Origin of the sequence: Nocardioides sp. 1609 (genome assembly GCF_004522105.1) — a bacterium.
GTDB lineage: Bacteria > Actinomycetota > Actinomycetes > Propionibacteriales > Nocardioidaceae > Nocardioides.
In genome coordinates this window covers 1-225,381 of the sequence record NZ_SPUJ01000006.1, presented here as the reverse complement: position 1 = coordinate 225,381, position 225,381 = coordinate 1, and the positions used below count along the sequence as shown (strand labels likewise).

215 protein-coding genes, 4 tRNA genes and 1 other RNA gene (1 of these 220 only partly in view) are annotated in these 225,381 nt (G+C 73.6%); 121 read left to right on the top strand and 99 right to left on the bottom strand.

From position 1 onward, the window contains the following. Nucleotides 1–559, top strand: partial view of a TIGR03086 family metal-binding protein gene (locus E4623_RS17985; RefSeq protein ID WP_134767937.1) — the 3' portion only. It extends 38 nt beyond the left edge of the window; 559 of the gene's 597 nt are visible here — the last part of the coding sequence; its start codon lies off the left edge, out of view; its stop codon occupies nt 557–559. Between the two features lie 5 nt (nt 560–564). Here E4623_RS17985 and E4623_RS17980 read toward each other — a convergent pair whose 3' ends face one another. Then, nucleotides 565–927: a VOC family protein gene (locus E4623_RS17980; protein WP_134767936.1), complete on the bottom strand. Its 363-nt coding sequence runs from the start codon at nt 925–927 to the stop codon at nt 565–567. Nucleotides 928–1,108: 181 nt separating this feature from the next. Here E4623_RS17980 and E4623_RS17975 point away from each other — a divergent pair. Next, nucleotides 1,109–1,196, top strand: a tRNA-Ser gene (locus tag E4623_RS17975). Nucleotides 1,197–1,248: 52 nt separating this feature from the next. Here the strand turns inward: E4623_RS17975 and E4623_RS17970 are convergent. The 3 genes from E4623_RS17970 to E4623_RS17960 all read right to left on the bottom strand — a co-directional run bounded on the left by E4623_RS17970 (nt 1,249) and on the right by E4623_RS17960 (nt 3,583). Further along, nucleotides 1,249–2,385, bottom strand: a complete 1,137-nt coding sequence (locus E4623_RS17970) for a YihY/virulence factor BrkB family protein (protein WP_134767935.1) — start codon at nt 2,383–2,385, stop codon at nt 1,249–1,251. Nucleotides 2,386–2,555: 170 nt separating this feature from the next. Beyond that, on the bottom strand, nt 2,556–3,029 hold the full coding sequence (locus E4623_RS17965; RefSeq protein ID WP_134767934.1) for a hypothetical protein: 474 nt from the start codon (nt 3,027–3,029) through the stop codon (nt 2,556–2,558). Then, nucleotides 3,020–3,583, bottom strand: coding sequence for a sigma-70 family RNA polymerase sigma factor (locus E4623_RS17960; protein ID WP_245155159.1), 564 nt, complete (start codon nt 3,581–3,583; stop codon nt 3,020–3,022). The genes E4623_RS17965 and E4623_RS17960 overlap by 10 nt, the downstream gene beginning before the upstream one ends. A 187-nt stretch (nt 3,584–3,770) precedes the next feature. Between E4623_RS17960 and E4623_RS17955 the strand changes: the two genes are divergently transcribed. The 8 genes from E4623_RS17955 to E4623_RS17920 are packed head-to-tail and all read left to right on the top strand — an operon-like array spanning nt 3,771 to nt 6,781. After that, on the top strand, nt 3,771–4,232 hold the full coding sequence (locus E4623_RS17955) for an Asp23/Gls24 family envelope stress response protein (RefSeq protein ID WP_134767932.1): 462 nt from the start codon (nt 3,771–3,773) through the stop codon (nt 4,230–4,232). A 4-nt stretch (nt 4,233–4,236) separates the two neighbouring features. Continuing rightward, nucleotides 4,237–4,566, top strand: coding sequence for a hypothetical protein (locus E4623_RS17950; RefSeq protein ID WP_134767931.1), 330 nt, complete (start codon nt 4,237–4,239; stop codon nt 4,564–4,566). Further along, nucleotides 4,563–4,853 carry a hypothetical protein gene (locus E4623_RS17945; protein WP_134767930.1) on the top strand — a complete coding sequence of 97 codons (291 nt, stop codon included), beginning with the start codon at nt 4,563–4,565 and terminating at the stop codon, nt 4,851–4,853. Before E4623_RS17950 ends, E4623_RS17945 begins: the two co-directional genes overlap by 4 nt. Before the next feature lie 13 nt (nt 4,854–4,866). Continuing rightward, a complete protein-coding gene (locus E4623_RS17940) occupies nt 4,867–5,043 on the top strand; it encodes a DUF2273 domain-containing protein (RefSeq protein WP_134767929.1) in 177 nt (58 codons plus the stop codon). Further along, nucleotides 5,036–5,440: an Asp23/Gls24 family envelope stress response protein gene (locus E4623_RS17935; RefSeq protein ID WP_167736735.1), complete on the top strand. Its 405-nt coding sequence runs from the start codon at nt 5,036–5,038 to the stop codon at nt 5,438–5,440. Before E4623_RS17940 ends, E4623_RS17935 begins: the two co-directional genes overlap by 8 nt. After that, the gene (locus E4623_RS17930) at nt 5,437–5,973 is read left to right on the top strand and encodes a DUF6286 domain-containing protein (RefSeq protein ID WP_134767927.1); all 537 of its coding nucleotides are present in this window, start codon (nt 5,437–5,439) and stop codon (nt 5,971–5,973) included. The genes E4623_RS17935 and E4623_RS17930 overlap by 4 nt, the downstream gene beginning before the upstream one ends. After that, complete coding sequence (locus E4623_RS17925; protein ID WP_134767926.1) at nt 5,970–6,551, top strand: hypothetical protein; 582 nt, start codon at nt 5,970–5,972, stop codon at nt 6,549–6,551. Before E4623_RS17930 ends, E4623_RS17925 begins: the two co-directional genes overlap by 4 nt. 56 nt (nt 6,552–6,607) lie before the next feature. Next, complete coding sequence (locus E4623_RS17920) at nt 6,608–6,781, top strand: CsbD family protein (RefSeq protein ID WP_134767925.1); 174 nt, start codon at nt 6,608–6,610, stop codon at nt 6,779–6,781. A gap of 75 nt (nt 6,782–6,856) precedes the next feature. Here the strand turns inward: E4623_RS17920 and E4623_RS17915 are convergent, their stop codons facing one another. Continuing rightward, on the bottom strand, nt 6,857–8,230 hold the full coding sequence (locus E4623_RS17915) for an FAD-linked oxidase C-terminal domain-containing protein (RefSeq protein WP_134767924.1): 1,374 nt from the start codon (nt 8,228–8,230) through the stop codon (nt 6,857–6,859). 134 nt (nt 8,231–8,364) lie between these two features. Here E4623_RS17915 and E4623_RS17910 point away from each other — a divergent pair, with 134 nt between their 5' ends. Continuing rightward, a complete protein-coding gene (locus tag E4623_RS17910) occupies nt 8,365–9,225 on the top strand; it encodes a MoxR family ATPase (RefSeq protein ID WP_134767923.1) in 861 nt (286 codons plus the stop codon). Beyond that, nucleotides 9,222–10,622 (top strand): VWA domain-containing protein, encoded by a 1,401-nt coding sequence (locus E4623_RS17905; protein WP_134767922.1) that lies wholly within the window; start codon nt 9,222–9,224, stop codon nt 10,620–10,622. Before E4623_RS17910 ends, E4623_RS17905 begins: the two co-directional genes overlap by 4 nt. Nucleotides 10,623–10,741: 119 nt before the next feature. Here the strand turns inward: E4623_RS17905 and E4623_RS22780 are convergent, their stop codons facing one another. The 4 genes from E4623_RS22780 to E4623_RS17885 all read right to left on the bottom strand — a co-directional run bounded on the left by E4623_RS22780 (nt 10,742) and on the right by E4623_RS17885 (nt 14,835). Next, nucleotides 10,742–12,109, bottom strand: a complete 1,368-nt coding sequence (locus E4623_RS22780) for a hypothetical protein (protein WP_167736733.1) — start codon at nt 12,107–12,109, stop codon at nt 10,742–10,744. Beyond that, nucleotides 12,106–13,041, bottom strand: a complete 936-nt coding sequence (locus E4623_RS17895; RefSeq protein WP_134767921.1) for a hypothetical protein — start codon at nt 13,039–13,041, stop codon at nt 12,106–12,108. Before E4623_RS17895 ends, E4623_RS22780 begins: the two co-directional genes overlap by 4 nt. A 32-nt stretch (nt 13,042–13,073) precedes the next feature. Then, nucleotides 13,074–13,532 (bottom strand): hypothetical protein, encoded by a 459-nt coding sequence (locus tag E4623_RS17890; RefSeq protein ID WP_134767920.1) that lies wholly within the window; start codon nt 13,530–13,532, stop codon nt 13,074–13,076. 106 nt (nt 13,533–13,638) lie between these two features. Further along, nucleotides 13,639–14,835: a pyridoxal phosphate-dependent aminotransferase gene (locus E4623_RS17885; RefSeq protein ID WP_245155158.1), complete on the bottom strand. Its 1,197-nt coding sequence runs from the start codon at nt 14,833–14,835 to the stop codon at nt 13,639–13,641. 129 nt (nt 14,836–14,964) lie between these two features. On the opposite strand from E4623_RS17885, the gene E4623_RS22775 reads away from it, so the two are divergent. The 3 genes from E4623_RS22775 (at nt 14,965) to E4623_RS17875 (ending at nt 17,291) form a co-directional block, all read left to right on the top strand. Next, nucleotides 14,965–15,126 (top strand): hypothetical protein, encoded by a 162-nt coding sequence (locus tag E4623_RS22775; protein WP_167736732.1) that lies wholly within the window; start codon nt 14,965–14,967, stop codon nt 15,124–15,126. A 118-nt stretch (nt 15,127–15,244) separates the two neighbouring features. Next, entirely contained in the window at nt 15,245–15,700 is a 456-nt protein-coding gene (locus E4623_RS17880) for an NUDIX domain-containing protein (RefSeq protein ID WP_134767919.1), read from the top strand. A gap of 97 nt (nt 15,701–15,797) precedes the next feature. Further along, entirely contained in the window at nt 15,798–17,291 is a 1,494-nt protein-coding gene (locus E4623_RS17875) for a potassium/proton antiporter (RefSeq protein WP_134767918.1), read from the top strand. Between the two features lie 15 nt (nt 17,292–17,306). On the opposite strand, the gene E4623_RS17870 is transcribed toward E4623_RS17875, so the two are convergent. Together E4623_RS17870 and E4623_RS17865 are read right to left on the bottom strand one after the other, a co-directional pair. Next, nucleotides 17,307–17,843 (bottom strand): LytR C-terminal domain-containing protein, encoded by a 537-nt coding sequence (locus E4623_RS17870; RefSeq protein WP_167736730.1) that lies wholly within the window; start codon nt 17,841–17,843, stop codon nt 17,307–17,309. Beyond that, complete coding sequence (locus E4623_RS17865; RefSeq protein WP_134767917.1) at nt 17,840–18,142, bottom strand: type II toxin-antitoxin system VapB family antitoxin; 303 nt, start codon at nt 18,140–18,142, stop codon at nt 17,840–17,842. The genes E4623_RS17870 and E4623_RS17865 overlap by 4 nt, the downstream gene beginning before the upstream one ends. Nucleotides 18,143–18,187: 45 nt before the next feature. Between E4623_RS17865 and E4623_RS17860 the strand changes: the two genes are divergently transcribed. Then, nucleotides 18,188–19,885, top strand: coding sequence for a helicase HerA-like domain-containing protein (locus E4623_RS17860; RefSeq protein ID WP_134767916.1), 1,698 nt, complete (start codon nt 18,188–18,190; stop codon nt 19,883–19,885). Nucleotides 19,886–19,999: 114 nt separating this feature from the next. Here E4623_RS17860 and E4623_RS22770 read toward each other — a convergent pair whose 3' ends face one another. Then, the gene (locus E4623_RS22770) at nt 20,000–20,176 is read right to left on the bottom strand and encodes a hypothetical protein (protein ID WP_167736728.1); all 177 of its coding nucleotides are present in this window, start codon (nt 20,174–20,176) and stop codon (nt 20,000–20,002) included. Nucleotides 20,177–20,524: 348 nt separating this feature from the next. Further along, nucleotides 20,525–24,505 carry a type VII secretion protein EccCa gene (gene eccCa / locus E4623_RS17855; protein WP_134767915.1) on the bottom strand — a complete coding sequence of 1,327 codons (3,981 nt, stop codon included), beginning with the start codon at nt 24,503–24,505 and terminating at the stop codon, nt 20,525–20,527. Nucleotides 24,506–24,908: 403 nt separating this feature from the next. Between eccCa and E4623_RS22765 the strand changes: the two genes are divergently transcribed. The 7 genes from E4623_RS22765 (at nt 24,909) to E4623_RS17825 (ending at nt 35,685) form a co-directional block, all read left to right on the top strand. Then, a complete protein-coding gene (locus E4623_RS22765; RefSeq protein ID WP_167736709.1) occupies nt 24,909–26,276 on the top strand; it encodes a hypothetical protein in 1,368 nt (455 codons plus the stop codon). 128 nt (nt 26,277–26,404) lie between these two features. Next, complete coding sequence (locus E4623_RS17850) at nt 26,405–26,728, top strand: WXG100 family type VII secretion target (RefSeq protein WP_134767914.1); 324 nt, start codon at nt 26,405–26,407, stop codon at nt 26,726–26,728. Between the two features lie 38 nt (nt 26,729–26,766). Beyond that, nucleotides 26,767–27,060: a WXG100 family type VII secretion target gene (locus E4623_RS17845; protein WP_134767913.1), complete on the top strand. Its 294-nt coding sequence runs from the start codon at nt 26,767–26,769 to the stop codon at nt 27,058–27,060. Between the two features lie 152 nt (nt 27,061–27,212). Next, nucleotides 27,213–28,604 (top strand): type VII secretion integral membrane protein EccD, encoded by a 1,392-nt coding sequence (eccD, locus tag E4623_RS17840; RefSeq protein WP_134767912.1) that lies wholly within the window; start codon nt 27,213–27,215, stop codon nt 28,602–28,604. Nucleotides 28,605–28,607: 3 nt separating this feature from the next. Next, nucleotides 28,608–30,062, top strand: coding sequence for a type VII secretion protein EccB (locus E4623_RS17835; protein WP_134767911.1), 1,455 nt, complete (start codon nt 28,608–28,610; stop codon nt 30,060–30,062). Further along, entirely contained in the window at nt 30,053–31,396 is a 1,344-nt protein-coding gene (locus E4623_RS17830; RefSeq protein ID WP_134767910.1) for a S8/S53 family peptidase, read from the top strand. Before E4623_RS17835 ends, E4623_RS17830 begins: the two co-directional genes overlap by 10 nt. Nucleotides 31,397–31,554: 158 nt before the next feature. Then, complete coding sequence (locus tag E4623_RS17825) at nt 31,555–35,685, top strand: Ig-like domain-containing protein (protein ID WP_209020744.1); 4,131 nt, start codon at nt 31,555–31,557, stop codon at nt 35,683–35,685. A gap of 94 nt (nt 35,686–35,779) precedes the next feature. Here E4623_RS17825 and E4623_RS17820 read toward each other — a convergent pair whose 3' ends face one another. From E4623_RS17820 to E4623_RS17810, 3 genes are read right to left on the bottom strand one after another with little or no spacing between them, the layout of a single operon-like run. Next, on the bottom strand, nt 35,780–35,971 hold the full coding sequence (locus E4623_RS17820) for a hypothetical protein (protein WP_134767909.1): 192 nt from the start codon (nt 35,969–35,971) through the stop codon (nt 35,780–35,782). Between the two features lie 35 nt (nt 35,972–36,006). Then, the gene (locus E4623_RS17815) at nt 36,007–37,347 is read right to left on the bottom strand and encodes a bifunctional PIG-L family deacetylase/class I SAM-dependent methyltransferase (protein ID WP_134767908.1); all 1,341 of its coding nucleotides are present in this window, start codon (nt 37,345–37,347) and stop codon (nt 36,007–36,009) included. Continuing rightward, nucleotides 37,341–38,201: an acyl-CoA dehydrogenase gene (locus E4623_RS17810; protein WP_245155157.1), complete on the bottom strand. Its 861-nt coding sequence runs from the start codon at nt 38,199–38,201 to the stop codon at nt 37,341–37,343. Before E4623_RS17810 ends, E4623_RS17815 begins: the two co-directional genes overlap by 7 nt. A gap of 331 nt (nt 38,202–38,532) precedes the next feature. Between E4623_RS17810 and E4623_RS22760 the strand changes: the two genes are divergently transcribed. From E4623_RS22760 to E4623_RS17800, 3 genes are all read left to right on the top strand, one after another. Next, a complete protein-coding gene (locus tag E4623_RS22760; RefSeq protein WP_167736726.1) occupies nt 38,533–38,700 on the top strand; it encodes a hypothetical protein in 168 nt (55 codons plus the stop codon). Between the two features lie 130 nt (nt 38,701–38,830). Further along, nucleotides 38,831–39,535, top strand: coding sequence for an SDR family oxidoreductase (locus tag E4623_RS17805; RefSeq protein ID WP_134767906.1), 705 nt, complete (start codon nt 38,831–38,833; stop codon nt 39,533–39,535). Between the two features lie 144 nt (nt 39,536–39,679). Then, entirely contained in the window at nt 39,680–40,279 is a 600-nt protein-coding gene (locus tag E4623_RS17800; protein WP_134767905.1) for a TetR/AcrR family transcriptional regulator, read from the top strand. Nucleotides 40,280–40,349: 70 nt separating this feature from the next. Here the strand turns inward: E4623_RS17800 and E4623_RS17795 are convergent. Beyond that, a tRNA-Ser gene (locus E4623_RS17795) sits at nt 40,350–40,437 on the bottom strand. A 55-nt stretch (nt 40,438–40,492) separates the two neighbouring features. On the opposite strand from E4623_RS17795, the gene ffs reads away from it, so the two are divergent. The 7 genes from ffs to E4623_RS17760 all read left to right on the top strand — a co-directional run bounded on the left by ffs (nt 40,493) and on the right by E4623_RS17760 (nt 47,023). Then, nucleotides 40,493–40,583: signal recognition particle sRNA small type (gene ffs / locus E4623_RS17790), an RNA gene on the top strand. A 97-nt stretch (nt 40,584–40,680) separates the two neighbouring features. Then, complete coding sequence (locus E4623_RS17785) at nt 40,681–42,909, top strand: DNA polymerase III subunit gamma and tau (RefSeq protein WP_134767904.1); 2,229 nt, start codon at nt 40,681–40,683, stop codon at nt 42,907–42,909. Next, nucleotides 42,906–43,346: a YbaB/EbfC family nucleoid-associated protein gene (locus E4623_RS17780; protein ID WP_348537299.1), complete on the top strand. Its 441-nt coding sequence runs from the start codon at nt 42,906–42,908 to the stop codon at nt 43,344–43,346. The genes E4623_RS17785 and E4623_RS17780 overlap by 4 nt, the downstream gene beginning before the upstream one ends. Before the next feature lie 52 nt (nt 43,347–43,398). Further along, entirely contained in the window at nt 43,399–43,995 is a 597-nt protein-coding gene (recR, locus tag E4623_RS17775; RefSeq protein WP_134767903.1) for a recombination mediator RecR, read from the top strand. After that, nucleotides 43,992–44,579 (top strand): DUF5063 domain-containing protein, encoded by a 588-nt coding sequence (locus E4623_RS17770; RefSeq protein WP_134767902.1) that lies wholly within the window; start codon nt 43,992–43,994, stop codon nt 44,577–44,579. The genes recR and E4623_RS17770 overlap by 4 nt, the downstream gene beginning before the upstream one ends. 115 nt (nt 44,580–44,694) lie before the next feature. Continuing rightward, the gene (locus tag E4623_RS17765) at nt 44,695–45,978 is read left to right on the top strand and encodes an aspartate kinase (RefSeq protein ID WP_134767901.1); all 1,284 of its coding nucleotides are present in this window, start codon (nt 44,695–44,697) and stop codon (nt 45,976–45,978) included. 1 nt (nt 45,979) lies between these two features. After that, complete coding sequence (locus E4623_RS17760; RefSeq protein ID WP_134767900.1) at nt 45,980–47,023, top strand: aspartate-semialdehyde dehydrogenase; 1,044 nt, start codon at nt 45,980–45,982, stop codon at nt 47,021–47,023. A 62-nt stretch (nt 47,024–47,085) separates the two neighbouring features. Here E4623_RS17760 and E4623_RS17755 read toward each other — a convergent pair whose 3' ends face one another. From E4623_RS17755 to E4623_RS17745, 3 genes are all read right to left on the bottom strand, one after another. Further along, on the bottom strand, nt 47,086–48,063 hold the full coding sequence (locus tag E4623_RS17755; RefSeq protein WP_134767899.1) for a hypothetical protein: 978 nt from the start codon (nt 48,061–48,063) through the stop codon (nt 47,086–47,088). 94 nt (nt 48,064–48,157) lie between these two features. Further along, a tRNA-Pro gene (locus E4623_RS17750) sits at nt 48,158–48,231 on the bottom strand. 119 nt (nt 48,232–48,350) lie between these two features. After that, nucleotides 48,351–49,286: a metallophosphoesterase gene (locus E4623_RS17745; RefSeq protein ID WP_134767898.1), complete on the bottom strand. Its 936-nt coding sequence runs from the start codon at nt 49,284–49,286 to the stop codon at nt 48,351–48,353. Nucleotides 49,287–49,312: 26 nt separating this feature from the next. Between E4623_RS17745 and E4623_RS17740 the strand changes: the two genes are divergently transcribed. After that, nucleotides 49,313–49,771 (top strand): GatB/YqeY domain-containing protein, encoded by a 459-nt coding sequence (locus E4623_RS17740; protein WP_134767897.1) that lies wholly within the window; start codon nt 49,313–49,315, stop codon nt 49,769–49,771. Nucleotides 49,772–49,852: 81 nt separating this feature from the next. Here the strand turns inward: E4623_RS17740 and E4623_RS17735 are convergent, their stop codons facing one another. Continuing rightward, nucleotides 49,853–52,063 carry a transglycosylase domain-containing protein gene (locus E4623_RS17735; RefSeq protein ID WP_134767896.1) on the bottom strand — a complete coding sequence of 737 codons (2,211 nt, stop codon included), beginning with the start codon at nt 52,061–52,063 and terminating at the stop codon, nt 49,853–49,855. Nucleotides 52,064–52,331: 268 nt separating this feature from the next. Between E4623_RS17735 and E4623_RS17730 the strand changes: the two genes are divergently transcribed. Next, complete coding sequence (locus tag E4623_RS17730; RefSeq protein WP_348537300.1) at nt 52,332–52,619, top strand: WhiB family transcriptional regulator; 288 nt, start codon at nt 52,332–52,334, stop codon at nt 52,617–52,619. Nucleotides 52,620–52,679: 60 nt separating this feature from the next. Here E4623_RS17730 and E4623_RS17725 read toward each other — a convergent pair whose 3' ends face one another. From E4623_RS17725 to E4623_RS17715, 3 genes are read right to left on the bottom strand one after another with little or no spacing between them, the layout of a single operon-like run. Next, nucleotides 52,680–53,876 (bottom strand): ArsA family ATPase, encoded by a 1,197-nt coding sequence (locus E4623_RS17725; RefSeq protein WP_134767894.1) that lies wholly within the window; start codon nt 53,874–53,876, stop codon nt 52,680–52,682. After that, the gene (locus E4623_RS17720; RefSeq protein WP_134767893.1) at nt 53,876–54,865 is read right to left on the bottom strand and encodes an ArsA-related P-loop ATPase; all 990 of its coding nucleotides are present in this window, start codon (nt 54,863–54,865) and stop codon (nt 53,876–53,878) included. Before E4623_RS17720 ends, E4623_RS17725 begins: the two co-directional genes overlap by 1 nt. An 11-nt stretch (nt 54,866–54,876) precedes the next feature. After that, the gene (locus E4623_RS17715; protein ID WP_134767892.1) at nt 54,877–55,206 is read right to left on the bottom strand and encodes a TfoX/Sxy family protein; all 330 of its coding nucleotides are present in this window, start codon (nt 55,204–55,206) and stop codon (nt 54,877–54,879) included. Nucleotides 55,207–55,347: 141 nt separating this feature from the next. Here E4623_RS17715 and E4623_RS17710 point away from each other — a divergent pair, with 141 nt between their 5' ends. Beyond that, nucleotides 55,348–56,877 carry an amino acid permease gene (locus tag E4623_RS17710; protein ID WP_134767891.1) on the top strand — a complete coding sequence of 510 codons (1,530 nt, stop codon included), beginning with the start codon at nt 55,348–55,350 and terminating at the stop codon, nt 56,875–56,877. A gap of 21 nt (nt 56,878–56,898) precedes the next feature. Here E4623_RS17710 and E4623_RS17705 read toward each other — a convergent pair whose 3' ends face one another. From E4623_RS17705 to E4623_RS17690, 4 genes are all read right to left on the bottom strand, one after another. After that, nucleotides 56,899–59,322 carry an FtsX-like permease family protein gene (locus E4623_RS17705; RefSeq protein WP_134767890.1) on the bottom strand — a complete coding sequence of 808 codons (2,424 nt, stop codon included), beginning with the start codon at nt 59,320–59,322 and terminating at the stop codon, nt 56,899–56,901. Further along, nucleotides 59,319–60,089: an ABC transporter ATP-binding protein gene (locus tag E4623_RS17700; protein WP_134767889.1), complete on the bottom strand. Its 771-nt coding sequence runs from the start codon at nt 60,087–60,089 to the stop codon at nt 59,319–59,321. The genes E4623_RS17705 and E4623_RS17700 overlap by 4 nt, the downstream gene beginning before the upstream one ends. An 81-nt stretch (nt 60,090–60,170) precedes the next feature. Then, complete coding sequence (locus E4623_RS17695; protein ID WP_209020763.1) at nt 60,171–60,824, bottom strand: response regulator transcription factor; 654 nt, start codon at nt 60,822–60,824, stop codon at nt 60,171–60,173. Between the two features lie 8 nt (nt 60,825–60,832). Then, a complete protein-coding gene (locus E4623_RS17690) occupies nt 60,833–62,029 on the bottom strand; it encodes a histidine kinase (protein ID WP_134767887.1) in 1,197 nt (398 codons plus the stop codon). A gap of 92 nt (nt 62,030–62,121) precedes the next feature. Between E4623_RS17690 and E4623_RS22755 the strand changes: the two genes are divergently transcribed. From E4623_RS22755 to E4623_RS17675, 4 genes are read left to right on the top strand one after another with little or no spacing between them, the layout of a single operon-like run. Continuing rightward, nucleotides 62,122–62,277 (top strand): hypothetical protein, encoded by a 156-nt coding sequence (locus E4623_RS22755; protein ID WP_167736724.1) that lies wholly within the window; start codon nt 62,122–62,124, stop codon nt 62,275–62,277. Beyond that, entirely contained in the window at nt 62,277–62,735 is a 459-nt protein-coding gene (locus E4623_RS17685) for a RidA family protein (protein WP_134767886.1), read from the top strand. Before E4623_RS22755 ends, E4623_RS17685 begins: the two co-directional genes overlap by 1 nt. A 4-nt stretch (nt 62,736–62,739) precedes the next feature. Further along, nucleotides 62,740–63,609: an NUDIX hydrolase gene (locus tag E4623_RS17680; RefSeq protein WP_134767885.1), complete on the top strand. Its 870-nt coding sequence runs from the start codon at nt 62,740–62,742 to the stop codon at nt 63,607–63,609. Then, entirely contained in the window at nt 63,606–64,406 is an 801-nt protein-coding gene (locus E4623_RS17675) for an MBL fold metallo-hydrolase (RefSeq protein ID WP_245155156.1), read from the top strand. The genes E4623_RS17680 and E4623_RS17675 overlap by 4 nt, the downstream gene beginning before the upstream one ends. Nucleotides 64,407–64,445: 39 nt before the next feature. Here E4623_RS17675 and E4623_RS17670 read toward each other — a convergent pair whose 3' ends face one another. Next, nucleotides 64,446–65,123: a Crp/Fnr family transcriptional regulator gene (locus E4623_RS17670; RefSeq protein WP_134767884.1), complete on the bottom strand. Its 678-nt coding sequence runs from the start codon at nt 65,121–65,123 to the stop codon at nt 64,446–64,448. A 141-nt stretch (nt 65,124–65,264) separates the two neighbouring features. On the opposite strand from E4623_RS17670, the gene nth reads away from it, so the two are divergent. Genes nth through E4623_RS17650 form a run of 4 tightly spaced genes read left to right on the top strand, consistent with a single transcriptional unit; the run spans nt 65,265 to nt 68,525 of the window. Beyond that, a complete protein-coding gene (gene nth / locus E4623_RS17665; RefSeq protein ID WP_209020743.1) occupies nt 65,265–65,981 on the top strand; it encodes an endonuclease III in 717 nt (238 codons plus the stop codon). Beyond that, entirely contained in the window at nt 65,978–66,586 is a 609-nt protein-coding gene (locus E4623_RS17660) for a TlpA disulfide reductase family protein (RefSeq protein ID WP_134767882.1), read from the top strand. The genes nth and E4623_RS17660 overlap by 4 nt, the downstream gene beginning before the upstream one ends. Further along, a complete protein-coding gene (locus E4623_RS17655; RefSeq protein WP_245155155.1) occupies nt 66,583–67,332 on the top strand; it encodes a CoA pyrophosphatase in 750 nt (249 codons plus the stop codon). The genes E4623_RS17660 and E4623_RS17655 overlap by 4 nt, the downstream gene beginning before the upstream one ends. Next, nucleotides 67,329–68,525 (top strand): MarP family serine protease, encoded by a 1,197-nt coding sequence (locus E4623_RS17650; RefSeq protein WP_134767881.1) that lies wholly within the window; start codon nt 67,329–67,331, stop codon nt 68,523–68,525. The genes E4623_RS17655 and E4623_RS17650 overlap by 4 nt, the downstream gene beginning before the upstream one ends. A gap of 142 nt (nt 68,526–68,667) precedes the next feature. On the opposite strand, the gene E4623_RS17645 is transcribed toward E4623_RS17650, so the two are convergent. The 4 genes from E4623_RS17645 to E4623_RS17630 all read right to left on the bottom strand — a co-directional run bounded on the left by E4623_RS17645 (nt 68,668) and on the right by E4623_RS17630 (nt 73,277). After that, nucleotides 68,668–69,120: a phage holin family protein gene (locus tag E4623_RS17645; protein ID WP_134767880.1), complete on the bottom strand. Its 453-nt coding sequence runs from the start codon at nt 69,118–69,120 to the stop codon at nt 68,668–68,670. A 65-nt stretch (nt 69,121–69,185) separates the two neighbouring features. Continuing rightward, a complete protein-coding gene (acs, locus tag E4623_RS17640; RefSeq protein ID WP_134767879.1) occupies nt 69,186–71,249 on the bottom strand; it encodes an acetate--CoA ligase in 2,064 nt (687 codons plus the stop codon). A gap of 88 nt (nt 71,250–71,337) precedes the next feature. Continuing rightward, entirely contained in the window at nt 71,338–72,954 is a 1,617-nt protein-coding gene (locus E4623_RS17635) for a cation acetate symporter (RefSeq protein WP_134767878.1), read from the bottom strand. Further along, nucleotides 72,954–73,277 carry a DUF485 domain-containing protein gene (locus tag E4623_RS17630; protein ID WP_245155154.1) on the bottom strand — a complete coding sequence of 108 codons (324 nt, stop codon included), beginning with the start codon at nt 73,275–73,277 and terminating at the stop codon, nt 72,954–72,956. The genes E4623_RS17635 and E4623_RS17630 overlap by 1 nt, the downstream gene beginning before the upstream one ends. A gap of 301 nt (nt 73,278–73,578) precedes the next feature. Between E4623_RS17630 and E4623_RS17625 the strand changes: the two genes are divergently transcribed. The 9 genes from E4623_RS17625 to E4623_RS17580 all read left to right on the top strand — a co-directional run bounded on the left by E4623_RS17625 (nt 73,579) and on the right by E4623_RS17580 (nt 85,464). Further along, nucleotides 73,579–75,081, top strand: a complete 1,503-nt coding sequence (locus E4623_RS17625; protein ID WP_134767876.1) for an MFS transporter — start codon at nt 73,579–73,581, stop codon at nt 75,079–75,081. Then, on the top strand, nt 75,082–77,124 hold the full coding sequence (locus E4623_RS17620; protein ID WP_134767875.1) for a molybdopterin oxidoreductase family protein: 2,043 nt from the start codon (nt 75,082–75,084) through the stop codon (nt 77,122–77,124). Next, a complete protein-coding gene (locus E4623_RS17615) occupies nt 77,121–78,512 on the top strand; it encodes an FAD-dependent oxidoreductase (RefSeq protein WP_245155153.1) in 1,392 nt (463 codons plus the stop codon). The genes E4623_RS17620 and E4623_RS17615 overlap by 4 nt, the downstream gene beginning before the upstream one ends. Further along, complete coding sequence (nirB, locus tag E4623_RS17610) at nt 78,512–81,061, top strand: nitrite reductase large subunit NirB (protein WP_134767874.1); 2,550 nt, start codon at nt 78,512–78,514, stop codon at nt 81,059–81,061. The genes E4623_RS17615 and nirB overlap by 1 nt, the downstream gene beginning before the upstream one ends. Nucleotides 81,062–81,095: 34 nt before the next feature. Then, the gene (nirD, locus tag E4623_RS17605) at nt 81,096–81,452 is read left to right on the top strand and encodes a nitrite reductase small subunit NirD (RefSeq protein ID WP_134767873.1); all 357 of its coding nucleotides are present in this window, start codon (nt 81,096–81,098) and stop codon (nt 81,450–81,452) included. Then, nucleotides 81,445–82,584 (top strand): uroporphyrinogen-III synthase, encoded by a 1,140-nt coding sequence (locus E4623_RS17600; RefSeq protein ID WP_134767872.1) that lies wholly within the window; start codon nt 81,445–81,447, stop codon nt 82,582–82,584. Before nirD ends, E4623_RS17600 begins: the two co-directional genes overlap by 8 nt. Next, nucleotides 82,581–83,267, top strand: coding sequence for a CbiX/SirB N-terminal domain-containing protein (locus E4623_RS22750; RefSeq protein ID WP_167736722.1), 687 nt, complete (start codon nt 82,581–82,583; stop codon nt 83,265–83,267). The genes E4623_RS17600 and E4623_RS22750 overlap by 4 nt, the downstream gene beginning before the upstream one ends. A gap of 316 nt (nt 83,268–83,583) precedes the next feature. Then, a complete protein-coding gene (gene fdhA / locus E4623_RS17585; RefSeq protein ID WP_134767870.1) occupies nt 83,584–84,798 on the top strand; it encodes a formaldehyde dehydrogenase, glutathione-independent in 1,215 nt (404 codons plus the stop codon). A 111-nt stretch (nt 84,799–84,909) separates the two neighbouring features. Next, nucleotides 84,910–85,464 (top strand): HAD family acid phosphatase, encoded by a 555-nt coding sequence (locus E4623_RS17580; protein ID WP_134767869.1) that lies wholly within the window; start codon nt 84,910–84,912, stop codon nt 85,462–85,464. 12 nt (nt 85,465–85,476) lie between these two features. Here E4623_RS17580 and E4623_RS17575 read toward each other — a convergent pair whose 3' ends face one another. The 5 genes from E4623_RS17575 to E4623_RS17555 are packed head-to-tail and all read right to left on the bottom strand — an operon-like array spanning nt 85,477 to nt 90,185. After that, nucleotides 85,477–86,970 carry a cation acetate symporter gene (locus tag E4623_RS17575; RefSeq protein ID WP_209020742.1) on the bottom strand — a complete coding sequence of 498 codons (1,494 nt, stop codon included), beginning with the start codon at nt 86,968–86,970 and terminating at the stop codon, nt 85,477–85,479. Between the two features lie 7 nt (nt 86,971–86,977). After that, nucleotides 86,978–87,352, bottom strand: a complete 375-nt coding sequence (locus E4623_RS17570; RefSeq protein ID WP_134767868.1) for a hypothetical protein — start codon at nt 87,350–87,352, stop codon at nt 86,978–86,980. Nucleotides 87,353–87,383: 31 nt separating this feature from the next. Then, the gene (locus E4623_RS17565; protein ID WP_134767867.1) at nt 87,384–88,160 is read right to left on the bottom strand and encodes a LytTR family DNA-binding domain-containing protein; all 777 of its coding nucleotides are present in this window, start codon (nt 88,158–88,160) and stop codon (nt 87,384–87,386) included. After that, complete coding sequence (locus tag E4623_RS17560; protein ID WP_134767866.1) at nt 88,157–89,272, bottom strand: histidine kinase; 1,116 nt, start codon at nt 89,270–89,272, stop codon at nt 88,157–88,159. The genes E4623_RS17565 and E4623_RS17560 overlap by 4 nt, the downstream gene beginning before the upstream one ends. 7 nt (nt 89,273–89,279) lie before the next feature. Further along, nucleotides 89,280–90,185 carry a class I SAM-dependent methyltransferase gene (locus E4623_RS17555; RefSeq protein WP_134767865.1) on the bottom strand — a complete coding sequence of 302 codons (906 nt, stop codon included), beginning with the start codon at nt 90,183–90,185 and terminating at the stop codon, nt 89,280–89,282. A gap of 35 nt (nt 90,186–90,220) precedes the next feature. Between E4623_RS17555 and E4623_RS17550 the strand changes: the two genes are divergently transcribed. Then, nucleotides 90,221–90,952: an oxidoreductase gene (locus tag E4623_RS17550; protein ID WP_134767864.1), complete on the top strand. Its 732-nt coding sequence runs from the start codon at nt 90,221–90,223 to the stop codon at nt 90,950–90,952. Nucleotides 90,953–91,229: 277 nt separating this feature from the next. On the opposite strand, the gene E4623_RS17545 is transcribed toward E4623_RS17550, so the two are convergent. From E4623_RS17545 to E4623_RS17530, 4 genes are read right to left on the bottom strand one after another with little or no spacing between them, the layout of a single operon-like run. Beyond that, nucleotides 91,230–91,586, bottom strand: a complete 357-nt coding sequence (locus E4623_RS17545; protein ID WP_134767863.1) for a hypothetical protein — start codon at nt 91,584–91,586, stop codon at nt 91,230–91,232. A 15-nt stretch (nt 91,587–91,601) separates the two neighbouring features. Beyond that, a complete protein-coding gene (locus tag E4623_RS17540; protein WP_134767862.1) occupies nt 91,602–92,960 on the bottom strand; it encodes a hypothetical protein in 1,359 nt (452 codons plus the stop codon). Nucleotides 92,961–92,962: 2 nt separating this feature from the next. After that, on the bottom strand, nt 92,963–93,547 hold the full coding sequence (locus tag E4623_RS17535; RefSeq protein ID WP_134767861.1) for a hypothetical protein: 585 nt from the start codon (nt 93,545–93,547) through the stop codon (nt 92,963–92,965). A 54-nt stretch (nt 93,548–93,601) separates the two neighbouring features. Then, nucleotides 93,602–94,393, bottom strand: coding sequence for an HAD family hydrolase (locus E4623_RS17530; protein WP_134767860.1), 792 nt, complete (start codon nt 94,391–94,393; stop codon nt 93,602–93,604). A gap of 129 nt (nt 94,394–94,522) precedes the next feature. On the opposite strand from E4623_RS17530, the gene ssd reads away from it, so the two are divergent. The 7 genes from ssd (at nt 94,523) to E4623_RS17495 (ending at nt 99,440) form a co-directional block, all read left to right on the top strand. Continuing rightward, nucleotides 94,523–95,608 carry a septum site-determining protein Ssd gene (gene ssd, locus E4623_RS17525; RefSeq protein WP_134767859.1) on the top strand — a complete coding sequence of 362 codons (1,086 nt, stop codon included), beginning with the start codon at nt 94,523–94,525 and terminating at the stop codon, nt 95,606–95,608. Nucleotides 95,609–95,645: 37 nt separating this feature from the next. Further along, nucleotides 95,646–96,818, top strand: a complete 1,173-nt coding sequence (locus tag E4623_RS17520) for a TadA family conjugal transfer-associated ATPase (protein WP_134767858.1) — start codon at nt 95,646–95,648, stop codon at nt 96,816–96,818. Beyond that, nucleotides 96,815–97,597, top strand: coding sequence for a type II secretion system F family protein (locus E4623_RS17515; protein ID WP_134767857.1), 783 nt, complete (start codon nt 96,815–96,817; stop codon nt 97,595–97,597). Before E4623_RS17520 ends, E4623_RS17515 begins: the two co-directional genes overlap by 4 nt. Then, nucleotides 97,594–98,340, top strand: a complete 747-nt coding sequence (locus E4623_RS17510; protein WP_245155152.1) for a type II secretion system F family protein — start codon at nt 97,594–97,596, stop codon at nt 98,338–98,340. The genes E4623_RS17515 and E4623_RS17510 overlap by 4 nt, the downstream gene beginning before the upstream one ends. 136 nt (nt 98,341–98,476) lie before the next feature. Further along, nucleotides 98,477–98,668 carry a DUF4244 domain-containing protein gene (locus E4623_RS17505; protein ID WP_134767856.1) on the top strand — a complete coding sequence of 64 codons (192 nt, stop codon included), beginning with the start codon at nt 98,477–98,479 and terminating at the stop codon, nt 98,666–98,668. Further along, nucleotides 98,665–99,084 (top strand): TadE family type IV pilus minor pilin, encoded by a 420-nt coding sequence (locus tag E4623_RS17500; protein WP_134767855.1) that lies wholly within the window; start codon nt 98,665–98,667, stop codon nt 99,082–99,084. The genes E4623_RS17505 and E4623_RS17500 overlap by 4 nt, the downstream gene beginning before the upstream one ends. Beyond that, entirely contained in the window at nt 99,081–99,440 is a 360-nt protein-coding gene (locus E4623_RS17495) for an Rv3654c family TadE-like protein (protein WP_134767854.1), read from the top strand. Before E4623_RS17500 ends, E4623_RS17495 begins: the two co-directional genes overlap by 4 nt. Here the strand turns inward: E4623_RS17495 and E4623_RS17490 are convergent. Then, nucleotides 99,428–99,739 carry a hypothetical protein gene (locus tag E4623_RS17490; RefSeq protein ID WP_134767853.1) on the bottom strand — a complete coding sequence of 104 codons (312 nt, stop codon included), beginning with the start codon at nt 99,737–99,739 and terminating at the stop codon, nt 99,428–99,430. The two genes, E4623_RS17495 and E4623_RS17490, sit on opposite strands and share 13 nt — an antisense overlap. 9 nt (nt 99,740–99,748) lie before the next feature. Beyond that, the gene (locus tag E4623_RS17485; RefSeq protein ID WP_134768069.1) at nt 99,749–102,088 is read right to left on the bottom strand and encodes a DEAD/DEAH box helicase; all 2,340 of its coding nucleotides are present in this window, start codon (nt 102,086–102,088) and stop codon (nt 99,749–99,751) included. Nucleotides 102,089–102,337: 249 nt separating this feature from the next. On the opposite strand from E4623_RS17485, the gene E4623_RS17480 reads away from it, so the two are divergent. From E4623_RS17480 to E4623_RS17470, 3 genes are all read left to right on the top strand, one after another. After that, nucleotides 102,338–102,676, top strand: a complete 339-nt coding sequence (locus E4623_RS17480) for an anti-sigma factor antagonist (protein WP_134767852.1) — start codon at nt 102,338–102,340, stop codon at nt 102,674–102,676. A gap of 216 nt (nt 102,677–102,892) precedes the next feature. Then, entirely contained in the window at nt 102,893–105,184 is a 2,292-nt protein-coding gene (locus E4623_RS17475; RefSeq protein WP_134767851.1) for a sodium-translocating pyrophosphatase, read from the top strand. Between the two features lie 120 nt (nt 105,185–105,304). Then, on the top strand, nt 105,305–106,765 hold the full coding sequence (locus E4623_RS17470) for a class I SAM-dependent methyltransferase (protein WP_134767850.1): 1,461 nt from the start codon (nt 105,305–105,307) through the stop codon (nt 106,763–106,765). 11 nt (nt 106,766–106,776) lie between these two features. On the opposite strand, the gene E4623_RS17465 is transcribed toward E4623_RS17470, so the two are convergent. After that, the gene (locus tag E4623_RS17465) at nt 106,777–107,151 is read right to left on the bottom strand and encodes a DUF1330 domain-containing protein (protein ID WP_134767849.1); all 375 of its coding nucleotides are present in this window, start codon (nt 107,149–107,151) and stop codon (nt 106,777–106,779) included. 112 nt (nt 107,152–107,263) lie between these two features. Between E4623_RS17465 and E4623_RS17460 the strand changes: the two genes are divergently transcribed. The 7 genes from E4623_RS17460 (at nt 107,264) to E4623_RS17430 (ending at nt 116,404) form a co-directional block, all read left to right on the top strand. Continuing rightward, a complete protein-coding gene (locus E4623_RS17460; protein ID WP_134767848.1) occupies nt 107,264–108,019 on the top strand; it encodes a helix-turn-helix transcriptional regulator in 756 nt (251 codons plus the stop codon). A 9-nt stretch (nt 108,020–108,028) separates the two neighbouring features. Further along, nucleotides 108,029–109,348 carry a DUF2510 domain-containing protein gene (locus E4623_RS17455; RefSeq protein ID WP_134767847.1) on the top strand — a complete coding sequence of 440 codons (1,320 nt, stop codon included), beginning with the start codon at nt 108,029–108,031 and terminating at the stop codon, nt 109,346–109,348. A 105-nt stretch (nt 109,349–109,453) separates the two neighbouring features. Beyond that, nucleotides 109,454–112,201, top strand: a complete 2,748-nt coding sequence (topA, locus tag E4623_RS17450) for a type I DNA topoisomerase (RefSeq protein ID WP_134767846.1) — start codon at nt 109,454–109,456, stop codon at nt 112,199–112,201. Nucleotides 112,202–112,206: 5 nt separating this feature from the next. Next, nucleotides 112,207–112,878 carry a dTMP kinase gene (tmk, locus tag E4623_RS17445; RefSeq protein ID WP_134767845.1) on the top strand — a complete coding sequence of 224 codons (672 nt, stop codon included), beginning with the start codon at nt 112,207–112,209 and terminating at the stop codon, nt 112,876–112,878. 89 nt (nt 112,879–112,967) lie between these two features. Beyond that, nucleotides 112,968–114,140 (top strand): DNA polymerase III subunit delta', encoded by a 1,173-nt coding sequence (locus E4623_RS17440; RefSeq protein ID WP_245155151.1) that lies wholly within the window; start codon nt 112,968–112,970, stop codon nt 114,138–114,140. Between the two features lie 13 nt (nt 114,141–114,153). After that, entirely contained in the window at nt 114,154–115,725 is a 1,572-nt protein-coding gene (locus E4623_RS17435) for an alpha/beta hydrolase (protein ID WP_134767844.1), read from the top strand. A 52-nt stretch (nt 115,726–115,777) separates the two neighbouring features. Beyond that, a complete protein-coding gene (locus E4623_RS17430; protein ID WP_134767843.1) occupies nt 115,778–116,404 on the top strand; it encodes a hypothetical protein in 627 nt (208 codons plus the stop codon). 6 nt (nt 116,405–116,410) lie between these two features. Here the strand turns inward: E4623_RS17430 and E4623_RS17425 are convergent, their stop codons facing one another. From E4623_RS17425 to E4623_RS17410, 4 genes are all read right to left on the bottom strand, one after another. Further along, nucleotides 116,411–117,409 carry a VWA domain-containing protein gene (locus tag E4623_RS17425; RefSeq protein WP_245155150.1) on the bottom strand — a complete coding sequence of 333 codons (999 nt, stop codon included), beginning with the start codon at nt 117,407–117,409 and terminating at the stop codon, nt 116,411–116,413. Continuing rightward, complete coding sequence (locus E4623_RS17420) at nt 117,406–118,353, bottom strand: DUF58 domain-containing protein (RefSeq protein WP_209020740.1); 948 nt, start codon at nt 118,351–118,353, stop codon at nt 117,406–117,408. The genes E4623_RS17425 and E4623_RS17420 overlap by 4 nt, the downstream gene beginning before the upstream one ends. Continuing rightward, the gene (locus E4623_RS17415; RefSeq protein ID WP_134767842.1) at nt 118,350–119,432 is read right to left on the bottom strand and encodes an AAA family ATPase; all 1,083 of its coding nucleotides are present in this window, start codon (nt 119,430–119,432) and stop codon (nt 118,350–118,352) included. Before E4623_RS17415 ends, E4623_RS17420 begins: the two co-directional genes overlap by 4 nt. 64 nt (nt 119,433–119,496) lie before the next feature. Next, nucleotides 119,497–120,420, bottom strand: coding sequence for a LysR family transcriptional regulator (locus E4623_RS17410; RefSeq protein ID WP_134767841.1), 924 nt, complete (start codon nt 120,418–120,420; stop codon nt 119,497–119,499). 86 nt (nt 120,421–120,506) lie between these two features. Here E4623_RS17410 and E4623_RS17405 point away from each other — a divergent pair, with 86 nt between their 5' ends. Continuing rightward, nucleotides 120,507–120,689 carry a hypothetical protein gene (locus tag E4623_RS17405; RefSeq protein ID WP_134767840.1) on the top strand — a complete coding sequence of 61 codons (183 nt, stop codon included), beginning with the start codon at nt 120,507–120,509 and terminating at the stop codon, nt 120,687–120,689. Between the two features lie 229 nt (nt 120,690–120,918). Here E4623_RS17405 and E4623_RS17400 read toward each other — a convergent pair whose 3' ends face one another. Continuing rightward, complete coding sequence (locus E4623_RS17400) at nt 120,919–122,181, bottom strand: DUF1501 domain-containing protein (RefSeq protein WP_134767839.1); 1,263 nt, start codon at nt 122,179–122,181, stop codon at nt 120,919–120,921. A 13-nt stretch (nt 122,182–122,194) separates the two neighbouring features. Then, nucleotides 122,195–123,982, bottom strand: coding sequence for a DUF1800 domain-containing protein (locus E4623_RS17395; RefSeq protein WP_134767838.1), 1,788 nt, complete (start codon nt 123,980–123,982; stop codon nt 122,195–122,197). Nucleotides 123,983–124,134: 152 nt separating this feature from the next. Between E4623_RS17395 and E4623_RS17390 the strand changes: the two genes are divergently transcribed. Continuing rightward, nucleotides 124,135–124,207 (top strand) — tRNA-Thr (locus E4623_RS17390). A gap of 118 nt (nt 124,208–124,325) precedes the next feature. Here the strand turns inward: E4623_RS17390 and E4623_RS17385 are convergent. From E4623_RS17385 to E4623_RS17375, 3 genes are all read right to left on the bottom strand, one after another. Further along, entirely contained in the window at nt 124,326–125,645 is a 1,320-nt protein-coding gene (locus E4623_RS17385; RefSeq protein ID WP_134767837.1) for an MFS transporter, read from the bottom strand. Beyond that, complete coding sequence (locus tag E4623_RS17380; RefSeq protein ID WP_209020739.1) at nt 125,642–126,811, bottom strand: type III PLP-dependent enzyme; 1,170 nt, start codon at nt 126,809–126,811, stop codon at nt 125,642–125,644. Before E4623_RS17380 ends, E4623_RS17385 begins: the two co-directional genes overlap by 4 nt. 181 nt (nt 126,812–126,992) lie before the next feature. Beyond that, complete coding sequence (locus E4623_RS17375; protein ID WP_134767836.1) at nt 126,993–127,709, bottom strand: SDR family oxidoreductase; 717 nt, start codon at nt 127,707–127,709, stop codon at nt 126,993–126,995. Nucleotides 127,710–127,794: 85 nt separating this feature from the next. On the opposite strand from E4623_RS17375, the gene E4623_RS17370 reads away from it, so the two are divergent. Further along, nucleotides 127,795–128,373, top strand: coding sequence for a TetR/AcrR family transcriptional regulator (locus E4623_RS17370; protein ID WP_134767835.1), 579 nt, complete (start codon nt 127,795–127,797; stop codon nt 128,371–128,373). 24 nt (nt 128,374–128,397) lie between these two features. Here the strand turns inward: E4623_RS17370 and E4623_RS17365 are convergent, their stop codons facing one another. Beyond that, nucleotides 128,398–129,435, bottom strand: a complete 1,038-nt coding sequence (locus E4623_RS17365) for an alcohol dehydrogenase catalytic domain-containing protein (protein ID WP_134767834.1) — start codon at nt 129,433–129,435, stop codon at nt 128,398–128,400. Between the two features lie 205 nt (nt 129,436–129,640). Between E4623_RS17365 and E4623_RS17360 the strand changes: the two genes are divergently transcribed. Continuing rightward, nucleotides 129,641–130,900: an MFS transporter gene (locus E4623_RS17360; RefSeq protein ID WP_134767833.1), complete on the top strand. Its 1,260-nt coding sequence runs from the start codon at nt 129,641–129,643 to the stop codon at nt 130,898–130,900. An 87-nt stretch (nt 130,901–130,987) separates the two neighbouring features. On the opposite strand, the gene E4623_RS17355 is transcribed toward E4623_RS17360, so the two are convergent. Continuing rightward, entirely contained in the window at nt 130,988–131,893 is a 906-nt protein-coding gene (locus E4623_RS17355) for a helix-turn-helix transcriptional regulator (RefSeq protein WP_134767832.1), read from the bottom strand. A 140-nt stretch (nt 131,894–132,033) separates the two neighbouring features. Between E4623_RS17355 and E4623_RS17350 the strand changes: the two genes are divergently transcribed. Then, entirely contained in the window at nt 132,034–132,594 is a 561-nt protein-coding gene (locus E4623_RS17350) for a cyclophilin-like fold protein (RefSeq protein ID WP_134767831.1), read from the top strand. A gap of 119 nt (nt 132,595–132,713) precedes the next feature. Beyond that, entirely contained in the window at nt 132,714–133,067 is a 354-nt protein-coding gene (locus E4623_RS17345; RefSeq protein ID WP_245155149.1) for a cupin domain-containing protein, read from the top strand. Between the two features lie 58 nt (nt 133,068–133,125). On the opposite strand, the gene E4623_RS17340 is transcribed toward E4623_RS17345, so the two are convergent. After that, on the bottom strand, nt 133,126–135,696 hold the full coding sequence (locus tag E4623_RS17340) for an AAA family ATPase (protein ID WP_134767829.1): 2,571 nt from the start codon (nt 135,694–135,696) through the stop codon (nt 133,126–133,128). A 291-nt stretch (nt 135,697–135,987) separates the two neighbouring features. On the opposite strand from E4623_RS17340, the gene E4623_RS17335 reads away from it, so the two are divergent. From E4623_RS17335 to E4623_RS17325, 4 genes are all read left to right on the top strand, one after another. Further along, entirely contained in the window at nt 135,988–136,821 is an 834-nt protein-coding gene (locus tag E4623_RS17335; protein WP_134767828.1) for a class I SAM-dependent methyltransferase, read from the top strand. 1 nt (nt 136,822) lies between these two features. Next, entirely contained in the window at nt 136,823–136,990 is a 168-nt protein-coding gene (locus tag E4623_RS22745; RefSeq protein ID WP_167736718.1) for a hypothetical protein, read from the top strand. Next, nucleotides 136,987–137,505, top strand: a complete 519-nt coding sequence (locus E4623_RS23035) for a hypothetical protein (protein ID WP_209020738.1) — start codon at nt 136,987–136,989, stop codon at nt 137,503–137,505. Before E4623_RS22745 ends, E4623_RS23035 begins: the two co-directional genes overlap by 4 nt. Nucleotides 137,506–137,720: 215 nt before the next feature. Then, nucleotides 137,721–138,104, top strand: a complete 384-nt coding sequence (locus E4623_RS17325; protein ID WP_134767827.1) for a hypothetical protein — start codon at nt 137,721–137,723, stop codon at nt 138,102–138,104. Nucleotides 138,105–138,195: 91 nt separating this feature from the next. Here the strand turns inward: E4623_RS17325 and E4623_RS23375 are convergent, their stop codons facing one another. Together E4623_RS23375 and E4623_RS17315 are read right to left on the bottom strand one after the other, a co-directional pair. Then, entirely contained in the window at nt 138,196–142,503 is a 4,308-nt protein-coding gene (locus E4623_RS23375; protein WP_134767826.1) for a phosphodiester glycosidase family protein, read from the bottom strand. Nucleotides 142,504–142,697: 194 nt separating this feature from the next. Continuing rightward, nucleotides 142,698–143,507 carry a DUF3592 domain-containing protein gene (locus E4623_RS17315; protein ID WP_134767825.1) on the bottom strand — a complete coding sequence of 270 codons (810 nt, stop codon included), beginning with the start codon at nt 143,505–143,507 and terminating at the stop codon, nt 142,698–142,700. A gap of 205 nt (nt 143,508–143,712) precedes the next feature. Here E4623_RS17315 and E4623_RS17310 point away from each other — a divergent pair, with 205 nt between their 5' ends. The 3 genes from E4623_RS17310 (at nt 143,713) to E4623_RS17300 (ending at nt 145,546) form a co-directional block, all read left to right on the top strand. Continuing rightward, the gene (locus E4623_RS17310) at nt 143,713–144,009 is read left to right on the top strand and encodes a hypothetical protein (RefSeq protein WP_134767824.1); all 297 of its coding nucleotides are present in this window, start codon (nt 143,713–143,715) and stop codon (nt 144,007–144,009) included. 171 nt (nt 144,010–144,180) lie between these two features. Continuing rightward, nucleotides 144,181–144,681, top strand: coding sequence for a sigma-70 family RNA polymerase sigma factor (locus tag E4623_RS17305; protein WP_134767823.1), 501 nt, complete (start codon nt 144,181–144,183; stop codon nt 144,679–144,681). After that, nucleotides 144,674–145,546 carry a hypothetical protein gene (locus E4623_RS17300; protein ID WP_134767822.1) on the top strand — a complete coding sequence of 291 codons (873 nt, stop codon included), beginning with the start codon at nt 144,674–144,676 and terminating at the stop codon, nt 145,544–145,546. The genes E4623_RS17305 and E4623_RS17300 overlap by 8 nt, the downstream gene beginning before the upstream one ends. Before the next feature lie 91 nt (nt 145,547–145,637). Here the strand turns inward: E4623_RS17300 and E4623_RS17295 are convergent, their stop codons facing one another. Next, nucleotides 145,638–146,666 (bottom strand): Atu2307/SP_0267 family LLM class monooxygenase, encoded by a 1,029-nt coding sequence (locus E4623_RS17295; RefSeq protein WP_134767821.1) that lies wholly within the window; start codon nt 146,664–146,666, stop codon nt 145,638–145,640. A 184-nt stretch (nt 146,667–146,850) separates the two neighbouring features. Here E4623_RS17295 and E4623_RS17290 point away from each other — a divergent pair, with 184 nt between their 5' ends. Together E4623_RS17290 and E4623_RS17285 are read left to right on the top strand one after the other, a co-directional pair. Then, on the top strand, nt 146,851–147,840 hold the full coding sequence (locus E4623_RS17290) for an LLM class flavin-dependent oxidoreductase (protein WP_134767820.1): 990 nt from the start codon (nt 146,851–146,853) through the stop codon (nt 147,838–147,840). Nucleotides 147,841–148,098: 258 nt separating this feature from the next. After that, nucleotides 148,099–149,268, top strand: a complete 1,170-nt coding sequence (locus tag E4623_RS17285) for a PAS domain-containing protein (RefSeq protein ID WP_134767819.1) — start codon at nt 148,099–148,101, stop codon at nt 149,266–149,268. 71 nt (nt 149,269–149,339) lie between these two features. Here E4623_RS17285 and E4623_RS17280 read toward each other — a convergent pair whose 3' ends face one another. Further along, nucleotides 149,340–149,933 carry a GNAT family N-acetyltransferase gene (locus E4623_RS17280; RefSeq protein ID WP_134767818.1) on the bottom strand — a complete coding sequence of 198 codons (594 nt, stop codon included), beginning with the start codon at nt 149,931–149,933 and terminating at the stop codon, nt 149,340–149,342. A 241-nt stretch (nt 149,934–150,174) separates the two neighbouring features. Here E4623_RS17280 and E4623_RS22740 point away from each other — a divergent pair, with 241 nt between their 5' ends. After that, nucleotides 150,175–150,825, top strand: a complete 651-nt coding sequence (locus E4623_RS22740; RefSeq protein ID WP_167736716.1) for a hypothetical protein — start codon at nt 150,175–150,177, stop codon at nt 150,823–150,825. Between the two features lie 165 nt (nt 150,826–150,990). Here E4623_RS22740 and E4623_RS17270 read toward each other — a convergent pair whose 3' ends face one another. The 5 genes from E4623_RS17270 to E4623_RS17250 all read right to left on the bottom strand — a co-directional run bounded on the left by E4623_RS17270 (nt 150,991) and on the right by E4623_RS17250 (nt 153,996). Continuing rightward, on the bottom strand, nt 150,991–151,233 hold the full coding sequence (locus tag E4623_RS17270) for a helix-turn-helix transcriptional regulator (protein ID WP_134767816.1): 243 nt from the start codon (nt 151,231–151,233) through the stop codon (nt 150,991–150,993). Then, nucleotides 151,233–152,111, bottom strand: a complete 879-nt coding sequence (locus E4623_RS17265; protein WP_134767815.1) for an ABC transporter permease — start codon at nt 152,109–152,111, stop codon at nt 151,233–151,235. Before E4623_RS17265 ends, E4623_RS17270 begins: the two co-directional genes overlap by 1 nt. Then, nucleotides 152,108–153,037 carry an ABC transporter ATP-binding protein gene (locus E4623_RS17260; protein WP_134767814.1) on the bottom strand — a complete coding sequence of 310 codons (930 nt, stop codon included), beginning with the start codon at nt 153,035–153,037 and terminating at the stop codon, nt 152,108–152,110. The genes E4623_RS17265 and E4623_RS17260 overlap by 4 nt, the downstream gene beginning before the upstream one ends. An 81-nt stretch (nt 153,038–153,118) precedes the next feature. Further along, nucleotides 153,119–153,523 (bottom strand): hypothetical protein, encoded by a 405-nt coding sequence (locus E4623_RS17255; protein ID WP_134767813.1) that lies wholly within the window; start codon nt 153,521–153,523, stop codon nt 153,119–153,121. 98 nt (nt 153,524–153,621) lie between these two features. Next, on the bottom strand, nt 153,622–153,996 hold the full coding sequence (locus E4623_RS17250; protein ID WP_134767812.1) for a hypothetical protein: 375 nt from the start codon (nt 153,994–153,996) through the stop codon (nt 153,622–153,624). Nucleotides 153,997–154,287: 291 nt separating this feature from the next. Here E4623_RS17250 and E4623_RS17245 point away from each other — a divergent pair, with 291 nt between their 5' ends. Continuing rightward, nucleotides 154,288–155,325, top strand: a complete 1,038-nt coding sequence (locus E4623_RS17245; protein ID WP_134767811.1) for a zinc-binding dehydrogenase — start codon at nt 154,288–154,290, stop codon at nt 155,323–155,325. Between the two features lie 155 nt (nt 155,326–155,480). Here E4623_RS17245 and E4623_RS17240 read toward each other — a convergent pair whose 3' ends face one another. Together E4623_RS17240 and E4623_RS17235 are read right to left on the bottom strand one after the other, a co-directional pair. Beyond that, the gene (locus tag E4623_RS17240) at nt 155,481–156,425 is read right to left on the bottom strand and encodes an aminoglycoside phosphotransferase family protein (protein WP_245155148.1); all 945 of its coding nucleotides are present in this window, start codon (nt 156,423–156,425) and stop codon (nt 155,481–155,483) included. Between the two features lie 180 nt (nt 156,426–156,605). Next, nucleotides 156,606–157,517, bottom strand: coding sequence for a GNAT family N-acetyltransferase (locus E4623_RS17235; protein ID WP_245155147.1), 912 nt, complete (start codon nt 157,515–157,517; stop codon nt 156,606–156,608). Between the two features lie 89 nt (nt 157,518–157,606). On the opposite strand from E4623_RS17235, the gene E4623_RS17230 reads away from it, so the two are divergent. Next, on the top strand, nt 157,607–158,977 hold the full coding sequence (locus tag E4623_RS17230; protein WP_134767810.1) for an NAD(P)-binding protein: 1,371 nt from the start codon (nt 157,607–157,609) through the stop codon (nt 158,975–158,977). On the opposite strand, the gene E4623_RS17225 is transcribed toward E4623_RS17230, so the two are convergent. Together E4623_RS17225 and E4623_RS17220 are read right to left on the bottom strand one after the other, a co-directional pair. After that, nucleotides 158,974–159,714: an arsenate reductase ArsC gene (locus tag E4623_RS17225; protein ID WP_245155146.1), complete on the bottom strand. Its 741-nt coding sequence runs from the start codon at nt 159,712–159,714 to the stop codon at nt 158,974–158,976. The two genes, E4623_RS17230 and E4623_RS17225, sit on opposite strands and share 4 nt — an antisense overlap. A 107-nt stretch (nt 159,715–159,821) precedes the next feature. Continuing rightward, complete coding sequence (locus tag E4623_RS17220; RefSeq protein ID WP_134767809.1) at nt 159,822–160,511, bottom strand: helix-turn-helix domain-containing protein; 690 nt, start codon at nt 160,509–160,511, stop codon at nt 159,822–159,824. Between the two features lie 46 nt (nt 160,512–160,557). Between E4623_RS17220 and E4623_RS17215 the strand changes: the two genes are divergently transcribed. The 4 genes from E4623_RS17215 to E4623_RS17205 are packed head-to-tail and all read left to right on the top strand — an operon-like array spanning nt 160,558 to nt 162,338. Continuing rightward, nucleotides 160,558–161,304 (top strand): MIP/aquaporin family protein, encoded by a 747-nt coding sequence (locus E4623_RS17215; protein ID WP_245155145.1) that lies wholly within the window; start codon nt 160,558–160,560, stop codon nt 161,302–161,304. A 28-nt stretch (nt 161,305–161,332) separates the two neighbouring features. Then, the gene (locus E4623_RS17210; RefSeq protein ID WP_134767807.1) at nt 161,333–161,773 is read left to right on the top strand and encodes a heat-shock protein HtpX; all 441 of its coding nucleotides are present in this window, start codon (nt 161,333–161,335) and stop codon (nt 161,771–161,773) included. Next, a complete protein-coding gene (locus E4623_RS22735; RefSeq protein WP_167736714.1) occupies nt 161,770–161,913 on the top strand; it encodes a hypothetical protein in 144 nt (47 codons plus the stop codon). The genes E4623_RS17210 and E4623_RS22735 overlap by 4 nt, the downstream gene beginning before the upstream one ends. Beyond that, nucleotides 161,910–162,338 (top strand): low molecular weight phosphatase family protein, encoded by a 429-nt coding sequence (locus tag E4623_RS17205; RefSeq protein ID WP_134767806.1) that lies wholly within the window; start codon nt 161,910–161,912, stop codon nt 162,336–162,338. The genes E4623_RS22735 and E4623_RS17205 overlap by 4 nt, the downstream gene beginning before the upstream one ends. A 217-nt stretch (nt 162,339–162,555) precedes the next feature. Here the strand turns inward: E4623_RS17205 and E4623_RS17200 are convergent, their stop codons facing one another. After that, nucleotides 162,556–162,999 (bottom strand): hypothetical protein, encoded by a 444-nt coding sequence (locus tag E4623_RS17200; protein ID WP_134767805.1) that lies wholly within the window; start codon nt 162,997–162,999, stop codon nt 162,556–162,558. Nucleotides 163,000–163,184: 185 nt separating this feature from the next. Between E4623_RS17200 and E4623_RS17195 the strand changes: the two genes are divergently transcribed. Together E4623_RS17195 and E4623_RS17190 are read left to right on the top strand one after the other, a co-directional pair. Beyond that, nucleotides 163,185–163,538, top strand: a complete 354-nt coding sequence (locus E4623_RS17195) for a hypothetical protein (RefSeq protein ID WP_134767804.1) — start codon at nt 163,185–163,187, stop codon at nt 163,536–163,538. 104 nt (nt 163,539–163,642) lie between these two features. After that, nucleotides 163,643–164,782 carry a glycosyltransferase gene (locus E4623_RS17190; protein WP_134767803.1) on the top strand — a complete coding sequence of 380 codons (1,140 nt, stop codon included), beginning with the start codon at nt 163,643–163,645 and terminating at the stop codon, nt 164,780–164,782. Between the two features lie 541 nt (nt 164,783–165,323). Here the strand turns inward: E4623_RS17190 and E4623_RS17185 are convergent. Beyond that, complete coding sequence (locus E4623_RS17185; RefSeq protein WP_134767802.1) at nt 165,324–166,256, bottom strand: GNAT family N-acetyltransferase; 933 nt, start codon at nt 166,254–166,256, stop codon at nt 165,324–165,326. Between the two features lie 294 nt (nt 166,257–166,550). Here E4623_RS17185 and E4623_RS17180 point away from each other — a divergent pair, with 294 nt between their 5' ends. Continuing rightward, nucleotides 166,551–167,087, top strand: coding sequence for a hypothetical protein (locus E4623_RS17180; RefSeq protein WP_134767801.1), 537 nt, complete (start codon nt 166,551–166,553; stop codon nt 167,085–167,087). 447 nt (nt 167,088–167,534) lie between these two features. Here E4623_RS17180 and E4623_RS17175 read toward each other — a convergent pair whose 3' ends face one another. Continuing rightward, a complete protein-coding gene (locus E4623_RS17175) occupies nt 167,535–168,068 on the bottom strand; it encodes an HNH endonuclease signature motif containing protein (protein ID WP_209020737.1) in 534 nt (177 codons plus the stop codon). 304 nt (nt 168,069–168,372) lie between these two features. Here E4623_RS17175 and E4623_RS17170 point away from each other — a divergent pair, with 304 nt between their 5' ends. After that, complete coding sequence (locus E4623_RS17170; protein WP_209020736.1) at nt 168,373–169,314, top strand: class II glutamine amidotransferase; 942 nt, start codon at nt 168,373–168,375, stop codon at nt 169,312–169,314. A gap of 149 nt (nt 169,315–169,463) precedes the next feature. Further along, nucleotides 169,464–170,375 (top strand): hypothetical protein, encoded by a 912-nt coding sequence (locus E4623_RS17165; RefSeq protein ID WP_134767799.1) that lies wholly within the window; start codon nt 169,464–169,466, stop codon nt 170,373–170,375. A 705-nt stretch (nt 170,376–171,080) separates the two neighbouring features. Here the strand turns inward: E4623_RS17165 and E4623_RS17160 are convergent. The 5 genes from E4623_RS17160 to E4623_RS17140 form a co-directional block, all read right to left on the bottom strand. Continuing rightward, the gene (locus E4623_RS17160) at nt 171,081–171,533 is read right to left on the bottom strand and encodes a hypothetical protein (RefSeq protein WP_134767798.1); all 453 of its coding nucleotides are present in this window, start codon (nt 171,531–171,533) and stop codon (nt 171,081–171,083) included. A gap of 74 nt (nt 171,534–171,607) precedes the next feature. Further along, entirely contained in the window at nt 171,608–172,084 is a 477-nt protein-coding gene (locus E4623_RS17155) for a hypothetical protein (RefSeq protein ID WP_134767797.1), read from the bottom strand. A gap of 52 nt (nt 172,085–172,136) precedes the next feature. Beyond that, complete coding sequence (locus tag E4623_RS17150) at nt 172,137–172,895, bottom strand: SDR family NAD(P)-dependent oxidoreductase (protein WP_209020735.1); 759 nt, start codon at nt 172,893–172,895, stop codon at nt 172,137–172,139. Next, nucleotides 172,892–174,109 carry an FAD-dependent monooxygenase gene (locus E4623_RS17145; protein ID WP_134767796.1) on the bottom strand — a complete coding sequence of 406 codons (1,218 nt, stop codon included), beginning with the start codon at nt 174,107–174,109 and terminating at the stop codon, nt 172,892–172,894. The genes E4623_RS17150 and E4623_RS17145 overlap by 4 nt, the downstream gene beginning before the upstream one ends. Then, nucleotides 174,106–175,026: an NAD(P)-dependent oxidoreductase gene (locus tag E4623_RS17140; protein ID WP_134767795.1), complete on the bottom strand. Its 921-nt coding sequence runs from the start codon at nt 175,024–175,026 to the stop codon at nt 174,106–174,108. The genes E4623_RS17145 and E4623_RS17140 overlap by 4 nt, the downstream gene beginning before the upstream one ends. A gap of 118 nt (nt 175,027–175,144) precedes the next feature. Here E4623_RS17140 and E4623_RS17135 point away from each other — a divergent pair, with 118 nt between their 5' ends. Together E4623_RS17135 and E4623_RS17130 are read left to right on the top strand one after the other, a co-directional pair. Beyond that, the gene (locus tag E4623_RS17135; protein WP_167736712.1) at nt 175,145–176,194 is read left to right on the top strand and encodes an aldose epimerase family protein; all 1,050 of its coding nucleotides are present in this window, start codon (nt 175,145–175,147) and stop codon (nt 176,192–176,194) included. Nucleotide 176,195: 1 nt separating this feature from the next. Further along, complete coding sequence (locus tag E4623_RS17130; protein ID WP_245155144.1) at nt 176,196–177,218, top strand: bile acid:sodium symporter; 1,023 nt, start codon at nt 176,196–176,198, stop codon at nt 177,216–177,218. A 160-nt stretch (nt 177,219–177,378) separates the two neighbouring features. Here the strand turns inward: E4623_RS17130 and E4623_RS17125 are convergent, their stop codons facing one another. The 4 genes from E4623_RS17125 to E4623_RS17110 all read right to left on the bottom strand — a co-directional run bounded on the left by E4623_RS17125 (nt 177,379) and on the right by E4623_RS17110 (nt 180,161). Further along, complete coding sequence (locus E4623_RS17125; RefSeq protein WP_134767793.1) at nt 177,379–178,017, bottom strand: fasciclin domain-containing protein; 639 nt, start codon at nt 178,015–178,017, stop codon at nt 177,379–177,381. 40 nt (nt 178,018–178,057) lie between these two features. Then, entirely contained in the window at nt 178,058–178,762 is a 705-nt protein-coding gene (locus E4623_RS17120; RefSeq protein ID WP_134767792.1) for an anti-sigma factor, read from the bottom strand. Then, nucleotides 178,746–179,303: a sigma-70 family RNA polymerase sigma factor gene (locus E4623_RS17115; protein ID WP_134767791.1), complete on the bottom strand. Its 558-nt coding sequence runs from the start codon at nt 179,301–179,303 to the stop codon at nt 178,746–178,748. Before E4623_RS17115 ends, E4623_RS17120 begins: the two co-directional genes overlap by 17 nt. Before the next feature lie 135 nt (nt 179,304–179,438). Then, a complete protein-coding gene (locus tag E4623_RS17110; protein ID WP_134767790.1) occupies nt 179,439–180,161 on the bottom strand; it encodes a hypothetical protein in 723 nt (240 codons plus the stop codon). A gap of 153 nt (nt 180,162–180,314) precedes the next feature. On the opposite strand from E4623_RS17110, the gene E4623_RS17105 reads away from it, so the two are divergent. The 3 genes from E4623_RS17105 to E4623_RS17095 all read left to right on the top strand — a co-directional run bounded on the left by E4623_RS17105 (nt 180,315) and on the right by E4623_RS17095 (nt 182,342). Beyond that, on the top strand, nt 180,315–181,031 hold the full coding sequence (locus E4623_RS17105; protein WP_134767789.1) for a copper resistance protein CopC: 717 nt from the start codon (nt 180,315–180,317) through the stop codon (nt 181,029–181,031). A 167-nt stretch (nt 181,032–181,198) separates the two neighbouring features. Continuing rightward, nucleotides 181,199–181,453, top strand: coding sequence for a hypothetical protein (locus E4623_RS17100; protein ID WP_134767788.1), 255 nt, complete (start codon nt 181,199–181,201; stop codon nt 181,451–181,453). A gap of 10 nt (nt 181,454–181,463) precedes the next feature. Beyond that, nucleotides 181,464–182,342, top strand: a complete 879-nt coding sequence (locus E4623_RS17095; RefSeq protein ID WP_134767787.1) for an FHA domain-containing protein — start codon at nt 181,464–181,466, stop codon at nt 182,340–182,342. Nucleotides 182,343–182,358: 16 nt separating this feature from the next. On the opposite strand, the gene E4623_RS17090 is transcribed toward E4623_RS17095, so the two are convergent. The 7 genes from E4623_RS17090 to E4623_RS17060 all read right to left on the bottom strand — a co-directional run bounded on the left by E4623_RS17090 (nt 182,359) and on the right by E4623_RS17060 (nt 190,234). Then, nucleotides 182,359–183,426 (bottom strand): Gfo/Idh/MocA family oxidoreductase, encoded by a 1,068-nt coding sequence (locus tag E4623_RS17090; protein WP_134767786.1) that lies wholly within the window; start codon nt 183,424–183,426, stop codon nt 182,359–182,361. Then, nucleotides 183,423–184,505, bottom strand: a complete 1,083-nt coding sequence (gene ugpC, locus E4623_RS17085) for a sn-glycerol-3-phosphate ABC transporter ATP-binding protein UgpC (RefSeq protein ID WP_134767785.1) — start codon at nt 184,503–184,505, stop codon at nt 183,423–183,425. Before ugpC ends, E4623_RS17090 begins: the two co-directional genes overlap by 4 nt. A gap of 67 nt (nt 184,506–184,572) precedes the next feature. After that, entirely contained in the window at nt 184,573–185,616 is a 1,044-nt protein-coding gene (locus E4623_RS17080; protein WP_245155143.1) for a LacI family DNA-binding transcriptional regulator, read from the bottom strand. Nucleotide 185,617: 1 nt separating this feature from the next. After that, nucleotides 185,618–187,066, bottom strand: a complete 1,449-nt coding sequence (locus E4623_RS17075) for a beta-glucosidase (RefSeq protein WP_134767784.1) — start codon at nt 187,064–187,066, stop codon at nt 185,618–185,620. Next, the gene (locus E4623_RS17070) at nt 187,063–187,887 is read right to left on the bottom strand and encodes a carbohydrate ABC transporter permease (RefSeq protein ID WP_245155142.1); all 825 of its coding nucleotides are present in this window, start codon (nt 187,885–187,887) and stop codon (nt 187,063–187,065) included. The genes E4623_RS17075 and E4623_RS17070 overlap by 4 nt, the downstream gene beginning before the upstream one ends. Then, nucleotides 187,884–188,933, bottom strand: a complete 1,050-nt coding sequence (locus E4623_RS17065; protein ID WP_209020734.1) for a sugar ABC transporter permease — start codon at nt 188,931–188,933, stop codon at nt 187,884–187,886. The genes E4623_RS17070 and E4623_RS17065 overlap by 4 nt, the downstream gene beginning before the upstream one ends. After that, nucleotides 188,930–190,234, bottom strand: a complete 1,305-nt coding sequence (locus E4623_RS17060; RefSeq protein WP_134767783.1) for an ABC transporter substrate-binding protein — start codon at nt 190,232–190,234, stop codon at nt 188,930–188,932. Before E4623_RS17060 ends, E4623_RS17065 begins: the two co-directional genes overlap by 4 nt. Nucleotides 190,235–190,534: 300 nt before the next feature. Between E4623_RS17060 and E4623_RS17055 the strand changes: the two genes are divergently transcribed. Then, nucleotides 190,535–191,989 (top strand): MFS transporter, encoded by a 1,455-nt coding sequence (locus E4623_RS17055; RefSeq protein WP_134767782.1) that lies wholly within the window; start codon nt 190,535–190,537, stop codon nt 191,987–191,989. 16 nt (nt 191,990–192,005) lie between these two features. Here the strand turns inward: E4623_RS17055 and E4623_RS17050 are convergent, their stop codons facing one another. Continuing rightward, nucleotides 192,006–192,371 (bottom strand): hypothetical protein, encoded by a 366-nt coding sequence (locus E4623_RS17050; RefSeq protein WP_134767781.1) that lies wholly within the window; start codon nt 192,369–192,371, stop codon nt 192,006–192,008. 174 nt (nt 192,372–192,545) lie between these two features. Here E4623_RS17050 and E4623_RS17045 point away from each other — a divergent pair, with 174 nt between their 5' ends. After that, complete coding sequence (locus E4623_RS17045) at nt 192,546–193,010, top strand: hypothetical protein (protein ID WP_134767780.1); 465 nt, start codon at nt 192,546–192,548, stop codon at nt 193,008–193,010. A 295-nt stretch (nt 193,011–193,305) separates the two neighbouring features. Here E4623_RS17045 and E4623_RS17040 read toward each other — a convergent pair whose 3' ends face one another. Continuing rightward, complete coding sequence (locus E4623_RS17040) at nt 193,306–195,372, bottom strand: SpoIIE family protein phosphatase (protein ID WP_134767779.1); 2,067 nt, start codon at nt 195,370–195,372, stop codon at nt 193,306–193,308. 238 nt (nt 195,373–195,610) lie between these two features. Continuing rightward, nucleotides 195,611–195,802: a hypothetical protein gene (locus E4623_RS17035; protein WP_134767778.1), complete on the bottom strand. Its 192-nt coding sequence runs from the start codon at nt 195,800–195,802 to the stop codon at nt 195,611–195,613. Between the two features lie 211 nt (nt 195,803–196,013). On the opposite strand from E4623_RS17035, the gene E4623_RS17030 reads away from it, so the two are divergent. From E4623_RS17030 to E4623_RS16980, 11 genes are all read left to right on the top strand, one after another. Beyond that, nucleotides 196,014–197,132, top strand: coding sequence for a response regulator transcription factor (locus E4623_RS17030; protein ID WP_134767777.1), 1,119 nt, complete (start codon nt 196,014–196,016; stop codon nt 197,130–197,132). Between the two features lie 132 nt (nt 197,133–197,264). Then, nucleotides 197,265–199,328 carry a BTAD domain-containing putative transcriptional regulator gene (locus E4623_RS17025; protein WP_134767776.1) on the top strand — a complete coding sequence of 688 codons (2,064 nt, stop codon included), beginning with the start codon at nt 197,265–197,267 and terminating at the stop codon, nt 199,326–199,328. Next, nucleotides 199,325–201,400 (top strand): hypothetical protein, encoded by a 2,076-nt coding sequence (locus E4623_RS17020; protein WP_134767775.1) that lies wholly within the window; start codon nt 199,325–199,327, stop codon nt 201,398–201,400. Before E4623_RS17025 ends, E4623_RS17020 begins: the two co-directional genes overlap by 4 nt. Beyond that, complete coding sequence (locus E4623_RS17015; protein ID WP_134767774.1) at nt 201,397–203,325, top strand: TOMM precursor leader peptide-binding protein; 1,929 nt, start codon at nt 201,397–201,399, stop codon at nt 203,323–203,325. Before E4623_RS17020 ends, E4623_RS17015 begins: the two co-directional genes overlap by 4 nt. A 36-nt stretch (nt 203,326–203,361) precedes the next feature. Further along, a complete protein-coding gene (locus E4623_RS17010; RefSeq protein WP_134767773.1) occupies nt 203,362–204,966 on the top strand; it encodes a SagB family peptide dehydrogenase in 1,605 nt (534 codons plus the stop codon). Continuing rightward, the gene (locus E4623_RS17005; RefSeq protein WP_134767772.1) at nt 204,966–207,779 is read left to right on the top strand and encodes a lantibiotic dehydratase; all 2,814 of its coding nucleotides are present in this window, start codon (nt 204,966–204,968) and stop codon (nt 207,777–207,779) included. The genes E4623_RS17010 and E4623_RS17005 overlap by 1 nt, the downstream gene beginning before the upstream one ends. After that, nucleotides 207,776–208,837 carry a lantibiotic dehydratase C-terminal domain-containing protein gene (locus E4623_RS17000; protein WP_134767771.1) on the top strand — a complete coding sequence of 354 codons (1,062 nt, stop codon included), beginning with the start codon at nt 207,776–207,778 and terminating at the stop codon, nt 208,835–208,837. Before E4623_RS17005 ends, E4623_RS17000 begins: the two co-directional genes overlap by 4 nt. Continuing rightward, a complete protein-coding gene (locus tag E4623_RS22730) occupies nt 208,834–210,123 on the top strand; it encodes a M50 family metallopeptidase (RefSeq protein WP_167736710.1) in 1,290 nt (429 codons plus the stop codon). The genes E4623_RS17000 and E4623_RS22730 overlap by 4 nt, the downstream gene beginning before the upstream one ends. 74 nt (nt 210,124–210,197) lie before the next feature. Continuing rightward, nucleotides 210,198–211,202 carry an ABC transporter ATP-binding protein gene (locus tag E4623_RS16990; protein WP_134767770.1) on the top strand — a complete coding sequence of 335 codons (1,005 nt, stop codon included), beginning with the start codon at nt 210,198–210,200 and terminating at the stop codon, nt 211,200–211,202. After that, the gene (locus E4623_RS16985; protein WP_134767769.1) at nt 211,199–212,008 is read left to right on the top strand and encodes an ABC transporter permease; all 810 of its coding nucleotides are present in this window, start codon (nt 211,199–211,201) and stop codon (nt 212,006–212,008) included. The genes E4623_RS16990 and E4623_RS16985 overlap by 4 nt, the downstream gene beginning before the upstream one ends. Beyond that, entirely contained in the window at nt 212,001–213,938 is a 1,938-nt protein-coding gene (locus E4623_RS16980) for a TOMM precursor leader peptide-binding protein (RefSeq protein ID WP_134767768.1), read from the top strand. The genes E4623_RS16985 and E4623_RS16980 overlap by 8 nt, the downstream gene beginning before the upstream one ends. Before the next feature lie 357 nt (nt 213,939–214,295). On the opposite strand, the gene E4623_RS16970 is transcribed toward E4623_RS16980, so the two are convergent. Together E4623_RS16970 and E4623_RS16965 are read right to left on the bottom strand one after the other, a co-directional pair. After that, on the bottom strand, nt 214,296–214,460 hold the full coding sequence (locus E4623_RS16970; protein ID WP_134767766.1) for a thiazolylpeptide-type bacteriocin: 165 nt from the start codon (nt 214,458–214,460) through the stop codon (nt 214,296–214,298). Nucleotides 214,461–214,603: 143 nt separating this feature from the next. Further along, complete coding sequence (locus tag E4623_RS16965) at nt 214,604–215,827, bottom strand: amidohydrolase (RefSeq protein ID WP_134767765.1); 1,224 nt, start codon at nt 215,825–215,827, stop codon at nt 214,604–214,606. Nucleotides 215,828–215,888: 61 nt separating this feature from the next. Here E4623_RS16965 and E4623_RS16960 point away from each other — a divergent pair, with 61 nt between their 5' ends. Beyond that, the gene (locus E4623_RS16960; RefSeq protein WP_134767764.1) at nt 215,889–216,452 is read left to right on the top strand and encodes a hypothetical protein; all 564 of its coding nucleotides are present in this window, start codon (nt 215,889–215,891) and stop codon (nt 216,450–216,452) included. Between the two features lie 77 nt (nt 216,453–216,529). Next, nucleotides 216,530–216,772 (top strand): DUF3072 domain-containing protein, encoded by a 243-nt coding sequence (locus E4623_RS16955; RefSeq protein ID WP_134767763.1) that lies wholly within the window; start codon nt 216,530–216,532, stop codon nt 216,770–216,772. Between the two features lie 109 nt (nt 216,773–216,881). Here E4623_RS16955 and E4623_RS16950 read toward each other — a convergent pair whose 3' ends face one another. Beyond that, nucleotides 216,882–217,172, bottom strand: coding sequence for a hypothetical protein (locus E4623_RS16950; protein WP_134767762.1), 291 nt, complete (start codon nt 217,170–217,172; stop codon nt 216,882–216,884). A gap of 155 nt (nt 217,173–217,327) precedes the next feature. On the opposite strand from E4623_RS16950, the gene E4623_RS16945 reads away from it, so the two are divergent. Continuing rightward, the gene (locus E4623_RS16945) at nt 217,328–217,513 is read left to right on the top strand and encodes a hypothetical protein (protein ID WP_134767761.1); all 186 of its coding nucleotides are present in this window, start codon (nt 217,328–217,330) and stop codon (nt 217,511–217,513) included. Here E4623_RS16945 and E4623_RS16940 read toward each other — a convergent pair. Beyond that, complete coding sequence (locus tag E4623_RS16940) at nt 217,510–218,967, bottom strand: MFS transporter (protein WP_134767760.1); 1,458 nt, start codon at nt 218,965–218,967, stop codon at nt 217,510–217,512. The two genes, E4623_RS16945 and E4623_RS16940, sit on opposite strands and share 4 nt — an antisense overlap. Before the next feature lie 231 nt (nt 218,968–219,198). Here E4623_RS16940 and E4623_RS16935 point away from each other — a divergent pair, with 231 nt between their 5' ends. Continuing rightward, nucleotides 219,199–219,678, top strand: a complete 480-nt coding sequence (locus tag E4623_RS16935; RefSeq protein WP_134767759.1) for a pyridoxamine 5'-phosphate oxidase family protein — start codon at nt 219,199–219,201, stop codon at nt 219,676–219,678. A gap of 98 nt (nt 219,679–219,776) precedes the next feature. Here the strand turns inward: E4623_RS16935 and E4623_RS16930 are convergent, their stop codons facing one another. Beyond that, the gene (locus E4623_RS16930) at nt 219,777–220,424 is read right to left on the bottom strand and encodes an SDR family oxidoreductase (RefSeq protein WP_134767758.1); all 648 of its coding nucleotides are present in this window, start codon (nt 220,422–220,424) and stop codon (nt 219,777–219,779) included. A gap of 99 nt (nt 220,425–220,523) precedes the next feature. Continuing rightward, the gene (locus E4623_RS16925; protein WP_134767757.1) at nt 220,524–221,351 is read right to left on the bottom strand and encodes an alpha/beta hydrolase; all 828 of its coding nucleotides are present in this window, start codon (nt 221,349–221,351) and stop codon (nt 220,524–220,526) included. A 165-nt stretch (nt 221,352–221,516) separates the two neighbouring features. On the opposite strand from E4623_RS16925, the gene E4623_RS16920 reads away from it, so the two are divergent. Further along, nucleotides 221,517–222,515, top strand: coding sequence for a phosphatase PAP2 family protein (locus E4623_RS16920; RefSeq protein WP_134767756.1), 999 nt, complete (start codon nt 221,517–221,519; stop codon nt 222,513–222,515). Nucleotides 222,516–222,590: 75 nt separating this feature from the next. Here the strand turns inward: E4623_RS16920 and E4623_RS23370 are convergent. Then, a partial coding sequence (locus E4623_RS23370; protein WP_134767755.1) for a DUF11 domain-containing protein occupies nt 222,591–225,381 on the bottom strand: 2,791 nt, incomplete at its 5' end.

The window sequence follows — 225,381 nt, the reverse complement described above, 5'->3', positions numbered from 1 at the left end:
GCTGGCCCGCCTGGTGCGCGGCACCCGCGACGACCAGCTGGACGACCCGACGCCGTGCCCGGCGTACACGGTCGCCGACCTGCTCGACCACGTGCAGGGCCTGACGATCGCCTTCACGCGGGCCGCGACCAAGGAGCCGATGACCGGCGACGCGGCACCGAGCGGGGACGCCTCGAGGCTGCCGGCCGACTTCCGGGACCGGATCGCCGCCGGGCTCGACCTGCTGGCCGCTGCCTGGGCGGAGCCGTCGGCGCACGAGGGGCGCACCACGGCCGGGCCGGTCGAGATGGCCGCGCCGGAGGCGGCTCTCGTGGCCCTCGACGAGATCACCGTGCACGCCTGGGACCTGGCGGCCGCGACGGGTCAGCGGTACGGCGCCGACCCCGCCGCCGTCGCGGCCTGCACCGGCTTCGTGGCGTCGTTCGTGCCACCCGTGGGTGGTGTCGCCGACGACGACGGCCCGGGTCTCTTCGGACCGCCGGTCGCGGTGGCCGACGACGCGAGCCCGCTCGACCGGCTGCTGGGCCTGACCGGTCGCGACCCCGGCTGGCGCGGGTAGTCAGGTCACAGGTCGGCCTCCGCCTCGGCGGCCGAGGCGACGCAGAACTCGTTGCCCGCAGGATCGGTGAGCGTGACCCACCGGAAGTTCTCGTCGCCGCGTCGGGCGACGAGCCCGGCCCCGGCCGCGAGCAGCCGGTCGACCTCGGCGTCGAGGTCGGTGGCGGTGAGGTCGAGGTGCAGCCGGTTCTTGCCGGGGGTGGGTGCCTCGTCGACCTGGAAGGCGAGCCGGACCGGGCCGGCCACCACCATGACGTAGCTGCCGTCGAAGGGATCCACGACGTCGCCGCCGACCTGGGCGGCCCACCAGGAGGCGAGGCCCTTCGGGTCGGGGGTGTCGCAGGTGACCATGGCGAGGGTGAGTGTCATGGCACCACGCTAGGGCGGACCACCGACGGGCGACCACGGACGGAACCGGGGCACCGCTGTGAGGGCCGGCCGACACCCCATGAGCCGACCGGCCCCTCGCAGGCTCAACGACGGGGGCGGCGTGGGGTCACGCGCCGATCCGATTTCCCCCGCTCGTCGGTGCTCCGGTAACCTTCCCGGCGGTGGCGTGTCCGAGCGGCCGAAGGTGCATCACTCGAAATGATGTGTGGGGCAACCCACCGTGGGTTCAAATCCCACCGCCACCGCCAGCCAGCACGACCGGCTCCCGACCCGCACCCGCGGGTCGGGAGCCGTCGTCGTTCAGTCGTCGCCCTCGCCGTCGTCCTCGTCGTCGCCCTGGCCGTCGCGCCGCTGCTCGGCGGGGCTGGGGGCGAACTCGACCTCGACCCGCTCGAAGCCCTTGACCCGCTGGGCCTTCGCGAGGTCGGTGTAGGAGCGCTTGTCGGCATCGGTGAGCACGACGTTGTCGGTGAACGGCGTCAGGAGCGTGCGCGGGTGCAACCGGTCGACCAGGACGACGTTGAGCTCGAGGCAGAGCAGGATGGTCACGGCCGCCAGGTAGAGGAAGGCGAGCAGGCCCAGCACGACGGCGAAGACCCCGTTGGTGGCGCTCGCGCCGTCGATGGTGTGGCCGACGTAGGCGACACCGACGTACTGGAGGGCGAGCCAGGCGAGCGCGGCCGCCACGGCGCCCGGAAGCACCTCGCGCCACGAGAGGTCGCGCGCCGCGGGGGCGTAGCGGAAGACGAAGGCGAACGTCGCGGTGTGGATGGCCACGGTGCCGAGCAGCACGGCGACGCTGGACAGCGGGCCGACGAAGGTGGCCGCCCGGACGAGCCCGGCGAGCGCGGTGGTGCCGAGGACGTCGACGCCGATCACGCTGAGCAGGACGATGCTGCGCCCGCGCGCCACGACCGGGTTGCCGCGCACGTTGCGCGGCACGGTCCAGGCCGTGTTGCTGGCGTTCTGCACCGCCATCCCGACGCCCATGGCGCCGTACAGCGCGCCCGCGAGCCCGACGACGAGGCCGGTCACCCCGCCGCCGAGGCCCTGCGGGGTCTGCAGGTCGTCGCCGACGAGCGGCAGCTGGGCCAGCGCCGAGTCGAGCACCCGTTGTTGCAGCTCGGGGTCGCCGGACAGGACGAGCCCGAGGATGGTCGAGGCGAGCAGCAGCAGCGGGAAGAGCGAGACGAAGGCGTAGTAGGTGATCTGGGCGGCCAGCTGCGGGCCGCTGTCGTCGACGTACTTGTAGATGATCGAGATCGGCATCCCGACCACGCGGTGGCGCTGCTGGAAGCGGTCGACGCGGCCGACCACGCCGCCACCGCCGCCGTCATCGCCGCGATCGCCGCCAGGGGTCGACTCGGATGACCGCGATCCGGTCGAGCAGACCTCCGCCGGCTCGTCGTGCCGACGGCCGCCTCCCGTGCCTGCCATGACGCCGTCCTCTCGTGGTGCGGAACACCGTAGGCGAGCGACCCCGCCCCACCGGGCGACGCGTGCCGACGACGCAGGCCGCAGGTGAATTTACAACGTAAGCAGGTGGTCCGGGGGAGGAGGGGAGTCCATCGGCCGGCGCTCGGGACGACGAACGGCGGCGCCGAGGCTCAGACCAGGTTGGGGTCGCCCTCGACGACGTCGACGAACTCGATGGCCACGTCGGCCGTGGTGAACCCGGGGTCGGCGCCGACGAGTGCGGTGACCTCGACCAGGACGTCGTCACGGACCGCCGAGGCCAGCGCCACGAGGTCGACGCCGTACGCGCCGACCAGGCGCAGCTCGACCGCGGCCAGCCGGTCGCCGTCGGTGCGCAGCTCGATGCCGGCGGGTGCGTGGGTGGCGTCGCGCTGCAAGAGCCGGCGCAGGGCGGCGACGACGACGCGCGACGACACGAACGTCCTCGATCCGTCGGTGCTCCCGGGGTCCGGCGTCGCGTGGCTGTCGGTGTGGACCAGGATCGGGGTGGCCGGCGTCCCCAGGGAGCGCACGCCCGACATGATCGACGCCGACACCTCGGGCCACCGGTCGATCGGTTCGTCGCGCGCGGCGTGGGTCGCGCGGTCGAGTGGGTCTAGCGCCATCGAGCCATCCTCTCCGCTAGTGTCCGCCGGCCGCGGTGCAGGTGCCCGCGGACGCTGCCGACCGGCAGTGCGAGGGCCTCGGCGATCTCGTCGTAGCTCAGGCCCTCGACCTCGCGGAGCAGCCAGGCGGCGCGTTGGTGCCACGGTAGTTCGTCCAGGGCCGCCTGCAACGCCGTCAGGAGCTCGGCGTCCAGGACGTGCTGCAGCGGGTTGTCCTGCGCGGGCCGCACCATCCGCGACAGCAGGTCGTCGTCGATCGGGGTCGGGCGACGGTGCCGCTGCAGGTCGACGGCCCGCCGGTGGACGAGCCGGAACAGCCAGGTCCTGAGGCTGGACCGTCCCGCGAAGGTCTCCAGGCTCCTCCAGGCCGAGATGAACGCCTCCTGGGTGACCTCCGCGGCGTCCGCGTCGCTGCCGCCCACCAGGCGGCGCGCGTAGCGGTACATGCCGGGACCATGGCGGTCGACGAGGAGCTGGAAGGCCTCCTCGTCGCCCACCCGCGCCGCTCGCACCAGGGCGGCGTCGGAGGGCCCGTCCGCCGCCGTCGAGGTCACGCGCACATCGTGACGCGCCTCACCGGCCTCGGAACCACCCCGACAGGCGTCCCGCGCCGAACGAGTGGTGCCGGTCCCGGCGGTCCACGACGGACGCGCTGTGACGCAGGACACGCCACGGGCCGCGTGACGACCAGCGCGGTCGGCACGACCAACCACCGACATGAACGCAACGAGAGGACAGAGCATGAGCGAGAAGCAGGCCACCAGCACCCGGACCGAGGTCGCGACCCGGCCCGAGAGCTCCGGCGTCCTCGTCTCCGACCAGGGCCGCACCGCGATCGCCGACACGGTGGTCTCGAAGATCGCCGGCATCGCGACCCGCGAGATCAGCGGGGTCCACGACCTCGGCGGCGGGACCGCGCGCGCCGTCGGCGCGATCCGGGACCGCATCCCGGGCTCGCGCACCAACCTCAGCCAGGGCGTCGGCGTCGAGGTCGGGGAGCGTCAGGCCGCGGTCGACCTGGACATCGTCGCCGAGTACGGCGTCTCCATCGCCGACCTCGCCGTCGCCATCCGCCGCAACGTGATCGGCTCCGTCGAGCGGATGACCGGCCTCGAGGTCACCGAGGTCAACATCACCGTGCACGACGTCTTCCTCGACGACGGCACCGACAACGGCGAGGCCGACGCCCCGCGTGTCGAGTGACCCGGTGAGCAGTCAGGCCGGCGACGTCGCGGACGTCGCGGAGCCCGACCCGGCGGACCGGGTCGCCGCGGCCGTCCTGGCCGTGCCCGGGGTCCACGGGCTGCACGCCGGCGTGCACGGCGAGGTGGCGACCTACCTCCCCGGACGGCGGGTCAACGGCGTCCGGGTGCGCGGCCCGGGATGGGACGTCCACGTCGTCCTCGCGTGGGCCGCGCCGGTCGCCGACACCGCCGAGCTGGTCCGTCGGTCCGTGCGCGGCCTGGTGGGCGGCCCGGTCGACGTGACCGTCGAGGACGTCGCGCCACCCACGGTGCTCCCGGGGCCGACGCCGTGAGTGAGCCGCAGCGCGAGGTCCGGGCGCGCAGGCGGGCGCTGGCCAAGCAGCACCACCCGGACCTCGGGGGCGACCCGGCCGAGTTCGTGCGTGCCATGCGGGGCCTGGGGGGCTCCGCAGGGGACGACGGGCCGGCCGCGGTCGCCCCGCACACCACCACCGTCGCGGTCTCCCGGGCCGTCCGCACCGTCCGGCGGGTCCGCGGGTCCGCCACCACCCTCGTCGCCACCGCCCGGCGGCGCCTACCCCGGTCGTTCCCAGGCTCACGCCGCTACGGCCACCTCTGAAGGAGACCACCACATGACCACCTCCACGATCGGCCTCATCGCCGGGCTGCTGCTGACGATCGCCATCGTCGCCGGTGGCTTCACCGGGTTCCTCCTGGCTGTCGTCCTCGGGGGTGTCGGCTACCTCGTCGGCGGTCACGTCGACGGGGAGCTCGACCTCGCAGCGCTCGTGCGAGGACGTCGTGGCTGAGCCGGCCGTCGAGGGGACGGTCGGCTCAGCCACCCCCGACGAGGTCCGCCCCGACGAGCGCGGCACCCTCGAGGTGCGCGTCCGGGCGATCCAGCACGTCGTCGAGCAGACCGTGCTGAGCACCCCCGGGACCGTCGCCCACCGGACCGCGCTGGGCCGCCTCCGGGGCTCGAACAGCCCGCGCGCCGACATCACGATGCAGGGCCGCAGCGCCCGCGTCGCCGTCGACGTCGCCTGCGTGTGGCCCTGTCACGTGGCCGGGATCGCCGCCCGGGTCCGCGACACCGTGCGGGCCGAGGCGGCCCGCATCACCGGTGTGCACCTGCACACCGTCGACGTCACCGTCCACACCCTCGGCCCCGCCGAGGTCGACCAGGAGAGGAGGCGGGTCGAGTGACTGCCCCGACCGACCGCACCCCGCCCCGCGCCCGTCCCGCCGCGGCCCTCGTCGCCCCCGTGCTGGCCGCCGTCGTCGTGGCGCTCGCCGTCGTGGCCGTCCGCGACCTCGCGGTCGACCGCGGCTGGGCCGGCGGCACCTCGTGGTCGCGCGACCTGGTCGACTCCGTCGACGGCCTGACCGCGAGCACCGCGCTCACGGTCGCCGGACTCGCCACCGCCGTGGTCGGGCTGGTGCTGGTCGTGGCCGCGCTCCTCCCGGGTCGACGGACCCACCTGCGCGGCTCCTGCTCCGCCGACCTGTGGCTCTCGCCCGGCGCCGTCGCGGCGCTCGCGCAGACCGTCGCCGACCGGGCGCCCGGCGTGATCTCGGCCGAGACCACCCGGGTCGGACGTCGCCGCGTCACCGTCGAGGTCGTGGCCCGCGAGGGCGAGGCCGGCGTGGCCGACACCGTGCGCACCGCTCTCGACAGCGGCCCGGGCGCACTCACCACCGCCGCGGTCGGGATCCGGCTCAAGGAGGTCCCACGATGACCCGCCGCCTGCTCCTGCTCGACCGGCTCGCCGTGCTCGTGGTCGGGCTGGCCCTGGTGGCCCTCGGCCTGCTCCTCGCCGACTGGCAGCACGGCTGGGTCCTGCACCTGGGCGACCGGGTCGACACCGGCCCCCTCGACGACGTCCTGGACGCCGCGTGGTGGCCGTGGGCCCTCGCCGCCCTCGGCGTCGTGGTCGGTCTCGCCGGGCTGACCTGGCTGCTGGCGCACCTGCGCCGCAGCGGACCGTCCACCCTGCGGTTGCGGACCAGCGACGCGACCGGCCGCGTCGAGGCCGACCTGGCGTCGACGGCGGCGGCCGCGGCGCAGCGTCTCGCCACGCTGGCCCCGGTCACCGGTGTCCGCGGCACCAGCCGCACCGTGCGCTCCCGCACGGTCCTGGAGCTGCGCGGACACGTGGACCCGGCAGCCGACGCGGCCACCCTCACCGAGGCGGCCGAGGTCTGTGCCGCCGACGTCGCCGCGGCGTTCCCCGACGACGACGTGGCGTGCCGCGTCGTCCTCGACGCGCCACGACGCCCCCGGACCGGACGCAGCACTCGCGTGCGCGTCCGCTGAGCGGCCGATCCCCGGTTGCTCGCACCACCCATCCACCAAGGACGAAGGAGAACACCATGGGAATCGCGGACAAGGCCAAGAACGCCGCCCAGGACGCGCTCGGCAAGGCCAAGGAGGCCGTCGGCGACGCGAAGGGCGACGACCAGCTGAAGGCCGAGGGCAAGGCCGACCAGGGCGAGGCCACGGCCAAGAACAAGGTCGAGGACGTCAAGGACGTCTTCAAGGGCTGATCCCTCGCCCCGAGTAGGGCCGACCGACGGGCTCTCGGGCCCGTCGGTCGGCGGCGCCTCGGCGCCCTGGTCAGCTCAGAGCAGGGCGCCCGGGTTGAGGATGCCCTGCGGGTCGAGGGCCGCCTTGACGCGGCGGTTGAGCTCGAGCGCGTCCGGTCCGAGGTAGTCGGCGAGCCACGGGCGCTTGAGGCGGCCAACACCGTGCTCGCCGGTGATGGTGCCCCCGAGCCGGATCGCCAGCCGCATCACCTCCCCGTAGGCCGCCTGGGCGCGGGCGGACTCGTCGGGGTCGGCCGCGTCGAAGACGATCAACGGGTGGGTGTTGCCGTCGCCGGCGTGCGCGATGACCGCGATCGTCACCGCGCGGTCCCGGCTGATCTCCGCGATCCCGCGCACCAGGGCACCCAGCTCCGGCAGCGGGACGCCGACGTCCTCCAGCAGCAGGGAGCCCTTCCTCTCCATCGCCGGGATCGCCATCCGCCGGGCGACGACGAAGGCCTCGCCGACCGCCACGTCGTCGGTGGCGAAGACCTCGACGGCACCGTGGGCCTCGCAGTCGGCGGTGATCTCGGCGACCTCGAGCGCGGCGTGCTCGGCCGGTTCGTCGGTCTGGATGACGAGCATCGCCTCGGCCGTGCGGTCCAGGCCCATCCGGGTCTCGTCCTCCACGGCGTTGATCGTCACCCGGTCCATCAGCTCGAGCATCGAGGGCCGCATCCGGCGGGTGATGGCGAGGACGGCGTCGGTGGCGCCGTCCAGCGTCGGGAACGTCGCCACCAGCGTCGAGGGCGGCCGCTGCGCCGGCACCAGGCGCAGCACGACGCGGGTGATGATGCCGAGCACGCCCTCGCTGCCGACGAAGAGCTTGGTGAGCGAGAGGCCGGCGACGTCCTTGAGCCGCGGGCCGCCGAGCTCGACCGCGGTGCCGTCGGCCAGGACGACGGTCAGGCCGAGCACGTAGTCGGTCGTCACGCCGTACTTCACGCAGCAGAGCCCGCCGGCGTTGGTGGCGACGTTGCCGCCGATCGAGCAGATCTCGTAGGACGACGGGTCGGGCGGGTACCACAGGCCGTGCTCGGCGGCCGCCGCCTTGACCTCGGCGTTCAGCAGCCCGGGCTCGACGACCGCGGTCCGGGTGACCGGGTCGACCTCGATCGCGCGCATCCGCTCGGTCGCGACCACCAGGCAGCCGTCGACCGCCGACGCGCCGCCCGACAGGCCGGACCCCGCGCCGCGCGGGACGACCGGGACGCCGTGCGCCGCGGCGTACCGCACGGCGGCCTGGACGTCGGCGGTGCACGTGGCGCGGACGACGGCCAGCGGCACCCCGGCCCCGGGGTCGTGGGCGCGGTCCCACCGGTAGCCGGCCATCCGGTCGGGGTCCTCGACGAGGGCGCCGGCGGGCAGGGCGTCCCGGAGGGCGGCGAGGTCGGGCGGCGTCGTCTCCATGGTGAGGACTGACGTTCCTACAACCCGGGCGTCCCGACAAGGGACCGGGCGGCGCCCGGACGCCGCCCGGACGCCGTGCGGACGCCGTGCGGACGCGGTTCGGACGCGGTGTGGCCCGGTGCGAGGATGGCGCGATGAGCTGGTTCGCCTCACCCACCGACGCCTCCGCCCGGCTGCACGAGGCCGGCTACCTGGCCGACGGGGCGACGTCCACGACGTCGTACCTCGCCGGCGCGCTCGAGAAGCCGCTGCTCGTCGAGGGCCCGGCCGGGGTGGGCAAGACCGAGCTCGCCAAGGCGGTGGCCCGCGCGACGGGCGCCGAGCTGGTGCGGCTGCAGTGCTACGAGGGCCTCGACGAGGCGCGCGCCCTCTACGAGTGGAACTACAAGAAGCAGCTGCTGCGCATCCAGGCCTCCGAGGGCAAGGAGTGGGACGCCACCCACGACGACATCTTCACCGAGGAGTTCCTGCTGACCCGGCCGCTGCTGACCGCGATCCAGCGGGAGACGCCCACGGTGCTGCTGATCGACGAGGTGGACAAGACCGACGTCGAGGTCGAGGGGCTGCTGCTCGAGGTGCTCTCCGACTTCCAGGTCACCATCCCCGAGCTCGGCACGGTCACGGCCACCCGACGCCCCTTCGTCGTGCTGACCTCGAACGCCAGCCGCGAGCTGTCCGAGGCGGTCAAGCGTCGCTGCCTCTACCTGCACCTCGACTACCCGGACGCCGAGCGGGAGCGGGAGATCGTCGCCTCGCAGGTCCCCGGGCTCGACGACCGCGTCACCGCGCAGCTGGTCGCCACCGTCGCCCGGCTGCGCGAGCTGGAGCTGAAGAAGGCGCCCTCCATCGCGGAGTCGGTCGACTGGGCCCGCACCCTGGTGGCCCTCGAGATCGGCGACCTCGACGCGAAGGCGATCGCCGACACGCTCGGCGTCATCCTCAAGCACCGCAGCGACCACGACCGCGCGGTCAAGGAGCTGAAGCTCGCCCGATGAGCACGCGCAGCGGACTGGTCGACCGGCACATCGCCTTCGTGGAGGCGCTGCGCGGCGCCGGGCTGTCGGTCTCCCTGGCCGAGGACCTCGACGCCGTCGCCGTGCTCGGCGCGCTCGACTGGACCGACCGCGACGTCGTCCGCGAGGGGTACGCCGCGTCGCTGGTCAAGCGGCAGGCCCAGCGGCCGACGTTCGAGGCGCTCTTCGACCTGTACTTCCCGCGGATGGTCGGCGGCGGCGTGGCCTCGCTCGACCCGGAGGCCGGTGACACCGCCGACGACGAGGCCTCGCCGGTGCGCGACAACGCCGCCGCGCTGGCCGCCTTCCGCGAGCAGCTCGCCGAGGCGCTGGCCGCCGACGACCGGCAGCGGCTGCAACAGCTGGCCGCCGAGATGGTCGGCCGGTTCGGTGCCATGCCCGGGCGCGGTCCGGGGCTGTCGTCGTGGTCGGCGTACACGGCGCTGCAGCGGGTGGCGCCGTCGGACCTGGTCGCGCAGGTCGTCGCGGGGCTCCTCGCCGAGGGGCTGACCGAGGAGGAGGCCCAGCGCGGCGCGGGTCGCCGCGTCGGTGCGTTCACCGCCCAGGTCGAGGCCGACGCCCGCCGCCGGATCGCGGAGGAGAAGGGCGCCGACCACGTCGCGAACGTCGCCCTGCGCCCCAGCATCGAGCGGCTCGACTTCATGGCCGCGCGGCGCTCCGACCTGGAGGAGATGCGCCGCGAGATCTACCCGCTCGCCCGGCGGCTCGCGACCCGCCTGACCAAGGAGCAGCACGCCCGCCGTCGCGGACCGCTCGACTTCCGGCGCACCGTGCGCGCCTCGATGTCGACCGGCGGCGTCCCCCTCGTCACCCACCACCGCCCGAAGCGACCGCACCGCACCGAGCTGGTCGTGCTCTGCGACGTCAGTGGCTCGGTGGCCAACTTCGCCCAGTTCACCCTGCTGCTCGTCTTCGCCCTGCGCGACCAGTTCCAGAAGGTGCGCGCGTTCACGTTCATCGACCAGGTGCACGAGGTGACGCCGTACTTCACGCCGGGCGCCGACATCGTCGACGTGATGAGCGACCTGGCCGCCTCCACCACGCAGGCCGCGCTGTGGGGGCGCACCAACTACGGCCGCGCGCTCGGTCGGTTCGCCGAGGAGCACCCCGACGCGGTCGGCCCGAAGACGTCGTTGCTCGTCCTGGGCGACGCCCGCTCCAACTACAGCGACCTCAACGAGGCGGTCCTCGAGGAGCTCGCCGGCACCGCCCGGCACGCCTGGTGGCTCAACCCGGAGCACCGCCGGCACTGGGGCACCGGCGACTCCGCCGCCGCGGCGTACGGCGACATCGTGCCGATGGTCGAGTGCCGCAACCTGACCCAGCTCGCGGAGTTCGTGCACGACCTGACCGCCTGAGCGCGCGACGGCACCTCCGGTCGACGGGCTGAGCAGCGGGGGGGTTGGGCCGGGGGTCTCGCTGGCGCTCGCTCGCTCAACCTCTGGGGGTCGAGCGCGCTCGCCGACCTCGGGGCGGGCTACCCGGCGAGGTAGCCCATCGCGGTGATCCGGGCGATCTCCTCCACGAGGGCAGGGTGGTTCGCGGCGTCGGCCGCGCGGCCGCCGTCGACGTAGCCGTCGGCACCGCCGTCGTAGACGACGGTGACGCGGTTGGAGGCGCCGGAGTTCATCAGCGAGCCGAGCAGCGCGACCGGGTCGGAGCGGTCCTCGAGCGACAGCATCCGGGTCGACTCGGGGATCCGCGGCACGTGGGCCGAGGGCGCGCCGGTGGTGACGACCTGGTCGATCACGAACCGCGGCGACGCCGGCGCGGCCGCGACCTCGGCCGCGGTCACGCCGCCCTGGGCCGAGCCCACGAGCATCACCCGGGCGTCGGCGTCGGAGCCGATCGCCTGCTCGATGCTGCGGATCACGTGCCCGGCGTACGACGAGTGGTCGCCGCCCACGAGGCGCAACCGTCCGCCGGTGCCGCCGTCGGGGCCGTGGAGGTAGGCGATGTAGCGGCTCGGCGCGACGGAGCGGACGACGACGGTGGTGCGGGTCTCGTGCAGCGCGGTGAGCAGCTCGGTGAGGTTGCGGGGGGCGCCGCCGGGTGCCGGTGCGGTGGCGGCGTCGGGAAGCTCGGTCGCGGCGTCGACCAGGCCGCCGGCGACGTCGCGCAGCGAGGCGGCGAAGGTGCACGGGAACGGCTCGACGTCGATCGCGCGGAGCCCACCCCGGCCGGCCAGCCGGCCGTGGTCGCCGGAGAGGATCCCGGCGGTCAGCAGCGCGCGCATCCGCAGGCCGTCGAGCAGGCCACCCCCGCCGCTGGTGACGTGCTCCATCAGCTCGGGGTTGGAGTCGGCGAGCTCGTTGAGGTAGGCCGCGACGCCGTCGCGGTCGAGCGCGTCGGTCTCGATCAGGCCGGCGGACACGATCGCGCCGCCGAGCGCCACCTCGGGCGCGAGGTAGCCGATCGCCCGGCCCGCGATCGACCCGAGCGTCTTGTACGCCGCGATCTGCAGCTCGTCGATCCACCGGTAGGTGAGCACGGTCGCGCGCAGGACGAGCGCGTCCGCGTCGAGCTCGATCGAGCGCGACAGCAGGCCGTGCTTGCCCGTGGTGGCCGCCCGGACGTCGTCCTCGACCTGCGCGTGGGTCGCCGGGGAGAGCGGGGCCGACTCGGCGAAGGCCGGGTCGGCGACGACGTCGGCGCCGAGCTGGGCGCGCTGGCGCATCTCCTCGCCGGAGGCGTCGAAGAGGGAGGCCAGCCGCATCATCCGGTCGTAGCGGTCCGCGAGGTCGGCGGCCTCGGAGTCGGTGGCCGGCACCTGGCGCTGCTCGGCGGCGGCGGCCGCGACCACCGAGGCCTGGCTGGTGGGGTCGTCGTCGGGGCGCCCGGTCACGACGCCACGTCCGCGAGCACGGGGGCGAGGTCGACGGCGAGCTCGGTCGGCTGGACCGCGCGGATCTCCACCCGGGTCCGCCCGTCGGACTGGTGCGGGTGCAGGGTGCGCCAGCCGTCGGCCAGCAGGACCCACGACCGGACGCCGACGACGGAGGTCGGCTCGCTGGAGACGTCGGCGACCAGCACCCGCAGCCGGCCCTGCGCCTCGGCGCCGAGCGCCTGCAGGAGCCCGGGCACCTCGGCCGCGGGGAACGGCCGGCCGTCGGCGTCGACGACCTGGTCGGCGTGCTGGGCGGTGAGCACCTGCAGCACGTCGCTGCGACCGCTCGCCCCGGCCTCGACGGCGGCGTCGGCCAGCTCGTAGGGCAGGTCGAGGTACGACGGCACCGACGACTCGCGCATCGCGAGGTCCTCGGGGACGACGCCGACCCGGCCCAGCTCGTCGGGCCACGCCGCCGTCGGGAACCACGCGAGCTCGAAGACGATGCCGTCGCTGGTCGCGAGCGTCGCGACCGCGTCGTCGTTGGCGCGGTGCCAGGCCTTGACCTGCACGGCCTCGACCGACACGTCGATGTCGAGGGCGTAGGTGGGGGTCGCCAGCAGGCCGACCGCGCCGGCGAGCCCGTCGTCGACCACGCCGTCGACGAGCAGGCCGCGGCGGACCAGCGAGGTCTCGGGGTCGTGCAGCGCCGCGACCGCGGCGAGGTAGGCCTGGTCCTGGGCGCTGCCGCGACTCGCGCCGAGACGGTTCTCGAGCGACGGCGAGCCGTCGGCCCCGTCGGGTGCGTGCACGTCGAACGGCAGCGGCGCCCCGCCGGCGCGCTCGGCGACGAGCTGGAGCTCGGGCAGGGTCAGGGCCACCCGGCGTGGCAGTGCGTCGAACAGCGAGGACGGCGGCGGGGCCGGCGTGCTCAGGTCGATCGTGGTCACGGGAGTCCTGTCGGGCTGGTCGGGTCGGGTTCTCAGAGGCCGGGCAGCTCGACCGCGAGCCAGTCGCGGTGCCCGCTCGGCGGCGGGTCGAAGGCGGCCAGGACGACGTCGTCGTGGTCGGGCTCGATCCTGGCCCGACCCGGTGCGCCGTCCGCGTCGGCGTTCGCCTGCTCGATCCGGGCGAGTCGCGTGCGTGCCTCGGCGACCAGGTCGGTCGCTCGTCGTTCGACCTCGGCGATCGCGTCCTTCGCGGCGTCGACCTCCAGCAGGTGCTTGTCGAGGGCGTCGGCGGCGGCGTCGTGGTCGGCGGCGGCCGCCCGCAGGTGGGTCGCCCGCTCGGTGACCCGGACCCGCATGGAGTCGGCCGCCCGTCCGGACCACCCGACGACCTCGGTGTGGGCGACGAGCTGGTCGGCCATCGTGCGGATGTCGGTCGCCTGCTCGCGCAGCTGGTCGGCGCGGCGGCGCATCACGTCGGTGTCGCCGTACATCGGTGGTCCTCCCGTCGCGGCCCGGTCGCCCGGCCCCTTCCCTGCACCGCCCCGGACGAAACCGGGACGGACGCCTCCGACCGTACCGCCCCGCCCGGCTCCGGAGTCAGGGCGCGAGGACGGGGGCGAGGCGGGCGAGGGCCTCGACGATGCGGGACTCCGGCCCGGCGAAGGAGAACCGCACGAACCGGCCCCCGTCGACGGTGTCGAAGTCGACCCCGGTCGCGAGCGCGACCCCGGTCCGCGCGAGGACGTCGTGGGCGAAGGCCATCGAGTCCGACGTCAGGTGCCCGACGTCGGCGTAGGCGTAGAACGCGCCGTCGGCGGGCGCCAGCCCCGTGACGCCGAGGCGCGCGAGGCCGTCGAGGAGGAGCCGCCGGTTGCCGGCGTACCGGGCGACGTGGCCGTCGAGCTCGGCGTACGCGTCGTCGCCGAACGCCGCCACGCACGCGCGTTGGGCCAGCACCGGCGGACAGATCGTGAAGTTGCCGGCGAGCACGTCGACCGCGCGCCGCAGCCGCGCGGGCACCAGCATCCAGCCGATCCGCCACCCGGTCATCGAGAAGTACTTGGAGAACGAGCAGAAGACCACGGCCTCGCGGCTGGTCTCCCAGGCGCTCCGGGCCAGCCGCTCCTCGCCGGCGAGGGGGTACTCGATGCCGTGGTAGATCTCGTCGCTGATGAGCTGGACGCCGTTCTCCTCGCAGTACGTCGCCAGCGCCGCCAGCTCGCTCGGCAGCAGCATCGTGCCGGTCGGGTTCGCCGGGCTGGCGACGACGAGCCCCTTCAGCCCGCCCGGCGACGCGGCGAGCTCCGCGACCTGGTCGACCGTCGGCTGGAAGCGGGTCTCGGGACCGGTCGCGACCTCCACGACCTCGCAGCCGAGCGCGGCCAGCACGTTGCGGTAGCAGGGGTAGCCCGGTCGCGCGATCGCGACGCGGTCGCCCACCTCGAACGCCGCCAGGAACGCCAGCAGGAACCCGCCGCTGCTGCCCGTGGTCACCACGACCTCGTCGGGGTCGACGTCGATGCCCCGGGTGCGCCGGTGGTGCCCGGCGATCGCCTCCCGCAGCTCGCGGATCCCGGTGGCCGGCGTGTAGCCGAGCGGCTCGCCGGAGCGCAGCAGCCGCACCGCCTCGTCGTTGACCGCCCGCGGCGCCCCGGTGCTCGGCTGCCCGGCCAGCAGGTCGACGAGGTCGCCGTGCGCCCGCTGCCGCTCGGCACCTGCCGCCAGCAGGTCCATGACGTGGAACGGCGGCACGTCCGCGCGCTGCGCGGCCTGCATCCGGGCGAGTCGGCTCACGGCCGGAGCCTACGGGCCGAGGCGTCGGACGGGGCCTCGGACGGGGCGTCGGTGCCGTGGCAGCAATTCGACGTACATCGGCATCCCTGCCACTGGTGGCAGCATCTCTCCGAGCGCATGATTACTGACATGACCCTCTTCATCGTCCTCGCCGCCATCGCGGTCGTCGCCCTCGTGGGCGCCGTCCGCTCCGTCCTCCACGACGGGCCCGCGCGCCCGCCCCGGTCCCACGCCGTCGACCCCGACTTCACGACCCCGTCCAGCACCGCCCACCTGCGCCGTGCCGCCTGACCCGGCGCCCGACGACCACCGGGCAGCACCCACCCCGCACGGCCGACGGCCCGGACCCCCGCTGGGGGCCGGGCCGTCGTCACGACGTGAGCAGGTCGGCGGCCGGTAGCCTCCCCGGGTGCACTACACCCAGTACGACACCCGGGTCGCGACGTACGCGCTGATCGTCGACGACCAGGATCGGATCCTGCTGACCTGGTGGAACGGCGAGGGCCGACGCACACCCGGGTGGAGCCTGCCGGGCGGCGGCGTCGACCTCGAGGAGGGCCTGGAGGAGTCGCTGGTCCGCGAGGTCCGCGAGGAGGCCGGCTACGACGTGGTCGTCGGCGCCCCGGTGACCACCCACTCCTGGTTCCGCTACGACGAGCCACGACCCTTCAAGGCGGTCCGGGTGATCTTCGACGCGACGATCGTGGGCGGCGTCCTGGGCACCCTCGAGGTCGGCGGCTCCACCGACTTCGCGCAGTGGATGCCGATCGCGGACGTGGCGGCCCAGCCGAGCCGCGCCGAGATCGTCGACGTGGCCGTCTCGGCCCACCTCGCCCGCACCGGTCGTGGCGGCGGCGACCGTTAGACTCCGAGCCCGCCACCCCGACGGCCCGAGGTGACATGACCGCCGCTCGACGCGCACCGTCCCCCCAGCGGTGCGCCCTCGTGCCGGGCGAGCCCGCATGACCTTCGACCTGCACCAGTTCGACCAGTTCGTCCTGATCGGGTCGGTCGTCACGTTGGCGGCGATCCTGGCCGTGCGGCTCTCCAGCCGGGCCGGCCTGCCGAGCCTGCTGATCTACCTGCTGATGGGCGTGGTCCTCGGCGAGTCGGTCATCGGCATCGACTTCGAGGACGCCGAGCTGGCGCACGCGCTCGGCTTCGGCGCGCTGGCGATCATCCTGGCCGAGGGTGGTCTCACCACGAGCTGGCGCGAGGCCCGGCCCGCGATGCGGCTCGGGCTGTCCCTGGCGACCGTGGGGATCGCGGTCTCGGTCGCCGTGGTCGCGGTCGGCTCCCACTACCTGCTCGGGCTCCCCTGGGAGCTGGCGGTGCTGCTCGGAGCGGTCTGCTCGCCGACCGACGCGGCGGCGGTGTTCTCGGTGCTGCGCGTGGTACCGCTGCCGAAGCGCCTGATCGGGTCCCTGGAGGCGGAGTCGGGTCTCAACGACGCCCCCACCGTCGTGCTCGTCACCCTCATCTCCACCGGGGCGGTCGCCGACCAGGGCGTCCCGGCGATGCTCGCGATCATCGCCTTCGAGCTCGTCGTCGGCGTGGCGTTCGGGCTGGGGGCCGGCTTCGGCGGCGCCTGGTTGATGCGGCGGGTCGCGCTGCCGTCCTCCGGCCTGTACCCGCTGGCCGTGCTCTGCCTGGCCTTCCTGTCGTACGGCGCCGCGGTCGCCGTCCACGCCAGCGGGTTCGCCGCGATCTACGTCGCCGCGCTGGTGCTCGGCAACGCCGACCTGCCGCACCGCGGGACGACCCGGTCCTTCGCGGAGGGCATCGCGTGGCTCGCCCAGATCGGGCTGTTCGTGATGCTCGGGCTGCTGCTGTCGCCGGCCCGGATCGGGCTCGACGTCGTCGTCCTGGCCGTCGCGGCCGGGCTGATCCTCACCTTCGTGGCCCGACCGATCTCGGTGGTCGTGAGCAGCGTGGTCCAGCCCATGCCCTGGCGTGAGGTGACGTTCCTGTCGTGGGCCGGCCTGCGCGGCGCCGTCCCGATCGTGCTGACCACGATCCCGCTCGCCGAGGGGGTCGACGACGCCGAGAAGCTGTTCGACATCGTCTTCGTGATCGTCATCGTCTACACGCTGCTGACCGGCCCGACGCTGCCGGTCGTCGCCCGGATGCTGGGCGTCGACCGCCAGTCGGAGGCTCGCGACCTCGACCTCGAGGCCGCCCCGCTCGAGCGGGTGCAGGCCGACCTGCTCCAGATCACCATCACCCCGCTCTCGCACCTGCACGGCGTCGAGGTCGGCGAGCTGCGGCTGCCGAAGGGCGCCTCGGTGTCCCTGGTGATCCGTGCGGGCGAGACGCTGGTGCCCGAGCGGCGCACGGTGCTCAAGCACGGCGACGACCTGCTCGTGGTCACCCCGCGCAAGCTGCGGGAGAAGACCGAGGAGCGGCTGCGCCAGGTCAGCGCGAAGGGCCGGCTCGGTCACTGGCTCCAGGACTGAGGCGGGAGCGACCCGTCAGCCGAGGTCGGCGGGGGAGCAGACGGTGACGTCGGTCTTCAGCACGATCTGCTCCTTGCCGGCGCGGACGCCGGGGAACTTGTCGCCGACCACGACCGTGATGCCGTCCGAGCTGCTGCCCCGCTCGACGACGTCGACCTTGCCGGTGAGGTAGCCCGCGACCAGCCGGACGGCGGGGGTGCGGCCCTGGGGGCTCCAGATCTCGACCGAGGCGACGTCCTCGCCGGTGAGGTTGGAGATGCTGCCGCGCGCGAAGCCCTGCGCCTGGAGGTCCTCGATGGTGACGCCGGCGAGCCCGGTGCGCTCGCCGGCGTTGAGCACGTTCACGGTGAGCTGCGCCGGGCGCAGGATGTCGCCGGCGGTGAGGTCCTCGTCGACGCAGATCGGCGGGTCCGCGCTCTCGGGGAAGGGCTCGGAGACGGCGTTCAGGCCCCGGCTGACCCCGAGGGCGAGCAGCAGGGCGAGGACGGCGAGCGTGACGATGGTGCGGACGTGGCCGAGCACGCTCGGGCTGACGTCCTTCAGGCCGGTCACCGGGCGTCGTCCATCTCGAGCACGCGGGCGTGCAGGACGTTGCGCTGGTGCAGGGCGGCGCGCAGGGCGCGGTGTAGCCCGTCCTCGAGGTAGAGCTCGCCGTGCCAGCGGACGACGTGCGCGAACAGGTCGCCGTAGAACGTGCCGTCCTCCTCCAGGAGGGCGGCCAGCTGCAGGGTGTCCTTGGTGGTGACGAGCTCGTTGAGCCGCACCTGCCGCGGGGGGAGGTTCGCCCAGGCCGAGGAGGTGAGCCCGTGCGCGGGGTAGGGCCGGCCGTCCCCGACGCGCTTGAAGATCACGTCGGCGAGTGTAAACGCCCACAGCGGTCTCCTAGTCTTCACCGCATGACCACCACGCCCGGGGGCGCCCCCGCGGACCAGCCGGCCCCCGTCGAGCCCCCCGCCGTGCCGCCCGGGTCGCCGCCGGTCGAGCCAGCCGTGGAGCCGCCCGTCGCGCAGACCCCGCTGGAGGCCGCCGTCGCGGCCGGCTACGCCTTCGAGGGCGCCGCGCTCGAGCTCGGCGCCCTGATGGCCGACGCCGAGACGCTCTCGTCCGTGCCGGTCCGGATCCCGCTGAGCATGCTCAACCGGCACGGGCTGGTCGCCGGCGCCACCGGCACCGGCAAGACCAAGACCCTCCAGCTGCTCGCCGAGCAGCTCAGCACCGCCGGCGTCCCGGTCTTCGCCGCCGACATCAAGGGCGACCTGTCCGGCCTCGCGACCCCCGGCGCCGGAGGCGAGAAGATCACCGCCCGGGCCGCCTCGGTCGGCCAGACCTGGACGGCGACCGGCTACCCCGTGGAGCTCTACGCCCTCGGCGGCGAGGGCACCGGCATCCCGCTGCGGGTCACCATGACGGCGTTCGGCCCGGTGCTGCTCAGCAAGGTGCTCGGCCTCAACGACACCCAGGAGTCGAGCCTCGGGCTGGTCTTCCACTACGCCGACAAGGCCGGCCTGCCGCTGCTCGACCTCGCCGACCTCCGCGCCGTGGTGTCGCACCTGACCAGCGACGAGGGCAAGCCGGAGCTGAAGGCGCTCGGCGGCCTCTCGTCGGCGACGGCCGGCGTCATCCTGCGCGAGCTGATCGCGTTCTCCGACCAGGGTGCCGACGCGTTCTTCGGCGAGCCCGAGTTCGAGTCGGCCGACCTGCTGCAGGTCACCTCCGACGGGCGGGGCCTGATCTCGCTGGTCGAGCTGCCGAACCTGCAGGACCGGCCCGCGATCTTCTCGACGTTCCTGATGTGGCTGCTGGCCGACCTGTTCCACGACCTCCCCGAGGTCGGCGACATCGACAAGCCCAAGCTCGTCTTCTTCTTCGACGAGGCCCACCTGCTCTTCAACGACGCCTCGAAGGCGTTCCTCGACCAGATCGCCCAGACCGTGCGGCTGATCCGGTCCAAGGGCGTGGGGGTCTTCTTCGTCACGCAGAGCCCGACCGACGTCCCGGACGCCGTGCTGGCCCAGCTCGGGTCGCGCGTCCAGCACCAGCTGCGGGCCCACACCCCCAACGACGCCAAGGCGCTCAAGGCCACCGTCAACACCTACCCCGGCGGCCTCTACGACGACCTCGGTGCGGTGATCACCGGCCTCGGCATCGGCGAGGCCGTCGTCACCGTGATGAACGAGCGCGGCGCCCCGACCCCCGTCGCCTGGACCCGCCTGCGCGCCCCCGAGTCGCTGATGGGCCCCGGCGACCCCGCGACGATGCAGGCCACGGTCACCGCCAGCCCCCGGCACGCCAAGTACGCCGCCGCCGTCGACCGCGAGAGCGCCCGCGAGAAGCTGGCCGCCCGGCTCGAGGAGGGTGCGCGCAAGAAGGCCGAGGAGGACGCCGCCGCCGCCCGCGCCGAGGAGGCCGAGAAGGCGGCGAGGTCGGAGCGCACCGGCGCCGGCCGGTCGACGTCCTCGGGCGGCACGCGCAAGCCCGCCCGGAAGGACGACGGCATCGTCCACGACGTCGTCACCTCGGGCGCCTTCAAGGACTTCGTGCGCACCGCCGCCCGGGAGATCGCCCGCGGCATGTTCAAGACCGGCCGGCGCTAGACCCGGGGCCCAGCCGCGAGAGCCTCGGAGCCCGCTCCGCCCCGGTGAGGTGGGGTCGTGTGCCTCAGAGCGGTGCGTGGACCGGCGTGAGGAACACGACCGACTCCGAGCCGGTCAGGCGGTCCAGCGCACGGACTCGTCGACGAAGTCGGCGAGGGCGTGGACGCCGCGCAGGTCGGTCCGGGTGTCCATGAGCCGGGTCAGGCTCTGCGAGTGGCGGGTCTTGAGGGCGTCCCGGGCGGCGCGACGCTGGTCGAGCTCGGCGGCCTGGGAGGTGTTCGTCGTGGTCATGGACCAAGCGTGCGGGGCGAAGTTCTCCGGCAGGTTGACGCTGGGTTACAGGCATGTCTCCTGTGTTGTGACGTGCGCGACGGGGATCGTCCGGTGGACGTCGGTCGGTCGTGTGCCGGTCGTCTGCTGGTCGCCGTCCGGTCGTCTGCCCGGTCGTCCTCGGGTCGTGGGTCGTCGGTGGGCCGGTCGGTGGGCCGGTCGGTGGGTCGCTGTCCTGGGGCTGGGTCGCCGAGGTCGCTCACCTGGTCGCGACGCGCCTGTTGCGACCTCGTTCCTCGGTCGCGAGGCTCGCTCGACCTTCACCGGCCCACGCTCGTCGCTCGTTCCTCGCGACGAGCTGCCGGCGAACTACAGGCTCGGGTCGGTCCAGGCGGTCTGGAGGGCCTCGACACCGCGCTCGCGGGTGATCAGGCGGCCGCGGCCGGGCGGCATCGGCGAGGGACGCAGATTGCCGAGCAGGGGACCCTCGTCGGGGCTGCCCGACAGCATGAGCTGCGGCATCGCGAGGTCGCGGATCGACTGGATCACCGGCTCGTACAGCGCGCGCGACGCACCACCCGAGCGGCGGGCGATCAGCACGTGCAGACCGACGTCGCGGGCCTGGGCCAGCAGGGGCTGCAGCAGCGCGACCGGCGAGGTCTGCTGGGTGGCGACCAGGTCGTAGTCGTCGACGACCACGAACACCTCCGCGCCGGTCCACCACGAGCGGCTGCGCAGCTGCTCGGGCGTGACGTCCGGACCGGGGATCCGGCTCTCGAGGTAGGCGGCGAGGTCCTTGATCGCCGGCTGCGCCTGGGTGGCGGAGGTCAGGTAGTTGAGCAGGTACTCCTCGGGCACCTCGCCCAGCAGCGAGCGTCGGTAGTCGACGACGACCAGCTGCGCCTCCTTCGGCGTCCGGGTGCGCATCACCTCGTGCAGGTGGGTGCGCAGGAAGGCGCTCTTGCCGGAGCCGCCGTCGCCGAGCAGCAGCAGGTGCGGCTCCGTGTCGGGGTTGACCGAGACCGGCGCGAGCTCCTTCTCGTTGATGCCGAGGTAGAGCCGGCCCGCGGCCGGCTCGGTCGCGCCCTCGCCGCTCGTGGTGACGCCGGCCATCTCGAGGACCCGGTCGAGCTCGATCCTCTCCGGCAGCAGCCGCAGCTTGGGCCCGGCAGGACCCTTCCACGCGGCGCTGACCTTGGCGATGAGGTGGTCGACGCCGTCGCCGAGGGTGGCCGCGGTCGGGTCGCCGTCGATGCGGGGCAGGGCCCCCAGGAAGTGCAGCTTGCCCGGCACCAGCCCGCGGCCGGGCCGTCCGGCCGGCACGAGCTGAGCCACCTTGCGGTCGATCTCGGAGTCGAGCGCGTCACCGAGCTTGAGCTCGAGCCGGGTGCCCAGGACGTCGCGCATCGCGGCCCGGAAGTCGGCCCAGCGGGCCGCGCCGGCCAGCAGGTGGAGCCCGAACGTCAGGCCGCGCGAGGCCAGCGTCTGGATCGACAGCTCGAGGTCGTCGAAGTCGGAGCGCAGGGTGCTCCACCCGTCGATGACCAGGAACACGTCGCCGTAGCCGTCGTCGGCGCGACCCTGGGCCCGCCGGGAGCGGTAGGTCTCGATGGAGTCGATCCCGTTGGCGCGGAAGTACGCCTCGCGCCGGTCGACGACGCCCTGCACCTCCGCCACGATCCGGCGGACGACGTCCGGCTCGGACCGGGTGCCGACCCCCGCGACGTGCGGGAGCGAGCTCAGCGGCGTGAACGTGCCGCCGCCGAAGTCGAGGATGAAGAACTGCGACTCGAGCGGGGTCGTGGTCAGCGACATGCTCGTCACGATGGAGCGCAGCACCGTGCTCTTGCCGCTGCGAGGCCCGCCGACGACGGCGACGTGGCCGCCGGAGCCGGCGAGGTTGACCGTGAGGGTGTCGCGACGCTGCTCGCGCGGCCGGTCGACGGTGCCGAGCGGCACGGTCAACCCGCCGAGCGCACGCCACTGCGGCGAGATGAGGCCGAGCTGCGGGTCCTCGACCAGGTCGGGCATCAGCCGGTCGAGCGTGTCGGGGTCGTCGAGCGGCGGCAGCCACACCTGGTGCGCTGCCATCCCGTGGCCCTCCATGTGGTCGACCGCGACGTCGAGCAGGGACTCCTGCGACTCCGTCGGAGCGACCACCTCCGGCTCCGGCTCGGGCTCGTTGGTCTCGAGCGAGAGCACCTCGGAGATCGTGAACGGCAGGATGCCGCGGACACGGCCGCCCTCGTCGCGGGGCAGCGGACGGCGTCCGCTGGCCGGCGGACCCGACACGTAGGCCGCCTTGAACCGGGTCATCGTCGTCGGGTCGGGCTTGAGGTAGCCGAGACCGGGGACGGCGGGCAGCTCGTAGGCGTCCGGGACGCCGAGCACGGCCCGCGACTCCTGGGCGCTGAAGGTGCGCAGGCCGATCCGGTAGGAGAGGTGCGACTCCAGGCCGCGGAGCCGGCCCTCCTCCAGGCGCTGCGACGCCAGGAGCAGGTGCAGCCCGAGCGAGCGGCCCAGGCGGCCGATCGCCACGAAGAGGTCGATGAACTCGGGCTTGGCCGACAGCATCTCGGTGAACTCGTCGACGACGATGAACAGCGACGGCAGCGGGGCCAGGTCCTCGCCGGCGGCGCGGGCCTTCTCGTAGTCGCGGATCGAGGCGAAGTTGCCGGCCTCGCGGAGCAGCTCCTGGCGCCGCACCATCTCGCCGGACAGGGCGTCCTGCATGCGGTCGACCAGGGTCAGCTCGTTGGCGAGGTTGGTGATGACCGCGGAGACGTGCGGCATCTCCGCCATCCCCGCGAAGGTCGCGCCGCCCTTGAAGTCGACGAGCACCATGTTGAGCTGCTCGGGGGAGTGGGTCATCGCGAGACCGAGCACCAGCGTGCGCAGGAACTCGGACTTGCCCGACCCCGTCGCGCCGATGACCAGGCCGTGCGGCCCCATGCCCTGCTGGGCGGACTCCTTGATGTCGAGGTGGACCAGCGCGCCGGACTCCCCGAGGCCGATCGGCACCCGGAGCCGGTCACGCGCCGGCCGCAGCCGCCAGGCCGCCGACGGCTCGAAGGTGCGGACGTCGCCGAGACCGAGCAGGTCCATGAAGTCGCTCGGACCGGTGATCTCCCCGGGGTTGCCGTCGGAGGGGCCGGTGACCGTCACGCTGTGCAGCGGCGTCAGCCGGCGCGCGAAGGCCTCCGCGGTGCTGGTGTCGCACTGGTCGGCCTTGGCGCGGATCGGCTCCTCGCGCAGCCGGAGCGCCTCGACGGGGACGAACCCGGCGGCGTCGGGCTCGCCCATGAGCTGCAGCCGCAGCCGGGTGGAGTCCTCGAGCTCGTTCCACCGGGTGGGCAGGTCGAGCACGGTGACGCCGTGCAGCCCGTCGGGCGGGACGACGTGGTTGCCGGGCGGCAGCTCGACGCCGTCGGTGACGAGGAGGATGTGCGGGGTCGAGGCGCGCTCGTCGGCACCGAACCGGGGGCGCTCGCTGAGGTCCGGCGGCAGCAGCGACGCGAGGTCGCTGAGCGACGTGGTGACCATCCGCATCGGTCCGACGGCGTCGGTCATCTCCTGGCTGAGGGCGTGGGGGAGCCACTTGACCCAGTCCCAGTGCGCCAGGTGCTCGTCGGAGGAGAGGACGGCGACCGCGAGGTTGTCGGGCGACTGGAACGCCGTCGCCGAGCAGATGATCGCGCGGGCCAGGGCGCGGGCGTGCTCCTCGGCGCCGCAGATCTCGATCCGGTCGAAGGCGCGCAGGTCGATGGACGCCGGCAGGTCCGGCTGGGTGCGGTGGACGACGAGCAGCCGGTGCAGCGCCGACGCGGCCGCCGGGTCGACGTCGTCGATGGGCGCGCTCTCGGGCGGCACCAGCTCGAGGGCGAGCGGCTGGGAGCACAGGCCGTAGCGCACCTGCAGGAACCGGGCGTCGGTGGAGGAGTGCTCCCACACCCGGGTGCGTTCCTCGGCCAGGGAGGGCAGGGCGCTCGGGTCGGGGTGGTGCCACGTCAGCGCCCGGCGCTGCTGGCTGGCGGCGTCGCGGGCCATCGTGCGGATGGTGGTGAGGTAGCGGAGGTACTCGGTGCGCGACCCCGTGACCTGCTGGGCGCGCTGCTTCCGCTGCCGGTCGATCTGGACGATGATGAAGCCGATCGTCGCCAGCAGGAACATGCCGGCCGCCAGGAAGCTCTTGCCGCCGCCGCCCGCGGCCCCGCGGCCGCCCATGGTGGCGACGAGCACGATCGAGCCCATGCTGCCGAGCATCGGGATGGCGTTCATCGCGACGCCGGCGGCGCCCTCGTTGGGCTGCAGCTGCGGCGGCGCCTGGAGCACGATCTGCCCGCTCGGCATCTCCGGCTGCTCGGTGCGGGACCCCCGGAGCGTGGGTGCCGCCGGCGCGACCGCGGCCGCGCCGCGCGCCGCGCGCCGTCCGGGCGCCGGCGGTGGCGCGGGCGGTGCGGCCGGTGCCGGCGCCCGGCCGGGCGCCGGTGGCGCACCCGGCGGGCCGCTCGTGGCGGGTCCGCCCCGCGGTCGGGGTGCCTGGTTCGGCGTACTGGTCACGCGGTCCGCCCCATCGTCGTCCGGTCCGTTCCCCGGGATCCGTTGCCGTCCGTCGCCCCGCGGACTGCTGATGATAGGCAGCACCGGAAACGGGTACTACTGTGCCCGTGAGCGAGCGTCGTGTGTGCCAGCAGCCCGTCCGCACGACGTGCGGGCCCGGGCCTCGCCCGTCGAGGACGACCTGGGAGGCCCGGTGAGGGGAACGAGCAGTGCGCCCGACGTCCTCTCGCTGAGCGTGCACGGCCCGGTCGGGGTCCTCGACCTGCACGTGCCGGCGGAGGCATCGGGGGTCGACGTCGCGACGGAGTACTCACGTCAGGCCAACCTCCCCTCCGTGCCGGCGCTCTACACGCGTCTGGGCCACCCGTTGCCGCCGGACGGCGTGCTGTCCGAGATGGGCATCGTCACCGGCGCGGTCCTCGTGGCCACCACCGACGCTCCGCCGCCCGCGGCGGGTCGACGCGGCCGGCACGACCGGGGCCCGGTCCGGCGCCTCGAGGCCGGTCCGCTCTCGGCCCTGTGGTGCACCGTCGCCGTCGTCGTCGCCCTGCTCGGCGGCTGGCTGGCCGCGTGGCTGCCCGAGTCCGACGACCTGCGTGAGCCCGCCGTCGTGGTGCTCCTCGCCGCGGCGGTCCTCGGCGCGCTCCCGATCGGCCCGCTCGCCGTGCACCGGGTGCTCGCCGTGCCGGCGTTCGCCGGGGCCGCCGCCTTCGCCATCGCCTGGGACCCCGCGCCCGAGCGGTTGCCGACGATCCTGGGCGTGGCCGGGCTCGCCGCGGCCGTGGTCGCCGCGGTCGCGCGCGCGCTCGACCAGCCCGGGGAGGAGGGGCTGCGGATCTGGATGGTCACCGGGGTCTCGCTCTTCGTCGTCACCGGCCTCGCGGCGCTGACCGGCGTCCCGAACCAGGTCGTCTGGGCCGTCCTGCTCGTCGTGGCGATGCTCGCCGCCCGCTTCGTGCCGGTGCTCGCCGTCGACGTCCCCGACCAGTACCTGCTCGACCTCGAACGGCTCGCCGTCACCGCCTGGTCGGCCCGCGACCGCCCGGTCGGACGACGCGGGCGCACCGTCGTGCCCCGGCAGGCGGTCGTCGCGGTCGTCGCCCGTGGCTCGCGGATCGTCACCGCGGCGTGCGTGGCGATCTGTCTCGTCGCCACCACCTCGGCGGTGATGCTGCTGCGCGACACCTCCGTCTGGATCGACGTCGTCGGGGCGCGCTGCGAGGTGGGCCTGGCCGGCGGTGGCCTGCTCCTGGCCGCCCGCAGCTACCGCCACGCAGCCGCGCGCACCCTCCTGCGGGTGGCCGGGCTGACCTGCTGGCTGGCGCTGCTCGTCGTCCTGGTCCCGGCGCTGGGCCCGACGCAGGCGACGCTCGTGACGTTCGGCTCGATCGCGGCGGGCGCGCTGATGCTCCTGGTCGGCGTCGCGCTCGGACGCGGCTGGCGCTCGGCGTGGTGGGCCCGCCGGGCCGAGGTCGCCGAGTCGATCTGCGGGGCCTTCGCGCTCGCGTCGGTGGTGCTCGCCGCGGGGACGATCCCGTTCCTGTGGGATTTGACAGGCTGATGTTTACGGGTTTTTCGCCCGGGTATCAGCCTCACTGTCCCGCTCGAAGGTCCTGAGCGGCAGAGATCAACACCTACCCACCCCTTCTCGGGCGGCGCTGCCGTCGGGATCGAAAAGGAGACTGAAGCATGTCTTTTGGAGCTGGCGAGTACGGACAGGGTGATGGAACCCTCAGCCGCGGAGCAGGCATGGTGCGCGACGCGATGACCGACTTCACCACCATCAGCAACCGCCTGACCGACCAGATCGCGGCCGTGCAGGGCAAGTGGGGCGGCCAGGGCGCAGCGGCGTTCTTCGTCCTGCACCAGTCGTGGACGGAGAAGCAGGGCATCATCGTGAAGGCCCTCAACGACTTCGCCGACCACCTCGGCGTCACCGAGAACATCAACCTGACCCAGGACGACGACGTGCGGGGCAACGTGACGCTCCTCGAAGCCCGTCTCGGCAACTGACCCCACCCCACGAACTGACGAGAAGGAGCACACACACCATGGGACTCGATGGAATCCGCGTCAACCACGGCGCTCTCGACCAGGCCTCGGCCGACATGTACAAGACCGTCCAGGACATCGACGAGCGCCTGAACCGCCTCGAGAGCGAGCTGGAGCCGCTCCGCAGCCAGTGGGGTGGTGACGCCCAGGTCGCCTACGCCCACGCCAAGCGCACGTGGGACGACGCCATCCTCCAGATGCGCAACCTGCTCGACGACAGCCAGCGCACCGTCTTCCAGAGCAACCAGGACTACAAGGACGCCGACAAGCGCGGCGCCGCGATGTTCCAGTGAATCGTCCGCCCCGGCACCCGGTCTCGCACTGAGCACCGCGCCGGGGACGACGAGGGGTCGACACCGTCGGGTGTCGGCCCCTTCGTCGGTGTCACCATGGCACCCCGTCACCCGGCCGCCGGCCCGGTGCTCCGGATCGTGAGGGAGAGCAGATGAGTCAGGCCTCGGTCAGCGCGTCCGGGCTGGTGCGTGTCACCGTCTCGTCCGGGACCCGGCGGGTCGACCTGGTGCTGCCCGGCGCCGTGCCGGTCGCCGAGCTGGTGCCCGAGCTGGCCCGCAGCGTCGGGCTCCTCGACTCCGCCACGGTCTACGGCGGCTACCGGCTCGTCACCTCCGAGGGCCGACGGCTGGAGGGCGACTCCGGGTTGACGCTGCAGGGCGTCGACGACGGCTCGGTCATCAGCGTGACCGCCGGCATCGACGAGCCCGACCCGCCGGTCTACGACGACGTCGTCGAGGCGATGACCGACGTCGTCGAGCACGAGCTCAAGCCGTGGGCGCCCGCCGCCGGGCGTCGTACCGCCCTCGCCGCCGCCGCCATGTTCATGGCGCTGGGCGCGACGACCCTGTTCATCCAGGGCACCGAGCTGTCGGCGTACGCGACGGCGATCGTGGCCGGTGCGCTGGTCGCCGGGGCGATCGTCCTCTCCCGCGCCCAGGGCGAGCCCGAGGCCTCGGTCACCGTCGCCTGGATCGGGGTCGGGTACGCCGCGGTCGCCGCCCTGATGTTCGCCGCCGACGAGGCAGACCTGATCGGGTCGAGCGGCACGTGGAGCGAGCGCGCCGAGCAGCTCGTCGGCGTCGGCGGGATCTGGGTGGGCACGGCCTGCGCCGCCGTCGGCGTCGTCTGCCTGATCGGCCTCGGCCCCGGCCGCACCCTGCTGACGCCCGCCGTCGTGGTGGGCGCCGTCCTCGCGGTGTGCGGCGTCGTCGTCGACGGGACGTCGATCGAGCCCGGCGTGCTCCTGGTCTGCATCCTCACGTTCGTGGTGCTCGTCGGGAGCATCTTCCCGTGGCTCGCGCTCGGGGTGACCGGCACGACGGTCGACCAGCTGTACTCGGCGGCCGACATCACCGCCGACCCCGACGACATCGACCCCGCCCGGGTCGCCGCCGACGCCCGGGTGGCGCACGAGATCCTCGTGGCCATCTCGGCCACCGTCGGGATCCTGCTGGTGCTCGTCGCCCCCCTCGCCGTCGACCGGGGGCTCCTCGGCACGCTGCTGGCCACGATGGCCTGTCTCGTCGTGATGTTCCGGACCCGCCAGTACCGCACGGGCTCCGAGGTGCTGGTCGGCCTGACCTCCGGCATCGCCGGCCTCGTCACGGTGGCCGCCTCGACGCTGGCGCGCTGGCCCGACTGGCACCCGACCGTCGCCGTCGTCCTCGCCGGGGCCGGTGCGCTGCTGCTCGCGCTCACCCTGCTGCCGTCGGGACCGTCGGTGCGCCGCGGCCGGTTCGGCGACCTCGTCGAGACGATCTCCCTGCTCGCGCTGCTGCCGCTGCTGGTGCTCGCGATCAACGTCACGATCGACCTCCCCTGACCCATGGCCACCAAGAAGGACCTCGTCGAGGCCTACTCCTTCAGCCGTCGCCGCCTGGTGACCGCGTTCGTCTCGGGCGCGCCCGGCGGCCGTGAGGTCGAGCCCAACCGACCCGGTCGCACCATCGTCGGCGGGCTCGCGCTCGCCCTGCTCATCGTCGCCGGCGGCGCGGTGCTCGGCGTCCTGAAGTCGCCGTCCACCGTGGAGTGGGACAACGAGGCCCTGATCAGCGACAAGGACACCGGCGCCACCTACCTGCTGCTCAAGGGCGCCGACGAGGAGACCGAGCTCCGTCCCCTGCAGAACATCACCTCGGCCATGCTTATCCTCGGCTCCGACCTCGAGCTGGAGGAGGTCCGGGGCGACGAGTTCGAGCGCGACCGGGGCGCACCGATCGGCATCCTCGGGGCGCCGGCGAGCCCGCCGGAGACCTCCAGCCTGATCCAGGACGGGTGGACGGCCTGCACCGGAGCCGGCGGTGGGTCCGGCATCAAGATCGACATCGCCGAGCAGAGCTCGGTCGAGCCCACGCCCGACACCAGCTTCGTCGTGCGCACCCCGAAGGGCGCGGTCTACCTGATCGCGCAGTCGGCGGTCGGCGCCGAGCGCGGGGAGCGCGCCTACGTCTACCCGGTCCCGGGCGGGCCGATGCGCGACGCGATCCTCCAGGCCGTCGCGGGCACCGGGGCCGGCCCGGCCGCCGTCGAGGTCCCCGACTCCTTCATCACGCTGTTCCCCCAGGGGCGCGCCCTCGAGCTCGCGACGTTCGGGCTGACGAAGGCCGACCTGAAGACCCCGTGGGTCGACGCGGACCGGGTGCCGGAGGCGGCCGCCGAGAAGGCCGAGGTCGGCGACCTGCTCGTCGTGGGCGGCGACACCACCTACCTGTTGACCACCGAGGGCACGCTCAAGCTCGACGCGTTCTCGCTCGCGGTCTACCGTCAGCTCCCGCGGCCGGCCAAGGACCAGCTCAAGGTGATCGAGGTCGAGCAGTCACCGCCGGGGGCGCTGCCGAACTTCGCCGACGTCCAGGGCGCCAGCTGGCCGACCGACACGACCACGCTGCCCGCTCCCCGGCAGCTGTGCGCCCAGCTCGACGTGCCCGGCGGGCAGCCCGGCGTGCTGCTCGGCACGACCACCGACGGCAGTCCGGCCTCGGCCGAGGACATCGCGCTCACCGGGGTCGACGTGCGGGTCGACCCCGGCCACGGGGCGTTCGTCTGGGCCGGCGACTGGCTCGACGACGACTCGTCGGCGCCGGTGCTGGTCGACGACCGCGGCTACCAGAACCCCGTCGGGCCGGGCGCCGAGCAGGCCAACCTCGGCTACGGCGACGTCGACAAGATCGTGGTGCCGCAGCAGTGGATCACGTTGCTCAGGCGCGGCGTGCCGCTCACCATCGACGCCGCGCGCTGCCCGCCGGCCTCCGGCGACCCGGGGCCGACGTCGTGCTCCTGAGAAGCGCGGCGGCGCTCCTCGTCGTGACGCCCGCGGTCGCGCTGGGCGTGGTGCTCGCCCCGTCCGCGCCCGCGTACGCCGACCCGGGCAGCGACTGCCGGGAGATCAACACCTCCGACACCACCAGCACGGCCGCCACCGACCCGAGCCTGCCGATGGAGCGGCTGCGGATCGCCGAGGCCCAGGAGCTCGCCACGTCGATCAGCGGCCGGGCGCCGGGCGAGGGCGTGGGCATCGCGGTGCTCGACTCCGGGGTGGCCGACGTCCAGCGGGAGGGGACCTCCGTGATCCCCCGGATCGCGCCGACGGCGCCACGGACCAGCCGGCTCGCCGAGCACGCCAGGACCGACGCGGTGGAGTCCTACCACGGCACCGCGATGGCCAGCGTGATCAATGGCCGGGAGGACGCCGACTCCGGCCTCGTCGGGATCGCGCCCGCCGCCCGGGTCTACGACCTCCAGGTCTACGACACCGACGGCGACGACGACGACCTCAAGCAGCTGACCCTCGAGGGCGTCGTCGCCGGCCTCGAGGACATCGTCGGCCTCGTCGGGCCGGGCCCCGACCAGGTCCAGGTCGTCAACCTCTCCCTGAGCGTGCCCGAGGACACCGACGCGCTCGACCGGGCGGTGCGCGCGGTGACCGACCGGGGAGCGATCGTGGTGGCCTCCTCCGGCAACCGGCCCACCGAGGACGACCCGGGCAACCCGCTGGGTGCCTACGAGCCCGGCGAGGACAACGCGGACGACGTCTGGCCGGCCGGCTACGCCAAGGGCGACCGCAACCCCCGGGTCATCGCCGTCGGCACCACCACCGACGCCGAGCTCGAGGACCCGTCCGACCCACGCGGGGTGCTCAGCTCGGCCATCGACGTCGCCGTGCCGACGTACGGCGCGGTGGCCTACGCCGTGAACGGCAACACCTGCTCCCTCTCGGGGTCCTCGACGTCGGTGGCCGCGGCGGAGGTCTCCGGCGTGCTCGCGCTGCTCATGTCGGCCTACCCCGACGACACCCCCGAGCAGACCATCGCGCGCCTCGAGTCGACCGCGACGGGAGGGTCCCCGCGCGGGGACGCGGCACCCGACAAGGTGCTCGGCCGCGGCATCGTCCAGCCGGTCAACGCCCTCACGAGCCCGATCCGCCCGAGCCGCGACGGTGCGCTCCCGGCCAGCGGCACGCGCGAGCAGGCGGTGCCGCCGGCCCCGCTGCCCGTGCCGCAGCCCGACGTCCTCGCCGGCACCCGCCGCGACGCCGTCTGGTGGGGTCTCGTGGGTGGCGGGACGCTGGTGGTCGCGATGCTGCTGCGACCGGTGCTCTCGCGCCGCCGCCGCTGAGCGCCGCGGACCTGCCGCCTCCCGCCTGACGTCAGCGTTAACGCACGGCGCCCAGGACGTCACCTGCGTTAACAGCACGGGAGAACGCTGGTAACCGGACGTTCCTAGCGTCGGGGCGACGGAACGACCCTCGGCCGTCGCACACGACAGGAGACGCCGTGCAGGTCACCACCTCCACGCGCTGGCGCCGATGGGCCATGGTGCCGCTGCTCGCGGCCCTCGCCCTCCCGGCGGCAGCACCCACGCAGGCATCAGCCGCCCCCGCCACCTCGTCGGCGGACGCCGACGAGCTGGTCCTTCCCGACCCGATGGAGCGGGGCGACCTCACCCCGCTGACCATCCAGGAGACGAAGCTGGGCACGGTGGCCCTGCAGGAGCCCGACTCCGGTGGCGCCGCGCCCGCCGTCGGGACGGTGTCCGCGCCCGAGAACATCGAGATCCGCGGCTCCCTGTACTACCCGGACCCGGCCGAGCGCACCGAGCCCTCGCCCCTGATCGTGCTGGTGCACGGCAACCACGGCTCCTGCGACAGCCCCGCCGCCGAGAACGACACCGCGCTCCTCAGGTGCGGCCAGTTCAAGCGCAACGAGGCCGGCTACGCCTACCTGGGCGAGAACCTCGCGACCTGGGGCTACACGGTCTTCTCCCTGTCGCAGGACCAGCTGATGATGCGCCAGGACAACCCCAAGAGCAAGGGCATGCACCAGCGCCGGCTGCTCATCGCGGCGACCCTCGACGCGCTGAGCAAGGCCAACACGGCCACCGGCCTGGACGGCGTCCCGTCGGCGGACCTCGGCACCACCCTCTCCGGACACCTCGACCTGACCCGGATCGGCCTGATGGGCCACTCCCGGGGCGGCGACGCGGTCACCAGCTTCATGGACTACAACCGGATCCGCACCGACGGGCCGCGCTACCCGCTGCGCGGCGTGATCTCGCTGGCCCCCGTCGACTACGAGCGCAAGGCGCCGTACGGCACGCCGTACATGACGATCCTGCCGTTCTGCGACGGTGACGTCTCGAACCTGCAGGGCGCCCGGTTCTTCGAGCGCAGCCAGTACGTCGACGGCACCGACCCGTTCCCGCGGATCCAGTCGTCGCAGCTCGGCGCGATCCACAACTGGTACAACACCGTCTGGTACGCCGACGGCGGCGCGGACGGCCAGAACAACAACGACGCCGCGTGCGGCAACTCGACGCCGTTCTCGACGCCCGCCGCGACCAACGTGCACCCGAACAACCTGCGCCTGAGCGGTGCCGCGAGCTACACCGACCCGGCGCAGAACTACGTGATCGACAACTCCGCGACCTACGACCCCGAGGTCAACACCAAGATCTCCGGCGACGCCGAGCGGATGGGCGACCAGGAGAAGATCGGCCTGGCGACGATGGCGGCCTTCTTCCGTCGCTACGTCGGCGGTGAGGGCGCCTTCGAGCCGTACATGACCGGCGAGCTCTCCGACACCGAGTCGCACCGGCAGATCCCCGACACGGCCTGCCCGACGAGCGAGTCCGGCACCCGGATCGGGTGCGAGGAGTACGTGTCGACCAGCTACTTCCCGGCCGCGACGGAGCGGGTCGACCTGATCCGACCGGAGATCGAGAACCCCCTCGGCCTGAACGCGCTCGGTGACACGCTGAGCGGGTCCGGGTTCGCGAACCCCTACCTCGACAACGGTGCGGTCTCGCCGCGGCCGAGGACCACCGCGGGCGGCTACGACTGGTGCAACCCCGAGCCGGACGACTTCGCCCCGGCGCAGCTCGGCAAGGGCACCCAGCCGACCGCCGCCAAGGCGTGCCCGCTGCCCGGCAAGGCCGCGCTCGGTGGCCAGAACGGCGTCCGCGAGAACGCCCCGGTCAACCACTCCTACGGCCGCCAGCTGGCGCTGGCGTGGGAGGAGGGCACGACGGCCGAGCTCACCGCCGAGATCCCGGCCGCGTCCAGCGACCTGAGCGGTCTCGAGGCCCTCGCGATGGGCGCGGACGTCAACTTCTTCGACCTCCGCAACCCCGGGGCCGACAACCGGGGCGACAGCACCCGGACCGGCACGAGCCCGAGCTGGGCCTACCCGAACGAGCTCCCGACGTCGTACGACCCCGCCTCGACGACCCAGGACTTCATCATCGCCCTCACCGACACCGCGGGGAACGAGGCCACGGTCCACGCCGGCGACGAGCGGTGGGGCAACGCCCTGCACATGTCCACCGGCACGAACACGCCCAACACCCACATCGTCCTCGACCAGATCCGCGTCCCGCTGAGCGAGTTCGCGGCCCAGGGCGTCGACCTCGGCTCGCTCGCGCAGGTGCAGCTGCGGTTCGGCGACGACGGCACCCCCGCCTCCGGGTCGATCCAGCTGGCCGACGTCCGGTTCCAGGAGGCCGTGTCGGACGGCGCGATGGTGCTCTCCGACGGGACCGCGCTCGACCAGGGCGCCGGCTCCGGCCCCCCGGCCACCGGCCCCGACCCGGCCGAGGTGATGGCGGCCTACGACAACACCGCCGGCAACGTGAAGCTCAAGGACACCGTCGCCGACCCGTACTCGAACACCGCCTGGGTGGTCGACGACGACGGGGCACAGTGCCCGGCGGCGGGCTTCACCTCGATCCAGGACGCCGTTGACCACGCATCGCCGTGGGACACCGTCGTGGTCTGCGAGGGCACCTACGAGGAGGCCTCGACCCCGGTCTCCGGGCCGGGCAACCCGGTGTCCACCGGTGCTCGCAACGGCCTGACCATCACCAAGCCGCTCAAGATCAAGGGAGCCGGCGCCGACAAGGTCACGATCATGCCGAAGCAGTCGATCGACTCGCTCGAGGGACTCAGGCCGTACCTGCGCGACGGTGGCGGCAACGTCGTCACGGTCTCGCGCCAGTCCCTCGGCGCGACCGACACCAACGAGATGTTCGTCGACATCTCCGGGGTCACGGTCACCTCCGGTGAGACCTGGGCCGAGGCGGGCATCGCCTACTTCGGGGCCGCTGGACGGGTCTCGCAGAGCGTGGTCGGCCCGATGCGGGCGGCCACGTCCGCCGCCGACCTCGCCGACCACCCGCACGGCTGGGGCATCGTGAAGACCGGGGTGATCCAGGGCTCCGGGACCGGCACGGTCGAGACCGAGCTCACCGTCGACGACAGCCTCGTCACCGGCTACCAGACCGGCGGCATCCTGTTCGACGGCGCCAAGGGCGCGGACGCCGCGCCAGCCACCACCGTCCGCACCGGCATCGAGCAGCACGGCTACGTGACCGACACCGTGGTCCGGGGTCGCCCGAACGGCGTCTTCCCGCAGACCGGCGTGCACTACACGAGCGGATCCGACGGCTTCGTGCGGACCAGCCGGATCACCGGGAACTACTTCCGGCCCGACCCGACCCGGTCCTACGGGATCCTGCTCACCGACGCCCGGACGGAGGTCGCCGGTGCGCTGACGGCCTCGGGGGTCGCCCTCACCGGCAACGGCTGGGCCGTCTACAACGCCACCGCCGACGGCACGGCGGTCCGGACCGGCGCCCCGTTCGTCACCACGTCGAGCTACTTCGGCCCGGTCGCCCCGGTGGCCGGGGGCCCGGCCGACCCGGACACCGGCGCCGAGGCGATCTCGGGCTCGAGCTCGGTGACGCTGACCTCGCGGGTCTCGACCACGCCCGGCACCGTGCCGACGACGTACGGCGCCGTGCCGGACGCGGCTCCGTCGGCGGCCGTCGTCGACCCCCTGGGCGGCTCGGTGGTGGCCGTCGGCGAGACGGTGACCCCGCTCGTCCGGGCCCGCGACGACGTCGCGATCGCCTCGACGAGGCTGCTGGCCGACGGAGTCGCGGTGGGCACGTCCCAGCGGGCACCGCACGCCTTCAGCTGGACGCCGGCGGCGACGGACGCCGGGAGGACCGTCACCCTCACCGCGGTCGCGACCGACTCGTCGGGCCAGCAGACGACCTCCGCGCCGCTCACCGTGACGGTCTCCGACGTGCCGGTCGAGCCGCCGGCCCCGGTGCGGCCGACCGTCAAGGTCACCGGCGTCTCGAAGGCCAGGAAGAAGGGCACCGCGGTCGTGCGGGCCACGGTGAGTGCCGCCGGCACGGTCCGCCTGACCGGCGCCAAGGTCGCGACCTCCACCGCGACGACGACCGGGGCGGGCAGCGTGCGGCTCCCGGTGTCGGTCAAGCCCCGGTACCGCGCGGCACTGCGCCGCCAGGGCCGGCTGTCGGTGGTCGTCCGGGTGACCGTCACCTCGGCCGGCGGCACCGCGACCGTCGCGCGGACCGTGGTGCTGGTCCGGAGGAGGTAGGACCGACGCGATCCGGGTGAGGGACCCCGGCGACCGCCGGGGTCCCTCGTCGGCTCGGGCCGGCTCGGGCCGGCTCGGGTCGGCTCGGGCCGGCTCAGGCCTGCTCGGACGACGTGCGGGTCGGGCAGTCCGCGTTGGTGCAGACCCGCTCGTCGGGGGTCGAGTCGCCGTCGCCGACGTAGCCGTCGGGGTCCCCGACCGGGCCGCCGGCGTCCTCGACCCCCGTGCGGGCGCGGAGCTCGACGCGCGAGCCGCAGACCGAGCAGGGGGCGGTGTCGAAGTACATGGTTCCTCCAGGGTTCGGCGGGTCGGGCGGTCGGGTCAGGCGGACGGGTCGGGCATCGTGCCCGGCGCGCCGAGGACGACGACCTCGACGTCGCGGTCGACGTAGCGGGCGGCCACGGGCAGGTGCAGGCGCTCGACCAGCAGGCGCTGGGCCTCGGGGCCGTCGAGCACCCAGCCGTCGATGTCGTGGCGCCAGTGGCACAGCACGACCACGCCGTCGGCGGCCAGGCTCGCCGCCACGCGGTCGGCGACGGCCTCGACGTCGCGCGGGCTGAGGAAGTAGAGGACCTCGGACAGCACGACCAGGTCGAAGCGCCCGTCGGGCCACCCCCCGGGCACGTCGGCCAGCACGGTGCGGACGCCGTCCAGGTCGCGCAGGCGGGCCTCGGCGCGCCCGAGCGCGGCGGGGCTGGAGTCGAGCGCGGTCAGCGCGTCGCACCGCGGGGCGAGGGCGGCGGCGAGGGCGCCCGTGGAGCAGCCGACCTCGAGCGCGGCACGGAACCGCTGGCGGGGCAGCGCCGCGAGGACGATGTCGCGCTTGCGGCGCTCGTACCAGCGGCGGTCGACGTCCCACGGCTCGTCGTGCTCGGCGTGCTCGCGGTCGAGGGCGTCGTCGACCGCCGGCTGTCGCACGAGGAGCTCGAGGTGGTCGTCGGCGGCGAAGTGGGCCAGGAGGTCGGGTCCGAGGAGCGTCTCGTCGCCCGGAGCGGGGGAGAGCGGCGCCACCTGGGTGCGGTGGGCGGCGATCGCCCGGGCCTTGCGGACGACGTCCTCTGGCTCGAGCCGGACGGCGACCAGGTCGTCCCACGGGGCGGCGTCCGGCTCGCCCCAGTGCCAGAACCAGACGGGGTACTCCACCAGGTCGGCCCCCGTACGGCGGGCGGCGGCCGCGGCGGCCCGGCCGGCCGCCTCGTGGTCGGGGTGGCCGTCGTGGCGCCACGGGGCGACGAGCAGCGTGCGACGGCCGTCGCCGACGTCCTGGACGAGGCGGGTGGTGAGGTCGTCCTGGTGGGCCGCGAGGTCGCCGTCCTCGACCCCCAGGAACAGCGGCTCCTCGGCGGGGCCGAGGGCGCGCCACGCCGTGCGGGACTCCGCGCGGCGCCGGCGGGCGAGCTCGTCCGGCGAGGTGGTGGGCGACCGGGGGTGACTGTGCTCGCCGGCGGTCGCGACGACCAGGGTGGCCGGGACGCCCCGCCGGTGGGCGAGGGCGGTGAGGCCGCCGGCGCCGAGGGACTCGTCGTCGGGGTGCGCGGCGACGACGACGACGCGCGCGTAGGCGGTGAGGTCCAGCAGGGGTGCGCCGGCGCGCGCGGGGTGGGCCCGCCAGCGGGCGGCGGGCGTCCCCGCGGCGGCGTGCGTGAACCCGGCGCTCACCATGCGCGGCTGTCGTCGGGCGCCCCGGCGACGGCCGCGCCGAGGGTGGCGTCGTCGCGCTCGGCGTGGTGCTGGCGCACGTAGAGGTGCAGGTCGGCGACCGCGGCGGCGTGCTCCGGCTCGCCGACGAGCGGGCCCGGCCCGAGGGCGTGGTCGCCGTGGCGCAGGACGGACTCGACGGCGCCGGCCACGACGGCGCGGACGCGCAGCGCCAGGACGGCGCCGGCCGGCCCGTCCGCCCGACCGGCGTCGACGTCGTCCGCGGCCTCGGCGAGGACGGCCCGCGCCGCGTGGAGGGTCCGGTCGACGGCGCCGAGGTGGGCGCGGCCCACCTGGTCGAGCTCGCGCTCCGCCGCCTGGCGCAGCAGCCGGCGTGCGACCCCGACCGCGCCGCCGTACCAGACCGCGGCGACGCCGATGCCGCCCCAGGCGAAGCCGTGGCGCTCGAGGTACCAGCCGGGTCCACCGACCGGCTCGGCACGGACGCCGGCGAGGTCGATCGGGGTGCTGACGACCTCGGGCAGGCCCCGGGCGACCCACGTGCCGCCGCCGGTGGTGACCCCGGGGGAGCGCAGGTCGAGCGCGAACAGGCCGCGGGCGTCGCCGATCCAGGCCGTCACGAGGGCGTGGCTCAGGCGCCCCGCGAGCGAGCACCAGGGCTTGGTGCCGTCGAGGACCCAGCCGTCCTCCGCCTCGCGCGCCTCGAGCCGGACCCCGGGGCCCTCGGCCGCGAAGACACCCCAGGTGGTGCCGGCGGGCACGTCGCGACCGTCGAGCTCGTCGAGGATCGCGACGGCGTCCAGGTGCGGCTCGAGGGCGCGGGCCACCTGCAGGTCGGTGGCGGCGACGGTGGCCATCGCCTCCCACAACGACCGGGTCGCGCCGCGACCGGGGCGGGGGAGCCGGTCCGACCACGCCGCTGCGAGGTCGAGCGCTCCGTCGACGTCCCGGCCGACGGCGGCGGCGCCGTCGGCGAGGGCCCGGAGGTCGGGGCCGTCGTCGGCGGCGGAGGGGCGGAGGCGGACGACACCAGGAATGGGGACCTCGCGGGTGGGTGAGGGGTGGGTGGGTAGCCCACTGAAGCACTGGACGGAGCGCGCGACGCCCCCCGCCCGGGTGGTCGCTTGACATTGTCCGTAACATCTACTGAGTTACTACAGTTAAGGACGCGGGAGGGTGGAGGCCACGATGGCGAAGCAGGGGCGGGACGCGGCGGCGGCCGAGGAGAAGCGACACCGGGACGCGATGCTCGAGCACACGACCAGGGTGGGCAGGCTGCTGGAGCGACGTGGCGACCTCGCCGGCGTCGTCGCGATGGCCGACCTGATCCACGAGTCGACGCGCTGGGCCGCCTGATCTGCCTCGGCGGACCGGTGGACGAACCGGTGGCCCGGGCGGGCGGGGAATGATCCTGCGGTCGCTTTTGTATTACGACCGTAAGATCAATCCGTTCCGGCCGTGTGGCCGGTCGAACCCAGGAGGAACCATGACCGACCTCGCCGGACAGACCGTGCTCGTCACGGGTGCCAACCGAGGGCTCGGACGCGAGCTCGTCGTCCAGCTGCTGGAGCGGGGCGTGGCCCGGGTGTACGCCGGTGCGCGCGACCCGCGGGCGATCGACGTCACCGACGGCCGCGTCGAGCCGCTCCGCCTCGACGTGACCGACCCGGCCTCCGTGGCCGCCGCCGCCCGCACCGCGCGCGACGTGGGCATCGTGGTCAACAACGCCGGGATCTCGCTCCCGACGTCCGTGCTCTCCACGGACACCGCGAACCTGCGCAGCGAGCTGGAGGTCAACCTCTTCGGTCCGCTGGCCGTGACCGCCGCGTTCGTCGACGGCGTCCGCGAGCGCTCGGGAGCCGTGGTCAACGTGGCGTCCGTGCTGTCGTGGCTGGCCCTCGGTGCCAGCTACGGAGTCTCCAAGGCGGCGCTGTGGTCGGCGACGGACTCGATGCGTCTCGAGCTCGCGCCCCACGGCGTCCAGGTGCTCGGCGTCTACATGGGCTACGTCGACACCGACATGGCGCGCGGCGTCGAGGCGCCGAAGACCTCGGCCACCGACGTCGCTCGCCAGGTGCTCGACGGACTCGAGTCGGGCGCCAGCGAGGTGCTCGCCGACGGCACCGCCCGCGCGGTCCGCGCGGGCCTCCACCTCCCGGTGGACGAGCGCTACGCGGCACCCGCTGCCTGAGTGCCTCCGCGGACGAGGGCCAGGCCGCCGGGCGCGTCCGCCTTCGTGCGGACGTCGGACGTGGTGGCCCACGCCGGGGCGGCCACGTCCGTGGCAGGGTCGTCGTCACCAGGTGGCGGCCGCAGGACGGCGAGGGAGGGACCCGTGGCGCGATACGACGAGAAGCACAAGCAGGCCACGCGGGCCCGCATCCTCGAGACCGCGGGCCGGCGGCTGAAGGACGACGGCATCGACGGCTCCGGCGTGGCCGTGCTGATGAGGGACGCCGGCCTCACCAACGGCGCCTTCTACGCCCACTTCGACTCCAAGGACGACCTCGTCGAGGCGGTGGTGGCCAGCGAGCTTGCTGCGCAGCGCGACCGGCTCGCGCTGCTCGCGCCCGGCCGCGAGGGCGTGGAGCAGCTGGTGCGCCGGTACCTGTCGGCGGAGCACCGCGACGCCCCCGCCGACGGGTGCCCGTCCGCGGCCCTCCTGGACGAGATCGCTCGGAGCCCCGAGCCCACCCGGCGGACCTACACCGAGGGGCTCCTGGCGATCGTCGACGACATGGAGGCCCGGCTGGCCGAGGACGGGACGTCGAGCCCGTCGCGGGCCCGCAGCCTCGGCGTCTACGCGCTCATGATCGGGACGCTGCAGCTGGCCCGGGCGGTGACCGACCCCACCCTCGCCGACGAGATCGTGGAGACGGGGCTCCGCAACGCCCTGACCCTGCTGGAGGCCGGGCGGAGCGACGACGCGCGCTGAGCCGAGGCGCGGAACGCAGCGACGGGCGCCGGCCTCGACGTGGTGTCGGGGCCGGCGCCCGTGCCGGTGGTGGCGGAGGATAGGGGATTCGAACCCCTGAGGGCGTTAACCCAACCCGCTTTCCAAGCGAGCGCCATAGGCCACTAGGCGAATCCTCCGCGGGGGACACTACCCGTCGGGTCGCCGCGACGACCAATCGCCTATGCTCGGGCCAACCCCCCGTGCGGCGGCACCTCGCCCAACTCCCCCAGGGCCGGAAGGCAGCAAGGGTAAGTGAGCTCTGCCGGGTGCACGGGGGGCCTCTTCCTCCACCCGGTCCCTGCCGACCGGGTCGGCGCCGTGGTGCGGCCGGTCTCGGTGCGCCCTGTCGGCTGTCGGTGCCGGTCGTTAGGGTCGGGACCGTGGAATCGCCGCTCGCGCTCTATCGCCGCTACCGGCCCGAGACCTTCGCGGAGGTCATCGGGCAGGAGCACGTGACCGAGCCCCTGCGCGCGGCCCTGGGCAACAACCGCGTCAACCACGCCTACCTCTTCTCCGGCCCGCGCGGGTGCGGCAAGACGACGTCGGCGCGGATCCTCGCGCGGGCGCTCAACTGCGAGCTCGCACCGGTGGCCGACCCGTGCGGTGAGTGCGACAGCTGCCGCGACCTCGCTCGCACCGGGCCGGGGTCGATCGACGTCATCGAGATCGACGCCGCCTCGCACGGCGGCGTCGACGACGCCCGCGACCTGCGTGAGAAGGCGTTCTTCGCGCCGGTGCGCTCGCGCTACAAGGTCTACATCATCGACGAGGCCCACATGGTCACCACGCAGGGCTTCAACGCCCTGCTCAAGCTCGTCGAGGAGCCGCCCCCGCACCTGCGGTTCATCTTCGCCACGACCGAGCCGGAGAAGGTCATCCCGACCATCCGCTCGCGCACCCACCACTACCCGTTCCGGCTGATCCCCCCGCGGCTGCTCTCGAGCTACCTCACCGAGCTGTGCGAGAAGGAGGGCGTGGCGATCGAGCCGGCCGCGCTGCCGCTCGTCGTCCGGGCCGGAGCCGGGTCGGCCCGCGACACGCTGTCGGTGCTCGACCAGCTGCTCGGCGGCGCCGGTGCCGCCGGCGTCACCTACGACCTGGCCAGCGGCCTGCTCGGCTACACCCCCGACACCCTGCTCGACGAGGTCGTCGACGCCTTCGCCGCCGGCGACGGGGCCTCGGTCTTCGGCGTCGTCGACAAGGTCATCGAGACCGGCCAGGACCCGCGCCGGTTCACCGAGGACCTCCTGCGCCGGCTCCGCGACCTGGTGATCATCGCCGCGGTGCCCGACGCCCCCGCCACCGGACTGATCGACGTCTCGGCTGACCAGGGCGAGCGGCTGGTCGCCCAGGCGTCGCGGTTCGGGCGCTCCGACCTCAGCCGGGCCGCCGACCTCGTCGCAGTGGGCCTCACCGAGATGCGGGGGGCCACCGCGCCACGTCTGCTGCTCGAGCTGATCTGCGCGCGGGTGCTGCTGCCGGGCGCCGACCACACGACCCACGGCGTCCAGGCCCGGCTCGACCGCCTCGAGCGTCGTGCCGCGATCACCGCTCCGGCCCAGGAGCGGCCGGTCCCCGAGATCGTGCCGACCCTGCGGGCGCCCGAGCCCCGCGAGCCGGTGCGCGAGCCGGTGCCCGAGCCGATCGCCGCCCCGGCCCCGCCGCCCGAGCCGCTGCCGACGCCCCCGCCGGTGTCCGTGCCGGTGCCCGACCCGACGCCCTGGCCGAAGCCGCCCCCGGTGTCCGAGCCCACCGAGCCCGAGCCCATCGAGCCCGAGCCCACCGAGCCCGAGCCCGAGCCGGCCCAGCCCGAGCCGGCCCAGTCCGAGCCGGCCCAGTCCGAGCCCGCCCAGTCGGAGCCCGCACCGGTGCGGCCCGAGCCCGAGCGCGCTCCCGAGCCGCAGCGCGCCGAGCCGCAACGCGCCGAGCCGGAGCCGGAGCCGGCCGCCGCGCCCGCGCCGGGGCTGTCCCTGGTCGACGTCCGCCGACTCTGGCCCGACATCATCGAGGCCACCAAGCAGCGTCGCCGGATCACCTGGATCCACCTCTCCCAGAACGCCCAGGTGGTCGCCGTCGGGGAGAAGACCCTGACCCTGGGGTTCGCCAACGGCGGCGCCCGCGACTCCTTCGAGTCGGGCGGGAGCCCGGAGATCGTCCGACAGGCCGTCATCGACGTGATCGGTGCCGACTACCGGATCGAGACGATCATCGACCCGGGCGCCGACGCCACCGCCGCGCCGCCGCCCGCCGCTGCGCCCGACCGTCTCCCCGACCGGCCCGACCCGTCCGCGACCCGGCCGGCGGCCCCGGCGCCGGCGCCGGCCCCGCAGGCCCGTCCCGAGGCGCCGGGCCCGGCGTCCGCGCCGCCCGACGAGCCGCCCCCGTGGGCCGTCGACGAGCCCGAGCCCGACCCGTCGGGCCCGCCCCCGGTCAGCGGCCGGGAGGCCCTGCGGCAGGTTCGCGCGCCGGCCCCGGCGGAGCCGACCCGCGATCCCGACGCCGACGCCAGCCCCGACGACCTCGACGCCGACCACGAGCAGATCGGCACCGACGACCTGCTCGCCCGCGAGCTCGGAGCCCAGGTGATCGAGGAGATCCCGCACCAGTGACCGGCACACCCACCGACCAGCACACCCACGACCAGCAAGGGACCCACACGATGACCGACAACCCGTTCGGCGGCTCCGGCGGCTTCGACATGAACGCCCTGCTCGAGCAGGCCCAGCAGATGCAGGCCCAGCTCATGGAGGCCCAGGAGCGCCTGGCCGAGACCGTGGTCGAGGGCAGCGTCGCGGGCGTGACCGTCAAGGTCAGCGGCACCGGCGACCTGCTGGGCATCGACATCGTGCCCGGCTCGGTCGACGGCGACGACGCCGAGTCGCTCACCGACCTGGGCGACGTGATCGTCGCGGCCTACCGCGACGCCAAGAGCCGGGCCGACGAGGCCGCCGCCAAGGCGATGGGGCCGCTGGCCGCCGGCGGCGGCCTGCCGGGGATGCCCGACCTGGGTCTCCCGGGCGGCGGGTCCGGGCAGCTCGGTTTCTGACGTCCCGGCGGGGGGTGGACCGGCTGTCGGTCCGCCCACCTAGGCTGCACCCGTGTACGAAGGCGTGGTCCAGGACCTCATCGACGAGCTCGGGCGGCTGCCCGGGGTCGGACCCAAGAGCGCCCAGCGGATCGCGTTCCACCTGCTGCAGGCCGACCCGGCCGACGTGCGCCGGCTCTCCGACGTCCTCGTCGAGGTCAAGGCGAAGGTCCGCTTCTGCGCGACCTGCTTCAACGTCTCCGAGTCCGAGCAGTGCCGGATCTGCACCGACCCGCGCCGTGACCCGACCGTGCTCTGCGTGGTCGAGGAGTACAAGGACGTCGTCGCCATCGAGCGCACCCGGGAGTTCCGGGGGCGCTACCACGTGCTCGGCGGTGCGATCTCGCCGATCGACGGCGTCGGCCCCGACCAGCTCCGCATCCGCGAGCTGATGACCCGGCTCGCCGACGGCGAGCTCACCGAGATCATCCTCGCGACCGACCCCAACCTCGAGGGCGAGGCCACCGCGACCTACCTCACCCGGCTGCTGCGCCCCCTGGGGTTGCGTGTCACGCGGCTGGCGAGTGGACTGCCGGTGGGCGGAGATCTCGAGTACGCAGACGAAGTGACCCTCGGACGAGCATTCGTAGGAAGGCAGGCAGCGCCATGACGCAGCCCGGCAGCGACCCCACCATCGACGGCGAGATCGAGGACTTCGCCCAGCAGATCGCCGACTCCGTGTCGAGCTTCCTGCTGGCGCTCCGCGCGATCGCCCGGGAGGCCGACGGCAGCCGCGCGATCTCGCTGCTGCTGCTCGAGATCAGCCAGGTGCTCCTGGCCGGGGCGCGGCTCGGCGTGCAGCGTGACTTCACCCCCCGCGCGGAGTACCAGCCCGACGTCGGTCCCGAGGCCGACGTCGACGGCATGCGGCTGCGGCTGGCCGAGATGCTCGGCAACGTCGACACCTACGCCTTCGTCTTCGACCCCTACGTGCCCGAGGTCGTCGCGAGCCAGCTCTCCGACGACCTCGCCAGCATCGCCACCGACCTCGAGAACGGGTTGCGGCACTTCCGTTCCGGCCACGTCGACGAGGCGCTGTGGTGGTGGCAGTTCTCCTACGTGTCGTCGTGGGGCAACCTGGCCGGCGCGGCGCTGAACGCGCTGCTGTCGATCGTCGCCCACGACCGCCTCGACGTCGACAACGACTCCGAGCACGAGCTCCTCGAGGTGGTCGAGGCGGTCCTCGAGCAGTAGCCGCCGCGCCGCGCGGCCGGGTCGGCGTCCACCGATGGACGGGGCGCCGGGGGCGGAGGGCACGGGCACCTAGAATCGGGTCCGGAAAAGGTCCTCGACAACAGGAGTGAGCCCGGTGGGCATTGTCGTGCAGAAGTACGGCGGATCGTCGGTCGCCGACGGCGAGGCGATCAAGCGCGTCGCGCGCCGGATCGTCGAGGCCAAGCGCGACGGCAACGACGTCGTCGTCGCCGTGTCGGCGATGGGCGACAGCACCGACAACCTGCTCGACCTCGCGAGCCAGGTCAGCCCGCTGCCGCCGGCGCGCGAGCTCGACATGCTGTTGACGGCGGGCGAGCGGATCTCGATGGCGCTGGTCGCGATGGCGATCTCCGACCTCGGGTTCAGCGCCCGCTCCTTCACCGGCTCCCAGGCCGGCGTCATCACCGACTCGGTGCACGGCAAGGCCAAGATCATCGACGTCACGCCGGGCCGGATCCGCTCGGCGATCGACGAGGGCCACATCGTGATCGTCGCCGGCTTCCAGGGCGTCTCGCAGGACACCAAGGAGATCACCACCCTCGGCCGCGGCGGCACCGACACCACCGCGGTCGCGCTCGCGGCCGCGCTGGACGCCGACGTCTGCGAGATCTACACCGACGTCGACGGGGTCTTCACCGCCGACCCGCGCATCGTCCCGACGGCCCGCAAGCTCGACACGGTCACCTACGAGGAGATGCTCGAGCTCGCCGCCTGCGGCGCGAAGATCCTCCACCTGCGGTGCGTGGAGTACGCGCGCCGCTACGACATCCCGATCCACGTCCGGTCGTCGTTCAGCCACCTCGACGGCACCATCGTCCGCGGCAGCATCGACGACCAGGCCCACCAGGAGAGCACCATGGAAGCAGCCATCATCGCCGGCGTCGCCCACGACCGGAGCGAGGCCAAGATCACCGTCGTCGGCGTCCCCGACAAGGTCGGGGAGGCCGCGCGGATCTTCACCGCGCTCGCCGACGCCCAGATCAACCTCGACATGATCGTCCAGAACGTGTCGGCGGCCGCGACCAACCTCACCGACATCTCCTTCACGCTGCCGCGCAGCGACGGCGCCGTCGCGATGGCGGCTCTCGACGCGCTGCAGGCCGAGGTCGGCTTCGAGTCGCTCCAGTACGACGCGACGATCGGCAAGGTCTCGCTGATCGGCGCCGGGATGCGCTCGCACCCGGGCGTCACCGCCAAGTTCTTCGCCTCGATCGCCCAGGCCGGCGTCAACATCGGCATGATCTCGACCTCGGAGATCCGGATCTCGGTCGTCGTCAACGAGATCGACATCGACGCGGCGGTCGCCGCCACCCACACGGCGTTCGACCTCGACGCCGACGAGGTCGAGGCCGTCGTCTACGGCGGGACGGGCCGCTGACATGACCAACATCGGGATCGTCGGCGCCACCGGACAGGTGGGCGTCGCCATGCGCCAGATCCTCGAGCAGCGGGCCTTCCCCGCGGACGGGGTCCGCTTCTTCGCCTCGGCCCGCTCGGCCGGCACCGTGCTGCCGTTCGCGGGTCGCGAGATCACCGTCGAGGACGCCGCCACGGCCGACCCGACGGGGCTCGACATCGCGCTGTTCTCCGCCGGTGCCACCACGTCGCGTGCCCACGCCGACCGGTTCGCCGCCGCGGGCGTGGTCGTCGTCGACAACTCCTCGGCCTTCCGGATGGACCCCGACGTCCCGCTGGTCGTCTCCGAGGTCAACCCGGGCGACCTCGCGCTCGCCACCGGGCCCGGTGGCCGCGGCATCATCGCGAACCCGAACTGCACCACGATGGCCGCGATGCCGGTCCTCAAGCCCCTGCACGACGACGCCGGGCTGGTGCGGCTGATCGCCTCGACCTACCAGGCGGTCTCCGGGTCCGGCGTCGCCGGCGTCGAGGAGCTCGCCTCCCAGGTGGCCGCCGGCGGCGACAAGGCGCGTGAGCTCGCCTACGACGGCGCCGCGGTGGCGTTCCCCGAGCCGGGCAAGTACGCGCGCACGATCGCCTACAACGTGCTCCCGCTGGCCGGGTCGATCGTCGACGACGGCCTCTTCGAGACCGACGAGGAGCAGAAGCTCCGCAACGAGTCGCGCAAGATCCTCGGGATCCCCGACCTGCGGGTCTCCGGCATCTGCGTGCGGGTGCCCGTCTTCACCGGTCACTCGCTGGCGATCAACGCGGAGTTCGAGCGGCCGATGCCGGTCGAGCGCGCCCGCGAGCTGCTCGCCACCGCCGCCGGGGTCGAGCTGAGCGACATCCCGACGCCGCTGCAGGCTGCCGGCCAGGATCCGTCGTACGTCGGCCGGCTCCGCCAGGACCCGGGCGTCGACGACGCGCGGGGCCTCGCCCTGTTCATCTCCAACGACAACCTGCGCAAGGGCGCCGCCCTCAACACCGTGCAGATCGCCGAGCTCCTCGCCGCCACCCGGTAGGCCGTCCGCGCCGACCCGCCGCGCCGACCCGTCCCCGAGCGGGTCGGGTCGGCGGCGGGCGGTCAGTCGTCGGTGTCGACGAACGTCGTGGTGACCCACCACGAGAGGCCGTAGGAGAGCGCGCCGAGCACCGGGATCACCACCAGCATCGCCCTGGAGTCGAGGACGTCGACCAGGACGAGCAGGGTGACCACGCCGACCAGGCAGACGGCGAGGAAGCTCGTGGCGCCCGGGTCGGGCACCTGCACGAAGCGCAGCAGGACACCGCCGGCCACGATCGCCAGGGCCAGGATGACCACGAGGCCCGTCATGCCGGCGCCGGTGCCGCAGGACGACGTCCCGCGGACGGCGTCGCAGCCGGCCGTGCCCAGCAGGGTCAGGGCCACCAGGACCACGCCCACGAGCGCGCCCACCGCCAGTGCGGCGGGGAGGCCGGTCAGGGGAGGCGCGGGGCGCTCACGGGCCGGTGCGGGGTCGGGAACGCGCTCCTCGACGACGGTGTCGCCGTCGTCGGTCCCCGACCCGGTCGAGGCGGCCGGCGACGCGGGTGCACGGGAGGCCGGGCGTCGCCCGAGTCGCGGCGCCCGGAGCCCCCGCGTGGCTGCCGAGGCGGCGTCGGGGGCGTCGTTGCCGGCGTCCGCGAACGCCGGCTCGGTCCCGGCGCGCGGCTCGACGTCCGCGACGGCCACGGTCGGCTCGGGCTCGGGGATCGGCTCGGGTTCCGGGACGGGTGCGGGCTCGCGGACCGGGTCGGGCTCGGGGATCGGCTCGGGTTCCGGGACGGGTGCGGGCTCGCGGACGGGGTCGGGCTCGGGGATCGGATCGGGTTCCGGGACGGGCGAGGGTTCGCGGACCGGGTCGGGCTCGCGGACGGGCGCGGGCTCGGGGATCGGTGTCGGCACCGCGGGCGGCACGACCGTGGCCTCGGCGGGAGCCGGGTCGGGCGCGGGGCGGGCCCGCGGACTCCTCCTGCGACCGAAGAGCTTCGGGGGCTCCAGGCTCGGACGTCCCGCGTCCGAGGGGGTCTCCTCGTCTGGCATGCGGGTCAGTGTGGCACGAGGGTGGTGCCCCGGAGACGGCTCGACCCCGGTTCGAGGAGGTTCTCCTCGACCGGGGTCTCGCGTGGTGAAGGGGTCGGGCTGACAGGATTTGAACCTGCGGCCTCTTCGTCCCGAACGAAGCGCGCTACCAAGCTGCGCCACAGCCCGATGTGCGCCGACCGAGATCGGCTCACAAACATCGGAGCATACCGGAGCCCGGGCCACCCCCCCCAATCGGTACCCCGGCCCGGGGCGGGACTCGCGCCGGGGGCATGGCCCGGGCCCGCTCAGCCTGCGGCGGGCGTCAGGGTCAGCAGCGTGGCCTCCGGACGGCACGCGACCCGGATCCGGACGTACGGGCTCGTGCCCAGCCCGGCGGAGACGTGGAGCCACGCCGAGCCGGGGTCGCCGGGCCGCGAGTCGGCCGGGTGTCGGTGTAGGCCACGGGCCCGCGCCGGGTCGAGGTCGCAGTTGGTGGTGAGCGCGCGGCCGCCGCCGCGCCGGGGGAGGCAGACCTGGCCGCCGTGCGTGTGCCCGGCGAGGACGGCGTCGTAGCCGTCGGCGGCGTACTGGTCGAGCACGCGCAGGTACGGCGCATGGGCGATCCCCAGGCGGACGTCGGCGTCCGGGTCGGCCGGCCCGGCGACGTCGTCGAGCCGGTCGTACTCCAGGTGCGGGTCGTCGACGCCGGCCAGCGCGAGCGTCAGGTCGCGGACCCGGACCGAGCCGGTCCGGTTGGTCAGGTCGCTCCAGCCGGCGTCGGTGAAGCGTCGTGACAGCTCGCGCCACGGGAGCTCGGGGCTGGTGACGTGGCGGGTCCCGTCGTCGGGAAGCAGGTAGCGGAAGGGGTTGCGCAGCGTCGGCTCGAAGTAGTCGTTGGACCCGTGCACGAAGACGCCGGGGACGTCGAGCAGCGGGCCGAGCGCGTCGCACACGACCGGGACGGCGTCGCGGTGGGCGAGGTTGTCGCCGGTGTCGACGACGAGGTCGGGCTCCAGGTCGGCGAGACCGCGCACCCAGTCCTGCTTGCGGCGCTGGCCGGGCGTGAGGTGCAGGTCGCTGAGGTGCAGGACGCGCAGCGGCGCGGCGTCGGGCGGCAGCAACGGCACCTCGACCCGGCGCAGCGTGTACTGCCGGGCCTCGTGGACGGCGTACGCCGTGACCCCGGCGCCGGCCAGTGCGCCGGCACCGACCGTCCGGCTGAGAATGCCCGCGAGACCCATGGGGCCAGGCTGCCACAATGGAGATCATGGCCACCCTGAAGGACCAGCTCCGCGCCGACCTGACCACCGCGATCAAGGCGCGTGACGCCGTCCGCTCCTCGACCCTGCGGATGGTGCTCACCGCCATCACGAACGCCGAGGTGGCCGGCAAGGAGGCCAGGGAGCTCAGCGACGAGGACGTCGTCGGCGTCCTGACCAGCGAGGCCAAGAAGCGCCGCGAGGCCGCTGCCGCCTTCGACGACGGCGGCCGGGCCGAGAGCGCCTCGAAGGAGCGCGCCGAGGCCGAGGTGATCGCGGTCTACCTGCCCGAGCAGCTCTCCGCCGAGGAGGTCGCCGACATCGTCACCGCCGCCGTCGCGCAGGTCGGTGCCGCCGGGGAGGGCATGCGCGCCATGGGCAAGGTGATGGGCGTCGTCCAGCCGCAGGTCAAGGGCCGGGCCGACGGCGGCGCGGTCGCCGCCGAGGTGCGCCGCCAGCTCGCCTGACCGTTGACCCGTCAGTGATCGCTGACGGGTCAGCGAGCGGGGTCGGTGGGCGGGGCCGAGCGGGCGGGCCCGGCGGGCCGGTCAGCGGCCGCGGCCTCCGCCGCGTCCACCCCGGCCGTCGCCGCGGCCGCCACCGTTGTTGCTCGGCGGCGGCGGGACGTAGACGCTCTCGTTGCCGGCGCCGGGGACGGTGCTCGGGTAGACGAACTGCTCGTTGGGCAGGTCGTCGTCGATGACCTTCATCGCGTCGCCCCAGATCGGAGCGGCGAGCCCGGAACCGGACGCGCTGACCTGGACGCCGTTGATGACCAGGCCGTCGAGGCCGATCGGGGTGCCGAACTCGTTGGCGCCGGCCACCATCGCGGCGGTCGCCATGTTGGGGGTGTAGCCCACGAACCACACCGAGGGGGACTTGCCCGAGCCGCCGGTGGTGCCGGTCTTGCCGGCGGCCGGCTGGTCGAGCGCCTGGTCCGAGGCGAAGCCGCCGTTGATGACGCCCTCGAGGACGTCGTTGACGGCGTCGGCCGTGGTCTTCGACATCACCTGGCTGCACCGCGCGGGGTACTTCTTGAGCACCTTGCCGTTGGCGTCGGACAGCGACGTGACGGGCTGGGAGTCGCAGTGCTCGCCGCGGGCGGCGAAGGTCGCGTACGCCTCGGCCATCTCCAGCGGGCTCACGTCGGCGACGCCGAGGGTGAAGAACGGCACCCGCTCGGGCGAGACGATGAAGTTGCCGTCCTTGTCCTTCTGGCCCTCCGGGCTGGTCAGGTCGACGCCCATCGACTTGGCGAGCTCGTAGGGCTTGCAGATGCCGGTCTCCTTCTCCAGGTTGAGGAAGAAGGTGTTGATGGAGTTGCGGGTGCCGGTGTAGAGGTTCTCGGAGCCGGTGTTGGAGGGCACCGAGTTGCCGATCGGGAACTCGCCGTAGCCGTACGGCTCGTCGCCGCAGTTCTCGTAGTCCTCCTCCTGCATGATCGCCGTGGCCGGCGCGGGCAGGGTCTCGTCGAGCGGCGTGCCCTCCTCGATCGCCGTCGCGAGGACGAAGGCCTTGAACGTCGATCCGGCCTGGAACCCGTTCGAGTCGCCGTACTGCGAGGGAACGACGTAGTTGAGGTAGGTCTCGCCACGCTCCTTGTCGCCGCCCATCGGGCGGCTCTGCGCCAGGCCGCGCACCGCGCCGGTGCCGGGCTCGACCATCGCGAGCGCGCCGATGGCCTGGTCGGTCGCGCGGACGCGGCCCTCGACGGCCTTGTCCGCCGCCGCCTGGACCTCGAGGTCGACGGTGGTGCGGATGGTCAGGCCGCCGGTGCGCAGCAGCCGCCAGCGCTCCGACTCGGTCCTGCCGAGCGACTCGTCCTTCTTGAGGTACTCCAGCACGTAGCTGCAGAAGAACGCCGCCTCGCTCGCGAGGCACCCGTTGTTCATCGTCTGCGTCTGCAGCTGCAGCTTGGAGGCCTTGGTCCGGTCGGCCCGCTTCTGCGGGATGACGCTGAGCTGGGCCATCCGGTCGAGCACCACGTCACGCCGGGTGAGGGCGCGCTCGGGGTGGTTGGTCGGGTCGAACGCGGACGGGTTCTGGACCAGGCCGGCGAGGATCGCGGACTGGTTGAGGTTGAGCTTCTTGGCGCTGGTGCCGAAGTACCGCTGCGCGGCCGTCTCGATCCCGTAGGTGCCGGCGCCGAAGTACACGGTGTTGAGGTAGCGCTCGAGGATCCAGTCCTTCGACTGCTTCTTCTCCATCGCGATGGCGTAGCGCAGCTCGTTGAGCTTGCGGGCGTAGGTGTCGTCGGTGACGGCCGCCTTCTCCTCCTTGGTCTTCGCCTGCGCGAGGAGGGTCTGCTTGACCAGCTGCTGGGTGATCGTCGATCCGCCCTGGACGACGCCGCCGGCTCCGACGTTGGTGGCGAGCGCGCGCAGCGTGCCCTTCAGGTCGAGGGCGCCGTGCTGGTAGAAGCGGTAGTCCTCGATCGCCAGCAGCGCCTTGATCATCATCGGCGAGATCCGCTTCAGGGGCACGACCGTGCGGTTGGCGTCGGGCTTGAAGACCGTGGCGATCACGTTGCCGTCGGAGTCGAGGATCGTCGACTTCTGCGGCAGGGCGACCTCGTCGAGCTCCTTCGGGAGGTTGTCCATGGTCTCGGCGGTGTTGCGGGTGGCGAAGCCGAGGACGCCCGCGAACGGGATCGCGAGCCCGGAGACGACGACGCCGAGCACGGCGGCGACGACGACCATCACCCCGAGGTGGGACAGCACCGTCGTGGGGCGAGGACGTTCGGACTTGGGTCGAGACACGGCTACGAGAGTACGGGAGGGGCGGCAGCGTACCGATTTCCTCAGACCCGGCCGCGTCGACGCGCGGAGGGTGACCGGTCGGGGGTCGCCGTCCGGGTCAGGACCCCCAGCGCCGGCCTAGTCACTCCGGACTAGTCATTTAGGACTAGACAAGTTGGGTCGAACGAGGGCTGTCGCCGCAGCCACTTCCTCTTTACCTTTGGTTCTGCGGAGGAAGAGGCGTCATGGGGGCGCCGGAACTCCCGGGACAGACGACGTGGGGACGACAATCATGTGGGTTGAGGACTGGGCGCCGCGTGCTGCCTGCCGTGCGGAGCAGCCGGACAAGCTCTTCGTCCGAGGCGCCGAGCAGAACAAGGCCAAGGCGCTGTGCCAGGGGTGCCCGGTGCGCACCGAGTGCCTCGCCGAGGCGCTGGACAACCAGATCGAGTGGGGTGTCTGGGGCGGCATGACCGAGCGCGAGCGCCGGGCGCTCCTGCGCCGCCGGCCCACCGCCTCCTGGCGCTCGGTCCTCGAGACCGCGCGCAACCAGACCCGCGAGACCGTCAACGTCTGACCGCTCGACCCGGGCCGAGCCTGCGTTCGAGGTCACCTCGAGCGCCGGCTCACGCCGTGCTCACCCCGACGCGTCGTCCCCGCCGAGCAGCGAGCCGACGCGGCGGAGCCCGTCGAGGTCGTGGACGTCGGTCGCGAGCGCCGGCACCACCGCCGTCGGCACCTGCGGATGCGACGTCGCGAACCGGTCTCGCAGCCAGGCCTCCCGCTCCACGAGCCGGGTGCGGTCGGCGTGCAGGCGCAGCAGGCCGGCCGTCGTCGACGTCGCGTCGCTGCGCCGCAGCCGCTCGGAGGCCGCCATCGCCTCGTCGGCCGACAGGTCCCCGGCGGGCGGCACCGCGGCGCGGTTGACGATCAGTCCCGCGAGCGGCATCCGGTCGGCGCTGAGCCGGTCCACGAAGTACGCCGCCTCGCGCAGCGCGTCCCGCTCGGGCGCGGCCACCACCAGGAACGCCGTCCCCTCGTCCTGGAGCAGCGCGTAGGTCTTCGAGGCCCGCTGCCGGAAGCCCCCGAACACGGTGTCGATCGCCGCGACGAAGGTCTGCAGGTCGCGCAGCACCTGGGCGCCGAGCAGCCTGGTCAGCGCGTTCGTGATCAGCCCGAAGCCGGCGCCGACCAGCTTGAGCGGGCCCTTGGCGGGCGCCAGCAGCAGCTTGATGAACCGGCCGTCGAGGAAGCTCGAGAGCCGTTCGGGGGCGTCGAGGAAGTCGAGCGCCGAGCGCGACGGCGGCGTGTCGACGACGATGAGGTCGTAGCTGCCCTCGGCGCGGGCGTCGGCGTGCAGCTGGCCGAGCTTCTCCATCGCCATGTACTCCTGCGTCCCGGCGAACGAGCTCGACAGGGCGATGTAGAACGGGTTCTCCAGGATCTGGCGCGCCTTCTCCGGGCTGGCCTGGCTCTCGACCACCTCGTCGAAGGTGCGCTTCATGTCGAGCATCATCGCGTCGAGGGAGCCGCCGTCGGGCCCGCCGTCGACGCCGGTGACCGGCCGCGGGGTGTTGTCGAGCGCCTCGATCCCCATCGCCTGCGCGAGCCGCTTGGCCGGGTCGATGGTCAGGACGACGACCCGGCGGCCGCGCTCGGCCGCGCGCAGGGCGAGCGCGGCCGACGTCGTGGTCTTGCCGACCCCACCGGAGCCGCAGCACACGATGATGCCGACGCCGCGGTCGTCGATCAGGGCGTCGACGTCGAGGACGGCGGCGCCGACGTCCGCGCCGCGGGGGCGACCGGACGGGCCGACGCGAGGTGGCTGGTTCATCAGGCGAGTCCCTGGTCTCGGAGGAGGCCGGCGAGCTCGTAGAGCGCACCGAGGTCGACGCCCTGGGGGAGCCGCGGCAGCTCGTAGGCCGGGACGTCGAGCGCGTCGACGATCGCGCGCTGGGCGGTCTCGAGGGCGCGGCGCTCGGCGTGCTCGCGGCCGCCGAGGAGCAGGTCGGTGACGACGGCGTCGACCTGGGTCTCGTCGAGCCCGGCCTCGGCGAGCTCGCCGGCGACCGTGCCGGCGTCGAGCGTGGCCAGCTGGTCGGGGGTCAGGTCGCGCGGGCGCACCTGGTTGACGACGACCCCGCCGACCGGCAGGTCGGCCGCCCGCAGCTCACCGATCCCGTCGGCGGTCTCCTGGACCGGCATCTCCTCGAGCACCGTGACCAGGTGCACCGCGGTCCGCGGGGAGCGGAAGAGCGTCATCATCGTGTCGGCCTGCGACTTGACCGGTCCGACCTTGGCGAGCCCGGCCAGCTCGTTGCTGACGTTGAGGAACTGCACGATCCGTCCGGTCGGCGGCGCGTCGAGGACGACGGCGTCGTAGTGGATCGCGCCCTTGTTGCGGCTGTTGCGCTGCACGGCCTCGAAGACCTTGCCCGTGAGCAGCACGTCGCGGACGCCGGGCGCGATCGTCGTCGCGAACTCGATGACGCCGAACCGGTCGAGCGCCCGGCCGGCCCGGCCGAGCTTGTAGTAGAGCGAGAGGTACTCGAGCAGCGCCGCCTCGGGGTCGACGTGCAGCGCGTGCACGACCCCGGGCTCGCCGTCGGCGTCCGGGAGCCCGGTGGTGAGCCGGCGCTCGGCGAACGGCAGGGGGTCGACGTCGAACATCCGTGCGATGCCCTGGCGGCCCTCGACCTCGCAGAGCAGCACGTTGCGGCCCTTCGTGGCCAGCGCCAGGGCGAGCGCGGCCGCCACCGTGGACTTGCCGGTGCCGCCCTTGCCGGTGACGACGTGCAGCCGGACCTGCGGCCAATCGGTCATGATCACCGACACTACTTCGGCGGTCGCGACCGGGCGCTGGCCACCCCGCGGGCCACCCAGGCGGCGAGCCGGCGACGGGTGTCGAGCGCCTCCGGCCCGACCTGCACCCACGTCGTCGAGGTCCGGGTGCCCATCACCATCGGCTCGACGTGGTCCCGGGCGAGCAGCCGTGCCCGCTCCGCGTCGTCGTCGACGCGGAGCAGCAGCCCGCCCCGGCCGCTGACGCAGACGGCCATGGTGCCGTCGAGCATGAAGGCCAGCCCGCCGAACATCCTCTTCTCCACGACGGGCTGCTCGATCAGCTCCCGGACCCGCTCGGCCAGCGTCTCGTCGTGCGCCACGGCGACCATCCTGGTCGGTGCGCCGGCACGGGTCCAGGAGGCTTGCTGTCGTCGACGCAGCCGCGTCGTGAGGGCCGCCGGCCCTCCGTCGGGGTGGCGGTGGTTGACGCGGCCCGGCACGACGCGGCAGGTTGCTCGGTCATGAGCGTGTTCCGCACCAAGTCGATCGAGCAGTCCATCGCCGACACCGACGATCCCGAGACCAAGCTGCGCAAGGACCTCGGCGCCCTCGACCTCACGATCTTCGGCGTCGGCGTCATCATCGGCGCCGGCATCTTCGTGCTGACCGGCAAGGTCGCCGCCTCCAACTCGGGGCCGGCGCTCGCGCTCAGCTTCCTCATCGCCGCGATCGCCTGCGGGCTCGCCGGGCTCTGCTACGCCGAGTTCGCCTCCACCGTCCCGGTGGCCGGCAGCGCCTACACGTTCAGCTACGCGACGCTCGGCGAGCTCGTGGCCTGGACCATCGGGTGGGACCTCGTGCTCGAGTTCACCATCGGGTCGGCCGCCCTGGCCGCCGGCTTCTCCGGCTACTTCCAGACGGTGCTCGACATCTTCGGGGTCGAGGTCCCGACCCAGGTGGCGTCGGCGAGCGAGGGCTTCATCGACCTGCCGGCCGTGATCATCTCGCTGCTGGTGATGGGCCTGCTCATCCTCGGCACCAAGCTCTCCAGCGCGTTCAACCTGGTCGTGGTGGCCATCAAGCTGCTCGTGGTGGCCATCGTCATCGTCGTCGGGCTGACCGCCGTCAACGCCGACAACTGGGTCCCGTTCATCCCCGAGTCGGCGCCGACGCCCGACTCCGACGGCGGGTTCCGCAGCCTGCCGCTCATCACCTCGCTGCTCGGCATCGAGCCCGCGATCTTCGGGGTCGCCGGCGTCATCTCCGGCGCGGCCGTCGTGTTCTTCGCCTTCATCGGCTTCGACGTCGTCGCGACGACCGCCGAGGAGGCCAAGAACCCGCAGCGCGACGTCCCGATCGGCATCCTGTCCTCGCTCGCCATCGTGACCGTCCTGTACGCCGCGGTGAGCCTGGTGGTGACCGGCGTGCAGAGCTACAAGGACATCGACCCCAACGACCCCGCCCCGCTGTCGACGGCGTTCGAGGCGGCCGGCATCACCTGGGTGCGCGACGTGGTCGCGGTCGGCGCGTGCATCGGGCTGATCGTCGTCTGCATGATCCTGATGCTCGGCCAGAGCCGGGTCGCGTTCGCGATGGCGCGCGACGGCCTCCTGCCCCGCGGGCTGGCCCGCACGCACCCGAAGTTCGGCACGCCGCACCGGATCACCCTGATCACCGGCGTCGTCGTCGCCGCCCTGGCCGGCTTCCTCGACCTCGAGACGCTGGCCAACCTGGTGAACATCGGCACGCTCTTCGCCTTCATCCTGGTCAGCATCGGCGTCCTGGTCCTGCGGCGCACCCGTCCCGACCTCCCGCGCGCCTTCCGGACGCCGTTCGCCCCCGTGGTCGCGACCCTCTCGGTCCTCATGTGCTTCTACCTGATGCTGAACCTCACCGGCGAGACCTGGGAGCGGTTCGTGATCTGGATGGCCATCGGGTTCGTCGTCTACTTCCTCTACGGACGCAGCCACAGCCGGCTCGGCCGGGAGGGTGAGCCGGCCCTGCACGACAAGCCGGCCGCCGGCGGCGGCACCACCCTCGACAAGTCCTGAGCCGGGTCCGGCCCTCGGCCCTCAGTCGAGGGCCAGCCCGGCGGCCGGGCTGACCCGCGCCGCGCGGCGCGCGGGCAGCACGCACGCCAGCAGGCCCGCCGCGGCCGAGACGAGGACGACGACCGCGAGCTGTCCGAGCGGCAGCACCAGCGGCGCCTCGGGCACCACCGAGCGCACCATGGCCTGCACGCCGACCCAGGCGAACGACGTCCCGATGACGGTGCCGAGGACGGTGGCGACGACCGAGAGCAGCACGGCCTCGAGGCCCAGCATGGTGCGGAGCTGACGGCGGGTCAGGCCGAGCGCCCGCAGCAGGGCGTGCTCGCGACCGCGCTCGAGGACCGACAGCCCGAGGGTGTTGGCGATCCCGATGAGCGCGATGACGACGGCGATCCCGAGGAGGCCGACGACGGCGCCGGTGACGACGTCGAGCTGGAGGTCGACGTAGCCGCGCTCGGCGAAGCCGCCGCCGGCCGACGCCCCGAGCCCGGCGGCCACGGCGTCGAGCCCGTCGGCGAGGGCGCCGGCGTCCGCGCCGTCGTCGGCACGGACCCAGAGCGCGGTGGTCATGGGGGTGTCGGTGAGCGCCGCGAGCGTGCTCGCCGAGACCAGGGCCGCGGAGCCCCAGCCCTCACCGAGGACGGTGCGGAGCCGCTCGGTGCGGCCGTCGACCGTGACCTCGACCCGGTTCGGCACCTCCCGGCCCGAGACGAGGTCGTAGGACAGCAGGATCTCGTCGTCACCGACCTCGAGGACGGTGCCGGGACCGCGGGTGATCGCCGCGACGTCGGCCGGCCGGCCGAGCACCGCGACCGCGCCGAGCGCACCGACGTCGGCGCGGACCCCGGGGACGGCGAGGACGTCGTCCACGCCGTCGACGGCCCGGACGGCGTCGACCGCGCGGTCCGGCAGGCCGGCCCCGCCGGCGGTGAGCGTCGCGTCGAGCGGGTGCGAGGCGTCCATCTCGTCGTCGACGGCGCCACGGGCGCTCGCCATCCCGGTGAGGACGGCGGTCGTCAGCGTCACCCCGATGAGCAGGGACGCCGTGGTGGCGGCCGTGCGCCGCGGGTGGCGCACGGCGTTGCCGGTGGCCAGCCGCCCCGGGGTGCCGAGGACGCGGGACGCCGCCCGGCCGGTGAACCCGATCAGTGCCGGCACCAGCAGCGGCCCGAGCAGCAGCACGCCGCTGAACGCGGTGGTGCCGCCGACCACCATCACCAGCGGGCTCGTCGTCGACACCGACAGGGCGAGCAGGCCGGCACCACCGACGAGGGCGGCCACGCCGAGGGCGACCCGGGTCCGACCCGCAGCGGTGCGCGCGTCGATGCCGGTGTCGGGGCGCAGGGCGGCGAGCGGGCTGACCGCGGTCACCCGCCGGGTCGGCAGCCACGCCGCGACGAGGGTGACGACGACGCCGGTGACCGCGGCGCCGGCGTACCAGCCGGGCGAGACCGAGGCGCTGCCCAGGTCGGCGGTGGGGAAGCGGGAGTCGACGACCGCGACGATCGCGAGGCCGGCCGCGGTGCCCGCCGCCAGGCCGGTCGCCGAGGCGACGAGACCGAGCACGAGGGCCTCGAGCCGCACCGAGCGCAGGACCTGGCGGCGGGTGGCGCCGACGCAGCGCAGCAGCGCGAAGTCGCGCTGGCGCTGGGCGAAGAGGATCGAGAAGGTGTTGGAGATGACCAGCACCGACACGAACAGCGCGATCGAGGCGAACAGCAGCAGCAGGATCGCCACCACGTCGACGCCGCGGTTGATCTCGGCGGTCACCTCCTCGACGTACCCACGGGCGTCCTGCACCGTCGCGTGGGGCACGGCGTCGGTCAGTGCGTCGGTGCCGCCGGCCCAGGCCAGGCTGTCGACGTACAGCTCGTCGGCGTACGGCGCGAGGTCGGCCCACGTCACGTAGACGTCGGCCCGGACGAGCTGGGAGGGGGAGTCGACGAGTCCGACCACGCGGACGTCGGTGGCCCGGTCGCCCTGGCCGATGCTGAGCTCGTCGCCCACGCCGAGGTCGGCCCGCTCGGCGGCACCGGCGTCCACGACGGCCTCGCCGGCGCCGGCGGGGAAGGCGCCGTCGACCAGCTCGGGCCAGCGCAGCGTCGGCGTGGTGGTGACCTGGGCGACCTCGTCGACGCCGTCCAGGGTGCGGCCGTCGCGGCGGACCGGCAGGGAGGCCCAGCCCAGGACGCTCGCCTCGGCCCCCTCCGCCCCGTCCTCCTCGGCAGCCGCGACCAGCGCGGCGGCGTCGCGCCCGACGAGGTCGGTGGCGACCACGTCGGCGCCGTCGTACGGGGCCGAGACGCCGCGGGTGAGCCCGTCGCGGGTCGCCGACGACAGCGCCGCCGTGGTCACCACGAAGGCCACGCCGATGACGACGGCCAGCGCGGCGGCGACGTAGCGGCGGGTGTGGGTGCGCAACGAGGCCAGGACGACGGTCCTCATCGGTCGCCGCGCAGGGTCGCGAGGAGGACGTCGGCGCCCGGGTCGACGAGGTGCGCCCGGACGGCGCCGTCGGCGATGACGACGACGTCGTCGGCGTAGGCCGCCGCGTCGACCTCGTGGGTGACCATCACGACGGTCTGGCCGAGCTCGCGCACCGAGCGGCGCAGGAAGCCCAGCACCTCGGCCGACGACTCGCTGTCGAGGTTGCCGGTCGGCTCGTCGGCGAAGACGATCGCCGGCTGGGCGACCAGCGCGCGGGCGATCGCGACCCGCTGCTGCTGCCCGCCGGAGAGCTCGGAGGGGCGGTGGCCGAGCCGGTCGCGGAGGCCGAGGGTGTCGACGACCTCGGCGAGGCGGGCCGGGTCGGGGCGGCGTCCGGCGAGGTCGAGCGGGAGCACGACGTTCTGCTGGGCGGTAAGCATCGGCAGCAGGTTGAAGCTCTGGAAGACGAAGCCGACGTGCTCGCGCCGGAACAGGGTCAGCGCCGTGTCGTCGAGGCTCTCGAGCGCGACACCGGCGACCGCGACCGTGCCGGCGTCGGGCACGTCGAGGCCGGCCAGGCAGTGCATCAGCGTCGACTTGCCCGACCCCGACGGGCCCATGATCGCGGTGAAGCGGCCCCGCGGCAGGTCGAGGTCGACGCCGCGCAGGGCGTGCACGGCGGCGTCGCCGCGTCCGTAGGTGCGGGTCAGGCCACGGGCCGTGGCGGCCGGCGGGCCGGTGGGAGGGCCGGGAGGTGTTCCGGGCGGGGAGAGGGTGCTCGTCATGACGAGAACGCTGCCGGAGCCCGGTGCCTCGATCCTCAGGCCGCGGGATGGTCTCGGGGTCCGCCCACGGGATGACCCGGGTCAGACCAGGCCGGACTCGAAGGCGAGGACCACGAGCTGGACCCGGTCGCGGGAGCCGGTCTTGGCGAGCAGCCGGCTGACGTGGGTCTTGACGGTGGCCTCGGCGACGACGAGGTCGGCGGCGATCTCGTGGTTGGAGCGGCCGCGGCCGACCAGCACCAGCACCTGGCGCTCGCGGTCGGTCAGCTCGCGCAGCCGGCGGTCGTCGACGACGGGCGCCGGGGCGGAGGCGGCCACGTGGTCGAGGAGCCGGCGGGTGGTGCTGGGGGCGACGACGGCGTCGCCGGCGTGCACGGTCCGGATCGCGGCGAGCAGGTCGTCGGGGGCGGCGTCCTTGAGCAGGAAGCCGGCCGCGCCCGCCCGGATCGCGGCGAAGGCGTGCTCGTCGAGGTCGAACGTCGTGAGCACCAGCACCCGGGGCGCGTCCGGACGGGCGGTCACGAGCGCGGTCGCGCCGACGCCGTCCAGGACCGGCATCCTCACGTCCATCAGGACGACGTCGCAGCCGGTGACCGCGAGCCGGTCGACGGCCTCGCGCCCGTCGCCGGCCTCCCCGACGACCGTCAGGTCGGGCTGGCTGTCGACGAGCATCCGGAAGCCCGCGCGGACCATCTGCTGGTCGTCGACGAGGAAGACGCGGATCGACTCGCTCACGGGCGCACTCACAGGGGGATCGTCGCGCGGACGCCGAACCCGCCGCCCGGCCGGGGTCCGGTCTCGAGGGACCCGCCGTGGACGTCGACGCGCTCGCGCATCCCGAGCAGGCCGTGCCCGCCGCCGTCCGGGGCCGCGGCGCCGCGTCCGTCGTCGACGACCTCGATCCGGATCGCGTCGTCCACGTGCACCGACACCTGCACCCGCACCCCGGGCCCGGCGTGCTTGTGGACGTTCGTCAGCGCCTCCTGCACCACGCGGTACGCCGTCAGCCCGGCCGCGGCCGGCACCGGACCGTCGAGCCCGACGAGGTCGACCGGGTCGACCAGCACGACGTCCTCGTCGGCGCCGGCCCGGGCGCCGGCGCGGGCGTCGTCGAGGAGCGTCGGCAGGTCGTCGAGCCCCGGCAGCGGACTGCGCCCGCTCGACTCCTCGGCGCGCAGCAGTCCCAGCAGCTGGCGCATGTCGGTCAGCGCCTCGCGTCCGGTCGCCGAGATCCGGGCCAGGGTCTCGGTCGCGACCGCGGGGTCCTGCGCCGCAGCGTACCGGGCACCGTCGGCCTGCACGACCATCACGGTCAACCCGTGCGCGACCACGTCGTGCATCTCGCGCGCGATCCGGGCCCGCTCGGCCGACGCCGCCAGCGCGACCTGCTGCTCGGCGTCCCGGCGGATCCGCTCGCCCCGCTCGACCAGCGCGTCGACGTACGCGCGCCGGGTGCGGCCGAGCGTGCCGAGGGCCCAGCCGGTGACCACGAAGGCGCCGACGGTGAGGAAGTAGGGGAGGAAGGTACGCAGCGAGACGTCGCCGTCGAAGCCGCGGATCCAGTCGAACGACGCCACCGCGGCCGCCACGACCCCCACCGCCAGCGCGACGGCCCCGCCGAGGGCGGAGGAGAACCGCGCCACCGAGTAGACCGCGACCGGGAACGCGACCTGGGTGTGGAGCGGCGTCCCGGTCAGCGGCACCTGGAGCGCGCTCGCCAGCGCGACACCGGCGAAGGCCCGGTCGGGGTGCGTCCGGCGCCACAGCAGGGGGAGGGCCTGGAGCGGCACCAGCACCACCCCGACCAGGAGCCCCCCGGCGACGTACAGCGGGGCGGGCAGGAGCAGCAGGACGACGAGCCCGACGTCGAGGCGGCGCTCCCCGCGCGGCGTCAGCCGCCAGGGCTGGCGCAGGCGGTCGAGTGCGTCGGGGCTCTCCACGCCGTCCAACCTAGGGCCCGGTGGGCGCCGGGGCGTCAGACCACGGGATGACGCCGGACCGCTCCCGGTGCGGCGCTAGTAGGGTGCCGAGCATGACCAAGTGGGAGTACCAGGTGGCGCCGATTCCGCTCCACAACGAAGCGCTGATGCTGAACAACTTCGGACAGGACGGCTGGGAGCTGGTGGCGATCCACACCAACGCCCAGGGCGGCCTGGTCGCGTTCCTCAAGCGCCCGCAGGCCTCCTGATGGCCACGCCCGAGGAGCGCCTGGCCGCGATGGGCCTCGCCGTCCCGGAGGTCGCGAAGCCGGTGGCGGTCTACGTGCCCGCCGTCCGCAGCGGGGACCACGTCTTCACCTCCGGCCAGCTGCCGATGCGTGCGGGCGAGCTGATCACCACCGGCAAGGTCGGCGCCGGGGTGACCGCCGAGGAGGCCTACGCGTGCGCGCAGCAGTGCGCGCTCAACGCGATCGCCGCCGTCCGTGCCGAGGTCGGCGAGCTCGCGCTGGTGAAGCGGATCGTCAAGGTCGTCGTCTTCGTCGCCTCGACCCCCGACTTCACCGGCCAGCCCGGGGTCGCCAACGGCGCCTCCGAGCTGCTCGGCGAGGTGTTCGGCGACGCCGGCGTGCACGCCCGGTCCGCGGTCGGGGTGGCCGCGCTGCCGCTGGACGCGCCCGTGGAGATCGAGATCGTCGTCGAGGTCTGAGACCGTGCAGATCCCGCTGCCGCCCGTGCCGCTGCCCCCCTCCGTCGTCGAGGTCGCCCGCGCCTACGCCGACGGCGAGCGCACCGCGGTCGAGCCGCGCAACGCCGCGACCGTCATCCTGATGCGGGCCTCGGACCAGGGGCCGGACGTCTACTACATGCGGCGGCAGGTCTCGATGGACTTCGCCGCCGGCATGGCGGTCTTCCCCGGTGGCGGCGTCGACCCACGCGACTTCGACGTCGAGGTCGCCTGGGCCGGCCCCACCCCGGCCGAGTGGGCGGCCCGGCTGGGCTGCGACGAGGAGACGGCGCGGGCGCTGGTGTGCACGGCGGTCCGCGAGACGTTCGAGGAGTCGGGCGTGCTGCTCGCCGGGCCGTCGGCGTCCGAGGTCGTCGCCGACACCACCGGCGACGACTGGGAGGCCGACCGGGTCGCGCTCGAGACGCGCGAGCTGGCCATGACCGACTTCCTGACCCGACGCGGGCTGGTGCTGCGCACCGACCTCCTGGGCGTCTGGGACGCCTGGTTGACGCCGGTCTTCGAGCCCCGGCGCTACCGCACCTGGTTCTTCGTCGCCGCGCTCCCCGAGGGCCAGCGCACCCGCGACGTCTCCTCGGAGTCGTCGTCGGTGGTGTGGCTGCCGGCCCGGACGGCCGCCGACCAGGCCGACGCCGGCGAGCTGGCGATGATGCCGCCGACGTACCTCACCTCGATGGAGGTCGGCTCGTTCACGACACCCGACGAGGTGCTCGCGGTGGCCGCCTCCCGGTCGGTGGAGATGTTCACCCCGTCCGTCGAGCCGATCGGCGACGGCTTCACGCTCTCGATGCCCGACCGGCTGCGGCCGATGCTCGCCGCTCGGCGGCGCGGGTGAGCGGGTCGTGGTCCGGTGGGGCCTTCGGCGAGCGGGGGGAGTGCCTGCTCGCGCCGAACCCCGGGATCATGACGCTCGACGGCACCAACACGTGGGTGCTGCGCGAGCCCGGCTCGTCGACGGCGGTCGTCGTGGACCCCGGCCCGGCCGAGGACGGCCACCTGGAGCGGCTCGAGGAGGAGACCGGTGACGTCGGCCTGGTGCTGCTGACCCACCACCACCTCGACCACGCGGAGGTCGCGGCGGCGCTCGCCGAGCGCAAGGGCTGCGCGGTCCGGGCCCTCGACCCGGCGTACTGCGTCGGCGCCGACCCGCTCGTCGACGACGAGGTGGTCTCGGTCGGCGGACTGTCGCTGCGCGTCGTCGCCACCCCCGGCCACACCGCCGACTCCGTGTCGTTCGTGCTGCCCACGGAGCGGGTGCTGCTGTCGGGCGACATGGTGCTCGGCCGCGGCACGACCGTCGTCGCCCACCCCGACGGCCGGCTCGGTTCCTACCTCGAGTCGATCGAGCGGATGCGCTCCCTCGTCACCGCCGGTGAGGTCGCCACCATCTGGCCGGCCCACGGCCCGGTGCTCGGCGACGCGGGCGCCGTCCTCGACCTCTACCTCGCCCACCGCCGCGACCGGCTCGCCCAGGTCGCCGCAGCGGTGGAGCGGCTGCGCGACGAGGGCGGCGAGCCCACCGCGCGTGCCGTGGTCGAGGTCGTCTACGCCGACGTCGACGAGACACTGTGGGGAGCCGCTGAGCTGTCGGTCCGCGCCCAGCTGGAGTACCTGGCCGAGCAGACGTCGTAGCAGAACGACCCGTCCGCCCGGCGGTGGGCGGAGGACGGGTCAGCGGGCCCGGCGGGCCAGACGCTCGATGTCGATGATGACGACCGAGCGGGGCTCCAGGCGCAGCCAGCCGCGGGAGGCGAAGTCGGCCAGCGCCTTGTTGACGGTCTCGCGGGAGGCGCCGACCAGCTGGGCGAGCTCCTCCTGGGTGAGGTCGTGGTGCACGTGGACGCCGTCGTCGGCGGTGCGCCCGAAGCGGTCGGCGAGGTCGAGGAGGGCCTTGGCCACGCGACCGGGGACGTCGGAGAACACCAGGTCGGCGACGACGTCGTTGGCCTTGCGGAGCCGGCTGGCGAGCTGGGTGAGCAGGCCCCGGGCCACGACCGGACGGCCCTCGAGCCAGCGCAGCAGGTCCTCGTGGGAGAGGGAGGCGAAGGTGGCGTCGGTGACCGCGGTGACGGTGGCCGAGCGCGGGCCCGGGTCGAAGAGCGACAGCTCGCCGAACATCGAGCCGGGGCCGAGGATCGCGAGCAGGTTCTCGCGGCCGTCGGTCGAGGTGCGGCCGAGCTTGACCTTGCCGTCGAGGACGACGTAGAGCCGGTCGCCGGAGTCGCCCTCGTGGAAGAGGACGTCGCCGCGGCGCAGCCGGGTCTCGCTCATCGAGGTGCCGAGCGCGGTCGCCGCCTCGTCGTCGAGGGCGCTGAAGAGCGGTGCCTGACGCAGTACCTCGTTGTCCACGGGATCCTCCGGTGTGCTGGGGCGAGCTGGACCGCACGACGCGGACTCCACGGCGATCCTAGAGGGTGGCGAACCCCACAGAGAACCGAACCCGCTGCGGCGAGGGCCGGATCGTCGGTGGCGGACCGTAGGCTGGCCGCCGTGCCGCCTGCCGTTCCTTCCTCCGAGACGTCGACCTCGCTGGTCCGCCGGGCCCGCAAGATCGACCGGGTCCTCGCCGAGACCTACCCGGACGCGCGGTGCGAGCTCGACTTCGCCAACGCCTTCGAGCTGCTCGTCGTCACCGTGCTCAGCGCGCAGACCACCGACCGCCGCGTCAACGCCGTGCGCCCGGTCCTGTTCGCGGCCTACCCCGACCCCGCCACGATGGCAGCGGCCGACCGGGGTGCCCTCGAGACGATCGTCGGGCCGCTGGGGTTCTTCCGGGCCAAGACCGAGTCGCTGCTCAAGCTCAGCGCCGCCCTCGTCGAGCACCACGACGGCCAGGTGCCCGGCCGGCTCGACGACCTCGTGACGCTGCCCGGTGTCGGCCGCAAGACGGCCAACGTCGTGCTGGGCAACGCCTTCGACGTCCCCGGCATCACCGTCGACACCCACTTCGGCCGGCTCGTGCGCCGCTTCGGGTGGACCGAGGAGACCGACCCGGTCAAGGTCGAGCACGCCGTGGGCGCGCTGTTCCCGAAGCGCGACTGGACGATGCTCAGCCACCACGTCATCTGGCACGGCCGGCGCCGTTGCCACGCCAAGAAGCCCGCGTGCGGCGCCTGCCCGCTGGCGCGCTGGTGCCCGTCGTACGGCGAGGGCCCGACCGACCCGGTCGCGGCCGCCGCCCTGGTCAAGACCCAGGGACCGGCATGAGGCAGCCCATGCGCGGGACGGGGCTGCTGGTCGCGCTGGCGGCCCTCGTCCTCGTGCTCACCGGGTGCGCCGACGACATCTCGCCGCCCGGGCCGAGCGACATCGAGGTCGACACCCCCGCGCTGCGGGAGATGAAGGCCGACGCCGGCATCGAGCCGTGCGTGCCCGGCCCCGGTGGCGGCGACCTCCCCGACCTCACGCTGCCGTGCCTCGGCGGCGGCGACGACGTCGACCTGTCGAGCCTCACGGGCCCGCTGGTCGTCAACCTCTGGAACACCCCCTGCGACGCGTGCCTCGAGGAGATGCCGGCGCTGCAGGAGTTCCACGAGACCTACGGCGACACGGTGCCGGTGCTCGGCATCGACGTCACCGACACCCAGCCCGACTTCGCCCTCTCGTTCGCGGAGATGGTCGGCGCGACCTACCCGCAGCTCGCCGACCCGGGGGGCGACATCTTCGACACCGACCTCGGCCTGCGGCCGGCCTTCCCGCAGACCATCCTCGTCGACGCCGACGGGAAGGTCGCCGCGATGCACGCCGGCGGCCTGCTGTCGGTCGCCGAGATCGAGGAGCTCGTCACCACGCACCTCGGACCGGTGCTGTGACCGCTGTGACGGGCCCCGGGCATCCCGGGCTGCCCGGCTGGCTGCGCCCCGTCGAGCGGGCGGCGCAGGCGATCACCGTCCACGACCTGACCCGGTTCCAGGTTCCCGACGACGTCGACGGCCTGCGTCGGTCCGCGGTGCTGGTGCTCTTCGGCGAGGGCGAGCACGGCCCCGACCTGCTGCTCACCGAGCGCGCCCACCACATGCGGTCGCACCCCGGCCAGGTCTCGTTCCCCGGCGGCGGCGTCGACCCCGGCGAGACGCCGGCCCAGGCAGCGGTGCGCGAGGGCGAGGAGGAGGTCGGCCTCGACGCCTCCGGGGTCGAGGTCTTCGGGGCGCTGCCCGAGCTCTGGGTGCCGCCGAGCAACCACGCCGTCGTCCCGGTGCTGGCCTGGTGGCGCGAGCCGAGCCCGGTCTGGGTGCGCTCCGCCGACGAGGTGCACGCCGTCTACCGGGTGCCGCTGCGCGAGCTGCGCGACCCGACCCACCGGATCACCGTCACCGGCCCCCGCGGCTGGCGCTCGCCGGGCTTCCTCATCGGCGACGACCACGACGTGATCCTCTGGGGGTTCACTGGCGGGATCATCGCGCGGCTGTTCGAGTTCGTCGGCTGGATCGACGACCTGCCCGACGCGCCGGAGAGGGATTTGCCCGATTACATGTTCGGCGGCGCTCGACCCGCGACCATGGACCCCGGGCAGCAACCGGTGCCCAACACCGAGTTCGAGGAGCGACGCCGAGGATGAACCTTCTCGACTGGCTGCTCGTGCTGCTCGTGCTCGCCTACGCCCTGTCCGGCTACTGGCAGGGCTTCGTCACCGGGGCGTTCGCGACGGTGGGGCTCCTGGCCGGTGGCCTGCTCGGCATCCTGCTCGCGCCGTTCATCCTCGGCGACGCCGAGCCGTCGCTGACGATCTCGTTGGCGGCGTTGTTCATCGTCATCGTGTGCGCCTCGCTCGGGCAGGCGCTGATGCAGTTCCTCGGCGCCAAGATCCGCGACAAGATCACCTGGCAGCCGGCCCGTGCGGTCGACGCGATCGGCGGCGCCGCGCTGAGCGCCGTCGCGGTGCTGCTCGTCGCATGGGCGCTCGGGGTCGCGGTCTCCGGCTCCAAGATCGGCTCCCTGACGCCGCTCGTGCGCGAGTCGGCGGTGCTGCGCACGGTCAACTCGGCGCTGCCGACGTCGGCCCCGAACGCCCTCCAGGCCTTCAACGGCGTCGTCGGGACGTCGTTCTTCCCGCGCTACATGGAGCCGTTCGCCGACGAGCGGATCGTCGAGGTCGACCCGGGCGCCGAGCGGCTGCTGCGCGACCCCGACATCGCCGCCGCCGAGGACAGCGTGCTCAAGGTCCGTGGCAACAACGACTGCGGCCGCGGCGTCGAGGGCACCGGGTTCCTCTACTCCGACGACCGGCTGATGACCAACGCCCACGTGGTCGCCGGCGTCGACGAGCCGACGGTCGAGATCGGCGGCGAGCAGGTCGATGCGACGGTCGTCTACTACAACTCCCAGCTCGACGTCGCCGTCCTCGCCCTCGACGACCTCGGCCGCGACCCGCTCGCCTTCGTCGACGGCGACGCGGAGGAGACGCGGTGGGTCACCGAGGCCAAGGACGGCGTCGCCATCCTCGGCTACCCGCAGGACGGCCCCTACGACGTCCAGCGCGGCCGGGTCCGCTCCGAGCAGAACCTGCGCTCGCCCGACATCTACGGCGACGGCACGGTCGTGCGCGAGGTCTACTCGCTGCGCGGCCTGATCCGCCCCGGCAACTCCGGCGGCCCGATCGTCACGACCCAGGGCCGGGTGGCGGGCGTGGTCTTCGCGGCCTCCGTCACCGACGACGACACCGGCTACGCGCTCACCTGGGAGCAGGTCCGGGACGCCGCCGGCCAGGGCGTCTCGAGCTCCGACCCGGTCTCCACCGGCGGCTGTGCCTGATCGACGCTGACCCGTCACCTATGGGTGACGGGTCGGCCGAGATCCGGCGCTGACCTGTCACCTATAGGTGACGGGTCGACCGAGACCCCGCTGACCCGTCACCTATAGGTGACGGGTCAGCGAGATGTGGTGCCGGAGAGCGTCAGCTCTTGCCCTTGAGAGCCTGGGGGATCTGCTTGCCCTGGGTGATGGCCTTCTCGGGCGGGCCGACCTTCTTGACCTTCTTGATGCCGAGGAAGCCGAACAGCGCGGCGATGAGCACGTAGACCAGCGTCACGACGAGGAAGGCCCAGTGCAGGTCGAGGCCGCTGCCGTTCCAGTGGATCAGGTAGGCGAAGGCCACCGAGAGCATGATGACGGCGAGCAGGAGCAGGAAGCCGGCGACGGCGAAGAACGCGATCCCGGCGACGCCGAGCCTCATGCTGACCTTGAGCTCGGACTTGGCGAGCTGGATCTCCTTGCTGATGAGCGTGGAGATGTCTCGGCTGGCGTCGGTGACCAGCTTGCCGATCGTCGGCTCCTCCGCGCCGGCGTCGGTGACCCTGCCGACGGTCCGGTCGGAGGGGCGGTCGACGGCGTTGTTCTGGGGAGCCATGGCCCAGACCCTATCCCCAACCACCGGTCGGGCTCGTCACCCGATCCGGTGCCCGGCGGGGCGGGTCAGTCCTCACCCTTGCCGGAGTCGACGCCCCTCGAGATCAGGTCCATCACCGAGGAGTCGGCCAGCGTGGTGACGTCGCCGACCTCCCGGTGCTCGGCGACGTCGCGCAGCAGGCGGCGCATGATCTTGCCGGAGCGGGTCTTCGGCAGCTCGGGGACCACCATGATCTGGCGGGGCGTCGCGATCGGTCCGATCTCCTTGCGCACGTGCTTGCGGAGCTCGGAGACGATGTCGTCGCCGCCGTCCCCGGCGCTGTCCCGCAGGATCACGAAGGCACAGACCGCCTGGCCGGTGTCCTCGTCCTTGGCGCCGACGACGGCCGCCTCGGCGACCTTGGGGTGCGACACCAGCGCCGACTCGATCTCGGTGGTCGAGAGCCGGTGGCCGGACACGTTCATGACGTCGTCGACGCGGCCGAGGAGCCAGATGTCGCCGTCCTCGTCCTTCTTCGCGCCGTCGCCGGCGAAGTAGTAGCCCTGGTCGGCGAAGCGCGACCAGTAGGTGTCCCGGTAGCGCTCGTCGTCGCCCCAGATCGTGCGCAGCATCGAGGGCCACGGCCCCTTGACGACGAGGTAGCCGCCGGAGCCGTTGGGCACCGAGTCGCCGTTCTCGTCGACGACGTCGGCGGCGACGCCGGGCAGCGCGGTCATCGCCGAGCCCGGCTTGCCCGCGGTGACGCCGGGCAGCGGGCTGATCATCATGGCGCCGGTCTCGGTCTGCCACCAGGTGTCGACGATCGGGCAGCGCTCGCCGCCGATGACCTCGCGGTACCACATGTAGGCCTCGGGGTTGATCGACTCACCGACCGACCCCAGCAGCCGCAGCGACGACAGGTCGCGCCGGTCGGGGATCTCGCGACCCTGCTTCATGAACGAGCGGATCGCGGTGGGTGCGGTGTAGAAGAGCGTCACCCCGTGCTGCTCGATGATGTCCCACCAGCGGCCGCGCTCGGGGCTGTCGGGGGTGCCCTCGTAAAGCACCTGCGTGACGCCGTTCGCGAGCGGGCCGTAGACGATGTAGGAGTGTCCGGTGACCCAGCCGACGTCGGCGGTGCACCAGTAGACGTCGTCGTCCTTGAGGTCGAACACGGCCCAGTGCGTGTACGCCGTGCCGGTCAGGTAGCCGCCGGTCGTGTGCAGGATGCCCTTGGGCTTCCCGGTGGTGCCGGAGGTGTACATGACGTAGAGCGGGTGCTCGGAGTCGAAGGCCTCGGGGGTGTGCTCGGTCGACGCGCCGCCGACGGCGTCGTGCCACCAGACGTCGAGGTCGTCGTTCCAGCCGGACTCCCCGAGGTCCTGGCCGGTGCGCCGGACGACGAGCACCGCGCTGACCTCGTGGCCGAGCCCGGCGGCCTTGACGACGGCCTCGTCGACGGCCGGCTTCAGCGCGGACGCCGCCCCGCGGCGGTAGCCGCCGTCGGCGGTGATGACGACCTTGGCCTGGCAGTCCTCGAGCCGGGAGGCGAGCGCGTCGGAGGAGAACCCGCCGAAGACCACCGTGTGCGGCGCGCCGATCCGGGCGCACGCCAGCATCGCGACGACGGCCTCGGGGATCATCGGCAGGTAGATCGCGACCCGGTCGCCGGCCTCGACACCGAGGTCGGTCAGGGCGTTCGCCGCCTGGGAGACCTCGTCCTTGAGCTGGGCGTAGGTGATGGAGCGCTGGTTCTCGGGCCGGTCGTCGACCGGCTCGCCGACAAAGTGGATCGCCACCTTGTCGCCCCGGCCCTGCTCGACGTGCCGGTCGACGCAGTTGTACGACGCGTTCAGGCGACCGCCGACGAACCACTTCGCGAACGGCGGGTCGTCCCAGTCGAGGACGCGGTCCCACGTCGTGTCCCACGAGAGCCGCTCGGCCTGCTCGGCCCAGAACGCCTCGATGTCGGAGGCTGCCCGCTCGTAGGCCTCCGCCTTGAGGTTGGCGTGCTCGGCCAGCCCGGCGGGCGGCTCGAAGCGCCGCTCCTCCTTGCTGAGGTTCGACAGGGATCCGCTCTCGGGGACTTCAGTGCTCACGACTACTCCTGGACTGGGTGTTCGGGTGCCACTCGTCACACTAGGACGCATCGCCTGGTGCCGACGAGTGGGTGGAGATCGGCTGCCCGACCGGCGCCGACCCGCCAGGAGAGCTCCTGACGGGTCGGCGCGGCGGGTGTCAGTGCGAGGTGGCCTTCTCCGAGCCGGAGCCGGTCAGGGCGCGGACCTCGAGCTCGGTGTAGCGGTCCTCGGCGGCCGGCTCGCGCTTCGACAGGGTGCCGATGATGCCGAAGACGAAGCCGAGCGGGATCGAGACGATGCCCGGGTTCTCCAGCGGGAACCAGGAGATGTCGATGCTGGTCGGCAGCAGCGACAGGTTCTTGCCGTCGGCGTCGAGGCCCTTGCCGGACATCACCGGCGAGAAGATGACCAGGCCGACGGCCGAGATCAGTCCGCCGTAGATGCTCCACAGCGCGCCGCGGGTGTTGAAGCGCCTCCAGAACATGTTGAACACGATCGTCGGCAGGTTCGCCGAGGCGGCCACCGCGAAGGCGAGCGCCACGAGGAAGGCGATGTTGAGGCTCTGCGCCGGGATCGCGAGCAGGATCGCGACCAGGCCGATGCCCGCGGCGGCGTACCGCGTCACCTTGATCTCCTCCTCCTCGGTCGCCTTGCCCTTCTTGATGACGTTGTTGTAGACGTCGTGGGCCACGGACGCCGACGAGGTCAGCGTCAGGCCGGCCACCACCGCGAGGATCGTGGCGAAGGCGACGGCGGCGATCAGCGCGAGCAGGATCGCGCCGCCCGTGGAGCCGGCTCCACCGCCGACCTCCTCGGCCAGCCGGGGGGCGGCCAGGTTGCCGGACTTGTCGAGCGTCGAGGTGTCGAGCAGCGCGGCGGCACCGAAGCCGAGCACCAGCGTGAAGAGGTAGAAGACGCCGATCAGGCCGATCGCCCACAGCACCGACTTGCGGGCGTCCTTGGCCGTCGGCACCGTGTAGAAGCGGATCAGGATGTGCGGCAGGCCCGCCGTGCCGAGCACGAGGGCGATGCCGAGGCTGACGAAGTCGAGCTTGCTCGTCAGCGTCGCGCCGTACTTGAGGCCGGGCTCGAGGAAGGCCTGGCCCTTGCCGCTGTTGTCGGCGGCGGCACCGAGCAGGCTGGAGAGGTTGAAGTCGAACTGCGCCAGCACCAGGACGACGATGAGCGCCGAGCCCGTCATGAGCAGGACGGCCTTGACGATCTGCACCCAGGTGGTGCCCTTCATGCCGCCGACCGTGACGTAGAAGATCATCAGGGCGCCGACGCCGAAGATGACGATGTTCTTGACGGCCTGGTTGTCGACGCCGAGCAGCAGGGCGACGAGCGTGCCCGCGCCGACCATCTGGGCGAGCAGGTAGAAGATCGAGACGACGACGGTCGACGTCGCGGCCGCCAGCCGGACCGGCTTCTGCTTCATCCGGAACGCCAGCTGGTCGGCCATCGTGAAGCGGCCCGAGTTGCGCAGCATCTCCGCGACGAGCAGCAGGGCCACCAGCCAGGCGACCAGGAACCCGATGGAGTAGAGGAAGCCGTCGTACCCCGACAGCGCGATGATCCCGGAGATGCCGAGGAACGACGCCGCCGACATGTAGTCGCCGCCGATGGCCAGGCCGTTCTGGATCGGGGAGAAGGACCGGCCGCCGGCGTAGAAGTCCGACGTGCCGGACGACGAGCGGCTGGCCCGGATCGTGATGCCGATCGTCAGCGCGACGACGGCGAGGAACAGGACGGTGGTGAGCACCTGGTGGTCCATCAGCGCTTGCCCCCCTCGTAGACGGAGTTGAGGCTCTCGGCCAGCGGGTCGAGCCGCGCGGTCGAGTAGCGGCTGTAGGCGTAGGCGATGAGGAACGTCGTGAGGAACTGCAGCAGCCCGAAGACCAGGGCGACGTTGATGTTGCCGACGACCTTCTGGCTCATGAAGTCGCCGGCCCAGTTGGACATCACGACGTAGAGCAGGAACCAGGCCAGGAACGCGGCCGTGGCCGGCAGCACGAAGCTCCGGTAGCGGCGGCGCAGCTCGATGAAGTCGGCCGACTCCGCCATCGAGTCGTAGACGGGATCGTGGCGTGCGGCCACGTCGCGGTGTGGATCCTTCTCAAGTGCCATCGGACGGCGCCTCTCCGGTACGGGTCACCGACGGGTGACCCGCGTCACGCTAGGAGTGACGGGCGTCACCCGGCAGGGGGCGGCGGTGTCGCTGCGACGGGCGGGGACGACGGTGCGGTGAGCGGTCGGTCCAGCGCGACGAACGGTCGCGCGCAGCGGTGGGGGCGCCGCCCGTGAGGACGTGAGGACCGTGAGGCCGTGAGGTCGCGGTGACACAAGGTTTCCGGCGCGACCACCGGCCCCGAAACCTCGCGGCACTGGACTGGTCGGCATGACGACGACCGCTCCCGACCCCACGACGCACGCGACGCCGGCGGCGTCCGGCCGATCCGGGAAGCACTGGATCACCGACTGGCGCCCCGAGGACGAGGAGTTCTGGGAGAACGGCGGCAGGCAGGTCGCCCGGCGCAACCTCGTCTGGTCGATCTTCGCCGAGCACCTCGGCTTCTCGGTGTGGCTGATCTGGAGCGTCAGCTCGGCGTTCCTGGTCGCGCAGGGCTTCGCCTTCGACGCCCAGCAGCTCTTCCTCCTCGTCGCCCTGCCGAACCTCGTCGGCTCGCTGCTGCGGCTGCCCTACACGTTCGCCGTGCCGCGCTTCGGCGGCCGGAACTGGACCATGGTCAGCGCCGCGCTGCTGCTCGTCCCCACGCTGCTCTTCGCCCACGCCGTCCAGCAGCCCGGCACGCCGTACTGGGTCTTCTGCGTCATCGCCGCCACCGCCGGCCTCGGGGGCGGCAACTTCGCCTCCTCGATGGCCAACATCAACTTCTTCTACCCGGCCGCCAAGAAGGGCGCGGCGCTCGGGCTGAACGCCGCCGGCGGCAACCTCGGGGTCTCGCTGATCCAGCTGCTGCTGCCGGTGATCGTCGGGGGCGCCGGGATCTTCGGCCTGGTCCGGGCGCGGGAGTCGGGCATCAGCCTGCAGTACGCGGCCTACGTCTACGCCGTCCTGGCCGTGGTCGCGGTCGTCGCGGCGGCGCTGCGGATGGACAACCTGTCCAGCGCGGTCTCGAGGCCGCGCGAGCAGCTGCGGGTCGTGCGCAACCGGCAGACCTGGGTGATGTCGTTGCTCTACGTCGGCACCTTCGGCTCGTTCATCGGCTACTCCGCCGCGATGCCGCTGCTCATCAAGATCAACTTCTGGGTGCCCGACCCGGCGCCGCTCGGCACCGGCGTCTTCTTCGCCTACTACGCCTTCCTCGGCGCCGGTGTCGGCTCGCTGACCCGGCCGCTCGGCGGCTGGCTGGCCGACCGGTACGGCGGCGCGCGGGTCACCCTGGCGGCGTTCGGCGGGATGGTCCTCTTCACCCTCCTCGTGCTCTGGACGCTGACCCGGCTGACGCCGAACCCGGCCGCCGACCCCGCGGTCGCGCTCGACAACCGGGCCTGGTTCCCGTGGTTCCTGGCCTTCTTCCTCTGCGTCTTCGCGAGCAGCGGGATCGGCAACGGCTCGACGTACAAGATGATCCCGGCGATCTTCCGCACCGAGGCCGAGCGCGCCACCACCCCGCACACCGACGAGCGCGCCGTCGCCGTCCACGAGGCGACGAAGCAGTCGTCGGCGGCCATCGGGATCATCGGCGCGGTGGGCGCCGTCGGCGGATTCCTGATCCCGCTGGCCTTCGCCGCGCCGTGGGTCGCCGACCCGCTGTCCGCGACCAGGGGCGCCTTCGTCGTGTTCACCTGCTTCTACGTCGTCTGCGCCGCCGTCACCTACGCCGTCTACCTGCGCCGCTCGTCGGCGGCCACCAGCCTGGCCTCGGCGGGCATCTGAATGACCGACACCCACTGCCCCTACTGCAGCCTGCAGTGCGGGATGACCCTGACCGGTCGTCGCACGCTGGAGGTGCAGGCGTGGCCGGAGTTCCCCGTCAACGAGGGCGGGCTGTGCCGCAAGGGCTGGACGGCGGCCGGCCTGCGCGGGCACCGCGAGCGGCTGACCACGCCGTTGGTGCGCGACCGGGCGACCGGCGAGCTGACCGCCGTCTCGTGGGACACCGCCCTCGACGTCGTCGCCTCCCGGGTGCGCGACCTGCAGGCCGGGCACGGTCCCGACGCCGTGGCCGTCTTCGGCGGTGGCGGGCTGACCAACGAGAAGGCCTACCTGCTCGGCAAGCTCGCGCGGGTCGCTCTCGGCACCTCGCAGATCGACTACAACGGCCGCTGGTGCATGAGCTCGGCGGCGTCGGCGTCCAACCGGGCCTTCGGGATCGACCGGGGGCTGCCGTTCCCGCTCGCCGACCTCGAGCAGACCGACGTCTGCGTGCTGGTCGGCTCGAACCTCGCCGAGACGATGCCGCCGGCGGCGCGGCACCTGGACCGGCTCCGCGAGCGCGGCGGCACGGTCGTCGTCATCGACCCGCGCCGCACGGCGACCGCCGACCGGGCCGACCTCGTGCTCCAGCCCGTGCCCGGCACCGACCTGCCGCTCGCGCTCGGCGTCCTGCACCTGCTCGACGCCGCCGGCGCCGTCGACGAGGAGTACGTCGCCGCCCGGACGACCGGGTTCGACGACGTCCGCCGCTCCGTCGCGTCGTGGTGGCCCGAGCGGGTCGAGCGGGTGTCCGGGGTGGCGGCCGAGGAGCTGCGGGCCCTGGCCGCGCTGCTGGCCGGCGCCGGGACCGTCACGGTGCTGACCGCGCGCGGCGCCGAGCAGCACAGCCAGGGCACCGCGACCGTCCAGGCCTGGATCAACGTCGCCCTCGCGCTCGGCATGTGCGGCAGGCCGCACGCCGGCTACGGCTGCCTCACCGGCCAGGGCAACGGCCAGGGCGGGCGCGAGCACGGGCAGAAGGCCGACCAGCTGCCCGGCTACCGGATGATCGACGACCCCGCGGCGCGCGAGCACGTCGCCGGCGTGTGGGGCGTGCCGCCGGCGTCGCTGCCGGGTCGGGGGCGCTCGGCCCACGAGCTGCTCGACGCCCTCGGCACCGAGGCGGGCCCGAAGGCCCTGCTGGTGCACGGCAGCAACATCGTCGTCTCCGCGCCGAACGCCACCCACGTGACCGAGCGGCTGGCCGCGCTGGACCTGCTCGTCGTCGCCGACATCGTGCTGTCGGAGACGGCCGCCATGGCCGACGTCGTCCTGCCGGTCACGCAGTGGGCCGAGGAGACCGGCACCATGACCAACCTCGAGGGCCGGGTGGTCCTGCGCCAGCAGGCCGTCCCGCCTCCGGCCGGCGTGCGCAGCGACCTCGACGTGATCGCCGGGCTGGCCTCCCGGCTCGGCTCGACGGCGGCGTTCCCGACCGACCCGGAGGAGGTGTTCGCCGAGCTGGCCCGGGCCTCGGCCGGCGGCCGCGCCGACTACGCCGGCATCACCTACGACCGGATCCGCGCCGAGCACGGCGTCTTCTGGCCCTGCCCGACGCCCGACCACCCCGGGACGCCGCGGCTCTTCGCCGACGCCTTCGCCACCGCCGACGGCCGGGCCCGGTTCGTCGCCGTCGAGCACGTCGGCGCCGCCGAGCAGCCGGACGGCGCGTACCCGCTGCACCTCACCACCGGCCGGGTGCTCGCCCAGTACCAGTCCGGGGCCCAGACCCGGCGGGTCCGTGCGCTGCCCGACGACGGCGTGTTCGTCGAGCTGCACCCGATGCTGGCCGCCCGGATCGGGGCCCGCGACGGCGAGCCCGTCGTCGTCACGACCCGGCGCGGTGAGCTGCGGGCGCCGGCGCGCGTCGTCGCCACGATCCGGCCCGACACCGTCTTCGTCCCGTTCCACTGGGTCGGCGCCAACCGGCTCACCAACGACGCGCTCGACCCGTCCAGCGGGATGCCGGAGTTCAAGGTCTGCGCCGCGGCGGTGCGCACGTGAGCCCCGCACGCATCGTCGTCGTGGGCGCCGGCATGGCCGCCGTCCGACTGGTCGAGGGCCTGGTCGGCAGCGGCCACCGGGTGACCCTGGTCGGCGACGAGCCGCACCTGCCCTACAACCGGATCCTGCTCTCGGCCGTGCTGGAGGGCACCCACACCGCCGGGGCGCTGACCCTCCGCTCCCGCCGGTGGTACGCCGACGACGACGTCGACCTGCGCCTCGGCACCCGCGTGCTCGCGGTCGAGCGGGCCGAGCGCGAGGTGCTGCTGGTCGACGGCACGCGGATCGGCTACGACCGGCTGGTCCTGGCGACCGGCGCGATCGCGACCCTCCCGCCGATCCGCGGCCTGGTCCGCCTCGACGGCCGGCTGCACGAGCGGGTGCACGCGTTCCGCAGCCTCGACGACTGCCGGCGGCTCGACGCCGCCGTGCCGCACGCGCGCCGGGCCGTCGTCGTCGGCGGCGGGCTGCTCGGGCTCCAGGTGGCGCGGGCGCTCGCCGTCCGCGGGCTGGCGACCGAGGTCGTCGAGGGCGGGGAGCACCTGCTGCGTGGCCAGGTCGGCCCCGCCGCCGGCGCGATCCTGGCCCGCGACCTGCGCCGGCTCGGCACGGAGGTCTACACCGGTGCCCGCGCCGTCCGCCTGGTCGACGGCGAGCAGGGCGGGCTGCAGCTCGACAACGGCCACGTCCTGGAGACCGACCTCGTCGTCCTCACCGCCGGCGGCCGCCCGTCGACCGCCCTGGCCCGTGCCGCCGGCCTGGAGGTGCGCCGGGGCGTCGTCGTCGACGAGCACCTGAGGACCAGCGACCCGGTGGTCCACGCCATCGGGGACGGCGCGCAGCGCGGCGGCCGCACCACCGGGTTCGTGCCGCCGGCGTGGGAGCAGGCCGAGGTGCTGGCCGCCCACCTGCGCGGTCGCGCCGCGACGTACGACGGCAGCCGGGTCGTCGCCCGGCTCCGCGCCACCGACCTCGACGTCGCGGTGCTCGGGGACGCCGACGCCGCCGGCGACGTCGTCGAGGTGTCGAACCCGGTCGCCGGGTCGCACCGGCGCCTCGTCGTCCGCGACGGCCGGATCGTCGCCGCCACCCTCGTCGGCGACCTCGCCCGCGTCGGCCTGGTCACCCAGCACTTCGACCGCGGCACGGTGCTCGGGCCGCACGAGCCCGGCGACCTGCTCCTGGTCGAGCGCCCGGCCCGGCCGACCGCCGTCCCGGACGACGCCGAGGTGTGCGCCTGCGCCGGCGTCACCGCCGGCCGGGTCCGCGCCTGCTCCTCCCTCGAGGACGTCCGCGACACCACCCGCGCCACCACCGGCTGCGGCGGCTGCGCCCCGGCCGTCCGCCAGCTCCTCGCCCACCGCACCCTGGAGGTATCCCCGTCGTGATGGCCCCGCACCCCGTCAACCACCGCAAGCAGCTCGTCGTCGTCGGCCACGGCATGGTCGGCCACCGGTTCGTCCAGGCCGCGGTCGAGCGCGGCCTCACCGAGACCCACGACGTCGTCGTGGTCGGCGCGGAGGCGCGGCCGGCCTACGACCGGGTCGCGCTCACGTCGTTCTTCGAGGTCGGCGCCGACGCCCTGTCCCTGCTCCCCGGCGGCGCGTACGACGACCCACGGGTCCGCGTGCTGCTCGGCACCACGGCGGTCGGGCTCGACCCCGAGGCGCGCACGGTCCTGCTCGACACCGCCGGTGGTGGGCGGAGCGTCCTGGAGTTCGACGAGCTCGTGCTCGCCACGGGAGCGGCGCCGTTCGTGCCCCCGGTGCCGGGGCACGACCTGCCCGGCACCTTCGTCTACCGCACCATCGAGGACCTGGAGGCGATCCGCGCGGCCGCGGCCACCGCGACCGTCGGTGCCGTCGTCGGCGGCGGCCTGCTCGGGCTGGAGGCGGCCAAGGCGCTCGCCGACCTCGGCCTCGAGACCCACGTCGTCGAGATGGCGCCCCGGCTGATGGCGGTGCAGGTCGACGACGCCGGCGGCGCCACCCTGCGCCGCCACGTCGAGGGGCTGGGGCTACACGTCCACACCGGTGCGACGACGACCGCCGTCCTCGGCGAGACCCACGTCACCGGCCTCGGGTTGAAGGACGCCGAGCCGGTCGTGACCGACCTGGTCGTCTTCTCCGCCGGCATCCGGCCCCGCGACGCGCTCGCCCGCGCGGCCGGCCTCGCGGTGGCCGAGCGCGGCGGCGTCCTGGTCGACGAGCAGTGCCGGACCTCGGACCCGCACGTGTGGGCGGTCGGCGAGTGCGCGGCGCCGGGCGGGCGGATGTACGGGCTGGTCGCGCCCGGCTACGCGATGGCCGAGGTCGCCGTCGACGCGCTGGTCGGCGGCGACGGCGCCTTCACCGGCGCCGACACCTCGACCAAGCTCAAGCTGATGGGCGTCGACGTCGCCTCCTTCGGCGACGCGTTCGCGACCACCGAGGGCGCCCTCGAGCTCGTCTACTCCGACGCCGTCGCGGGGGTCTACAAGAAGCTCGTCGTCAGCGACGACGGCGCCCGGCTGCTCGGCGGCGTGCTGGTCGGCGACGCGTCGGCGTACGGCGTGCTGCGCCCCATGGTGGCGACCGCGACCAACCCGGGCATCGCGCTGCCCGAGAACCCCGAGGAGCTGATCCTGCCGGTCACCTCCGGCGCGGGTGCGCAGGTCGCCCTGCCCGACGCGGCCCAGGTCTGCTCGTGCAACGACGTCAGCAAGGCCGACATCGTCGCCGCGGCCGAGGCCGGGGGGACCACCCGTGCCGGCGCGACCTGCGGGTCGTGCAAGACGCTGACCAGGAAGATCATCGAGGACTGGTTCGAGGCGCAGGGCAAGGTCGTCGACCGGAGCCTGTGCGAGCACTTTCCGCTCACCCGCCAGGAGCTCTTCGACGTCGTCGCGGTGCACGGGCACACCTCGTTCGACGCCGTGGTCGCCGCGCACGGCACCGGGCGGGGCTGCGACGTCTGCAAGCCGACCGTCGCCTCGGTGCTGGCCAGCCAGCTCAACCACCACGTGCTCGACGAGGGCGCGCGCACCACGCAGGACACCAACGACGCCTACCTCGCCAACATCCAGCGCAACGGCACCTACTCGGTCGTCCCGCGCATCCCCGGCGGCGAGATCGACCCGGAGAAGCTGATCGTGATCGGCGAGGTCGCCCGCGACTTCGGGCTCTACACGAAGATCACCGGCGGGCAGCGCATCGACCTGTTCGGCGCCCGGATGGAGGAGCTGCCCGCGATCTGGCGGCGCCTGGTCGACGCCGGCTTCGAGTCCGGCCACGCCTACGGCAAGTCGCTGCGCACGGTGAAGTCGTGCGTCGGCTCGACGTGGTGCCGCTACGGCGTCCAGGACTCCGTGCAGCTGGCCATCGACCTGGAGCTGCGCTACCGCGGGCTGCGCTCGCCGCACAAGCTGAAGGGCGGGGTCTCCGGGTGTGCGCGCGAGTGCGCCGAGGCCCGCGGCAAGGACTTCGGCGTCATCGCCACCGAGAAGGGCTGGAACCTCTACGTCGGCGGCAACGGCGGCGCCACCCCGGTCCACGCCCGGCTGCTCGCCGGCGACCTCGACACCGAGACGCTGGTCCGCTACCTCGACCGGTTCCTCATGTACTACGTCCGCACCGCCGACCGGCTCCAGCGCACCGCGCCCTGGGTCGACTCCCTCGACGGCGGGCTCGACCGGGTCCGCGCCGTGGTGGTGGACGACGTCCTCGGCCTCGGCTCGGAGCTCGAGGCCGCGATGAGCCGGCACGTCGGCGGGTACTTCGACGAGTGGAAGGCGACCCTCGACGACCCCGACAAGCTGCGCCGGTTCGTGTCGTTCGTCAACGCCCCCGACGTCCCGGACCCCCACATCGAGTTCCGCTCCGAGCGCGGCCAGGACGTGCCGGCCGAGTCCGCCGGGCCGGTCTCGCTGGGTGCCACGATCCCGGTCGGTGCCCCGTGAGGGCGCGCGCGACGAGCGGGCGCAGGACGCGCCGGTGAGGACCGACCGGGACGCCACGACGTGGACGACGATCTGCCGCCTCGACGAGATCGAGGTCGAGGGCGGCGTGCTCGCACTCGTCGCGGGCGAGGCGGTCGCCGTCTTCCGCACCCACGACGACGAGGTCCACGCGCTGTCCAACTACGACCCGATCGGTCGCGCCTCGGTGTTGGCCCGTGGGATCGTGGGCACGCGAGGGGGCGTCCCGTACGTCGCCTCGCCCCTGCACAAGCAGGGCTACGACCTGCGCACCGGTCGGTGCCTGGACGACGAGGAGGTCCGCGTGGCGACGTACGACGTGGCCGTCCGCGACGGACTGGTGCTGGTCGCCTCCGGACCGCCGCATGCCTGAGCCCGGCACGAGCCCCGGGCCCGGCACCGGCCCGCTCGCCGGGTTCCGGATCGGCGTGACCGCGGCCCGCAAGGTCGAGGAGCAGATCGCGCTGCTCGAACGGCGCGGTGCCGACGTCGTCTGGGCGCCGGCGCTCTCCCGCGAGCCCAACCACGTCGACGAGGCGTCGCTGCGCGCGGCCACGGACGACGTCCTGGCCCGGCCGGTCGACATCTTCCTGGCCACCACCGGGATCGGCCTCAAGGCGTGGTTCGCCGCCGCCGAGTCGTGGGGGACCCTCGACCGGCTCCTCGAGCACCTCGGCCGCGCCGAGATCCTGGCGCGCGGGCCCAAGAGCGTCGGCGCGTTGCGCCGGCGCGGGCTCCGCGAGCTCTGGGCGCCCGAGTCCGAGGCGTTCGACGACGTCCTGGCCCACCTGCGCGGTCGCGACCTGACCGGACGCCGGATCGTCGTCCAGGAGCACGGCCAGTCGCTGTCGATGGCGGCGCACGCGCTGCGCCGCCGGGGCGCGGAGGTCACGACCGTGACCGTCTACCGGGTCGAGAGCGCCGAGGACCCGGAGCCGGTCTTCCACCTCGTCGACGAGATCGCCGAGCGCACCGTCCACGCCGTCACCTTCACCGCCGCGCCGGCCGTCGCGGCCCTGATGGCGGCCGCCGGCTCGACGGGTCGCCGCGAGGAGGTCATCGGTGCGTTCCAGGCCGACGTCGTCGCCTCGTGCGTCGGACCGGTCACCGCGGCGGCGTTCGAGATGTGGGGCGTGCCGTCGATCTACCCCGACCGCTCGCGGCTCGCGGCGATGGTCAAGCAGCTCGAGACCGAGCTCCCGTCGCGCTCCGAGGGGCTGTCGCTGGATGTGGCGGGTCACACACTCCTGGTGCACGCCGACGACGTCCTGGTCGACGGGGCGGGGGTGCGGCTCTCGCCCGCCCCGCTCGCCGTTCTCCACGCCCTGCTGGTGAATCCCGGTCACGTGGTGTCCCGACGCGACCTCCTCGCGGCCCTCCCGTCGGGCACGGCGGGGTCCGAGCACGCCGTCGAGATGGCGGTCGCCCGGTTGCGTGCCGCGGTCGGGACGCGCATAGTCCAGACCGTGGTGAAACGTGGATACCGGCTGGCCGTGACGTCGTGACGACGCGCGAGCCAGGACACCAGCTGGTGCTCGTCGCGCACGGCACCCGCAACGTCGACGGCAACCAGGTGTCCCGCGCGGTGGCGGTCGCCGCGGGCGAGCGGCTGGGCATCCCCGCCCGCGCCGCGTTCGTCGAGCTCTCCGAGCCGCTGTTCTCCGACGTGATGGTCGAGGTCGACGTGCCCGTCGTCGTCGTCCCGATGCTCCTGTCGACCGGCTTCCACGTGCAGACCGACCTCCCGGAGGCGGTCGCCAAGGCGTCGGTCCCGGTCACCCTCGGCACGCCGCTCGGCCCCGACCCGCTCCTCGCCGCCGCCCAGGTCGAGCGACTCCTCGAGGCCGGTGCCCAGCGCGGCCAGCGCGTCGTCCTGGTCGCAGCCGGCTCCTCCGACGAGGCCGCCACCTGCGACCAGATGGGCGCCGTCGCGCTGCTCGCCCGCGCCTGGGGCTCGCCGGTCGAGCTCGCCACGCTCTCGGGGCACGGACCCCGCCCGGCGGACGTCGTCCGGCCCGGCGACGCGGTGTCGCCGTACCTGCTCTCGCCCGGGTTCTTCCACGACCGCACCCGCCGCGAGGCGGGCGAGGGGGTCGTCGTGGCCGACGTGATCGGGCCGCACCCGCTCGTCGTGGACCTCGTGGTCGAGCGCGCCGACCAGCTCATGGCGCGATCGCCAGTCGGCTGATCAGCCCGGCCCTGTCGAGGACGAACCGGAACCGGAGGTCGATCGGGCTCCCCGGGAACGAGCCCGAGACCTGCCGAGCGCCGTCCAGCCCGGCTGCACGGGTGAAGTAGCGGTCGACCAGCTGGCCGGTCGACCAGCTGGCCGGTCCTCGGGACGGCCGTGCACCGGGGAGCGCGGGCGGCGCCGGTCCGGAGCAGCGCCGGGTCGGCCCCTGGCGAGGAGGGCACTCCCGTGGTGTGATGAAGGTCACACGGGGCGGGTCGTCGACCGCAGCGATCGCGGGGAGTCCGGCCGGTCCATCACGAAGGAGACCCGCATGAGTGACTCCAACCGCGTCGTCGTCTACAAGGGCCCGGGCGAGGTGGCCGTCGAGACGATGGACTACCCGAAGCTCGAGGTCCCGGCCGAGGTCGCGGACCACTTCGGCATCACGAAGAAGGCCCCCCACGCGGTGATCCTCAAGCTGGTCACCACCAACATCTGTGGGTCCGACCAGCACATGGTCCGGGGGCGGACCACGGCGCCGATCGGCCAGACGTTGGGCCACGAGATCACCGGCGAGGTGGTCGAGCTGGGCGAGGACGTGCTGTTCGTCAAGAAGGGCGACATCTGCTCGGTCCCCTTCAACATCGCCTGCGGGCGCTGCCGGATGTGCAACGAGGGAAAGACCGGCATCTGCCTCAACGTCAACCCGGCCCGTGCCGGCGCCGCCTACGGGTACGTCGACATGGGCGGCTGGGTCGGCGGCCAGGCCGACTACGTGATGATCCCCTACGCCGACTTCAACCTCCTGAAGTTCCCGGACCGTGACCAGGCGCTGGAGAAGATCCTCGACCTGACCATGCTCTCCGACATCTTCCCGACCGGCTACCACGGCGCCTACACCGCCGGGGTCACGACCGGCTCGACCGTCTACGTCGCCGGCGCCGGACCGGTCGGCCTGGCCGCGGCCTTCTCGGCACAGCTGCTGGGGGCGTCGGTGGTCCTGGTGGGCGACATGAACGGCGACCGGCTCAAGCAGGCGGAGAGCTTCGGCTGCGTGGGGATCGACCTGACCACCGACGGGTCGCTGGCCGAGAAGATCGACCAGGTCGTCGGTGAGCCCGAGGTGGATGCCGCGGTCGACGCGGTGGGGTTCGAGGCCCGCGGCCACGGTGAGGGCGCCGCCGAGGCGCCCGCGACGGTGCTCAACGACGCGATGACCGTCGCCCGGGCAGGTGCCGGGGTCGGCATCCCGGGTCTCTACGTCACCGGCGACCCCGGCGCGGTGGACGACGCCGCGAAGCAGGGCACCCTGGGCGTGCGCCTCGGTCTCGGCTGGGCGAAGTCGCACTCGCTGCACACCGGTCAGTGCCCGGTCAAGCAGTACAACCGCAAGCTGATGAACCTGATCCTCAGTGACCGGGCCGACATCGCCAAGGCGGTCAACGCCAAGACCATCGGCCTCGACCAGGCTCCCGACGGGTACGCGCAGTTCGACTCGGGCGCCGCCCAGAAGTTCGTCATCGACCCCCACGGCATGACCGGCTGATCCGCCCGCCCGCCCGCCGGTGGGGCGGCGCCGGGGACGTCGTCGACGACGTCCTCGGTGCCGGACGGCCGGCCCGGACGGGACCGAGCAGGAACGCCCTAGGGTCGAGCCATGCGCCGTCTCGTGCTCCTCGCGGTCGTGGCCCTCGTCGTCACCCCGCTCTCCGTCGCCCCGTCGTCCTCGGCCGACCTGCCCTCGGCGGACCGGTGGCGCGCCGACGTGCGCGAGGCGATGGCCGGCTCGCGGGCCTACCTCGCCGAGCGCGCCGCGACCGCCGCGCCGGGGGAGCGGCTCGCGATCAACCTGGACGTCGACAACACGATGCTGGCCACCGAGTACGCCGCCGGCGAGCCGGTCCGACCGGTGCTGCGCCTGGCCCGCACCGCCCGCCGGCTCGGGATCGCGGTCCTCGTCAACACCGCCCGCGACGAGTCGCAGCGGGCCCGGACGGCCCGCAACCTCGCCGAGGCCGGCTACGTGATCGACGGGCTCTGCCTGCGCCAGCGGGGCACCGGCGCCGCGGACGGCAAGCAACGGTGCCGGGCGTCGTTCGCCGACCTGGGCTACGTGCTGGTCGCGAACGTCGGCAACCACCCGCACGACTTCACCGGCGGCGGCTACGAGCGCGCCTACCGGCTGCCGCGCTACGGCGGCCGGCTCTCCTAGCCGTCCGGGTGCTCACGAGCGGTCGAGGTCGACCGTCTCCGGGGTGTGCAGCCGCACCATGAACCGCAGCGCGTGCGCGGGCGCCCGGCTCGCCGTCGCGCGCGAGACCAGGACCATCGCGGCGAAGGCCAGCGGCACCGACCAGGCGGCGGGCTGACCCACGACGACGTCCACCCAGCCGTCGCCCCACCCGCTGGAGCCGTCGGCCAACGTCCAGCCGACGGCGGCGACCGACCCGGCGCCGCCGACGAGCAGCCCCGCCACGGCACCGGCCGCCGTCAGGCCGCGCCACCAGATGCCGAGCACCAGCAGCGGGCAGAACGTCGAGGCCGCGACCGCGAAGGCGAGCCCGACGGCGCGGGCCACCCCGAAGTCGGGCAGCAGCAGCGCGGCGGTGAGCGGCACCGCGACCGCCACGACCGTGGCCACCCGGAACGCCGTCAGGTCGGGCAGCCGCTTCGACGTCACGTCCTGGGTCAGCACCCCGGACACCGCGATCGCCAGCCCCGACGACGTCGACAGGAACGCCGCGAACGCGCCCGCGGTGACCATCCCGGTCAGCACCTCGCCGACGAGCCCCGGCACGACCAGCCGCGGCAGCTCGAGGACCAGGCTGTCGGAGGCGGCCGGCTCGGCGCCGTACGCGCGACCGAGGGCGGCGTACACCGGCGGCAGCAGGTAGAAGACGCCGAGCAGGGCGAGCACCGCGAGCGTGGTGCGGCGCGCGGCGCGGCCGTCGGGGTTGGTGTAGAAGCGCACGACCACGTGCGGCAGGCCCATCGTGCCGAGGAACGTCGCCAGCACCAGCGAGTACGTCGTGTAGAGACCCTGCGCCCCGCCGTCCCCGAGGGGCACCGACCAGTCGGCGGCGGTCGCGCTCGGCCCGGAGACGCGGTCGCCGGCCCACACCACGAGCAGGACCGCGGCCGGCACGAGCAGCGCGGTCAGCTTCAGCCAGTACTGGAAGGCCTGCACGAAGGTGATGCTGCGCATCCCCCCGGAGCCGACGCTGACCAGCACGACGAGCCCGACGACGACCGGGCCGACCCAGCGCGGCGCGTCGAGGGCGGCGGCCAGGGTGAGTCCGGCGCCCTCGAACTGCGGCAGCAGGTAGAGCCAGCCGATCGCGACCACCAGCACCGAGCAGACGTGGCGGACCCGCCGCGAGTCCAGCCGCGCCTCGGCGAAGTCGGGCAGGGTGTAGGCCCCGCTGCGCCGCAACGGGGCCGCGACCAGCACCAGGAGCACCAGGTAGCCCGCCGTCCAGCCGATCGGGTACCAGAGCATCTCGGCGCCGAAGGTGAGCAGCAGCCCGGCGACGCCGAGGAACGACGCCGCGCTGAGGTACTCCCCGCCGATCGCGCTCGCGTTGAGGCCCGGGCGCACGGTGCGCGAGGCGACGAAGAAGTCGCTGGTCGTGCGCGAGACCCGGAGCCCCCAGCTGCCGATCGCGAGGGTCGCGAGCGAGACCAGGACGACCGCCACCAGCCCCGGCAGCTGGGTCACGGCCGGGTCACCGCTCGACCTCGCCCATCAGCTCGGCGAAGTCGCGCTCGTTGCGCTCGGCCCGCCGCACGTAGTGCCAGCCGAGCAGCACCAGCCACGGGTAGACGAGCACCCCCAGCACCAGCCACGCCACCGGCACCCCGGCCACGCGGACGTCGTCCAGCCCGGGAGCGAGGAAGAAGAGGAGCGGCAGCCCGCCCACCGTCACCGTCAGCAGGCCCAGCACCCGTGCCGCGAGCCACAGCTGCTCGCGCAGCAGCGACCCGAGGTAGACCCCGCCCAGCGGCGAGGCCTCGTCGATGTCGCCGGTGCGCGGGATCGGCCGCGCCCGCCGGTCCGGCCCGGTCACCCGCACCCGCCGCGGCGAGCCCTGCTCCGTCACCGCCGCCCCGCCGTCCGGGGTCGCGGCGTGGTCACGACGGCTCGGTGGGGTGCAGGAGGAGGTCGCGGAGCTCGCGGGTGTTGCGGCGGCTGACGCCGAGCTCGGTCTCGCCGCGCCCGACGACGACGGTGCAGCGGCCTCCGGACGTCCGGACCTCGCGCACGTGGGCGATGGCGACGAGGAGCGAGCGGTGGATGCGCACGAAGCCGGCGTCGTGCCAGTCGTCGGCGAGGGTGGAGAGCGGCACCCGCAGCAGGTGGCTGTCGGTCGCGGTGTGCAGGCGGGCGTAGTCACCCTGCGCCTCGACGTGCGTGACCTCCGAGCGGGCGACGAAGCGGGTGACGCCGCCGCGCTCCACGGCGATCTGGACGTCGTGCACCGGCGCCGCGGCGCGCTCGCCGCCGGCCGCCGACTCCACGACCCGGCGGACCGCCTCGGCCAGCCGCTCGGCCCGCACCGGCTTGAGCACGTAGTCGACCGCCTGCAGGTCGAAGGCCTCGACGGCGTGCGCGTCGTGCGCGGTGACGAAGACGATCGGCGGCGGCACGCGGAACCGGCTGAGCACGTCGGCGAGCTCGAGCCCGGTCAGCCCGGGCATCTGGACGTCGAGGAAGACGCAGTCGACGTCGTCCTCGCGCAGCACCCGCAGGCCGTCGGTCGCCGAGCCGCAGGTGAGCACCTCGCCGATGCGGGGGTCGCGGGTCAGGAGGTACTCCAGCTCGTCGAGGGCGGGGCGCTCGTCGTCGACGACCAGCACCCGCAGCCCGGCCGGCGGGGTGCTCACGGGGGTGCTCACGGGGGTGCTCATGCCGAGACTCCGGCGGCGAACTTCGGCACCCGGACGACGACCTTGGTGCCGGCGCCGGGCGCGGTCTCGACGACCAGCCCGTAGTCGTCGCCGTAGGACGCACGCAGCCGCGCGTCGACGTTGCCGAGGCCGACGGAGTCGAGGGCGGTGTCGCCGGCCAGGGCACGCCGGACCCGCTCCGGGTCCTCGCCGGCGCCGTCGTCCTCGACCTCGATGAGGCAGTCCTGGCCGCGATCGCGGGCGGTGATGGTGACGTGCCCGACCCGGTCGACGCCCTCGAGCCCGTGGCGGACGGCGTTCTCGACGAGCGGCTGCACGCACAGGAACGGGACGGCCACCGCCAGCACCTCCGGGGCGACGCTCAGCCGCACCTGGAGCCGGTCGCCGAAGCGGGCCTGCTCGAGGAGCAGGTAGCGCTCGATCGAGCGCAGCTCCTCGGCGAGCGTCGTGTAGTCGCCGTGGCGCCGGAAGGAGTAGCGGGTGAAGTCGGCGAACTCGAGCAGCAGCTCGCGGGCCCGGTCGGGATCGGTGCGCACGAAGCTGGCGATCGCGCCGAGCGAGTTGTAGATGAAGTGGGGGCTGATCTGCGCCCGCAGCGCCCGGACCTCGGCCTCGGCCAGCCGCGCGCGCGACAGGTCGAGCTCGGCGAGCGCGAGCTGCCCCGACACCCAGGTCGCCACCTCGTCGACGGCGCGGGCCAGCCCCGCGGTGGGGTACGGCGCGAACGCCGCCAGCGTGCCGACGATCCGCTCCTCCACGACCAGCGGGCTCACCACCGCCGTCCGGACCTCGCACGCGGGGACGTCGCACGGCAGGTCGGCCCGGTCGAAGCCGCGGGTGCGCCCGCGGTCGAGCGTCTCGGTGAGCAGCGGCGGGACCTGCGCGGCGTGGTGGTCACCGGCGCCGTCCCAGGCCAGGCAGCCGGCGGTGTCGGTGAGCGCGATCGCCGGGGTCCCGAGGAGGGCGCGCAGGTGCCGGACCGACCGCTCGGCGCTCTCGGCGGTCAGGCCGCCGCGCAGCGCGGGCGCGGCGAGCGAGGCCTGGTGCAGGGTGCGGAACGTCGCCCGGTCGGCTTCGGAGCCCAGGTGCTTGCGCCGCCACATCCGCGCCATCGGCGGGTCAGCGGAAGTCGATGAGGAGCACGCCGGCGTCGTCGTCGAGACCGGTCAGACCGGCGGCGACGCGCGGGAGCGTGTGGGCGGAGTCGGTCATCGGGTCGTCGCCGGCCGCCGGCCCCGACAGGGTGATCGGCACGGTCGGCTCGAGCACCGGGGTGGGCGCCGGCTCGGGACGCTCGGCCACGACGGCGCGGTAGCAGGCGGTGACGTAGGGGAGCTGCATGCCGTCCATGCCGCGGCCGTAGTCGTCGTACAGGGCGAGCAGGTCGGCGATCGTGCGCTCCCGCTCGTGCTCGCCCATCACCGCGACGTTCGAGCGCGAGCGGACGAGGTCCTGGATCGAGCGGCGGTCGACGACCTGCCAGTGCTTGAACGACCCGGTCTCGACGTCGCCGAAGTCGGACGACGCCGCCACCGCGGCGAGCGGGTCGGCGAGGTTCTCCTGGGTGCCGATGATCCGGCCGAGCTTGCGGACCCACGGGATCCGCTCGTCGCGCTGGTTCCAGACGGCCGCGAACACGCCTCCCGGCTTGAGCACCCGGGCGATCTCCGGCAGCGCCCGCTCGGCGTCGAACCAGTGGTAGCACTGGGCGGCGACCACGACGTCGACCGAGCGGTCGGGCAGCGGGATCTCCTCCGCGCCGCTCGCCGAGGTCGCGACGTCGGGCAGGTGGCGCCGGAGCACGTCGAGCATCGCCTCGTCGGGCTCGGTCGCGTAGACCTCGTGGCCCAGCGCGACCAGCCGCTCGGTCAGCTTGCCGGTGCCGGCGCCGAGCTCGAGGACGGCGACCGGCTCGGTGCCGACGAGCCACGCGACGGCGTCCGCGGGGTACGTCGGGCGCCCCCGGTCGTAGGCGTCGGCCACGCCGCCGAACGAGCGGGCGTGGCGCTGCTGGTCCTCGGTCATCGGGGTCAGCGTAGTCCGCGGATACGGTTGCGCCCGTGACCTCCGACCCCCTGTCGTGGCTGGTGTCGCTCGAGGGCGTCCCGTCGGCCTACGCAGCCACCCGCGACGGCATCGACGTGATGCTCCGCGACCGTGGCCTGCGCCGTACCTCCCCCGAGACGACCGCCGAGTCGCTGCTGCGCGGCGCGCACGCGAGCGCGGTGCTGGAGGGCTCCGCCTCGACGCTCCTCCAGGTGCGCTCGGGGGAGGCCGACGAGGTCGCTGCCGACAGCGTGCGGCTCTCGAGCGAGCTGCTGTCGCTGGCGCCGGCGCTGGGCCGCTCGCCCCTGCAGGCCCTGGCCCGCATCCACGCCCTGGCCGGTTCCGCGTCGGTGTCGCCGGACCGGCTCGGCCGGCCCCGCGACGCCGAGTCGGCGGCCCGGCTGCGCGACGTCGCCGCCGTCCTGGCGGCGCCGACCGAGGCACCGGCGCTGCTGGTGGCCGCCCTCGTCCACGCCGAGCTGGTCACCGCGGCGCCGTTCGCCTCCCACAACGGGCTGGTCGCCCGCGCCGTCGAGCGGCTGGTGCTGGTGGCGCGCGGCGTCGACGAGAAGTCGCTCGTCGTCCCGGAGGCCGGGCACCTGGCCCTGCGCGCGGCGTACGAGTCGAACCTGCGGGGGTACGCGGAGGGCGGGGCGGCCGGCGTCCACGCCTGGGCGCTCTACGCGGCCGAGGCGTACGCCGCCGGCGCGGAGGCGAGCCCGTTGCGACGGGCCGCCGAGGAGTAGGTCGAGCGTGCAGGTGACGCCCGAGCCACGAGGACTCGAGCGTCACCGCTGACACGTGTTCCGCTGGCTACCAAGCGTGCTGTCTCTTCTTGCTGCCCCGGGAGCATCCCGGGAACAGGCGCCCTGTCGGAAGGGTGGATCGCCGCGTGGGTACCCGGATCACGTGTGGCTCTTGAGTTGTCGACCTACCTCCATGTGTACGCCCGTCGGTCGGCAGGTGCAAGAGTTGACTTTTGGCCTGGGGAGGTCGCGGGCGCGTCCCGGCCGGGGAGGGGCGTCAGAGCCGCAGCCGCTGCGCGATCTCGCGGCCGGTCGGGGGCTGGCTGAGACCGAGGTCGCCGGGGGTCACCGAGGCGCCGTCCGGGGTGCGGCCGGCGAGGTAGAAGACGACCCGGTTGGCGCCGTCGCCGAGCAGCCCGTCGAGCACCCGGTGCACGGTGCGCAGCACCTCGAGGAACGCCGGGGTGTCGACGACGTCGACGGTCCCGGAGAGCGCACCCGAGGCGTTCTGCTGGTGGTTGTAGGTGAGGTCCTGGGCGACGACGCCGGGCAGCACCCGGACGGCGTCGCGGACGGTCTGGGTGACCACACCCGCGCCGGGTCGCCCACCGAGCATCTTCGACAGCAGGCCCATCCGGCACTCCTCGGGTCAGGGCTGGCGGCTCACCGGGACGTCGACGGCGGACGCGGTGCCGCCGGGGCCGACCAGGAACGGAGCCAGCTGGGACTGGTAGTCCCGCAGGATACGACCGGCCTCGGTGTCGGAGGCCAGGGCCTCGCGCACCGAGTTGCCGTACTCGGTGTGCGAGTGGTTGGTGCCGAGGCTCCAGAAGCTCCCCGGGCTGTCGAGCGTGACCGCCTGGACGCCGCCCGACGGCATCCCGGTCGTCGTCGCGCCGCCGAGGTCGAGCCGGGGCACGAGGTCGAAGCGGTGCTGGAGCTGCACGGCCTCGACGCCGGGCGCGAGCTGCACGTGGTCGATCGGTGCGCCGAAGGTCATCACGTCGGTGATGTTGTGCTCGCGGACGAACGCGGGGTCGGAGGCGAGCATCGCGGCGATGATGCCGCCCTGGCTGTGACCGGTGAGCAGGATCGGCGTGCCCGCGGGGAGGTTGGCGGCGACGATCGCGGCCTTGACCGACTCCACGGCCGCGGTGGGGCTGCCGGCGACCAGGTTGAGGTTGGCGGAGAGGTCGCGCGGCACGCTCCCGGCGCCCGGCGACCAGTTCTCGGTGCCCGGGATGGCCACGATGGCCGCGGTGCCGCCGGCGTTCTGGACGGTGGTGATGCGGACGTCGCCGTTGCTGCCCGGTCCCTCGCCGACCTGGTAGCCGTCGCTGACCCCCTGCATGATCGCGGCGAGGTCGGTCGGCCGGGTGAGGGCGGGGGAGAACTGGCCGGCCTGCAGCGGGTCGGTGGTCACCTCCGTCGGCGTGCCCGCGACGCCGGTGCCCTCGCCGAACCACTGCTGGTCCTTGCCGGTGACCAGGTTGCCGACGGTGCCGGCCGCGGCACCGACGCCGGCCAGCGCGCTGGCCGCGATCTCGGCGACGGAGTGGTTCTCGCGCCCGGTGAGGACGTCGCCGACCTTGCCGAGGAAGTCGCCGGTGTGGCCGGCGGTGCGCTCGAGCCCGGCCCAGGCCGCGCCGAGCCGGTCGGAGATGAACGCACCGACCTTGCCGAGGAAGCCCTGGGGCTGGGCGGCGACGGGTGCGCCGCCGACGCCACCGGCCGCGGTCGCGCCCTCGCCGGAGACCTGGTCCTGCGACTGCGCCTCCTGGCGGATGAGCAGCGCCATCGACGCGAGCGCCTGCACGCTGCTGTCGAGGGCGGGCCGCTCGCTGTCGCCCCAGCTCTGGAAGGTGCGCTCGGCGTCGGTGCCGACCCAGTCGAAGGAGCGCAGCGCACCGTCGAGGCGGGTCGCGAGCTCGGCGATCCGCTGCGAGCCCGCGTCGAGCTCGGTGCTGGCGGCCAGCCCGGCCGCGGTGTCCATCCCGAGGGTGGTCATGGTCAGGAGGCCCTCTGCTCGTGGCGGTGGACGAGGGTCTCCAGCGCGGCGGTGACGTCCCAGACGAGCAGGTCGGCGACGGCGCCGTCCGGGGCCGGGCTGATGTCGTTGGACCCGTCGGGCTGCGGGGTCACCGACCACAGGTCGTCGTCGGTGGCCAGCCAGGTGCGCACGCTGACCCCCTCGTCGACGACGGTCGCGAGCGCCACGAACGCCCGGCAGTCGTCGGCGAACGTCGGACCGGGGCGGTGCGAACCGGTCGCCGGGCGTCCCTCCGGGTCGGCGGTGAGCCGGTCGATCGGCGGCAGCATCGAGCGCACGACCGGCCACAGCCGCTCGGTCGGGAACGTCGTGGCCTCGCCGTCCTCGATCGCCACCGACTCCTCCGCGGCCAGGGCGATGTCGACGCGACGGGTGCGGTCGGCGTACGTCGTCACGAGCCGCAGCGCGACCGCCGGGAGCCCGGGGTCGGCGCCGGCGTCGGCGGTGGGGCCGGTGGGTGTGTCGGTGGGTGTGCCGGGGGGTGCGTCGGCCGGCGGCGCGCCGCGCTTGACGTCGTCGTAGCCGAGGTCCGGTGCGTCTGCCATGGCCCGAAACTAGGCGGGGCGGGCCGGGTGGGGCAGATGGAACGTTCCGGCTCGTCAGCCGACGCGGCGCCGGCGCGCGCTGGCCCACAGCACGCCGCCCACGGCGACCGCCCCGCCGACGGCGAGGGCGGCCAGCGTCGGGCCGGCCGGGGGGAGCGGCACGCGGGTGCGGAGCGCGACCGGCTTGTCGAACACGAGGACCGGCCAGCCGGCGGCGGCGGCGTGCCTGCGCAGCTCCTTGTCGGGGTTGACCGCGTGCGGGAACCCGACGGCCTCGAGCATCGGGACGTCGGTCACCGAGTCGCTGTAGCCGTAGCACTGCGCCAGGTCGTAGCCGTTGCGCTCGGCGAGGTCGCGGATCGCGCGGGCCTTCTCCTCGGCGTAGGCGTAGTAGTCGATCTCGCCGGTGTAGTGGCCGTCGACGACCTCGAGCCGCGAGGCGATGACGTGGTCGGCGCCCAGGAGGTCGCCGATCGGCTCGACGACCTCGGAGCCGGACGCCGAGACGATGATGACGTCGCGGCCGGCCAGGGAGTGCTCGGCGATGAGGCCGACCGCCTCGTCGTAGACGATCGGGTCGACGACGTTGTGCAGGGTGTCGGCGACGATCTCGCGCACCGTGGCGACGTCCCAGCCGGCGACGAGCTGCGACATGAACTGCCGCAGCTTCTCCATCTGGTCGTGGTCGGCGCCGCCGACGAGGTAGACGAACTGGGCGTACGTCGAGCGCAGCATCGCCCGGCGCGAGATGAGGCCGCCGGCCTGGAACGGCTTCGAGAACGCGAGCGTGCTCGACTTCGCGATGATCGTCTTGTCGAGGTCGAAGAAGGCCGCGGCGGGCGCCATGGCTCCACCCTAGGGGGCCGCGGGTCCGCGATGACCACTTCTCGTCCACAGGCCCGTCGATCGGCGGCTTCTCCCCAGGCCCGGGGTCGAGGGGCGGCGGCGGTGGGCGAGGACGGGCAGCGTGGCGGCATGTCGAACCCACGGACCACCACCCTCGCCGCCCCGGCGGCCGCCCCGCTCGTCGCGACCGCCGACGAGACCCTGCGCGACGAGCTGCTGCGCCTCGCCGCGGCGGCCGGCGTCGCCCCCGAGGTGGTCGGCGACGCCGCCGCCGTCCTGCGCTCGTGGGCGCGGGCGCCCGTCGTCCTGGTCGGAGCCGACCTGGCCGCCGCGGTCGCCGACCTCGCGCCCGGGCGGCGCGACGGCGTCCACGTCATCTCGTGGGGTCCCGCCGAGAACGACCTCTTCCGCGCCGGCATGGTGCTGGGCGCGGAGAACGTCGCCGGGCTGCCGCGGTCCGAGGGCTGGGTCGTCGAGACGCTGACCGACCTCGGTGAGCCCGGCCGGCCCCGGGGGCTGGTCGTCGGGGTGATGGGCGGCTCCGGCGGTGCCGGGGCGACGACCCTGGCCTGCGCGCTGGCGCAGACCGCCGCGCGCACCGGCGACGCCGTCGTCCTCGACTGCGACCCGCTCGGGCCCGGCCTCGACCACGTCCTCGGGCTCGACCGTGCCGACGGCTTCCGCTGGGACGCGCTCTGCGAGACCTCGGGCCGGCTGAGCGCGCGGGCCCTGCGCGACGCGCTGCCCCGCCGCGGCCGGCTCGGCGTGCTCACCTGGCACGCCGGCTCGACCGCGACGCTGCAGGCCTTCGCCGTGCGCGAGGCCCTGTCCGCGGCCCGCCGCGGTCACGACGCCGTCGTCGTCGACCTGCCACGCACCGCCGACGCGCTCGTCGACGAGGTGGCGTCGCGGTGCGACGTCCTGCTGGTCGTCGTGGTGCCGACCGTCACCGGGCTGGCCTCGGCCGCCCGTCTCTGCGCCCGGATGGCCGGGCGCGCGTCGCCCGCCCTGGTCGTGCGCGGCACCGGGCTCGACCGGCGCGACATCGCGCGGGCGACGGCGCGGCCGGTGCTCGCCACGGTGCCCGAGCAGCGCCGGATCGCCGAGGCGATCGACCTCGGGCTCGGCCCGGTGCGCTCGCACCGCGGCCCGCTCGGGCGTGCCTGCGCCGACCTGCTCGGCGGCCTGGCGGCCCGCTCGACCGCGGCGGCATGAGCACCCCGGGCCGTGGACGACGTCCCGGGGACCCCGCGTGAGCGGCTCGGCGCCGGCTGTCCTCGTCGAGGAGGTCCGCGAACGGCTGGCCGGCAGCCCGGGCGAGCTGACGCCGCACCGGGTCGCGGAGACGCTGCGTGCGGCGGGCCGTCCGGTCGGCGACGCCATGGTCCTCGCCGTGCACGAGGCGCTGCGCCGCGACGTCGTCGGGGCGGGTCCGCTGGAGCCGTTGCTCCGGCTGCCGGGCACGACCGACGTCCTGGTCAACGGCGCCGGCGCGGTCTACCTCGACCGCGGGTCCGGCCTCGAACGCAGCGACGTCACGTTCCCCGACGAGGCCTCGGTGCGCCGGCTCGCCCAGCGGCTGGCCGGCCTCGGCGGACGCCGGCTCGACGACGCCGCCCCGTACGTCGACCTCCGGCTCGCCGACGGCACCCGGTTCCACGCCGTCCTCGCGCCGGTCGCCCGGCCCGGCACCGTGATCTCGCTCCGGGTGCCGCGCCGTGGCGGCTTCACCCTCGACGCACTGGTCGCGGCGCGGATGGTGCCGAGCGCGGTGGCGGTCCTGCTGGAGCGGATGCTCGCCGCCCGGCTGGCCTTCCTGGTCAGCGGCGGCACCGGATCGGGCAAGACCACCCTCCTGGCGGCCCTGCTGGGGCGGGTGTCCCCGACCGAGCGGCTGGTCGTCGTCGAGGACGCCTCCGAGCTGCGGCCCGACCACCCGCACGTCGTCGGGCTCGAGGGACGCCCGGCCAACCTCGAGGGAGCCGGTGCGGTCGAGGTCCGCACCCTGGTGCGCCAGGCGCTGCGGATGCGGCCCGACCGGCTCGTCGTCGGCGAGGTCCGCGGCGGGGAGGTCGTCGAGCTGCTCGCCGCCCTCAACACCGGCCACGAGGGCGGCTGCGGCACCCTGCACGCCAACTCCGCGGTCGACGTCCCGGCCCGGGTGGAGGCGCTCGCCCTGGCCGCCGGGCTCGGACGGGAGGCCGCGCACAGCCAGCTCGCCTCCGCGGTCGATGCGGTCGTCCACCTGGCGCGCGCGCCCGACGGCGCCCGGCGGGTCGCTCAGGTCGCCGTCCCGTCGCGCGACCCGGCCGGCCTGGTGAGGATGGACGTCGCCGTCCGGGTCGACCGCGACCTCACCGTCCACGAGGGCCCGGCGCTGGGCCGCCTCCTCGACCGGCTCGAGGAGGCGGTGGGCGACCCGTGACCGCGACCGGCTGGGTGGCCGCCCTCGCCGCCGGGCTGGCGGTGCTGCTGCTGGTCCCCGCGCGGCCGTCGGTGCCGCGGCCGCCGGCCGTGATCCTCGACCGCCGCACGGTGCCCCTCCTCGGCGCGGTCCCGCTCGCGCTGGTGGTGGCGGGGGCCACGCCCGCGCAGGTCGCGCTGACCGCGATCGTGGCGGCCGCCGGCATCGCCGCCCACCGCCTCTTCCAGGCGCGACGGGCCCGCCTCGAGGCCGCCCGCACCGGCGCCCTCGTCCTCGGGGCGTGCGAGACGCTCGCGGCCGAGCTCGCCGCGGGCCGGCCACCGGGTGCGGCGCTCGACTGCGCGGTCGACGACTGGCCGGCGCTGGCCGAGGTGGCGGAGGCGCAGAGGGTCGGCGCCGACGTCCCCGCGGCCTGGCGCGCGGCGGCGGCCACGCCCGGCGCCGCCGACCTCCGCATCGTCGGAGCGGCCTGGCAGGTGGCGCACCGCACCGGCCAGGGGCTCGCCGACACCCTCGACCACGTCGCCCGCGACCTGCGCGGTGCCCAGGCGACCCGCCGGGTCGTCGCCGGCGAGCTGGCCTCGGCCCGGGCGACCGCCAAGCTCGTCGCGGCGCTGCCCCTGCTGGCGCTGACGATGGGATCGGGCGCCGGCGGCGACCCGTGGGGGTTCCTGCTCGGCCACCCCCTCGGCCTGGCCTGTCTCGCGCTGGGGCTGGCCTTCGCGGTGGCGGGGCTCGCCTGGATCGAGGCGCTCGCCCGCGAGGTCGACCGACCGTGACCGCCGTCTCGTCGATGCCGGCGGCACCGGCCGTGCTGGCGGTGCTGGCGACGGCGGCCGCGGTCGCGCTGCTCGTGCCGTCCCGGCCGAGGACGGGGGCCGGCGACGTCCGGCAGCGGCGTCCGCCGACCCGTGACGGCCTGCTGCGCCGGCACCGGCTGCTCTGCTCCGTGCTCGCCGGCGCCGGCGTGGCCACCGTCGTCGGTGGCTCGGCCGGCCTCGTGGGCGCCGCCGCGGGGACGGTCGCGGCGTGGGTGGCGATCGGGCGGGCGGAGTCACCGCAGGAGCGCCGCCGCCGCGACGAGGTGCGCCGCGACCTGCCCGCCGTGGTCACCCTGGTGGCCGCGGCGCTGCGGTCGGGTGCGGCCCCGGCGGACGCCGTCGTCCTGGTGGCGGCCTCGCTGCCGGGCGCGGCCGCCGACCGGCTGACCCCGGTCGCGGCGCGGCTGCGCCTCGGCGTCCCCGACGTCTCGGTGTGGGCCGACCTGGTGCGCGACCCCGAGCTGGCGCCGCTCGGCCGCACCCTGGCCCGTGCCCACGACACCGGCGCCTCGGTCGTCACGTCGGTCGAGCGGCTCGCCGACGACCTCGCCCGCACCGCGCGGTCGAGCGTCGAGGACCGCGCCCGCGCCATCGGCGTCAAGGCGGCGGTGCCGCTGGGGCTGTGCCTGCTGCCGTCGTTCGTGCTCATCGGCATCGTGCCGCTCGTCGCAGGCCTCGTGAGCACGATGGGCTGGTCGTGACGGCGCGCGATCGTCCACAGGCAGGCGGTCTCCGGGGTTCTCCACAGGCCGCGGTCGACGGGGTGCGGGCCGTCGGTGCCGGACCGCACAGTTCGGTCAGAGCCGCACCGGGCGGCTCGGGACCGAGGAGGCCCGCATGACCCGCACGACCCGCACGACCAGCCGCCGCCGGAGCGACGACGGCATCACCACCGCCGAGTACGCCGTGGGCACGGCGGCCGGGGCCGGCCTGGCCGGCCTGCTCTACAAGCTGCTCTCCGGCGGCTTCGGCGACCGGCTGCTGAGGACCCTGTTCGACCACGTGCTCGGCCTGCTGGGCATCGGATGAGGCTCAGCCGACCCGTCCGGGCAGCCGTGCCCGGCCGCCGTGGCCGCCGCTGCCGGCGCGGCCAGCGCGGCCAGCGCGGCGCGGTGACGGCCGAGCTGGCCATGGCCCTGCCGCTGCTGGTCGCCCTCACCATCGGGCTGGTCTGGCTGCTCTCGGTCGGGGCGGCGCAGGTCCGGGCCGTCGACGCGGCTCGCGAGACGGCCCGCGCGGTGGCCCGGGGCGACGACGAGGCCGCCGCGGTGGCCGCCGGCCAGCGCGTGGTGCCCGACGGCGGTCGGGTCACCGTCCGCAGTGCGGGCGACTCGGTCGTGGCCGAGGCGACGGCGCGGGTCGAGGGGCCTGGGGGGCTCTTCGACTTCCTGCCGGCCGTCACGGTCCGCGCCGAGGCCACCGCGCTGGTCGAGGAGCCGGGATGACCCGGGGGACGGGTCAGGAGCGCGGGGGCGCGACCGTCGTCACGCTGGCGCTCGCCGGTGTCCTGCTCCTGGTCGGCGCCGCGCTCGGCGTGGTCGCCGCGCTCGTGGTCGGACACCGCACCGCCCAGGCCGCGGCCGACCTCGCGGCCCTCGCCGCCGCGCAGTCCCTGGCGCGCGGGTCCGACGGGTGCGGCGCCGCCGCCACGGTCGCCGCCGCCAACGGCGCGACGGTCACGGCGTGCTCGGTCGAGGGTCGCGACGTCCGCGTCGTCGTCGAGGTGGCCGGTCCACGCTGGCTCGGTCAGTCCGGCGACCTCGCCGCCCAGGCGCGGGCCGGGCCGGCTCAGGCCCGGTAGTCGGGGTCGTCGTCGAGGTCGCGACGGCGTCCGGCGTCGGCCCGGTCGAGCTTCTCGGAGAGCTCGTCGATCTTCTTCTGCTCCTTGCGCTGGCGCAGCCCGCGCTGGGTGCCCCACTTCGTGAGCCACAGGCCCACCAGGATGCAGAGACCGGCCACCAGCCCGACGACGAAGAGAGCCGATGGGCTGACACCGACGCCGAGGATCTCGACGTCGCCGCCCTTCACCTCGGTCGTGAACAGGCCTCCGACGACGAGGACGGCCCCCACGAGGATGACCACGAGGCCCAGGATCAGCATGGCTGCAGGCTACGCCCTGCCGGCGCCGTCCGGGCCGTCCTCGCCGGGGTCGTCGTCGGCCTCGGTGAGCAGCACGTCGAGCAGGGCGACCGCGCCGGCCTTGTCGAGCGGGTTGTTCTGGTTGCCGCACTTGGGCGACTGCACGCACGACGGGCAGCCCCGCTCGCAGGCGCACGACGCGATCGCCTCGCGGGTCGCCGTCAGCCAGCGGCGGGCCGCGTGGAAGCCGCGCTCGGAGAAGCCGGCGCCGCCGGGCTGGCCGTCGTGCACGAAGACGGTCAGCTCACCGGTGTCGGCGTGCCGGGCGGTCGAGACGCCGCCGATGTCCCAGCGGTCGCAGGTCGCGACGAGGGGGAGCAGCCCGATCGCGCAGTGCTCCGCGGCGTGGGCCGAGCCGGGCAGGTCGGCCTCGAGCAGGCCGGACGCGGCGAGGACGTCGTCGGGCACCGTCCACCAGACGGCCGTCGTGGTCAGCGAGGTCGCCGGCAGGTCGAGCGGCACCTCGCCGATCACGTCGCCGTGCGGCTGGCGGCGCTTGAGGTACGACACGACCTGCTGCGACACCTCGACGGCGCCGAAGGAGAGCCGGCACCGTCCCCACGAGCGGTGCTCGCGCTCCTCGACGATCCCGATGTCGGTCACGTCGCGGGCCGAGGTGGTGTAGCCCGGGTCGGCCCGCTCGAGGGTGGCGACCCGGCTCTCGAGGTCGAGCTCACCGACCAGCCAGGTCTCGCCGCGGTGCAGGTAGACCGCACCGGTGTGGGCGGTGCCGTGGGCCCGCCCGGCGTCGACCGTGCCGATCACGCGGCCGGTGACGTCCTCGACGAGCGTGACCGGGGAGCCGCCCGCGCTGCGGATGTCGGTGAGGTCGGCGGCGCGGCGCCGGTCGGTCCAGAACCAGCCGCGCGGACGCCGGCGCAGCAGGCCGCGCTCGACCAGCGCGTCGACCACCTCGCGGGCGGTCGGCCCGAAGATCGGCAGGTCGGCCTCGGTGAGCGGCACCTCCTGCGCGGCCGCGCAGAGGTGCGGGCCGAGCACGTAGGGGTTCCCGGGGTCGAAGACGTGCGCCTCGACCGGTCGGCCGAGCAGCGCGTCGGGGTGGTGCACGAGGTAGGTGTCGAGCGGGTCGTCGCGCGCGACGAGGATCCCGAGTGCGTCCTGGGCGTCGCGGCCGGCCCGGCCGACCTGCTGCCACAGCGCCGCCCGGGTGCCCGGGAAGCCGGCGATGAGGACGGCGTCGAGCCCGCTGACGTCGATGCCGAGCTCGAGGGCGTTCGTGGCCGCCAGCCCGACCAGCTCGCCGCGCCGCAGCGCGCCCTCCAGGGCCCGGCGCTCCTCGGGCAGGTAGCCGCCGCGGTAGGCCGCCACCCGGCCGGCCAGCGCCGGGTCGACCTCCTCCAGCAGCGCCGCCGCGGTGAGCGCGACCTGCTCGACCCCGCGTCGCGAGCGCACGAACGCCAGGGTGTGCACGTCCTCGGCCACGAGGTCGGCGAGCAGGTCGGCGGTCTCCGACGTGGCGGCCCGGCGCACCGGGGCGCCGTTCTCCCCGACGTACGACGTGAGCGGCGGCTCCCACAGCCCCAGCGTGACCTCGCCCCGCGGCGAGCCGTCGTCGGTGACGGCCTCGACGTCGAGGCCGGTGAGCCGGGCCGCGGTCAGTGCCGGCTCCGCGGTCGTGGCCGAGGCCAGGACGAAGGTCGGCGAGGCGCCGTAGGAGGCGCAGACCCGTCGCAGCCGTCGCAGCACGTGGGCGACGTGCGCCCCGAAGACCCCGCGGTAGTGGTGGCACTCGTCGACGACGACGTAGCGCAGCGAGCCGAGGAACGTCGCCCACCGCTGGTGCCCCGGCAGGATCGAGCGGTGCAGCATGTCGGGGTTGGTCAGCACGTACTCGGCGTGCGCGCGGGCCCAGTCGCGCTCGTCGTGGCTGCTGTCGCCGTCGCACGTGGTGATCCGCGCGTCGAGCCGCAGCGCGAGCAGCGACTCGAGCTGGTCGTGGGCGAGCGCCTTCGTCGGCGCCAGGTAGAGCGTGCCGGCGCCGCGTCCGCGCCGCTCGCCGCGCCCCTCGAGCGCCGCCGACAGCGCGGGCAGCTGGTAGCCGAGCGACTTGCCGGACGCCGTGCCGGTGGAGAGCACGACGTGCCGCCCGGCCCAGGCGGCCTCGGCGGCCTCGACCTGGTGGGCCCAGGGACGCGCGACCCCGCGCGCCCGGAACCCCTCGACCACCGACGGAGCGACCCAGGCCGGCCAGTCGGCGTGCCGGGCCGGCCGCGAGGGCCGCACCTCGACGTGGGTGAGACGTCCCTCGCGTCCCGGCACGGCGGCGAGCCGGTCGAGCAGCCCGGCCACCGAGCGGCCGGCCCGGAGCCCGGCCCCGGCGGGCGGGGCGGCAGCGGGGGAGGGCACGCTTGCGATCGTGGCACACGGCAGGGACAGCGTCCGGACACGCCGGGTCCGCCGTGCTGGGCGCCCGCGGCACGCCGTAACTCTTTACTTCTGTGTGCGTGCTGATCGATGCCGTGGTTTGATATTCCCGGCCGAGTGTCGGGCGCCGCGGTTCCCGACAGGTCATCCTGCACGTACTTCTGGGAGAGCTTCGTGGATCTGAGTCTCGAGACGCGCGACGTCGGCGGGCGAACCATCGTCGCCGTAGGCGGGGAGATCGACGTCTACACGGCCCCGAAGCTGCGCGACCGCATCACCGAGCTCGTGGCCGCCGGCACCTACCACCTGGTCATCGACATGGAGGCGGTCGAGTTCCTCGACTCCACCGGTCTCGGCGTCCTGGTCGGTGGCCTGAAGAAGGTCCGGGCCCACGACGGCTCGCTGAGCCTGGTCTGCAACCAGGACCGGCTCCTCAAGATCTTCCGGATCACCGGCCTCGCCAAGGTGTTCGTCATCCACGACTCCGCCGACGCGGCCCTCGCCGGGGCCTGACGCCGGCCACTGCCACCACCGCACCGGTCCGACGGACCGGAGCTGCGGCGCGCCCACCCGCAGCCCCTGCCGAGGTCTGCCCCGCGACACGCGCGTGACGCACGTCACCTCCCGTGCCTGCGAGGGGGTGGGTTCTGCGTAAACTCCGGCTCGGTCCCCTCGAGACCTGGGTCACATCCGGCCCGCTCACGCACGCCCTGACACACAGGAGGAACCATGGCCGGGATCCATCCCGCAGCTGTTGCCGACGTGGAAGTAGCAGGCGGCAACCTCGTCCTGGTCATCATCGTCGCCCTGATCTCGATCGGCGCCCTCGCGATGGCCGTGGTCTTCCGCCGCGAGGTGCTGGCCGCCGACGAGGGCACGCCGAACATGAAGACGATCGCCCAGGCGGTGCAGGAGGGCGCGGACGCCTACCTGCAGCGTCAGTTCCGCACCCTGGCGGTCTTCGCCGCGGTCGCCTTCTTCGCCCTGCTGGCCCTGCCCGCCGAGGACACCACCGTCCGGATCTTCCGCTCGGTGTTCTTCCTCGTCGGCGCCGGGTTCTCGGCCGCGGTCGGCTACCTCGGCATGAGCCTCGCCGTGCGCGCCAACCTCCGCGTCGCCGCGGCCGCCAACACCGTCGGTCGCGAGCCGGCGATGCGGATCGGCCTGCGCACCGGCGCGATGGTCGGCATGCTCACCGTCGGCCTCGGCCTGCTGGGTGCGAGCCTCGTCGTGCTGTTCTTCCAGGACGACGCTGCCCACGTGCTCGAGGGCTTCGGCTTCGGGGCCGCGCTGCTGGCCATGTTCATGCGGGTCGGCGGCGGCATCTTCACCAAGGCCGCCGACGTCGGCGCCGACCTGGTCGGCAAGGTCGAGCAGAACATCCCCGAGGACGACCCGCGCAACGCCGCCACGATCGCCGACAACGTCGGCGACAACGTCGGCGACTGCGCCGGCATGGCCGCCGACCTGTTCGAGTCCTACGCCGTCACGCTGGTGGCCGCGCTGATCCTCGGCTCGCAGGTCTTCGGCGACAAGGGTCTCGTCTTCCCGCTGCTCATCCCGGCCATCGGCGCGCTCACCGCCGTCGTGGGCGTCTACCTGACGAACCCGAAGGCCGGCGAGAACGGCCTGGTCACCATCAACCGGTCGTTCTACCTCTCCTCGGCCATCGCCGCGGTCGCCAGCGTCATCGTCTCGTTCGTCTACCTGCCCGGCGAGTTCGCCGACTTCGGCCTGGAGTTCTCCGGCATCGACGGCGACCCGCGGGTCATCGCCTCGGCCGCCGTCGTCATCGGCATCGTGATGTCGGCCGGCATCCTCGCCCTCACCGGCTACTACACCGGCACCGAGTACGAGCCCGTGAAGGGCGTCGGCCGGACCTCGCTGACCGGCGCGGCCACCGTCATCCTCTCCGGCCTCTCGGTCGGCTTCGAGTCGGCGGTCTACACGACGCTGGTCATCGGGGCCGCCGTGTTCGGCGCCTACCTCCTCGGCGGTGCCACCCTCACGGTGTCGCTGTTCGCGGTGGCGCTGGCCGGCACCGGCCTGCTCACCACGGTCGGCGTGATCGTCGCGATGGACACCTTCGGACCGGTCTCCGACAACGCCCAGGGCGTCGCGGAGATGTCGGGCGACGTCAGCGAGGAGGGGGCGAAGATCCTCACCGACCTCGACGCCGTCGGCAACACCACGAAGGCGATCACCAAGGGCATCGCGATCGCGACCGCCGTGCTGGCCGCCACCGCGCTCTTCGGGTCCTACGCGACCTCGGTCGCCGAGGCCGTGCTCGAGGCGAACCCGACCGAGGACGACCGACTCAGCTTCCTGGTCTACGACCCGGCGGTGCTGGTCGGCGTGCTGCTCGGTGCGGCCGTCGTCTTCCTGTTCTCCGGACTCGCGATCAACGCCGTGGCCCGTGCCGCCGGCGCCGTCGTGATGGAGGTGCGCCGCCAGTTCCGCGACATCCCCGGGATCATGGAGGGCACCGGTCGCCCGGAGTACGGCAAGGTCGTCGACATCGTCACCCGCGACTCGCTGCGCGAGCTCGTCGCGCCGGGCATCCTGGCCGTGATGGCGCCGATCGCGGTCGGCTTCGGCCTCGGCGCCACCGCGCTGGCGGGCTTCCTGGCCGGCGCGATCGGCACCGGCACCCTGATGGCCGTCTTCCTGGCGAACGCCGGCGGCGCGTGGGACAACGCCAAGAAGCTCGTCGAGGACGGCGCCCACGGCGGCAAGGGCTCCGACGCCCACGCGGCCACGGTCATCGGCGACACCGTCGGCGACCCGTTCAAGGACACCGCCGGCCCCGCGATCAACCCGCTCATCAAGGTGATGAACCTGGTCTCGCTCCTCATCGCGAGCGCGGTGGTGTCGATGAGCATCGGCGAGGACGAGAACGACCCGCTCCGCATCCTGATCGCCCTGGTCGCGACCGCGATCATCGTGATCGCGATCGTCATCTCGAAGCGACGCGGCTCGAGCATCAACGACGACGCACCGGCGGCGACGTCGAAGGCCTGACCCGCACCACGCACCGCCACGGTGACCCGTCAGTGATCACTGACGGGTCACCGTGATCTCGGAGGCGGGGGGCGTGGAGGGCAGCGACCGGGGCCCGTCGGGGCCTGCAAGACTGCGCGCGTGAACCCGGCCACCGCTCCCGCCCTCCGCGACGCCCTCGTGACCGCCGGCTTCACCTACGACGGCGTCGCCGAGCTGCTCGGGACGCGGGCGCACGGCGCCCTGGCCCGCAACGAGACGTCGCCCGGGCTCGCGCGCACCCGCGGCGGGAGCCCGCTCGAGACGCTGGTCCGGCTGTTCCTGCTGCAGACCACCGTGCCGCTCGTCGAGGCCGAGCGCGCGCTCCCGGGCCTCGTCGACCGGCTCGCCGTCGACGGGCTGGTCGCGCAGAGCGTCGGCGAGGTCGCGGCGCGCCTCGACTGCCGCCCGTACGCCGTGGGCCACGACGGCGGCGACGTCGACCTGTGGGTGGTGAGCGACCTGACGCCTGGTCTCGACGGCGGACCGCACCGCGTCGGGGCCGACCACGTGCTCGGGATCAGCCCGGCGTCGACGTCGCTGGCGCAGCTGACGCTGCGCGGCGAGGTCGGGTCGGCCCTCGACCTCGGCACCGGGTGCGGCGTCCAGGCGCTGCACCTGGCCCGGCACAGCGGCCGGGTCGTCGCGACCGACGTCAACGCCCGCGCGCTCGCGGTGACCCGCTTCAACGCGGCGCTGAACGGCGTCGAGGTCGACGTCCGGGACGGGTCGTTCTTCGAGCCGGTGCGCGGGGAGCGGTTCGACCTGATCGCGACCAACCCGCCGTTCGTGATCTCCCCCGCGACGGGCGAGCGGCTCGTCTACCGCGACTCCGGGCTCCCCGGTGACCGCGTCGTCGAGGACATCGTCCGCACCGCCCCGCGCCACCTCAACCCGGGCGGCTGGTGCCAGGTGCTGGCCAACTGGGTGATCGAGCGCGACCGCCCGTGGGACGAGCGGCTGGCGGGCTGGCTGCCCGAGGGGTACGACGCGCTCGTCGTCCAGCGCGAGGTGCTCGACCCGGCGTCCTACGTCGAGCTCTGGCTCAAGGACGCCGGCCTGCACGGCTCGCCCGACTACCTCACCCGCTACGACACCTGGCTGTCGTGGTTCGACGACCAGGGCATCGAGGCGGTCGGCTTCGGCTGGATCAACCTGCACGAGGCCGGCGGGTCGGACGGGCGCACCGAGCTCCTGTCGTGGCCCTACGACGTCGAGCAGCCGATCGCCGAGGCGGTCGGCGCCTGGGGCGCCGCCGTGCGCGCCGACGTCGGCCTCGACGACCACCTGCGGCTGCGACCGGACGTCGTCCAGGAGACGTACGGGCCGGTCGGCGCGGAGGACCCCGAGTCGATCGTGCTGCGCCAGCAGGTCGGCTTCCGCCGGGCCCGGACCGTCGACACGGTCGAGGCGGCGCTCGCCGGCACCTGCGACGGCGACCTGTCCGTCGGCCAGATCCTCGACGCGCTCGCCGTCCTGCTCGACCTGGACGCCGCCGAGGTCCGCACGACCTACCTGCCCGCGGTTCAGGACCTGGTGCGGCAGTCCTTCCTCACCCGCTGAGCCCGCGGGCCTCAGGCGCCCCGGAGGACCGCGAGCTTGTCGGCGGCCTGGTAGCCCTCCGGCACGCCCTCGACGATCGCGGCGACCGACCGGGCGTGGTCGAGACGCAGCGGCAGGATCGCCCGGTAGTCGGCGGAGTCGTACCACGCGCGGGCGGCGCCGCTGCTGGGGAACGCGATCACCACGACGTCGCCGTCCCAGGTGCCCTCGACCGGCGTGATGTGCCCGCCGTGCACCAGGAACCGGCCGCCGTACGGCGCGAGCGTGGCGTCGATCCGCGTGAGGTACTCGATGATCGCGTCGCCGACGTCCACCTCGCGCAGGTAGGCGACGGCGTAGGCGGGGGTCCTGCCGGTCTTGTCGGTCATCTCGGTCTGCTCGGTCATCTCGGTCTCCTCGAGTCGGTTGTCGGAGCAGCAGTCCACCCCACCGACGTCATCGGCGCGATGACCTCCGAGGTAGGTGCGGAGACCGACCGGCATGGGAGATATTCGGGACATGACCCAGGAGACGGGCGTCCTGCTGCGGGAGTGGCGGCGCCGGCGCAACATGTCGCAGCTCGACCTCGCGCACCGGGCGGGGGTGTCGAGTCGCCACGTCAGCTTCATCGAGACCGGGCGGGCGCGGCCGACGAGCGCGATGATCCTGCGGCTGTGCGACCAGCTGGCCGTCCCCCTGCGCGAGCAGAACCGGTGCCTCCTGGCCGCCGGCTACGCGCCGGCGCACCCCGAGCACGCGCTCGACGCCCCGCCGATGGCCGAGGTGGCCGCGGCCGTCGACGCGATCCTCGCCGCCCACCTGCCCTTCCCGGCGCTCGTGGTGGACCCGGGCTGGGACCTGGTCGCGGCCAACGACGCCCTCTACGCCCTCCTCGGCGACGTCGCGCCGCACCTGGTGGAGCCGCCGGTGAACGTCGTCCGGCTGAGCCTGGATCCCGAGGGGCTCGCGCCCCGGATCGTCAACCTGGCCGAGTGGCGTGCCCACCTCCTGGCGCGGCTGCGCCGCGAGCACGACGCCGACCACGACCCGCGGCTCGCCGACCTGCTGGCCGAGCTCGACGACGGTGCCGGCGAGCCGGCCGGGACGACGCCGGGCCTGCTTGTGCCCCTCCTGCTCCGGGTGGGCGACACCGTGCTGTCGCTCCTGTCGACGACGACGGTCTTCGGCACGCCCCGTGAGGTGACCGTCTCCGAGCTGGCCATCGAGGCGTTCTACCCGGGCAACGACGAGACCCGGCGGGCCCTGCTGGCCTAAGGTGCCACCGTGGCGACTCCAGGGTGGTACCCCGATCCGGCCGGTCAGGCGGGCAAGTTCCGGTACTGGGACGGCTCGGCGTGGGGCGACGACCTGCGCGACAACCCGCAGGGCGCGGCGCCCGGCTCGTCCGACGGCGGGCCCGGCCAGCCGCCGGCGACGCCGCCCCAGGGCAGCCGCTTCGAGGAGCCGACGCAGTACCCCGGTTCCTCGGCCCCACCCGGCAGCCAGCCCGGCGGCCAGCAGCCGGGGGGCTACCAGTCCTACGGCCAGCAGCCGCCCGCCCAGGGCGGCTCCTCCCAGCAGGGCGGCTACGGCCAGCAGCCGTACGGCGGCCAGCAGGGCTACGGCCAGCAGCCGTTCGGCCAGCAGCCGTACGGCCAGCAGGGCTACGGCCAGCAGGGCTACGGCCAGCAGGGGTACGGCGGCCAGCCCGGCTGGAACCCCGGTGCGGCATCGGGGGCGACCGGAGGATCGGGCGGCCCGGGCCGGGGCAGGACGGTCGGCCTGGTGCTGCTCGCGGTCGTGCTGGTCGCGGTGCTCGGCGTCGGCACGTTCTTCGGCGTCCGCGCCGTCACCGGTGACGACGGCGGCGACGGCGGCGACGAGGCCTCCGACACCGGTTCGCCCGACCCGACCAGCGACTCGACGTCCGACCCGACCGAGGACCCCTCGACCGACCCCACCGAGGACCCGTCGACCGACCCGACCGAGGACCCCGCCGAGGACCCCGGCGACCCGTTCGCGGCCGACGCCGCCCCGCCGACGTCCCAGCAGTGCACGGGCGGCGACCCGGCGGCCGGGGCGACCGGCGCGACCGGTGGCGCGATGACCGGCGGCGGCCTCACGCTGCCGCTGGTGCCCGAGTTCGACGACACGCAGAACCAGTCGGCGGCCTTCACCTTCGCGCAGGGCGTCTACGCCCCGAGCAAGGAGATCGAGGTCAACGAGGCCGCCCAGACCGGCTGGGTCGCGGTGTACGCGCTCGGCGCCCTGCCGAGGGCCAACGGCTTCGAGAGCCCGGGCCAGGCGGCCGGCGTCGTGCTGCAGTGCATGGCGGCCTCCTCGACGTTCTACTCCGGCTTCAGCGGCGGCAAGCTCCTCGACTCGGCCGAGGCCACCGTCGACGGGGCGCCGGCCTGGGTGATGACCGCGGAGATCCGCATCGACAACCCCGACCTCAAGGTCAAGGGTGACATCGCGAAGGTCGTCGTCGTCGACACCGGCGACCCGGAGACGTTCGGGATGTTCGTCAGCGTGGTCCCGATCGGCGACACCGCGCTGATCAGCCAGCAGGACGACTTCACCGGTCAGCTCGCCCTCCAGTAGCGGTCCGCGGACCGCCGCGACGACACGAGGTTCGCCACCACGCGCTACCGTGAGCCGCCGTGAGCCCCAGACGGGGTTCCGGGACGGAAAGCGAAACAGGACGCTGTGGCACACAAGCTGGTGATCGTCGAGTCCCCCGCGAAGGCCCGCACGATCGGCGGGTACCTCGGGGACGGCTACGTCGTCGAGTCGTCGATCGGGCACATCCGCGACCTCCCCAACAACGCCGCCGACACGCCGGCGAAGATCAAGGACAAGTCGTGGGGCCGGCTGGCGGTCGACGTCGAGGACGGGTTCACGCCCTACTACGTCGTGCCGCGCGACAAGAAGTCGCACATCAGCAAGCTCAAGAGCCTCCTCAAGGACGCCGACGAGCTCTTCCTGGCCACCGACGAGGACCGCGAGGGCGAGGCGATCGCCTGGCACCTGCTCGACGAGCTGAAGCCGAAGAAGGACGTCACCGTCAAGCGGATGGTCTTCCACGAGATCACCAAGCAGGCGATCCTCGACGCCGCCGCCAACCCCCGCGACATCGCGATGGACCTCGTCGAGGCCCAGGAGACCCGTCGCATCCTCGACCGTCTCTACGGCTACGAGGTCAGCCCGGTGCTCTGGAAGAAGGTCATGTCTGGCCTCTCGGCCGGGCGCGTCCAGTCGGTGGCCACCCGCCTCGTCGTCGACCGCGAGCGGCAGCGGATGGCGTTCCGCGCGGCGTCGTACTGGGACCTCGAGGGCACCTTCGACGCCGGCAGCAAGCACGACCAGCGGATGTTCCCCGCCCGGCTGCACAGCCTCGACGGCACCCGCGTCGCCTCCGGCTCGAACTTCGGCCAGGACGGGCGGCTCAAGGCGGGCACCGACGTCGTCCACCTCGACCGCGCCCGGGCCCAGTCGCTCGTCAGTGCGCTCGCCGACTCGACCTACGACGTCCGCTCGGTCGAGTCGAAGCCGTACCGCCGGTCGCCGTACGCGCCGTTCCGCACCACCACGCTGCAGCAGGAGGCCAGCCGCAAGCTCGGCATGAGCGCCTCGGTGACGATGTCGGTGGCGCAGCGGCTGTACGAGAACGGCTACATCACCTACATGCGTACCGACTCCACCACGCTGTCGGGCGGCGCGGTCGAGGCCGCCCGGTCGCAGGTGCGGGAGCTGTACGGCGCGGAGTACGTCCCCGACGCCCCCCGCAGCTACACGAGCAAGGTCAAGAACGCCCAGGAGGCGCACGAGGCGATCCGTCCGGCCGGCGAGTCGTTCCGCACGCCGGCGCAGACCGGCCTGACCGGCGACCAGTTCCGGCTCTACGAGCTGATCTGGATGCGCACCGTCGCCTCGCAGATGAAGGACGCCGTCGGCCAGTCCGTCTCGGTCCGCATCGGCGGCGCCGCGACGAGTGGCGAGGACGTCGTGTTCTCGGCGTCCGGGCGGGTCATCACCTTCCACGGCTTCCTCAAGGCCTACGTCGAGGGCACCGACGACGGCGGCGCGAAGGACGACCAGGAGACCCGGCTGCCCGCGCTCGTCGAGGGCGACGCCGTCTCCGCCGCGTCGCTGAGCGCGAACGGCCACGAGACCAAGCCGCCGTCGCGCTTCACCGAGGCCACGCTCATCAAGGAGCTCGAGGAGCGCGAGATCGGCCGGCCCTCGACGTACGCCTCGATCATCGGGACCATCCTCAACCGCGGCTACGTCTACAAGAAGGGCACCGCGCTGGTGCCGGCGTGGCTGGCGTTCTCGGTGATCCGGCTGATGGAGGACCACTTCCCGCGCCAGGTCTCCTACGAGTTCACCGCCGCGATGGAGACGGTGCTCGACGAGATCGCCCGGGGCGAGAAGGACCGCGTCACCGAGCTCGGCGAGTTCTACTACGGCTCCGACTCCGTGCAGGGCCTGCACACGCTCGTCACCGAGCTCGGCGACATCGACGCCCGCGAGAACGCGACCTTCCCGGTCGGCGACGCCGACTCCGGGATCTTCCTGCGCGTCGGGAAGTACGGCCCCTACCTCGAGGGACCCGACGACGACGGCAATGCGCTCGGCCGGCGCGCCAACGTGCCCGACGACCTGCCGCCCGACGAGCTCACGCTCGACAAGGCCAAGGAGCTGTTGGCCAACCCCGCCGGCGAGGAGATCGCGCTCGGCCGGCACCCGGTGACCGGGCTCGAGGTCGTCGCGAAGAACGGCCGCTACGGCCCCTACGTGACCGAGCTGCTGCCCGAGGACGCCAAGAAGAGCGACAAGCCGCGCACCGGCTCGCTGTTCAAGTCGATGTCGCTCGACACCGTCACCCTCGACGACGCCGTCAAGCTGCTCTCGCTGCCGCGCGTCGTCGGCGTCGCGCCCGCCGCCGAGGGGTCCGAGGAGGAGGGCGAGGAGATCACGGCCCAGAACGGCCGCTACGGCCCGTACCTGAAGAAGGGCACCGACTCCCGCTCGCTCACCAGCGAGGAGCAGCTCTTCACCGTCACCCTCGACGAGGCGCTGGCGATCTACGCCCAGCCCAAGCAGCGTGGCCGCGCCGCCGCGGCACCGCCGCTCAAGGAGCTCGGCAACGATCCCGTCTCGGGCCAGCCCGTCGTGGTGAAGTCGGGCCGCTTCGGCGAGTACGTCACCGACGGCGAGTACAACGCGACCCTGCGCAAGGACGACTCCGTCGACGCGATCACCCTCGAGCGGGCCGCCGAGCTGCTCGCCGACCGGCGCGAGCGCGGTCCGGCGAAGGGTGCGAAGAAGGGCGCCAAGAAGGCGCCGGCCAAGAAGGCCGCGGCGAAGAAGACGACCGCGAAGAAGACCACGGCGAAGAAGGCCACCGCCAAGAAGGCCACGGCGAAGAAGACCACCGCCAAGAAGGCGTAGGCGGCGTGCTGCCCGCGTCCCAGCCCGCGTCCCGGTCCCAGCCCGTGTACGCCGATCGCGGGGTCTTCGTCTGCTTCGAGGGTGGCGAGGGCTCCGGCAAGTCGACGCAGTCGAGGCGGCTCGCGACCTGGCTCCGCGCCGCGGGGCACGACGTCCTGCTCACCTTCGAGCCGGGCGACACCCCCGTCGGCGCGGACCTGCGGCGGATCGTGCTGAGCCCCGAGACCGGCGCCCTCGCCGACCGCACCGAGGTGCTCCTGTACGCCGCCGACAAGGCCGAGCACGTCGAGACCGTCGTCCGTCCCGCGCTGGCCCGCGGCGGCGTCGTCATCACCGACCGGTACGTCGACTCGACGCTGGCCTACCAGGGCGCCGGCCGCGCCCTCGACGTCGCCGAGGTCGAGGCCGTCGCGCGCTGGGCCACCGGCGACCTGCGCCCGCACCTGACCGTCGTCCTCGACCTCTCGCCGGAGGCCGGGCTGGGCCGCTTCGAGGGTCGCGACCGGATCGAGGCCGAGTCGCTGGAGTTCCACGAGCGGGTGCGCGCGGCGTTCCCGCGGATGGCCGCCGCCGACCCCGACCACTACCTCGTGCTCGACGCCCGCGCCGACGTCGACGACATCGAGGCCGCCGTCCGGGCAGCGGTGACGCCCCTGCTGGGGGCGGCGGGGCGCTGAGGTCGCCTCGGCAGGTGCGGGTCTGCTCCGCGCCCCACGCCGGCGCCCCCACGGTGGAAACCGTCGGTGCCGCCCCGTAGGTTCGCCGCGTGACCCCGTCCGCCGTCGAGACCGAACCCGCGACCGGGGTGTGGGCCGGGCTGGTCGGCCAGGAGCGCGCGGTCGACGTGCTGCGACCTGCGGTGGCCGGGCACGGGATGACGCACTCGTGGCTGTTCACCGGGCCGCCCGGGTCGGGGCGGTCCAACCTGGCGGTCGCGTTCGCGGCCGCGCTCCAGTGCGAGCAGGGCGGCTGCGGCGAGTGCCACGCGTGTCGCACCGCGCTGGCCGGCACGCACGCCGACGTCGACGTCGTCCGCACCCAGAAGCTCTCGATCGGCATCGACGAGGTGCGCGACCTGGTGCGCCGCTCCGCGCTCGCCCCGGCCGGCCGCCGCTGGCAGGTCATCATCGTCGAGGACGCCGACCGGCTCACCGAGCCGGCCGCCAACGCGCTGCTCAAGACCATCGAGGAGCCCAACTCCCGCACCGTCTGGATGCTGTGCGCCCCGACCGTCGAGGACGTCCTGCCGACGATCCGGTCGCGCTGTCGCCAGCTCACCCTCGCCACCCCGAGCCCGGCCGCGGTCGCGGCCCACCTCGTGCGGCACGACGGCGTCAGCGAGACGCTCGCGTCGTACGCCGCCCGCGCCAGCCAGGGTCACATCGGCCGGGCCCGCGCGCTCGCGCTCGACGACGCCACCCGCGAGCGCCGCCGCACGGTGGTCTCCTACCCGACCTCGCTCACCAGCCTGGGCGCGTGCATGCGGGCGGCCACCGAGCTCGCCGCCGTCGCCAAGGAGGAGGCCGACGCGATCACCGGCGACCTCGACGCCCGCGAGAAGGCCGACCTCGACGTCCAGTACGGCGTCGTCGACCGCGGACGGCGTCCGCGCGAGTACGCCCCGGCGCTGTCGGCGCTCGACAAGTCCCAGAAGACCCGGGCCAAGCGCCGGGTCATCGACGTCGTCGACCGCGGCCTGATGGACCTGGTCTCGGTCTACCGCGACGCCGTGGCGGTGGCGCTCGGCGCGCCGGGGGAGCTGGTCAACGCCGAGATCCGCGCCGACGTGGAGGAGGTCGTGCGCACCTCGACCCCCGAGCTCAACCTGCGCCGGATCGGCTGGATCTTCGAGGCCCGCCAGCAGATGGTCGAGTTCAACGTCCCGGTCGCCTTGGCGCTGGAGTCCATGATGGTGGCGCTCAAGGTGCCGAGCTCGTGAACGGAAGGCGTGCATGAACAAGCAGGTCGTGTGGGTCGTGGCGGTCATCGCCGTCCTCGTGCTGGGTGTGGGCAGCGGGCTGACCGCCGCGCTCCTCGTCGGCGGCGACGACGGCGGTGACGACGACCGCGACCGGGGCGCCACCAGCGCGCCACCGGCGACCTCCTCGCAGGGCCCCGTCGGCGCGGTGCCCGCGGGCCTCGAGGAGTTCTACGGCCAGCAGCTCGCGTGGGAGGGCTGCGGCGCCAACCAGTGCGCCACCCTCACGGTGCCGCTGGCCTACGCCGAGCCCGGCGGCGAGACGATCGGCATCGCGCTCGAGCGCACGCTGGCCCGCGACCCCGACAACCGCGTCGGCTCGCTCGTCGTCAACCCCGGGGGGCCGGGCGCCCCCGGCACGACGATGGCCGAGAACGCCGACGGCTACTTCACCAGCACCCTGCTCGACCGCGTCGACGTCGTCGCCTTCGACCCGCGCGGCACCGGCGACTCCGCACCGGTCGACTGCCTCTCCGACGCCGACCTCGACGCGTTCGTCGCCCAGGACCCCACGCCCGACGACGCCGGTGAGCGCCAGGAGTTCGTCGCGAGCGAGGAGGAGTTCTTCGCCGGCTGCGTCGCCGGCTCCGACGGGGTCGCGGCGCACGTCTCGACCGTCGAGGCCGCACGCGACATGGACGTGCTGCGCTCGGTCCTCGGCGAGGAGCAGCTGAGCTACCTCGGCTTCTCCTACGGCACCACCCTGGGCTCCACCTACGCCGAGCTCTTCCCGGAGAACGTCGGCCGCTTCGTCCTCGACGGCGCCACCGACCCCACGCTCGACTTCCGCGACAACGCCCTGAGCCAGGCCGCCGGGTTCCAGACCGCGCTCGACGCCTACGTCGACGACTGCGTGGCGGGCGACGACTGCTTCCTCGGCGCGTCCCGCGAGGAGGCGCTGGCCACGATCAGCGACCTGTTCGCCTCGGTCGAGGAGTCGCCGCTGCCGACCGACCTCGACCGCGACCTCCAGATCGGCAACGCGTTCTACGGCGTCGCCTACCCGCTCTACAGCCGCGAGAGCTGGTTCCTCCTCGACGACGGGCTCCAGGAGGCGCTCGACGGCAACGGGACGACGCTGCTGGCGCTCTCCGACCTCTACGGCTCGCGCAACGCCAGCGGCGGCTACGACGACAACAGCCTCGAGGCCTTCTACGCGATCAACTGCCTCGACGACCCGACCTCGGCGTCGGCCGAGGAGGTCCCCGCCGAGTACCCCGCCTTCGACCAGGCCTCCCCGACGTTCGGCCGGTTCTTCGCGTGGGGCCTGGCCGGGTGCGTCGGCATCCAGGACGAGGCCGCCGAGCCCACGCCGACCATCCGGGCCGCCGGCGCGGCCCCGATCGTCGTCGTCGGCACCACGCGTGACCCGGCGACGCCGTACGAGGAGGCGGTCGCGCTCGCCGAGCAGCTCGAGAGCGGCGTCCTGCTCACCCGCGACGGCGACGGTCACACCGGCTACAACAAGGGCAACAGCTGCATCGACGACGCCGTGGAGGGCTACCTGCTCGACGGCGACGTGCCCGCCGACGACACCCGCTGCTGAAGCCGGATTGTTCCAGTGGCCGCGGCGGTGCGCCGCCCCGCAGGCTGGACCCATGAGAACCTTCGTGCGCACCGTGGCCCTGCTCGCCTCGACGCTGTCGCTGTTCGTCGTCGCGCCCGCGACGCCGTCCACCGCGTCGGGCGCGACCACCGAGGTGAGGACCGCCCCGGCCGGGCTCCGGGCGGCGGCGCCGTGCGCGGACGGCCGGCCGGAGGTCGGTCTCTCCGACACCGTCGACCGGACCCACCACGGCTTCGACATCACCGCGATGGGCCTGTGGAACAACCCCGGCAACGCGTGCGTGTGGACGACGGTCGCGGGCCGGTTCACCTCGGCGAAGGCCCAGGCCCTGCAGGTCCTCGTCGACACCGACGGTCGCGGCGGGCCGGAGTTCTACACCTTCGCCTACAGCCCGCGCGACGGCGACGACCGCACCGGCAGCTTCCTGGTCGGCCGACGCAACGGCGAGTGGACCTACCTCGACTGCGACGTGCGCACCTTCTGGCGCCCGCGCAAGGACCAGCTCGGCATCGGCGTCCCGCAGTGGTGCCTCGGTGACCCCGACTCCGTGCGGGTCAAGGTGCAGGTGTGGGACATCCGCGAGTACCGCCCCGACAACACCTGGCGCGGCCGCGCCGACCAGGCGCCCGACCGTCGCTGGTCGCCGGCCGCCGGCTGACCCGCGTCAGGGCAGCCGCGCGAACCAGCGCAGCGAGAACGCGGCCGCGAGCAGCGCGACCAGCAGCGAGCCGGCCACGAAGAACGGCGTGACGTCGCGGGGCTCGGTGCGGAACCCGATCGAGGACTGGATGTCGGCGTAGACCTCGTCGAGCTCGTCGGCGGTCTCGGCGGCGTACCCGGTGCCGCCGGTGGCCTCGGCGAGGGCGTCGAGCGACGGCTGGTCGACCGGGACCGGCACGAGCTGGCCGTCGACGGTCACCGTGCCCTCGGGCGTGCCGTAGGCGATGGTCGAGACCGGCACGCCGGCCTCCTGCGCGGCGCCCACGGCCATCTCGATCGTGGTGCCGACGGTGTTGGTGCCGTCGCTGAGCAGGACGACGTGCGCCGGGACCGGCTCGCCGTCGGCGTCGGTGCCGGCGCTCTCGCCGATCGCCTCGACCTGCGCGAGCGAGGTGAGGACGCCGTCGCCGATCGCGGTGCCGCGGTCGAGCTCGAGCCGTCCGAGGGCCTCGATCGCGGCCTGGTGGTCGGGGGAGGCCGGGGCCAGGACGGTCGCGGAGCCGGCGAAGGCGACGACCCCGACGTTGAAGCCCTCCGGCAGCCCCTCGACGAACGACGTCGCGGCCTCGCGCGCCGCGGTGAGCCGGTCGGGGTCGACGTCGGTCGCCTCCATCGACAGCGACACGTCGACGGTGACGATGACCGTGGCCCGCTCGCGCGGCACCTGCTCGTCGACCTGCGGCCGCGACGCCGCCACGGCCAGGCCGACGAAGGCGAGCAGCAGCAGCGCCGCCGGCACGTGCCGGCGCCAGGCCGGTCGCCTCGGCACCAGGCGCTCGAGCATCGGCAGGGTCGCGAACCGGACGGCGTAGCGGCTGCGACGGGCCTGCTGGACGCCGTAGAAGACAGCGAGCAGCACCACCGGGACGAGCAGCCACAGCCACCCCGGGGAGGCGAGGGCGAACATCGGGGCAGGAGCCGGGGAGCTCATCAGGGTGCTCATGCCGTCACGCGGCGCATCGGGCGGCCGTTGACGAACCGCGCGAGGTCGCGCACCCAGTCCCGGTCGGTGCGCAGCAGCACGTGGCCGGCCCGCGCGGCTCGGACGGCGTCCGCGGTGGCGGCGCGGTGCGCGGCGGTGGCGGCGGCGTACCGCGCGCGGAGCCGGCGGTCGGAGGTAAAGATCTCGCGGCGGCGTCCGGTCTCGGGGTCCTCGAGGGTGACCGCGCCGACGTCGGGCAGCTCGAGCTCGCGGGGGTCGACGACCTCGACCACGAGCGTCTCGTGGACGGCCGCCAGCCGCCGCAACGGCGTCTCCCACGCGAAGGGGCGCTCCATCCGGCCGTCGGGCTCGACGAAGTCGGTGACGACGACGCGGACGCCGGGGCGCGGGTGACGGGTGGCGAAGGTGCGGACGGCCTGGGCGAGCCCGACGTCGACCGAGCCGCCGCCGACCGGTGCGGTGGCGCGGTGCCGGCGCAGCGCGCGGTGCGCGGCCGCGCGCGAGGGGAGCGGCTGGGCCCAGGTGAGGCCGTCGGCGGCGAGGTGGGCGGTCCCGAGCCGGTTGCCGGGGCCCTGGGTGAGCAGCGCGACCGCGGCGGTGACGCCGTCGGCGACCTGGCGCTTCTCGAGGTGGACGGTGCCGAAGGCCATGCTCGCGGTGTCGTCGACGAGCACCCACGCCTCCAGCTCGTGCTCGGCGACGGGGCGCCACACGTGCGCCTCGCCGGCCCGGGCGGTGACGTTCCAGTCGATCCGGCGGACGTCGTCCTCGCCGGGCCGGTAGCGCACGACCTCCTCGGGGTCCGAGCCCGGCCCGAGGCGCAGGCCGCGCTTGTCGCCGTGCAGCCGGCCGGGGAGCCGGCGGCGCACGGCGAGGTCGAGCGCGTCGAAGACGGCCTCCGGCGACGCGGTGCCGAGCGGCACCGGCCCGGGAGCAGCGGTCACGACGGCTGGCCCGACGGCTGACCTGCGGAGTAGCCGGAGGACCGGCCCTGGGCGGGCAGCGACTTGGTGTAGCCGGCGTCCGGGTCCTCGCGGGACGCGACGGTCGGCTGCGGCACTGCGGCGACCACCTCGCGCACGATGGCGCGCGGGTCGGCGCCGTCGGCGACGGCGTCGAACGACAGGAGCATCCGGTGGCTCATCACGTCGGAGGCGACCTCGGCGATGTCGGCGGGCAGCACGTAGGAGCGGCCGCGCAGCAGCGCCAGCGCGCGACCGGCGGCGAGCATGCCCAGGGAGGCGCGCGGGCTGACGCCGAGCTCGATGACGTCGCGCAGGTGCGCCAGGCCGTAGCGCTCGGGGGACCGGGTGGCGATGGTGAGGTTCACCAGGTACGAGGCGACCGAGTGGTGCACGAACAGCCCGTCGGCGACGCCCTGCAGCCGGATCACCTCGGCGGGGTCGAGGACCGCCTCGGCCCGCGGCGGCTTCACCGACATCCGGTGCAGGATGGTGAACTCCTCCTGCCCGCTCGGGTAGGGCACGTCGACCTTGAGCAGGAACCGGTCGCGCTGGGCCTCGGGGAGCCGGTAGACGCCCTCCGACTCGACCGGGTTCTGCGTGGCGAGCACGAGGAACGGGTCGGGCAGCGGGTGGCTGGTGCCGGCGATCGAGACCTGCTTCTCGGCCATCGCCTCGAGCAGCGCCGACTGCACCTTGGCCGGCGCGCGGTTGATCTCGTCGGCCAGCACCAGGTTGGCGAACACCGGGCCGAGCTCGACGTCGAAGGTCTCGCTGCTGGCCCGCCAGACGCGGGTGCCGGTGATGTCGCCCGGCATCAGGTCGGGCGTGAACTGCAGTCGGGCGAACGAGCCGCCGACGACGTCCGCGAGGGTGCGCACCGCGAGCGTCTTCGCGACGCCGGGCACCCCCTCCAGCAGGATGTGGCCCCGGGCGAGGAGCCCGATGATCATCCGCTCGACCATCGCGTCCTGACCGACGACGACCTTCTTGACCTCGATCAGAGCCCTCTCGAGGGTGGCGGACGCGTCCGCGACCTCGCGCTCCTGTTCAGCCGACATGGTGCCCAGACTCCCACCCTCGTGGTTGCCGGAAACGGGTTGTCGCGACTGTCTCAGGAGCTTCTCACCTGCCGAGCGGCTCGGCGATCTCCCGGATCCGGGCCGTGGCGAGCTCGATCATCAGCTGGGCCGCCGGCGAGAGGACGGCGCCGGCGCGGTGCACGACGGCGAAGGTGTCCCAGACCCGCGGGCGCAGGGCGACCCAGCCGGCGTTCGGGGCGAGCCGGGGGAGCAGCTGCTCGGCGGCGCCGCGGGGGATGACGGAGTCGGCGAGCCCGAGACCGACGATCTCGACGGCCGTCTCGACGTCCTCGACCTCGATCCGGGTCTGCGGGTTGCGACCGGTGCCGTGCAGCAACTGGCGCAGCAGGATCCGGGTGGAGTCCTCGGCGCGCCAGGTCGTCTCGGGCATCACGAGGGTGGCCAGCGCGAGCCGGTGCGCGGTGACCGGGGTGGCCAGCCGGGCCGGGTCGGCGGAGATGTAGACGAGCTCCTCGCGCGCGACCGGAGTGATGGTGATCCCCTCGCTGCGGACACCGGCGACCGCGAGCATCGCCGCCTCGAGGCGACCGCGGCGCAGGTCCTCGGCGACCGCGGTGGAGTTCTGGCCGACGAGCTCGACCCGGACGCCGGGGTAGCGGGCGAGCACGTCGGCGATCAGGCCGGCGCTGGCGTAGAGGCGGGCGACGCCGAACATCCCGAACCGGATCGTGCCGGTCTCGAAGGACCGGACGCTGCGGACGGCGTCCTGGGCCTCGGCGACCGAGGCCAGCACCTTCTCGGCGTGCGGGCGCAGCGTGTCGGCGACGGTGGTCGGGACGACGCCGCGCCCCACACGGCGGAACAGCTGGACGCCCAGCGACTTCTCGAGCGCGCGGACCTGCTCGGAGACCGACGGCTGGGCGTAGCCGAGCTCGTCGGCGGCCGCGGTGAGCGAGCCGTGCTCGTAGGTGGCCAGGAAGCAGCGCAGCTGGTGCAGTGAGAGCACGGTCACATTCTCCTCAAGGGCCGGCCTTTGGTTCGTGCTGGAAACCAAGGCTACCCCTGGGGTCGGGAGCCCTTCAGAATAGAGACATGTTCGTCCACTCCTGCACCTCCTGCGGCAAGCGCCAGCTCACCTTCCCCAGCCAGCTCTCCGGTGTCACCAGCACCGACCAGGGCATGGTCGTCTCCTTCACCTGCTGGTGCGGGTCGACCCAGACCCTCGACTACAGCCCGTTCGACGGCGGTCGCGCCCGCGACCTCGTCGACGCCTGACCTACCAGCGCAACCTCCCCAGCACGCTTCGGAGGTCGAGCAAGCGAGCTCCGACGAGCGCCGACGAAACCCACGGCCCGCGAGACCGGCCCCCGTCGAGGGCTGGCCTCGCCGGGCCAGGCGTCTCGACACGCGGGTCGCGACCTCGTTCCTCGGTCGCGCCGCCTGCTCGACGACCTCTGAGCTGACTCGCCCTCGCACGCTCGGGCAGTCAGCTCGGGCAGTCAGCTCACACCATGGCGCCGAGGTGTTGGGTCGTGGTGCCCGGGAAGACCTGCGCCGGCGAGGCGCCGAAGCGCGACACGATGACCTCCGAGAGCACGCTGCGGTAGTCCGTGGTGACCAGGAGGTCGGCGTCGACGGTGTTGGTGAGGCCGGGCCAGGTGCCGTAGTACCGACCGCCCTTGACGCCCGCGCCGAACAGGAACATCACGTTCCCGTGGCCGTGGTCGAGACCCTGGCTGGCGTTCTCCTTGACCCGCCGGCCGAACTCGCTGATGGTGACCAGGGTGACCTTGTCGGCCAGCGGCCCGAGGTCGGCGAAGAAGGCCGCGATCGCGCCGGCCATCTCGTTGGCCTTGCGGACCAGGTTGCCGTCGCCGAGGTTGCCGATCCAGGTGTGGTGGTCCCAGGAGCCGTGGTCGACGGTGATGATCTCGGCGCCGACGTCGGCGCGGATCGTGCGCGCCGTGGCCTGGAGGGCCGAGGCCAGGTCGTTGCGCGGGTAGACCGCGCCGTTCGACGGCGTCGTCGACGTTGCATGCACCGGGGCGAAGTCGTCGATCACCTCGAGCGTCGAGCGGAAGCCGACGCCGAGGTCGGTGGAGCTGCCCGCCCAGGCGGTGCTCAGCGAGCGACGTCGCGCCGCGGCCTCGGCGGCCGAGCTCCCGCCGGCCAGGCGGACGCGGTCGATGGTGGGGGTGACCAGGACCGGCTGCGGTCCCATGACGGCGGTGGCCGGCACGCCGCCGCCCATCTGGATCGCCTCGATCGGCGAGCCGGCGCCGTCGCGACCGACGAGGCGGTTCAGCCAGCCGGTGCGCGCGTCCGAGCCGGGGTCGGCGTCCTCGACCTCCTCCATCGCCGAGAAGTGGGAGCGGTTCGGCGAGGGCAGCCCGGTGGCGTGGACGGCGGCCATCCTCCCCGCGTTCCAGAGCGGGACGAGCGGCGCGAACGACGGGTGCAGACCGAACATGGCGTCCTTGGCGAGCAGCCGCTCGGAGGGGACAGCGATGCTCGGCCGGGCCTGGTAGTAGACCGGGTCGGCGTGGGGGACGACCAGGCTCAGCCCGTCGCAGGCGCCCCGCATCGACAGCACGACCAGCACCTGGTCGGCCTGACCGGCGGCGGCGTACGACGTCTCGGTGAAGGCCGTGCCGAAGGTCGCGGTGACGGCGCCCCCGGCCACCAGCGCGCCACGGAGGAACGAGCGCCGCGACGTCCGCACGTAGTCGTCGCAGCAGGGCTGCGGGTCGTTCTGCTGCTCGGTCATCAAGGTCTCCGGTTCAGCGGTGCAGGTGGTCGGGGCTGTCGAGCAGGGTCGTCAGCACCAGCGGGAACTGCCACCGCACCACCGCGTGGCTGGCGGTGATGGTGGCGCTCTCGGGCACGTTGACGGCCTGGGCGCAGGCGGTCACCAGGCGCGCCGGCGCCGCCTTGCCGAGCAGCTGGCGGCAGAGGTGGTCGACGAGCTGGTCGAACCGGACGCTGTCGGCGGGCATCCAGCTCGCCGGGGTGCGGTAGGTGATCTGCCTGGTCGGCCACCAGCCTCCGGAGAGGGTGAGGTGGACGTCGAACGAGGCCAGCAGCCGCGAGGCCGACGACCAGGCGCGGCCGGTGTCGGGCGGGCCGTCGGGGCGGGCCCACGCGAACGGCGAGTGGCCGATCGAGCTGGTGTGCCACAGGAAGGAGTTGGCCGCGGAGTCCGCGTTGACCGGCCTGGCGATCTCGGTGCTCAGCGCGCGGTGGGTGGCCACGACGTCGTCGGTGGGGGTCCTGACCTTCCGCCCGGCCGCGCCGAGGAACTCCGGAGACGCGACGAGCGCCCGCAGCACCGGCTTGATGGCCGTCTCGTTGTCCAGGTAGACGCGGGCGAGCCGCTCCACCAGCGCTGCCGGCGGGTCGTCGGAGACGAACCGGACGGCGAGCTTGCGGGCGATCCGTTCCGCGGTGCGCGGGTGCCGGGCCAGGTGGGTCAGGTAGGCCTCGGTGACGGCGCGGCCGTCGGCGTTCGCGTTGGGGTGCTCGAAGCCGAGGACGCTGACCGGGCCGGTCCAGTGGCTGGCCGGGTCGTAGTACGAGCGCCACGTCGTCCACAGGTCGACGCGGTAGCCGGTGAGGATCCGCGAGGACGTCTTGACGTCGTCCTCACCGTGGTTGCCGCGGCCGACGGTGTGCAGCTCGAGGAGCTCGCGGCCGAGGTTCTCGTTGGGCGCCTTCTTCGTGGACCGCGCGTTGTCGAGCGAGGTCCCCATGGCCGGGTGGGTGATCGCGGCGACGAGCATCTGGTCGAACCGGCCGAGCGCGTGGCTGCGCAGCAGCTTGCCGTAGTCGGCGCGGTAGGCGAAGACGCCGTCGTCGTCCAGCGGTACGTGCAGGTGGTTCTCCCAGAACTCGGTCATCACCTCGAGCACCTGGCGCTGGGAGTAGATGCGCCGCAGCAGGCACCAGCGCGCGTAGTTGGCCATCGCCACCCAGCCGCCCTCGACCTCGTCGTTGTTGCGCTGGGCGATCGTCGGGGCGTCGAGGTCGATCGAGAGCCACCAGGTGTGCATCGGGTCGGCCTTCGGGTCCGCGATCGAGGCGGGGTCGAGCTGCTGCTCGAACCACCGCGCCGGGCCCCCGGCCCCCCGCATCTCCTCGTGCAGCGCCGGCGTCATGCCGTAGGTGAACCGGTTGGCGAGGTGCAACGACGCCGCCGTCGGCACCGGCGAGCGCACGAAGTCGGGGTCGGACGGCGGGCCGGTCGGCGTGCCGGGCCCGGTCGGCTCCGTGGGGCCGGTGGGCTCCCCGGGCTGGGTCGGCGCGGCACGGTGGCGCAGGTGCTTGCACCGGTGCTTGCGCCGGCAGGTGTGCTTCGGGTGCTTCGCGCAGCGGTGCCAGTGTCGGCACCGTCGGCGGTGCCTGGCGTCGACCGCCTCCGCCTCGGTCGCGGTGAGGGCGGGGCTGACCGCCGCCGCCGCCAGTCCGGCGACCAGGCCGCGCGCCAGGAGGCGGCGCGACAGCGGGTCGGCGTCCGAGGGGTCGAGTGCGCCGCCGTCCTGGGGGGACGGCGACGTGGGGGCGATGCTCACGTGTGCTCCGGGGGGACGGGCCAGGTACGGGTGCGTGGGGGGTTACCTGGTCCTTCGGTCGGTGCGAGCCAGGACTTGAGCCCGTGCCGACCGCCGATTCCGTACCCGATCGGGTCTGTCCCTATACTCGTCGTCGCTGCCGAGTGCAGCAGGCCGCCTTAGCTCAGTCGGTAGAGCGAGTCACTCGTAATGACTAGGTCGTCAGTTCGATTCTGACAGGCGGCTCACCCGAAGGCCCCTGACCTGCAGAGATGCGAGTCAGGGGTCTTCTGCGTCGGAGGCCTGTCGCGCCCTGCGGGGTGCCGCTGCTGTCTGCCGCGGTGCTGTGAGGTCAGTGCAACCGTCACGGGGTCGTGGACGACCTCCTCCGGGCCGGCAGCTCCGTGGGCGACCTCGGCGGCACGTCGGTCCTGGCCGTCGGCGGCGGCGAGGACGTCGAGGTCGTCGGCCCCGGCGAGAGCCCTGGGGCACGGCGGAGCTGACCGCGGAGCGCCGGCAGCGTGAGCACGATCCCGAGGCCGGCGACGGCGACGAGCCCGCCGCGTGGCCCCGCCGCCGCCGAGAGTGGCCCGGCCAGCAGCGAGCCGAGGGCGATCGCGCCCACGTTGAGCTGGTCGTAGATCCCGAACACCCGGGCCAGCGTGCCGCTGTCGGTCCCACGCTGGAGCAGCGTCACCGCAGCCACCTCCGCGACCAGGGTCGTGCCCCCGGCGACGGTGACGAGCGCGACGCCGACCGCGGTGGCGCCGACCAACCCCAGGATGACGAGCGTGACGCAGAAGCCGAGGAGGGTCACGACCAGGACCGCCGAGGTCCGGTCGCCGCGGGTGCATCGGTTCACGACCAGCATCGACGCCAGGGCCCCCACGGCCAGAGTGGTGTTGAGCAGACCGAGCGGGTCGTCGCCCTCCGGCCCCGCGTCGGCGAGGAGCACGATCGCCACGACCAGGTAGCCGTAGAGGAAGTTGTCCAGGACGGCGAGGCTCATGGGTCGGCGGACCTCGGGCCGACGGGCCACGGCGGCCACCCCGGCGACGAGGTCGCCCAGCCAACCGGTCGGTCGATCCCGCATCGGGCGGTGCAGTCGCACGGGCGCAGCGACGGTGCCGGCGACGAGGAACAGGACGGCGGCGGCGAGCACCGTCGCCTCCGTCCCCGCCCCGGCCAGGACGAGCAGCCCGAAAACCCCGGGTCCGCCGATCCAGGTGACGTTCTCGACGCAGGTGACGAGCGCGTTCGCCGGCGGCAGGTCGCGGTCCGGCACGCACTCCGGGGTGGCAGCGGCGAGCGCGGGGAACGACGGCGTCGCGGCTACCGCGACCAGAGCGGTGACACCGACCATGACGGCGACCGGCCCACCGACGGCCGTCCAGACGAACAGCCCGAGTGCGAGGGCCGCTCGCACCCACGCGGAGCCGGCCAGCACCGCGCTGCGCGACCGGCGGTCGGCCAGGACACCGGCCAGCGCCGAGCAGAGGGCGTACGGCGCGAACGCCAACGCGACCGTGACGGAGACCCAGGCGCCTGACCGGGTCTCAGCCAGGACGTGGACCCCCACCGCGAGGGTGAGGACGAGCTGACCGACCGTGGCCACCCCGTGAGCGAGGCAGAGCCGGCGGAACGCCTTGCTCGCCAGCGCCGACCGGAAGCCCGGGGGGTTCACCGATGGACCTCGCGGAGGGGCGCGAACCCGTTGAACCCCACCGAGGAGTACGTCGTGGTGTAGGCGCCGGCGGCATGGATGCGCAGCCGGTCGCCCACCCGCAGGTCGAGCGGCAGCCGGGGACGGTGCTGCTGGTACAGGACGTCAACGCTGTCGCAGGTCGGGCCGGCCAGGACGACGTCCCCGGTCGGCCCGCGGAGCGGGCGCGCGTCGCGGTGCGCACTGATCCGGTAGCGGATCGCTTCGCCCATCGTCTCGGCCAGCCCCGAGAACAACCCCACGTCGATGTACACCCAGCGCCGACCGGCGCGCTCGGAGACGAGGACCACCTCGGTCTCGAGGGTGCCGGCGTCGGCGACGAGCCCACGACCCGGCTCGGCCATGAGCGGGGGAACGTCCGGACCGAGGTAGCGCCCGACGGCCGCCATGATCGCCCTGCCGAACGACGGCACGTCCGGCGTCGGATCGGCGGCGTGCGCCGGGAAGCCTCCGCCGAGGTCGACGACGGCGAGGTCGGTGCCGTGGGCTCGGACGACGGCTCGGAGCCGCGCGGTCGTCATCAACGGCTCGTCCCACGCCGTGACGTCGCGCTGCTGACTCCCGACGTGGAAGCAGGTGCCTACCGGGTGGCCGTGTGTGACGGCCCGGGCGAGCAACCGGCCGGCCGTCACCTCGTCGCAGCCGAACTTCCGCCCGAGGGCCCAGTCGGCGCCGGCTCCGCTGGTGGTGATCCGTACCAGCAGCGTGGCACCAGGTGCCCGTGCGATCAGCTTGTCCAGCTCGGCGTCGCAGTCGACGGAGAACCGGCGCACGCCCAGGGCATGGGCGTGCGCGATGTCGGCCGGCTTCTTCACGGTGTTGCCGTAGGAGATGCGCGCCGGGTCGGGGTCGACGGCGAGGACGGCCTCAATCTCCCCCGGGCTGGCGACGTCCCAGCACGCCCCCTCACCGCGGAGCACGTCGAGCACCGCCCGTGACGGGTTCGCCTTGACCGCGTAGTACAGGTCGACGCCGGGCAGCGCGGCACGAAGCTGCCGGTAGGCGCCGCCGACCGCCGCCAGGTCGACGGTGAGCACCGGCGTCGTCGGAGCGCTCCTCGGGTTGACGCGCGGCTCGGCCTGCGGTCGCTGCTGCGGGACCGGCGAGAGGGGCGGCGCGATCGTCACCGGTGGCTCCTTCGACTCGTCGGCGGCCCGCACGACACGCCGTCCTGCTTGAAGGAGCCGGCGGCTCGGGCGGTGATACCACCGTCACCGTCACCGGCGAGCTGCTGGCGGGATGCCGCGCAGCCTGTGGGGAAGTCGCACGGTGACTGGGGTACGCCGAGGCACCCCGTGGCAGGTCGGCTCAGGCGCCGAGGGCGGCGAAGATCTGCTCGTACCGGGCCTTCGGGTCGAGGGTGAGGCCGGACTTGATGAACTTCGCCCAGTCGTCGGCCAGCACTTCCTGCGCACCCGACTCGATGGCGTCGAGACCGGCGCTCGCGAGGGCCGACGGCATGATCTTCGGTGCCTGCAAGGACCTGGCCATGTCGGTGTCGACCAGCCCCATGTGCACGGCGACGACGTGGGTTCCCTGGGCGGCGAGCTCGAGGCGGGTGCTGTCGGTCAGCGCCCAGGCCGCGGCCTTCGACGCCGCGTAGGCGCCGGCGCCGGGCGCCGTGAACCAGGACAGCGCCGAGATGACGTTGAGGATCGCCCCGCCGCCGTTGGCTGCCAGGACGGGCGCGAACGCACGGGTCATGAGCAGCGGACCGTAGAAGTTCGTGTCCATCTCGCGGCGGATCGCAGCCTCGTCCCCGGCGACGAGCGAGGTTCCGGTGGAGATCCCGGCGTTGTTGATGACCACCTGGACGTCGCCGGCTGCTGCCGCCGCTGCATCGACCTGGTCGGCGCGCGTGATGTCGAGCTCGAGCGCGTGCACGCCGTCGACGTCGATCGATCCCGCGTCGCGGGCGGCGGCGTAGATCTTGGCCGCTCCGCGTCGGGTCAGCTGCTCGACGAACGCGGCGCCGATCCCTCGGTTCGCTCCGGTGACGAGGACTACCGCGCCGTTGATGTCCATGTGTTCCATTCTGTAGCGATCGCTATTGATTGACGTCCCGAACGGTAGCACGTTCCGTAGTGATCGATACGTTATGGTGGTCCACATGGCCGGCCGACCGCGGAGCTTCGATCGCGATGCAGCGCTGGGGGCTGCTCTGGAGCAGTTCTGGCGCACGGGCTACGAGGAGACCTCGGTCGCGATGCTGACCTCGGCGATGGGGGTGACGCCCCCCAGCCTCTACGCGGCGTTCGGCGACAAGCGGCGCCTCTTCGAGGAGGCCTCGACCGTGTACTTCCAGCGCACGTGCGAGGCGGTCGATCTGGCGGCAGCGCTGCCGAGCGCGCGGGCGGCCGTTGCCCGGGTGCTGGACGACACCGCACGTGCCCACACCGACCCGGCGACGCCGGCAGGGTGCCTCATGCTGACCGAGCCGCGGCTCGAGGCCCAGCGCGAGGTCCTGCGCCGGCGGCTCAAGGACCGGCTCGACCAGGGAGTCCGGGACCGGGACCTCGCAGCCTCGACGAACACCGACCACCTCGCCTCGTTCCTCGTGGCCGTCCTGCGCGGCATGTCCGGCAGCGCCCGCGACGGCGCCACCACCGAGGACCTCCTGGGCATCGCGGAGACCGCGATGGGCGCGGTGCACCAGGTCGACCGGGCCGACCGGGTCGTCGGCGACTGACCGGAGCAGCACCGGGGCGAGGCGTCAGGGAGTGACGAGGATCTTCAGGGCCTCGCGGTCGTCCATGGCGCGGTAGCCCGCCGGGACGTCGGCGAGGTCGATGGTGCGGTCGAAGACCTTGCCGGGGTCGACGGTCCCGTCCATCACGCCGGGCAGCAGGGTCTCGATGTAGGCCCGGGTCGGGGCGGGGCCGCCGGTGAGGGTGATGTTGCCGCCGAAGAGGCTGGCGAACCCGACCGGAGCGTCCTCGTACTGCGGGACGCCGACCCGGCTGATGGTGCCGCCGGGCCGGACGATGCCGACGGCCTGCTCGTAGGCCGGCATGTGACCGACGGCCTCGAGCACGACGTGGGTGCCGTGGCCGCCGGTGAGCTCGCGGACCGTGGCGATGCCCTCCTCGCCGCGCGCGGCGACGACGTCCGTGGCGCCGTACTCGCGGCCCAGGTCGGTGCGGGCCTGGTGGCGGCCCATGAGGACGATCTGCTCGGCGCCGAGCTGGCGCGCCGAGAGCACCGCGAGGAGGCCGACGGCGCCGTCGCCGATGACGGTGACGCTCGTGCCCGGGCCCACGCCGCCCCGCACCGCGGCGTGGTAGCCGGTGCCGTAGACGTCGGAGAGGGTGAGCAGGGAGGGGACCAGTGCGGAGTCGGGGGTCACGGGGAGCTTCACCAGGGTGCCGTCGGCCAGCGGGACCCGGACCAGCTCGGCCTGGCCGCCCTCGAGCGGGAGACCGTCCCAGAACCCGCCGTGCTCGCACGAGGTGTGCAGGCCCTCGCGGCAGAACTGGCAGGTGCCGTCGGAGAAGGCGAACGGGGCGACCACCAGGTCGCCCTTGCGCAGCGTCGCGACGTCGCCGCCGGCCTCCTCGACGACGCCGATGAACTCATGGCCCATCCGTGCGGGGCCGTCGGCGGCCGTCATCGAGTGGTAGGGGTGGAGGTCGCTGCCGCAGATGCAGCTCGCGGTGACCCGGACCAGGGCGTCGGTGGGCTGCTCGACGACGGAGTCGGGCACCTCCTCGACGCGGACGTCGCCGGCCTCGTACATGACGGTTGCTCTCATCGTGCATCTCCTTCGGGTGTCAGGGCTCGCGGCCGTGGTGGCCCGCTCTCCTGGTCGACGGTAGGTGCCGTCGGGCCCTCAGCCGAGGGCTCAGGGGTGCCCTGCGAGTGCACCCATCGACAGTGACTCGTGCGCGCACACGGGGAGGCGTTGACTCGGGGGAGTCCGTCGCCGACGCACCATGACCACGTCCAGGAGCTCCGTCTTGTCCAGCACCGCCACCCCCGCCGCCACCCGACCGTCGAGGCTGCCCCTCGCGGTCTACGTCCTGGCCGCCGGCACCTTCCTGATGGGGACCACCGAGTTCGTGGTGGCGGGGTTGCTGCCGGAGCTGGCCGACGACTTCTCCACGACCGAGGCCGGGGCGGGGCTCTCGATCACCGTGTTCGCGATCGGGATGATCCTCGGCTCGCCGGTGATGCCCATGCTCACCCTGCGCCTGCCGCAGCGCACCACCTTGACCCTCGCGCTGGCGGTGTACGCCGTCGCCCACCTGGTCTCCGCGCTCACCGCGAGCTTCGCGGTCCTCCTGGTCACCCGGTTCGTCGCTGCGGTGGCGACCGGTACGTTCTGGGCCGTCGCGGCCGTGGCCGCGGTCGCCCTGGCCGGGTCGCGCCGCAGCTCGACCGCGCTGGGTCTGGTGCTCGGCGGCGGCATGCTGTCCACGGTGGTCGGCGTACCGCTCGGGGCCGTCGGCGGACAGCTGGTCGGGTGGCGCGGCCCGTTCTGGTGCCTGGCGGTGCTGGCGGCCGTGACGGCCGTCGCGGTGGCCAGGCTCGTCCCCCCGCGGTCGGGGGCGGCGGCGACCCCCTCGATCCGGTCCGAGCTGTCGGCACTGCGCTCGGGACGTCTCTGGGCGGTGCTGCTGACCTGCGCCGCGGTCACCGCCAGCGTGCTGTCGGTCTACAGCTTCGTGTCCCCCCTGTTCACCGGTCGCGCCGGCATGTCACCGGCCCTCGTCCCGCTCGCACTCGTCCTCTTCGGCACCGGCGCCTTCGTCGGGAACCTGGTCGGTGGACGGTGGGGCGACCGTCGTCCCCTCACCACCATCGTCGGCGCGGCAGCCGTCAGCCTCGTCGCGTCCGCCGTGCTGTGCCTGGTCTCGACCTCCGTCGTGCCGGCTCTGCTGGCCTTCGCGCTGCTGGGCCTGGTGGGTCTGTCGGCCAACCCGGTGCTCGTCTCGCTCGCGGTGCGCCTCGGCGGCGAGGGCGCCACGCTGCCCAGCGCGATGGCCACCTCGATGTTCAACCTCGGCACGGCCGTCGGGACCGCCGTGACCGGCGCCCTGCTCGGTACGTCGTTCGGCACCCTGAGCCCGCCCGTGGTCGGCGTCGCCTTCGGCGTGCTCGTCCTCGTGCCGCTGACCTTCGTCGTGCTCGGCCGACCGCGGTCGACCGGTGGCGACGAGGCAGCCCACCCGGGCAGGGACGACCAGGAGCTCGTCACCACCGGGTGCTCCTCCTGAACCGCCTCCGAGCCGCCCGAGCCGGCGAGCCGCTGAGCTGAGGACGCCGGCGCCGGGCCGGGCCGGAGGGACCGACGGGCCCGGGTCCTACCCGTCGCTCTCCAGGCCCGAGGTCGCGTGGGGGACGGGGCCGGCCGGTGCCGCCCAGGACGCGAGCAGGCGGAGTCGGTCCGCCGACGGCGAGCCGGGCTCGGCGGTGAACACCAGGAGTGCGAGGCCGGGCTCGGCGGTGATGGCGAGCTCCTCGTAGACCAGGGTCAGCTCCCCGACGACCGGGTGCTGGTAGCGCTTGGTGCCGGTCCCGTGGGTGCGCACGTCGTGCGCGGCCCAGAGCTGCCGGAACGTCTCGCTGCGGGTCGAGAGCTCGCCCACGAGGTCCTGCAGGGCGCGGTCGTGCGGGTCGCGCCCGGCCTCGGCGCGCATGATGCCGACGCACATCTCGGCGAACAGGTCCCAGTCCGGGTAGAAGTCCCGGGACGCCGGGTCGAGGAACTGGAACCGGGCCAGGTTGGGTGTCCGCCCGCCGTCGCCGATCACCGGCGAGTAGAAGGCGCGGCCCAGGGCGTTGGTGGCGAGCAGGTTCTGGCGGGGGTCACGGACGAAGGCGACGCCGTCGGTGATCGCCTCGAGCGCCCACCGCAGGCTGGGCCGGGACGCCGCCCTGCTCGCGGGTCCGGCGGTGCGACGCCGCGACCGGCCCGACGTCGGGATGCCATCGGCGGCCCTGGCGAGGTCGAAGAGGTGGGCGCGCTCGGTCTCGTCGAGCTCCAGCGCTCGGGCCAGCGCGTCGAGGACGCCGGTGGAGGCACCGGCGATCTGACCGCGCTCGAGGCGGGCGTAGTACTCCACGCTGAGCCCGGCGATGGTGGCGACCTCGCTGCGCCGGAGGCCGGGAACGCGCCGGGTCCCCGCGGTCGGCAGGCCGACCTGCTCGGGGGTGAGACGGGCGCGACGGGTGGTGAGGAAGTCACGTACCTCTTGGCGGTTGTCCACCCTCCGACCCTAGGTCGCCGCCGCGCCGGCGCCGAGGCACGAGGGGTGCCCTGTCGGTGCACCTCTCGTCAGGGACTCCCTCCGGGCCGGAGCGGTCGCTTCACTGGAGGTCCGCCCCCGACCCGAGCCCCGGAGGACACATGAGAGCGTTCAACCGTCCCGCAACCGTGCTGTCCGCGGCGCTGGTGTCGGGTGCGTCGGCCCTCGCCGGGTGCGGGTCGGACGACGGGGGAGCAGCGGCGAGCGCGACGTCGCCCGCCGTCGTCGCCGGCGAGCCGAGCGACGCCCCTCCCGCGAGCCCTGCAGCGAGTGCGCCGACCACCACCCCGCAGGAGGCCGGGACCAGGATCCGGATCGCCATCGGCACCGACCGCCTCACCGCGACCCTCGACGACAGCGCCGCCGGCCGCGACCTGGTCGCGCAGCTGCCGGTGACCCTCGACCTGACCGACCACGGGGCGGTGGAGAAGACCGGGCCGCTCCCGGCTGCGTTGTCGCTGACCGGCCAGCCACCGGGTGCCGACCCCGACGTGGGGGACCTCGGCTACTACGCCCCCGGCCAGGACCTCGTCCTGTACTACGGCGACCAGTCCTACTACGACGGCATTGTGATACTCGGGCGGCTCGACGGCGACGCCGCCGAGCGCATCGCCGAGGTGGACGGCAGCCTCACCGCGACGGTCACGCTCGTCGACGGCTGACCACACCCCGTCCCGACGGGTCCCCGACACTCATCACCACAGCAGCGACCGAGCAACCGAGCACACCAGGAGCAGACGTGAAGTACACCCGGAGCAGTGGACAGACCGGAACGGGTCCCGTGGACTGGTTCACCGGAACGGTCCACATCGACGGCATCCGCACCCCCGACGAGCAGTCCGCCGTCGGCTGTGCCCACGTCCGCTTCGCCCCCGGCGCCCGCACGGCCTGGCACCACCACCCCCGGGGCCAGACGCTCTACGTCACCGACGGCGTCGGCTGGGTCGGCACCCGTCGCGGCGCGGTGCAGGAGATCCGGCCCGGCGACGTCGTCCACATCGAGCCGGGTGAGGAGCACTGGCACGGCGCGACCGCGGACCGGTTCATGGCCCACGTCGCCATCCAGGAGGCCGACGACAACGGTCAGGTCGTCACCTGGCTCGACCACGTCACCGACGAGGAGTACTCGGACTGACCTGCTCCGAGCCGCCGGGCCTGTTGCCGCCCGGGCGGGACCCGGGTCGGCAGTCGGTTCACACGAGGCCGAACTCGGTGGCACGCGTGAGGAGGTCGCGGCGGCTGGTGACCCCCAGCTTGGCGAGGATGGCCGAGACGTGGTGCTCGGCGGTCTTGGGGGAGATGTAGGTGTGGGTGGCGATCTCGCTGTTGGTGTAGCCGCGGGCCACGAGGAGAGCGATCTCGAGCTGTCGGTTGGTGAGTCCACCGGGGTTGGTCCGGGTCGACTCGACGGGGCGGCTGGGGACGCTGGCCAGGCCGCTGCGGCGCATCTCGCGACGGAGCCGGTCCGCGGTGCCGACCGCCCCGAGGCGGTCCAGCATCGTGACTGCGCGCACGCGGTCCTCGGGGGCGGGGCAGTCGGCGTGGGCCATGGCCTCGGCGTGCGGGTTGCCGGCGCGGCGCCACCACGTGGCTGCCTCGGCCGCCCGCCCATCGAGGTGGGCGACGTGGGGGGCCGGCGAGTCCGTCGGGAGCTCGACCGGCAGGTCCAGGCGGCGCAACCAGACCGCGAGGCTCCCAGCGAGCCAGGCGCAGTCGGGGGTCGCGAGCCGCCGCAGGTGCGCCGTCGCGTACTCCGTGACCCGCGGGTCGGAGATCCCGGTGAGCCACATCGACTCGGCCAGGGCGGTGAGGACGGGCAGGTAGCGGCCAGGCTCGTCCAGGCCGACCGCGAGCTGCCAGGCGCGGTCGAGGTGCGGTGCAGCGTCGTGGTCGCCCACCCGCTGCGCGACGACGGCGAGTGAGAGGTGCGGCCAGATGGAGCCCTCGCACGCGCCGCTGGCCAGCACCTCCTCGGCGTCCTCCCGTGCTGCGCTCCACCGCCCGGCGTAGGCGTGCAGGGCCGCGCGCAGTGACAGGTGCCAGAGTGTTGCGTTGCGCAGGTCTCGGTCGGTGGTGTGGGTCAGCGTCTCCTCGACGATGCCTTGGAGCGAGCGGAGCTCGCCCCGGTCGAGGTCGTGGACGGTCAGCATGATGTACCCGCGCCAGGCCGCCTCGTCCCATCCGTGCCGCCGCGCGGTCGCCACCAGCTCCTCGACCCGTCCGGTGGCGCCGGGCCCGCCGGTGAGGCACTCGACGCCCTCGACGAGCAGCCGGCCGAGCACGACGTACTCCTCCAGGCCGGCGTCGGTCCCAGCCTCGACCGCACGGCGCCCGCAGGCGACCGCGCGATCGAGGTCGCTGCCGATCAACGCGACCATGCCGGTGTCGGCGTGCACCCGGGTCACGGTCGCGGGCGCGTCGAGGTGCTCGACCAGCTCCCAGGCCCGGGCGGCGTGCTCGTTGCTGGGGGCCCGGCGCCCGCACTGGTACTCCAACACGCACAGCACGGCATGGGCCTCGGCCACGCCCTCGGGGCGCGCGGCCGCCTCGAAGAGCGGGATGGCGGACCGGGCGGCGGCCCCGGCGTCCGACAGACGGGCCGTGACGTAGAGCTGCTGGGCGAGCTGCATGAGCAGGTCGGCGCGCTCCAGCGCCGGTGCCGCGGCCGGCAGGTGGGCGAGGGCCATCTCGAGGAACGCCGCCGCCTCGGCGTTGGACGCCGCCGCCACCGCCTCGGCCGCCGCGGCGCGTGCGTGCGCCAGGGTGCGAGCCGGATCGCGCGCAGCGAGCGCGTGGTGGGTCAGCGTCGCCGGGTCGCGTGGTTCGAGCCGCTCGAGCGACTCCAGGATCCTCTGGTGGAGGCGGGGCGCGCCGCCGGGTGGGATGGTCGACTCGATCGCCTGGCGGGCCAGCTCGTGGCGGAAGGCGATCGCCCCGTCGGTGCGGACGAGCAGGGTGGTGGCGTCCAGTCGTCGCAGCTCGTCGAGGTCGACGGCGAGCATGGGGAGGAGCCGGTCGTCGAAGCCGTCGGGACAGCAGGCGATGAGCTGCAAGGTCTGCAGGTCCTCGAGCTCGAGCTCGGACGTGCGGGCGAGGATCGTGTCGCGGACCGACGCGGGGAGCGGTCGGTCCGGCTCCTGCGCGACCTGCGAGACGTAGAAGGGGTTGCCCCCCGTCAGCTCGTGGACTCGTTGAGGGTCCAGCCCGGAGCCGTCGACGGCGGTCGCCACGGCCTCGACCGACAGGGGTCCCATCGAGACGGTGCGGAGGCCCTCGACCGCGGCGAAGTCACCGAGCAGCCGACGGGCCGGGTGCCGGGCGCCGACCTCCGCGTCCCGGTAGCTCACCAGCACGGCGACGGGAACGGTCTCCACACGACGCACGACGTAGCGCAGGACGTCCGCCGAGGCCGCGTCGATCCAGTGCAGGTCCTCGACCACCAGCACCGTCGGCTCGGCGGCCAGCTCGCGCAGCACCGCCGCTGCGGTCTCCGTCGGGTGGACGTCGTCGGCGGGCAGGCGCGCCCCGAGGCTCGGCAGCCCGAGCTCGCGGAACGGGCCGAGCGGACGCGGGGTGCCCAACGGGTCGCACCGACCACGCAGGACCCGCAGCCCGGACGCCTCACGGACCGCTGCGGTGATCAGCGAGGACTTGCCGGTGCCCCCGTCGCCAGCGACGGCGATCCCCACGCCGAGGCCCCCGCGGACCTGGTGCAGGCCGTCACGCAGCACGTCGAGCTCGCGCTCACGTTCCAGGAGGCGCACCGGCCCAGCGTAGTGCGGTGACGCCCGGCCCACAGGCTTCCCAGCGCCCGCGGCGTTCTCGTGATCGGCCACGCTCGCAGGCTAGGGCCGACGAGCCGAGGGCGCATCGGTCGCCGCCCCCCGCCCCGCCGGTCCGGCCGAGGTCGTCCCGACCCGGCATGGGGGTGCGCGCCTGGGGGTCGTCCGGCGCACGGATGCGGGATGCGTCCCGATGCGCGGTCACGGGGCCGCGCCCCAACCTGGATCCGTCCGGTCGGCGCCCGCCGGCCACGCCAACCAGGAGGAACCACCATGACCAACTCCCAGACCCTCGACGCCCGCAACGAGCTCAAGGTCGCGCAGCACCGGACGTGGAGCAGCGGTGACTACGGGAAGATCGCCTGGCTGACCGTCCCGCTCGCCCCGCAGCTCGTCGCCGACACCGGCGTCGCGCCCGGTACCTCGGTCCTGGACGTCGCGACCGGCACGGGTCACGTCGCGATCGAGGCCGCTCGCCGGTTCTGCGACGTCACCGGCATCGACTACGTCGAGGGCCTCGTCGAGGTCGCCCGTCGACGAGCCGCGGCCGAGGCCCTTCCCATCGCCTTCGAGGTCGCCGACGCCGAGGCGCTGCCGTTCGCGGACGCCTCCTTCGACGTCGTGCTGTCGGCGATCGGCGTGATGTTCACCGCTGACCACGACCGCTCCGCGGCGGAGCTCGTCCGGGTCTGCCGCCCCGGCGGTCGGATCGGTGTCGCCAGCTGGACCGCCGAGGGGTTCATCGGTCGTCTGCTGAAGACGGTGACGGCGCACGTGCCGCCGCCGCCCGTCGCGCTCCCGCCGACGCGGTGGGGCAACGAGGACGTCGTCCGCGAGCTGTTCGGCGCCGAGGTCGTCGACGTCGCCTCCTCGACCCACGAGGTCAGGCAGCACTTCGTCTCGGCCGAGGCGTTCGCGGACTTCATGCTCACGTACTACGGCCCGACCTACACCGCTGCCCTGCGACTCGACACCCAGGGCCGCGCAGCGCTCCGGGGCGACCTGGTCACGCTCGCCGAGTCCTCCGACCACCACCACGGCTCGGGACCCGGCATCGCCCTCGACTGGCAGTACCGCGTCGTGACCGCGTCCAGGAAGGCGACCTGAGATGACCACCCACCACCTCCTCGAGGACCTCGCGCGCGAGCACCGGGCCGAGCTGCGGCGGCGCGCCGCCCGACACCTCGCCCGCCGCGCCGCGGCGACCGCGGAGGACCAGCCCACCTGTCCTGGACCGTCCGCGGGCGCCGCCCACCAGCCGGGGTGCAGGCGATGAGACCCCGCCCCGGGCGCACGGTGCTGCCGCTCGTCCTCCTCGCCGCCCTGACGGTCGGCACGGCCGGCGGCGCCACCGCCGGCGCCCTCATCACGGGTCGGCAGGTCCAGGACGAGACCCTCACCGGTGCGGACATCCGCGACGGGTCGGTCCGAGCGGTCGACCTGGCTCCGTTGCCGCGCGGGCCACGCGGGCCACGGGGGCCGAGCGGTCCCACCGGGCCGCAGGGTCCCCCCGGAGCTGCCGGACCCGCGGGCCCCCCGGGTCCCGCAACCGGCGGTCCGGAGTACCGCGTCGGCCGCATCGACGTCGGCGCGAACCGCACCGAGACCTGGCCCGTGTTCTGCGCCGGCGGGAAGGTCATCGGCGGCGGTGTGTCCAGCACGCTTCCCGCCGCCGCCCGGATCACCGAGTCGGCGCCGCTCGACAACGGCACCGGGTGGAGCGCCGGGCTGCACAACAGCGGCGCGGTCCCCGTCACCGGGTTCGCCTGGGCCGTCTGCCTGCCGGCCTGACACGTGGCGCCCGAACCGCCCCGCAGACCTGCAGGCCCTGGCCGACAGCCTCGGCGCCCTCGGGTCCACGGACGTCGAGCCGGCCGCCGACCACATCGAGCGGCACGCCCTCCAGGCGTGCGGCATCGAGCTCGCCGTCGAGCGAGCAGACGACCCGACCCGGTCCTCACCCGAGCTGCCGGGCCAACCCGATCAGACCACCAGAAGGAGTCACCATGAAGACCAACGTCCGAACCACCGTCGGCGCACTCTCCATCGCCGCCGCGGCCCTCGCACACCACCCCCACCCGGCCGCTGCGGCCCCTCCCACGACCACCAGGGTCACGATCGCCGCCGAGGGCACCGACCTCTTCGGCACCGTCTCCAGCGGTCGTGGCGCCTGCGAGCGCAACCGCACGGTGCACCTCTACAAGCAGGTCGGCACCCGGGGCGGTAGCGACGACGTCCGCGTCGCGCAGGACACCACCGAGGTCGTCGACGGCGTCGGCCGGTGGAGCACCGGCAACACCGGCATGTCAGGCCGCTTCTACGCCAGGGCCACCAGGACCGCTTCCTGCGGGCCGGGTGTCAGCCCGACGATCCGGGTCTCCCGGGACTGACGACCGCCGGCCCACCGGTGGCCACCCGGCCTTCTCGACGGGAACGGCCCCCGACCTGCGGTAGCAGGTCGGGGGCCGTCGGTGGGTCGGGTCAGCCGCGGAGCACGCGCACCTTCACGATCCGGGTGACCGAGCGGTCACCCACCCGCAACGTGATCCGGACCTGGTGCGTGCCGAGCTCGGCCGCAGCGCCGACGCGGAGCACGAAGGCCAGCCTGCGGGCGGTGCCCGCCCGCAGGGCGGAGACCTTCACGACCCGCTTGCCGGACGCGCGCAGCGCCTGGGACGGGGCGATCCGGACCGTCGGTCGCAGGGCGCCCGCGGTCTGGTTGCCCAGCCGGAAGGGCAGGGTCGCCCGGTCGCCGCGCTCGACCCGGACGACCTTCTTCATCGCCGTGAACACGACCGCGCCACGAGGTCCCTGGGGACCCTGGGGTCCCTGGGGGCCGGCGGGTCCCTGGGGTCCCTGCGGACCGGTCGCGCCCGGGGTACCGGACTCGCCACCGGGGCCCTGCGGACCCTGGGGGCCGGTCGGACCGGTCGGGCCGTCCTCACCCGGCTCACCGGGCTCGCCCTGCAGCGGAGCGGTGCTGAGGCCCGACAGCGGCGTCTCGAACCGGCCCTCGGGCGTGTTGGCGGTGAGCACCAGCTCCGCGGTCGAGGTGACCTCGGCCTTGGACGGCGAGAACCGCACGAGCACCTCGCACGAGGCGCCGGGCGCGATGGCGACGCCGACGCACTGCTCGCCCGCGAGGACGAACTCGCCCGCGGGGCTGGACCCGCTCGGCGCGATGGCGACGTCGGTGATCCGCAGGGGCCGGTCGCCGGTGTTGGTCACCGTCACCGGTCGTCCCTCACCGGTGGTGCCCACCGGCTGGGTCGCGAACACCGGCGCGGGAGCGTCGATGCGCGAGCCGGGGCCCTGGTAGGCCACGACCTTCACCGTCCGCGTGCCCGTGACCGGCGCGGCCGAGGCCTCGTCGGTGTACTCCCGCATCGAGTCGTTCGTGACGGTCAACGTCACCTCGCCCGTGCGCAGGCCCGTCAGCTGACGGGTCTCGGGGTCGAGGATCGCGACCTTCTTCTCGGCCCGGGCGGCCGCGACGGCGGCGTCCCCGGAGCCGATCGCCAGCAGCGCGTCACCGGACCAGTCGACCGACATCGGGTAGGCCAGCGGCACGACCCGGTTGCCCGGCACGACGCCGGACGGCTGCACGACGTGCCCGCCGACGGTCGCGGTCCGGCTGACCTCGAGCGTCTCGGGACCGTCGACGACGACCTCCTGGGCGAAGGCCCGGACGTCGGCGGTGAGCCACTGCTCGCCGGCCGAGGCGTCGCGGTCGACGTTCCAGTCGAGCCAGCCGGTGAAGCCGCCCCGGTCGGGAGTGCCGTACGGCGCCTTGCCCGAGCTGGGCAGGACGACGTACGAGACGCCCTCCACCCGCTCCACGTGGGTGATCTGGGCGTGCGAGCCCACCATCGTGACGCCCTTGTCGCTCTCGTCGCTGAAGTCCGAGAGGAGCTTCTCGACGAGACGGACCTCCATGCGGTCGGTCAGCTGGCTCGAGTCGGTCTCGGCCGGGTCCTCGACCGGGTGGTGGGCGAAGGCCATGACGTTGCTGATGCTCGGGTCGTCGACCGCCGTGGTCAGCGCGTCCTCCAGCATGGGCAGCTGGTCCCAGTCGGAGCCGCGCAGCGACCCGAGGGCGCTGTTGAGCAGCACGAACCGGGTGCCCTTGTGGTCGAAGGTGCGGTAGGGCTGGCCGAACTCGGCCTCCCAGGCGTCCAGCGTGGACTGCACGTTGCCGACGCCGTAGGACTCGTGGTTGCCCGGCACGTAGTAGCAGGGGACGGTGTCGGACGCCGGGTCGGGCGTGCTCTCGGCGTCGGGCTCCTCGCCCAGGCCGATCAGGTCGCAGCCGCCCGCCTCGAGGGTCTCGCGAGCGAGCTCGACGTCCTCGGCCAGGCCGCGGTCGATGATGTCGCCGTTGAGCACGATCAGGTCGGGCTCCTGGGCGCGGATCCGCGCCAGGGCGGCGACGGCCACCTTCGTGAGCTCGGGCTGGGCGGCGGTGAACTGCACGTCGGAGAGGGTGGCGAAGTTCCAGTCCTGCTCGTCGTCGAGGTGGCCGTCCGCCGAGAACAGCGGGTCGGAGCGCAGCGGCTCCTGCGCGGGCAGCTCGATCTCCGAGGGCACGTCGGCCTCGATGCCACCGAAGACGAACGAGCCGGCCTGCTGCTGGTCGACCGCGGTGTTGATGCCCTGGAAGGAGTTGAACCGGATCGGGTAGGTCACCGTCGACGGGATCGTGAAGGTGACGTACTGCCACTGGTCGGAGGCCACCAGGCCGGTGCCGTACAGGCCGGCCGACTTGCCGGCGGCGTCCCAGAAGCCGGCGTAGGTGAGGCCGGCGGGCACCATGACGCTGGACTTCATCTTGACCCGGACCCGCAGCGGCTGGCCGGGGATCTCGACCCACCGCGACGGCACGCCGGCGGCGGTGATGCCCTTGTTGCGGGTGGCGCTGAACTGCAGGCGCACGCCCTCGGGGTCCTTGGTGATGGCGATCGTGGCGCCGGCCGAGCTGTTGCTCGCCCAGCGGCCGGTGCCGGCGTTCTCGTCGTCGAAGGCGTAGGGGCGCACGGTCTGCACCCCGACGGTGATCGGCAGCCTGACGCTCTGGCCGCCGGCACTGAGCACCAGCACGGTGCCGCCGTCGGTGAGGGGGGTGATCTTCAGGCCGGTGCCCGAGGGCGTGACCTTGACGATGCGGCGGTCGTAGTCGAGGTCGAGGTCGGCCGCCTCGACGGGGGCGGCGAAGCCCTGCCCGTCACGCCCGGTCACCCGCAGCTGGACGGCGTTGGCCGCGACCGGGTCGGTGATCGCGATCCGGTTGGTCGACAGCTCCAGCGTGCGGAGCGGTCGCAGCACCCGGACCCGGGTGGTGCCCTGGCTGCCGTCGGCGTTGCCCTTGACCGTGATCGTGCCGGTGGCGCCCGCGGGGGCCGCGAGCAGGCCGCCGTCGACCGTGCCGGTCGACGTGCTCCACCGGACGTCGCCGCGCGCCATCGGCACCGGCGTCATGTGGTCGTCGATGCCCTTGGCCGTCAGCGTGCGGTGCAGGCCGGGGAAGACCGCGGCGTCGTCGGTGCCCGGCGTGATCACCAGCTCCTCGGCCCGTCCGGTGCCCGGTGCGACGAAGACGCCGACGCCGTTGGGGTCGAGCCGCTCCACGCCGTCGGAGGGACGGTTGCGCACGGTGGTCGCCGTGTCGCCGAGGGGCCGGGCCACCATGGTGGTGGAGCCGCCGCCGTCGAGGTTGAACGCGGTCTCGGCGCCCTGGCTCACCATGAACGCCGCCAGCTCGCGCATCGTCATCCCGTTGATCGGCGACTGCCGACCGTCGTTGGTGACCAGCAGCATCGTCCGGCCGCCGTCCTTGAAGCCGATGACGGTGCGGGGGTGCACGTCGTTGTCCAGCTCGGAGTCCGGTCGCGCGACGCCGTCGCGCACCAGCTCGCGGTTGGACCCGATGACGAACTTCATCTGCTCGGCGACGTCGTCGCGCAGGTCGTAGCCGAGGGTGACGGCGTCACCGGCGACCAGGGTGCGGATCGCCGCGGCGCCGGCCTCGCGGCCCACGAGCACGAACGCGCCCTCCGGGATCTCACCCGAGCCGGCCGCGGCCGGGTCCACCGAGACGACCTTGCCGTCCTGCACGAGCACCGACGCGACGTCGGTGGCGCCGCTGACCCCGATCGCCCGGTTGTAGCTGCCCCAGGTGGGGGTGAAGGCGATGATCGCGTTCGCCGGCGAGCCGGCGAGGGTGTTGGCCGCGTTGAGCGAGGTGACGGCGTGGTCGACGCCGCCGAAGGTCGCCTTGGCGTCCAGCGTCATGTCGACCGCGCGGCCGATGCCGTCCTGACCGACCCCGACGTGGCCCCAGGTGCCGTAGTCCGACGACTTGAGCAGCTTGTTGTTCTTCACCGCGGCACCGAGCGGGGCGCCGGAGTTGCTGATGTCGAAGAAGTCGCCGTTGACGCCGGCGACGGCGCCGGCCTCGTCGGCCTTCTTCGAGATCGCGTTGCGGTCGGTCACGTGCTCGCCGGACAGCAGGTCGCTGGTCACCGCCGGGTTGGCGAGGTCGACGGAGAGGATCCGCTGGTCGTACCACCCCTGCGGCGTGACGGAGGTCAGGCTGCGCAACGTGATGCCCGGGCCGATGGCCTCGGTCTCGTCGACGAGCGAGAGGGAGTCGGCGGTCGAGATCGGGTCGTCGGCGGCGGCGGCGGCGCCCGTCGGGGCAGCGGCGGCGGTGGCCGGAGCCGCCGGCGCGATGCCGAGGACTCCCACCGCGAGCGCCGAGACGGCGAGCGCGGAGATCGAGGACCGGAGCACGGAGCGTTCCGATCGAGGGCGGGGCAGGGTCATTCGTCACCTCGTGGGCGTGGTTCACGACGCCGCGGTCGCGGCACTGGTGGATTCACGCAGTGCTGCGCCACCGGCCAGCGTCACTGCCGCTGTTCAGAGGTAAACGCTCGATGAAGGAACTGCTCGCGGACCGTCCCGGGCGCGCGGAGGACGGTGCTCGCTCAGTCCTCCGGGCGCGACGGACCCGCCTCGACGCAGCGCGGGCAGGCGTGCCGGCCGTCGGGGTGGAAGCGGTGCCGGACCCGCACGATCGCGTCCTCGTCGATGCCGCACAGGGTGCCGCCCGGCCCGGCTGCGTGCTCGAACCCGCGGAGGACGCGAGATCCGTCGGTACCGTGGACGACGGCGTGCGGCGGGCGTCCGGCGTCCTCCGGTGACCGTTCGGACGCGACGAGCCAGTCCGCCTGCGCCGCCTGCTCGGCCGCGGACGGGACGTGCAGGTCGGCGATCCGCACCGCAGCCGTGTGCGTCGCGACCTCGTCGTCCTGGGCTCGGCGGTCGTGCCGGCGCCGGCCGACGGCGCGCCAGGCGCGGCGAGCGAGCGCGAGGCCGCAGAGCAGTGCGCCCGCTGCGGCGAGCAGCATGAAGCCGGTCAGCGCCACCCCTTCCTTCGCCGTCTCGGCGTTGGCCGGTGCGTCCGGGTCGTAGTACAGCGTCGTCGTCTCCGGTCCGCCGTCCTGGGGGCAACGGTCGCGCACCAGCCCGGTGTAGCGGTAGCGGGGCTCCTCGAGCGGGAAGACGACGGTAGCGTCCTTGCACAACCGGGCCCCGTGCCGGTCGCGGATGGTCTCGCCCGAGTCGAGGACCTGTCCGGTCGTCGTCGCCGTGCGGGCCCGGGCCTCGCTCACGCCGAACGCCGTCGCCCCCAGTCCGGCGAGCGCGCAGAGGAGGAGCACCACCAGCGCCACCAGCGGCATCCGCGCGGGTCGGCCGGCTCGCCGACCGCGGACGGGCACGACGCGTCGTCTCATCGGGGGACCGGCCGCGCCCGGGTCCGGACCGTCCACGCCCCCGCGACGGTGTCGTCGGGTCGGTCGAGACGCTCGGGTTCCATGGTCGATCCCTATCACCGCTGCTGCCGGCGCAGCTCGCCGAGGCGCGGGCCGAGCCCGCACGCGACCTCCCTGCGCTCCGAGGATGGGGAGGTGACCCAGTGGATCGGCGACGATGCGACCCGTGGACATCAGCCCCCGCCTCGCTCGCTGGATCACCCGTGAGCTCGTCGCGGCCGACGCCGAGCACGTGCTCCGCGAGCTCGGCGACCTGTCCGACTCCGTGCTCGGGGGCCAGGACCGCGAGCGGATCCAGGCGGCGCTGGTGATCCGGTCCGGCGGTGAGCGCGCGAGGTTCGACGGGATGCTCCGCCTGGCCCGGGAGGACTGGCGGGACCTCCTCGTCGCGGCGGACCTCGGCCACGGCGACTGGCGCAACGTCCTGGACGACGTCCTGGGTCCCGCGGGTGGATCCGCGTGACAGGTCCTGCGGCCGGCCGGGTCGACACGGCCGGGTGTCGACCGTCGTCAGGGTGACGTCGCGGTCCGGGCCGGTCGTGCCCGTGCCTCCTCGATGCAACCGGGCCCGCGGTCCGGGCGTATCAACCGGTGACAGGGCAGCTCGGGCGCGGTGGGGAGGAGGTGGGGCGAGGTGGACGAGTCTGAGTTCGACGAGTTCTTCACCGCGTCGTTCCGCCGGGTGACGAGCCAGGTCTACGCGATGATCGGCGACCTCGACGAGGCCCAGGAGTGCGTGCAGGAGGCCTTCGCCCGCGCCTGGTCGCACCGCCGCAAGCTCGACCGGGCCGAGCACCCGGAGGCCTGGGTGCGGACCACCGCCCACCGTGTCGCGATCAGCCGTTGGCGGCGCCGCAGCCGGGCACGTCGTCCGGCCGACCGGGCGCTCGCCACCCCCACCACCGCGCCGGCCCCCGACGAGCGCCACGTCGCCCTGGTGGCCGCGCTCGCCCAGCTGCCCGAACCGCAGCGCCGCGTCATCGTGCTGCACCACCTCGCCGACCTCTCCGTGGCCGCCGTGGCCGCCGAGGTCGGCGCTCCCGAGGGCACGGTCAAGGCCCGCCTCAGCCGCGGGCGCACCGCCCTCGCCCACCTTCTCGCCGACGACACCCCGGGAGGTGTGCGCCATGTCTGACCCCCTCGCGGACCGCCTCCGCGACCTCGCCACCGGGACCCCCGCCATGAACCCCGCCAGCCCCACCGACGTCCGACGCCGCGGCGACCGCCTGCGCCGCCGACGCACCGCCCTCACGACAGCCGGCGGCGCGCTCGCCGTCGGCCTCGTCGCCACCCCGGTGTTCGTGCTCACCCACGGCGACGCCGGCGGCGACCCCCAGCCCGCGCCCCCGCCGTCCACCTCGAGCGCGGCACCCACCGACCCGCCGAGCCCCGACCCGACCACGCCGGACGACGACCCGTCGTCCTCCCCGCTGCCTGCCACCCTGCTCCCGGCGGCGGGCGACCTGCCGACCCGGGACCGGCTCACGCCGTGGGAGGAGGTCGAGCCCACCGACAGCCGGTTGGTCGGGTGCCAGCCCGACGGCGAGGTGGAGGCGGACCAGGTGGTCGCCCGGTCCTTCACCGCGCGCATCGCCGCGGCCGACGGGCTCCCCGAGGGCGAGGACGTCGCCGCCGAGGTGCGGGTCTCGGTCCTGCAGTACCCCACCACCGCCGACGGCGAGACCGCCGAGGCGGCCGTCACCGGCTGGATCCGTGACTGCACGGACCCGGGCGACCCCGCCCTCGACGGCGCATCGCGCCAGGGCGACCTCGTCGAGACCGGGGCCGGCACCTACGCCACCTGGGTCTACTCCGCCCCCGAGGCCTGCACCGACGACTGCGACGCCGTCTGGTTCGACCGGATGGGCGTCGTCGCCGACCAGGGCCGCATGGTCGTCGTCTCCTACCGCGAGCTCGGAGGTCCGCTGCAGCCCGACGGCCTCGACGCCACCATGCGCGACGTCCTCCTCCAGGCCGCCGGCCGCGGCCTGCCCGGCTGACCCACCGAGGTCGTCCAGCGTCGCGCGACACGCCAGCGGCCGCGGGCGGGAGAGACCCGCGCCGGCCACCCGAGGAGGCTCGGTCGGGTCGTCAGAGGTCGGCGACCCGCGGCGCGACCTCGGTGCCGAGCAGCTCGATGCCGCGCAGCAGGTCGTCGTGGGCCAGGCGCGGGTTGGTCATCTGCAGCGAGACCCGGTCGACGCCGCCGAGCTGGTCCGCGACGCGGCCGAGCTTGGTGACGATCTCGTCGGGGTCGCCGAGGAAGAACGCGCCGTCCGGTCCGCTCGTGGCGTCGAACTGCGCGCGGTTGGGCGGCGCGAAGCCACGCTCGCGCGAGGCCGAGGTGAACATCTCGTGCCAGCCCGGGTAGATCGTGTCGGCGGCGTGGCGGCGGCTCTCGCCGACGTAGCCGAAGACGTGGAGACCGACCTGCAGGGTCTCGGGCGCGTGACCGGCCTGCGCGCCCGCGCGGTGGTAGAGGTCGACGAGCGGGGCGAAGCGGCGCGGCTCGCCACCGATGATCGCGACCATCAGCGGCAGCCCGAGCAACCCGGCGCGCACGAACGACTCGGGCGTCCCGCCGACCCCGACCCAGATCGGCAGCCGGTCCTGCACGGGTCGCGGGTAGACACCCTGACCGGTGAGGGGGGCGCGGTGCTGTCCCGACCAGGTCACGTGCGGCGACTCCCGGATCCGGAGGAGCAGGTCGAGCTTCTCGGCGAACAGCGAGTCGTAGTCGGCCAGGTCGAGGCCGAAGAGCGGGAACGACTCGGTGAACGAGCCGCGGCCGACCACCAGGTCCGTCCGGCCTCCCGAGATCAGGTCGAGGGTCGCGAACTGCTGGAAGACCCGCACCGGGTCGGCGGCGCTCAGCACCGCCACCGCGCTACCGAGCCGGATGGACGTCGTCCGGGCGGCGGCCGCGGCGAGGATCACCGGTGGCGCGGAGTCGTAGTACTCCTCGCGGTGGTGCTCGCCGATGCCGAAGGAGTAGAGCCCGGACCGGTCGGCGAGCTCGATCTCCTCGAGCAGGTGGGCCATCCGCTCCGCGGGGCCGACGACGTGACCGGTGGACGGGTCGGTGACCCGGGAGACGAAGCTGTCGACGCCGACGTGCACGGGGAACCTCCGGGGCTGGTGGGTGGGTGCGGGCGCAACGCCCGCCGCACCGCAGCCATTCCCGGTGGGTCGACGCGTCGCGCCACCGGACGCGCGGTCGGTGTCCGGCTCGTGGTCGTGCTGCGGGAAGAGTGCCGGCCTCGTCCTTGTTGAACGGGGGGAGACGACCTGAAAGGCCACACCCATGCGCATCCCGCTGTCCGTGCTCGACCTCGCTCCCATCGCGAAGGGGGAGTCCGTCGGTAGCAGCATCGCTGCCAGCGTCGCCCTGGCGCAGCGTGCGGAGGAGCACGGCTACCGGCGGGTCTGGTACGCCGAGCACCACAACATGGCGAGCATCGCGTCGTCGGCGACCAGCGTGCTGATATCGCACGTCGGCGCGCACACGTCCACGATCCGGCTCGGTGCCGGCGGGGTGATGCTGCCCAACCACTCCCCGTTGACGATCGCCGAGCAGTTCGGCACGTTGTCCGCGATGTATCCCGGCCGGATCGACCTCGGACTGGGCCGCGCCCCGGGGTCCGACCAGGCCACGGCCCACGCGATGCGCCGCGACCCGGCCGCCTCCGAGAGCTTCCCGCAGGACGTCCAGGAGCTGCAGGCGTTCCTGGGCGAGGAGTCCCTGGTGCCCGGTGTGACTGCCGTGCCCGGCCGCGGCACGAACGTCCCTCTGTACATCCTCGGCTCGTCCATGTTCGGCGCGCACCTCGCCGCGGCTCTCGGCCTCCCGTACGCCTTCGCCAGCCACTTCGCGCCCCAGGCGCTCGAGGCCGCCGTGGCCGCCTACCGGCGCGAGTTCACCCCGTCGGCGCAGCTCTCGGCGCCCTACGTCATCGCCGGGGTGAACGTGGTCGCCGCCGAGACGAGTGACGAGGCTCGAGCCAACCTCGAGGCGGCCCGACGCACCATCGCGGTGACGCTCTTCGGTCGCGGCGAGGACCTCAGCGACGTCGAGGCCGACCTGCTGCTGCGCCGCGGCGCCGCCCAGCACGTCGACCAGATGTTCACCTACGCGGCGGTCGGCGCCGGCCCCGAGGTCGCGCGCTACCTCGAGCAGTTCCGCGACCACGTCGGTGCCGACGAGCTGATCACGGCCCACCAGGCGCCGACCACCGGTGCCCGGCTGAGGTCGGTCGCCCTCACCGCCGAGGCCATGAGCTCGGTCGCCGCGTAGGGCGCCGGGCTCGGAACGACTGGCCTCCCTCCTCGCCGCGGCGGACCTCGGTCACGCCGACCGGCGCTGCGTGCTGGACGACGTGCCGGGTCCTGGGCGTGGGCAGGCTCGACACGTGGGTCGGCCTGACCGGACACGATCGCGCCTCGCGGTACGGGTTCGACCACGCCGACGTCGTCCGTGACGTAGCGTGCGGTCACCACGGTCGCGCGACCTGCCTACCCCCCACGGCAGGATCACGACCACTCGGAGGTGGTGATGCGCGCCGGAGCAGGCAGGTCCGACGACCCGGCGAGCGCGTCGCTCTGTGCCAGTGCCCTCTCCGAGGGCGGTGAGCGCTACGCCTCCCTGTTCACCCACCACCCGCACGCGACGTACTCGGTCGACCGGCGCGGCTACTACACGGACGCGAACCAGCACGCCCTGGCGATGACCGGACTGAGCCTCGAGCAGATGCGGCAGACGCACTTCGCCCAGGTCGTCCACCCCGAGGACGTGCACCTCATCCAGGGCGGTTTCGACCGTGCCCTCGCCGGAGATCCCAACCTGGCCGACGCGCGTGTGCTGCGTACGGACGGGCAGGTGGTCGACATCCGCTGCACCATGATCCCGGTCATGATCGGCGGTGAGGTCGTCGGCGTCCACGGGGTCACCGAGGACGTCACCCGGGCCAAGCAGGTGGTTCGACAGCTCGAGGAGGCCAACGCCGCCAAGACCCTGTTCCTGGCCAACGTCAGCCACGAGGTACGCACACCCCTGGCGTCGATCATCGCGGCGACCGAGCTCCTGATGGAGAGTGGCCTGGCCCCCGAGTCGGAGCGCTTCGTGCACGTCGTGCACCGCTCCGGCCAGAGGTTGATGCGTCTGGTCAACGACGTCCTGGACTTCTCGCGCCTCCAAGCGGGCCAGGTCGTGCTGCGGCGGCTGCCCTTCAGCGTGCGCGCCGTCGTCGACGACATTGCCGACTGGGCGGTCTCCGCAGCGCAGAGTCGCAGCCTGGCGTTCTCCTTCGACGTCGACGACTCGGTCCCCGTGGTGGCGATCGGGGACGGTCTGCGGATCTCACAGGTGGTGGAGAACCTCGTGCAGAACGCCATCAAGTTCACCCAGTGCGGCCGGGTCGACCTGCGGGTCAGCTCACGACCCGTTGCGCCCGGCCCTCACGACGCGACCCAGGTTCCCGAGATCTGGGTCGAGTTCACGGTCGCCGACACCGGGATCGGCATCGACCCGGAGCACGTCGACGCGCTGTTCGAACCGTTCACCCAGGCTGATCCCTCCGCCACCCGCGGCTACGAGGGCGTAGGACTCGGGCTGGCGATCTGTCGGGACCTGGTCGACCTGACGGGCGGTCGCCTCCAGACCTTCTCCACGGTGGGGGAGGGAAGCACCTTCGTCTTCAGTGTCCCACTGGGGCGCGTGGACTAGCGCGGCGTCACGCTCGCACCTGCGAGGGCCGTTCGCGACCCGGCCTCAGCCCTGGTGAGGTGTGGCGAGGGTCAGGCGGACGCGTCCGGTCGTCGGCGCACGACCCGCCGTCGCAGGGTGGGGGAGGCCACCACCTCGTAGCCGGCGTCGAGGAAGACCTGCACCAGGCCGACCGACGCCTCGTCCCAGATCACGGTCTTGCCGGGCGGTGGGTCGATCGGGTAGCCCTCCAGGACGTGGGCGCCGACCTGCTGGCCGTACTCGACGGTGGCGGCGGCGAGAGCGTAGGTCAGCCCCGCCTTGCGCCACCCCGTCCGCACCACGAAGCAGGTCACCGACCAGACGCCGGCCAGCTCGGGATCCATCCGCATCCACGGCTGCTTGCGGCTCCACAGCCGGGGGTAGTTCTCGCGCTGCTCGACCGCCACCCAGCCGGCCGCCTCGCCGTCGACGTACCCGATCAGTCCGGACGTCGGGCCGGCGGTGCCGCAGGCGGTCTGCTCGAGCTGGGCGGCGTCCCTCTCCTCCTGGGTGGTGTCGCGCCAGATCCAGCCCGGCACCTTCATGGCCTGGCACCGGCACTTGCGCGCGCCAGCCGTGGCGAAGACCGCCGCGACGTCCTCGGGGGTCGCGCGGTTCGCCGGGAGCCAGGTGAACTCGGGCATGTCGCGACTCTAGGACCCGACGCGTCCGGTGGCACCTCCCTGGATGACGATTCCGGTGCCGATGAGAACCGGTGGCTGCGCCGGCCAGGCCCACCATGAGCGAGCGACGGGTCAGGGTGCTGTGTGCGGTGTCGATCGACGGCTTCTCGAGCGGACCAGGTGGCCCGGCCGGGCGCGGCACGGTCCGAGGCCGGGCGAACGGAGCGTTTGACCCCCACGTGACGGCGGCAATGGTGATGCCATGATCCGCTTTCCTGGCGCCGCTCGTGCGCCGTTCGCCGCCCTCGTGCTCGTCGCAGGGCTGTGCCTCGCTGGTTGCGGGGACGATCCCACCGGGGTCCTGGCCCCGGCCGGCGAGCCGTCGGAATCAGTCCCGCGATCCGCCGCCCCGAGCGACGACGGGTCGAGCCCGACCACGGCCCCGGTTTCTCCCGGCCCGTCCGAGACCGCGCCAGAGGTGCCTGCCGCAACCGGCCCCAGGATGAAGCTGACCGGCTTGACGTTCCGTGTGCCGCAAGGCTGGGAGCTCGCCAGCTACAACCCGTTGTCCCGGGGCGCGTACAACGCCAGCGGCGGCCCCGGTGTCATGTCGGCCCTGTGCCTGACCATGGTCCCCGGTGAGTCCTTCGAGTCCACCCTCGCGGGTTCTACGGAGGCGATGACGACCGACGGGCTGAAGCCGGAACGGCTCGAGGACGTGATCCTGGACGGCACCCCCGCCTGGGTCATCACCGGCTCCAAGAAGGGGATCGCGCTACAGGTCGATGTCGGCGGCGTGATCGGCAACCGGAACTTCAAGATCTCGTTCCAGTACCTGACCAGGCCGCCACGCGATGTTCAGACCACCATCGACTCGGTCCTGGCCTCTGTGGTCCTCGACGACGCCGAGTGAGATCCCTGGCTGACCTGCCTGCACGGAAGGGGCCACGACCGCTGCCGCACGTGACGTACGCGCCGCGGTCGAGGTGCCCGTGGGCAGGAACGACGACCGTGCTCGCCTCTTCACCTGGAGCGGCGACCGCCGCAGGTCGGCACGTGCCCTCGGCGGGGGTCCTCGTCAGGCGGTCTGCTCTCCCAGGCGCGGGAACGGCTCGAGGGAGAAGATGACCTCGGCCGGCACGTCGAAGAACGCCGCGATGCTGAGCGCGAGGTGGAGGCTGGGGCTGAACTCACCTCGTTCGAGGTAGCCGATCGTCTGGTAGTGCACTCCGACGCCGTCGGCGAGCTCGCGCCGCGAGACACCTCGTTCGGCGCGCAGCATCGCGATGCGCTGGTGCACGAACTCGCTGCGGGGCGCCATCAGCTCCACCCCTGCATCGCCTTGGCCTTGCGGCTCTCGACGGCCGAGCCAGACTCCTTGCGTGCCATCGCTCGCAGCACCCTGGGCGCGACCAGCAGCCCGAGTGCGGCGTAGGCGCCGAGCACGCCGAACGTCGTCAGGGTGTGGAACTGCCCGCCCAGCTCGGCTGCCGCGGCGGCCTCGGGGAGCAGGGCGTCGCGCATGCCGGCGCCGAGCCAGTAGACGGGGAACACCTGGGCGACCGGGTGGAGCCAGTCCGGCATGCCGGTGATCGGGTAGAAGATGCCCGAGATCGCGATCAGCACGATCATCGGCAGGAAGGTCAGCCCGAACCCCGCGCCGGCCGACTTCACCGACGCCCCGACGACGGCTCCCCAGGGCATGGTGGCGAGCATGCCGAGCAGGAACACCGCCAGCAGCATCAGCCAACCGGTGAGCGGCACGTCGGTGAGCCCGGGCAGCAGGAACAGGCCGGCGACGAGGAAGATCACCAGGCCGAGCGCGGTGTTGAGCACGGCCAGGGTCACGCGTGCGACGAGGTAGGCGAGCATCCCGTGCGGGGTCGACTTGGCTCGCAGGAGGGTGCCGTCCTCGCGCTCGACGGCGAGCATCTGGGCGGTGCCCATCCACCCGCCCATGACGACGTTCATGCCGATCAGCCCGGGAAGCGTCGCGACCGCGAGCGAGTAGCCGGTGCTTCCGAGGTCGGAGCTGCGCTGGAGCACCAGGACCCCGACGAAGATGCCGTTCATCACGACGATCCAGATCTGGTCGGCCCGGTTCGTGAGGCTGTGCATCATCTCGATGCCACCGCGGCGTACGCCGAGGCGGGTCGCGTGCAGGACGGCGCCCGAGGGGCGCAGGCTCGAGGTGCTCATCGCACGACCTCCAGGGGCTGCCGTTCGGCTGCGGGGTCGGACTCGAACCGCTTCACCAGGGTCATGTAGCTGTCCTCCAGGGTGCTGCGCCGGACCTCGAGGTCGCCGATGTCGCTGCCGTGCTGCTCGAAGAGCTCGCGCACGAAGCGGGTGGCGTCGGTGGCTGCGTGGACGAAGTGCTCTCCGCCCCGGCTCCACCGCACCTCCGTCTGCCCCTCCACCTCGCGCGACAGCTCAGCGGCGCTCCCGTCGGCGACGATCCGTCCGCCGGCGAGGATCAGGATGCGGTCGGCGAGCTTCTCGGCCTCGTCGAGGTCGTGCGTCGTGAGCAGGATCGTGGTGCCCTCGAGATCGGCGAGACGGTGCACCACGTCGTGGAAGTCGCGCCGCGCCTGCGGGTCGAAGCCCGTGGTGGGTTCGTCGAGGAAGAGCAGGTCGGGTCGACCCACGATGCCGATCGCGACGTCGAGACGTCGCCGCTGTCCGCCGGACAAGGACCCGGCCTTCTGGCGGGCGTGCTCGGTGAGGCCGACGGTCTCGAGCAGCTCGTCCACGTCCATGGGGCGCGGTCGGTGGGTCGTGGAGAAGGGCTCGTAGTAGGCACCCAGGTGCGTGAGCAGCTGGCGCACTCCCCATCGGCCGTGGTCGCGCCACGACTGCTGGACGATGCCGAGACGGGCGCGCCACGTCTCGTCCGCCTTGGCCGGGTCGAGGCCGAGGACGTGGACCTCGCCGTCGGAGCGGTGACGGAAACCCTCGAGGATCTCGATCGTCGTGCTCTTGCCCGCGCCGTTGGGACCGAGCAGGGCGAGGACCTCGCCGTGGTGGGCGTCGAACGAGACGCCGTCGAGCACCACGCTGTCGCCGTAGCTCATCCGCAGGCTCCGAACCGAGATCACCGGGTCCGTCTCGTGTCGGTCAGCCATGGAACGAAATGTAGCAGGAATGCTACATGGGTGCCGACGTTCTTCCCCGGATCGCGCCGGTCGCACCGTCGCGCCACGGGTCTAGGGGGCCAGGTACTCGAGCCGCCGCCGCAGCAGCGCGACGGCGGCAGCGAGGACGGCGGAGCCGAGCAGGGACGACTGCACCGCGATGGCCAGCCGTCCGGTCCGGGCCTGGTGGCACTTGGCCACCACCGACGCCACCGACTCGCCAGCAGGGATCGTGCCCTCGGCGTCGTCGTCGAGCTGCTTGCCTCCCACCCGGATCTCGTCGACGCCACCCTCGGCCGCCGGGTCCGAGACCGAGCGGCACACGACCTCGACGCGGTCCTCCGGCTCGGCCCGAGGGTCGAGGCTGAGGTCGGGGGAGGTGTGCAGGCCGACCACGCCCCAGCCGACGACGAGCAGTCCCAGGCCCGCCACCACCGCGATGAGGAGCCGGGACATCGATGCGGGGAGGTTGCTCACGGGAACTGCCTTCCCACCAAGGAGGGAGCGACACCTCGTACGCCCGCTCGCGGGCGCGCTCGCGCTACTCGCGGCAAGGCCGGGCGCAGGTCGCAGGGCTACAGCGCAAGGGCGACCGATGCGAGGACCGACACGGAACCACAACCTGCCCCGTTGGGAGACAGGGTCTCGAAGTCGGTGGAGGCAGAGGACGTGGACAAGGTCGCCCCATCCTGTCCGCGAAGGGTCGCCACCACCGTCAGCGGTCCCTCGACCGTCTCGGGGTCGATGTGCGGGAGGTACAGGTAGTTGCTCGCCTCGACGGGGCTGACCGACGCGAGCCGGTCGCACCGGTCCGCCGAGCACAGGTCCACCTCCAGTCGCTCGCCCGCCCGTCCGGGCTGCGCCGCAACCGACACGTCAGCCGCCCAGGCGGCGCCCATCAGCGTGCACGGCGCGTCAGCGTCGTCAGAGCTGCAGCTGGTCAACGCCACGGCGACGAGAGCGACAGCGCACGCCTTGGAGGACCTCACCCCAGGGAGACGCCCCGTGGGTCTGTCGAGCTGCACGCAGCCAGTCAACACCAGCGGGGGACAGCCCGTCCGACTTCAGGCACGTGCGTGCGGATCGGCCTGTCCCTGAGACGGCGGGACGACGGCGATGCGTTCGTGGCACGTCACGCGACCGCGGTGGACGCGGTGAGGCCGACAGCCGTTCGAGGTCCTCCTTCTCTGTAGCGGCGTGCAGGAGGGTGACGACCTGGCGCCCGGTGCGAGGATGTGCGGATGCGCGCAGTCGTCATCGACGCGGTCGGTTCTCGGCCGTCGGTCCGGGACGTCCCGCGACCGTCGGCCCCGGCTGGTGGGGTCGTGGTCCGCGTCGTCGCGACGGGGATGTGCCGCAGCGACTGGCACGCCTGGGCGGGCCACGACGAGATCTCCTTTCCGCACGTGCCGGGCCACGAGCTCGCCGGCGAGATCGTCGAGGTCGCCGCGGGCGTCGTCCGGTGGTCGGTCGGTGACAGGGTCACCGTCCCGTTCGTCTGCGGTTGTGGTCGTTGCGACTGGTGCAGAGGTGGGAACGCTCAGGTCTGCCCCGACCAGGAACAGCCGGGGTTCACCCACTGGGGTTCCTTCGCCGAGTACGTCGCGCTGCACGCTGCGGACACCAACCTGGTCGCCATCCCGGAGCAGGTCACGTTCGCGACCGCGGCCGGCCTCGGGTGCCGGTTCGCCACGGCCTATCGGGCGCTCGTCGGACGCGCGCGGATCACCGAGGGCCAGTGGGTCACGGTCATCGGTGCCGGCGGAGTCGGTCTCAGCGCCGTGATGATCGCCCGCGCGCACGGCGCCCACGTCGTCGTGGTCGACCGCCACCGGCAAGCACTCGCCCTGGCTGCCGAGCTCGGCGCGGAGCACACCGTCCTGGCCGACGGAACCGACATCCCCGCGGCGGTCCGGGACCTCGTCGCGGGCGGGAGCGACGTCGCGATCGATGCCGTCGGGAGCGAGCAGACCTGCGCCGACGCCGTCTTGAGCCTGCGACGACGCGGCTGCCTCGTGCAGGTCGGACTGCTCCCGCCGATCGGCGGGCACCCCAGGGTGCCCATGGAGCGGGTGATCGGGTGGGAGCTCGACGTCCTGGGCAGTCACGGGATGGCGGCGGCCGACTACCCGAGCATGATGGCGCTCATCGAGGCCGGGACGCTGCAACCGCACCGGCTCGTCGAGCGCACCATCGGTCTCGAGGAGGCCGCAGCCCTGCTGCCGCGGTTCGATCAAGCAGGTGTCGCGGGCATGACCATCATCGATCCCTCCCTCTGAGCCACAACGCGGCGACCCAGCCGGCCGACGCCTGAGTCCGGAACGTTCGGGCCGCCGCGGACGCGGCGGTTCGACACAGCTCTCGTCCGCGCTGTCTGCGACATGGGCGAGCGGAGCCCGGTGTGCGGCAGGTTCGCGGGGGTCGCGTCGGTGACTCAGGCGTGCAGGATGGTCTCGAGCACGTGCTTGGCCCGTTCGAACTGGGCGACTTCGTCGACGTCGTCGTAGGTGTGCCAACACGTGGCCAGGGTCTTCCACAGGGCCCAGCCGCGTCCTCGGGTCCAGGTTGGCTCGGCCACCTCCAGGCGGTCCCGGAAGGCGTGTCGTCCTTCCGCGGACAGCAGGGTCCAGGCGACGGCCAGGTCGCATGCTGGGTCGCCGACTCCGCAGGTGCCGAAGTCGATCACGGCTGCGAGCCGCCCGGCGTCGTCCAGCAGGAGGTTGCCCTCGGCGACGTCGCCATGGAACCACTGATCGACACCGTCCCACTCGGCTTTGAGCGCTTGCGTCCAGGCCCTGCGGACGCTCACGACGTCCACCTGGCCCTCGAGCTCCTCGAGGGCGTGCTGCGTGTTGGCGTCGTACGTGTGGAGGGTGCCGCCCCGGTACCAGTTGTGGATCCCGGGTCGCGGCCCCCCGGTGGGGTCGACGGATTGCAAGGCGGCCAAGAACGCGGCCAGCTCGGTGGCGAATCCAACTGGGTCCGCGATGCGATCGACCGTGGCGGTGCGGCCGTCGAGCCACCGGTAGACCGACCACGGATGCGGGTAGTCGAGGCTGGGGACGCCCTTGGCGAGGGGCTCGGGGATCGGCAGCGGCAGGCTGGGGGCGAGCACGGGCAGCCACTGGTGCTCCTTCTCGACCGCCTGGGCGTACTCGGAGGCGCTGGGCAGGCGCACGACCATGTCCGTGCCGAGGTGGAAGGTCCAGTTGTCCCATCCGCCCTTCGCTACCGGTTCGACCCTCAGGCCCGCCCACTGGGGGAGCTGGCTCGCGATCAGGCTGCGCACTAGATCCACCTCGACGCGGATGCGCTTCGGTGGGGGACCGAGGTCCGGCGTGTCGGTCAACTCGGTCTCCTCGCTCAGGTGCAGTCGCACTGGAGGCTACGTCGCGGTGCGTCGCGGTGAGCCGCACCCTGCAGGTGCATCGGAGGCCGGGGCTGGACGCCCCCCACGCCGGCAGCGTCCGCGCCCTCCCTGCGGCATGGTCGGCGAGCCCAGAGGGCGCCGAGGGCGCGACCGGGCGTCGTCCGGTCGATCCGGAGGGCGTCGAGCAGGTCAGGTCAGGTCGCTGCGACGCTCGAGCAGCACGGTGTCGCGCCAGACGCCGTCGAGCTGGGCGATGCCCTGGCGGACGGCCAGGGTGCGGTAGCCGGCGGAGTGGTGGAGCGCGAGGCTGGCGCGGTTCTCCGGGAAGATCGAGGTCTGCAGCGTCCACAGGCCGGCCTTGTCGGCCTCGGTGACCTGGGTGAAGAGCAAGGACTTGCCGACGCCGCGTCCGCGGGCCGCGGCGGTCACGTAGACGGAGGTCTCTCCGACGCCGGAGTAGCACTCGCGTGCCGAGACCGGGGTGATGGCTGACCAGCCGACGACCTCGCCGTCGAGCTCGGCCACCCAGGCGAGCGACGGGAGCCACCGCTCCTGCAGCTGCGTCTCGGTGGGAAGACGGGTCTCGAAGGTCGCGTTGCGGGTCGCGAGCCCCTCGTCGTAGATGGCCAGCACGGCCGTCATGTCGTCGGCGTGCACGGGTCGCGTGGCGACGTCGGCGGGGAGGTCCTCGGGGCAGCACGGTGGTGAGGTCAGGGTGCCCATGACCACGTCTGCGGCGTGGGGCAGGCCGGTGCAGCAGGCCGCGTTGATCGACACCACGCTCGCGGTACCGACCTTGTCGACCACCACGAACCCGTCCTTCCTGAGCACCTCCACGTGGTGCGAGCACGTCGACTGGCTGATGCCGAGCTCGGCCGCCAGGAAGCCGATGCGCGCCGCGCCGCTCGGGGAGGTCGAGATGGTGTGCAGGAGGCGGACGCGGGTGGGGTCGGCGAGGACGGCGAACCACTGCGCGTAGCGCTCGGCCTCGGAGCGGGACAGCATCGTCCGCTCTCGGCCGTGCCGACCGCCCTCCCCGAGGGTCTCGTGCCCGGCGTCGGAGGCGCAGGATCCTTGCGTCACAGCCGGGCCGATCGTCATGGTCCCAGGGTAGCTTGCCTTCATCGGTCCAGATCGATACTGTCTTTCCATCGATGTACGTCGATGAACCGCGACCTCAGGAGCGATCCATGAAGCAGCACCCCGTGATCATCGTCGGCGCCGGCCCCATCGGGCTGGCCGCGGCAGCCAACGCTGCTGAGCGCGGGATGGACTTCGTCGTCCTCGAGTCCGGCGCGGATGCCGGTGCGGCCGTGGGCCAGTGGGCGCACGTCCGGCTGTTCTCGGCGTGGTCCGAGCTCGTCGACCCGGTCGCCCGGCGCCTGCTCGAGGCCGCCGGGACCTGGACGGCGCCGGACGAGACCGCCTTCCCGACCGGCGGGCAGTGGCGCTCGGCGTACCTCCAGCCGCTCGCGGACCTGTTGTCCGCCACTGACGGTGGGGAGGTCCGCTACGGCGCCCAGGTGGTCGGGATCGGCCGCGCGGGGCGCGACCTGATGGTCGACTCCGGCCGCGAGGACGACCCGTTCGCGGTGCACGTGGAGGGCCCGGCCGGGCGCGAGCGGCTGCTCGGCAGCGCGGTCGTGGATGCCTCGGGCACGTGGACACGACCCAACCCCTTGGGCGCGGACGGCTACCCGGCGCTGGGTGAGGGCGAGAACGCCGCCCGCATCACCTACGGCATCCCCGACTTCAACGACCCCGGCGTCGCGGCCCGCTACGCCGGCAAGCACGTCGCGGTCGCCGGCAAGGGTGCCTCGGCCCAAGGAGTCCTGGTCGGCCTCGCCCAGGTCGCCGCCTCCGACGTCGCCCCCGGCGCCGGCACCCGGGTGTCGTGGCTGTTGCGCCGCCCCAGCGTGGGAGACGCCTTCGGCGGCGGCGACAACGACCAGCTCGAGCAGCGCGGCAAGCTCGGCCAGGACGCCAAGGCCGCGGCCACCAGCGGCCTGGTCACCAACGTCACCCAGTTCCGCACCGAGTCCGTCAGCACCCAGGACGACGGTCGCCTCACCATCGACGCGGTCGACGGTCAGCACGTCACCGACGTCGACGAGGTCATCGTGGTCACCGGTTTCCGACCCGACCTCACGTTCCTCTCCGAGGTCCGCCTCGACCTCGACCCGGCCCTCGGCGCTGCGCGGGTCCTGGCCGAGCAGATCCACCCCGACCACCACAGCTGCGGCGACGTGGCCCCCCACGGGTTCAACGAGCTCGCCCAGCCCGAGCAGGGGTTGTACCTGGTCGGCATGAAGTCCTACGGGCGCGCGCCGTCGTTCCTGGCGATGACCGGGTTCGAGCAGGTCCGCTCCGTCGTGGCTGCGCTTGCCGGCGACCTCGAGGCGGCCGGCCGCGTCGAGCTGGTCCTGCCCGAGACCGGGGTCTGCAACGGTGCCGGTGCGTTCGACACCCCGGACGCGGTCGCCGTCAGCGGCGGCTGCTGCGGTCCCGCTGCGGCCGAGCCGCAGCTCGTCCCCATCGGCGGCGCCGGCCGGTCCTGCTAGCTCGTCGGGACCCTCGGCTCGACCTCGAGCTCGCTGAGCAGGGTCAGGACGCGCTGCTCGATGGCGTCACGGACGGGTCGTACCTCCTCCAGGGTCCAGCTGGCGGGGTCGGGCAACGGCCACTCCTCGTAGCGCTTGCCGGGGAAGATCGGGCAGGCGTCACCGCAGCCCATGGTGATGACCGCGTCTGCGGCGCGCACGACCTCGTCGGTCCACGGCTTGGGGAAGGCGTTGCGGATGTCGATGCCCTTCTCCGCCATCGCGGCTACCGCGACGTCGCTGACCTGCTCGGCGGGCTTTGAGCCGCCGGACCAGCCGACGGCGTCGGGACCGGCGTAGTGGTCGAAGAACCCCAGCGCCATCTGGGAGCGCCCGGCGTTGTGGACGCACAAGAACAGCACGACGGGTCTGCCGTCGTCGTGGTGTCCCTCGAGCCGGGCGAGGGCCCGGAGCCGTTGGCGGGCGAATCGCTCGGCCAGCAGCGGCAGGAAGTTGACCAGTGTGGCCTTGCCGACGAACTCGTCGTAGGAGGTGGTCAGGAACCGCTCGATCGTCTCGGCGTTGAAGGTGCCGGTGAACTCCTCGGTGAGGCGGACGGCTGCGACCCGCAGCGCGTACTGCTGCTCCAGGTTCAGGATCGGCAGCAGCGCATCCATGGCCGGTGCCGTCGTGTCGGACGCGGTGCCGGTGGGGGTACTGGCTTCGGAGGTGCGGGTCCTCGTGTCGTGGGTGCTCATCGTCGAGCCTTTCCTGGGAGCAGGGCGCAGCGCGCGGCCGACGATCCGAGCGCGAGCGGTGGTGGGTGCGGGCAGGTGGTGCCGGGTGCCGGAGTCTGGCGGGTGTGTCAGGACGCGGCATCGAGTCGAGGAACGAGGGCCCCGACCCGCTCGGTGAGGAGTGCGACAGCGTCGTCGAAGACGGCCGGTGAGCCCACGGCGACGGGGTCGGGGATCGACCAGTGCAACGCGGCGGGCAGGTCGAGCTCCTCGTGGGCGCGGTCGCAGACGGTGACGACGAGGTCGCCGTCCTGCTCGATGCTGGACAGCACCTGGGGCGTCGCGCCGGGCAGCAGCGCGACGTCGTGCCGTTCGGCCGCGGCGATGGCGCCGGGGTCGATGCGCTCAGCCGGGTGGGTGCCGGCCGAGGCGACGGGAATGGGGCTCGCCTGCGCCCACAGCGCCGCGGCTAGGTGGGACCGTGCCGAGTTGGCCGTGCAGACGAAGACGAGTCGTCGGGGCGCGGCGATGGGAGCCGTCCCGAGGTCCTGGAGCCCTTCGGGGCGAAGGCGCCAGTAGGTACGCCGCCCGTCTCCCTCGGAGCGGCGGCGAGCCAGCAGCCCGACCGACTCCAGGGTCTTGAGGTGGTGGGCGAGCAGGTTGCTCGGGACGCCGAGGGCGGCACCCAGCTCCGAGGACGAGGCGTCGCTGACCATGAGCAGGTCGACCACCTGCAGCCGGGTGGCGTCGGCCAGGGCGGCGTGGACGTCCACCCGACGTTGGACGTCGGACTGCGTCGACGTTCGCTCAGTGTTCATTGACGCAAGTTTGACTGACTTATTCTCAGTGGTCAAGGATGAGGACGTGATCGCCCCCCACCTCTCCCGCCGGCTCTTCGCGGAGTTCCTCGGCACCGCCCTGCTGGTGACCGTGGTCGTCGGCTCCGGCGCTGCTGCGGAGCAGCTCAGTCCCAGTGACGTCGGCCTGCAGCTGCTGGAGAACAGCATGGCCACGGTCTTCGGGCTGACGGCGCTGATCCTGATGCTCGGCCCGGTCTCGGGCGCGCACCTCAACCCCGTGGTGTCGCTCGCCGAGTGGTTCCTGGCCCGCCACGGCCCCGGCGGGATCACGCTGCCCGAGGTCGGCGCCTACAGCGTCGCCCAGGTCGTCGGTGGCATCAGCGGCGCGCTGCTGGCCAACGCCATGTTCGACCTCGGGCTCGACCTCTCGGCCAAGGAACGCGTCACGGGCGGGCACCTGCTGGCCGAGGTGGTCGCGACCGCCGGACTGGTGGCGCTCATCTTCGCCCTGGTCCGCAGCCACCGTGGCGCCCTCGCCGCCCCGGCGGTCGGCGCCTACATCGGAGCGGCGTACTGGTTCACCTCCAGCACCTCGTTCGCGAACCCCGCCGTCACCGTCGGGCGGATCTTCTCCGACTCCTTCGCCGGCATCGCCCCGTCCTCGGCACCCGCGTTCGTCGCGATGCAGCTCGTCGGCCTCGTCGTCGGCGTCGGTATCACCCTGGTGCTCTACCCCGACACCACCACGGACGACGGAGACGCCGAGGACGCCGTCGTGCCCCACCACCCCCAGTCCGCCTCCTCGTCCTGACTGCTCGCGCACCCACCCAAGGAGCCCCATGAACGACACCACGCCCCAGGTCGTCTTCGCCTGCCGCAAGAACGGCGGCCGGTCGGTCATCTCCCGCCTGCTCACGGAGCACTACGCCGGCGACGCCATCACCGCGCTGTCGGCCGGCACCGAGCCCGGCGACCACATCCACCCCGAGGTCGCCCGCGTGCTCGAGGAGCTCGGGCTCGACACCTCACGCGAGACCCCCAAGGCCCTGACCCGCGACATGATCGCGGCCAGCGACATGGCCATCACCCTCGGCTGCGGCGAGGAGTGCCCCTACGTGCCCGGGGTCCGCTACGTCGACTGGCCCGTGGAGGACCCCAAGGGCCAGGACGACGCGACCGTGCGCCGCATCGTCGCCGACCTCGACGAGCGCGTCCGCGGCCTGGTCGCCGAGCTCACCCCCGGCCGTGCGCTGCCGCCGTCCGTGCTCACCGCCGCGTGACCGCCGAACTGACCCCGGGCGACGTCATGGACACCACCGCCCCGGAGGCACACCCCGCGACCGACACCCAGCCCCGCGACCACGTCGCCCACACCGGCGCCGAGGCCCGGGAGCGCGCCGACCGGGTGGCCCGGCTGTGACCGGTTCGAAGCCCTCGGTCCTCTTCGTCTGCGTCAAGAACGGCGGCAAGTCCCAGATGGCCGCCGGCCTGATGCGTGAGCTCGTCGGCGACGCGATGACCGTGGACTCGGCTGGCACCAGGCCCGGGGAGTCGGTCAACGGTCTCTCCGCTGAGGTCCTCGCCGAGGTCGGGATCGACATCACCCGGCAGGTCCCGAAGGAGGCAACACCGGACCTGGTGCGGGCAGCCGACCTCGTGGTGACCTTGGGCCGGGAGGCCCGAGTCGATCCGATCGACAACCGCGTCGAGAGCTGGGACACCGACGAACCCTCCGAGCGCGGCATCGAGGGTCTCGAGCGGATGCGCCTGATCCGCGACGACATCAGCGCCCGAGTAGGCGACCTCGCGCGCCAGCTCGGCGTCCCACCGCGCGCACGCGACTGACCAGCACCGGCACGAGCCGGCCCGGCCTCATCGTGCCGCCGCTGATCGCGGGCTGACGCACGTACCGCCTGCTGCTCGACTCTCATCAAGATCGGGCGCGCGACCTGTCCCACACGCGGCGGAAAGACGCGTCTCAGGAGCGCCCTGAGATCGGCACGTGCGCGCACTGTGCGCGGCATGGTCGGGCGGTGCCCGCAGCGCGGCGTGATCGGACGCTTCAGTCTTCCTGTGCAACCGTCCATGGAGTCAGACGCGGCTTCACATCACAGTTCTCTGGAACCGTCGCCCCCTCTACGATGCCGGATACGCCGCCTCCCAGAGCGATGGCGTCACCGTCACCGAAAGTCTCGCCCAGGTAATCGAGGCGCCCACCGTTCCACCGCACCTCGTCGTCCGGGAAGAACGGCAGATACGCCTCCCCGTCGCCCCTCACCACGGTGAGGCAGCCGTCAACGACCCGCACGGTCCCTTCCAGGAGCGCGCCGTTGCCACCCTCGCCGAAGGCCTGATAGGTGCCGACGTGCTCGGCCAGCGCGGCAGACTCCGTCGAGTCAGGCTTGTCTGTACCGCACCCCGCGACGACCAGACCAGTGACAGTCACGGCAACTCGACCGACGTACTTGATGCCGGATAAACGCGGCACGGACACGCCCGGTTCCATGGACGACAGTGAAGCAGCCCAACGAGCAGGACGCCCGACTCTCGGCATGAGCGTGCACCGCGCGGCATGGTCGGGCGGAGCCCGCTGGGCGGCATGGTCGGGTGGAGCCCGGCGCGCGGCATGGTCGGGTGGAGCCCGGCGCGCGGCAAGAGCGGTCGTCCGGGGCAGTCACGTACGGTTCCGGCATGTCTGGCTACCCCGGCCGGTGGCTGGTCGCCGCCTCGTTCACCCTGGCAGGACTCTCCACCGCCCTCGTCGTGCTGTGGCTCGCGCTCGGCAACGACGCGATGCTGATGTGCGACCTGGGTCAAGCGTCGTCGCAGTGGGGCTCCGCTGACAGGAGCTGGCTTCCGCCAGGCACGACTTGCCGTTGGAACGTGAACGGCACCGAGCACGTCGACAGTCCCGACCCCACCCGGTTCGCGGTTCTGGCCATGGCGCTACTAGGGGTGCCTCTTGGGCTCTACCTGCGCCGCCTCCTACGTCCGGCCCCTCGAGACGCCAGGGACGCCGCGACTCGCCGAGGCCTCCCTCTCTGACGGCCTGCCCACAGCTCGGCATGAGCGTGCACTTGACGCGGCATGGTCGGTCACTTACTAGTACCGCCGAGGGCGACTGCCGGGCTTTGTAGTCTGAGTGGATCATGCGTCTTCTCGTGTCTTTCGTGGGTGGTCTCGGCCACTTGGCTCCCCTCCTGCCGTTGGCGTGCGCGGCCCGCGACGCCGGGCATGTGGTCGCCATCGCCGGTTCGGGTGGTCTGATGACGCAGGTCGAGGAACTCGGCTTGACCGCGTTCGCAACGAGTGCGAGGCCGCACCACGACCAGAACCCCGTGACGAAGGTCCGCGGATCGCTCGAGGTGGTGGGCGCTCGGGCGGCCGAGACCGAGTTCGCAGAGAACTTCGCCGACCGGGGTGCGCGACGCATGGCAGCCGCGATGCCGGACGTCCTTCGCACATTCCGACCCGACCTCGTGCTGCGTGACGAGACCGACCTGGGGACCACCATCGCCGCCGAGCTGGTGGACGTACCAATCGCTACCCACCTCGTGCTGGCATCGGGACTGCTGCTGCGGCCAGAGCTCGTCGTCCCGCACCTAGACGCAGTACGGGAAGAACACGGGCTAGCGCCCGACCCCGGGCTGACCCGGCTCGCCACGGGACTGGTGCTCTCTGACGCGGCGCCGTCGTTCCGGAGCCCCGACGCGCCGCTGCGGCTCGCGCCCATGTACTACCGCTCGCGTGCCGCTCTGAGGACGGACCGACGTCCAGCCAGGCGCTCGAGCATCTACGTCACCCTGGGCACGATCTTCAACAACGCCTCAGGCGACCTCCTGGAGCGGCTCCTGGCCGGTCTGGCCGGCCTCGACGCCAACGTCATCGCCACCGTCGGTCGAGGGATAGATCCCGCCGACCTTGGACCCCAGCCCGACAACGTGCGCGTGGAGCGGTTCCTCCCGCAGGACGAGGTGCTCCGCGATGTTGACCTGGTTGTCTCACACGGCGGCTCGGGCAGCCTCATGGCCACGCTCGCTCACGGACTCCCGTCCATCCTGCTGCCATTGGGTGCGGACCAGCCGCACAACGCAATGCGCGCAGCCGCCCTCGGAATCGCACACACCCTCGATGCCACCACCGTGACCGCCGAGGAGGCCCGGGCGCGCGCCCGTGCCGTGAACGATGACAGGCTCCTTCAGCAGCGATGCGCCACCGTCGCCGACGAGGTCCGGGCGCTACCTGGCACCGCGGCTGCCCTCGCGGCACTCGTGGCGGCCGCGAGCTAGAGAACCCCGACCATTGCTACGGCCACGGGGGCGTGCACACCACCGTGGGCAACGCGGTCGGGCAAAGCTGCGTCAACCAGGTGAAGCCCGCAGCGGGGCATGGCCGGGCGGCTACTCACTGGTGATGGCGGCCGCCTCGAATCCAGCAATGTCCTCACCGGCCCGGTCGTTTGCGGCGCTTGTTCGGATGCCTACAGCGGATCGGTCAGGACTTCCTCGATGAGACTCCGATTGTCCAGAGTGTCTGAGCCGAACAGTTGAACCTGCACCGAGCGGCGGTTCAGGGCGTTTGAGCCAGGACTCATCATCATCCGCGGCCGGAGAGCAACGCCTCGCCGAGCGGCGTACGCACGTGCAGGACGCGGGGTCCGTAGCGAACAGGCCGGCGACCACCGGCAATGGTCGGGCGCACCTGGTGTGGGCTGCAGCGCAAGGGCGTAGTCGCGAGGCGACGCTAGTCCGATCTGCCGGCGGTCAGCGGCCGCCCGCCGCTCGGTACGAGCGCGCACTCGACGCGGCAGGTGCGCGCGTGATGCTGGTTTCAAGGTGACTCGAGGTCGATGCGCGCTTCCGTGCAGCGGTAGCCGGCTCGGCGGAAGGCCGCAGCCATGGGCGCGTTGACGACATCGGTGGTCGCAGTGATGCGAGAGGCGCCCTGCTCGGCGTGGAAGCGGGTGATGAACGTCAGGATCTCGTCGACGTACCCCCGACCTCGATGCTCGGGGAGTACAGCCAGGTATCCGACGTTGCGGTTCGTCGGGGTCGCTGATGGGATGGCGACGCCGACGACGGTGCCGTCCGTCGTGGCGGCCGTGTGCCACCAGGAGCGCTCCCCGGGGCAGGCTCGGTAGTAGTCGAGCTCGGCACGGGCCAGCTCGTCGGGGCCGGCGGACTCGAGCTCGCGGCGGGTCATGACGTCCAGCGAACCGTCCGCGGCAGCGGCGAACAGTCGTACGAAGGTCTCGTCGTCGGCCGGCGTGAACACGAGCGAGCCGCGTTCGGCCGGCAACGGTCGATCCGCGTCCCACTGGAACTGGAGTCGCTCGTTGACCCGCGTCAGGCCTGCTGAAGTAGCGGCGCGAGTTTTCAGGTCCACCTCGGCGACGACGGGCGGATGGTCGCGCCAGTCGTTCGGGAGTCGCATCGTGTGCGGCAGCGGGACGGCCACCCCGCGACTCGACAGGATCTCGTGTCCAGCGTCGAGAAGAGCCCTGGCCAGGGTGCCGCGGTCGTGCACGTGCGCGTGGACGTCCCACACGTCCAACGCGATCGGAACGGCCGTGTCCCGGCCCCACCACATCGCTCGCCCGATGACCGCGCCGGACTCGTCCATGGCCAGGACGGACCACTCGGGCCGGATCCGGCCCGCCTCGATCTCCGTCATCATCTCGCTGGCCGAGAGGGAGGTCTCGGCAGGAACCCTCAGTGCTGCAGCGGAGATCAGCTGGGCGGCCGAAGGCTGGACGATGCGCATCGCCCGACCTTCCCAGGCCACCCCGAGCGCGAGCAATTCACTTCTCGCTCATCGGCACGACGGGCGATGCCTGGCGGACAGGATTCGTTCATGAGGCGCGAACTCGTCCGCAGTCATCGGCGCCGGACACGTCTGACGTCCTTCCCGATGCCTGGGCGTATCACGGGCTGTCCCGCCACCTCCTACAGGTCAGTGGGCACGCCCTCGTGCCTTGAGAAACCGAGACCTGGAGGTCTGATCATGCGACGAGCCTCAGTTGTCCTGTCCGGGGTTGCACTCACCCTGGCCACGTCGATGGCACCAGCCGATGCGTTCACCAAGCTCGACAGCCAAGGCACCTTCTACGAGCCCAACGTCGTCGACGAGTCGAGCTCGCCTGGAGCGCTCTGCGTCTACCGCGACGCCGTGGGGACGGCCGACGACACGCTCGCCCAGATCAGGGTGCCCAAGTTCTTCACCCACGCGCCGTACCAGCGCAAGACATGGGTCGGCTACCAGATGACCGTGCTGCGCAACGGCAGGCCCCACTTCACCACCAAGCTGGTCAAGGCGAAGGCCAACCTGGAGGAGGTCGCGTTCTTCGGCCCGACCACGTGGAAGACGAACCGGGACCTCACCGGCCAGTACCGAGTCGTGCTGAAGCTGACCTACTACAACCCGAAGGGCAAGGTGAAGGGCACCTACCGCGGCAGGATCGACGTCTACAACCAGAAGCTCGGCGCGGCCGCCGCCAGTCACACCCTCGGCGACCCGGGCGATGCGTGGGACTACACCGACGCCAGCACGCCAGGACACTGCACCGCGGTGTACGCGCCGCCAGTGATGCCCTAGCCGCCAGGGTGCACACCCTGCCCCGGCAGGCACGCGTGCCGCTCCTGGTCTGCGCGACGGCCGAGGTCGGCTGCCCGGAGGGTGGACGACCTTGACGGACGAATCGAACAAATGTTCGACTCGTCTGATGGACCCAGGACAGGCCGATCGCGAGTGGATGCGTGGCTACGACACGGCCAGGGCGCTGTGCCTCAAGCACAGCGTCGAACCCGCCCCACCAGACCGATCACAGGGTCCTGCGTTCGAGTCAGGGTTCTCCTGGGCGGTCTTCGACTGGCTGGACGCCAACGGCCTCCCGCAGCCCGAGCCGAGGACCCGCCGTGGTGCCTGACTCCTTCGTGGCCCGGGCCCTTGCCCGGGTCGATCGGACGACGAGCTCCGTGCCACGGCGCGGGACGTGACCGGCAGTGCCGGCACGCGGAACGCGAACTGCCTGCGCGGTGCCCGTCAGCGACGGCGCGTCCCTCGCCGCAGGTCTGGGGCAGCCAGACGCATGGCACGGTCCCCGGTGCTCATCGAGGCCGAGACCCGGACGTCGCTGCCGGCCGGAAAGTACGCGCGACGCCGCCGCTCGAGACCGCGGATGTACCACCACGCGGGCCGGGTGGCGGCCTTGGCGCGGTTGCACCGGTGGCAGAGCGCTTGGCCGTTGCTCGGCACCGTGGGTCCGCCGCGCGAGTGCGGGTAGACGTGGTCGGCCTCGGTGGCTGCTCGGCTGCACCGACCCCAGAACCAAAGAAGCCCGCCCTCGCATCGGCCCGCGGCACGGTAGATGACAAGTCGTCGAGGGCCGCCCTGGAACCGCCGCCAGGGGTCTCGCGAGGCGACCATGCCCGGGCCGCGGCCGAGCATCGGGAACCGGAGCACGATCACACAGACAGCCGCGACGATCAGCCAGGGAGCCACCGGGCCCACGGCGGTCAGCACGCCGTCGAGGAGCTCCTCGACGTCGAGTCCGGTCGGGACCGCGGGCTCGCTCACCACCGCAAGGTAGGGAACCACCGACTGCGCTGTCAGCAGAACGCCAGATGCCGAAGGACTTCAGTCGAGCCGCGCGAGCGGCTGCGTCGGGCTCGAGGTGCTCTGGCCGCCGAACGTTCCTCCGGCCTCGGCCGCTGCGGACGGAGATGCGCTGCGTCGAGGGGCCGGATCCTCGAGGACCGGTTGCCCGGGACGCATCGGAGCCTCGCCCCCGAGCAAGCCGGCTCTCGCCCGTAGGGTGGCGACGCTCGTGGATGCCGACCGCGGCACGTCCTCTCGTCAGTGAAGGAAACCTATGTGCCGAGTGCTCGCCTACATCGGGCCCGAGATCCCGCTCGAGAGCCTGCTGCTCACGCCGTCGAACAGCCTGGTCAATCAGGCTCTCGACCCTGAGCACTACCCAGATCTCCAGCTGGCAGGCTGGGGATTCGGTGCCTGGAGCGAGCACCTGCTCAAGCCGGAGGATCCCTTCCTCTACCGCCGGCCCGTGCCTGCCTTCTATGACGACAACGCCAACCGCATCATCCCCAGTCTCCAAGCGAGCACGGTGCTCGCCCATGTGCGCGCAGCCCTCTACAACTCGACGACCGTCATGGTGGACGAGAACTGCCACCCGTTCTCCTTCGACGAGACTCCTTGGATCCTCGCCCAGAACGGCGACATGCCGAACTGGATGCTCCTGCAGAGGGAGCTGCTGCAGCACTGCGAGGACAGGTACCTGAAGCAGATGCGGGGCTCGACGGACACGGAGTTCCTCTACGTGCTCCTGCTGTCCCTGCTCGACGGCGACAACGACGAGGACGTCCAACGCGCGATCGAGAAGATGGTCCACCTCATCTCCCAGGCGATGAAGGCCCTCGATCTCCCTGCCCTGACCAAGATGAAGATGGCCCTGGTGTCGCCGAACCGGATCATCGGAGTCAATGTCGGCCTCGGGCACCAGGGCGAGACCAACCCGGTCGGGGACTGGAAGAAGCTGCGGGAGTCCGGTCCGGGCACGGAGGACTTCGCCCTCTCGATGCTCCTGGAGCCGATGTACATGCTCATGGGTCGTCACGTCCCGCGCGACGGCACGTCCTACGACTTCGAGGCGTGCGACGAGAACGAGGCATCGGCCGCCGTGTTCGCTTCCGAGGCACTGACGGACGACGCCGAAGGCTGGTCGCACGTCGAGTTCGGCGAGATCGTGTTCCTCGAGAAGACGGGTGATCGCGTGACCAGGACCGTCAACAGGTTGTCCGTCTAGGCCCGCGTGCGCGGGTCACGGCGATGGCCCGATCGGGTCATGGTGACCGATGGTCCAGACGAGGAGAGTTGCGTGTTCCGGCGCCGTCCTGAGGAGTCCCCATGGCCCGCACCACCCGTTCACCCCGGTCTCCCGCAGGTCCCGCAGTGGTGTCCGCCGTCCTCCTCGTCCTCGCGGCCGGACTGCTCGTCGCGCTCCCGGCACCGGCTGTCGCGGGAGGAGCGGTGGTCGTCGGTCCGGCCGACGTGTTCTCCGCGGCGTACCCGACGCTGGCCCGTGAGGACTTCGAGGGCTCCCGGGTCGCTGCCGGCACGGTCGGCGACTGCGGCGTAGCGGCGCTCTCGTCGAGCTCCGAGAGCCCGTGCTACGACGCCGGCGCCCTGACCCGCGGCGTCACCTACACCTCCGACCCGACCCACCTCGGCGCCTTCAACACGGCCGTGGGCACCGCGGGTTGGTTCGGGGCCGCCTCGACCGTCGTGCTGTCGAACCACACGCCGGCCACGCTGGTGCTTGACTTCACGGTCCCCGTGGACACGTTCGGCTTCGCGCTCGGCATGCTGTCGCCCGGTTCCTGCACGGTGGAGGTCGTCTACGTCGACCGCAGCCCGTCCACCACGTTGTCGACCACATGCCCGGCGGTGGACTCCCTGACCTTCATGGGGGTGCGGGCCGACCGCCTCGTCGACGCGGTGCGGATCACCGGGTCGAGCGCCGAGGTCGTCGACGACGTGCGTTTCGGCCTGCGGGCACCCAGCAGCGTCCGCCTCGGCGCAGTGCGGGGCAACCGGGCCACCGGGGGCGCCGTCCTCCGCGCGACCGTGCCGGGGATCGGGACCACCACCCTCGGCGGCAACGGCGTCGTGCCGGTCTCGCAGGACTCGGCACGACCGCGCACCCTGGCGCTCCCCGTCGCGGCCCGCGGCGCGGCCCGCCGCACGCTGCTGCGCACCGGCCGGGTCGCCGTGACCGTCCGCGTCACCTACCGGCCCAACGGTGGGACGCCCACGACGGTGACCAAGCGGGTCACCTTGCGCAAGCGCATGAGGGCGCAGCAGTAGCGGGCCGCGCGCTGCGTCCGACGATCAGAGCTCCTAGCTGTGACTAGCGCGTCAGTACGTGCGTGCGCGGAACAGGATCGGCCGTCGACCGGGCCAGCTGGGCGCTGGCCTGACCAGCCTGAGAGGTTCGATTTCTTGCTCTCGGCATGAGCGCTCATCGTCGTCCATCCCCACACCAGCATCGTGTGCCGATGGCCAGCCCGCTACGTGGCATGGTCGGGCGCATCTCATGATGGGCTAGTCGATGCACTGGCTCCAGGCGCCAGCACGCCAAGCACCCGCGCCGGTACGCCAGACCTCAACTTGAACAACACGCGCGCCGCGCCTGTCGAGGAGGTCCACCACGCGCACTGCATCTTCGCTACCCCCGCCGACGTCGTGACCCTGTTCTTGCGTCCGCATCGACATCACTTGACCCCGCTCATCAAAGTTCAACATGGCGTACTTCAGGTCACTCCAAGTGGCACCGTCTGCCACGGGCTCGTAGAAACTCTCGCAGTCCCCGTTGGTGCTGCCACTCACTGTGGCGGCTCCACACGCACTGATGATCGAGCACGAAAGTGCTGCCAGGCATGCTTGAACCACCGTCGTCATACCCATGAGACGAAGTGTGCGCGGTGTCGGTTCCGGAAGTCTCTACATCTGCGTCGACTCCGCCCGCTCATCGTCATAAGCGTGCACTCAACGCGGCATGGCGGGCGGTTCTCACGGCGCTTGGGCAGGCTGAACCAGTACGACTCGCCTAGAACCAAGGGCCGCTGCTAGCGGCACGTCCAGGCGTGCGCCCTCGGCGGCGTCATTGCAGCTGTGGCCGCTCTCGCCAAGCACCAGCGTTATCTGCACTTCCGAACGGCTCTCGTTGACCGCGTAGCCGACGACCCCATGTTTGTCGCACTGGGCCGTGTAGCCCAGGACCCGGATGCTCTTGCTGGCCGGGTCGGGCTTCTCGGGCAATTCGGCGGCTGCAACGAACCAGCTTTCGAAGTCGTCGTCCACGATGACGAGGTCAGTGACCGTCCCGTTCTCGGCACCTGCGATGTCGCCGTCGCCGGTGTCGTTGTTTGAGCATCCGGCGCTGACCAGGATCACGAGCGCTGCAATCCGGCTTCGCCGCCGTTTCACCATGCTTCGACGGGCGACATTGCCTCCGGATCTCACGCGACTGAGTGGACCACGGCTGTCCAGCTCGCGCCCGACTCTCGGCATGACCGGGCCTATGGGTCCGGCGACGGTCATCGCGCGCCCCTGCCGTCGTCCGGACTCCACCCGCCGGCGATCTCGCTGCGCATGACCTGCTCGATGGCGTCGAGGTCGTCGTGGGCGCCCGGGCGCCGGAGGAACAGTCCCCACCCCGCCAGCGCGAGACCGACGCCGAGGGCCGCGGCGACGATGCCGTCGCGGGGGATGACGGTGAGGGTCAGCAGCCCGCCCGCGACGAGGAGCCAGCCGAGCCAGGACCCCTTGGTCCTGATGACCACGTCCACCTCGTCGTCCTCGCGCAGCACGGCCTTCCCGAGCGTCGCGACCATGGCCTTGCCCGGCCCCATCGAGGCGTAGTCCTTGACCTCGAACGTCGTCCGGTTGCGGCGCCGGAAGGTCCTGTTCTCTCCGAGGGGCCAGGAGACCCGGCCCTCGGCGGCGTTGTCGAAGGCCCGGAGGCGGGCAGCCTCGGCGGGCTCGAGGCTCACGGTGAATCGGCGCTGGACCACGGGGGCCAGTCTCGCCGACGCACGTCGTCCGGCCGCCGCGCCGCCCACCCGGCTACCAGGGCACGACCCGGCGGTCCTCCCACAGCAGCCCTGTCCGCGCGCCGGTCGCCGGCCGACCGGCCAGCCACACGGCCGTCTCGGCCCCCTGCTCCGCCGAGCGTGGGGCGTCGGGGCCGCCCATGTCGGTGCGGCAGTGGCCCGGGCAGGTGGCGTCGACGAGGACGCCGCGCGTGCCGAGTCCCTGCTCGTGGGCGAGGTTGCGCACCAGGGCGTTGACCCCGGCCTTCGCGATCCGGTACGGCGCGAGGCCGCCGGCGTTGCCGGGTCCGCTCATCCGGCCCAGGCAGGCGCTCACGGCGACCACCCGGCCGCGGCGGCGCTCGACCATGCCCGGCACGAAGGCGGTCGTGGTGCGCCACACGCCGTCAAGGTCGACCGCCATGACGCGGCGCCACTCCTCCTCGGTGGTGCGCAGGGTCTTGGCGGTGCGCTCGCTCATCACCGCAGCCGCGCAGACCAGGACGTCGACCGCGGCGAGCGGACCGAGGCGACCGGGCAGCGCGGCCACCTCCGTCGCCGAGGCCACGTCGCAGCCCACGCCGACCGCGTCGATGCCCTCCTCGACCAGCGCACCGGCGGCGGCCTCGGCGCTGTCGGAGGTGCGTCCGACGACGACCACCGTGGCGCCCAGGGTGCCCAGGCCGCGGGCGACGGCGAGGCCGATGCCGCGGCTGCCGCCGGTCACCAGCGCCACCTGCCCGTCGAGCCGGCCCTGCTCCTGCTCCCGCTCGTCCGAGGTCACGGCGGTCACGACGGCGACGACGCGTCGAGCTCGGGCAGCGAGCGGTCCGGCTCGGAGCCCGAGCCGAGCCTGGACGTCACCGCCCGGACCGGTCCGCTGGCGGCGAGCCTGGTGCCGGTGCGGAAGAGCGCGACGCCGAGGCGTGAGCGGGGGTTGGCGATGCGTGGCGCCCCGGGCGGGAGGTCCTGGACGTCGTCGACGAGCGGGCGCAGCCACGCGTCGTACGCCGCGAACGCCTCGACGTACGACGACGACCGCTGCAGCTGCGCGGCCAGCACGTAGGCGCCGATCAGGGCCAGGGACGTGCCGAAGCCGCCGATTGGCGTGATGCACCACGCGGCGTCCCCGAGCAGGACCACGCGACCGTGGCTCCAGGTCGGGCACCTCACCTGGGTCAGGTCCTCGACGTAGAGGTCGTCGGCGTCGTCGAGGGCCGCCAGGATCCGCGGGGTCTCCCAGCCGACGTCGGCGAACCGCTCACGCAGGTCGGCCCGCAGCTCGTCGGGGTCGAGGTCGGCGAGGCCGGTCTCGTCGATCATCACGTTGAGCATCGCGCGGGTGGTGCCCGCGTTGTCGGGGCGCAGGTGGATCGAGCGCGAGCCCGGGACGTTGAGCCAGCGCCACCAGCGGTCGTCGTCCTCGGTGCGCGGGACGGTCAGCCAGGCGCAGTACATCCCGAGCCGGTCGAGCACCGGCGCGCGGTCGCCGGTCATCACCAGGTCGCGGGTCTGCGAGCGCGGACCCTCGGCGACGACGACGAGGTCGAACTCATGGGTCGCGCCGCCGGCCAGGGTGACGGTGACCGCGGAGCCGGAGTCGTCGAGGCCGACGACGTGGTCGCCGTACCACCAGGTCACCCGGTCGCCGCAGGCGTCACGCAGGATCTCGGCGAGGTCGCCGCGCAGGATCTCCAGCTCCGCGGTCGGCCCGTCGCCGTCTCCACCGTCACCACCGTCGTCGGTGCCGAACTCCGAGACCGTGCCGCCGTCCTCGTCGACGAAGCGGAGCCCCACCTCGCCGGTGCCGGCACGTCGTACGGCGTCGAGGAGGCCCATCCGGTCCACGACGTCACGGGCCAGGCCGCGCACGTCGATGTTCTGCCCGCCGGTGCGGGGCTCGGGCGCCCGCTCGAGGACGGTGACGTCGTAGCCGACCCGGTCGAGCCAGTACGCCGCCGCGGGACCGGCGATGCTCGCCCCGGTGACCAGGACGCGCGCGGTCACCGAGCCCCGGCCCGCGGGTCGTCGAGCACCTCGCGCCACGAGTGCTGCGGCGCGTAGCCCAGCAGGTCGCGGGCCTTGTCGATCGAGTAGAACGTCTCGTCGCTGCCCATCTCGCGACGCACCTCGACGCCGGCGTAGAACCGCTCGATGATCTCGGACGTCGTCGCCGCGACCGACAGGTCGGCGTTGGCGACGTTGAAGACCTCGAAGCCGAGGCCGTCGGTCTCCAGGCACCGCAGCGTCATCTGGCCCAGGTCGCGGGTGTCGATGTAGGCGAACAGGTTGCGCCGCCGCAGGGCCGGGTCCGCGAGGAACGCCGGGAACAGCTCGGCGTACTCGTGGGGCTCGATGACGTTGTTGATGCGCAGCCCGTAGACGTCGGCACCGGTGCGGGCGTGGAACGAGCGCGCGGTGACCTCGCCGGCGACCTTCGACATCGCGTAGGAGTCCTCGGGCACGACCGGGTGCTCCTCGTCGACCGGCAGGTAGAGCGGCTTGCGGTCGCCCTGCCCGAAGCAGACGCCGTACGTCGTCTCCGAGGAGGCGAAGACGACCTTGCGGATCCCGAGCCGGGTCGCCGCCTCCAGCACGTTGTAGTGGGCCAGGATGTTGGTCGCGAAGGTCGTCTGGTCCGAGGAGGCCAGCGGCCTCGGGATCGCGGCGAAGTGGACCACGGCGTCGTACGCCGACCCGCGGGTGAGGTCGAGACCGGGGTCGTCGAGGTCGGCCGTCGTCGGGACGCCGGCCAGGGCCGACCAGGTCTCGCCGGCGTCGGTCAGGTCGACCCGCAGGTCGGTGACGTCGGGGTGTCCCAGGGCGGTGAGGTCGGCGTTGGTGACCTGGTGGCCCTGGGAGGCGAGGTAGGGAGCGACGTGGCGACCCGCCTTGCCGCTGCCGCCGGTGAAGAAGATGCGCATCTCCGCAGCCAACCACCGGGGGTGGGACCTCCACCCCACCCGCAGTGGTCGATGTCGGGCCAGCACCGCCCGGCACGAGCACGGCCGCTGGGCCGGCGAGGGCGCTAGCGTCCCCACGGTGAGCGTCTCCGTGTTCGACCGGCTCCCCGACGGCCGCGAGGTCCACCTCGTGGAGCTCGGCACCGCACCCGGGCCGGTGCTCCGGCTCCTGACCCTGGGCGCCACGGTGCACGACCTCGAGGTCACCGGCGGCGACGGCACGCGGCGCCACGTGGCGCTCGGGCACGCCACCTCGGCCGACTACCTCGCCTCCGGCGACTACGTCGGCGGCACCATCGGCCGCTACGCCAACCGGGTGCGCGACGGGCACCTCCCGCTGGCCGGCGTCGAGCACCGGCTCGGCACCCACGACCGCGGCCACCACCTGCACGGCGGACCCGACGGGTTCGACCGGAGGTTGTGGACGCTCCTCGACGAGGACGGCGTCTCCGCCCGGCTCCGCCTCGTCAGCCCGGACGGCGACCAGGGCTATCCGGGCGCGCTGACGGCCGAGGTCACCTTCGCGGTCGACGCCCACGGGGTGCGCATCGACCTCGCCGCCACCACCGACGCGACGACCGTGGTCAACCTGACCCAGCACACCTACCTCAACCTCGACGGGCGCGACGCGGGCACGATCGACGGCCACCTGCTCGAGGTGCCGGCGTCGTCGTACACCCCGGTCGACGCGCGGGGGATCCCGCTCGGGAAGCACGCGCCGGTCGAGGGCACGCCGTTCGACCTGCGCACCCCGACCCGGATCGGGCCGGTGGTCCGGCGCGCGCACCCGCAGCTGGCCGAGGCGCGCGGCCTCGACCACAACCTCGTGCTCGACTCCCCGTACGACGACGACGGGCTGCGCACGGCCTGCGTGCTGACGTCGCCCGCGACGCGGACCGCGCTGACCCTGCGCTGCGACCAGCCCGGGCTGCAGGTCTACACCGGCAACTCCCTCGACGGCACCCGGGGCTCGGTCGACGGCGGGCTCTACCGCCAGGGCGACGGGATCGCGCTCGAGCCCCAGCTCTTCCCCGACTCGCCGCACCACCCGGACTGGCCCAGCGCCCGGCTGGAGCCGGGGGAGCGCTACACGGCCCGGCACGAGTGGCGCTTCAGCGCCGTGCGCTGACGTGAGCAGCTCCGAGGCGACCACGCCGGACGGCGCCGCCGCGGCCCGCGGGGCGAGGGTGGTGGCGTGGTGGGACCGCCACCAGGTGCCGCTCTTCGTCGCGGCGATCGGCGCCGGCGTCCTGGCCGGGCTCCTCGCCCCCGCGGCCGCGCCGACGCTCGAGCGCTCCATCAACCCGGTGCTGGCGCTGCTGCTGTTCGCGACGTTCCTGGCGGTCCCGATGACCGAGGTCGCGAACGGGTTCCGGGACGTGCGGTTCCTCGGGACCGTCATGGTCGCGAACTTCGTGGTGGTGCCGCCCATCGCCTTCGGGCTGTCGCGGTTCGTCGCCGACGACCGTGGCCTGGTGCTGGGGGTCCTGCTGGTGCTGCTCACGCCCTGCGTCGACTACGTCATCGTCTTCACCGGGCTGGCCGGTGGCGCGCAGGCGAGGCTGCTCGCCGCCGCGCCGTTGCTGATGCTGGTCCAGGTGCTGCTGCTCCCCGTCCACCTCTACCTCTTCGCCGGCGCCGAGGTGCTGGACGTCGTCGAGGTGGCCCCGTTCGTCGAGGCCTTCGTCGTGCTCGTCGCGGCGCCGCTGGGTGCCGCCGCGATCGTGCAGGCGGTCGCGCGGCGGCACCGGGTGGGGCGCGCCGTCGAGGACGCGCTGGCCGCCGCGATGGTGCCCCTGATGATGGCGACCCTCGCGGTCGTCATCGGCTCCCAGGTCGCCGAGGTCGGCTCGGAGGCGGTGCGGCTGCTCCGCCTGGTCCCGCTCTACGTCGCGTGGGTCGTCCTCGCCGTCCCGGTCGGCCTGGTCGTCAGCCGGTGTGCGCGGCTGGACGCGCCCGCGACCCGCGCCGTGACCTTCTCGGTGACGACCCGCAACTCGCTGGTGGTGCTGCCGCTGGCGCTCGCGCTCCCGGAGGCCCTCGCGATCGCGCCGCTGGCGGTCGTGACCCAGACGATGGTCGAGCTCGTCGCGATGGTCGTCCTGGTCCGTCTGCTTCCTCGCGTCACGCCGGCGAGGTCGCGCACGACCTAGGGCCGCCGGTCGGGGCCGCCGCCGGCGTCCGGGGTGAGGACCCGACCCGGACGTGCCCGTCCCCCAGCACCGGGGGAAGCGCTGGGGGACGGACGTGCGGGTCACGACGCGCGGCCGCGTCGTGCCGGTCGGGGTCGCTGCTTCACGGCCCCGCCGAGGGTCAGAGGTCGGCGGGTCGCAGGACGCGGGTGATGCCGTGGGCGACCTGGCGGTTGCCGCGGTTGATGTCGAGCGCCTCCGGGATGACGCGCGCGTTGATGTCGTTCGGGTCGCTGTCCTCGAGGCGGATGACGCCCTCGTGGTTGATCCGGACCGTGACGGTGCCACCGGAGGCGGTCTCGACCTTCGAGCCCTTGGCCGCGACGACCTTGCCCGAGACGAGCGTCTTGCCGGCCACCACGTGGTAGAGCAGGACGGACTCGACGGTGTCGATGCCCAGGCCGGCGACGGCCTGGAAGGTCTTGCCCTCCGAGCCGGGCTTCTGGCCGACGAGGTCGCCGACGAGACGGCGGAACGCCCGGTCGGTGGGGATGAAGGCGGTGGCCCGCTTGCCCCCCTGGGTGAGGAGCTTGACCGGGCTGCCCGGCTTGGCGTCGAGCACGGCCAGGACGGCCGCCTCGGTGATGTCGAAGTCGTCCCAGTTCTTGTCGAAGGCCGTGCCGTCGGCGGCCAGGACCTTGGCGAGGCTGCGCTTGCCCTGTGCGGCCTGGGCGGCCTCGGCCGGCACGGAGGCGAGGACGGCGGACGACGCGACGGCGGCCGCGACGACGGCAGTGGCGGTGCGGTGGAGCTTCTTCATCGTGGTTCTCCTGATGGGTTGGGTGGGTTGGGTGGGGGGTTCAGTAGCTGCCGCGCAGGACCGAGGTCGCGGCATGCTGGGGGTCGCCGTCGTCGGCCTCGAGGCTGACGTCGACCGCGGAGTAGGCGGTGAGCAGGTCGTCGTCGACCTGGAAGCGCGAGGTGCCGCCCGACAGGGGTCCGAGGGCGAGCATCTTGTTGGTCTCGGGGTCGAGGAGCCAGGCCTGGTAGAACTCGCCCCCGCTCGCGACGGGCAGCCCGCTGGTGACGATGGTGAGCTCGGCGGTCCGACCGTCGCGGGAGATCCGCGCCTCGCCCGGACCGGCGTCGGTGACCTGGTCGGTGATCGGGGCGAGGGACACCACGCGTGCGCTGGGCTCGCCCGGGTCGGCCTGTCCCAGGGTGAGCGCGACCACGGATCCCACCGCGACGACCAGGACGACCGCGGCGGCCGCGAGCAGCGCACGGGGCGACGTCCTCCGGTACCAGGAGGCGGCGGCCGGCGTGGGCGCCGGGAGGGTCGGGCTCGGGAGCGCGGGCTCCCCGAGCCGGCGTCCGGACGCCTCCTCCGTGCGTGCTGACCGCGTCAGGAGGGCATGGCCGACGACGGTGTCGGCGAGGTCGCCGCGACACTCGGCGCACGTCGCGAGGTGGTCGCTCGCGTCGAGCACCTCCGTGGTGCGGAGCTCGCCGCGGACCAGGCCGACGAGGTCCACGTGGCCCTCGGTCTCAGACAGATCGGTCATCGCGCACTCCTTCGTCTCGCAGCTGCCGCAGGATCCCGGCAAGCCGGCGCGTGCCCCGCGCGGCCCTCGCCTTCACGGTCCCCAGGGGGAGCTGGAGGCGGGCGGCGATCTCGGGCTGGCTGAGGTCGCCGAAGTAGGCCTGCTCCAGGACCACGCGCTCGTGGTCGGGCAACCGGTGCAGCGCGGCCCGCACCTCGGCGGCGTCGGCGTGCCGCTCCAGGGTCTCGCGCCCGTCCTCGCCGACGAGGCCCCGCAGGGTGTCGACGTCGACGACGGAGTGCCGGCGCTGTCGCAGGCAGTCGACGGCCCGCCGGTGCGCGATGGTGAAGAGCCAGCTCTCGAAGCGCCGGGACGGGTCGTAGCGCTTCGCGGAGCCCCAGACCTCGATGAAGGTGCGCTGCAGGGTGTCCTCGGCCTCGTCCGGCCCGACGAAGCGGCGCAGGTACGACAGCAGGCTCGGGCCGTAGACGGCGTAGGCGTCCTCCAACGCTCGCTCGTCACCGCCCGCCAGCCGCGCGCCGATGCTGCTGCCACCCTCCATGTCCAGTACTTCGTCGTCGGACCGCGATCGGTTGCCGGTCGCCCGAACTCGTTGAAATTTCTTCGAGGGAGGACGATCGCCCACTCGTCCTCGACCGATCGCAGCCCCCGTGCCCGGCGGGCCGGCCGGGCGCCGTCAGGTGCGGACGGTCAGGGTGATCCAGTCGTGGTCGGACCCCGTGGTCGAGCGGTGGATGACGGCGAGGTCGCCGACGGCCTCGAAGACCGGGTCGTGGCAGACGCCGTCGAGGCGGTGCGGCACGTAGCGGACCCCGCAGTCGGGGAGGCTGCGGTGCGGGGCGAAGGCCCAGGCGTCCTCGACGCTGCGGACCCGGCCGCACGGGACGGCGTAGTTGAAGTCGCCGCCGCCCAGCACCGGCCAGCCCGCCGCGGTGTGGTGCTCGAGCAGGGCCGTCTCGGCCCGCACGTGGGCGCGGTACTCCCGGGTCCCGCGCCACACCGGGCGGACGCCGCCGTCGGGCCGCTGCACCCAGGCGTTGCGGTGGGTCGAGTAGGCCAGGGCCTGCTGCCCGCCCGGCAGGACGACCCGCGCCCAGGCACCCCACCGGTCGTGGGCCATCAGCGAGCGCGGCACGGCGGCGGACATCGCGACGACGTCGGAGGCCACCACCTCGACGTCCTCGCGCACCAGCAGGGCGACCTCACGACTGCCGTGGGTGCCGTCGTGGCGGCCGACGTAGCGGTAGCCGTCGACCCGGTGCACGACGTCCGGCCAGCGGCCCGCGACCTCGCACAGGGCGACGAGGTGCGGCGCGCCCTCGACGAGCCGGACGACGTCGCGAGCCGGCTGACGGTTGCGCACCGACAGGTTGGCGACGCGGACGTCGTACGCGGTCACGGGCGGACCGGGGGCGCAGGCACGTCGCCCATCATCGCGCCGAGGTGCCCCCGGCCGCTCACCCCGACGTGCCGGACCGACTCCGCGCCGCCGACCGCGTGTGTACGTTGCTGGGGCACAGCCGCGCCGGCGGCCGATCATGGAGGTGGACAGGTGCGTCGTCACGAGCCGCAGTCACGGGGCGCCGCCCGCCCGCGCGCCCCCCGGGCCGGCCTGTCCCTCCTGGCCGGGATCGTGCTGCTCGTCTCCCTGGGCTGGCTCGCGGCTCCGACCGCCTGGGCGCACGTCACCCTCGAGTCCTCGACGCCCGCCGAGGGCCAACAGCTGGCGGAGGTGCCCCCGAGCGTCACGCTGAAGTTCTCCGGGGAGCTGGACTTCGACGCCGGGGCCGAGGTCACCGTGATGGGGCCCGACGGCGCCTCGCTCCAGGTCAGCACGACGATCGTGTCGGCCGACACCCTGATCCAGCGGCTCAACGACCAGCGCGACGCCGCCGGCCTCTACACGATCGAGTACGCCGCGACCTCGGTCGACGGGCACCCCGTCACGGGCCGCCTCGGGTTCTACGTGGGAGCCGCCGGAGCGGAGACCCCGACACCGGGTGCCGGCGCCGGCGAGGGCTCCGAGACCGAGGCGCCGGGGCTGGTGGAGCGCTCCGACGACGCCTCCGACGACGGCTCCGGGGTCCCGACCCTCGTCTGGGTGGGCCTGGCCGCGCTCGCGCTGCTCGTCGCCGCCGGCGGCGTCCTGTGGGTCCGCACCCACCGCCCGGCCCCGGCCGCACCGGCACCGCCGGTGCCCCCTCGCGCCCGCCCGGTGGGCAGGGCGGCCGCGACCCGGCCGCAGCCGCGCACGCAGAAGCGCCGCTGACGCTCCGGCGCCACGTCTTCGGTCGCGGCTCGCCGGCAGCAGGACCTCCGCGGCCACGGGGTACCCGCGGTTGCCGGGAGGGTGAGCCGCGTCACACCGGGCCGCCACCACGCTGGTTCCTCCGAGCACCGACACAGCGGCACCGACCAGGAACCGAGGCGATGGGCATGAGCACCAGCACGAGCAGCCAGTCATCCGAGACCGGCAAGGACAGCGAGGTGGTCGACTGGGCCGACCTCGGCAAGAGCATGTGGGACTTCCTGACCGGACGCCGGGCGGCCATCCACTACCGCCTCGAGGACATGACCGTGGAGGTCCCGCGCGACACCGGCCCGCGGGCGCCCCGGGCGATCTGGAAGCTCGACGGGACGCTGACGATCACGACCGACGACCAGGCGGCCGCCGCCGAGAGCGCCCGGTAGGAGCACGGACGTGCCGACCAGCGTCGCGGCCGACCTCCGCTTCGAGCTCGACCGCCCGGGGCAGACGCCGGTGCACGGTCGCCTCACGGGCAGCGCGAACCGGCTCACGCTCGACGTAGACGAGCCCGGCGCGTTCGCAGGGGCCGGTGACGCGGGCGTCGTCCGGGCTGCCGGGGCGGCGCTCGCCGCGCGGGGCCTGACGGTGCGGGTCGTCTCGGGCGACCTCCACCTGATCACCCTCGGGGCGGTGCGCGTGCCGTGGTGGCAGCGTCGCGTCACCCGGTCGCGGCACATCAGGCTCGGGAGCGTGCGCGGCGCCTGGACGGCCGCGCGCTCGCGCGCCGGCGGCACCGAGTCGGTGCTGCCCGACGCGGGCATGCTCCCGCCGACCACCCTGTGGCCGATCGTCCCGACGCTCGCGCGGCCGGTGCGGCGCAGCCCGACGACCACGCACGACCCGGACCGCGGCGGGCGGCCGCGGCTGGTCCTCGAGAAGGCGCGGCTCTGGGCCGGCGAGCGCCAGCCCGTGTACTGGCTCGACGGCGCCCGGACGACCCTGGGCAGCGGCCCGGACTGCGACGTCCGGCTGCCGGGTCTGCTCGACCTGCACGCCGTGGTCCACCACGACGACGACGACGAGTTCGTCGTCGAGGGTCACGGAGGGCTCACCCGGGTGCACGGCGCGGCGGTCACGGGGCGTCAGGTGCTCCGCACCGGTGCCCGCCTCGAGGTGGGCGGGCACGTCCTCGCGTTCTTCCGCGAGGAGCACGCCGACCACGGTCGCCCCCACGGCGGACGGATCGGCGGCGAGCTCGGCCGGCAGCTGCCGCAGGAGCCACGCCCCACCCGCCGCGACCGGGACGACCGCACCGACCGCCGGGACCTCTGAGCGACCGCCGGCGACGTCAGGCGCGCGCGGTGAGCAGGACCGGCCGCTCGGCGACGCCGAGGCGGCGCCGCGCCTCGTCGAGGGTCGACAGCACCGACACGGTCTCGGCGTGGGGGTGGAGCGGGGACTCGACCCGCCCCTCGGCGACGTAGTGCGCGAAGGCGACGGCCTGGAAGGCGTAGCCGTCGGTCGGTCCGCCGGAGGGGCCGGGGGGCCGGGGGTGGGTCCAGGTCGCCGTGCGCGAGGAGTCCCACGAGCCCACCGTCACCGCCAGGCTCGACGGCGCGAAGAACGGCGCCGCGACCCGGACGTGGCCGGCCGAGCCCGCCACCTCGGCCGTCGTCGGCAGGGACGACACGAGCGACGTCGACACCATCGCGGTGGCGTCGCCCGCGGTGAGGAGGAGGTGGGCCGAGGCGTCGACCCCGGACGGTGCCAGGGTGCCCGTGGCCGCGACCGTCGTCAGGGGCCCCAGCACCATCGAGGCGAGGCTGACCGGGTAGATACCCACGTCCAGCAGGGCCCCGCCGCCGAGCTCGGGGTCCCACAGCCGGTGGCCGGCGTCGTACGGCACCGCGGACCCGAGGTCGGCGCGCACCAGGTGCGGCTCGCCGATCAGCCCGTCGGCGAGCACCTGGCGCAGCACGTCGGTCTGGGGCAGGTAGCGCGTCCACATCGCCTCCATGGCGAGCACGCCCGCGGCCGCCGCGGCGCTCGTGACGGCGGCAGCGTCGGCGGCCGTCATCGCGATCGGCTTCTCGACCAGGACGTGCTTGCCGCCCGCGATGGCCTGGAGGGCCAGGTCGCGGTGCAGCGGGTGGGGCGTCGCGACGTACACCGCGTCGACGTCGGGATCCTCCAGCAGGGACCGGACGTCGGGGTGGCACCGGTCGACGCCGTGCTCGCGGGCCGTGGCCTGCGTCCGCGCGGCGTCCCGTGCGGCCCAGGCGACGACACGGTGGTGGGAGTGCGCGTGCAGCGACGCCACGAACCGGGCGCCGATCCCGGTGCCGACCACGCCCCAGCGCACGGGCGGGACGGCGTACGGGTCGAGGCGCCGGGGGGAGGGGAGGAGGAGGGTCACGCGGAGAGCCGTTCGCCGGTCTCGGTGTCGAAGACGTGGACGTCGGCAGGGTCGGTGGTGACGTGGAGGACGTCGCCGCGGTGCACCTGGTCGCGGGCCGCGATCCGCACGATGATGTTGGCCGGGGTGCCCTCGACCCCGGACGTGCCGTAGACGAAGCTGTCGGCGCCGAGCTCCTCGACGACGGTCACGCGGACGGGGAGCCCGCCCTCGGCGTCCGAGACGATCCGCCACGACTCCGGCCGCACGCCGACGGTGACCGCTCCGCGCATCTTCTGCGCGGCGGTCGGGTCGACGGGCACGAGGTAGTCGCCGATGGCGGCCCGGCCGTCGACCGCGGTCGCCTCGAGCAGGTTCATCTGCGGGGAGCCGATGAAGCCGGCGACGAACAGGTTGACCGGCCGGTCGTAGAGGTTGAGCGGGGTGTCGACCTGCTGCAGCAGCCCGTCCTTCATCACCGCGACGCGGTCGCCCATCGTCATGGCCTCGACCTGGTCGTGCGTGACGTAGACGGTGGTGACGCCGAGGTCGGCCTGGAGCCGGGCGATGTCGGTGCGGGTCTGGACCCGCATCTTGGCGTCGAGGTTCGACAGCGGCTCGTCCATGCAGAACACCTGGGGGCTGCGCACGATCGCGCGCCCCATCGCGACCCGCTGGCGCTGCCCGCCGGAGAGGGCCTTGGGCTTGCGGCCGAGGTAGTCCTCCAGCCCCAGGATGCGGGCGGCCTCGGCGACGCGCTTGCGGCGCTCGGCCACCGGCACCTTCGCCATCTTGAGCGCGAAGGCCATGTTGTCGGCGACCGTCATGTGCGGGTAGAGGGCGTAGTTCTGGAACACCATCGCGATGTCCCGGTCCTTGGGCGGCACCGTGGTGATGTCGCGGTCGCCGAGGAGGATCTTCCCGCCGTCGACCGCCTCGAGCCCGGCCAGCATCCGCAGGGTCGTCGACTTCCCGCACCCGGACGGGCCGACGAGGACCATGAACTCGCCGTCGCGGATCTCGAGGTCGATGCCGGGGACGGCGGCCGTGTCGGCCCCCGCGTACCAGCGCTGCGCCTTCTCGAACGTCACTGTGGCCATGTGCTTGAGCTCCCTTCGCCGGCAGGGCTGCCGGCGACGCGTGGTGGTGAGGGTGGGGTGGGGCAGGTCAGGCGCTGGCGCGCCGGACCAGGGACGGCGGGAAGACGATGCGCATCGCGCGCGGACGGCTGCCGTCGTCGAGCTGCTCGAGCAGCAGGCGGGCGGCCTGGTCGGCCATGTCGCCGACCGGGGCGTGCACGGTCGTCAACGGCGGCGACGTCCGCTCAGCGACCCCCAGGTCGTCGTAGCCCACGACCGCGACGTCGTCGGGGACCCGGCGCCCCGCCCGGGCCAGGGCCCGCAGCGCGCCGAGGGCCATCAGGTCGGAGGCGACCGCGAGCCCGTCGAGGTCGGGGTGCTCGCGGAGCAGCTGCTCCGCCGCCGCCTCGCCCCCGGCCTCGGTGAAGTCGCCGTGCACCACCGCGTCGTCGGACAGCCGTGCCTGGAGCATCGCCATCCGCCAGCCGAGGAGCCGGTCGACGCCGGCGGTCATGTCGGGCGGGCCGGCGATCGTGCCGATCCGGCGGCACCCCCGCTGGACGAGGGCCTCGGTCGCGGCGTTGCCGCCCGCGATGTTGTCGGTGTCGACGTAGGCGACCTTGTCGGCGCTGGTCCAGGGCCGGCCGACGAACACGCACGGCAGTCCCATCGCGGCGAGGTGGTCGCTGAGGTGGTCCTCGCGGTGGTGGGAGACCACGATGGCGCCGTCGATGTGCCGGTTGCGCAGGTAGCGCAGCATCCGCTGCTCCTCCTTGCCGGGCCCGGTGAGCAGCAGCACCAGCTGGAGGTCGCGGGCGCCGAGCACCCGGCTGACGCCGCGCAGCGTGCGCGCGAAGAACGGGTCGGAGAAGACCCGGTCGTCCGGCTCGGGCACGACGAGCGCCACCGAGTCGGTGCGCCGCGTCACCAGGCTGCGCGCCGCGGGGTTCGGGGCGTAGCCGAGCGCCAGGACGGCGGCCTCGACGGCGTCGCGGGACTTCTGGCTCACCTTGTCGCCGCCGTTGATCGCCCGGGACGCCGTCGCCCGGGAGACGCCGGCGACCCGGGCCACCTCGTCGAGCGTCGGCAGGGACTCCGACCGCACGCTGTCGTCGTCCATCACGCGGGTCACGCTAGTGCCCCTCGATCCGGCCGGACGCCGCGACGCGGGCGTACCAGTCGGCGCTGCTCTTGGGGGTGCGCACCTGGGTGTCGTAGTCGACGTGGACGATGCCGAAGCGCTGGCCGTAGCCGTAGGACCACTCGAAGTTGTCGAGCAGCGACCACGCGAAGTAGCCGCGCACGTCGACGCCGGCCTCCATCGCGGCGTGCAGGGCGCGCAGGTGCGCCTCGACGTAGTCGCGGCGCTCGTGGTCCTCGACCCGTCCGTCGACGACCTCGTCGGGGTAGGCGGCGCCGTTCTCGGTGATCCAGACCGGCGGCAGGTCGTAGTCGGCGTCGAGCCGCACGAGCAGCCGGGTGAACCCCTCGGGCTGCACCTCCCAGCCGATGCCGGTGCGAGGCAGGCCGCGGCCGGGCTCGGTGATGTCGTCGCCGCCGGGGAACGGCGTCCCGCTGAGCAGGTCGGGGTGCCGGACGCCGCCGTCGTCGGGTGCCGGGTGCGGGTGCCCGGAGTAGGCGCCGCCGTTGTAGTAGTTGACGCCCAGGACGTCGAGCCGGCTGCTCACGGCGGCCAGGTCGCCGTCGTGCACGACGTCGGTCCACGGGCGCCCGCCGAAGTCCATCGCCGCGGTGTCGGCCAGGACGTCGTCGGGGTAGGCGCCCTTGAGCAGCGGGTCGAGGAAGACCCGGTTGAACAGGCCGTCGACGCGACGGGCGGCGTCGTGGTCGACCGGGTCGGTCGGGTCGTGCGGGTCGGCGACGGTGAGGTTGAGCGTGATGCCGAGGTCGGCCGTCGCGCCGTCGGCGCGCAGGGCCTGGACCGCGAGGCCGTGGGCCAGCATCAGGTGGTGCGCGGCGACCAGGCCGGCCGCGCCCTCCCGTCGTCCGGGGGCGTGGCGGCCCGAGGTGTGGCCCAGGAACGCCGAGCACCACGGCTCGTTCATCGTGGTGATCGTCGGCACCCGGTCGCCCAGCGCGTCGTGCACGGTGCGCGCGTAGTCGACGAAGCGGTGCGCGGTGTCGCGGTGGGTCCACCCCCCGGCGTCCTCGAGCGCCTGCGGCAGGTCCCAGTGGTAGAGCGTCAGCCAGGGCGTGATGCCGGCGCCGAGCAGCTCGTCGACCAGCCGGCGGTAGAAGTCCAGGCCGGCCTGGTTGACCGCGCCGCCGTCGGGGCGCACCCGCGGCCAGGCGACGGAGAACCGGTAGGACCCGAGCCCGAGGTCGCGCACGAGCGCCACGTCCTCGGGGTAGCGGTGGTAGTGGTCGCAGGCGACGTCGCCGGTGTCGCCGCCGATCACCGCGCCGGGCCGGCGGGAGTAGGTGTCCCAGATGGACGGCGTCCGGCCGTCCTCGGCCACCGCGCCCTCGATCTGGTACGCCGCGGTCGCGGCGCCCCACCCGAACCCGGGCGGGAACTCGACCGGGAGGAGGTGGGCGGGTGGTGTGTCGAGCTCGGTCATCCCTTGAGGGCTCCTTGCATGATGCCGGTCACCAGCTGGCGACCGGTCAGGACGAACAGGACGAGGAGGGGAACGGTGGCCATCGCCGTACCGGCCAGCAGCAGGGCGTAGTCGGTCGACTGGCCCTGCCCGGTCAGCGCGAGGCGGTCGAGGGCGATCTGCAGGGTCTCGGTCTTCTGCAGGGCCACGAGCGGCCACATGTAGTCGGTCCAGACCTGCATGAAGGTGAAGAGGAACAGGATGGCCATGGCGGGCCGGGCGGCGGGCACCGCGACGGTCCAGAAGGTGCGGATCATCGAGCAGCCGTCCATCCGGGCGGCCTCGATGAGCTCGTCGGGCACGGCGTCGACGAGGTACTGGCGCATGAAGAACACCCCGAAGGCGGTGACCAGGGTCGGCAGGGCGACCGCGGCGAGGGTGTCGAGCAGCCGGTAGTCGCGCATCAGGATGAACAGCGGCACGATCGCCAGTTGCGTGGGCACCGCCATCGTCATCACGACGAACCCCATCAGCGGGCTGCTGCCCCGGAAGCGGAGCTTGGCGAAGCTGTAGCCGGCGAGGGTGGAGAAGAACACCACCGACGTCGCGCACACCGTCGAGACGATCAGGCTGTTGAGCATCGCCTGCCAGAAGTCGATGGTGTTGAGGACCCGGCCGGCGTTGTCGAGGAAGTGGCCGCCGGGCAGCAGCGGAGGCGGGGTGTCCAGGGCGCGCTCCCGCGTGTGGGAGCCGATCATGAACGACCAGTAGAGGGGCAGGGCCGAGCCGACCACGAAGGCGGCGAGCAGTCCGTAGACGAGGGCTCCGGGACGTCGGTTCACAGCGCTCTCCGTCGGGTGAGCCACCGCGTCGCCGCGTAGTTGGCGAGCACGATGGTGATGATGAACAGGAAGAGGAGCCAGGCGGCGGCCGACGCCCGGCCGTAGAACTGGTCCTCGATGCCCTTGACGTAGACGTAGAGCGTCATGGTCATGTACTGGTGGTCGGCTCCGCCCTCACGCTGCGCGGTGTCGTCGAAGAGCCTCGGCTCGGTGAAGATCTGCAGCCCGCCGATGGTCGTGGTGACGATGACGAAGATGACCGTGGGCCGGATCATCGGCAGCGTGATGTGGAAGAGCTGGCGCACGCGGCCGGCACCGTCGAGCGACGCCGACTCGTAGACCTCGCGCGGCACGGCCTGCATCGCGGCCAGGAAGATCAGCGCGTTGTAGCCCGTCCAGCGCCAGTTGACCATGCTGGAGATGGCCGCGTGGCTCCACCAGCGCTCGACGTGCCACCGGATCGGCTCGAGGCCGACGCTGTTGAGCAGCTCGTTGACGAGGCCGGAACGGTCCGAGAAGAGGGTGCCGAAGATCAGCACCGCCGCGGTGGGCGCGACGACGAACGGGAGCAGCACGCTGATCCGCCAGAACGTGCTGCCGCGCAGCTGCTGGTCGAGCAGCGCGGCGACGGTCACCGCGATGACCACCTGCGGGATCGACGACATCGCGAAGATGCTGAGGGTGTTGACCAGCGACTTGGTGAAGAGCGGGTCGTCGAGGACCCAGCGGAAGTTGTCGAGACCGATGAACTCGCCGCGGGCGTAGGCCAGCCGGTCCCAGTCGTAGAGCGAGAGGTAGCCGGTGTAGGCGAGGGGGAACATGCCGACCACGGCGAAGACGAGGAAGAACGGCGACACGAAGACGTACGGCGCGAGCTTGACGTCCCAGCGGGCACGTCGTTCGCGGCGCAGGAGCCGGCGTTCGCCGCGCCGGCCCCCGCGCCCCCCGTCGCCGGGGTCCTCACCGCTCCGCGACCCGGCGGGGCGCCGGGACGCGGGACGGTTGCCGGGCTGGGCCGCCGTGCCGGCCTCAGCCGGCGCGGTCACTGCAGGGAGTCGACGTCGGCGAGGAAGGTCTTCCACGACTCGTCGGGTGTCGCGGAGCCCTCGTCGACCCGGTCGACCGCGGCCTGGAACTTGCCGAGGATGTCGGAGTAGAGCGGTCCCTGGAACGGCTGGACGTCGATGGCCTCGGCGCGGTTGATGTAGATCTCACCGACCGGGGCGTCGTTGAAGTACGGGTCGGTGGTGCCCTGCAGCTCCGGGCTCTCCAGCGCCTCGACCTGCGAGGGGAAGTTGCCGAGCTCGGCGAAGACCCGCAGCTGCTGCTCCGGCGCGGTCAGCCACTCGAGGAACTCCTGGGCCGGGCCCTGGTGGGTCGAGGTCTTGGGCACCGCCAGGAACGACCCGCCCCAGTTGCCGCCGCCACCGGGGAAGACGTCGGCGATGTCCCACACCACGCCGTCCTGGAGCTTGCCCTGGTTGTCGCGGATGTTGCTGCGCATCCAGCCGGGGCAGGGGATGGTGGCGAACCCGTCCTTCTTGAACGCCGCCTCCCAGTCGGGGTTCCACTGCTTGTTGCGGGTCGAGAGGGTCTCGGCGTTGGCGGTGACCGTGGCCCACACCTCCTGCAGCCCCTCGTTCTCGACGTCGACGGTGCCGTCCTCGCGCTCGAACGGGTTGGGCACCTGGTTGAGCATGGCCTGGGCGATCGAGCCGGAGGAGTCGTACCAGGCGGCGTCGGAGGCGGCGGTGAACTGCTCGCCGAGGGCGTAGTAGTCGTCCCAGGTGGTCATCAGCTTCGCCACCTCCTCGCGATCGCTCGGCAGGCCGGCCTCCTCGAACAGGTCGGCGCGGTAGCAGAACGCCTCGGGGCCGGCGTCGGTCGGGTAGCCGAGCATCTGGCCGTCGGCGGCGGTCGCGGCCTCCTGCTTGAACTCCAGCCACCGTCCCTCGACGTCCTCGTCGGACAGGTCGACCCACCGGTCGGGGGCGGCGACGATGGCCGGCATGAAGTCGCCCTCGATGGCGACGATGTCGGGGAGCCCGGCGTTGGCCTGGAGGTTGGTGTTCAGCTCGTTCTTCCAGTCGTCCCAGAGCGAGACCTTGGTCTGCTCGACCTGGACGTCGGGGTGCTCGGCGTTCCACTCCTCGATGAGGGCGTCGTAGCCGAACTCACCGAAGGTCGTGATGGTGAGGGTCTCGCCGGTGGCCAGCGTGTCCTGCTCGGCCGACTCGCCCGGGTCGCCGCCGGAGCCGCCGCAGGCGGCGAGGGTCATCGCGAGCGCGAGCGTCGCGGCGACACCCAGGCCGGGGCGGCTGATGCCGCGAGAGGTCTTCTTGATCACGTCTGGTCTCCTACGAGGTGCGGTCTGAGGTGGAGTGGGAGCGCTTCCATTCGGGTGGCTGAACTTTGACACGGCGCTCGCCGATGTGTCAACGGTCACAGTATGGATTCGAGTCGGCGCGGTCTCGTGTGCGCGGCAGGCGGTCGTCGTAAGTGTGGAAGCGCTCCCACCACCCGAGGAGTTTCAGGCCGGGCGGAGGGGGTTGCGGCCGTGAAGGCGCGGTGAAGCCGAGGTGAAGGCGCCGGTCCCTAGCGTCCCTGCTGCGTCCGGCACTCGGGCGCCGTACGACAGGAGCCTCCGATGACGACCCTCACCCCGCCCGCCCCGCCGCGCACCTACTCCTCCCTGCGTGCCGCGTGGGTCCCGCTGGCCGCGCTGTGCCTCGCCTTCTTCGTCGAGATGGTCGACAACACGCTGCTGACCATCGCGCTGCCCACCATCGGGCGCGACCTCGGCAGCGGCACCACCGCGCTGCAGTGGGTCACCGGCGCCTACTCGCTGACCTTCGGCGGGCTGCTCCTCACGGCCGGATCGATGGCCGACCGGCTCGGACGACGGCGCGTGCTGCTCGTCGGGCTCGTCGCGTTCGGCGCGACCAGCGCGGTCGTGGTCCTCGTCAGCACCGCCGGCGAGCTGATCGCGCTGCGGGCGGCGCTCGGCCTCGCGGCCGCCGCGATGGCGCCGATCACCAGCTCGCTGGTCTTCCGGCTCTTCGACGACCAGGCGCTGCGGATGCGCGCGATGACGCTGATGATCGTCGTGGGCATGTCCGGGTTCATCCTCGGTCCGCTGCTCGGCGGCACCGCGCTGGCCCACGTGCGCTGGGAGTGGCTGCTCGTCGTCAACGCCCCGATCGCGGTGGTCGCCTTCGTCGGCGTCCGGCTCGGGGTGCCGGCCGACCGTCCCGAGGACCTCACCGACGACGCCCTGGACGCGCCCGGCGCGGTGCTGAGCGTCGCCGCCATCGGCCTGGCCTGCTACGCGCTCACCAGCGGGGTCGAGCACGGCTGGTCGTCGGTGGTCACCGTCGCCTCGGTCGTCGGCGCGGTGCTGGCCGCGGTCGCGTTCGTGCGGCACGAGCGGCGGACGGCGGCCCCGATGCTCGACCTCGGCCTCTTCGCCGACCGCACCGTCCGCGGCGCCGCGATCGCCCAGGTCGGGACGTCGATCGCGATGGCCAGCGTGATGTTCGGGCTGATCCTGCACTTCCAGTACGCCTACGGCTGGAGCCCGGTGCGGGCCGGCCTGGCGAACCTGCCGCTCATCGTGACGATGGTCGCCGCGACCCCCGTGTCGGAGTGGCTCGCCAGGCGGCTCGGCCACCGCGTCGCGTGCCTGGTCGGCGCCGGTTTCCTCGCCGGCTCGCTGGCCGGACTCTCCTGGGGCGTCGAGCACGGGTACGCCGCCATCGCGGTCTGCCTGGTGCTGCTGACCGTCGGGCTGCGCACCGTCATGACGATCTGCGCCGTCGCGCTCGTCGAGGCGGTGCCGGCCAACCGCACCTCGATCGGCACCGCGCTCAACGACACCGCCCAGGAGGTCGGCACCAGCATCGGCACCGCCGTGGTCGGCACCCTGATCGCCGTCCTGGTCACCACGCAGCTCCCTGCCGGTGCCTGGAGCAGCGCGCTGGTGGACTCCTTCCTCTCCGGCGAGCGGATCACCTACGCCGTGCTGGCGGTCGTCGTCGGCCTGGTCGCCGCGGGCGGTGCGCTCACGCTGAGCGACTCCCGCTCGGTGGTGGAGCCGGCCTGACCCGGATCGGGGAGCCTCAGCTCCGGTACCAGAACACGCCGCCGACGGCGTACGTCGCCAGCACCAGCACCAGCGTCGCCACCGCGAACGGCCAGGCCACCGAGCGCCGGGCCAGTCGCACGACCGTGGTGACCGTGCCGCCGATGCCGACCACCGACGCGCCCACCAGGGTGAGGTTGATGGCCCTGGTGAACGCGTCGGCGTCGCAGTCGGGCGGCGTGCACCCGTCGACGAAGGCCAGCGACATCAGGCCGAAGGCGCCGAGCAGGAACCCGATGCCCGCGGCCACGGCCAGCGCGGCGACCGAGACGGAGAGATCTCCCTGCCGCCGGGGCGGGCGGGTGTGCGGGACGGCGTACGGGGGAGCGGCGTGCGGGTGCATGCCGAGGACGCTAGGCCCGGTCGTCGGCGTCGCGGAGAGCCTTCGTACTCAGCTCGGCGGTCAGGCCGGTCCCGAGACGACGAGGACGCTCCTGGGACCTCGCAGCGGCGACGTGCTCGCCGGCTGACCGCGGGTGCGGGGAACCGGGGGCCGCGCGCCGACGTCGGAGCAGGCATGAGGACCACCACGCCCGGCCTGCTCGTCGCCGTCGTCCTGGGCTCGCTCGCGCTGACCGGGTGCGCGGACGACGGAGGTGAGGGACGCCGGGACGGCCCGCCCGTCCCCGCACAGACCCTGACGATCGAGGCCTCCGACTGGAACGGCTGGGACTCGGACCACGATTCGACGCCCGAGATCACGACGCTGCCGGTCGAGGTCGGGGCCACCGCCACGGTCGACAGCATCGGCGACCGGATCACCTTCGAGATCACCGAGGTCGGTGACGGCGAGGTCGAGGTGTCGAGCGACCAGCAGCTGGCGCCGTCCGGTGAGACGGGCGGGAGCAACCTGAACGACCTGGTCGAGGAGTTCACGGTCGTGACCGGCGAGGGCACGTCCCTCGCCACCCCGACTCTCGACGCCGGCTACTCCTACGTCGTCACGCTGGCACCGAGCGACGAGGCCCGAACGAACCGCTGACCCTCCCTCTCCGCGGGGTCCGGCGCGACGCTGACCCGTCACCTATCGGCGACGGGTCAGCGGCGACGGGACCCAGGTGGTGCCGACCCGTCACCTATAGGTGACGGGTCAGCGACGACGGGACCGACCCGTCACCTATCGGCGACGGGTCAGCGGCTGCGGGACCCGACACCCCGCGCCCGTCTGGGGGGGATTTCGGACGCGGGGCGCGGGCACGACCGTCCCCGAGGGGCCGGCCGGTCCCAGCGTATCCGGGCAGGTGCCGGTCACGCCGCGGATCCCCGGATCCGACCTGCTAGTCCAGCCGGACGGCGACCAGGGCGATGTCGTCGTCGTGGTCGGAGCCGCGCGTAAGGTGCTCCACGAGGTGCTCCACGAGGCCGGCGGGGTCGGCGGGGCCGACCCGGACGTGGTGCAGCAGCCGCTGCAGCCCGAGGTCGAGGGACTCGGTGCGGCGCTCGACGAGTCCGTCGGTGTAGCCGAGCAGGAGGGTGCCGACGGGCAGGGTCGCGGACTCCTCGTGGCGATCGGGGTGCCCGACCCCGATCAGCGGGTCGTTGCCGTCGGTCTGGCCGAGCAGCTCCACGCGGCCGTCGGGGTAGCGGACGGCGAGCGGCGGGTGCCCGGCGCACGACCAGACGAGGTCCCAGCCGTCCGGCGTCCGGGTCAGGAACGCCTGGAGCATCGAGGCGATCGTGCGCAGCTGCAGGTCGGTGAGCAGCCGCTCGACCCGCGCGATCACGCTCGACGGGGTGGCGGCGGGATCGTGCACGCAGGCGCGCAGGAGCCCGCGGAGCTGGCCCATCGCGGCCGCCGCGACGATGTCGTGCCCGACCACGTCGCCGACCGCCAGCGCGACGGTGCCGTCCGCGAGGGTGGTGAGGTCGTAGAAGTCGCCGCCGACCTGCGACCCGACCGCGCCGGCGTGGTACTGCGCCGCGGACCGGATCCCGCGGATGGTGGGCAGGTCGGGGAGGAGGCTGCGCTGCAGCACCTCGGAGTTGCTGCGCTGGAGCTCGTGGAGGCGGGTGTTCTCCACCAGGACCCCGACGCGACGCCCGAGGTCGGCGGCGACCTCGACGTCGTCCCGGGTGAACTGCGGGCGACCGGGTGACCGACCCAGGACGAGCACCTCGGTGGCGGGGCCCCTCCCCGGCAGCGGCACGAGGACGGCGGAGCGCACCGGGAACGCCGCGCTGGCGGCGAGGTACTGCTCGTCGGCGATGTAGTCACGGCGGGCGTCGCTGCCCGCGGGGGTGTCGAGGTCGGTGAGCAGGCGCCCGCCGTCCGCACCCACGAGGACGTCGACGGGGGACCCCGCGACGAGCGCGGCGGCCAGTCCACCCGCGACGTCCCGGAGGTCCCCGACCAGCTCCTCGGTGGTGTGCTGGGCGGCCAGGACGCCGAGGTCGTCGGTGCCGGTCGGCCCGAGGACCAGGGCGAAGTCGGCGACCCGCGGGACGAGCAGGTCGATCAGCCGGCGGTGGGAGTCGGCGACGTCCGCGGCACCGACGAGACCGCTGCTGGCGTCGACCAGCAGCTGGAGCCGCTCCTCCGCGGCCTCGGACGCCGCCCGGGCCCGTCGCTCGGCGAGCAGCGCGGCGTCCCGGGCGCGGTCGGCCTCGATCCGCCCGGTCACGTCGGAGAGGATGCCGACGAAGTGGGTCAGTGCGCCGTCGGGGCCGTGGACCGGGCTGATGTGCACCTGGTTCCAGTACGCCGTCGCGTCCTTGCGGTAGTTCAGCACCGTGCACGTGACGTCCTCGCCGGCGCGGACGGCCTGGCGGATCCGGTCGACGTGCGCCGGGTCGGTGCCCGTGCCCTGGAGGAACCGGCAGTTGCGGCCGACCGACTCCTCCAGCGTGTAGCCGGTCGTGGCCGTGAAGGCGGGGTTCACCCACACCAGGGGCAGGTCGGGGTCGGTCGCGTCGACGAGCGTGAACGACAGCCCGGTCGCCACCACCGCACGCGAGTGCAGGTCGAGGCTCGCGGCCTGCGGCACGTCCGCGCGTCGTCCGATCGGCAGCATCACGACCAGCGCGTAGGAGTTCAGCAGCGGCGAGTCGAGCATGGGCAGTGCGACCACCCAGAGCGGCTGTCGCTGCTGACCCATGTCGCTGCCGCGCCGGGCCGAGACCGCCTGGCCGTTGACCGGCTCGGTGCGTGCGAGGCGGGACAGGGGGTGGTCGGTCTCGGAGAGCAGGCCACCGTCGAGGTCGCGCAGGCCGGCGGTGTCGGACCAGGCGTCGAGCGGGCTCGGGAGCGGGAGGCCGGGTGCGAGCTGCCGGGCGACCGGGTTGGCGTGCACGACGTCGCGGGTGCTCAGGTCCACCAGGAGGACGGCGGACGGCTCGTTGCCCACGAGGTAGCCGAGCTCGTCGAAGGAGTTCTCCAGGTCGGCGGCGAGTGCCCGGTCGGCGCTGCTGGTCGACGGTGTGATGGTGGATCCACTCCTCGGGACGGGCGGCCCCGCGACGAGGAAGACGTCGGCGAGGTCGTGTGCCCGACGAACAGAGGTGCTTCAGCCCGGGCATCGTTGCATGAACGCTCGCCGAGTGTACGTGTCCCGTGCCACCCGCTGCCGGGTGACCGGGCGGAGGTCACCAGCAGTCGATGCAGGGCGACTGCGGCACGTGACGGACGTCCGGCAGCTTGACGTCGACGGCGACGACGACGACCGCCGTCTCCGACACGGAGCCGGCGTCGGCGGCGGAGGCAGGTGCGCCCGAGCCCACGGCGACCCCGGCGCAGACGACGACTCCAACGATTCCCGACATGATCTTGGTGCGCATGGTTGGTGTCCCTTCGTCGTGATGTGCGGTCCTTGGCTTCGTTACCACCATGTCCCGCGGGGTATGCCTGGGTCACGGGTCGAGCGGGGGGCAGAAGGTGTCAGGACACAAGTCGCCACCAGGTGGGACGGCGCGCACCGGCCGGTCCGGCCAACCCCTTCGGGTCACCGACGACTTGTACGATGCGCTCAACTCGGGTGGAGGAGAAGAGATGGTCGCGATCACCGATGCCGTGGGCACCGGTCCCTCCGACGAGCCGGTCCTCGCGACGACCGGTCCGTCCCCGCTCGGCCTCGAGCGCACCCCGCTCACCGAGCGCGACGTGGAGTCCTTCGCCGCCCTCGGTCTCGACCCGGTGGCGCTGCGGGTCTACCAGCAGACCCTGCTCGCCGACGAGTGGTCGCCCCGGCAGCTGCGCGAGCACCTGCAGGTCGGCGAGGACGCCGTCACCCCGGCCATCGCCTCGCTCGTCTCCAAGGGGCTGCTGGTCCCGTCGCAGGAGGTCGACGGCGCGCTGCGGCCGGTCGGCCCCCGCGTGGGGCTGACCCGGCTGATCGAGGAGCGTGACCGCACCCTGCGACTGGCCCAGGAACGACTCAGCCAGACCCGGCAGGCGACCCAGCAGCTGATCGAGCTCGTCGACGACCACGACACCCGGCAGCGCAGCAGCCTCGAGCAGATCGCCGGCCGCGACCACGTGTCCGACCGGATCTCCGAGCTCCTCGGGCAGGCCACGACCGAGGTCCTCACCGTCCTGACGATGCTGCCGAGCCCCGAGGCGATGGAGACCGCACGCCGGGGCGACACCACGCTCCTCGAGCGCGGGGTCCAGACCAGGATGCTGGTGCTCACCGGTCACGTACGTCGCTCCCGCGAGTACGCCGCCTACCTCGCCGAGCTCGTCGGGCTGGGTGCCGACGTCCGGGTCGCGGCCACGCTGCCGACCCGGATGATCCTGGTCGACGACTCGGCGGCGATCATGCCCACCGACCCCGACGACCCCGGGGCCGGCGCCACGATCGTCCGCCACCACAGCCTCATCCGGCTGATGCGCGACACCTTCGAGTCGCTGTGGCGCGAGGGTCGACCGCTCGGCGACGACGAGGACCGACCCGACCGCTGGGAGCCCAACGAGCTCGAGCTCGAGGTGATCCGGTTCCTCGGCCGCGGCAACAAGGACGAGGCGATCGCCCGACGCGTCGGGATGTCCCTGCGCTCGGTGCGCCGGCTGGTGTCCCAGATCAGCCAGGAGCTCGGCTCCAACAGCCGCTTCGAGCTCGGCGTGATCTGCTGCGACCGGGGCTGGGTCGAGGCCACCGAGCGCCGCTGACCCCTCCCTGCACGCGGCCTGTCCGCTCGCCGTGCAGCTCGCCGCAGCTCGCCGTGCAGAAGGTGCCACGTCCGGTTGTGCCCCCGCCGGTTCCCTTGTTCGGGGTGCTGACCGGGCCGCAGTGTCGAGGACATGAACCCCGACCACCTGCAGGCCCCCCACCCGACGTTCCGGGTGCTCGGACCCGTGAGCGTGTGGGACGGGGAGAACTACCAGCCCCTGCCGGCGTCCAAGCCGGTGAGCATGCTCGCCACCCTCCTCACCTCGCCGAACGAGGTCACCTCCAACGAGTTCCTGCTGCGTGCCGTCTGGGGCGACGAGACCGACGTCGACGCCCGCTCGGCCCTGCGCACCTGCACCACCCGGCTGCGCAAGCTGCTCGTGCGCCACAACCTCGGCGACGACCTCATCCAGACCGTCTCCGGTGGCTACCGGCTCCGCGCCGGCGTCGAGGAGCTCGACCTCCTCCTCTTCCGCGAGCACGTCGTCGGCTCGACCCGTCTCGACGGCGTCGACCCGCAGGTCCGGGCCCTCCGCGGCGCCCTCGACCTCTGGCAGGGCTCGCTGCTGTGCAACGTCGGCTCCGACGTCCTGCACCGCGGTGTGGTCCCGCTGCTGGAGGAGGAGCGGCTGCAGGTGCTCGAGCGCATCGTCGACCTCCTCGTCCGCGACGGCCGCGACCAGGAGGCGCTGGCCGAGCTCCAGCTGCTCACCCGCAGCCACGAGGGCCACGAGCGCTTCGCGCTCCAGCTCGTCGGGGTGCTCTACCGTGCCGGTCGCCGCGAGGACGCCCTGGCCGAGTGCACCCGGATGAAGCAGTACCTCTCCGACGAGCTCGGGCTCGACCCGACCCCCGAGCTGACCGCGGCCGAGATGGCGATCCTCACCGGCCAGCCGATGGTCCCGGGAGCGACCGTGCCGCCCGCCCCGGCGGCCACGGCGCTGCCCGTCGCGACGCCCGGAGCCGGCGACACCGACAGCCCGGCCACCACCGGCCCGGTCGCCGCCGGCGGCACCGTCCACCTCCTGCGTCCGGTCCCGGTCGCTGAGCAGCCGGTCATCCCGAACGGCACCTCGAACGGCTCGAACGGCACCTCGAACGGCACCTCGAACGGCACCTCGAACGGCACCTCGAACGGCACCGCGCCGATGTCCAGGTCGCTCCTCGGGAGCTCCGGCTTCGTCGGCCGCGAGGACGAGCTCGACCGGCTGGTGAACCAGCTGACCGGCCGGGACGGCGTCCGCTCGCTGTGCCTGCTCGTCGGGTCGCCCGGCGTCGGCAAGACCTCGCTCGCCCTGCACGCCGCGGCCCGTGTCGCCGAGCACGTGGCCGGGCAGGGCGCCGGCGGTTCGGTGCAGGCCATGGTCCGGATGCGCGACCACGACGACCGGCCTCGCGACCGGGAGGACGTGGTGGCCGATCTCGCCGCCCAGCTCGGCCCGGGCGCGCACGGCGCGCACGACGTCGCCACGGCCGCGCCCGGACTGCTGCTCCTCGACGACGCCGTCCGCGAGCAGGACGTCGCCGCCATCGCCGACGCCTACCCCCACCGCTCGGTGCTGATCACCACCGGGGCGCCGATGTTGCGGCTCGTCCGCACCCACGGCGCGCTGGTCCACCGCGTGGAGGAGCTCCAGATGGCCGACGCCCTGGCGCTGCTCGGTCGGCTGCTCGGCCCCGCGAGCGTCGCCGAGGACATGCTGGCCGCCTACGACATCGTCACGCACTGCTGGCGCAACCCGCTCGCGCTGCGCGTCTTCGCCGCCACCCTCCAGACCCGACCGGCCTGGGGGCTGGCCGCGGCGGCGCAGTGGCTCCGGGAGGACCCGGTGGCCCGGCTCTCGGGCGGCGCGGGCGACCTGTCGCTCGCCGCGTACTTCGACCTGGCCATGCTGCGGCTGGAGCCGCCGCTGCCCGACGTCGTGACCCGGCTCTCCGGGCTCGACGACAGCGGGTTCTCGCTGCCGGAGGCCGGCGACGCCCTCGACGGCGACCGGTTCGGCCCGCCCCAGCAGCACCTCGACGACCTCGTCAACCGCGGCTGGCTCGACGAGCTCGCGCCCGGGACGTTCCGGGTCGACCCGTTGGTGCGGGCCTTCGCCCTGCGGACGCCGGCCCCGGCACGCAGCCCGAGCACCGTCCCCGTCCTCCGTCCCTGTCCCGCTCTCGACCCGCCCCAGGAAGGTGCCCGATGACCACGTTCGACCAGATCGCTCCCACCCGCCCCCGACTCCAGCGCGACGTCCTCTTCACCGAGACCCCGCAGGGGGTGCTCTTCCACAACTCCAAGGGCGGCTTCCACCTCAACTCCGGCAGCGCCTACCGCTTCGCCTCGCTCGTGGTCCCGCACCTCGACGGGCGGGCCAGCGTCGCGGAGCTCGGCGGCGGGCTGGGCGAGGCCCAGCGCTCCATGATGGCGACCCTGGTGTCCTCGCTGCTCGAGCGCGGCTTCGCCCGCGACGTGGCCGCCACCGGCGGCGACCTCGAGCTCGACGACGCCGCGGTCACCGAGCGCTTCGGCGCCCAGCTCAACTACATCGACCACTACGTCGACGACGCGTCGCGCCGCTTCGAGCGGTTCCGCTCGGCCCGCGTGGCGGTGCTCGGCAGCGGTGACGTCGCCACCTGGTGCGTCCGGAGCCTGGTCCGCAACGGCGCGAGCACGCTCGTGGCGGACGTCGCGGGCGACACCGAGGTCGAGGCGACCGTCGCCGAGCTCGCGGCCGCGGGGGTCACCACCCTCGTGCAGCCCCTCGACGCCGGCACGGGGCCGCGCGGCTGGGCCGACCTGGGCGACGTCGACGTCGTCGTGGTCGCCGGCACCGGAGCGGTCGCCCAGGCCCACCGCCTCGAGGCCGAGGCCGAGGCCGGGGCCGCACCGTCCGGCGTGGTCGTGCTGCCGGCCTGGGTCATCGGTCGCCGCTCGGTGATCGGCCCGATCATCGAGCCCGGCAACCAGACCACGTGGGCCGGCGCCGTCCGCGCCCTCGGCCGCGGCCGCCAGGCCGACGAGGCGGCGGTCTGGGAGCAGGTCGCGCAGCCCGCCCTCGGCTCGCCCGTCGGGCCGGAGGGCCCGATGGCCGCGATGATCGGCAACCACCTCGCCTACGAGGTCTTCCGGGCCGTCACCGGCTGTCTGCCGGCCGAGACCCGGGGGGGCGTCATCATCCAGGACCTCGACTCGCTCGACGTCGTCGCCGAGGGCCTGCTGCCCGACCCGGCACTGCCGACGACGCGGCCGCTCGACCACGACGACACCCTCGACTGGACCCTCCTCGACCCGGCGTACGACGCCCACGCCCACGAGGGGGCAGCCGACGAGGACCCGGTCGCCGTCGCCCTCAACCAGCGCTCGCGGCTCGTGCAGCAGCACACCGGGCTGGTCCCGGAGTTCACCGACGACGCCTGGACCCAGACGCCGCTCAAGCTCAGCAGCGCGACCCTCTCGACCGGCCGTGACCGGACCGAGACCGTCGTCGTCGCCGACATCGACCACGTGGCCGCCGCGCGGCTGCGGGTGCTCGACCGGGTCGCCGTCCGGCACGCGGCCACCGCCCACACCCGGCCCACCCGCGGGCGCTCGCTCGCCGACGCGGTCGCCGTGGCGGCCCCCGAGACCGGCGAGCACACGGGCCACGCCGCCGGCGGCACCGTCGGTGCGGCCACCGTGCGTGCCCTGGCCCGGGCCGTGGCCCACCGTGCGGTCGTCGACGCCCTGCGCGGTGCCCCGGTGCACCGCGTCGACCTCGACGCCTGCCTGACCCAGGACGCCGTCCCGGGCACCCGCCGCGGCGCGGAGGTCACCTTCCTGCTGCGCTCGGCCGAGCTGCTCGGCGTCGAGCTCGAGGTGCTCGAGGTCGCCGCGCCCGCCGGGGCGGCCCGGGTCGCCCTCGTCCGCTCGCCCAACCACCGCGACGTCCACGCGGTGGCCGCGGCGCTCGACCTCCCCACCGCCGTCCGCGACGCCGTCGTGGCCGTGGTCGGCACCGTCCAGGCCCGCACGGACGCCGCCGGCCTCGGGAACGACGCCGAGCCCGCGTCGTGGAGCGTGGTCGAGCCGGTCGTGCCGGCCCTGGACCCGTGGACCCTCCAGGTGCGCGACGACGCCGGGACCCGGCCGACCGCGGGCACCTGGGACGAGTCGGTCACCCGGCTGGCGGTCTCCGGGCTGTCGCCCGTCGCGGTCCGCACGACCACCGCCGCGCTCGCGCCGGCCGGGGTCGAGACCGTCGCGGTCACGCTGGTCGAGGACGGCGCGGACCGATGACCATCACTCCGGCACGACCGGGCGTGGCGCCGCCCGACGAGCAGCGTCGGGCCCGGCCGCTGCCCGGGCTCGCCACCGCCGTCGCCGCCGTCGGTGCCGTCGGTGCCGGTGCCCGGCCGAGGACGGCGTGGCTCGGCCTCGACGACGCGTTCCGGGTCGCCCCGGACCTCGAGGACGCCGCCGGTCCGCCGGTCCTGGTGCACGACCGCCAGGCGCTCGTCGGTCCGATCCCCTCCGGTTCCGGCACGGCCTGCCCCACCTGCCTGGGCCGCCGCTGGCAGGCGGTGCGCCCCGAGACGCTGCGCACCGCGCTCGAGCTCGGCCACGGCGCCCGCCACGGCGTCGACGAGCCGTGGGCGAACCCGTTCGCCGACCTCACCGTGGCGTCGCTCGCTGCCCTGGTCGGGCCGCGGGCCGGCGCGCTGCACGCCGAGGTCCACGACGTCGACCTCGAGCGGCTCCACGTCGCCCGGCACGCCGTCGTCGCCGACCCCGAGTGCCAGACCTGCGGCGCGCTGCCCGAGGACGCGCCGTGGCAGCCCGAGCTCGCGGCGTCGCCGAAGACGGCGCCCGACAGCTACCGCGGCCGCTCGATCTTCGACTACGACCTCGACCTCGACGCCTACGCCAACCCGGTGTGCGGCGCCCTGGGGCCCGGCATCGTCCGCGACGTCACCTCGACGACGACGTCGGCCACGGTCGGCTGCCTCATGGTCCGGTCCGCCGAGTACCTGCGGGAGACGTTCTGGGGCGGGCACGACGACCGCTTCGACGTCAGCGCCCGGATCGGCGTCCTGGAGGGACTCGAGCGGGCCGCCGGGATGCGCCCCCGCGGCGTCACGACCGCGGTCACGGCCAGCTACCACGAGCTGGCGGGCGCCGACGGCGCGGGAGCGCTGGACCCGCGCACCTGCGGGCTCTACGACGACGCCTTCCACGCCGAGCACCCCTGGATCCACCGCTTCGACCCCGACCGGCCGATCCGCTGGGTCTGGGCCCACTCGCTGCGCGACGACCGTCCGGTCCTCGTGCCCGAGGTGCAGGCCTACTACCACATCCCCGGCCAGGAGAACCGGTTCGTGCAGGAGAGCTCCAGCGGCTGCGCGACGGGGGCCAGCCAGGTCGAGGCGATCTGGTTCGGGCTCCTCGAGGTCCTCGAGCGCGACGCCTTCCTGCTCGGCTGGTACGGCGGACGCCCGCTCCCGGAGATCGACGTCTCGAGCAGCGCCAACCTGTCCACCCGCGCCACCGTCGAGCGGCTCGCGCTGCACGGCTACCGCGCCCGCTTCTTCGATGCCCGGGTCACCTTCCCGGTGCCCGTGGTCATCGGCGTCGCCGAGCGGGTCGACGGCGGCATGGGCCGGCTGTGCTTCGGCGCCGGCGCCTCGCTCGACCCGGAGGTCGCGATCGAGGGCGCGCTGTGCGAGATCGCCACCGACGCCCCCAACAGCCAGCTCCGCTGCACCAACCACGAGCCGCGCCTGCGGGCCATGGTCGACGACTTCGCCCACGTCCAGTCCTTGCACGACCACCCGCTGCTGCACGGCATCCCGGAGATGCGGGGGTACTCCGACTTCCTGCTCGCCGAGCAGCCGACCAGCACCGTCCACCAGCGCTTCGAGGTCGACCGGCCGCGGCCGCGCCCCTCGCTCGACCTGCGGGCGGACCTTGGCACGGTCCTGGACCTGGTCACCGACGCCGGCTTCGACGTGCTGGTCGTCGACCAGACGATGCCCGAGCAGCGGGCCCTGGGCCTGCACACGGTGAGCGTGCTGGTGCCCGGGCTGCTGCCGCTCGACTTCGGCTGGTCGCGCCAGCGGGCGCGCTCGCAGCCCCGGATGCTCACCGCCCGCCACCGGGCCGGCCTCGACGACCGCGACCTGACGCCCGAGGAGCTCACCCCGGCGCCCCACCCCCTGCCCTGACCCCCGCACCACCTGCCGACACCCCAGGAGAACGCGATGACGACCTTCGCGCACGACTACACCGAGCAGATCCTGCACCGTGGACGGGTCTTCATGGATCCCGTCGACTTCGTCCCGAACTGGACCGACAAGCCGCGCAAGCAGAAGTTCTACCCCGACGCCGACCGGCTCCCGCTGGGCACGGCGCCCTACCCGGCCGACGCGAGCGTCGACGCCGGCCTGCACGGCGAGGAGACCCACCGCCTCGGTCACGACCTCGACACCCTCGGCGCGCTGCTCCAGGACTCCTACGGGCTCTCGGGTCGCCGGCTCGGGATCCAGGCCAACACCGACCTCGGCGGCCTGCCCTGGTACGTCGACGCCAACTGGTCGCGCGGCACGGCCTCCGGTGGCGGCCTCTACCCCGTCGCCATCTACCTGGTCGCCGGTCCCTCCTCCGACCTGGTGCCCGGCATCTACCACTACTCGCCCTCGCACCACGCCCTGCAGCGCCTGCTCGTCGGCGACGTCAGCGGCGACGTCCGCGCCGCGCTGGGCGGGCGTTGCGACGACACCGACACCTTCCTCGTGCTCGGCATCAAGTACTGGCAGAACGCCTTCAAGTACAACAGCTTCAGCTTCCACGCCGTGACCATGGACGTCGGCACCGTGCTCGGCACCTGGCGGCTGTGGAGCCGGGCGCGGGGAGCGGCGGTCGAGCCGCACCTGTGGTTCGACGAGCCCGCCCTGGCCCACCTGCTCGGCGTCGAGCCGACGCTCGAGGGCATCCACGCCGTGGTGCCGCTCGGCGGTCCCGGTGCCGTCACCACCGCCGCCCCCACCGGCGCGCGGGTCGCGGTGCGTGACCACGAGAAGTCCCGGGTCAGCTTCGGGTTCGAGGCGGTCGAGACGATGCAGGCCGAGACCCAGGCCGGGTGCCTCGACGTCCCGACGCCGGCGTCGCTGGACGCGGCGCGGCCCACCTTCCCGGCCCCGGACGACGGGTCGCTGGTCGCGCTGCCACCACCGCGGCCGATGCCCGCCGACGTCCGGGCGGCCCTGCGCGAGCGCCGCAGCAGCTTCGGGCGCTTCCAGGGCGACCCGATGCCCGCCGAGGACCTCGGCGCGCTGCTGGCCGCCGGCCAGGCCGGTGCGGTCGCCAGCGAGGCGACCCCGACGAGCGAGGGGTCCCGGGGCATCACGACGCTCTACGCGTTCGTCAACCACGTCGACGGCGTCGCCCCCGGCGCCTACCGCTACCACCCGGCCGAGCACGCGCTCGAGCCGGTCGTGGCCGGCCCCCAGGGTCGCTTCCTGCAGGACAACTACTTCCTGTCGAACTACAACATGGAGCAGGCCGGCGCCGTGATCGTGCCGACCGTGCGCACCCACGCCGTGCTCGACGCCGTCGGCTCGCGGGGCTACCGCCTCGTCAACGCCACCATCGGCGCGGTCTCGCAGGCCACCTACACCGCGGCCGCCGCGCTCGACACCGGCTGCGGCGTGGCCCTCGGGTTCGACAACATCTCCTTCATCGAGCTCCTGGGCCTGGAGGAGTCGGGCGAGAAGCCGCTGCTCGTGATGGCCGTGGGCCGCGAGCGCGGTGCCGAGGGCGACTTCGGCTCCTCGCTCGTCCCGGCGCACGTCGAGGCGGGTGCGTGATGACCGCGACCTACGACGCCGACGTCGCCACCCGCGCGCTGCTCCGACGCACCCTGCGCCCCGGCCTGGCGCCGATGGCCCTGGCCCGCATCGGCGGCCTGCCCGTCGACGTCCTCCACGCCCTGCGCGACGAGGTCGCCACGGCCTGGGCGACGTCCGTGCTGGCCCTCGAGATGTCGGTCTCCGCCCTGGCCACCGGCCTCAGCGACGCCCTGCACCCGCTCGTGGGTGACAACGCCGACCAGGAGCAGCGTCGCTTCCTGGTCAACCTGCGCCGCCGCGTCTTCCGCGGCCAGCCCCTCGCCGACCCGGCCGCCGACATCGCGCTCGTCGCCGGGCTGCACGCCGGCACCGGCCGCCTCCTCGAGCAGTGGCACCTGGCCGAGCGCGCCCTCGTGGCGCGGGTCGCCGCCGGCCCCGGCATCGTCGACGCCGACGTCGCCGCCAGCCGGGTCGCGCTGCAGCAGCTGGCCGATCGGCCCGAGCTCCGTGCCGGCGTCCTCGTGGCGTCGCCCCCGCTGTCGAACCAGCTCGGCGGGTTCCTGCGGATGCCGCCGGAGAAGGTCGACAAGAAGCGCCGCAAGCTCGAGCGCTCCGTGCTGTCCTACGTCGGTCGCACGGTGGTCAAGCCGAGCCCGTTCGGCACCTTCACCCCGGTGCAGGTCGCCACGTTCGGCGCCGACGGCGCCGGGACCGACGGCTACCCGATCGACTCCGCGACCCGCTCGCGCGTGCGGCTCAACGTGGCCGTCCTGAACCGCATCTGCCGGCTGGTCCTCGACGACGCCGACAAGCGCGCCGACCTCCCGGTGGCCGCCACGGCCGGCTGGGTCCACGACGACGACCGGATCCGCTACGTGCGGCGCTGGATCGAGGGCGGCGAGGAGCAGCAGGCCGTCACCTTCGACGCCGTCACCGACAAGCTGTTCTTCCTGCGCAACGGCGAGGCGCTCGACGAGCTCCTCGACCTGCTCGGCGGTGCCGACCCGGCCCCGACGTTCGCCACCGTCGCCGCCTGGCTCGCCGTGCGGCACGACGCCGACCTCGAGGCCAGCGAGTCCTACCTCGCCGCGCTGCTGCGCCTCGGCCTCGTCGAGGTGCCCGGCCTCCAGGTGCCGGTGCACGCCGCCGACCCGGTCGCCGCGCTCGCCGAGGTGCTCCGCACCCTCGTGACGCTCGGCCCCGGCGGCACCGCGGACCCGGTGGCCTGGGCCGTCGCGATCGGCGACCGCCTCGACGACGTGCGGGCCCGCCTCGCCGACTACGCCGAGGCCGACGTCGCCGGCCGCGCCGTCGTGCTGTCCGAGGTGCGCGCGATAATCGCCGAGGTCTTCGCCACCCTCGGCGACGACTCCCCGGACGCCGTGCCGCAGACCCTCGTCTACGAGGACTGCGTCGCCGGGCCCGACCCGATCGTCCTCGACGAGGAGAGCTGGGACCGCGACGTCCTGGAGCCCCTGCGTGCCGTCGACCCGTTGCTGCGCGCCTGGGACGTCACCCTCGCGCAGCGCCTGACCTTCCAGGCCTACTTCGTGGCCCGGTTCGGTGTCGGTGGGCGCGCGGAGGACCTCCTGGAGCTGCTGCACGACTTCTCCGAGGACTTCTTCGAGCAGTACCAGACCATGTCCGGGCAGCGGAAGGCCTACGGCGACGACGGCAGCTACCAGCCGGAGATCAACTGGCTGCGCTCCGAGGACGTCGACCGTCTCGACACCGCACGGGTCGCCCTCACCGAGGCGCTCCGCGACGCCTACACGGGTCAGGAGCTCGCCGAGGAGGTCGTGATCACCCCCGAGGTGGTCGCCACCGTGGCCGAGCACACCGGGCGGCTGCCCTTCGGGGACGAGCCCCGCAGCCACCTCGTGCAGCTCGTGCCCCAGCCGGGCGGGTCGCCGCGGGTCGTGCTCAACCAGGGGTACGGCGGGCTGCACTTCCCGTTCAGCCGCTTCGCCTACGCCTTCGACGGCACCGACGGCACCGCCGACCTGACCACCGGGCTGCGGGAGCGCGCCCGGGACGCCGCCGCCGACGGCGTCGTGCACGCCGAGATCACCGGGGGACCGGTCACCAGCAACCTCAACCTGCACGACCGGCTCACCGACCACGAGATCGTGTGCCCCGGCGAGCAGAGCTCGGTCCCGACCGAGCAGCAGATCCACCTCGACGACCTCTACGCGGTGCACCTGCCCGACGAGGGCCGGGTGGCGCTGCGCTCGCGGCGCCTCGACGTCGAGGTGGTGCCGACCTACCTCGGCTACCTGATCCCGCTGGCGCTGCCCGAGATCCCGCGCTCGATGCTGCTGTTCGCCCAGACGTCGATGAGCCAGTTCGACCCGTGGGGCGGGCTGCCCGCCGCACCCGTCGACGACGGCGTCGGCTACCGGCCGCGCGTGAGCTGCGGCAACGTCGTCCTGCGCCGCCGCTGCTGGGCCGTCGGTGCCGCCGACCTCCCGGTCGGCGCGCACGTCGCGGCCCCGACCGACGACGCCACCCGGCTGCTCACCTGGCAGCGCTGGCGCGCGACGCACCGGATGCCGCGCCAGGTCTTCGTCAAGACCCAGGTGGCCTCCGGCTTCCGCGGGGCGGGCAGCTCGAAGCCGATGTACGTCGACTTCGGCAGCGTCCTGTCGCTGCAGGCGCTCGAGGGCGTCCTGGAGCAGGAGGCACTCGTCCTGTTCACCGAGATGCTGCCCGACCTCGACGCAGCACCGGGCCGCTCCGCCGACGGACGCCACGTCGTCGAGCTCGCCATCGAGCACCAGCCCCGCCCCACGTCCGAGAAGCACGCCCAGCCCGAGAGGACCACGTCATGACCACCCTCACCGCCGAGCCGACCCGGGACACCGACGACCAGCCGGGGGAGTGGCTGGCCATGCACGTCTACTACGCCGCCAACCCGCAGCCCCTGCTCACCCGGTGCATCCGCGACGTCTTCGCCGAGCTCACCGAGCGCGACCTGCTCGACGGCTACTTCTTCATCAACTACTGGCTCGAGGGGCCGCACGTGCGGATGCGGCTCAAGCCGCGTCGCGCCGCGGACACCGAGCTGGTCAAGGAGCTCGCCGAGCGGCGGGTGCGGGAGTACCTCGCCCGCCGTCCGGCCCTCTACGACGTCGACACCGGCTTCCTGGGCGACCTGTACCAGCAGCTGTTCTCGATGGAGTTCAGCGAGGACGAGAAGCAGGCCTACCTGGCCGAGGACGGGACGATGAACCTGCGTCCCAACAACGACCTCGCCTACCTGCCCTACGAGCCCGAGAACGGCAAGTACGGCGGTCCGGCCGGCGTCGAGCTGGCCGAGTGGCACTTCCAGCACTCCTCCGACCTGACGATCGAGCTGCTGCGCACCAACAACCTGCACCTGCGCTCGGTCCTGCTGGGCACCTCGGCGCAGCTGATGATGGTGATGGCGGCGTCGTTCCTCGACGACCGTGACGAGCTGGCCACCTTCCTGCGGCGCTACCACGACTTCTGGCAGTCGCACTTCGCCGGCACCGACTTCATCGCCGACGAGGAGTACGCCACCGGCTTCGCCGACAACGTCGAGCGGATGGGCGGGCTGTTCGACCGGGTGCGCTCCGCGGTGCAGCGCGACGCCCTCGACGAGCTGCCGCCGCACCTGGCCGGCTGGGCCGCGCACTGCCGCGAGCTGCGCGGGCGGGTCGCCGAGCTGGCCCGCGCGGGACGCCTGACCTTCGGGTCCTGGGACCGGACCCGGACGACGGTCGTCACGGAGCCCGGCGAGGCGCTGGTGATCCTGCTGTCGCCGTACCTGCACATGACCAACAACCGCCTGCACGTGACGATCCGCGACGAGGCCTACCTCGCCTACCTGCTGGGTCGGGTGCTCACCGACGGCACGCCGACATGACCAGCCTCGCCGACCGTCGCGCCGACGTCGACAGCGCCGCCCCGGCGTTCCTCGACGCCCGGCCGGTGCTCCGCGCCGACCTCCAGGTCAGCGACCGGGTGTGGCACGGCCCGCGCGCGGTGCGGCTGGTGCGCGACCCGGTGACCGACCGGACCCACGAGATCGGCCTGCGTGAGCACTTCCTGCTCACCCGGCTCGACGGGAGCAGCACCCTGGCCCGGATCGGCCGCGAGTACGAGAGCGAGCTCGGCCAGACGATCGACGCGACCGGCTGGCAGCAGCTGCTCGGGCTCGCCCACGCCCGGGGGATGCTCGTCCTCCCCGGCGCCGAGCCGCTCCCGGAGACCACCGCCACCACCACCTCGACCCGGTCGGGACGCCGGTGGAGCGGGTCGGTGCTCAAGGGCGAGGTCGCCGTCGTCCGCGACGGCCAGGCGGTCACCGCACGACTGCTCGGGGTCCTGTCCCCGCTGCGCCACCTGCCCACCGGTCCCGCCGTCCTGGCGGTCCTCGCCGGCCTGGCCACGATGCTCGGCGTGCTCGCCGCCGACCTGCCGGCCCTGCTCGACGGGCTCGGCGACGCCGTCACCCGGCCCGGGCTGGTCGTGGCCACGGTGGCGGTGCTCTGGGTGAGCGGCGCGCTGCACGAGCTCGGGCACGGCCTGGTGGCCCGGGCGCACGGCGGCACCGTCCGCGAGCTCGGCATCAGCTGGCGCCTCCCGCTGCTGATCCCGTTCTGCCGCGTCGAGGACTACCGCTACCTGCCCGGACGACGGGCCCGGCTCGCCACGGCCGGCGTCGGCTGCGTGGTCAACCTCGCGGTGCTGGTGCCGTTCGCGATCGCCTGGTGGGCCACGTCGCCGGACGCCGCCGTCCGCCCGTTCCTCGCCGCGGTGCTGGTGCTCGGCACCGTCCTGGCCCTCGTCAACCTGGTGCCGCTGGCGCCGCTGGACGGCTACGTGCTGCTCACCCACGCCACCGGCACCCTCGGTCTCACCGCCGCCAGCCAGGGGTACGCGACGCTCGCCGTCAGCGCCCGCCTCGGCGGCCGCCGCGCCACCGACCAGCGGCTCGCGGTGGCCCGCTACCCGCGGGGCCTGCGCCGGCTCTACGCCGCCTACGCCCTCGCCTCGCCGCTGATCGTCCTGGCCTGCGCCGCCCTCGCGGTGTGGGTGGCGGCCTCCCTGATCCCGGACGCCGCCGGCCCCTGGCAGTGGGCCGGCCCCCTCGCCCTCGCCGTCCTGGTCGTCGCCGGCCTCGCGACCACCCAGCGGAGCCGGACGTGAACCCCGCCGCGGCACCGGACCCCCGGCCCGCCCGACAGCCTGCCCGACAGCCCGCCCGACAGAAGGAGCCCACGATGAGCACCACCAGCATCGACCGACCCGCGGTCGACCCCGCGGACACGACGCAGGACGTCGCCATCCAGGTCCGCGGCGTGCGCAAGTCCTACGGCGACCGGGAGGTGCTGCGCGGCATCGACCTCGCGGTCCGACCCGGCGAGTTCTTCGGCATCCTCGGCCCCAACGGCGCCGGCAAGACCACCCTGATCGAGATCATCGAGGGGCTGCGCCGGCCCGACAGCGGGGACGTCGAGGTGCTCGGCGCCTCGCCGCACCGGCGCCGCTCGGGCCTGCTGCGCCGCGTCGGCGTCCAGACCCAGAAGGGCGCCTTCTTCACCCGGCTCACCGCCCGCGAGCACCTGCTCACGATGGCCTCGCTGTACCGCGTGTCGCCGGGCCAGGCCGACCGCACCCTCGCGCTCGTCGGCCTGACCGGGCAGGGCGGCGTCCGGGTCGAGAAGCTCTCCGGCGGGCAGAAGCAGCGCCTGGCCATCGCCGGCGCCCTGGTGCACGAGCCGGACGTGATCTTCCTCGACGAGCCGACCGCCGCCCTCGACCCCCAGGCGCGACGCGACCTGTGGACGGTGCTGCGCGACCTGCGCGCCCAGGGCCGCACCATCATCTACACCACCCACCACCTCGACGAGGCCGAGGCGCTGTGCGACCGCGTCGCCATCCTGGTCGCCGGCGAGATCCGGGCCCTCGACACCCCGCACCTGCTGAAGGCGTCGAGCCACGGCCTGGGCCAGGTGCGCGTGCCGGTCGGCCGGCTCGACCCCGCCCGCGGCGCCGACCTGGTCGGCGTCGTCGGGATCCGCACCGAGGGCGGCGCGCTCGTGCTCGAGACCGAGCGGCCCAGCGACGTCCTGCTGCAGGTCAGCGAGATCTGCGCCCTCGACGGCGTCGAGACCCGCACCCCCAACCTCGAGGACGTCTACCTCGAGCTGACCGCAGACCAGCCCGAGCACACCAGCCAGCACACCAGCGAGCACCCCAGCCAGCACGAGGAGGCCGTCCGATGAGCACCGCCACCCTGGATCCCGACACCACGACCGGCACGTCCGGCGAGGGCCCGACCCGGGTCTTCCCGACCCTGGTCTCCGCGCACCGCCGCGCGGCCGCGCGCGACGTCACCACGATCTTCTTCACCTTCGCGTTCCCGCTGATCTTCCTGCTGCTCTTCGGGTCGATCTTCAGCGGCCAGGACGTCGAGGAGTCCGGCAAGAGCTACATCCAGTACATCGCACCGGGCGTGCTCACCTGGGGCGTCGCGAACGCCGCGGTCTTCTCGATCGCCTTCGCGCTCATGCAGTGGCGCGAGAGCGACCTGCTGCGCATCATCCGGATGACGCCGACCCGGGTCGGCACGCTGCTCTCCTCGAAGCTCGCGATCGCGCTCGTCATCGCCCTGGTGCAGACCGCGCTGTTCGTCGGCGTCGCGATGGTCCCGTTCTTCGGGCTCCGCCCCGCGGCCTCCTCGTGGGAGGCCCTGCCGCTGCTGGCCCTGGGCGTCGTGACGTTCTTCGCGCTCGGCGCCGTGATCGGCTCGGTGACCAACACCGCCGAGTCGGTGGCCGCCGTCAGCAACGTCATCATGCTGCCGATGGCGTTCCTGTCGGGCTCGTTCTTCCCGCTCGACATGATGCCGGACTGGCTGCAGAAGGTGGCGCAGGTCTTCCCGCTCTACTACCTCAACGACGGGGTCGGCCACGCGCTCAACGGCACCGGCTCGACGTCCGACGTCCTGCTCTCGCTGGGCGTGCTGGCCGGCTTCGCGGTCGTCTTCGCCGCGGTCGCCGTCAAGGTCTTCAGGTGGAGCAATGACTGAGCTGCTGGAGCCGCCGACCGCCGGGGTCGCCACGCTCCCCGTCGACGAGGTCGTCGCAGCGTTGCGGGCCCGGCTCGTCGCGCCCGACGGCGGGCCGGTCGGCGTGGTGGCCCTCGGTGCCCGCGGTGTCCAGGACGACCCCGCGGACGCCGTCCGCGCGCCGGCGCTGGTGCACGTCACCGGGGAGGCCGTGCTGGTCGGGCCCTGGGGCGACGCCGACGGCGCGTGCGGCCAGTGCCTCGGGATCCGGTGGCAGCGCCTGCGCACCCGGTCCGAGCGCGAGGCGCTCGAGCACGGCAAGGTGCCGGAGCCGCTCGGCAGCTGGCCCGTCCTCACCGACTTCCTCGTCGCCGCCGTCCAGGCCCAGGTCTCGCTCGCGCGGGTCCGGGGGCCGGAGCCGTCGCCGTGGGGATCGGGGTGGCAGCGCCCCGCCGACCTCCGGCAGCGCCAGGTGACGCGGATCGACCTCGAGACGCTGGGCCTGCTCACCGTGCCGGTGCTGCGGGAGCCGACCTGTCCGTCGTGCGGCCCCGACGGCGTCGACGACCCGCTGGCGGCCGGCGACCTCGCCGAGCAGCCCAAGCCGCGACCCGACGTCTACCGCACCCGCGGCATCGACGACCTCGACCTGCCCTCGGCGGCCCTGGCCAACCCCGTCGCGGGGGTGATCGGCACCAAGACGTGGCTCAACCACCTCTCGCCGACCACCGCCCCGGTCGCCGGCGGCGGGTTCGTCCGCGGGTACGCCGGCCTGGTCGACGTCACGTGGAGCGGCCAGGGCGCGTCGTACGACCGCAGCCGCACCCTGGCCTTCGTCGAGGGCCTCGAGCGCTACGCCGGCACCCACCGGCGCCACGGCCGCGAGGTCGTGGTGGCGTCGTACGACGACGTGCGCGACCACGCGGTGCACCCGCTGTCGTGCGGCGACTACGACCCGGCGACCTACGCCGAGGAGTCGCTCCTCGACCCGTTCGACCCCTCCCGCCCGATCCCGTGGGTCTGGGGCCGGTCGCTCACCCACGACCGGGCGGTCCTGGTGCCGTCCCGGCTCGTCTACTACAGCGCCGGCGTTGCGGCCGACAACTTCGTCTTCGAGTGCTCCAACGGCTGCGCCACCGGCAGCAGCCGCGAGGAGGCGACCCTCTTCGGGCTGCTCGAGCTGCTGGAGCGCGACGCGTTCCTGCTCGCCTGGTACGGCGGCCTCGACCTGCCGCGGATCGACCTCGACGACCTCGACGACCCGCGGATCAGCGCGATGCGCGCCCGCGCCGCGCTGCTCGGCTACGACCTGCACGTGCTCGACAACCGGATCGACATCGACGTCCCGGTGATCACCAGCGTGGCCGTGCGGCCGGACGGGTCGATGGGCACGCTGTCGCTGGCGGCCGGGGCGAGCCTCGACCCTCGCGAGGCGGTCGAGGCGGCCCTGTCGGAGACCCTCACCTACCTGCCGCACCTGCCGAACCAGGCGCGGGAGGGTGAGGTCGAGCTGCGCGCGATGATGGCCGACTACGGGCTGGTGCGCCACCTCACCGACCACGCCCGGATGTTCGGGATGCCCGAGATGGGCGTCCACACCCAGCGCTACGTCGCGCCCCGGTCGAGCACCACGTTCGGCGCCGCCTTCGGCGGCCACCTCGACCGGGCCGGGCGCAGCGACCTGCGCGAGGACGTCGCGGACGTCGTCGACCGGATCGCCGCGGCCGGTCACGAGGTGGTGGTGGTCGACCAGACCTCGCCCGAGCAGGCAGCGGCCGGGCTGCACACCGTCGCCACGCTCGCGCCCGGGCTGCTGCCGATCGACTTCGGCTGGAACCGGCAGCGCGCCCTGCGCATGCCGCGGCTGCGCACGGCCCCGGCCCGCGCCGGTCTCGTCGACCACGTCCTGACCGACGAGGAGCTGGTGCGGGTCCCGCACCCCTTCCCCTGACCGACCGCACCACCCAGCACGGCCCCCGGCTCCTCGCCGGGGGCCGTGCTCGTGCGCCGGGGCGGTGGCGCCGTCGGCTCGGCCGGCCGCCGCCGCGCCGCCCCCACCCGTGCAATTGCCGCAGATTGCTCGGCTCGTCGCCGCGGAGCTGGCCAGATCGCGGCAATTGCGCGCCACCGCAACCATCTCGCCCCCGCCCGCGCAATTGCCGCAGATTGCTCAGCTCGTCGCCGCGGAACTGGCCAGATCGCGGCAATTGCATCGCTCCGCCGCCACCACCACGTCGTCGTCCGCGCAGGAAAAATGCCACGAAGGGCCTGTCCCGTAGGACAGGCCCTTCGTGCGTGGAGACTCGACTCAGGCCGAGCAGCTCGTGGTCGAGGTCGTCGACGAGCAGGTAGAGGTCGAGGAGGAGCTGGTGCAGCCCGCGAGGACCATCTCGGCGTCGTCGGCGTAGTCGGCGATCTCGAAGGTGTCGGCCTCGAGGGCGACGAGCTCGCGGTTCAGGGAGTTGTTGATCATGTCGATTCTCCTTCAGGTGATGTTCCCGGTGTTCCGGGTTGTCGTTCTGACAAGGAGTACGTTGCCGGGTCGGGCGTGCAGGTCCGGTGCAGGTGCGGGGCAGCCCGCGGGCAGCGCGGACACACGCCGATGACCGGCCTGTGTCAGGTCGGTGTCACCGTGGCGAGCCCGCGCACGGCGGCCGTGAGGGCGTCCGTGCCGGTCCGGATCGCCACCTCGGCGTCCGGCGCGAAGCGCGGCGAGTGGTTGGGGACCTGGGCGGCGAGCCGCGCTCCGGCGTCGCCCTCGACCGCGGCCCAGTCGGCGGTCGCGACGCTGCCGAGCATCCAGTAGACGAGGCGCACGTCGGGGCACCCGTGCAGGTCGGCGCCGGCGCCGCCGAGCACGCCGACGTCCTCGGTCGCCATCGACGGCACCCAGCCGATCACGGCGCCCGCCCCGAGCGCCTCGCGCTGCGCGGCGGCGACGGCGCGGGCGGTGGCCGGGTCGCTGGCGGTGACCTCCGAGGCGGCGGTCCGGACGACGTCCGGTGCGGTCGGGTACCCGGAGGCGTCGGCCTCGGCCCGCACGATCCGGCGGACGGCGGCCTCGAGCCGGTCGAGCGCCGCGGTCGTCATCGCGCGCACCGAGACCTCGAAGCCGACACCCTCGGGCACGACGTTCGCCGGCGCGGGCGCGTCGAAGCCGCCGACGGACACGACCGCCGGCTCGGCCGGCCCCGTCTCGCCGGCCACGAGGGCCTGGAGCCGGAGCACGATCGCGGACGCCGTCACGACGGGGCTGAGCGTGCCGGTGCCGCCGGCGGCGTGGCCCCCGGTGCCGTGCAGGGTGACCTGCAGGGTGCGGCTGCCGGCCAGGAGCGGTCCGGCGCCGTGCGCGACGTACCCGGCCGGGAACGGCGCGAGGTGCTGGGCGAGGAGGACGTCGGGCCGCCACCGGTCGTAGACGCCGTCGGCCGCCATCGCCCGCGCGCCCGACAGGGTCTCCTCGGCGGGCTGGAGCAGCACCAGCACGGTGCCGGACCACGACGCCCGGTCGGCGGCCAGCTCGCTCGCCGCCGCGACGACGCACGTGAGGTGGAGGTCGTGGCCGCACGCGTGCATCACGCCCGGCTGCTCGCTCGACCAGGACACCCCGGTCTCCTCGGTCACCGGGAGCGCGTCGAGCTCCGCGCGCAGCGCCACCACCGGGCCCGGGCCGTTCGCGAGCGCGGCCACGACACCGTGACCGCCGACGCCGGTCCGGACGTCGAGGCCGGCGTCCCCGAGCAGCGCGGCCAGGGTCGCGGCCGTGCGTTCCTCGTGCCCCGACAGCTCGGGGTGGCGGTGCAGCAGCTGGTAGAGCTCGAACGGCTTCGGCGACGGCATGGCGTGATCCTGCCCGACCCGGTGCACGGGTCACCCGGTCGCGTCTGGGAGCGTGACGAGCGTGGTTGACCTCGAGCGCACCCGGGACCTGTTCATGGTGGCCGCCATCTTCGGCACCTTCGGCTTCGCCTGGGCCGGGTGGGCGCAGGAGGCACCCCCGCCGCGGCTGCGAGCGTTGCTCGGCGCGCTCGGGGCGGCCTCGCTGCTGGTCGGGGTCGCCGGCGGGCTGCTCGCCTGGCAGAACTGGGACGAGCCGTCGTCGTTCTCCGGTGCCGACGACGGCATCCGGTTCGGGATCGTCGTCGGCGTCGAGGTGGTGCTGTGCCTGGTGGGCTCGGCGGTGCTCGCCGCCCGCAGGCGGACCGGCCTGGTCGCGGCCTGGGTGTCGCTGGTCGTCGGCGTCCACTTCGTGCCGCTGGTGTTCCTCTTCGACAACCAGACGCTGCTCGTCCCGGCCGCCGCGATGGTGGTGTCGGCGGTCCTGGCCTGGCGCCGCGCTCCCGCGGTCGGGTCCCCCGACGGTGCCGGACGGCTGGCGGCGAGCGCCGTCACGGGCCTGGTGAACGCGCCCGTGCTGCTGCTCACCGCCGCGGCCAACCTGGTGCTCGGCCTCGCCTCGTCGTGATCCACGGGGCCCTCGTGGTGCGATCACCACCTGATCGGGTGGGCGCCGCGGTGCCCGCCCCGACGTAGCGTGGCGGCATGACCGAATCGAACACCCATTCGACCGACGACGTCCTCGGCGGCGAGCAGCCCGGCACCACGGAGAAGGACCCCCAGGACTGGGCCACCGGCGACGAGCCGATGACCGGGGCCCAGCGCAGCTACCTCGACACCCTGGCGCGCGAGGCCGGCGAGACGATCTCGGCCGACCTCACCAAGGCCGAGGCGTCCGAGCACATCGACCGCCTGCAGGCGGCGACGGGTCGCGGCGCCGACTCCTGATCAAGCGAACTTCGAGAAAGTTCGGCGATTCTGCTGCACACGCCGCTCGGCATGTCGTATTCTTCACCTCAGAAGCCCGCTGGAGACCCGAGACTCCGGCGGGCTTCTTCTATTTCCCGGCACCGCCCGGTCCTCCCGGGTGTCTCGGATGGCCGTCACGGACCGTGCCGGGCGGCCGGAGGGGTGGCGCGGCCCGCACGATGGCGGCGGCCGGCACCCACGTCTGTCGGACGTACGGTCCGTCCTGTCGGGCCGGGGTCCCGACCGAGGCGGTGACGACCCACCCCTCCCACGTGCCGTCGCGGGCCCGGCGCCAGCCGAGCAGCAGCCCCGGCGAGCGGCGGTCGCCCCACACCTCGACGCCCGTCACCCACACGTGCTCGGCGCGGGGGTGCAGCATGGGAGAAGAATAGAACGTGTGTTCGACCGTGGCGACCGCGGCGGCGACCCCGGCGGCTGCCACCTGTGCGGGTGGGTGCGTCCGGGGCCGACGCGCGGCACCGTGGGACCCGACGCCGGCGCCGCCGGTGCGGACCGACCAGGAGCTGCATCACCATGGGCGACACCTCAGACCTCGCCGGGTCCGACCGGCGCCCGCCGTTCCTGGCCAGCGTCGGCGGCTTCCTCCGCCCCGGTCGTGACACCGCCCGTGAGGGCGCCGCCGGCAGCACCCTCCTGGCGGGCGTCGCCGGCGCGGCGGTGCTGGTCGCCGTCGTCGTCGCGCGCCGCCGCTCCCGCTAGGACCGGACGGCGCTCGCGACCGTCGCCGCCTCGGGCTCGGCGGCGGCCTGCGGTCCGGTGACGACGTGCGTGCGGGCCTTGACGACCGGCACGAAGACCGCGACCAGCGCGGCGAGCGCCGAGGTCACGACCAGGACCGTGAAGCCGTTGGTGTAGCCGGCCTCGACCGGCAGGCCGTCGGGCCGCGCGTTGGCGGTCACGACGCTGGCCAGCACGGCGCTGCCGAGCGCGCCGCCCACCGTGCGGATGTTGGCGTTCATCCCGCTGGCGACCCCGGTCTGCGACTGGGGCACGGCGTCGACGATCAGGTTCGACAGCGCTGCGAACGCGAGCCCGAACGCGAGGCCGAGGAGGGTCGTCTCGGCGACGACCAGCCACAGGTGGTCGTGGGCGACGACGAGGCCGAGCGTGCCGATCGAGGTGAGCGTCGCCCCGGCCACCAGCACCGCCTTCGAGCCGAAGCGCGCCGCGAGCCGGCCCGAGAAGATGCCGGCCAGGAAGGTCGCGACGGTCTGCGGCAGGAGCAGCAGGCCCGACTGGGTCACCGTGGCACCGAAGCCGTAGCCGGTGAGCTCGGGGGTCTGCAGGAACTGGGGGAGGAAGGCGAACATCGAGTACATCCCCATGCCGAACAGCAGGGCGACGAGGTTGACGGTCCAGACCGTGGGGATCCGCATCATCCGCATGTCGATGAGCGGGCTGTCGCTGCGCGCCTCGGCCCACACCCACACGGGCAGCGCGACGGCGGTCGCGACGAAGAGCCCGATGGTCACCGGTGAGGCCCAGCCCCAGCTGTGCCCCTGGCTCACGGCGAGCAGCAGGGTGACCAGCCACGTCGACATGAGCAGCGCGCTCGTGACGTTGATCCGGCCGGGCGTGCGCTCGGGGGACTCCGGCACGTACAGGTGGGCGGCCAGCGCGGCGAGCACGGTCATGATCATCGGCAGCCAGAACAGCCAGTGGTAGCTGAGCGCGTCGACGATCGGGCCGGCCAGCACCAGGCCGAAGCCGCCGCCGACGGCCAGCAGCGCCGCCGACGTCCCGACGGCCCCGGCGACCTTGTCGCGCGGGAACTCGTCGCGGATGATCCCGAAGGTCAGCGGCAGGACGCCGCCGCCGATGCCCTGGATCGCCCGCGCCACGATGAGCACGCCGATCGAGGGGGCCAGCGCGGCCAGCAGCGAGCCGACGGCGAGGGCGGACAGGGCGAAGACGAGCATCCGCTCCTTGCCGACCTTATCGCCGATCCGGCCGATGATCGGCGTGCAGACCGACGCCGAGAGCAGGTAGGCGGTGAGCACCCACGTGACCGTCGCCTGGTCGGTGTCGAGCGCCGCCTCGATGGTCGGGAGCACCGGGTTGACCATCGACTGCAGCAGCGAGAACGCCGCCACGCCGGCGCAGAGGACCACGAAGGTCACCCGGTAGTCGGTGCGCTGGTGCGTGCCTGCCATGGAGGAGTCCTGTCGGTGGTCGTGCCGGTAGCGACGTCTCGTCGACGTGGCGAGCGCGCAACCCGTTGCAGCAACGGTGGCCGCGGTCTTGTTCCGAGGCACCGGTCACACCCGCGGTGGCGGACGCCGCCGTCCCACCCGGCCGGGCGGGCGCGTCGGGGTGAGCCGTGGCTGCGGCGGGCGTCGCTAGCGTCGACCGGACAGGTCCGACGACGCGCGAGGAGCGAGACGATGAGCACCGACGAGACGACCCGACTGGCCGACATGGTGAAGGACATCCCGATCGCGATGCTCACCACGCACGACGCGCACGGCCAGCTCGTGGCCCGGCCGATGAGCCACCAGCAGGTCGAGGACGACGTCGACCTGTGGTTCCTCACCCGCCGCGACGCGCACCTGGTGGCCGAGATCGCCGCCGACCCCCGGGTCGGGGTCACCCTGACCGGCAGCAGCACGTGGGTCTCCCTGCGCGGCGAGGCCTTCGTGGTCGACGACCGCGCCAAGGTCGAGGAGCTGTGGTCGACCGGCGCCGAGGCGTGGCTCCCCGAGGGCCCGGACAGCCCCGAGGTGGCGCTGGTGCGGGTCCGGGCCGACGGCGGCGAGTACTGGGACGCCCCCGGCGGCCGGGTGCTGACCGCGATCAGCTTCGCGAAGTCCAAGCTGACCGGGTCGACCACCGACCTCGGCGACAACGCCACCGTCGACCTCTGAGCCGACTTCTGAGCCGACCTCTGGGCCGACCTCTGGGCCGACCTCTGGGCCGACCTCTGGGCCGACCTCCGCGGTGACGGACGGACCGACCCGGCCGATCAGGCGCCGGCGACCACCCGGGCGACGTCCTGGTCGCCCTCGTTGAACGTGATGATCCGGCCGGTGCTGGCCGCCCGCTCGGTGACCACCGACGCGATCACCCGGGCGACGGTGGCGCGCGGGACCTCGCGCCCCTCGGTGTCGTCGGTGGTGATGCCACCCTCGGGTCCGTCGGTGAGGGTGCTGGGCCGCAGGATCGTCCACGGGACCGGGGCCGCCTCGAGGTGGGCGTCGGCCGCCGACTTGGCCTCGGCGTAGGTGAAGAACCCGTTGTCGGGCGAGACGCCGTGGTCGGGGCCCGCGCCGAAGTACGACACCATCACCAGGTGCTGGACGCCGGCCCCGGCCGCCGCGTCGACGGTCCGGATCGCGGCGTCCCGGTCGACGGCGTAGGTCCGCTCCGGGCTGCCGCCCCCGGCGCCGGCCGACCACACGACGGCGTCGAAGCCCGAGACGAGATCGGTGATGCCGGCGGTGTCGAGGTTCTCGACGTCGCTCACGGTGACGGAGGCGCCGGTGGCCCGCACGTCGTCGGCGTGGTCGGGGTTGCGGACGACGCCGGTGACGGCGTGGCCCTCCTCGACCAGCAGCCGCTCCGCGAGCAGGGCGATCTTTCCGTGCGCTCCGATGACGAGTACCTGGGCCACGTCGGCTCCTTCGTTCGAGGGGGTCGTGCTGTTGCTGTCACCCGGCCCAACGACGAGTCGGGCGGTCCTGTTCCGACCCGGTGCCCCCCGCGCGGGCGGTCACCGCCGGAGGAAGGCCAGCAGCGCCGCGTTGAACTCGTCGGCGTGGCTGACGTTGCAGCCGTGCGGTGCGGCGGTGAGGACGACGAGCTCGCTGTCGGCGATCGCCTCGTGGGTGCGCTGCCCGGAGCCCTCGAACGGCACCGTGGCGTCGCTGTCCCCGTGGATGACCAGGGTCGGGACGGTGACGGCCGGGAGGTCGTCGCGGAAGTCGGTGCCACCGAAGGCGTCCATGCACCCCAGGGCCGCCTCCTGGTCGGACCGACGCGCCAGGGTCAGGGCCTCCTGGCGCTGCTCCTCGCTGACCGCGAGCTCGCCGTCGACCGAGTAGAAGTCGGTGACGAAGCCGTCCAGGAAGCCGTCACGGTCCTCCTCGAGCTGCGAGCGCATGCCGGCGGCGGCCTCCTCGGGGAGCGGGCCGTCGGGGTTGTCGTCGGACTTCAGCAGGTACGGCGGCACGGCCGCGGCGAACACCACGCTGTGGAGCCGGTCGGTGCCGTACGTCCTGACGTAGCGCGCGACCTCCCCGCCGCCCATCGAGAAGCCGACCAGCGTGACGTCGGTGAGGTCGAGCTCGGTGAGCACGTTGTCGAGGTCGCCGGCCAGGGCGTCGTAGTCGTAGGAGTCGCCGGGGTCGGACCTCCCGAAGCCGCGCCGGTCGTAGACGACGACCCGGTAGCCGGCGTCGGTCAGCGCGGGCACCTGCTCGCTCCAGGACTCGCTCGAGAGCGGCCATCCGTGGATGAGCACGACGGGCCGGCCCTCGCCGCCGCCGTCCTTGACGTAGAGCCCGTGGTCGCCGGTGGAGGAGGTCGTGTCGGAGGTCATGTGGGTCCTTCGAGGTCGGGTGCCGGAGCCGATCGGCCCCTCCCGTCTTGGTACCGGTCCGGCGGCCGCTCCCGGTCACCCCGGCGGGTGACCCCGAGCCGCCACCGGCCGTGGGGGAGACTGGGCGCCGCCGCACCTCGCCCGGAGGTCGGGGAGAGGCAGCCTGTGCAGACGGAACCCACCGACGACAAGGCCTCCGTCGACGCGCCGGCCGAGGACCGGGTCACCGGGCGCGAGACCCGCAAGCCGGTCCGGGTCGCGGCGATGGCGGCGTGGAGCCTGCTGGTCGTGGTGTGGTCCGCGACCGTGGGGATCCCGAACGACGCGCTCACGGTGCTCATCACCCTCTGGCTGGGCACGATCGCGTGGAACGTCGAGGCCCCGTGGCGCCGCCACCTCGGCTTCCTGCGCGACTGGTCGATCCCGGCGCTGCTGCTCACGGTCTACTTCTTCAGCCGGGGGTGGATCGACGAGTTCGACATCACCGTGCACTGGACGATGCCGATCGACGTCGACCGCTGGATGTTCGGCGGCACCACCCCGACCGAGACGCTCCAGGCCGCCTGGTGCGGGGAGCCGTGTCGCCTGGACGCGCCCACCCAGTGGTTCGAGGTCCTCTTCACGACCGTCTACGCGACGCACTTCCTCGTCGGGCTGATCCTCGCGGTGCTCCTGTGGGCGCGGAACCGGACCGAGTGGCTGGTCTGGATGCGCCGCTACATCGGCCTCAACTTCGGCGGCCTCCTCATCTACATGGCCTACCCGATGGCGCCGCCGTGGATGGCGTCGCAGGAGGGCTACATGGGCGAGGTCACCCGGCTCACCTCCCGAGGGTGGGGCGAGCTCGGCGTCCATCGCGCGAACGTCGTCCTGAACGGCGTGGGCAACCCGGTCGCCGCCATGCCGTCGCTGCACGCCGGCACCGCGATCCTGGTCGCCTGCTACGGGATCTGGCGGCTGCGCAGCCCGTGGCGCTGGCTGCTGCTGGTCTACCCCGCGCTGATGTGCGTCGCGCTGGTCTACTTCGCCGAGCACTACGTGATCGACCTGATCGCCGGCGGCGCGCTCGCGGTGCTGGTGATGGTCCTGGCCTCGGCCTGGGAACGCCGCCAGGCCCGCCGTGCGGCCGTGCCGCCCGAGCCGGCGGACGTCCCGGCGGGGTAGTCCGGGACGACCGGCCCCTCGTCCCGCGAGGGGTCTCGGGGCCGGTCGTCGGGGAGGACCGCGTCCGCGTGCCGCTCAGCCGGTCCGGCGGCGCGAGCGCCGTAGCAGCCAGGCACCGAGGACGAGGCTGCTGATGGCCATCAGCGTGAGCGGGGCGATCCGCGCATCCGAACCGGTGTCCGGCAGGTCCGGGCCCTCGGGGTCCCCCGAATCGGAGGGGCCGCCGTCGTCGGGGTCGCCGTCGTCCGGGCCGCTGTCGTCGGCCGGGAGGACGCGGACGGGCGTGCCGTCGGCGTTGTTGCCGGCGACCGGGTCGGCCGTCGTCGAGACGGCCGTGGCCTCGTTGACCACGGTCGCCGGCCCGTCGTCCACGGCGTTGCCCGCTACCTCGGCGGTCAGGGTGACCCGGACGACCTGGTCGGCCGCGAGGTCGCCGAGGTCACAGGTGACGACGGCCCGGCCAGCAGTGATCGAGCACGTGCCCCGCGGCACGGCGGTCGCCGAGACCACGGTCATGCCCTCGGGCAGGTCGTCGGTGACGACCACGTCGGCGGCGATCGACGGGCCGGCGTTCGTCACGGTGATCCGGTAGTCGAGCCGGTCGCCGGCGGTGACCTCGGCGGCGAGCGCCTCCTTGGCGACCTGGACGTCGGCACCCTGGACCGGCCCGGTCGTGACGGTGGCTTCGTTGTCGCCCGGCTCCGGGTCGGTCTCCTCGCCCGGGGTGATGGTGGCGGTGTTGGTCATGGGTCCCGTGGCGTCAGGAGCGACGGTGCCCTCGACGGTGACGACGGCGGTCGCACCAGGGGCGAGGTCGGCGACTTCGCAGGTGACCGTGCCGGTCGCGACCCGGCAGGTCGTGCCGCTCGTGGCGCTGGCCCGCGGGTTGCGCACGACGGCGTCGAGCGGGTCGGTCACGACGGCGCGGGTGGCGGTCGAGGGGCCGTTGTTGGTGACCGTGATCGTGAAGGTGACCGGTCCACCGGCCAGCGGCGCCTCGGGGGTGACCTCCTTGGCGACGGCGAGGTCGGCGACCGGGCTGACCGGGTCGGTCGCGGTCGCGGTGTTGTCGTCCGGGTCGGTCTCGGTGGCGCTCGACCCGACCTGCGCCGTGTTGACGAGCTCACCCCGGAAGCCCGGGGTGAGCCGGCCGCCGACCACGACGGTCGCGGTCTCGTCAACCGCAAGGTCGGCCAGTCGGCAGGTGACGACACCGTCGGTGACGGTGCAGGTCGAGCCGGCCGGGCCGGTGACGGTCGCACCGGTGACCGACGCAGGCAGCTCGTCGGTGACGACGACGTCGCGGGCCGTCGAGGGACCGTCGTTGGTGGCCTCGAGCGTCCAGGAGACGAGGGCACCCGGGACGGCCGTGGCGACCAGCTTCTTGGTGATCGACAGGTCGACGTAGCCCTCGGTGCTGCCGGTGGCCGTCGAGGTGTCGTCACCCGGGGTGACGTCCGTGGGCGAGACCACCGTGGCGGTGTTGTCGAGGGCTCCGGAGTAGGTGGCCGGCACGGCTGCGGTGATCGTCAACGAGACGGTTCCGTCAGGACCCGCTGCGAGGTCGCCGAGGTCGCAGGTGACGACGTTGGCGGGGGTGACGGTGCAGGCGCCGGCGGGGGCGCCGGTGACGGCGACGTCGTCCAGCTCGTCGAGGAGGTCGTCGGTGACGACGACGTCGCGGGCGACCGAGGGGCCGGCGTTGGTGACGGTGACGTTCCAGGTGACGGGCTGGCCGGGCACGATCGCGCCGCTGGTGCGGGTCTTGGTGATGGCGACGGCGGCGGCGGGCTCGGCGGTGCCGGGTGACGTCGCCTCGTTGTTGGCCGGGGTGGTGTCGGTCGGTGACGTGACGGACGCGGTGTTGTCGAGGCGGCCGGTGTAGCCGGAGGGCACCTGGGCGGTGATGGTGATCGTCACCGTGCCGGCCGCGCCGGATGCCGGGAGGTCGCCGAGGTCGCAGGTGGCGACGTTGGCGGGGGTGACGGTGCAGGCGTCGGCGGGGGCGCCGGTGACCTCGACGTCGGTGAGGTCGTCGAGGAGGTCGTCGGTGAGGACGACGTCGCGGGCGACCGAGGGGCCGGCGTTGGTGACGGTGACGTTCCAGGTGACGGGCCGGCCGGGGATGACGGGGCCGCTGGTGCGGGTCTTGGTGACCGTGACGTCGGCCTGGGGCTGGGCGGTGCCGGTGGAGGTCGCGGTGTTGTTGTCGGGGGTGGTGTCGGTCGGTGAGGTCAGGCTCGCGGTGTTGTCGAGGCGGCCGGTGTAGCCGGAGGGCACCTGGGCGGTGATGGTGATTCTCACCGTGCCGGCCGCGCCGGAGGCCGGGAGGTCGCCGAGGGTGCACGTGACGACGTTGGCGGTGGTGACGGTGCAGGCGCCGGCGGGGCCGCCGGTGACGGCGACGTCGGTGAGGTCGTCGAGGAGGTCGTCGGTGAGGACGACGTCGCGGGCGACCGAGGGGCCGGCGTTGGTGACGGTGACGTTCCAGGTGACGGGCTGGCCGGGGACGATCGCGCCGCTGGTGCGGGTCTTGGTGATGGCGACGTCGGCCTGCGGGGCCGCGGTGCCGGTGGAGGTCGACTGGTTGTTGTCGGGGGTGGTGTCGGTCGGTGAGGTGACGGACGCGGTGTTGTCGACCGCGCCGGTGTAGTCGGCGGGGAGGTCACCGGTGATGGTGAGGGTGACGGTGCTGCCGGGGCCGGATGCCGGAACCTGGCCGAGGTCGCAGGTGGCGACGTTGGCGGGGGTGACGGTGCAGGCCCCGGCGGGGGCGCCGGTGACGGCGACGTTGTCCAGCTCGTCGAGGAGGTCGTCGGTGAGGACGACGTCGCGGGCGACCGAGGGGCCGGCGTTGGTGACGGTG

Excerpts from the sequence above, each read along its gene's own strand:
- E4623_RS17980 (WP_134767936.1), bottom strand. The coding sequence starts at position 927 with ATGACACTCACCCTCGCCATGGTCACCTGCGACACCCCCGACCCGAAG.
- E4623_RS17970 (WP_134767935.1), bottom strand. The coding sequence starts at position 2,385 with ATGGCAGGCACGGGAGGCGGCCGTCGGCACGACGAGCCGGCGGAGGTC.
- E4623_RS17965 (WP_134767934.1), bottom strand. The coding sequence starts at position 3,029 with ATGGCGCTAGACCCACTCGACCGCGCGACCCACGCCGCGCGCGACGAA.
- E4623_RS17955 (WP_134767932.1), top strand. The coding sequence starts at position 3,771 with ATGAGCGAGAAGCAGGCCACCAGCACCCGGACCGAGGTCGCGACCCGG.
- E4623_RS17940 (WP_134767929.1), top strand. The coding sequence starts at position 4,867 with ATGACCACCTCCACGATCGGCCTCATCGCCGGGCTGCTGCTGACGATC.
- E4623_RS17925 (WP_134767926.1), top strand. The coding sequence starts at position 5,970 with ATGACCCGCCGCCTGCTCCTGCTCGACCGGCTCGCCGTGCTCGTGGTC.
- E4623_RS17920 (WP_134767925.1), top strand. The coding sequence starts at position 6,608 with ATGGGAATCGCGGACAAGGCCAAGAACGCCGCCCAGGACGCGCTCGGC.
- E4623_RS17915 (WP_134767924.1), bottom strand. The coding sequence starts at position 8,230 with ATGGAGACGACGCCGCCCGACCTCGCCGCCCTCCGGGACGCCCTGCCC.
- E4623_RS17910 (WP_134767923.1), top strand. The coding sequence starts at position 8,365 with ATGAGCTGGTTCGCCTCACCCACCGACGCCTCCGCCCGGCTGCACGAG.
- E4623_RS17905 (WP_134767922.1), top strand. The coding sequence starts at position 9,222 with ATGAGCACGCGCAGCGGACTGGTCGACCGGCACATCGCCTTCGTGGAG.
- E4623_RS17890 (WP_134767920.1), bottom strand. The coding sequence starts at position 13,532 with ATGTACGGCGACACCGACGTGATGCGCCGCCGCGCCGACCAGCTGCGC.
- E4623_RS22775 (WP_167736732.1), top strand. The coding sequence starts at position 14,965 with ATGACCCTCTTCATCGTCCTCGCCGCCATCGCGGTCGTCGCCCTCGTG.
- E4623_RS17875 (WP_134767918.1), top strand. The coding sequence starts at position 15,798 with ATGACCTTCGACCTGCACCAGTTCGACCAGTTCGTCCTGATCGGGTCG.
- E4623_RS17860 (WP_134767916.1), top strand. The coding sequence starts at position 18,188 with ATGACCACCACGCCCGGGGGCGCCCCCGCGGACCAGCCGGCCCCCGTC.
- E4623_RS22770 (WP_167736728.1), bottom strand. The coding sequence starts at position 20,176 with ATGACCACGACGAACACCTCCCAGGCCGCCGAGCTCGACCAGCGTCGC.
- eccCa (WP_134767915.1), bottom strand. The coding sequence starts at position 24,505 with ATGCCGAGCGGGCAGATCGTGCTCCAGGCGCCGCCGCAGCTGCAGCCC.
- E4623_RS17850 (WP_134767914.1), top strand. The coding sequence starts at position 26,405 with ATGTCTTTTGGAGCTGGCGAGTACGGACAGGGTGATGGAACCCTCAGC.
- E4623_RS17845 (WP_134767913.1), top strand. The coding sequence starts at position 26,767 with ATGGGACTCGATGGAATCCGCGTCAACCACGGCGCTCTCGACCAGGCC.
- eccD (WP_134767912.1), top strand. The coding sequence starts at position 27,213 with ATGAGTCAGGCCTCGGTCAGCGCGTCCGGGCTGGTGCGTGTCACCGTC.
- E4623_RS17835 (WP_134767911.1), top strand. The coding sequence starts at position 28,608 with ATGGCCACCAAGAAGGACCTCGTCGAGGCCTACTCCTTCAGCCGTCGC.
- E4623_RS17820 (WP_134767909.1), bottom strand. The coding sequence starts at position 35,971 with ATGTACTTCGACACCGCCCCCTGCTCGGTCTGCGGCTCGCGCGTCGAG.
- E4623_RS17815 (WP_134767908.1), bottom strand. The coding sequence starts at position 37,347 with ATGGTGAGCGCCGGGTTCACGCACGCCGCCGCGGGGACGCCCGCCGCC.
- E4623_RS17810 (WP_245155157.1), bottom strand. The coding sequence starts at position 38,201 with ATGGCCACCGTCGCCGCCACCGACCTGCAGGTGGCCCGCGCCCTCGAG.
- E4623_RS22760 (WP_167736726.1), top strand. The coding sequence starts at position 38,533 with ATGGCGAAGCAGGGGCGGGACGCGGCGGCGGCCGAGGAGAAGCGACAC.
- E4623_RS17805 (WP_134767906.1), top strand. The coding sequence starts at position 38,831 with ATGACCGACCTCGCCGGACAGACCGTGCTCGTCACGGGTGCCAACCGA.
- E4623_RS17770 (WP_134767902.1), top strand. The coding sequence starts at position 43,992 with ATGACGCAGCCCGGCAGCGACCCCACCATCGACGGCGAGATCGAGGAC.
- E4623_RS17760 (WP_134767900.1), top strand. The coding sequence starts at position 45,980 with ATGACCAACATCGGGATCGTCGGCGCCACCGGACAGGTGGGCGTCGCC.
- E4623_RS17755 (WP_134767899.1), bottom strand. The coding sequence starts at position 48,063 with ATGCCAGACGAGGAGACCCCCTCGGACGCGGGACGTCCGAGCCTGGAG.
- E4623_RS17745 (WP_134767898.1), bottom strand. The coding sequence starts at position 49,286 with ATGGGTCTCGCGGGCATTCTCAGCCGGACGGTCGGTGCCGGCGCACTG.
- E4623_RS17740 (WP_134767897.1), top strand. The coding sequence starts at position 49,313 with ATGGCCACCCTGAAGGACCAGCTCCGCGCCGACCTGACCACCGCGATC.
- E4623_RS17725 (WP_134767894.1), bottom strand. The coding sequence starts at position 53,876 with ATGAACCAGCCACCTCGCGTCGGCCCGTCCGGTCGCCCCCGCGGCGCG.
- E4623_RS17720 (WP_134767893.1), bottom strand. The coding sequence starts at position 54,865 with ATGACCGATTGGCCGCAGGTCCGGCTGCACGTCGTCACCGGCAAGGGC.
- E4623_RS17710 (WP_134767891.1), top strand. The coding sequence starts at position 55,348 with ATGAGCGTGTTCCGCACCAAGTCGATCGAGCAGTCCATCGCCGACACC.
- E4623_RS17705 (WP_134767890.1), bottom strand. The coding sequence starts at position 59,322 with ATGAGGACCGTCGTCCTGGCCTCGTTGCGCACCCACACCCGCCGCTAC.
- E4623_RS17700 (WP_134767889.1), bottom strand. The coding sequence starts at position 60,089 with ATGACGAGCACCCTCTCCCCGCCCGGAACACCTCCCGGCCCTCCCACC.
- E4623_RS22755 (WP_167736724.1), top strand. The coding sequence starts at position 62,122 with ATGACCAAGTGGGAGTACCAGGTGGCGCCGATTCCGCTCCACAACGAA.
- E4623_RS17685 (WP_134767886.1), top strand. The coding sequence starts at position 62,277 with ATGGCCACGCCCGAGGAGCGCCTGGCCGCGATGGGCCTCGCCGTCCCG.
- E4623_RS17660 (WP_134767882.1), top strand. The coding sequence starts at position 65,978 with ATGAGGCAGCCCATGCGCGGGACGGGGCTGCTGGTCGCGCTGGCGGCC.
- E4623_RS17650 (WP_134767881.1), top strand. The coding sequence starts at position 67,329 with ATGAACCTTCTCGACTGGCTGCTCGTGCTGCTCGTGCTCGCCTACGCC.
- E4623_RS17645 (WP_134767880.1), bottom strand. The coding sequence starts at position 69,120 with ATGGCTCCCCAGAACAACGCCGTCGACCGCCCCTCCGACCGGACCGTC.
- acs (WP_134767879.1), bottom strand. The coding sequence starts at position 71,249 with ATGCGTCCTAGTGTGACGAGTGGCACCCGAACACCCAGTCCAGGAGTA.
- E4623_RS17635 (WP_134767878.1), bottom strand. The coding sequence starts at position 72,954 with ATGGACCACCAGGTGCTCACCACCGTCCTGTTCCTCGCCGTCGTCGCG.
- E4623_RS17625 (WP_134767876.1), top strand. The coding sequence starts at position 73,579 with ATGACGACGACCGCTCCCGACCCCACGACGCACGCGACGCCGGCGGCG.
- E4623_RS17620 (WP_134767875.1), top strand. The coding sequence starts at position 75,082 with ATGACCGACACCCACTGCCCCTACTGCAGCCTGCAGTGCGGGATGACC.
- nirB (WP_134767874.1), top strand. The coding sequence starts at position 78,512 with ATGGCCCCGCACCCCGTCAACCACCGCAAGCAGCTCGTCGTCGTCGGC.
- E4623_RS17600 (WP_134767872.1), top strand. The coding sequence starts at position 81,445 with ATGCCTGAGCCCGGCACGAGCCCCGGGCCCGGCACCGGCCCGCTCGCC.
- fdhA (WP_134767870.1), top strand. The coding sequence starts at position 83,584 with ATGAGTGACTCCAACCGCGTCGTCGTCTACAAGGGCCCGGGCGAGGTG.
- E4623_RS17580 (WP_134767869.1), top strand. The coding sequence starts at position 84,910 with ATGCGCCGTCTCGTGCTCCTCGCGGTCGTGGCCCTCGTCGTCACCCCG.
- E4623_RS17565 (WP_134767867.1), bottom strand. The coding sequence starts at position 88,160 with ATGAGCACCCCCGTGAGCACCCCCGTGAGCACCCCGCCGGCCGGGCTG.
- E4623_RS17560 (WP_134767866.1), bottom strand. The coding sequence starts at position 89,272 with ATGGCGCGGATGTGGCGGCGCAAGCACCTGGGCTCCGAAGCCGACCGG.
- E4623_RS17555 (WP_134767865.1), bottom strand. The coding sequence starts at position 90,185 with ATGACCGAGGACCAGCAGCGCCACGCCCGCTCGTTCGGCGGCGTGGCC.
- E4623_RS17545 (WP_134767863.1), bottom strand. The coding sequence starts at position 91,586 with ATGGGCCTGCTGTCGAAGATGCTCGGTGGGCGACCCGGCGCGGGTGTG.
- E4623_RS17540 (WP_134767862.1), bottom strand. The coding sequence starts at position 92,960 with ATGACCACCCTCGGGATGGACACCGCGGCCGGGCTGGCCGCCAGCACC.
- E4623_RS17535 (WP_134767861.1), bottom strand. The coding sequence starts at position 93,547 with ATGGCAGACGCACCGGACCTCGGCTACGACGACGTCAAGCGCGGCGCG.
- E4623_RS17530 (WP_134767860.1), bottom strand. The coding sequence starts at position 94,393 with ATGGCGCCCGCCGCGGCCTTCTTCGACCTCGACAAGACGATCATCGCG.
- ssd (WP_134767859.1), top strand. The coding sequence starts at position 94,523 with ATGTCGAACCCACGGACCACCACCCTCGCCGCCCCGGCGGCCGCCCCG.
- E4623_RS17505 (WP_134767856.1), top strand. The coding sequence starts at position 98,477 with ATGACCCGCACGACCCGCACGACCAGCCGCCGCCGGAGCGACGACGGC.
- E4623_RS17500 (WP_134767855.1), top strand. The coding sequence starts at position 98,665 with ATGAGGCTCAGCCGACCCGTCCGGGCAGCCGTGCCCGGCCGCCGTGGC.
- E4623_RS17495 (WP_134767854.1), top strand. The coding sequence starts at position 99,081 with ATGACCCGGGGGACGGGTCAGGAGCGCGGGGGCGCGACCGTCGTCACG.
- E4623_RS17490 (WP_134767853.1), bottom strand. The coding sequence starts at position 99,739 with ATGCTGATCCTGGGCCTCGTGGTCATCCTCGTGGGGGCCGTCCTCGTC.
- E4623_RS17475 (WP_134767851.1), top strand. The coding sequence starts at position 102,893 with ATGGCCGGGATCCATCCCGCAGCTGTTGCCGACGTGGAAGTAGCAGGC.
- E4623_RS17465 (WP_134767849.1), bottom strand. The coding sequence starts at position 107,151 with ATGACCGAGCAGACCGAGATGACCGACAAGACCGGCAGGACCCCCGCC.
- E4623_RS17460 (WP_134767848.1), top strand. The coding sequence starts at position 107,264 with ATGACCCAGGAGACGGGCGTCCTGCTGCGGGAGTGGCGGCGCCGGCGC.
- E4623_RS17435 (WP_134767844.1), top strand. The coding sequence starts at position 114,154 with ATGAACAAGCAGGTCGTGTGGGTCGTGGCGGTCATCGCCGTCCTCGTG.
- E4623_RS17430 (WP_134767843.1), top strand. The coding sequence starts at position 115,778 with ATGAGAACCTTCGTGCGCACCGTGGCCCTGCTCGCCTCGACGCTGTCG.
- E4623_RS17425 (WP_245155150.1), bottom strand. The coding sequence starts at position 117,409 with ATGAGCACCCTGATGAGCTCCCCGGCTCCTGCCCCGATGTTCGCCCTC.
- E4623_RS17415 (WP_134767842.1), bottom strand. The coding sequence starts at position 119,432 with ATGTCGGCTGAACAGGAGCGCGAGGTCGCGGACGCGTCCGCCACCCTC.
- E4623_RS17405 (WP_134767840.1), top strand. The coding sequence starts at position 120,507 with ATGTTCGTCCACTCCTGCACCTCCTGCGGCAAGCGCCAGCTCACCTTC.
- E4623_RS17400 (WP_134767839.1), bottom strand. The coding sequence starts at position 122,181 with ATGACCGAGCAGCAGAACGACCCGCAGCCCTGCTGCGACGACTACGTG.
- E4623_RS17375 (WP_134767836.1), bottom strand. The coding sequence starts at position 127,709 with ATGGACATCAACGGCGCGGTAGTCCTCGTCACCGGAGCGAACCGAGGG.
- E4623_RS17370 (WP_134767835.1), top strand. The coding sequence starts at position 127,795 with ATGGCCGGCCGACCGCGGAGCTTCGATCGCGATGCAGCGCTGGGGGCT.
- E4623_RS17365 (WP_134767834.1), bottom strand. The coding sequence starts at position 129,435 with ATGAGAGCAACCGTCATGTACGAGGCCGGCGACGTCCGCGTCGAGGAG.
- E4623_RS17350 (WP_134767831.1), top strand. The coding sequence starts at position 132,034 with ATGAGAGCGTTCAACCGTCCCGCAACCGTGCTGTCCGCGGCGCTGGTG.
- E4623_RS17335 (WP_134767828.1), top strand. The coding sequence starts at position 135,988 with ATGACCAACTCCCAGACCCTCGACGCCCGCAACGAGCTCAAGGTCGCG.
- E4623_RS22745 (WP_167736718.1), top strand. The coding sequence starts at position 136,823 with ATGACCACCCACCACCTCCTCGAGGACCTCGCGCGCGAGCACCGGGCC.
- E4623_RS23035 (WP_209020738.1), top strand. The coding sequence starts at position 136,987 with ATGAGACCCCGCCCCGGGCGCACGGTGCTGCCGCTCGTCCTCCTCGCC.
- E4623_RS17325 (WP_134767827.1), top strand. The coding sequence starts at position 137,721 with ATGAAGACCAACGTCCGAACCACCGTCGGCGCACTCTCCATCGCCGCC.
- E4623_RS17315 (WP_134767825.1), bottom strand. The coding sequence starts at position 143,507 with ATGAGACGACGCGTCGTGCCCGTCCGCGGTCGGCGAGCCGGCCGACCC.
- E4623_RS17300 (WP_134767822.1), top strand. The coding sequence starts at position 144,674 with ATGTCTGACCCCCTCGCGGACCGCCTCCGCGACCTCGCCACCGGGACC.
- E4623_RS17290 (WP_134767820.1), top strand. The coding sequence starts at position 146,851 with ATGCGCATCCCGCTGTCCGTGCTCGACCTCGCTCCCATCGCGAAGGGG.
- E4623_RS17285 (WP_134767819.1), top strand. The coding sequence starts at position 148,099 with ATGCGCGCCGGAGCAGGCAGGTCCGACGACCCGGCGAGCGCGTCGCTC.
- E4623_RS17280 (WP_134767818.1), bottom strand. The coding sequence starts at position 149,933 with ATGCCCGAGTTCACCTGGCTCCCGGCGAACCGCGCGACCCCCGAGGAC.
- E4623_RS22740 (WP_167736716.1), top strand. The coding sequence starts at position 150,175 with ATGATCCGCTTTCCTGGCGCCGCTCGTGCGCCGTTCGCCGCCCTCGTG.
- E4623_RS17270 (WP_134767816.1), bottom strand. The coding sequence starts at position 151,233 with ATGGCGCCCCGCAGCGAGTTCGTGCACCAGCGCATCGCGATGCTGCGC.
- E4623_RS17265 (WP_134767815.1), bottom strand. The coding sequence starts at position 152,111 with ATGAGCACCTCGAGCCTGCGCCCCTCGGGCGCCGTCCTGCACGCGACC.
- E4623_RS17260 (WP_134767814.1), bottom strand. The coding sequence starts at position 153,037 with ATGGCTGACCGACACGAGACGGACCCGGTGATCTCGGTTCGGAGCCTG.
- E4623_RS17245 (WP_134767811.1), top strand. The coding sequence starts at position 154,288 with ATGCGCGCAGTCGTCATCGACGCGGTCGGTTCTCGGCCGTCGGTCCGG.
- E4623_RS17235 (WP_245155147.1), bottom strand. The coding sequence starts at position 157,517 with ATGACGATCGGCCCGGCTGTGACGCAAGGATCCTGCGCCTCCGACGCC.
- E4623_RS17230 (WP_134767810.1), top strand. The coding sequence starts at position 157,607 with ATGAAGCAGCACCCCGTGATCATCGTCGGCGCCGGCCCCATCGGGCTG.
- E4623_RS17225 (WP_245155146.1), bottom strand. The coding sequence starts at position 159,714 with ATGAGCACCCACGACACGAGGACCCGCACCTCCGAAGCCAGTACCCCC.
- E4623_RS17220 (WP_134767809.1), bottom strand. The coding sequence starts at position 160,511 with ATGAACACTGAGCGAACGTCGACGCAGTCCGACGTCCAACGTCGGGTG.
- E4623_RS17210 (WP_134767807.1), top strand. The coding sequence starts at position 161,333 with ATGAACGACACCACGCCCCAGGTCGTCTTCGCCTGCCGCAAGAACGGC.
- E4623_RS17200 (WP_134767805.1), bottom strand. The coding sequence starts at position 162,999 with ATGGAACCGGGCGTGTCCGTGCCGCGTTTATCCGGCATCAAGTACGTC.
- E4623_RS17195 (WP_134767804.1), top strand. The coding sequence starts at position 163,185 with ATGTCTGGCTACCCCGGCCGGTGGCTGGTCGCCGCCTCGTTCACCCTG.
- E4623_RS17190 (WP_134767803.1), top strand. The coding sequence starts at position 163,643 with ATGCGTCTTCTCGTGTCTTTCGTGGGTGGTCTCGGCCACTTGGCTCCC.
- E4623_RS17185 (WP_134767802.1), bottom strand. The coding sequence starts at position 166,256 with ATGCGCATCGTCCAGCCTTCGGCCGCCCAGCTGATCTCCGCTGCAGCA.
- E4623_RS17180 (WP_134767801.1), top strand. The coding sequence starts at position 166,551 with ATGGCACCAGCCGATGCGTTCACCAAGCTCGACAGCCAAGGCACCTTC.
- E4623_RS17140 (WP_134767795.1), bottom strand. The coding sequence starts at position 175,026 with ATGCGCATCTTCTTCACCGGCGGCAGCGGCAAGGCGGGTCGCCACGTC.
- E4623_RS17125 (WP_134767793.1), bottom strand. The coding sequence starts at position 178,017 with ATGAAGAAGCTCCACCGCACCGCCACTGCCGTCGTCGCGGCCGCCGTC.
- E4623_RS17120 (WP_134767792.1), bottom strand. The coding sequence starts at position 178,762 with ATGACCGATCTGTCTGAGACCGAGGGCCACGTGGACCTCGTCGGCCTG.
- E4623_RS17115 (WP_134767791.1), bottom strand. The coding sequence starts at position 179,303 with ATGGAGGGTGGCAGCAGCATCGGCGCGCGGCTGGCGGGCGGTGACGAG.
- E4623_RS17100 (WP_134767788.1), top strand. The coding sequence starts at position 181,199 with ATGAGCACCAGCACGAGCAGCCAGTCATCCGAGACCGGCAAGGACAGC.
- ugpC (WP_134767785.1), bottom strand. The coding sequence starts at position 184,505 with ATGGCCACAGTGACGTTCGAGAAGGCGCAGCGCTGGTACGCGGGGGCC.
- E4623_RS17075 (WP_134767784.1), bottom strand. The coding sequence starts at position 187,066 with ATGACCGAGCTCGACACACCACCCGCCCACCTCCTCCCGGTCGAGTTC.
- E4623_RS17055 (WP_134767782.1), top strand. The coding sequence starts at position 190,535 with ATGACGACCCTCACCCCGCCCGCCCCGCCGCGCACCTACTCCTCCCTG.
- E4623_RS17050 (WP_134767781.1), bottom strand. The coding sequence starts at position 192,371 with ATGCACCCGCACGCCGCTCCCCCGTACGCCGTCCCGCACACCCGCCCG.
- E4623_RS17045 (WP_134767780.1), top strand. The coding sequence starts at position 192,546 with ATGAGGACCACCACGCCCGGCCTGCTCGTCGCCGTCGTCCTGGGCTCG.
- E4623_RS17035 (WP_134767778.1), bottom strand. The coding sequence starts at position 195,802 with ATGCGCACCAAGATCATGTCGGGAATCGTTGGAGTCGTCGTCTGCGCC.
- E4623_RS17030 (WP_134767777.1), top strand. The coding sequence starts at position 196,014 with ATGGTCGCGATCACCGATGCCGTGGGCACCGGTCCCTCCGACGAGCCG.
- E4623_RS17025 (WP_134767776.1), top strand. The coding sequence starts at position 197,265 with ATGAACCCCGACCACCTGCAGGCCCCCCACCCGACGTTCCGGGTGCTC.
- E4623_RS17020 (WP_134767775.1), top strand. The coding sequence starts at position 199,325 with ATGACCACGTTCGACCAGATCGCTCCCACCCGCCCCCGACTCCAGCGC.
- E4623_RS17015 (WP_134767774.1), top strand. The coding sequence starts at position 201,397 with ATGACCATCACTCCGGCACGACCGGGCGTGGCGCCGCCCGACGAGCAG.
- E4623_RS17010 (WP_134767773.1), top strand. The coding sequence starts at position 203,362 with ATGACGACCTTCGCGCACGACTACACCGAGCAGATCCTGCACCGTGGA.
- E4623_RS17005 (WP_134767772.1), top strand. The coding sequence starts at position 204,966 with ATGACCGCGACCTACGACGCCGACGTCGCCACCCGCGCGCTGCTCCGA.
- E4623_RS17000 (WP_134767771.1), top strand. The coding sequence starts at position 207,776 with ATGACCACCCTCACCGCCGAGCCGACCCGGGACACCGACGACCAGCCG.
- E4623_RS22730 (WP_167736710.1), top strand. The coding sequence starts at position 208,834 with ATGACCAGCCTCGCCGACCGTCGCGCCGACGTCGACAGCGCCGCCCCG.
- E4623_RS16990 (WP_134767770.1), top strand. The coding sequence starts at position 210,198 with ATGAGCACCACCAGCATCGACCGACCCGCGGTCGACCCCGCGGACACG.
- E4623_RS16985 (WP_134767769.1), top strand. The coding sequence starts at position 211,199 with ATGAGCACCGCCACCCTGGATCCCGACACCACGACCGGCACGTCCGGC.
- E4623_RS16980 (WP_134767768.1), top strand. The coding sequence starts at position 212,001 with ATGACTGAGCTGCTGGAGCCGCCGACCGCCGGGGTCGCCACGCTCCCC.
- E4623_RS16970 (WP_134767766.1), bottom strand. The coding sequence starts at position 214,460 with ATGATCAACAACTCCCTGAACCGCGAGCTCGTCGCCCTCGAGGCCGAC.
- E4623_RS16965 (WP_134767765.1), bottom strand. The coding sequence starts at position 215,827 with ATGCCGTCGCCGAAGCCGTTCGAGCTCTACCAGCTGCTGCACCGCCAC.
- E4623_RS16955 (WP_134767763.1), top strand. The coding sequence starts at position 216,530 with ATGACCGAATCGAACACCCATTCGACCGACGACGTCCTCGGCGGCGAG.
- E4623_RS16950 (WP_134767762.1), bottom strand. The coding sequence starts at position 217,172 with ATGCTGCACCCCCGCGCCGAGCACGTGTGGGTGACGGGCGTCGAGGTG.
- E4623_RS16945 (WP_134767761.1), top strand. The coding sequence starts at position 217,328 with ATGGGCGACACCTCAGACCTCGCCGGGTCCGACCGGCGCCCGCCGTTC.
- E4623_RS16940 (WP_134767760.1), bottom strand. The coding sequence starts at position 218,967 with ATGGCAGGCACGCACCAGCGCACCGACTACCGGGTGACCTTCGTGGTC.
- E4623_RS16935 (WP_134767759.1), top strand. The coding sequence starts at position 219,199 with ATGAGCACCGACGAGACGACCCGACTGGCCGACATGGTGAAGGACATC.
- E4623_RS16925 (WP_134767757.1), bottom strand. The coding sequence starts at position 221,351 with ATGACCTCCGACACGACCTCCTCCACCGGCGACCACGGGCTCTACGTC.